Below are 225,800 nucleotides of genomic sequence, written 5' to 3' on the forward strand. Positions count from 1 at the left end.
TACTCACCCGTTCGCCACTAATCCACCCGAAGGCTTCATCGTTCGACTTGCATGTGTTAAGCACGCCGCCAGCGTTCGTCCTGAGCCAGGATCAAACTCTCCAACAATGTCAAATTTGATCGAGGCAAATACTTGCTCTCAAAGGAACCCCAAAACGAGGTTCAAAAACAATAAGCTCTACTGGCTTAGTTCACTAGCACACTGTTGAGTTCTCAAGCAACACACCCCAGATCGCACCGCACGCGGCCTTATCCGAAGCAGTCATTTCTTGGCTTTTGTCCGGAGCACACTCTGACACCTGCTCGAAACTGCCGTTTCAGCGGGGGTAGAGTTACCTCTCCGGTTCGGGACCACCCACTCTACCACCATCCGGTGGGAGCTTGGTTCGTGTTCCCGGCGGCCGCTCGGTTTCCCTGGCGACGAAGAGAACATTACACGGCCCGAAACCGGCGTTTACAGGGGGGTCCCTTTCTTCGCGCCGAGGCTCTGACCTGCATCGATCGGGCTCTCCCCCGGAACAGGCTCGCCATGGGTGGCGACCACCGTCAGCACGACGAGGGCGGCGGCGAGCCCGGCGGTGATGTGGATGGGCGCGGGCGTGAACGACGCGGCGAGCACGAGCACCGCGGTCACCGGGAAGCCGATCGCGATCGGGCGGCATTCGTTGGTGGGCCCGATGTGCATGAGCCAGACGCTCAGCAGGTAGATCGCGACGGGCACGGTCGTCGCCATGGCGGCGGGCAGGGCAGCGACGTGCCCGGTATGGGTGTCGTAGTCGACGGCGACTTCGAGGCCGGCCCCGAGCGCGGCCGCCGAGGCGAAGATCAGGTAGTGCCCATAACCCCAGCTCGCGACGGTGAACAGGTTGTTCGCCTTCTCGAGCCGGACGTGCCCCGGTTGGTCGAAGTACAGCCACCACAGGGAGAAGACCAGCACGAGACCCGCGGCGGCAAGCGAGATCAGACTGCCGGCGTGCTCGCCTTTGTCCAGCCCTTCCTTGATCGCGGTGGTCGCGCCGAGGATGGATTCACCCAGCACGATGATCGTGAAGAGGCCGTAGCGCTCGGCGATGTGGTGCGGGTGCCAGCCCGTCCAGCGCTTGCGTTCGGCGATCACCGGGACCGCGAGCTCGGCCACCAGGAGCAGGAAGAACGACGGCAGCGCCAGCGACTCCGGCAGGCCGAGGCGGACGATCCAGAGGATCTGGACGATCGTGATGCCGATGGCATACCGCAACGCGGCCGGGCGGCACTGCGGATCGGTTCGTGCGGCGCGCAGCCATTGCACGACCATCGCCAGCCGCATCAGGACGTAGCCGATCACCATGATCGTGAAGTCGCCCTCGAACGCCGACGAGACATCGGCGGCGACGGTCAGCCCGCCCGCGATCTGGACCAGCGTCACCAGCCGGTACGGGACGTCGTCGGTGTCGAACGACGACGCGAACCAGCTGAAGTTCAGCCAGCCCCACCAGATCGCGAAGAACACCATCCCGAAGCTGAGCACCCCGTGCCCGATGTGGTTCTCGGCGATCGCGTGGTGCAGACCGGCGGCGGCCTGCGCGACGGCGACCACGAAACACAGATCGAACAACAGCTCCAGCGGAGTCGCGACCCGATGCCCTTCACCGGAATCGCGCATCTTCATCGGCCGGTACCAGACCCGCAGCCGACTCCGCCGGACAGAACTCTCCGCCATCAGTGCTCCTCGCCATGTCGATCTGCGGAGATCTTCGCAGCCGAAAGCGGTTCACACACTCGGAGAACGCGCGGCGGGTGGGTCCGGGCCGGGTGCACCTCCCCAGGCGACCCCCGCACGAACCCACCCGCGCGAATGCCTCACCGGTACTCGGCTCGCCAGTGGTGTTGAGCCGGCCGCCGCCGAACGGTCCCCCGCGGACGCCGACGGCTGTCCACCGGTTCGTGACCGCGGGTGTCCATTCCTGAGAACTCCGGACTCGCCACGATCGCTCCCGCCGATCGATCCATCCCCGATCGATCGACAGAAATACCACTGTCGGTAGCCAAAGCACAGCGGTGAAGGCTCCGTTAGGTGTACCCGGTTGCTCTGAGTAGCACCAGGGGATGACAGCTTCAGTCACTCGGATGGAGCATCCGATCTTGCCGAACGTAGTCATCGGCCCGTGCGGAAGACTCAGCCGCGTCAACTGTCGGCGGCAGCCCGCTCGGCTTCCTCCCGCTCGGTGAGCAAACGCCGCTTCCGGCGGGCACGAAGTTCGATCACCGCGAGTAGAAGCGCCGAACTCGTCAGGACGGCGGCGCACAGCATCGCCGCGGTCAGCGCCCACGGGTAGCCGCCGTTCGCGCCGAGTACCGCGTGGAAGACCGAGGCCAGCACGACCGTGCCGATCGCGGTGCCGATCCGCTGTCCGGTCTGCAACGCTCCCCCGGCCACACCGGCCATCGACGTCGGGACGCATTCCAGGGTCAACGTGGTGTTGGGCGAGATGACCATTCCGCCACCGACACCCGCGACGAGCAACGGCAGCGCGAACCACCACCCCGCCGCGGCGCCGGGATCCTGACCGGCGAGCACGGCGACCGTGACCATCCCGGCGATCACCATCACCAGCCCGGTGACGGTGAGCTTGCGGCCCCATTTCGGCACCAGCCGTCCCGCGATCGCCGCCGACACGGCCGAGCCGAGGGCGAAGGAGGTGACGGCGAGCCCGGATTGCAGTGGCGTGTAGCCGAGGCCTTGCTGGAAGAAGATGGCGAAGACCAGCCACATCCCGGTGAACCCGCTGAAGTACAGCGCGCCGACGGCCGCGCCCGTCGCGTACCCCGGGGTTCCGGTGAACAGGCGGGTGTCCAGCAGCGGCGGACGGCCGCGCCGCACCATCGAACGTTCCCAGCGCACGAAGGCGAAACCGAAGACCACCGCGACGAGGAACAGCCACCACAGGCTGCTGAGCCCGCCCTGTTCGGATTCGATCAGCGGAAGCAGGACACCGAGCACGGCGACACCCAGCAGCATGATGCCGACGAAGTCGATCTCACCTCGCAGGCTTCTCGCCGGTGTCTCCGGTTTCGGCAGCCATCTCAGGGCCAGCGCGAACGCGAGGATCCCGATGGGCACGTTCACGTAGAAGACCCAGCGCCAGCCTTCCGGGTCACCGAAGACGGCCAGGATCACGCCGCCGAGCACCGGCCCGACCGCGGTCGAAATCCCCACGGTGGCGCCGAACATGCCGAACGCGCGGCCTCGTTCCGCACCGCGGAACAGGTCCTGGATCATCCCGCTGTTCTGCGGCGTCATCATGCCCGAGGCGAATCCCTGCAGGAGCCGCGCGATGATCAGCGTCGTCTCGTTCGGTGCCGCGCCGGCGAACGCGCTGGTCAGCACGAACGCGGCGAGCGCGAACAGGAACATGCGACGGCGGCCGAGCGCGTCACCGAGCCTGCCACCGGTCACCAGCACCAACCCGAAAGCCAGCGCGTAACCCGAAACCACCCATTGGATCCCGCCGCTCGACGCGCCGAGGTCCTTCTGGATCGAGGGCAGCGCCGTGTTGACGATGCTGACGTCGAGCAGCCCCATGAACCCGGCGGCGAGGGAGACGGCGAGCGCCTTCCAGCGCCGGGGGTCCGGTTCGTAGGCGCTCATCAGGTGCTGGCGGCGATCCCGGGGATGCCCTTGAGCTCACCGATCAGCATCGACGTCACCTTGACCGGATAGTCGTAGAGCGCGAAGACCGTCTGGTTCTTGCCGACCAGCTTGAGGTGCACCGGCGTCTCGCCCTTGTGCGCCAGCAGGGTCTGCTTCAGTTCGCTGACCACCGACTGGTCGATCTTCTCCGCCGCGGCCAGCAGGACCAGCGGCAGATCGTCGTCGCCGTTGCCGACCTCGGACAGGTCGAGCGGCACCAGCCCGCCGCCGAAGATGGACATCTTGTCCTCGCGCCAGTTCACCCGGCCCTTGACCAGCACCGCGTTGTCCTCGATGAGGTCGGCGGAGAACATCGCGTAGGACTTCGGGAAGTACAGCACCTCGAGCGAGGCGTCCATGTCCTCGATGGTGCAGATCGCCCAGGGCTCGCCCTTCTTGTTGACCCGGCGTTCCAGCGAGGTGATCAGCCCGGAGACGACCAGCTCGCCTTCCTTCGGCGGGTCGGCGAGGATCGCGGCGATCGGCCGCGGCGCGTGTTTGCGAAGGATGCGCTCGGCGCCGTCCAGCGGATGCGCCGAGACGTACAGACCGAGCATCTCCCGTTCGTAGGCAAGGAGTTGCTTACGCGGGTACTCCTCTTCGCCGAACTTCAGATGCGCGAGCGGCGACGAGGACACCGCGTCCCCGGCGTCGTCGTCCCCGCCGAAGCCGAAGAGGTCGAACTGGCCCATCGCCTCCTGGCGCTTGAGCGGGACCACGGCCTCCACCGCGTCCTCGTGCACCTGGATCATCGAGAGCCGTGTGTTGCCGAGCGAGTCGAACCCGCCCGCCTTGATCAGCGATTCGATGACCCGCTTGTTGCAGGCCACCAGCTCGGACTTGTCGAGGAAATCGGTGAAGGAGGAGTACTTCCCCTTCTCCTCGCGGGTCTTGATGATCGACTCGACGACGTTCGCGCCGACGTTGCGGACGGCACCCATGCCGAAGCGGATGTCCTCCCCGACGGCCGCGAACCTCAGCGCCGACTCGTTGACGTCCGGCGGGAGCACCTTGATCCCGAGGCGGCGGCATTCCGAGAGGTAGACCGCGGACTTGTCCTTGTTGTCACCGACCGAGGTGAGCAGCGCGGCCATGTACTCCGGCGTGAAGTTCGCCTTGAGGTACGCGGTCCAGTACGAGATCAGGCCGTACGCGGCCGCGTGACTCTTGTTGAACGCGTAGCCGGCGAACGGGAGGATCGTGTCCCAGAGCGCCTTGATCGCTTCGGACGAGAAACCGCCGGGGAGAAGTTCGCTCGCCTTCATCCCCTCTTCGAAGCCGACGAACTCCTTCTCGAGGACTTCCTGCTTCTTCTTGCCCATCGCGCGGCGGAGGACGTCCGCGCGGCCCATCGAATACCCGGCCACTTTCTGGCCGATGTGCATGATCTGCTCCTGATAGACGATCAGGCCGTAGGTGTCGGCCAGGATCTCCTTCAGGGGCTCTTCGAGCTCGGGGTGGATCGGCTTGACCTTTTGCCGCGCGTTCTTGCGGTCGGCGTAGTCGTTGTGCGCGTTCATGCCCATCGGGCCGGGGCGGTACAGCGCACCCACCGCCACGATGTCGTCGAACACCGTCGGCTGCATCCGGCGCAGCAGGTCACGCATCGGCCCGCCGTCCAGCTGGAACACGCCGAGCGTGTCACCGCGGGAGAGCAGCTTGTACGTCTCCGGATCTTCGACGCCGAGAGTGTCAAGGTCGATGTCGATCCCGCGGTTGGTCTTGATGTTGTCGATCGCGTCACCGATGACCGTGAGGTTCCGCAGGCCGAGGAAGTCCATCTTCAGCAGGCCGATGGCCTCGCACGACGGGTAGTCCCAGCCGGTGATGATCGAACCGTCGTCGCGCTGCCACAGCGGGATGGCGTCGGTCAGCGGGTCACAGGACATGATGACCGCGCAGGCGTGGACGCCGGCGTTGCGGATCAGGCCTTCGAGACCACGCGCGGTCTCGAAGATCGTCTTGCACTCCTCGTCGGTCTCGACGAGCGCGCGGACTTCGGCCGCTTCGCCGTAGCGCTCGTGCTTCGAGTCGACGATGCCCGAGAGCGGGATGTCCTTCGCCATGATCGGCGGCGGGAGGGCCTTCGAAATCCGGTCCGCGATCGCGTACCCCGGCTGGCCGAAGTGGACGCGCGCGGAGTCCTTGATGGCCGCCTTGGTCTTGATGGTGCCGAAGGTGATGACCTGCGCGACCTTGTCGACGCCGTACTTGTCGGTGGCGTAGCGGATCATCTCGCCGCGGCGGCGGTCGTCGAAGTCGATGTCGATATCGGGCATCGAGACGCGCTCGGGGTTCAGGAACCGTTCGAACAGCAGCTTCTGCGGGATCGGGTCCAGGTTGGTGATACCGAGGACGTACGCGACCAGCGAGCCGGCGGCGGAACCACGGCCGGGGCCGACGCGGATGCCGACCTTACGGGCGTAGTTGATGAGGTCGGCCACGATGAGGAAGTAGGCGGGGAAGCCCTTCCCGATGATGACGTCGAGCTCGATCTCGATGCGCTCGTTGTAGTACTCGTCCGGGACGCCGTCCGGGTAGCGCCACTTGAGACCGCGCGCGACCTCTTCCCGCAGCCAGCTGCCCTGGTCGTAGCCCTCGGGGACCTCGAAGAAGGGCAGCCGGTCCTTGTGCGTGTACACGTCCTTGTAGGACTCGACGCGCTCGGCGATCAGCAGCGTCGAGTCGGCGGCGCCGGGGACCTCCTTGTCCCAGTACTCCCGCATGTCGGCGGCCGACTTCAGGTAGTAGCCGTCGCCGTCGAACTTGAACCGGTTCGGGTCGTTCAGCGTCTTGCCCGCCTGCACGCACAGCAGCGCGGAGTGGGTGTCGGCCTGATCCTTGGTGACGTAGTGCGAGTCGTTGGTGGCCAGCGGCTTGAGGTCGAGCAGCTTGCCGACCTCGAGCAGGCCTTCACGGACCGAGCGTTCGATCGGCAGCCCGTGGTCCATCAGCTCGAGGAAGAAGTTCTCGGCGCCGAAGATGTCCTTGTAGTCCGAAGCGGCCTGGATCGCTTCGGTGCGCTGCCCCAGCCGAAGCCGCGTCTGCACCTCGCCCGAGGGGCAGCCGGTGGTCGCGATGATGCCGTGGTGGTTCTCCGCGATCAGCTCGCGGTCCATCCGGGGCTTGCGGTAGTAGCCCTGCATGCTCGCGAGCGAGGAGAGCTTGAACAGGTTGCGCAGACCGGTGGAGTTCTCGGCGAGCATCGTCATGTGGGTGTAGGCACCACCACCGGAGACGTCACCGCCCTCACCGAACTCGTCGGCGCCACGCTGGTTCGACTGACCCCAGAAGACCGGCTTCTTGTGGAACCGGCTCTCCGGCGCGACGTAGGCCTCGATGCCGATGATCGGCTTGAGGTCGTGTTTGACCGCCTGCTGGTAGAACTCGTCCGCGCCGTACATGTTGCCGTGATCGGTCATCCCGACCGCGGGCATGCCCAGGCGCGCCGCCTCCTTGAACAAAGGGGCGATCTTCGCCGCACCGTCGAGCATCGAGTACTCGGTGTGCACATGCAGGTGGACGAAGGAATCGTTCGACACCAGCGAAAACCTCCCCTAGGCAGACGGATCCCTGGCTGCTTGACGCGGGCCGGTCCTCCCACCTTATGCGCCGAGGTTCGACGGCGCCCGGGCGGGATGGCACCCCGGCGAGGGTCAGTCTCCACCTCCGTCCGGCCGCCGCCAAGCACCGACGCGGCGCGGTTCGGGATGACCTCGGTTACCCCCGAACGGGGCGCCGGATCAGCTCAGCCGGGCCAGCCGCTCGTCGACCACCTCCTTGTCGAACCACTCCGGATCGAACCCATGACCGCCGAGCTCTTCGAGCAGTGCCTCGTTGTCTTCACCGTCCGGATCGCGCAGGGCTTCCAGCAACATCTCGTAGCTCCGCTCGTCCTCGCATTCCGCCGGAGGCGCGGCGCGTTCGCCGTCGAGGCAGCTCGGTGCCCGGGGAATGGCGACCAGCCGCTCGACGCGTATCCAGTGCTTCCAGTACTCGACCTCGTAGACGAGCCTGTGGCCGGGCGATGTGATGACCTGGCCGAGTGTCACTTCGTCGTCCAGACGGTCGCCCTCACCACTCTGGGCGTCGACGCTGAAGCCGCCGTACGCGGTTTCGAACCGGTGATGCCGCCGCTCGTCGTGGTCGAACGCGGCCGCGAGGATCCGGTGCAGTCCGGCGAGGGTGACGTCGGAACGGACTTCGAGCCGTCGCCAGATGGCATCGTCCGGTGCGGACAGGGCGACCGCCAACCGGAATCCGGTGACCGGCGCGGGCGGGGGCAGAACGAGAGGCAGCGGATCGGCCGACGGTATGCGAGGCAGCGGTTCGTAGTCGGGAAGACCGAGCCACCGGCGCAACTGAGCCGCACGCTCGGGCAGATCGGGCCTCGGATCGGTCCCCAGCTCCAGGAGCTCGGGAACCCTCTCCCGGATCCAGGCGTCGCCGTCCGCCTTGGCGATCAAAGCCGTTTCGACCTGGCTCCGGAACTCCTCGGGGGTCAGCGGGGCCTCGGTCACCTCGAAGCCGTTGCGCAGGACCGCCAGTGCGTCCTCGGGTTCGGGGTGGAGCTCGATCACGTCGACTCCGCGTTCGTTGACCACCACCTCGACACCCACCGAGCGCTTGCCCGCGGTGAGCGTGGCGGCCAGGACGATCAGGTCCTGATCCACCTGGCCCTGGACGACACAGCCCGAAAGCTCGATCGGCCCGTGGAGCAGCTTCGGCCAGCGCTCCACCCTCGCCACGTCCAGAGGCGGACGTGGGCGATTGGAGTTTCGGTTCTTCGGTCGTTTGGCGGGCTTGCGGCCGCGGCTGACGGGGGACACGGGATCAGTATCACCAGCGGCACCGACAGTTTCGGCGGCGTGCGCGGCCATGATCGGAAAATGGTTGCCGACCTGAGCGTGGATGGGCAGACTGGCCAGCCGCCAAGATCACCTGACCGCCCGGAGAGCTGATGATCGACCTGCAGGCCATGAACGAACACGTGATCGCGGAGTTCCGCGCGAACGGCCGTCACGGCGATGGCCTCCCGACCCTGCTGCTCACCACCACCGGCGCCCGCACCGGACGGCGGCACGTGACGCCGATGCTGTTCCTGGCCGACGACGACCGCTATGTCGTCTTCGCCGCCAACGGGGGTGCTTCCGCGCATCCGGACTGGTACCGCAACTTGGTCGCGGAGCCGTCTGTCGACGTCGAGGCGGACGGAGAGGCCTTCACCGCTCACGCGATCGAGGTCACCGGAGCGGCTCGGGACCGTCTGTTCGCGAAGCAGGCGAAGGCGTTCCCGCGGTTGGCCGAGCACCAGGCGAAGACCAGCAGGCCGTTCCCGGTGATCGCGCTCCACCGCGTCTGAAGCGTCGCGGCGGCCTTGGTCGCATGCCAGTACGTGAAGGCCCCCTTCCCTCAGCTCAGCCGAGGGAAGGGCCTTCACGCGCAATCGCTGTGACTGCTGGTGCGTGAGGGGCGCACGTGGCGATCGTGGAGTCCGTGAAGGACTCCTTGAGGGACTCTGGGTCCCTCAAGGAGTCCTTCACGGCACAGCGCCCGAAGTGCGCCCCGACCTTGTGACACTGGCCACTCGCGGTCGGGAATCCGGTGTCCTCATGGGACTCCATGCCTGCGAAGGTGCCCTGTACGGGTTCCTCTTACCCCGCCCAAGCGCACCTCGCAGGCTGAATCGAGGCGCTCGGCTGAACGCTTGACAAAGCGTTGGGCCGACCGCACGATCTCGACTCATGAACCTGTCTGACAGCCAGACAGCCGGACACGGTGGTCCACGACGCGTCAGCGCGATGGAGGCCGTCCTGGCCCACCTCCGCGGCGCCATCGAACGCGGCGAGTATCCCGTCGGCGAGAAACTGCCGTCGGAATCAGCGCTCGGCAAGGAGTTCGAGGTCAGCCGTTCGGTCGTCCGCGAAGCGTTGCGGGGACTGCAGGCACTCGGGCTCACCGTGTCCAAAACGGGCAAAGGGACCTTCGTGACCGCCACCGGGCCGGTCGAGAACCCCACCTTCGGGACCTACTCGGCCCGTGACCTGTTCGAGGTCCGGCGGCACGTCGAGATCCCCGTCGCCGGTTACGCGGCCTTGCGCCGCAGCACCGACGATCTGGACCTCCTCGGTCACCTCGTCGAGCGGATGGACGTCGAAACCGACAACACCGCGTGGGTGGCGCTGGACTCCCTGTTCCACATCACCATCGCCCAGGCCTCGGGCAATCCGGTGTTCGGCAAGGTCATCGAAGAGATCCGGGACGCACTGGCCCGCCAGTCGTCCTTTCTCAACCAATTGGGGGACCGTCGGACCCGCTCGAACACCGAGCACCGTGAGATCGTCACCGCCATCGCCGCCGGCTCCGAAGCCGACGCCGTCGCGGCGATGACCTCCCATCTCGAACACGTCGAGGACGCGCTCACCACCATCGTGCGGCCGGGCCACACGACGCAGCAGAACAAGGACGACTGACATCGTGACCGAACAGACCCTCAGCGCGGACGACAGCAAATCCGCGCCGGTACCCGCCGACGCCGGTGACGCCGGCTACGACAAGGCGCTGAAACCCCGCCACGTCAACATGATCGCGATCGGTGGCGCCATCGGCACCGGCCTGTTCCTCGGCGCGGGCGGCAGACTCGCGCAGGCGGGCCCCGCACTCGCGATCGTGTACGCGGTCTGCGGCCTTTTCGCGTTCTTCGTGGTGCGCTCGCTCGGCGAACTCATCCTTTACCGCCCCTCCTCCGGCGCCTTCGTCTCCTACGCCCGGGAATTCATGGGTGAGAAAGGCGCTTTCGTCGCGGGCTGGATGCACTTCCTGAACTGGTCGACGACCGGTATCGCGGATATCACCGCGATCGCGCTGTACGCGCATTTCTGGTCGTTCTTCACCCCGATCCCGCAGTGGGTGCTGGCGCTCATCGCGCTGGCGGTGGTGCTGGCGCTGAACATGGTTTCGGTGAAACTGTTCGGCGAGATGGAGTTCTGGTTCGCCATCATCAAGGTCGCCGCACTGGTGACCTTCATGGGGATCGGGATCTTCCTGCTGGTCACGCAGCAGCCGATCGACGGCACCACGCCGGGCTTCTCGCTGATCTCCGACAACGGCGGGATCTTCCCCGCGGGCCTGCTGCCGATGGTGCTGATCGTCCAGGGTGTCGTGTTCGCCTACGCCTCGGTCGAACTGGTCGGCGTCGCCGCCGGTGAGACGGAGAACCCGCGCAAGATCATGCCGAAGGCGATCAACTCGATCATGTGGCGGATCGGGATCTTCTACGTCGGCTCGGTCGTCCTGCTGGCGATGCTGATGCCGTGGGACTCCTACTCGAAGAACGAGAGCCCGTTCGTCACCGTGCTCTCGCATATCGGGGTGCCGCAGGCGGGCAACGTCATGAACCTGGTGGTGCTGACGGCGGCCCTGTCCAGCCTCAACTCGGGTCTCTACTCCACCGGCCGCATCCTGCGGTCGATGTCGCTGGCCGGCTCCGCGCCGAAGTTCACCGGTGTGATGAACAAGAACCACGTGCCCTACGGCGGGATCCTGCTCACCTCCGCGGTCTGCGTGGTCGGTGTCGGCTTGAACGCCGTCGTGCCGAGCCAGGCCTTCGAGATCGTGCTGAACTTCGCCGCCATCGGCATCCTCGGCACCTGGGCGATCATCGTGCTGTCCCATTTGCTGTTCGTCCGCAAGGCCAAGCGCGGCGAGGTCGAGCGTCCGTCGTACCGCCTGCCGTTCTCGCCCTACACCGAGATCGCGACGCTGATCTTCCTCGTCGCCGTCGTGGTGCTGATGGGCTTCGACGAGGTCGGCCGGATCACCCTGTACTGCCTTCCGGTCATCGGGCTCGCGCTGGTGGCGGGCTGGTTCGGGGTCCGCAAGCGGATCAACATGGACGTCTTCGAGAAGACGAAGCTGTGATCCCGGAGATCCGCGTCCTCGCGCACGAACCGCTGGTGCACCTCCTCCGCGACGGAATGGTCGAGGGGGTGCACCACGGTTCGGCCGTGGTACTCGCTCCCGACGGCCGCGTGCTGTTCTCCGCGGGCGACATCGAAGCGGCCTTCTATCCACGTTCGGCGGCGAAACCCTTGCAGGCCACGGCGATGGCGCGGCTCGGGGTCGACCTGAGTCCCGCCGGGTTCGCCGTCGCGGCGGCCAGCCACTCGGGTGAGGAGATCCACCTGGCCGAGGTGCGCAGGACGCTCGACGGCGCCGGGCTCACCACGGAAGACCTGCGGACGCCGGAGGACCTGCCGTTCGACCCGGTCGAGCGCGACGCGTGGGTCGCTTCGGGGCGGACGGCTTCGCGGGTGGCGCACAACTGTTCCGGCAAGCACGCCGCCATGCTCGCGACCTGCCGCCTGCACGGCTGGTCCACAAAGGACTACCTGGATGCGGGCCATCCGCTGCAGCGCGCGATCGCGGAGTGCGTCGAAGATCTGACCGGGCAGCGGATCCCGAAGGTGGCCGTCGACGGTTGCGGCGCTCCCCTGTTCGCGGTCTCGCTCCGCGGGCTCGCCCGCGCGGTCGGCAAAATCGCCGTGTCGGCACCAGGAACACCGGAAGGCCTTGTCGCCGAAGGGATCCGGAAGCATCCGGAACTGGTCGCCGGCACGCGTCGCGACGTCACCGCGCTCATGCGCGCGGTGCCCGGCCTGATCGCCAAGGACGGTTTCGAGGCCGTCCAGGTCGCCGCTCTGCCGGACGGGACGGCGATCGCCATCAAGATCGCCGACGGTGGCGACCGCGCGCGGCGACCGGTGCTCGCCGCCACGCTCGCGTTGTGCGGTGTCGATCCGAACGTGCTGGAACCCACCCCCGGCCTGCGCGTGACCGGCGCGCTGGCCGAACTCGACCTCGCCGCCTGAGGAGCCTTCGATGCACCGCGTGGAACACGATCTGCTGGGGGACAAGGAAGTCCCGGCCGACGCCTATTGGGGTGTGCACACCGCGCGCGCCAGGGAGAACTTCCCCATCACCGGCACCGCGATCTCCACGTACCCGCATCTGATCGAGGCACTCGCCTCGGTCAAGGAGGCCGCGGCCAGCGCCAACGCCGATCTGGGGTTGCTGGAGCCGGACGTCGCCGACGCGATCCGCCGGGCGTGCCGCGAGATCCGCGAAGGCGCGCTGCACGACCAGTTCGTCGTCGACGTCATCCAGGGCGGCGCGGGCACCTCGACGAACATGAACGCCAACGAGGTGATCGCGAACCGCGCGCTCGAACTGCTCGGGCACGAGAAGGGTGATTACGCCCGCGTGCACCCGAACGAGCACGTGAACCTCGGGCAGTCGACCAACGACGCGTACCCGACCGCGGTCAACGTCGCGACGATCATCGCCGTCCGCGAGCTGGCCGAGGCGATGGTGGTGCTGGAGCAGGCTTTCGCGGCCAAGGCCGTCGAATTCCGCGACCTGCTGAAGATGGGCCGCACACAGTTGCAGGACGCCGTCCCGATGACACTGGGGCAGGAATTCGGCACCTACGCGGTCATGCTCGGCGAAGACCGGCTTCGGCTCACCGAGGCGGTGGCGCTGCTGCACGAGATCAACCTCGGCGCCACCGCGATCGGTACCGGCCTCAACGCCGCGCCCGGGTACGCCGAAGCCGCCGTCGCGCGTCTGCGCGAGATCACCGGCCTGCCCGTCGTTTCCGCGGCGGACCTTATCGAAGCGACACAGGACTGCGGCGCGTTCGTGCACCTTTCCGGTGTGCTCAAGCGGATCGCGGTGAAACTCTCCAAGAGCTGCAACGATCTGCGGCTGCTTTCGTCCGGGCCGCGGGCAGGGCTCAACGAGATCAACCTGCCACCGGTGCAGGCCGGGTCGTCGATCATGCCCGGCAAGATCAACCCGGTGATCCCCGAGGTGGTCAACCAGGTCGCGTTCGAGGTCATCGGCAACGACGTCGCCGTCACGATGGCGGCCGAGGCAGGCCAGTTGCAGCTCAACGCGTTCGAGCCGCTGATCCTGCACTCGCTCTCGGAGAGCATCACGCATCTGCGGTCGGCGTGCCTCGTGCTGGCGGAGCGGTGCGTCTCCGGAATCACCGCGAACGCGGACGTGATGCGCGGCTACGTCGAGAATTCGATCGGGCTGGTGACCGCGCTGAACCCGAGGATCGGGTACGCGGCCGCGACCGAGATCGCCAAGGAGGCGCTCCGGACCGGGCGCGGGGTGGCGGAACTCGTGGTCGAGAAGGGTCTGCTGCCCGCGGAGGAGCTGGCGAAGCTGCTGAAGCCGGAGACGCTCGCCCGGCTTACCTGAGACCCGCGGGGCGGTACCGGGCGGTCCGCCTCGCGCCATGAAAGCGTCCTTCATTGCGGATTTCGCAATGAAGGACGCTTTCACTGCAGGCGGGTGCGGAGCCACGCGAGTACGGTCGTAAGCGGAAGGTGATCCTCCGCACGAAAGGCGGCCAGCGTGCTCGACCGACTTCTCGACCGGTACCTCGGGCTTCCGCCCGCCGAAGGCCCCGCCCCGTCGGTGACCAAAGGGATCCCCGTCCCGATGCCCGACGGTGTCCGGCTGCTGGCGGATCGCTACGCCACCCCGGGCGACGAGCCGCGGCCGGTGGTGTTGGTCCGCACGCCGTACGGCCGCAAGGGCGTGATGGGCAAGGTCTTCGGCGAGACGTTCGCCCGGCAGGGGTTGCAGGTGGTCATCCAGAGCACACGCGGGACCTTCGGTTCCGGCGGCGAGTTCCGGCCGTTCCACCTGGAGAAAGAGGACGGCCTCGCCACCGTCGCGTGGTTGCGCGAGCAGCCATGGTGTAACGGCCGGGTCGCGATGGCGGGGGCGAGCTACCTCGGCCACACGCAGTGGGCCGTCGCGCCGTACCTCGACGAGCCGCTCGAAGCGTTGTGTCTCGGCATCACCGCTTCGGAGTTCGTGTCGACCTTCTATCCCGGCGGGATCCTCGCGGTCGACAACATGGTTTCGTGGTCGGCGCTGATCGGCCGACAGGAGGGCCGGTTCGCCGGTCTGCCGAATCCCTGGCAGACGAAGAAGACCCGGCGGGCCATGGCGCATCTGCCGGTTTCCAGCGCCGATATCGCGGCCATCGGCAAGCAGGTGCGGTTCCTGCAGGACGTCTCCGAGCACGCCGAACCCGGCGACGACTTCTGGGCACCGTCGGATCACAGCGCCGAGGTCGCCTCGCTGACGACCCCGGTGTCCATGGTGACCGGCTGGTACGACCTGTTCGTCTCCGCCCAGCTGCGCGACTTCAAGGAACTCGCCGCGGCCGGACGCGCACCGCGGATCACCATCGGCCCGTGGGCGCACGGTGAACCCGCCAGTCTCAAGACTTTGATCACCGACCAGATCGGCTTCCTCTCCGCCCACCTCCTCGGCGACCGAGCGCCGCTGAGGCAGTCACCCGTGCGCCTGTATCTCCAGGGCTCCGGGCGGTGGCTCGACTTCGAAAGCTGGCCGCCGGAGTCCGACGCCACCCCGTACTTCCTGCGCCCCGGCAGGCTTTCCGCCGATGAGCCGGTGGAGTCGAAACCGGGCAGGTTCACCTTCGACCCGGCCGATCCGACGCCGTCCGTCGGCGGCCCCCTGCTGTCGGGCGTGCAGAAACAACAGGACAACAGGGTCGTCGAGGCGCGGCCGGACGTACTGCTCTTCACCGGTGACATGCTGAAGCGGGATCTCGACGTCATCGGCGAGATCTCCGCGCTGGTGCACGTCCGGACCGATCTCGGGCACGGCGACGTTTTCGTCCGGCTGTGCGATGTGGACCGCCGCGGTGTCTCGCGCAACGTCACCGACGGAATCCTCCGCCTGCGGCCCGGCCAGCCGGAGTCCGATGTGGACGGTGTGGTCGCCGCCGAGATCCTGCTCGACCCGACGGCGTACCGGTTCCGGCGCGGGCACCGCCTGCGGGTGCAGGTCGCGGGAGGCGCGTTCCCGCGCTTCGCCCGCAACCACGGCACCGGTGAGGCGGTGTACAGCGCGGTGGACGGGAAACCCGCGCGGTTCGAGATCTTCCACGACCCCGCGCACCCGTCCCGGATCACACTGCCGGTGTTCGGCGGTGAGTGATGGGGATACTCGAGGGGGGTAAGGGCGGAGGTGGTGTGTTGCGAAAGCCACTTTCGCAACGTTGAAGGTTGCGAAAGTGGCTTTCGCAACACCACCCGTCGCGGGAGCGCTGAGCCGAAGGGACCTTCCCCGCGTGCGATGCGGCGAAAGCCCACTCACCCCAGCCATTCACGAGGCATGGATCGGGGCCCCTCCAGGTGAGTCAGGCCTGGAAGGGCCCCGACCGGAAGCGGGGAGCCCGGAGGGCGGTACCCGGCGGAGCCCGAATCACCGTCGGTCCCGGTACCTCCCGGCGTCCCCAAGGGGTGGCGGTGGGTGCGGAGGCCCGGCGACCCACCGCCACCTGAGGGGACCGCGGCCGCCGCGCGCGGCCCCGGCCCGTTCGCGATCCCGGGTCACCCGGCGGGAACGCGAGCCCAGGGCATCCTCTCCGGCGCGGGAACGGCCTCGGTCGGCGTCTCGGACAGGAAGTCCCGCTCGAACGGGGCCAGGATGTCCTCCCCGATCGGCGTTTCCGCCAACGAAGAAGCCACGGGAGCGGGGAACACCGGCTCGGGCACCGGCAGCCGCCGGTCGAGTTCGGCGGTCCAGTGGATCATCGCCTTCGGCCGGTCCCAGCCCGCCGCGCCGATCAGCCTGCCGTCGCGGACGAAACCGGTGACCCCGTCGGAGAGTTCGATCGTGTCCTTGCCCAGTGACGGCATCCCGACGGTCTGCAGCCGCGCGTCGTACAGGGACGACCAGGCGCGGGGGAGCGGCGTGTACGGCCGTGCGTTGTCGCGGCCCAGCATCAGGCTTTCCGCCGCGGCGCGCCCGGATTCGACGCCGTTCATCCAGTGCTCGACCCGTCGCGGGGTCTCGTCTATCCGCAGGTTCGGCCATTTCGCGACGTCACCGGCGACCACGACGTCCTCCGCCCCGACGGCGAAGAGGGTCGATTCGCACAGCACGCCGTCGTCGATGGTCAGCTCCGAGCCGCGCAGCCAGTCCACGGCCGGCACGCTGCCGATCGAGAGCACCACGCAGCTGGCCACCAGGAACTGGTTGTTGGTCAGGTGCAGCCCGACCGTCTCCTTGGTGCTGATCCAGTTCCGCACCTCGGTGTTCATCGCCAGCTTGGCGCGATGGTGCTGGTGTTCCTTGGTGAGCGCAGACGCGATCCGCTCCCCGAAGCGGTGCAACGGCGCTTTCGCGTGGCCGATGAGCGTCACATCCCGGCCCATGTACCGCATCGACGCGGCGAACTCGTTCCCAATCAGGCCGCTGCCGATCACCACGACGGATTTGTTGCTGTTCCCCAGGGCCCGCCGGACGGCCAGTGAATCCTCCACGGTGCGCAGCACACGGACCCGGGGGTCGTGACGCGGTGATCCGGGAAGGTGGCGGGGGTGGACGCCGGTCGCGATGATCAACCCGTCGTACCAAAGGGATTCGCCGCCGGGCAGGTGGACGGTGCGCTCCTTGCTGTCGAGCCAGGTCGCGCGGGTGCCCAGCCGCCAGTGGACGTCCAGGTCGACGTACGGCTCCAGGCTCGCGGCCACCGGTTTCACCCCGCCGGTGATGAGCTCCTTCGACACCATCGGCCGGTGGTACGGCTTCCGCGGCTCGTCGCCGACCAGCACGATCTCGCCGTCGAAACCGAGTTCCCGCAACCGTTCCGCGGAGCGGAGGCCGGCGACGCCAGCGCCGACGATGACGATCCGATCTCCGTCACTCATCGTCGTACGCTCCTTCTCCCTTGACTCTGATGGCTTGTTTCGGGCAGAGCCGGGCGGCGGAAATGGCCTGGTCCAGCCCGTCCCGGTCGACCATCCGGCGGATGCGGAGCTTGCCGTCCGGTCCGATCTTGAACGTGGACGGCGCCTCCATCTCGCAAAAGCCGAAGATCTCGCACCGCTCGTTGTCAACGCTGACGCGGGTGCCGCGCCGGATGCTTCCGAAGATCATTGTTCATTCTCCAAGTCGTCAGACCAGCTCTTCGACCAGGCCCAGCCGTTCCAGGTAGCGGGTCGGCGTGAACCGCAGCGCGGTCAGCAGTACCGCGGGGACCAGCAGCGTGATCCCGCCGAACCACAGCAGACCCAGATGCCCGTTGGCCATGGCACCGAAGAACGCGTGCAGCGCGGTGATCGCGACCGCCGGATAGCCGAGCCGGTGGATCCACAGAAAGCGCCGGTAGGAGCTGAACCGGCTGATCCCGCCGGTCAACGCGACCGCGATCATCACCTCGAGCCCGATGACGCCGAGCTCGTGCCGCGCCAGGGTGCCCGGCAGGAGCGGGATCGTGACCTGCGCGAGGGTGAAACCGTCGGGCAGGAACACGAACGACATCGCGTGCACGACGCCGAACGACAACGTCAGGATGCCGAGCACCATATGCGAGCTGCGCAGTGCCTTCCGCCCGGTCAGCGACTTGATCCAGCCGGTCGCGGTGAACACGCCCCAGCACAGGGTGAGGCACATGAAGCCGTACGAGATCCGGGCTGAGGTCTGCGCCATGCCCTTGATGCCGGCGTCGGTGTCCGATTTCTGGGTCAGCACGATCACCACCTCGGACCACTGGTCATACATTGATCTCTCCTGGGGCACTGGGAACCGGATCCGGTTCGGCGGCGGCCGCGCGGTCGCGGGTCCGCGTGTTCTTGCTGCGCAGGGCCCGCACGGCCGCGAACAGTCCGCCGCCGAGCACCACCGCGAGCAGCAGGCCGAGCGCGAGGTCGCCGAAGCCGACGTCCATCGCGGCGTTGGCCGAATTCGACTGCGGCACCGGGGCTTCCGGCATCAGGGACTGGTCGACGACGCCGGTGCTCTCCAGCAGGGTCATATGCCGCAGCACCGCCTGGTTGGCCGTGGTGGCGTAGTCGCGGACGACGTCGTTGCGGGTACCGGCCCTGACCTGCGCGATGACGGGGAACAGGATCCCGTGCGCGTACCGGAGCCGGTTCGCGAAGACGCGGTCGAACTCGCTGTCGTCGCGGGCGGCCTTCATCTCGCCGAGCCACGCGGACTGCTGGTCGGAGGGCTCGGACGGCAGGGCGATGCCGAACCGGTCGGCGATGGCGTGCGTCGCGGTGTCGAGCCTGCCGTGGTCGATCATCAACGTCCGGCCGACTTCGCGGGTCCGCTGGCTCTTCCCGCGTTCCTGCGCCCACATCCCGGCGGGCATTTCCCACAGTCCGGCCAGTTTGACGTTGACGATCAGGTTCTTGTCCGCCGCGGAGAGCTCCTGGGCATGCGCTTCGCCGACCGGGCCGAGCAGGCTCACCACGGCCGCGATCAGCAGGACGAGCAGTGGGCGGACGGGTCTGGGGAGGTCAGATGCCGAGGTCATCGGCCTGCCAGGTGTCCGCGGTGAGCAGCACTTTCGTGCCGTCCGGTTTGGCGGGGAACCACGCGCCGTCGACGCCTTGCCCGCCGGTGTTGCCGGGCATCGCGTCGTCGGCGTTGCGGTAGAGCGGCCAGCCGGCGAGCGTGAGCTGCTCGGTGCCGTCGTCCCTGGTCACGGTGCCGACGAGGGCACGATCGATGCCGGTGACCACGAGCTCACCGCCCGCCTTGGCGGGAATCCAGGTTCGCGCGCAGGTTTCGGTGCAATTCGACTTCGGCGGATCCACCGTGTCCCCGTCGTAGCGGTAAAGCGTGAAACCTCCTGTGTCGGTGACGATCGGCCCGAGGTCGAACAGGATCGCCGCCGTGACACCGGGGGAGGGTTCGGCCGAGGGGTCGGGCATTCCGGGGATTTGCGCCGCTCCGGCGGCGGGAGCCGCGCCCGGAGAGCCGGCCGGTCCCGCGGTACCGGTGGTACAGGCCGCGGTCAGCGCGACCGCGGCCAACGTGAGGGTAAGAGGTATGACCGAGCGTGACACGGGGTTCACGGAAATCCTCCTGTCGGGGCCAGAGGAGAACGCCATCACCGCGGGGAGATGGTGCGCAGGCAGGTTTAGGTCCACTATGGACAGTCATGATCCACAGTGGATTCGGCGGTGCGGGGGACAGCGCCGGGTCGGGGTCTTCGGTAGGGGATACGGTCACGAGCGGGAAACGGTTCAAAAAACTTTCCCGTGCTCGGCGAACCGGGCCGGAACGGTTTTGGTACTGGACTTATCGCCCCTGAGCCCACAAAGATGTGCCGCGTGGGACGCCACTCTCGGATACTGCAGCCAATAGTCGATCATGAACCCGCGTCGAACGGGCATGACGACCTCATCAGGGCGTTGTACCAGGAGTTCGGATCCAGCCTGATGGCGTTCGTGCTGAAGCTGACCGGCCACGATCGCCAGTGGGCCGAAGACGTGGTCCAGGAGACGCTCATCAAAGCGTGGCGCAACGCCGGCAAACTCGACCGGCAGCCGGAAATGCTGCGCGCCTGGCTGTTCACCGTGGCCAGGCGCATCGTCATCGACGGCTGGCGGAGCCGGAGCGCCCGCCCTCAAGAGGTGGAGGAACTGGAGTCGGATTCGATCGGAGTGCCGGACGAATCGGAGAAGACGCTCGCGGCCATGATCGTTTACGAGGCCCTGCGCAATCTTTCCCCGGAACAACGTGAGGCCGTTCAGCAGACCTATCTTCGTGACCGCACCGTGAACGAGGTCGCGGCGACGCTCGGGGTCCCGCCGGGTACGGTGAAATCGCGGATCCACCACGCCGTGCGCGCGTTGCGCAGGGCGTTGCAGGAGCGGGGGTGAGCGAGGTGTCCGGAGCGGTCCACACGGACATCGCCGCCTACGTGCTCGGCGTCCTCGGCGAAGAGGACCACGCCAGGTTCGAAGCACATCTGCTGGAGTGCCCCGAGTGTCAGGTCGAACTGGTGGAGATGTACCACCTGCCCGACATTCTCGACATGGTCAAGAAGAGCTGGCCGGACCCGCCCGTGAAGGGGCCGGGACCGCGAGTGCTGCGGATGCTGCTCGCGGACGCGGCCAAGGCGGGCCGTCGCCGCAAGGTCGTCCGGCTCGCGACGGCGGCCGCCGTGCTCGTGCTCGTCGTCGGCGGGCCGCTCGCCGTCCTCTCGCTCACCGACCGTGAGCCGGTCATAACGCAAGCCGCGCCCATGGTCGTCACCTCGGTGGTGCCGCCTCCGTCGTCGTCGCGGGAACGCGAGACGGGCCCGGACGGCGGCGCCGCCCCGTTCGGCTGGTCCGAGGCGGGCAACGCGGTCGCCGCCGAGGTCACGGTGCAGGAGAAGGAGTGGGGCAGCGCGGTCGAACTCGAACTGCGCGGTCTCGTCGGCCCGATGACCTGCCAGCTTTTCGCCTACTCCCACGGCGGAGAGGCCTACGTCGTCAACAACTGGAGCGTGCCCGGCAAGGGGTACGGCGTGCCCGGTTCCCCGGCACCGCTCGTCATCACCGGTTCGACGGCCTTGCAGAAGGCCGACATCGAACGCTTTGAGGTGCTCAAGCGGGACGGCACCGTGCTGGCCACCGTGCGCCGGTAGTCATATAACGAAAAGATAACGGCCGGATCGCGTTTTGAACCGATCCTCGGCTGGAGCCGTATTCCCCAGTAGCCGGATCTGAATCGGCGGGCGAACAAAAGGGTTCGCCGCGAATGCGGTAATCGGCGTATTCGACAAATGCGTGGCTCATGCCCGGGTGCGAGTGGTCGGCGTGCCCGGAAAAGAATGAGGTGAGCAGCTAATGGCACGAAATCAAGGGCGCCATCGGATCGCCCGCAGGACCAAGATCGCGACCGCGTTGCTGGGGTTGTCGATCGCGGTCGGTGGGCTGGTGGTGTCCACCACGACCGGCGACCCCGAACGCGCCGCCGCGGACGAGGCTGACAGGTCGCAGTTCGTGGACATCACCCGGGTCCGGCCGAACGTCGACAAGCCGGAGCCGGGCCGGAACGCCTCCACCGGCTCGTTCACCGTCGACTGCGGCCGGAACGAGAACGGGCATTTCAATCCCGACAACTTCATCGCGCAGCCGGGTGTGCGCAACGGCGCCCAGCATCTGCACGATTACGTCGGAAACCTTTCCACGGACGCGGATTCGGACAACGACAGCCTGCTGGGCGCCGGCACCACTTGTCGCAACGGCGACGAGTCGACGTACTTCTGGCCGGTGGTGCGGATCGACACCGCGGAGGAAGCCCAGGAGCAGCGGCAGGCTGACCGAAACCGGCAGCGGAACGACCAGAACCAGAACGAGAACCAGCAGGACGAGGCGCAGCTGCAAGAACCGGACGCGGACAACGAACTCGCCGGCAACGAGGGGGAGATCCAGCGCCCCGCGGTCGTCGACATCACCTTCAAGGGTAACGCCAGGGAAAAGGTGGAGGAGATGCCGAAGTTCCTCCGGATCCTTTACGGTGACGCGAAAGTCAGCACGAACGGTCCCGCCAACGCGCGGGAGAGCTGGACCTGCACCGGCTTCGAGAACAGGCTCATCAAGCAGTACCCGATCTGCCCCGAGGGCAGTGACGTCAAGCGGGTGCACACGTTCCCGAGCTGTCTCGACGGCGACAACATCGACAGCGAGAACCATCGGGACCACATCAAGTACCCGGACGAGAACGGCGCATGCGCGAACGGCCTGACCGCCGTCCCGGAGCTCACCATCTCGCTGACCTACGCGATCCCCCGGGAAGTCCAGGTCAACGGCCAGTACAAAGTGGACTCCTTCCCGGAGGAGGAGCACAACCCGTTCTCCGACCATGACGATTTCGCGAACGTGATGTCCGACCGGATCATGGATCGCCTCGTCGACTGCGTCAACGAAGGCCGCGAGTGCCGCGAATGACGCCCTGAAGCGGAAGCAGGAACCTGCGAAGAGAAAGGAAGATACCCCGGCCCGGCGGGTCCCCCCTACACCTCACCCATCCGCCGGGCCGGCCCTACCCGGAAACCGATCGACACAACTGAAGAACGCTCCGCAAGCATTCACCCCGTCCTGTCGGCGGCTTCCCTCGGGACGCTCGCCGGCGGGACGCTTTCGGTAGTTTGGTGGCATGGGCGAGCAGAAGGAGCGCATGCTGCGCGGCGAGTTGTACCGGGACAACGACCCTGAACTGGTCGCCGATCGCAGGCGCGCGCAGGCACTCGTCGACCGGTTCAACGGCACGGGCGCCGAGGAGACCGGTGAGCGGGACACGATTCTGCGCGAGCTGCTGGGAAAGCTCGGCGAGGGCTCCTGGATCATGCCGCGGTTCCAGTGCGACTACGGCTATCTGATCGAGATCGGCGCCAACAGCTTCCTCAACTACGACGCCATCCTGCTCGACTGCGCGCCGATCAAGATCGGCTCGGACTGCTCGATCGGCCCGCGCTGCCAGCTGCTGACCGCCCTGCATCCCATGGAGGACCACGAACTGCGGCGGCAACGCTGGGAGTCGGCCGCCCCGATCACCATCGGGGACAACGTCTGGTTCGGCGGTGGGGTCATCGTGTGCGCCGGAGTGACCATCGGGGACGACGTGGTGGTGGGCGCGGGCAGTGTCGTCACGCGTGACCTGCCGTCGAAGGTGTTCGCGGCGGGCAACCCGGCCCGCGTCATCCGGGAGCTCTAGCGGTCCACCGGTGTGATCTTGGTGCGGCGGCTGTGCTCGAACACCATGGAGGTGCGCACGTCGGCCACCTCGGGGCGTTCGGTCAGCTTGTCGATCACGAAGGCGTAGAGGCTGTCGTTGTCGGGCACCGCCACATGCAGGATGAAATCCTCGGTCCCGGTGGTCACGTAGAGCCCGACGAGGTCGGGCAGCGCGTTGACCCAGTTCCGGAAGCCCTCGATGTTGCGCCGTGAGGGCGGGCGCACGCGCACCGCGATGAGCGCCTGCACGCCGCGGCCGATCGACGGCAGGTCCACGTCCAGCAGCGCGCCGCGGATCACGCCGCGTTCCCGCAGCCCGCGGGTGCGGTCCAGCGCGGTGGTCGGCGAAACGCCCACCGCGGCGGCCACTTCGCGGTTGGTCTTCCGTGCGTCCGACTGCAATTGCGCCAGGATCGCCTTATCAAGTTCGTCCAGTCGCGCCATCTCGGCCCTCTCGCCGTATTAAGTACGAACACGGTGGACTCTACTCGTATGTCCTCTTAGCTTGACCTTGTTCATCCGTTGATGTGAGTAGGAGATCAGCTGAATGTCCGAGTACGGTACGGCCATCGGATTCGCCCCCGAGGAGATCGACTTCACCGCGTCCACCCGTTCGGCCCGGTTGAAATGGGTCATCGTGGTCAACAGCGACCTGCCGCCCGGCCGGGCGGTGAACGCGGCGGTCTGCACCGCCGTCGCCACGGCGAAGTCCGTGACCGGGCTCCTGGGAGACGAAGCGGTCGACGCGGACGGCGAGCACTACACGGGTTTGCCCTGGGTCGGTTGCTCGATCCTGTCGGCCGACGCCGCGAAGCTCCGGACCATCCGTGCCAAGGCGGCGGCCTCGCCGGGCTGTCACGTCGCCGACATGCCCGCCGTCGCCCAGCAGATCCGGGTCTACACCGATTTCCTCGCGACGATGAAGGAGATCCCGGCCGAGGAGATGGACTTCTGCGCGATCGGCATCGTCGGCCCGCGCAACCGGATCGACAAGCTGGTCGGGAAACTGCCGCTGATGCCGTGACCGGGTGGCCCCCGGTACAGGTGGTCGTGAGCGGCGATTCGGGTTAGGGCCAATGGTGTCTTGAGTACCCACCGCGGGTGCACGACGACACGCGTGATTGGACGGACGACACGCGTGATTGGACGGACGACACGCGTGATCAGGCGGACGACTCGCGGCGGAACCCCGGCCGTAGTCGTGTCGTCCGTCCAGTCACGCGTGTCGTCCGCCGGATCACGCGTGTCGTCCGATCGGTCACGAGACCCGACCCACCCGGGTCTTACACCGCCTCAAGAACCCACAGCTGTCCCGCGGCCAGCGAAGCCAGAATCAGGCCTCGAGGAGGTCCCGCAGCGCTTCGGTGAACTGGGCGGGATTGCGCTGCGGCGCCAGATGCGCGCCCGGCATCTCCGTGAACGGCAACCCCAGTTCGAGCGCGAGGATCTTCGCGGGCTGGTAGTGGTAGTGCCCTCGGCTGCCGACACCCGCGACGGGGACGATCTCGGTCCTGCTCCGCCGCAGTGCCCGCAGATCGGGAAGGTAGTCGAGGATTTCGGCCAGCTCGCGGCCGAACAGCCGTTTCCAGTCTTCCTCGTTCGGCAGCCGGATCGCGCGCAGCTCGGGCAGCGCGGCGCCGGCGATCCCGTCGGTGAACCGTTTGAACGCCCCCATCAGGTCACCCGCCTGCGCGAGCCGGACCTGCGCGCTGGCCTCGTCGAGCCAGCCGAGCGCGTCCGGCAGCAGCTGGATGGCCGGCGGTTCGTGCGCGACCAGCACCGTCGCCGCGTCCGGGTAACGGGCCACGAGGTCGAGGCCGATCATGGCGCCCGCGCTGGTGCCGAACACGCTCGCGGGGGCGCCCCCGACGTGCTGGAGCACCGCGTGGGCGTCGTCGGCCTGCTTCGGCACGCTGACCGGTCCGGTGCTGGTGTCCGTGCTGCGGAAGTGACCGCGCCGGTCGTAGGTGACGACGGTGTAGTCGTCCGCGAGCAGTTTCGTCATCGCCCGGAAGGTGTCCGCCGAGCCCAGCCCGCCCGCGATCAGGAGCAGAAGCGGCCCTTCGCCGGTGGTGCGGACGTACAGCTCGCCGTCCTCGACCGGACAACGACTCTCCGAGATCATGGCCGAAGTCAAGCACAGCGTGCCCGGACCCTCACTCCGAGGCCAGCCGCCGGAGGATGCCGGTCGCGTCGGCGACGATCGTCTCGATCAGGTCGCCGACCGCGGGCAGGTCGTCGAGCAGGCCGACGACCTGCCCGGATGCCAGCACCCCGGCGCTCCGGTCGCCCTCGACGAGCCCGGCACGCAACAGCATCGGTGTGTTGGCGGCCATCAGGACCTGCGACCACGTCCGGTCGCCACCGCGTTTCATCCGCAGCCCTTCGGTCACCAGCGAGCGCCACGACAGACCGGTCAGCTCGCGGAACTTCGCGGCGTTGCGGGCGGCGCGGGCGAGGCCGCTCACCGGACCGGCGGACTCCAGCGCGTCGACCAGTTCCGTCCGGAGCACGCGATGCGGCATCCCGTCCACCTTCCGGGTGACGACGGTGCCGTTGAGGTCACGGGCGAGGTACGCCTGCTTGATCTCCTCCGGGACGGTGCTTTCCCTCGTCAGGAGGAACCGGGTGCCCATGGCGACACCGGCCGCCCCGTAGGCGAGCGCGGCCGCCAGCCCCCGGCCGTCGAAGAAGCCGCCGGCCGCGACCACCGGGATGTCGACCGCGTCGAGCACCGAAGGCAGCAACAGGGTCGTCGCGACCCCGCCGGTGTGCCCGCCGCCCTCGCCGCCCTGCACGATGACCGCGTCGGCACCCCAGCCCGCGACCTTCTCCGCATGCCTGGCCGCGCCGACCGAAGGCACGACGAGGACGCCGTTGTCCTTGAGCCGCGCGATCATGTCCTTCTTCGGCGCGAGCGCGAAGGACGCGACGCGGACCTCTTCGGTGATGAGCAGCTCGACCCGGCGCGCGGCGTCTTCGGCGTCCGCGCGGAGGTTGACGCCGAACGGCTGAGACGTGCGGCTCTTGACCTCCTTGATGGCCGCCGCCAGTTCGTCGTAGGTCATCGTGGCGGACGCGAGGATGCCGAGACCGCCCGCCTCGGCCGTCGCGGACACCAGCCGCGGCCCGGCGACCCAGCCCATCCCGGTCTGCACGATCGGATGCCGGATCCCGGCCAGTTCGGTCAGCGCGGTCTTCACGACGGGACTTCCTTGTCCCGCAGGGACTTCGGATCCAGGCTGGTGCGGATCAGGAGCAGTTCGGACTCGGTCGGCAGCCGGGATTCGGTGACCCCGTCGGTGATCAGCGGGAACGACGTCGCCTCGACGACCTCGTCCACGGAAACCCCCGGATGCACGGAAAGCAGCCTCGGCGCGTGGTCTTCACCGCCGAAGTCCAGGACGCCGAGGTTGGTGACGACGCGGTGGACGTCGTGATGCCGAAGTCCCGCCTCGCGTGCCCTGGCGTAGCCGACACCGGACACGACGTCGACCTGATCGACGAAGACCCGCTTGCCGTGCCGCGGAACCCAGTAACTCGTGCGGTGGTTGGCCGTGTTGCCCGGCCCGCCCCGCACGCCGAGAAGTTGTTTCTTGGGCCGGGAATGGTCGCCGATCGCCGAGATGTTCTGGTTCCCCTCGCCGTCGATCTGGTTGGCGCCCATCACCACATGCCGTTTTCCGCGCGGCACCACGGTGTCGAGGACCTTGCGGAACGGTTGCCAGCCTTCGATGACGGCGTCCGGCGTCATCAGATACGCCTCACCGTCGGACAGCAGGATGTCCGGCTCGAACGTCAGCCTGGCGAGCCGGGCGCCCAGCGACGGGATGAAGCCCATGGGGCTCACCACGATTTCGCCGTCACCCCGGAACAATTCGGCGCAGGCCACGACAGCCACCTCGGCACGGCTGATGTCACTCATGCGGACTCCCCGAATTCGGCGACGGCCTTCTGGTAGTGCGCTTCGTCGCCGGACAGGAACCTGTCGACGAACTTCGGCCACGCGTCGAGATCCTTGGCCGCTTCGGCGTAGTGACGCTGGAAGAGCTCATCGCGCCCGTAGTCCGGAACGGCGGTGGTGAAATGCGCGCCGTTCGGTGTTTCGGCCACCCCGGTGACGAGCATCCGGCTCAGCAGCAGGCTCTGCACCGGCCCCGCGTCGGTGAGCTCCGCCGTCTCCACGATCTTTTCCGCGGACACGTAACACTTTTCGGCGGCGAGGGCGAACAGTTCGTCGAAGTACGGGTCGGGTCCGAGGTACTGCGCGTTGCCCCGGGCGTCGGCGCGGTTGAGATGGACGAAGGCCGCGTCGAGTTCGAGCGCGGGCACGGCCAGCAGTTCTTCGGCGTCGTCGTACGGCGAGCGGACGGTGCGCAAAGACGGGTTCAGGTCCCTGACGCCGGAGCCGAGGCCCGCCCGCGTCGGAAGGAACGGAAGCCGTTGCGCGGCAGCGGAAAGGCCGGTCCCGAAAACACCTTCGTCGTACTCCGTGACGGTGATCGAGCCGGCTTCCCGTGCCCGGGAGAACCACGGGTCGTAGGGGATCGAGTCCAGGGTGACGAAGCCGAAGACGAGATGCTTGATCTTGCCCGCCGACGCCAGCAGTCCGACGTCCGGGCCGCCGTAGGAGACCACGGTGAGATCCTTGACCGGCGACCGCAGGATCGCGCGCACCAGCGCCATGGGCTTACGTCGTGAGCCCCAGCCACCGATCCCGATCGTCATGCCGTCCCGCAGTTCGGCGGCGATCTCGTCCGGCGTCATCCGCTTGTCGGCCATCACTTCCCCTTACCGTCCAAGAACTCCTGGCGCGCGCCGTCCGAGACGCCCGCGAGGTTGAGTTCGAAGGTGAATCCCTGCTCGAAGCGGTAGCTGCGGTGCACGGGCTGGACGTCGATGCCGTTGATGGCCTGTTTCGCGGCGCGGATCACACGGGTGTCCTTCGCCGCGATCTGCCGCGCGACACCGAGCGCGGTCTCGTCGAGTTCCTCCCGCGAAACCACGGCGTAGACCGAACCGTGGTGGTGCAACTGATCCGCCGTGATCGTCGAAGCCGTGTAATACAGGGCCCGCATCAGATGCTGGGGGACCAGCCGCGAGAGATGGGTCGCCGCGCCGAGCGCGCCGCGATCGACCTCCGGAAGCCCGAAGGTCGCGTCCTCGCTGGCGATCACCACGTCCGCGTTGCCGATCAGGCCGACCCCGCCGCCGAGACAGAAGCCTTGCACCGCGGCGATCACCGGGACGGCGCAGTCGTACACGGCGGAAAACGCCGCCGCGCAACCCTCGTTGGCGCCGATCAGCGCGCCATACCCCGGGTCGCGCTGGATCTCCTTGATGTCGACCCCGGCGTTGAACCCGCGGCCCTCCGCGCGCAGCACCACCACGTGGGTCGCCGGATCGCGTCCGGCGTCGGTGACGGCGGACGCGAGGGCGAACCAACCCTTCACGCTCAGCGCGTTCACCGGGGGCGCGTCGACCGTGACCACGGCGATGCCGGGCTCCGGTGAGTGGGTGGAAACGGTCATCTTGCACCCTCCGCAGCTACCAAACCTAGCACTTGCTTGGTACGTTAGCAGGACGTCCGGCCCGGGTACAGCGACGTGAAGGAGGCCCGGCATGGCACTCGAACTCCGGCTCGACGGCGCCGTGGTGCTGGTGACCGGCGGGGTACGCGGCGTCGGCGCCGGTGTCACCAGGACTTTCCTGCGCGCCGGCGCCGAAGTCGTCACCTGCGCGCGCACCGAACCCGAGCGGCCCGTCTGCGCCGGGGACAGGCCGTCGACGTTCATCTCCTGCGACGTCCGCGACCCGAAAGAGGTCGACGCGCTCGTCGAAGAGGTCGTCCGGCGGCACGGCAGGCTCGACGTCGTGGTCAACAACGCGGGCGGCGCGCCGTACGCCGAGGCGGCGAACGCGTCGCCGCGATTCCACGAGAAGATCGTCGCGCTGAACCTGCTGGCGCCGTTGACCGTCGCCCGCGCGGCGAACGCGATCATGCAGCGGCAGGAAAGCGGCGGCGTCATCGTGAACATCAGCAGTGTCAGCGCGACGAGACCGTCGCCGGGGACGGCGTCCTACGGCGCGGCGAAAGCGGGACTCGACAATTTGACCGCGTCACTCGCCGTCGAATGGGCGCCGAAGGTGCGCGTCAACGCGCTCGACGTCGGCATGGTGCGGACGGAGCACTCGCATCTGCACTACGGCGACGAGGCGGGTATCGAGGCGGTGGGTACGACCGTCCCGTTAGGACGGTTGGCCGACCCGGACGAGATCGGTTCCTGCGCGGTGTTCCTGGCGTCTTCGCTGGCTTCCTACGTCAGCGGCGCGTGCCTGACCGTGCACGGCGGGGGAGAGGTACCCGCCTTCCTCGCCGCTTCCAATTCCCTGGTGAAAGAACGAAAGGAGCCGGTGTGAGCGGGATCGCCGACGGCCGGATCGTGGTGGTGACCGGAGCCGGTCGGGGCATCGGACGGGCGCACGCGCTCGCGTTCGCCACCGAGGGCGCGCGGGTGGTGGTGAACGACCTCGGCGCCGGGATCGACGGAAGCGGAGGATCGGCCGGGCCCGCGCAGGACGTCGTCGACGAGATCGAGGCGCTCGGCGGCAAGGCGGTGGCGAACACCGACGACATCGCGTCGTGGGACGGCGCCGCGGCGCTGGTGCGGACGGCCGTCGAGAGCTTCGGCGGGCTGGACGTCCTGGTCAACAACGCGGGTTTCCTGCGCGATCGGATGCTGGTCAACCTCGGCGAGGACGAGTGGGACGCGGTCATCCGCGTCCACCTGAAGGGGCATTTCGCGCCGACGCGGCACGCCGCCGAATACTGGCGAGCCGAGGCGAAGGCGGGCCGGAAGCGGGCCGCGCGGGTGATCAACACCAGTTCGGGAGCGGGTCTGCTCGGCAGCGTCGGGCAGGGGAACTACGCGGCCGCGAAGTCCGGGATCCTGGGACTCACGCTGGTCGCCGCCACCGAATTCGCGCGCTACGGCGTCACCGTGAACGCGATCGCCCCAGCCGCCCGCACCCGCATGACCGAAGTGGCTTTCGCCAACGACATGGCCGCGCCGGAGGGCGGTTTCGACGCCATGGCACCGGAAAACGTGTCGCCGCTGGTGGTGTGGCTCGGCAGCGAGGAATCGTCCGAGGTCACCGGCCGGGTGTTCGAGGTCGACGGCGGACGCGTCTCGATCGCGCAGGGTTGGCGGCACGGCACGGTGCGGGACAAGGGTTCCCGATGGTCACCCGCCGAACTCGGGCCCGTCGTGGCGGAGCTGCTGGCGGACGCTCCCGAGCCTGAACCCGTTTACGGCGCTTAGGTCTTTCGGGCCAGGAAGGGGTCCTTCCTGTACGGGGCAAGGGGTGAAGGTCGAGTTTCCTCGGCTGAGCCGAGGGAAGGGGGCCTTCACGCGCCTGCGCCCAACACCCCCGCAATCAGCAGGTCCCTGAGACACCCCTGCTGCCGGGGTGGGAGGGTTGCGAAAGCCACTTTCGCAACGTTGAAGGTTGCGAAAGTGGCTTTCGCAACACCACCCGCGCGGCCGCCGTGACTGCAGGTGCCCGGGTGGCGGACAGTCTCAGACCCGGTAGCTCACGAGGCGCCCCGAGCGAGATCCCGGACCTCGGGAAGCCGCCGGAACCCACCCGATTCGTAGGTCGCGACGGCGGCGACGTTGGAACTCGACGTGTTCACACCCGCGCTCGACGAGCCGAGCTCACGGAGCGCCGCCGCCGCGGCGGCGGTGATCGCCCTGCCATGACCGTGCCCGCCATGCTCCCGGTGCACGCCCATCGGTTCCAGCACACCGGGTTTGCCCGGACCCGCCGACCACACGGCCACCGCCGCGACGGCGTCGTCCCGCTCGTCGTAGCCGACCAGGCACCGGGCCTCGGCGTAGGGCGTGCCGGTCGCCATCGTGTGCCACTTCTCGGGGGTGAACTTCGAGCCGTCGAACGCTCCGCGCATCACGTCGGCCCATACGTGGCACTCCTCCGGCCCGATGGTTTCGATCCGCAGATCCGGGGCCTTCACCGGTTCGGTGAGATCGAGGCTCAGCGGTGTCCACGGTTCGCCGGCGCGCCAACCGTGCCCGGGCAGCAGATCCTGGAGCAGCGCGTCCATCGGCGCCTCGACGGCCACTTCCCCGGGCGGCAGCACACCGCGTTCCGGCGCGGCGATGTCTCCGGTCATTCGTCGCGCCAGGTCTTCGTCCCGGCGGACGTCGGGCGCGGTCGTGAGCCGCAGGAGGTCGGCTCCGTCCAGGAGCCCGACGGCGAGGATCCGCCCGTCCCGGCGCCAGATCCGGACCGCCGCGGCCGTGGCCTCGGCCCCCGAACGCCAGAACCAGCCGAGGTCACCAGGATGTATCTGCCAAGCCACGCCTTCGGATTGCCACTCCCGCAGCGCGTCCACGGCCTCGGGCAACCCGTCGGGTCCCGGCTTCTCCAAAGTGATCGCCATGCCGCGATCACACACCACACCGCGATCGGCCGCATCCGGTTTTCGGCGAGGCAAGATGGAGGCGTGAAGTCACTTCAGCGCCGTCTCTGGGAAGCGGTCGAGCCACTGCACGCCGTCGTCTACTTCGCCCCGGAAACGGCGGCCGCGGCCAAGGCGGTGGGACTGCCGAGCTGGTGGATGGGCTACTTCGCCGGCCGGGTCGCACCGCTCGGGCCACTGCCGGAACCGCCCGCGACCGCGATGCTCTTCGGATTCGCCCCGAGGATGGTCGCGCGATCCCTGCCCGACGCGTGGAAATACGCCGAACCCGCGGCCGTGCTCCGGAGCCGGATGGCCGCCGTCGAGGAAGCCCTGAACCGGATCCTGCCCGCCGACGCGCCGCTCGCGGAACTCGCCGATCTCCTGGAACAGGCCGTCGCCGGCGCCGACTACGCGGCCAGGACGCTCGCCGCCGCCTGGTCCTCGGTCACCAGGCCCGCCACGCCCGCCGGCCGGGTGTGGCTCGCGGCGACGGTGTTGCGCGAGCATCGCGGGGACGGTCACGTGCTCTCCGCCGTCGCCGCCGGACTGCGCGGGCTCGACACGACAATGACCCACATCGGCAGCGGAGCGGTGACCCGCGAGGTCATCCAGGTCAACCGCGGCTGGTCCGACGACGAGTGGGACGAGAGCGTCGCGCGGTTGTCCGAACGGGGCATCCTCGACGGCGCCCTGACCCTCACCGCCCCGGGAATCGCGCTGCGCCAACGGATCGAGGACGAAACCGACCGGCTCGCCGCCGGCCCGCTCGAAGCACTCGGCGAGGACGGGGCCGCCGAGGCCGTGCGGATCGCCGTCCCGCTGAGCCGCCGGATCTTCGACGCCGGGGCGATCCCGCTGCCGAATCCGATGGGGGCGCCGCGGCCCTGAGGTCTCGAAACTGTCGGACCCCGGTGGGACGCTGTCCGCATGGCGACGTGGCAGCAGTTCAGTGAAGAGGCACCCGCGCTGGCGGAGAAGATCAAAGAGCGGTTCACCGCGGCGAAGTCGCATGTGCTGGCGACGATCCGGCGGGACGGCTCGCCCAGGGTCAGTGGCAGTGAGGTCGATTTCCGTGAACGGGACCTGCTGATCGGTTCGCTGATCGGCGCGATAAAGGCGAAGGATCTACAGCGCGACGGCAGGTTCGCGATCCACGCCGCCTCGGCGATCGACGAGGGCGGCGCGGACGCGAAGCTGTCGGGAAAGGCCGTCGAGATCACCGATCCGGCGGAGGTCGCCCGCCTGCAGGGCGACGATGGGGAGGCGCACGTCTTCCGGCTCGACCTCACCGAGGCGGTGCTGACCTGGGTCGAGGGCAACACCATCTATTTCGACTTCTGGGAGGAGGGCCAGGGGAGCAAACGGCTCGCGAGGCCGGACAACGGTCCGGTGGTCGAGGTCGCCGTGGGCTAGGCGCTGTCCGGCAAGTCTTGTTCGCGATCTTCGCGTCCAGGCGGTCCTGACTGCATGGGCGGACGCGGCCGAGTACGACCCGGTACGAGGCCGATCCGCCCGCACCGCCAGGAACCACCTGGATCACGAAGCCCATCGAACAGGCTTGGACACAGCCTAGGCGCAAAGGCAGGTGGCGTGTGGCGGTCGCGCGTTCGCGGTCCTCACCCTGAGCGAAACCTCGCGGCCTGGGTGCCTAGATCCGTTCGATGATCGTGCCGGTGGAAAGCGCGCCGCCGGCGCACATCGTCACCAGCGCGGTGCTCGCGTCCCGGCGTTCCAGTTCGTGCAACGCCGTGGTCAGCAGGCGGGCGCCGGTGCTGCCGACGGGATGCCCGAGCGCGATCGCGCCACCGTTCACGTTGACCTTGCCCTCGTCGGGCCGGTGCACCCGCTGCCACGACAACACCACCGAAGCGAACGCCTCGTTGACTTCGAAGAGGTCGAGGTCGCCGATCGCCATCCCCGCCTTGGCCAGGACGCGTTCGGTCGCCTGCACGGGGCCGTCGAGGTGGTAGTACGGCTCCGCGCCGACCAGTGCCTGGGAGACGATCCGCGCTCGTGGCCTGAGGCCCAGTGCCTTGGCGCGGCCCGAGTCCATCAGGAGGAGTGCGGCCGCGCCGTCGGAGATCTGCGACGAGGTCCCGGCCGTGTGCACGCCGCCTTCGAGGACGGGCTTGAGCTTGGCGAGCCCTTCGACGGTCGTCTCGCGGAGTCCTTGGTCGCGGGTCACCAGCCGTGTCTCGCCGGTCGGCGCGCCGTCCTCGCCGAGCACGGGGGCCTTCACCGTGACGACCTCGCGGTCGAAGTGGCCCGCGGCCCACGCGGCGGCGGCCTTGGCCTGGGACTCGGTGCCGAACCGGTCGACGTCCTGCCGGGTGATCCCGCGGCGTTCCGCGATCCGCTCAGCAGCGCCGTACTGGTTGGGCATGTCGATCGACCACGACTCCGGACGGGGCGTGCCGATGCCCTCGCCGCGGTTCGCGCCCAGCGGGACCCGGCTCATCGCCTCGACTCCGCAGGAGACGCCGGCGTCGATCGCACCGGCCGCGATGAGCCCGGCGATCAGGTGTGTCGCCTGCTGCGCCGAGCCGCACTGGGCGTCGATGGTGGTGGCACCCGTGGTCTCGGGGAGCCCGGCGTGCAGCCACGCGGTGCGCGTGACGTTGCCCGCCTGTTCGCCTGCCTGGGTCACGGCGCCGCCGATCGCCTGCTCGACCAGCGCGGGGTCCAGTCCCGCGCGTTCGAGCAGGGCGCGCTGTGCCGCGCCGAGGATCTCGGCGGCATGCAGCCCCGCCAGGTGGCCCCTGCGCTTGCCGACAGGGGTGCGGACCGCCTCGACGATCACCGGACTACCCACGTTCGCCTCCTGGGAACACTGTTCACTACCAAAAAAGTAGAACACGTTCTTGGTTTGAGCAAGTCGCCGCAGGGTTGACCCGATTTTGATCACTGGTCGCAGTTCTTGCTTCTTTCCGGGGTCGCATGCTCCGCGATGACCCAGTTAACGGGTTTCACTAGAAACCCTTCACTTGGTAAACGCCGTATGCTTCAATCGGGTCTAGAACGTGTTTCATTGGCGAACCGCGTAGGAGGTAGCCCGTGGCCGCTCCCCTGATCCCCGCCGGTTTCGATTTCACCGATCCGGATCTTTACGCCACCAGACTGCCTCTGGAGGAGTTCGCCGAACTCCGCCGCACGGCACCGGTCTGGTGGAACCCTCAGCCGCACAACACCGCGGGTTTCCGCGATGACGGCTACTGGGTGGTCAGCCGGCTCGAAGACGTCAAGGCGGTGTCGAGGGACAGCGAGCTGTTCTCCTCCCGGGAGAAGACCGCGATCATCCGGTTCGACGAGAACATGACCGACGACAGTCTCGAAGCCAACCGTCTGGTCCTGCTCAACATGGACGCCCCGCAGCACACGAAGCTACGGCGGATCGTGTCGAAGGGCTTCACGCCGAGGTCGATCTCGAAGCTCGAGGACACCCTGCGCGATCGCGCGGAGCGGATCGTCAGCGAGGCCAAGAAAAAGGGCTCCGGCGACTTCGTCGTCGACGTCGCGTGCGAACTTCCCTTGCAGGCCATCGCCGAACTGCTCGGTATCCCCCAGGAGGACCGGCTCAAGGTCTTCGACTGGTCGAACCAGATGATCGCCTACGACGATCCCGAGTACGAGGTCGAACCGCTCGCCGCCTCCGCGGAGATCGTCGGCTACGCCTGGAACATGGCCGAAGAGCGGCGTAAATGCCCGATGGACGACATCGTCACGAAGCTGGTGCAGGCCGACGTCGACGGTGAGTCACTGGCGTCGGACGAGTTCGGTTTCTTCGTCATCCTGCTCGCCGTCGCGGGCAACGAGACCACGCGCAACGCGATCACCCACGGGATGAAGGCCTTCCTCGATCACCCCGATCAGTGGGAGCTCTACAAGAAGGAGCGGCCGAAGACCGCCCCGGACGAGATCGTCCGCTGGGCCACCCCGGTGGTCGCCTTCCAGCGCACCGCGACCCGGGACACCGAACTCGGCGGGCAGCACATCCGCAAGGGTGACCGGGTCGGGATGTTCTACAGCTCCGCGAACTTCGACCCGGACCACTTCGACGAGCCGGAGAAGTTCGACATCCTCCGCGAGGACAACCCGCACGTCGGCTTCGGCGGCACGGGTTCGCACTACTGCATCGGCGCCAATCTCGCGCGGCTGGAGATCGATCTGATCTTCAACGCCATCGCCGATGTCATGCCGGACATCGCGGAAGTGTCCCCGCCGGACCGGCTCCGGTCGAGCTGGCTCAACGGGATCAAGCACTACCAGGTCCGCTACGCCTGAACCGGTGCCGTGGGGCACCATGGGTCCCCACGTTCAGGTCGACGTCGAAATGTCCTTCCGGGTCACGAAACCCGGCCCCGCCGCGTTCGTGGTCGCGCTCGCGGGCGGGGCCACCCAGGAGGAGTTCGCCTATCCCGCGCCGCCGCGCCAGGTGGCGTTCGAAACGGGACCCGGGCCCAGCTCGTCGACCTGCCGTCCGGGGAGCACGTCGTGCGGTACCGGGCCGAACGCGCGCTCGACCCGGCCGACGCCGAGCCGGTCGGCCAAGACGATCTGATCCGCTACACCAGGCCCAGCCGGTACTGCCCCTCGGACCGGATGGGCGGGCTCGCGCTGTCCCGCTTCGGCGGGCTGCCCGACGCGCGCGCCCAGGTGGAGGCGATCCGGGGCAGGGGTTTGCCGCGACTACGCGCATGTCTGCATCTCGCTGTGCCGCGTGCTCGACATCCCCGCCCGGTTCGCCGCGGTCTACGCGCCCGGACTGTCCCCAATGGACTTCCACGCCGTGTTCGAGGCCGCGATCGGCGGCCGCTGGTACGTGTTCGACGCCACCGGTCTCGCGCCGAGGCAGAGCCTGTGCCGGATCGCGACCGGACGGGACGCCGCCGACACCGCGTTCCTCTCCACCCTCGGCTGTGAGCTGGACTTTCTCGGCAACACCGTGCTGGCGACCGCGGGCCCGTCACTGCCGGAGGACGACGGCTCGGAGCTGATCGCGCTCGCTTGATCGCGTGTTGACCACGAGCCGTGACCTCGCTGAGTGTCTGTTGGTGAACCCGCGTCCGCGATCGACGTCGGCAGGGCACAGCCGGGTGGTCACGCCACATGATGGGTGAACGGGTGCCCTGCCACCGCGATCGCGGGGCCTTCGGCCGGGGCGGGTTCACGCGTTTGGCCGCTTTTGAGGTGAGCCTTCAGCTCCGTCAACAGGCTCTGGGGTAGACATTGGCGTGTGAGGGAGAAGCAAGCACCGACGAAGTGGCAGCGGCTGCGTGCCCGCTACCGCTGGCTGGACCACGTGGCGCGGGCCGTGAACCGCTACATCGAGTACGGCGGTTACCACTACGTCGCGTCGATCACCTATTTCAGCCTGTTCTCGCTGGTGCCCATCCTCATGGTCGCGGTCTCGGTGGCGGGCTTCGTGCTGGCCAGCCAGCCGCAGCTGATCGAGTCGATGCTGAGCGCGATCACCGGCACCTTGCCCGGCGGCCTCGGTGACAAGGCGGGGGAACTGCTCACCGGGTTCGTCGAGCAGCGCACCAGTGTCGGGATCATCGGTCTGATCATCGGGTTGTACTCCGGCTGGAACTGGATGAACGCGCTCCGCGACGCGCTCACCGCGCTCTGGGGCCAGAACCGGTCGGATCTCCCCCTGCTGCGCACGATCGCCGCGGACCTGCTCGCGCTGCTCGGCCTCGCGAGCGCGCTCCTGGTGTCCTTCGCCATCACCATTTCCGGGTCCGCGCTCGGCCGGTACCTGCTGGGGCTGGCCGGGGTCGACGACACCGCCTGGGGCCACAACGTGCTATCGGCGATCTCGATTCCCTTGGCGCTGCTGGCCAACTGGCTCGTGTTCCTCTGGGTGCTCACCCGACTGCCGCGGAAGCCGGTCGGGGTCCGCAGCGCGATGCGGGGCGCGGTCGCGCTGGCGCTGGGCTTCGAACTTCTGAAGCTGGCCGGGGGGATCTACCTGCGGCTGATCGGCGACTCGCCGACCGGGGTCGCGTTCGGCTCCATCATCGGCCTGATCTTCTTCATCTCGCTGGTGGCCCGGATGCTGGTGTTCGTGACAGCCTGGACGGCGACCGCGCGCGACGCCCCGCCGGACCCGGTCCGGCCGCCGCCGCCCGTGGTGGTCCGGCCGGTGGTGGCGGCACCGGACCGGCACGGGCTGAAGCCGGTGCTGGTGGGCGCGGTGACCGGGGTGGTCGCGACGCTGGCCGCGCAACGCCTCCGGCCGCGCCGGCGACCCTGACCGAAGGGAGAATCTCGGATGTCCGGTGCTCGAGTACCGTCGTTCGCGCTCTCCGAACTCGTGGGTTCACGGGTGGACGAGGCACGTTCGAAGTGCGAGGCCGACGGCTTCCAGGTCGAGATCCTCGATCTGGACCGGCCGGGAGCCGTGATACTGAACCTCCGGGCGGATCGAATCCGGTTACGGGTCAGGCGCGGGACGGTCGAGGAAGCCAAGATCGGCTGAAGGATCAGCTCGGTTTGGCCGATCCCACCACCCACATCGAGAAGAACTGCGAACCGCCGCCGTACGCGTGCCCGAGCGCGATCCGCGCGCCGTCGACCTGGTAGTCCCCGGCCCGGCCCATCACCTGTTTGGCGGCTTCGGAGAACCGGAGCATCCCGGACGCGCCGATCGGGTTCGACGACAGCACGCCGCCCGACGGGTTGACGGGCAAGCGGCCGCCGATCGCGGTCTCACCCGCCTCGGTGAGCTTCCAGCCCTGGCCTTCCTCGGTGAAGCCCAGGTTCTCCAGCCACATCGGCTCGAACCACGAGAACGGCACGTAGATTTCGGCGGCGTCCACTTCGGACAGTGGGTCGGTGATCCCCGCGTCCCGCCACAGCGCGGCCGCGGCGTCCCGTCCGGCCTGAGGGTTCACCTGGTCGCGCCCGGCGAACGTGGTCGGTTCGGTGCGCATCGCGGTCGCGTGGATCCACGCCGCGCCACCGGGAACGGCGTCGCCCGCGGCCTCGTCCCCGATCACCATCGCGCACGCGCCGTCCGAAGACGGGCACGTCTCGTCGTAGCGGATCGGGTCCCACAGCATCTGCGACGCCTGCACCGACTCCACCGTGATATCGGACTGCCGCAGGTGAGCGTACGGGTTGAGGGCGCCGTTGCGGCGATCCTTGGCGGCGACGATCGCGCCGACGTGGTCGGGCGCACCGGATCGCCGGATGTACGAGCGCACGTGCGGCGCGAAATAGCCGCCCGCTCCGGCGCCCACCGGCATCTGGAACGGCGGCAGGATCGACAGCCCCCACATGGCGTTCGACTCGGACTGCTTCTCGAACGCCACGGTCAGCACCCGCTTGTGCACGCCGGCCTGCACGAGCGACGCCGCCACGAGCGCGGTCGACCCGCCGACCGAACCGGCGGTGTGCACGCGCAGCAACGGTTTCCCGGTCGCGCCGAGCGCGTCGGCGAGGAACAGTTCGGGCATCATCACGCCCTCGAACAGATCCGGTGCCTTGCCGAGGACGACGGCGTCGATGTCGTCCCAGCCGGTTTGCGCGTCGAGCATCGCCCGGTCGATGGCCTCCCGGAGCAGTCCGGGCATGGACACGTCGGTGCGTTTGGCCTTGTGGTGGGTCTGGCCGGTTCCGAGTACGGCCGCGAGGTGCTTCACGAGAGGACCTCCAAGGTCGCGACCAGGTTCTGCTGGAGGACGGGGCCGCTGGTCGCGTGGGCGAGGGTCTTGCGCGCGCTGCCGTCGAGGATGCGGTTCGCCGCCTCGCCGATCCGTGCCAGCCCCGCGGAGAACATCGGATTGCCGGTCAGGACGCCGCCGGAGGGATTAATCCGCACCCGGTCACCGAGGCCCAGCGCGTCGCGCAGGATCAGTTCCTGATGCGTGAACGGTGCGTGCAGCTCCGCGACTTCGACGCCGTCGAGATCGAGCGCCCGCCCGGCCGCCGCCGTCGAAGGTGACTTGGTGAGGTCCCGGACGCCGAGCGCGGGGGAGTCGACGCGGTGCTCGATCCCGCTGATCACCGCCGGGCTGTCGACGAGGTCCGCCGCCCGCTCGGCCGACGCGAGCACGAGCACGGCGGCGCCGTCGGTGATGGGGGCGATGTCGTGGGCCCGCAAGGGATCCGCGAAGTAGGGGGCGTCCAGCAGTTCGGCGATCTCGACCGTCCCGGAGAGCTGCGCGGCCGGATTGCCGGCGGCGTCCGCACGGCTGCGCGCGGCGACCTCGGCGAGATCCTTTTCCGACCAGAGCCCGGATTCGAGCCCCAGCCTCGCCTGGATCCCGGCGACGCTCACCGAGTCCGGCCAGAGCGGCGCGACGACGTACGGATCCATTTGCAGGGCCAGCACCCGGCGCAGCTGCCCGGCGGAAGACTTGCCGAAGCCGTAGACCAGCGCGGTCTCGACCTCGCCCATCCGGATCTTCAGCCAGGCCTCGTACAACGCCCAGGCGGCGTCCATCTCGACATGCGACTCGTGGATCGGCGGGAAGGCGCCGATGGCGTCGACGGCGGCGATGAACGAGAACGCGCGGCCGGCGAGGTAGTCCGAGGAACCCGAGCACCAGAACCCGATGTCCTCTTTGGACAGACCGGTCCGCTCGAAGACCTCGGCGAAGATCGGCACCAGCATTTCCACGCCGTTGGTGGTGCCCGGGGTGCTGCGGACGTTGGGGGCCTGCGCGAAGCCCACGACTGCTACATCTGGCACGGTGGTCCTCACAGATGGTGGGCGAAGGATTCGTACGGCGCGTCGGGCTCGCCGGTCGGTTCGAAATGGCCGATGTTCTCCAACGACGTCCACCATTCGTCCCGTGGCTTCCACGCGGCCCGGACCCGCATGCCCATCCGGACCTCGGCGGCGTCGCAGCCGAGGACCAGGTGCAGGAACGCGATGTCCGCGCCGTCGAGCAGAATGTACGCGGCCACGTACGGCGGTTTGATCTTCTGGCCGAGGAACGGCACGTTCACGATGCAGAACGTCGTCACGATGCCGGTGTCGGGCAGTTCGACCTCGTCGGTGGTCGGGACGCCGTCGGTCGGGCAGGCGCCGCGCGGCGGGATGTAGACCTTTTCGCAGGACGGGCAGCGCTGGCCGATCAGCTTCCCCTCGGCGAGCCCGCGCAGGTACCGGCTTTCTTCCGGTGACGCGGAATGCTCGTAGCGCAGGTGGATCGGCGTGATCACCACGCTGACCGGCGCGCCTTCTTCGCGTTTCGCGACCGGAGGAGGCGCCTCGGTGACTTCGGTGTCGGGCCCGTCGGCGGGGACGAAGTAGGCGATGTCGCGGATGTGGCCGACGGTCTCGTCCGCCCAGCGGATCCGGACCCGTTGTCCGCTGTGGACACTCGAGGGAGAGCCGGCGTCGACCGCGTGCAGGAGTGGGGTGTCGGCGCCGTCGAGCCGGATCAGCGCCCACGCGAACGGCCGCGACAACGGCTGGCCGTCGACGGGCTCGGCGATCCAGGACCAGGAGACGATCACGCCCTCGGACGCCACCGGCACGAAGTCGGACAGCGCCTCGGCGGTCACGGGATCGTATTCCAGCGGTGGCACGTGGACGCGGCCGTCGCTGCCCCGGACACCTTCGACGCGGCGCTCGCGCAGGGCGTTGACGAACCGGCCGAGCACCGGGCCGACCGAACGCGTGTAGTCAAAGCCCACGTTGAGCGGGGCCGACAGCGGGAGTTCAGGTGCGCTCACATTCTGAGTGAAACACGTTCTCGATTTTCGGGCAAGACTGGTCATCTGGGCCTTGCTGACGGTTGCTCTTGAGTGGAACGCGTTCTAGATTTGTGGGTATGTCGACTGCCACCGGGACACTTGGGGTCTGGAACATCGCCGAACGCCAGCCGGAGCGGGTCGCACTCGTCGATCCGGACGGCCGCTCCCTCGGATACGGGGAGCTCGCCGCGAAAGCGAACGCGTACGCGCGGGGGCTGCAAGCCCTCGGGCTCGAGGCCGGCGACGTGGTCGTCGTCCTGCAGCCCAACGGCGAGGAACTCGTCGCGGCCTATTTCGCCGCCATCCAGTCCGGTCTGTACATCGTGGTGGTCAACTGGCATCTCGTCGGGCCGGAGGTCGCCTACATCCTGTCCGACAGCGGCGCCAAGGCCTTCCTCGCGCACGAACGCTTCGCCGACGTCGCGATCGCGGCCGCCGACGAGGCCGGGATCCCGGAACGCGGGCGGTTCGCCGTCGGCGACGTCGAGGGCTTCCGCCGGATCGAGGAACTCGGTTCCGGCGAGGGCGACGGGCGTCCGGGGCGGCGCACGGCGGGCTCGCCGATGCTCTACACGTCGGGTACCACGGGACGGCCCAAGGGGGTCCGCCGTCCGCTGACCGGCGCCGACCCCGACTCCGTTCCCGGCGCGTCGACGTGGTTCTTCGGCATCTTCGGGCTCGCGCCGCACGACGATCACGTGCACCTGTGCGGGTCGCCGCTCTATCACACGGCGGTGCTGAACTTCGTCGCGATTTCCTTGCAGCTGGGGCATACCGCGGTGCTGATGGACCGGTGGGACGCCGAGGACATGCTGCGGCTGATCGAGCGGCATCGCGTCACGCACAGCCACATGGTCCCGACGCAGTTCCGCCGTCTGCTCGCGCTGCCGGACGACGTCCGCGCGGTCTACGACCTGAGTTCGCTGCGCGTGATGATCCACGGCGCCGCGCCCTGTCCGCTGGAGGTCAAACGCCGGATGCTCGACTGGTGGGGCCCGGTCGTCACCGAGTACTACGCGGCCACCGAAGGCGGCGGGACGGCGATCTCGGGGGAGGAATGGCTCAGGAAACCGGGTTCGGTGGGGCTGCCGTGGCCGGGTTCGACGATCAGGATCCTCGACGACGAGGGCACGGAACTGCCCGCCGGCGAGACCGGCACGGTGTACATGAAGATGGGCGACTCGAAATTCGAGTACCACAAGGACCGGGCCAAGACGGACAAGGCGCGGGTCGGGGACCTGTTCACCCTCGGCGACGTCGGGCATCTCGACGAGGACGGCTATCTCTTCCTGCACGACCGCAAGGCGGATCTGATCATCTCGGGCGGGGTCAACATCTACCCGGCGGAGATCGAGGGCGAACTGGTGATGCACCCGAAGATCGCCGACGTCGCGGTGTTCGGCGTCCCGCACGAGGACTGGGGTGAGGCGATCAAGGCCGTCGTCCAGCCGGCGGACGGCGTCGAGCCCTCCGAGGAGCTGACCGCGGAGATCCTGGAGTACGCGGGGTCGCGGCTGGCGAAGTTCAAGCTCCCGCGTTCCGTCGACTACTTGCCTGAACTCCCGCGCGACCCGAACGGGAAGCTCTACAAGCGCAAGCTTCGCGACCCCTACTGGGAAGGCCACCCCGTCCCCTGACCGCGTTTCGTCCTCTGAACGCGGTAGTTCACTCCCGAACTACCGCATCCAGAGGACGAAACGCGGGGGTCAGCGGCCACGGAAGACGGGCTTGCGCTTCTCGGCGAACGCGCGGGGGCCTTCCTTCGCGTCTTCGCTCGCGAAGACCTCGATGCCGTACTGGGCGTCGAGCTTGAAGGCCTCTTCCTCGTGCATGCCCTCGGTGTCGCGCATCGTCTTGAGGATCGCGCGGACCGCCAGCGGGCCGTTCGCGGAGATGAGGCCCGCGAGTTCGAGTGCCTTGTCCAGGGCCCTCCCGTCGGGGACGACGTGGCCGATCAGGCCGATCTCCAGTGCCTCGGCCGCCTTGATGTGCCGCCCGGTCAGCAGCAGGTCGGCGGCGACGGTGTACGGGATCTGGCGGGGGAGCCGCACGGCCGAACCTCCCATCGGGAACAGGCTCCACCGCGCCTCGGAAACGCCGAACTTCGCGCTCTCGCCCGCGACGCGGATGTCCGTACCCTGCAGGATCTCCGTCCCGCCCGCGATCGCGGCGCCCTCCACGGCCGCGATCAACGGCTTCGTCAGCCGGCGACCCTTGAGCAGGCCCTCGATCTTGCTGGGGTCGAACGTGCCCTTCTCGAACGAGTCCGACGGCGAGTTCTTCGACATCGACTTCAGATCCGCGCCCGCGCAGAACGCGCCGCCCGCACCGGTGAGCACACAGCACCGGATGTCGTCGTCCTCGTCGACCCGGTTCCACGCCTCGACCATGATCCCGAGCATCTCGCCGCTGAGCGCGTTGCGGGCCTCCGGCCGGTTCATCGTGACCACGAGGGTGTGTTCGATCTTTTCCACCAGCGCGTGCGGTTCGCCCACCGGGACCTCCGTCAAAAGAGCGGCCATTGCCCGGAACGATAACATGTTCTACTTTGTGGGAGTGGCACTCAACATCGCGGATCTACTCGAGCACGCCGTCGACGCCGTGCCGGAGCGCATCGCGGTCGTCTGCGGCGATCGGCGGGTCACCTTCGCCGAACTGGAAGAGCGCGCCAACCGGCTGGCGCATCATCTCGCCGCACACGGCGTGGGACCCGGATCCCACATCGGTGTCTATTCCCGGAACTCGATCGAGGCACTGGAATCGATGATCGCCGCGTACAAGCTGCGCGCGATCGCGGTCAACGTCAACTACCGCTACGTCCACGGCGAACTGCGGTACCTGTTCGACAACGCCGACCTCGTGGCGCTGGTCCACGAGCGCCAATATTCGGACAAGGTCGCGGCGGTCCTGCCGGAGACGCCGAAACTGAAACACGTTGTCGTTGTCGACGACGGAAGTGACGGCGACTGCTCGTCCTACGGCGGCGTGGATTACGAAGCCGCGCTCGCCGAAGGGTCCCCGGAGCGGGACTTCGCCGAGCGCAGCGCCGACGACATCTACATCCTCTACACCGGCGGCACCACCGGGTATCCCAAGGGCGTCCTGTGGCGCCACGAGGACATCTGGCGCGCGCTCGGCGGCGGTATCAACTTCGTCACCGGCGAGTACGTCCCGGACGAATGGACGCTCGCCGAACAGGGCAAGTCGGGCAGCCTGGTCCGGCTCCCGGCGGCGCCGCTGATCCACGGCGCCGCGCAGTGGGCCGCGTTCGGCGCGTTGTTCACCGGCAGCCCGGTCGTGTTCGTCCCTCGGTTCGACGCGCACGACGTCTGGAAAGCCGTGCAGGACAACAAGGTCCAGGTGCTCACCATCGTCGGCGACGCGATGGCGCGGCCGCTGATCGACGCCTATCGCGAGGGTGACTACGACGCTTCGTCGATCGTGGCGGTGTCGAGTCACGCCGCCCTGTTCTCCCAGTCGGTGAAGCAGGAATTCCTGTCGTTGCTCCCGCACGTGGTGATCACCGACGCGATCGGTTCGTCCGAAAGCGGGTTCACCGGCATCGGCATGGTCAGCAAGGACAGCGACCATTCCGCCGGCCCCCGGGTCAACTTCGGCAAGGACGCGATCCTCGTGGACGACGACGGCGGGCTCGTCGAGCCGAAGCCGGGCGCGATCGGCCTGATCGCCCGGCGCGGCCACGTCCCGCTCGGGTACTACAAGGATCCCGCGAAGACCGAGAAGATCTTCGTCGAGGTCGACGGCAAACGCTACGTCGTCCCGGGTGACTACGCGCGCTACGAGGAAGACCTCACGGTGACCCTGCTCGGCCGGGGGTCGCAGTGCGTGAACACCGGCGGCGAGAAGGTGTACCCGGAGGAGGTCGAGGGCGCGCTCAAGTCGCATCCTGACGTTTTCGACGCGCTCGTCATCGGCATCCCCGACGACCGGCTCGGCCAGCGGGTGGCCGCGGTGATCCAGCCGCGCTCCGGCAAGGAGCTCGATTTCGCCGCGCTCGAAGCGCACGTACGGACCGAGATCGCCGGCTACAAGGTGCCCCGCAGTCTCTGGCTCGCGGAGGAGATCGGGCGTTCGCCCAGCGGTAAACCGGACTATCCCTGGGCGCAGCGTTACGCCTCCGAGAACGAGCCCGTCAGCATTCAACCGGCGTAGCAGCCTGTTGGCGGAGCTGAAGAGTCACCTCGAAAGCGACCAAACGCGTGAACCCGCCCGGCCGTAGGCCCCGCTATCGCGGTGGCAGGACGCCCTCTCCGCATCGGTGAGGTATCTGGCGGTCAGCGTCCTGCCGACGTCGATCGCGGACGCGGGTTCACCAACCGGCTTAAGGAGTTTCATGCGGACGTCTCTGTGCGACCGGCTCGGGATCGACCTGCCGATCGTCGGGTTCACCCCGTCCGAGCACGTCGCCGCGGCGATCAGCCGGGCGGGCGGCCTCGGCGTGCTGGGATGCGTGCGGTTCAACGACGCCGCCGAGCTCGACGCCGTCCTGTCCTGGATGGACGAGAACACCGGCGGGAAGCCCTACGGCGTCGACATCGTGATGCCCGCGAAGATCCCGGCCGAAGGGACGTCGATCGATCTCGCGCAACACATCCCGCAGGGGCATCGCGACTTCGTGGAGCGGACGCTGCGTGACCTCGCGGTGCCGCCGCTGCCGGACGACACCGACGAACGCGCGGGAGTGCTGGGCTGGCTGCATTCGGTCGCCCGGTCCCATGTCGAGGTCGCGCTGAAACACCCCATCCGGTTGATCGCCAACGCACTGGGGTCACCGCCGGTGGACGTCATCGAGCAATGTCACGCGAAGGGCGTGCCGGTCGCGGCCTTGGCGGGTAAGGCGGAACATGCCGTGCGGCACGTCGACAACGGCGTCGACATCGTTGTGGCGCAAGGCTACGAGGCGGGCGGGCACACCGGCGAGATCGCGTCGATGGTCCTGCTGCCCGAGGTCGTGGATGCCGTCGGCGACCGCGTCCCGGTGCTCGCCGCCGGCGGGATCGGCTCGGGCAGGCAGGTCGCGGCGGCGCTCGCGCTGGGCGCGTCCGGGGTGTGGATGGGTTCCTTCTGGCTCGCCACCGAGGAATACCTCCAGACCATGGGGGAGTCGGAGGCGATGCAGCGCGCGCTGGTCGCGGCGGGTTCGTCGGACACCGTCCGGACGCGGATCTACACCGGCAAACCGGCACGGCTGCTCAAGACGCGGTGGACCGAGGCGTGGGCCGCCCCCGACGCGCCCGAACCGCTGCCGATGCCGTTGCAGAACCTGCTGGTGTCCCACGCGCACAACCGGATCCACCACGCTGCCGATCCGAGCGTGGTCTCGATGCCGGTGGGACAGATCGTCGGGCGGATGGACCGGGTGCGCCCGGTCGGCGACGTGATCGCGGAGCTGGTGTCGGGCTACGAAGAGACACTGTCGCGTTTGGACAAGACCCGCTGAAATCCCCCGCGAAGTCCGTGAAGGCCTCCTTGCCTACCTTCGGGGTAGGGAAGGAGGCCTTCACTACGCCGGGGTGAAGCTGAAGCGCCCCCGAACGCCATGAAAGGTCCTTTCCTTGCAAATTTTGCTAGGAAAGGACCTTTCATGGCATGCCGTGCGCGATGAGACCTAGAGACCGGCGGCCGCGTTCTTGATCGCGGTCGCGAAGGTGCTCACCTCGGTGTAGACGCCGGGAGCGTGCGCCCGCGCGCACCCCTCGCCCCAGCTGGTGATGCCGACCTGGATCCAGGCACCGGCGCTGTCACGACGGAACATCGGGCCGCCCGAGTCACCCTGGCAGGTGTCGACGCCGCCGGAGTTGACGTTGCCCGCGCAGATCTCGGCGCTGTCGATCAGGTCGGCGTAGCTGCCGCCCTGAGCCTTGCAGGTCGAGTCGGAGACGAACGGCACGTTGGCCTTGAGCAGGTAACGCTGCTGCGCCCCGCCCTCGGTCGCGGCACCCCAGCCCGCGACGGTGAACGTGCCGCTGTTGTTGGCCGTCGTGGTGGCGATCGGCAGCGTCGGGATTCCGCTGACCGGGCTGGCGAGCTTGATCAGGGCCCAGTCACCGCCGGTGGAGGTGGGGTAGGTCGGCGACCGGTGCACGTAGGTCGACCTGACCTTCTTGGCCGACGTGCTCTGCAGGTCCACGACGCCGAGCGTGGCGGTGATACTCGTGTTGGCCCCGGTCCGCGACACGCAGTGCGCGGCCGTCAGCACGATCTGCGGGGTGTAGAGCGCACCACCGCAGCCCATGGAAAGCCTTACCATCCAAGGGAATTCACCCTGAGCGGCGCGGGTGCCGCCGACCACGTCGGTCGACGGCGGCTGCGCGGCCGCGGCTTGCGGAGCCGTGGCGAGACCCGCCAGGGTTCCGGCCGCCGCGACGGCGATCAGGGTCTTTTTGAGCAGGCTGAACCGACGCTTGATGTCCAAGGGTTCATTCCTTCCGGCTGTCCACAGTGGAGGCAGGGAGACTGACTGCGGCCAACTGACTACAGCAGGTGGACATACGCCGGGACAACCGACTTTCTTCGGATCTTTGGCCGATGGTGGTGATTAACGGACGTCCGGCCCCGGCCGCCGACGAATGGCGTAGTCCGGAGCGCCCAACTTCCTTACTCCTGGACCGGCGAGCGCTGGAACCGCCGGAAGGCTGAACACTCCGTCCTGCCTGCCCGATCCGCCGAACGAGGTGCCCCTTTCGTCCACGAGTGTGAGCGTGGCATGAACACTTCGTTCGGGTCAGTACAGGCATGGGGAAACGGGCCTAGGATCTGGATCGTGAAAGCGCGTTCGCCTAGACTTCATCCACCCGCCGACGGCCCGGTTCGGGACGGAATTCCCGAGCACGGCCGCATTCCCCGTTATTACGCGGTCAAAGTCGATCTCCTCGACGTGATCTCCGAATTAGGGCAAGGAGCGGTGCTGCCCACCGAAAGGGAACTGTCCGAACGCTTCGAGGTTTCCCGCGCGACGGTCCGCCAGGCCGTCGGCGAACTCGTGCTCGAAGGGCGGCTGAGCAGGCGGCAGGGGAGCGGCACGTACGTCGCGGGCCCCAAGCTCGTCCAGCCGCTGGCCTTGGTGAGTTACACCGAAGGACTCAGGAGGCAGGGCATTCAGCCGGGCCGGAATCTGATCTCTTTGGAACGCCGGGAAGCGGGTCCGTCGCTGGCTTCGGAACTGGAAATCGATCCCGAAGACGACGTCATCCACATCGAACGGGTGCTGCTCGCCGACGACGAGCGGGTCGGGCTGGAATCGACCTATCTCACCGCCGCGCGATTCCCGACGCTCATGGATGTGTTCGATCCCACACAGTCGCTCTACGCCTGTTTGCGGGAACGGCTCGGGGTCGTCTTCGACGGTGCCGAGGAGCGGGTGGAGACAGTGCTCGCCACGCCCCGGGAAGCCCTGCTGATCGGGACGAACCCGGCGCTGCCGATGCTGCTGATGCACCGGACGTCGTGGGGGCCGGACGGCATCCCGTTCGAGCGCGTCCGGTCGCTCTTTCGCGGCGACCGGCTCTCCTTCGAGACCCGATTGGGCCGCGTGGAGTAGCCGCCCCCCGCATTTAGTCCTCTGAACGCGGTATTTGCACTTTCAACGACCGCATCGAGAGGACGAAACGCGGAGTAATGTAACGCGAAGATAACAGGTCTGGTCCACATTTCGGAGGCACTTCACCTGCGGTTAGGGCGGGGGTCACGGAGCGTTGGTGCGCGCAGGCGAGCGTCTGCGGTGTGCGAATCCTCATCATCGGCGGCGGAGTGCTCGGCACCCAGCACGCCTGGCAGGCCGTCGAACGCGGCCACGACGTCGTCCAGATCGAACGGGAACCCGAGGCCAGGGGCGCGTCCGTGCGCAACTTCGGCCTGGTCTGGGTCGGCGGCCGCGCCAGTGGCCCCGAATTGGAGACGGCCGCGCGGGCACGAGTGCTGTGGGAGCGCATCGGGGACCGGGTCGAAGGGATCGGCTTCCGGCCGAACGGCTCCCTCACCGTCGTCCGCACGGAGGCCGAACTCGCTGTCGCCGAGGCCGCGGCCGCGAGCACGGAGGATCGCGGCTTCAAGCTGCTCGACGCCGCCGAAACCCGGGAGCTGAACCCGGCCTTGCGCGGCGACTTCCTCGGCGCGCTCTGGTGCGATCGCGACGCCGCCGTCGAACCGCGCGTCGCCCAGCCCGCCCTGCGCGCCGAGCTGGCGAAATCCGGCCGCTACACCTGGGTGCCCGGCCGCGAGATCCGCGACCTGACCGATCGTGGCGTCGTCGACGACACGGGTGAGACCCACGAAGGCGACGTCGTGGTGCTGTGCACCGGCGCCTGGACCGGTGGCCTGGTCAAGGAACTCGCCGGTCAGACCCCGGTCCGCCGCGTGCGGTTGCAGATGGCCCAGACCGAGCCGCTCGGGGAAACCCTCACCACCACGGTCGCCGACGCGGACAGCTTCCGCTACTACCCGGCGTACCGCGGCGAGGCGCTCGACGGCCTCAACGCGGGCCAGCCGCAGGGCGAGATCGCCGCGGTCAACAAGATGCAGCTGCTCATGGTCCAGCGTCTCGACGGCTCGCTGACCATCGGCGACACCCACGAATACGACGAGCCGTTCTCGTTCGACACCACCGAAGACCCGTACGACCACCTGGCCGAGGTCGCCGGGGCGCTGCTCGGACGGCCACTCCCGCGCATCGCCCGCCGCTGGGCCGGCGTCTACGCCCAGACCACCGACACCACCCGGATCGTGCACCGAGCCCGCGTCGCGGACAACGCGTGGCTCGTCACCGGACCGGGTGGCCGGGGAATGACCTGTTCCCCCGCCATCGCCGAAGACACCGCAGAGGAGCTGTCCTGGTGAACACCGAACTCGTCGTCCTGGACATGGCCGGGACCACCGTCGCCGACGACGGCCTGGTGATCCGCGCCTTCACCGCGGCGATCGCCGCCGCCGGAGTGTCCGAAGAGGACAACCGCTTCCCCGGCATGCTCGACTACGTCGTCGAAACGATGGGGCAGTCCAAGATCGTCGTCTTCCGCGCCCTGCTCGACGGAGACGAGGAACTCGCCCGGCGCGCGAACACCGCCTTCCAGGACGCCTACGAGAAACTCGTCGCCGACGGCCACTGCGAGCCGATCCCCGGCGCCGAGCAGACGATCCAGGAACTGCGCGCCCAAGGGGTGAAGGTCGCGCTCACCACCGGTTTCGCGCCCGCCACGCAGAACGCGATCCTGGACGCCCTGGGCTGGCACGGCCTCGCCGACGCCGTGCTGGCGCCGGGCGAGGGAGTGCGCGGCCGCCCGTTCCCCGACCTCGTCCTCGCCGCCGCGCTGCGGCTCGAAATCACCGACGTCCGCGGGATCGCCGTCGCCGGTGACACCCCGTCGGACGTCCGGACCGGGCTGCGGTCCGGCGCCTCGATCGTCGCCGGCGTGCTCACCGGATCCGCGAAGAAGCCGGAGCTCGAAGCCGCCGGCGCCACCCATGTCCTCGAATCCGTCCGCGACCTCCCTGCCCTGCTGTCCTAAAAGGAGCTTTACGACATGAAGAAACTCGCGGCCACCGCCCTCGCCGGGCTGCTCGCCCTCACCCTGGGCGCCTGTGGTGGAACCGCCGGTGGCGCCGCCGGCGACCAGACCATCACGCTGTACACAGTGGACGGTCTGGAAGACTGGTACGCCCAGCGCTTCGAGGAGTTCAAGGCCAAGACCGGGATCACCGTCCAGGCGGTGACCGCCGGATCGGGCGAGGTCGCCTCGCGGGTGGAGAAGGAGAAGGCCAACACCCAGGCCGACATCCTGGTCACGCTCCCGCCGTTCATCCAGCGCGCCGCGTCGCAGGGCCTGCTCGCCACCACGGCCCCCGCCGGGATCGACCAGGTCGCCGCCGGGCAGAAGGACGGCCAGGGCCGCTACTTCGCGATCATGAACAACTACCTCAGCTTCATCCGCAACCCGCAGGCCTCGCCCAAGACCTGGGACGACCTCCTGTCCCCGTCGCTCAAGGGCAAGCTCCAGTACTCGACCCCCGGCGAGGCGGGTGACGGCACCGCGGTCCTGCTGCAACTCCAGCACGTCCTCGGTGACCAGGGCGCGCTCGACTACCTCGCGAAGCTCGAAGCCAACAACGTCGGCCCGTCGTCCTCCACCGGCAAGCTGCAGCCGAAGGTGGCCAAGGCCGAGATCCTGGTGGCCAACGGCGACGTGCAGATGAACCTCGCCGCGATCGAGAAGAGCGGCGGTTTCGAGGTCTTCTTCCCGGCCGACGCGCAAGGCAAGCGGTCCACCTTCGCCCTCCCGTACTACGCGGGCCTGGTGAACAACGCGCCGCACGCCGAGAACGCCAAGAAGTTCCTGGACTTCCTGCTCTCGCCCGAGGTGCAGGGCAAGGTCGTCGACGCCTTCGGTGCCCCGTCGCGGACCGACGTCACGCCGTCCGGCCCGCGGGCGGAGAAGGTGAAGGCCGCCCTCGACGACGTCGAGATCTGGCAGCCGGATTGGGACGCCGTCCTCGCGAAGCTCGACGCCGACCTCGCCGCGTACAAGAAGGCCGTGGGCCGATGACCCCCGCGGTCGAATTCCGCGGCGTGTCCGTCCGGTTCGGCCGGACGACCGCCCTCTCGCCACTGAATCTCACCGTGGCGAGAGGGGAGACGCTGGCGATGCTCGGCCCGTCGGGCTCCGGCAAGTCGACGGCCTTGAAGGCGCTCGCGGGTTTCGTCGTGCCGAGCACCGGCCGGGTCCTGCTCGACGGCGAGGACGTCACCGATCTGCCGCCGCACCGGCGCGGTCTCGGCGTCGTCGTCCAGAGTTACGCGCTGTTCCCGCACATGCGGGTCGAGGCCAACGTCGCTTTCGGCCTCAAGGCACGGAAAACGTCTCGTGCCGAGACGGCGAGCCGGGTCGCCGAAGCGCTGGAGCTGGTCGGGATGGGCAAGTACGCCCGCCGCTATCCGCGTGAGCTTTCCGGCGGGCAGCAGCAACGCGTCGCGCTCGCGCGGGCACTGGCGATCCGGCCACACGTGCTGCTGCTCGACGAACCACTGTCCGCTTTGGACGCCGCCCTGCGCGAGGACATGGTCGCGGAACTGCTGCGGCTGCGCGCCGAACTCCCCGACACCACGCTGATCTACGTCACCCACGACCAGGGCGAGGCCTTGGCGCTGGCCGACCGGATCGCCGTCATGCGCGACTCGAAACTGGTCGAACTCGGCCCGAGCCGCGAGCTCTACCAGCGGCCCTCGACCGAGTTCACCGCGAGCTTCCTCGGCGCTTCCAACCTCATCCCGGTCGAGCTGATCCACCCCGGCGGCACCAGGGTCCGGCTCGGCGACCGCGAGCTGGCCGCGGACCCGTCCGGGACGATCCGGGCGGGGCAGCCCGTCGCGCTCGGCGTCCGGCCGCACCGGGTCGGGATCACGGCGGTGGACGCTCCCGGCGCGCTGCCCGCGGTGCTGCGGGGTGTCCAGTGGCGTGGCACGGGCTTCCGGCTTGATCTCGAATTCGCGCACAACGGGGACGAGGTCCGGGCCGAAGTGCCGGACATCGAAGGGCTTCCGAGGGTGGGGGAACGGGTCGGAGTGTCCATTCCGGACGGTTGCCCGCTGGTGGGCGTCGGATGACCGGCCTCGCGCTCGCCACCACGGCGGCGGCACCGGCGCGGCGGCGGGAGAAACAGCCCGGACGCGGCTGGTTCCTGCTGCCGCCGGTGCTCGTCCTGCTCGGCTTCTTCGGCTACCCGCTCGTGCTGGTCGTCCTCCAGTCCTTGGAATCGAAGACCGGCGAGTTCGGCCTTTCGGTGTGGCTGGACGTCCTGGGCTCGGCGGAATTCCGGGACGCCGCCTGGAAGACCGTCGCGCTCGCGCTCGGCGCCACCGCGGGCTGTGTGGCGCTGGGGACGTTCCTCGCCCTGGTGATCGCTTTCGTGCCGTTCCCCGGCGCGCGGACGCTTTCGCGGCTGGTGGACACCGTGCTCGCGTTCCCGTCGTTCCTCATCGCGCTCGCGTTCACCTTCATCTACGGCAGCGCGGGGATCCTGGGCGCGGGCGGGTTCCTGTACTCGCCGTTCGGGATCCTGCTGGCGGAGATCACCTTCTACACGCCGTTCGTGATGCGGCCGGCGCTCGCCGCGTTCAGCCAGGTCTCGTCGGCGCAGATGGAGGTCGCGGCCAGCCTCGGCGCGAGACCCGGCCGCGTGCTGCGCCAGGTCATCCTGCCGGAAGCCTTGCCGTCACTGGCTTCCGGCGCCTGCCTGACCATGCTGCTGGCGATGAACGAGTTCGGGATCGTGCTGTTCCTCGGCGCGAAGGACGTCACGACGCTGCCGATGCTGGTCTACGGCAAGGGGATCGTCACCTTCGACTTCCCGCAGGCGTGCGTCATCGCGGTGGTCAACGTCGTGTTCTCCCTTGCCCTGTACGGAACCTACCGGCGACTGACGAACGGAGGCCGTCGTGCTGCTGTGGACCAGGCGTAGCCGTGTCCTGCTGTGGGCGGTGTTCGCGGTGCTGTTCACCGCGATCGTGCTGGCGCCGCTGCTGATGATCGTGCTGGCGTCGGTCGCCGGGAACTGGACGGGATTGCTGCCAGGTGCGCTCACCGGCTCGCATTTCGGGCAAGCGCTGTCCGGAGAGACGTTCGCGAGCCTTTCGGTGAGCATCCAGACCGGTGTCATCGCGTCGGTGGTCTCGGTGCTGCTGGGGACGTGGGCCGCGCTCGCCGCGCGGTCCGCGCCGTCCAAGCTGCGGAAAGCCGTCGACACCCTGTTCCACCTGCCGATCGCCGTGCCCTCGGTGGTGCTGGGGCTGGCGCTGCTGGTCGCGTTCAGCCGTCCGCCGCTCGCCTTCAACGGCACACGCTGGATCGTGCTGCTGGGGCACGTGATGATCCTGCTGCCGTTCTCCTACAGCACGGTCTCCGCCGCGATCGCGCGGATGGACCCGCTGCTGGCGCAGGCGGCGGCGAGTCTCGGCGCTTCGCCGGTCCGGGTGCTGCTGCGGGTGCGGCTGCCGGTCCTGCTGCCGTCGATCTCGGCGTCGGCGAGTCTCGCGCTGGCGATGTCGATGGGCGAACTGGGCGCGACGATGATGCTGTACCCGCCGGACTGGCGCACGCTGCCCGCGAGCATTTTCGCGCTCACGGACCGGGGACAGGTGTTCCTGGCGTCGGCGAGCACGGTGCTGCTGCTGGCCGTCACGCTCGCCGGGGTGGTGATCCTCGGACTGGCCCGCGGCCGCGCGGCGCAGCGGTGATGCAACGCTCGGTGCGGTTCATTCCGTCCTGGAACCATGATGAACGCAGCGAAGACGCTGGGCGCGGGGCTCGTGCTCGCCGCGACGGCGGCCTGCGGCGCGGGCGGCCCCGGAGCACCGGCGAACACGAGCACCCCACCGGTCGTCACCACACCCTCGGATCTGCCCACCTCGCTCCCGGCGAGCCCGCCGGGAGCGAAACCACCGATGTCCCGGCCGACCGCCGGCCCGCCGCCGTCGGACAAGATGCTGCCGCCGTCCCAGGTCGAGGCCAAGGTGCCCGGCCAGGTCAGCGCGGAGAACGGCGGCTTGAACGTGCACATCGAACTGAGCGGCTGCGACGAGGCGAAGGCGGACCTCGCCGAGGAGAACGCGCAGCGGGTCGTGGTCAAGGTGAAGATCGACCACGGCAAGCCGGGGCAGATGTGCCCGCAGGTGATCCGCTACGCCGTCCTGCCGGTGAAACTCGCCGAGCCGCTCGGGGCGCGGACCGTGGTCCTGGAAGCGGGTTGAGATCATGTGCAACCCCATCGAGGCCTCGTTCCGTCCTAGCCACATGAGGTACTTAACGAATGTCATCGGCCTTGGCCTGATCGTCGTTGCGGTATCCGCTTGCGGGGCGCAGAACCAGGCAGCGGAACCCGCGGCCGGACCCGGTAGCGGCACCCTGAGTACCGTGCCGCCGTCGCCGACCGCACCGCCGACCACGCCGTCTCCGTCCCCGACGCCCGCGCCGGGAAGCCAGCCGGGTGTGCCGGGCGCGCCTCGCCAGGAGGTTCCGGAAGGCAGCACCAAGCTGCCGGACAAGCAGCTCGACGCGTCGGCACTGCCCGCGGACTACCCGCGTGAGGTGTACACCAGCAACGGCGGGACGATCCTGAACGTCCGCGGCCAGGAAGGCGGCTGCGGACACGCGACGGCGGAGGCCGCGCAGCAGGACGGGACCAGGGTCACCGTCAACCTGACCGAACTGAAGGGCCAGACCGGCCAGATGTGCACGATGGATATCCGGCATCCGGTGATCTCGGTGGCGCTGTCGGCACCGCTGGGGGAGCGGACCGTGGTCCTGAAGCAGATGCGCTGACGCTCCCGGGTGACCAACCCGGAATTCCGTGAAGGCCTCCTTGAGGGACCCAGAGTCCCTCAAGGAGGCCTTCACGGACGTCAGCGGAAACTGATCTGCAGCACCGGTTCCGAGGTGGCCTCGAAGAAGTCGTTGCCCTTGTCGTCGATGACGATGAACGCGGGGAAGTCCTCGACCTCGATCTTCCAGACCGCCTCCATCCCCAGCTCGGCGTACTCGAGGACGTCGACCTTCTTGATGCAGTCCTGCGCGAGCCGCGCGGCCGGGCCGCCGATCGAGCCGAGGTAGAACCCGCCGTGCTCGTTGCACGCGGCGGTCACCTTCTTCGACCGGTTGCCCTTCGCCAGCATCACCAGCGAGCCGCCGGCGGCCTGGAACTGCTCGACGTAGGAGTCCATGCGGCCCGCGGTGGTCGGCCCGAAGGAGCCCGACGCGTAACCCTCGGGTGTCTTCGCCGGGCCCGCGTAGTACACGGGGTGGTCGCGAAGGTACTGAGGCATCTCTTCGCCCGCGTCGAGCCGCTCGGCGATCTTCGCGTGCGCGATGTCGCGGGCGACGACGAGCGGACCGGTCAGCGACAGGCGGGTCTTCACCGGCAGCTGCGAGAGCTGCGCGCGGATCTCGGCCATCGGCCGGTTCAGGTCGACGGTCACCACCTCGTCGGACAGGTCGTCCTCGGTGACGTCCGGCAGGAACTGCGCCGGGTCGCGTTCGAGCTGCTCCAGGAAGACGCCGTCGGCGGTGATCTTCGCCTTCGCCTGGCGGTCGGCCGAGCACGAGACGGCGACACCGACCGGGCAGGACGCGCCGTGGCGCGGCAGGCGGATCACCCGGACGTCGTGGCAGAAGTACTTGCCGCCGAACTGCGCGCCGATCCCGAACTGGCGCGTCATCTCCAGCACCTGCTGTTCGAGGTCGACGTCGCGGAAACCGTGGCCCAGCTCGGAACCCTCGGTGGGCAGGTCGTCGAGATAGCGGGCGGATGCGAGCTTCGCGACCTTCAGGTTGAACTCCGCCGACGTGCCCCCGACGACGATCGCGAGGTGGTACGGCGGGCAGGCCGCGGTGCCGAGGCCGCGCAGCTTCTCGTCGAGGAACTTCGCGAGCCGCTTCGGGTTCAGGACGGCTTTCGTCTCCTGATAGAGGAACGTCTTGTTCGCGCTGCCGCCACCCTTGGCCATGAACAGGAATTCATAGCTGGGGACTTCGGACTGACCGGCTGTGTTGTCCTTGTGATAGAGCTCGATCTGCGCGGGCAAGTTGGTGCCCGTATTGCGCTCATCCCAGAAATTCACCGGCGCCATCTGCGAATAGCGCAGATTCAACTCCTGATAGGCGTCGAAAATACCGCGCGACAGCGCGCGCTCGTCTTCGGCACCGGTGAGCACGCCCTCGCCGCGTTTGCCGATCACGATCGCGGTGCCGGTGTCCTGGCACATCGGGAGGACGCCCCCGGCGGAGATCGCCGCGTTGCGCAGCAGGTCCATCGCGACGAAACGGTCGTTGCCACTGGCCTCGGGGTCGTCGACGATCGCGCGCAGCTGCGCCAGGTGTGACGAGCGCAACAGGTGCTGGATGTCGGTGATCGCGGTCTTGGCGAGTTTGGTCAGCGCCTCGGGCTCGACCTTGAGGAACTTCCGGCCCGCGGCTTCGACGACCTCGACACCTTCGGTGCCGATCAGCCGGTACTCGGTGTGGGTGTCCTTCGCGAGAGGAAGGACTTCGGTGTACTGGAACGTGGTGGGCGCCACTGCGCGGGCTCCTTTGCCGGCATCGGGAACCCGCTCACGGTACCCAAGCCCGGGCCCGGACAGGAGAGGCCACGGCGGAAGTAACCGGGGCCACTGCCGGTGGGTGCCCACGGGACCGAGTGCAATTCCCGCGCTGCAATTTGTCGCGGCGCCGGACAAATAGTTCGGGAGGCCGGGCCCACCCCGACGGACCCGACCTCCCGGGGAAAGCGATCCGGGTGCGAACACCCGACCGCGAAGACTTATTACCTGCTCGACGGTCTCGTGACGCAGGTCATAAGTCAACGCTGCCGAACGGGTGTTGCCTTTCCGAGCCGAAACGGCTCAATGACCATTACGAAGCGTAGGCGCGAAGGCGGTCCGCCCGCTCACCCTGACGCAGCTTCGACATGACCTCTCGCTCGATCTGCCGAACGCGCTCACGGGAGAGCCCGAAGTGCTTGCCGATCTGGTCGAGCGTGCGCGGCTGGCCGTCGTCGAGGCCGTAACGCAGCCGGATCACCTGGGACTCGCGGTCGTCCAGCGTCGCGAGCACGCGGCGCAGGTCGTCCTGGAGCAGACCGGAGATCACGGCGCTCTCGGCGTCGGTCGCCTCGGAGTCCTCGATGAAGTCACCGAGCGGGGCGTCCTCCTCGGTGCCGACCGGCATGTCGAGGCTCACCGGGTCACGCGAGTGGTCGAGCAGGTCGGAGATCTTGTGCGCCGGGATGCCCGATTCGGCGGACAGCTCCTCGTGGGTGGCGTCCCGGCCGAGCTGCTGGTGCAGGTCACGCTTGATGCGCGCCAGCTTGTTCACCTGTTCCACCAGGTGGACCGGCAGCCGGATGGTGCGTCCCTGGTCGGCCATCCCCCTGGTGATGGCCTGGCGGATCCACCAGGTGGCGTAGGTCGAGAACTTGAACCCCTTGGAGTAGTCGAACTTCTCCACCGCGCGGATGAGACCCAGATTCCCCTCCTGGATCAGGTCGAGCAGCGGCATCCCCCGGCCGGTGTACCGCTTCGCGAGCGACACCACGAGGCGGAGGTTGGCCTCCAGCAGGTGGTTCTTCGCGACGTGGCCGTCACGCACCAGGGCGGACATCTCCGAACGCCGCTTCGGCGTGAGACCCTCGGCCGTGTCGAGCATGTGCTGGGCGAACACGCCCGCTTCGATGCGCTTGGCCAGCTCGACCTCGTCGGCGGCGGACAGCAGCGCCGTCTTGCCGATTCCGTTGAGGTACACGCGAACGAGGTCCGCGGCCGGGCTCTGGGCGTCGAGGTCGGCGTCGGTGAGCGCCCCCGTGCTCACCGGCTCCTGGGTGGATTGCGCCGGGATACGGCGCTCGCGAATCCCGCGCGCTTCGCGTTCGAGAGTCTGGACTGACATTCTGCCTCCCCGGTCACGGGCTGAACGTGCTGCGGTCGTCCGCCGGGTCCGTCTCGGTGTAGCAGGCCCTGTGGAAAACCCGCTACTCCTCCTCGGCCCAGCTTGGCTGGACACTTGGCTCAACGCCGGGAGGTCCGAAAACGTTCCCGGCCGCTACAGAGGAGACGGGCGGCTGACCTGGGGCGTTGCTCCACCAACCCTGAGCTTTTCCTGAGAATGCCCGTGCCGGGGAGCAAGAACGTGGTCTAGACCTCTACGAGGAGGGTGAACGGGCCGTCGTTCACGCTCCGGACCGCCATCATGGCCCCGAAGCGGCCGGTTTCGACCCGTGCGCCGCGTTCGCGCAGCGCGTCGACGACGGCCGTCACGAGGGGTTCGGCGACCTCGGGCCGGGCGGCCGCCGTCCAGGACGGACGGCGGCCTTTGCGGGTGTCGCCGTAAAGAGTGAACTGGCTGACGACGAGCAGGGGAGCGCCGGTGGTGGCGCAGGACTCCTCGTCGCGAAGTATGCGAGCTTCGTGCAGTTTGCGGGCCATCACCGGCACCTTCGACACATCGTCGTCGACGTGGATTCCCAGCAGCACCAGCAAACCCGGCTCGCCGATGGCGCCGGTCACCTCGTCGCCGACGGTCACGCTCGCTTCCGTGACCCTCGCCACCACCGCCCGCATCAGACGGCCGGGAGGAGCATGCCGTGCCGGACCAGTTCCCGGACGACGGGCAGCGCGGCTTCGGCCAGCTCTTCGGGTTCGAGCCCCTGGGCGGCGGCCAGGAGCACGATCAGGTCCTCCAGAGGCAGCGCGCCCTGGCAGCCCGCGAGCAGCCGCGTCGCGAGTTCGTCCACTTCGTGCGACCACCCGGGACCGTCGGTGCGGTGCAGCCGCTGGACGGTCGTGGCCCAGCCTTCCTCGCCCGGCTCGGCGACACTCTCCAGGAGAACCGTTTCCGGGACCCGGAAACGGACGTCGAGGAGCGAATCGCCGTTGGAGCGAAGCCAATCCACCCGATCAAGCCAGTTCGCGGACTCGGCGCCCAGCGGGTCGTCGTAGGCCTGGCGCAGGTCTTCGCACACGATCGTCGGAGTCGCGCCGTCCGCCCGCCGAAGGGTGACGAAGCCGAACCCGATCCCCTGGACGTCGTTTTCGGCGAACCAGTCGAGCCACGCTCCGGATTTCGCGCGGCCCTCGGGGGAACGGGGGTCGATGCCCGCGTCACGCAGCCACGTGCCGACATACAGTCCCGGGTCCGCGATATCCCGCTGGACGAACCACGCGTCGGTCTCGGCGGGCAGCCAGCGGGTCACCCGATCGCCCCAGTCCTCACCCTTCACGTGCAGCCAGGACGCCAGGAGCTGACCGGTGCCGCCGTCGTTGAGGAACCCGGGCAGCTGCCGCACCACGAGGGCGCTGGCGTCGTCGCCCGCGAGACCGGAGTCGCGGTAGGTGTAATCGACCCGCGGCGGGCCGACCACGAACGGCGGATTGCACACGATCTGGTCGAACCGGCGCCGCGCGACCGGCGCGAACCATTCGCCCCGGACGAGTTCGACGTCCAGTTCGTTGAGCCGGAACGTCGCCGCGGCCAATGCCAGCGCGCGGGCCGAGACGTCGGTGGCGGTGACCTGCTTCGCGTGCCGGGTGGCGTGCAGCGCCTGGACACCGTTGCCGGTGCCGACGTCGAGCAGGCTGCCGACCTCGCGGCGGCTGGTGGCCCGGATCAGGCTGAGCGACGCGTGCCCGACGCCGAGCACGTGGTCCTCGGGCACGGTCTGGCCGAGGACGTCGGCGTCGAGATCCGAAACGACCCACCACGAGCCCTCGTCGTCGCCGTGCGGGCGGACGTCGAGGCCGGCGCGGTAACCGTCGGCGGCGGGCACGAGCAGCGTGGCGGCGACCGCGTCATCGAGAGACAGTGGCGCGAAGGCGGCCTCCACGTCCTTCTCCGGTTCGGTCGACCCCAGCAGGAACAGCCGGATCAGCGTGCCGAGCTCACCCGCGTCACGGGTCGCGCGATAGGCGAGTTCCGGTTCGCCGCGGCCGAGGGCGGCGTGCGCGGAGCCGAGGGCGCCGACCACACCGTCGGTGTCGTATCCCGTCCGGCGGAAGGCGTCCCGCAACCTCGCGCAGACGTCGTCGGACAGGTCGGGGAGGGCCGCTCGTGTGCTCACGGTGGGTAATACTGCCAGGATGAGGTTGTGAGCCTTGAGAGTGTCCTGGCACCGCTGCAGGCGGCGCTGCCCGGATTGGAAGACCTGTACATCGACCTCCACCGGCATCCGGAGCTGTCGTTCGCCGAAACCCGCACCGCCGCCGAACTGGCGAAGCGCCTGGAGGCCGACGGTTACGAGGTGCACACCGGCATCGGGCGCACCGGCGTGCTGGGCGTGCTGCGCAACGGGCCGGGTCCGAAGGTGATGCTGCGCGCCGACATCGACGCGCTGCCGGTCGAGGAGAAGACCGGCCTGCCGTACGCGAGCACCGCGCGCGGTGTCGACCCCGATGGTCGCGACGTGCCGGTGATGCACGCCTGCGGCCACGACATGCACGCCACCTGGCTCTCCGGCGCGGCCTCGCTGCTCGCGGCCGGCCGCGAACACTGGTCCGGCACGGTGATGGTCGTGTTCCAGCCGGGAGAGGAGGCGGGAGACGGCGCCGCCGGCATGGTTCGCGACGGCGTCTTCGAACCCGCCGGCAAGCCCGACGTCGTGCTCGGCCAGCACGTCGTACCCGGTCCGGCGGGCTGGGTGCTGACCAGGCCGGGGGTGATCATGGCGGCCACCGACGCGCTCCGCATCACCCTGCACGGCCGCGGCGGGCACGGCTCGCGGCCGGAGACCACGGTGGATCCCGCGGTGCTCGCCGCGTCCGTGGTGCTCAAGCTCCAGACCATCGTGTCGCGGGAGATCCCGGCGACCGAGTCCGCGGTGGTGACCGTCGGGTCGCTGCACGTCGGCACGGCGCACAACATCATCGCCGACCACGCCGTGCTCGAGGTCAACATCCGGTCGTTCGACCAGGCCGTGCGGGAGAAGGTCGTCGCGGCGGTCGAGCGGATCGTGCAGGGCGAGGCGGCCACCGCCGGCGCACCGAAGCCGCCGGAGATCGAGCGGATCGGCGCGTTCCCGGTCACCGAGAACGACGACGTGGCCACCGAGGAGCTCACCGCCGCCTTCCGTGACCATTTCGGTGAGGGCCGGGTGATGCCCGCGCCGCTGGTCACCGGCAGTGAGGACTTCAGCGAGTTCGGCCGCGCGGCCGGCGTCCCCTCGGTGTTCTGGCTGGTCGGCGGCATGGACGAGGGCAAGGTGATCGCCGCGATGACCGCCGGGCGCTTCGAACAGGACATCCCGTCGAACCATTCGCCGCTCTTCGCGCCGATCCCGCATCCGACGTTGTCGGCCGGCGTCGAGACGCTCGTGGTCGCGGCTCTGCACCGGCTCACCCACCCGGGTGTCGGATGAGCCCGGGGAGTGGGAGCATGGAAGCCGGAGGTGGTGCTGTGAACGCGCCCGCCCACGGTCCCGAACCGAGGGAACCCGCTCCGGTGCTAATCACCGAAGCCGCCCCGTCCTACGAAGACCAGCTGGCCAAACGGAAGCGGAAGTACATCATCATGATGTCGTTCCGCATCCCGTGCCTGATCCTCGCCGGGATCTTCTACGAGACCTGGTGGCTCGCGCTGGCACTGATCGCGATCTCGATCCCGCTGCCGTGGATCGCCGTCCTGATCGCCAACGACCGGCCGCCGCGCAAGAGCGAGAAGGTCAACCGCTACCAGGCCGAACCGACGCGGATCGAAAGCTCCGGTCATCAGGTCATCGACGGCGGCTGACCCGTTTCGCGCCCCCGCCACGTGACATGAAAGGCCCCTTCATTGCAAATTTTGCAATGAAGGGGCCTTTCATGTCAGTTTTTTCGCTACGGCTGCGGGCCCACCTTCGCCACCGCGCGGGCACCCAGCCGCGTCCCCGCCCGAAGCACCTCCACGGTGGACTCGCCGCGCAGCCACGCCGCGAGCACACCGGCGTCGAACGCGTCGCCGGCACCGGTCGAGTCGACGCACTCTGCGGGCTGGGACGGCACCGAGGTGATGGTGCCGCTCGCGTCCACCCAGCTGGCGCCGTCGAGGCCGGCGGTGACCACGACCTCGCCGACGTAGTCCAGCAGTTCCTTCGCCGCCTCGGGATCACTCGACCCGGTGAGCGCGACCAGTTCGCTGGTGTTCGGCATCAGCAGGTCGACACCGCGCACGTCGTCGAGGAAGGCCGCGGGATCGGTGATCAGTGTCGCCGCCTGCGGGTCGACCGACGTCGTCAGCCCGGCCTTCTTCGCCGCCGCCAGCGACGCGAGCGCGGCCGGCCGTGACGACGGGTACAGCAGGACGTAACCCGAGAGATGCAGGTGGCTCGCCCCGCGCAGCGCCTCCTCGGTGATGTCGGAAGGGCTGAACTTCGCGTTGGCGGCGCGGTCGGCGAGCATGCTCCGCTCACCGGAGCCGTCGACGAGCACCACGACGCAGAACGTCGGTTCCTCGGGGTCCACCGCGAACTCGCACCGGACGCCCGCCGCTTCCAGCTCGCTCTTCACCATGCGGCCGCCGGAATCGTCCCCGATCCGCGCGACCAGCGTGGTCTCCGTGTCCTCGGCCCGCAGCCACAGCGCGGTGTTCGCGCCCGCGCCGCCGCTGGTGAAGTGGACCTTCGCGCGGATGTCGCCGCCGTGCGGAATGGGGCCTTCGTGCCGTGCGACCACGTCCAGACCGACGTCGCCGACGACCACGATCCCGCTCATGCCGCGCTCTCCACGAGCGCGACGGCGACCGAAGTGGCCAGTTCCGCGTTGGACAGCACCAGCGCCTCGTTCGCGTCCAGGCTCACGCCTTCGCTGGCGGTGTGGAAGTGCTCCAGCAGCACGGGGGTGACGTCCTTGCCGTGCACGCCACGCGACTTGAGGAGTTCCAGCCCTTCGGCGAGCAGCCGGTCGTGCAGCTCCTTGTCCATTTCGGACGCTGCCGGGATCGGATTCGCCAGCAGGACACCGGAATTCGCGTGCGCCCGGTGGGCGGCGATGACCGAGGCGGCCTGCGCGGCGTCGTCGACCCGCCACGGCACCTCGAAGCCGGACGAGCGGAGGTAGAAGGCGGGGAACTCGCCGGTGCGGTAACCCAGCACCGGCACGGAGTTGGTCTCCAGCACCTCGAGGGTCGCGGCGATGTCGAGCACCGACTTCACCCCGGAGCAGACGACCGTGGTCGGCACCTTCGCGAGCACGCCCAGATCCGCCGAGACGTCCCAGCTGGCCGCCGCGCCCTGGTGCACGCCGCCCAGCCCGCCGGTGGCGAACATGCCGATCCCGGCCGCGGCGGCCAGCGCCGCGGTGCCGGCGACCGTCGTCGCCCCGGAGCGGCCGAGGCCGACGGCCGGGCCGATGTCGCGCAGGGAGAGCTTGTCCAGATCCGCGCCGGGCGCGCAGACGCGTTCCAGCTGCTCGCCGGTGAGGCCGATCAGCGGGACGCCGTCGAGGACGGCGATGGTCGCGGGGACGGCGCCGCCGTCGCGCACGACCTTCTCCAGCCGCCGGGCGACGTCGAGGTTGCGGCCGGGCGGGAGACCGTGGGAGAGGATGGTGCTCTCCAGCGCGACGACAGGGTCACCGCCGGCGAGGGCGGAGGCGACCTCTTCGTGAAGGGACAGTTGCGGAGTCACGGACGAACATCATCGGTGATGTGGGTCCGCGTCACGCCATCGGGTCAGTTCGTTCGCGAGGTTCCCGCGTGCCTTGCTCTCCCAGCGTGCCCGCGCGATGTCGCTGCGGTAGAGCCGCGGCCTGGCCAGCAGGTTCTCCAGCACGGCCGTGCGTCCCGCCCGCCAGTCCTCGTCGGAGTAGATCGAGTACTCCGCCCGGACACCGTTCGCGTACTCCTCGTAGCGCTCCGGCGTGGCACCGAGGATCGCGAGGTCGGCGTCGAGCAGCGCCGTCGCGAGGAGGTCGTTGTCCGGGGCGGAGTGATGGATCGTGCTCAGGACCAGCTCTCCGGCGCGTTCGACATCCGCCTCGGGGACGCCCGCGTTGGTGAGTTCGTCGCGTGTCCAGGCCGCGCTCGCCCGTTCGTCCTCGCCGGGACGGGCGTCGTACACGACGTCGTGCGTCCACGCCGCGACGGCGACGAGGGCTCGCTCGCGGGACCCCAAGCCGAAGGCGACGGCGAGGTCGCCGCTGTCGTGGGCGACGGCCGTGACGTGCCGGAGATCGTGGTAGCGGCGATGCGGTTCGGCGTAGCGCGTTCGGAGGTCGTTCCACGCGACGGCGGCGATGAGGTGATCGCCGCCGAGCCTGGTGACGGCGGTGGCCCAGTTCATGCCGGGAACACCCAACGGGTCGGGGAGCCCGAGAAATCCTTTTCCAGCATGCCGAACACCTTCCGTGGCCGGACCCGGATCGACGCGTTCGAAGCGGGGTCGAGCATGTCCATTCCGTACGTGGTCTCGTACTTGCCGTTCACGGCGTCGAGGAAGGTCCGCAGCGCGCCGGGATCGGTGACGATCTCGGCAGGACCTTCGAGCACCACGGGTTCATCAGGATCGCCGGTCGACACCGAGACCGCGGAACCGGCGGCGACGTTGCGCGCCTTGGCCGAGCGCAGCGAAGACGAGAACCACAGGGTGTCGCCGGTCCATGCCGCCCACACCGGCATGAGGTGCGGGCGGCCGCCGGGGGTGACCGTCGCCACCCAGTAGTCGTGCGAGTCCCGCAGCCGGGTCTCCGCCCAGGACCAGGGCAGCAGTCCGGTGCCCTCCCCGGCCGGAGCCGTCCCGTAACCCGGCATGTACGGCCTGGTCGCCGACGGTTCCGTCATCGCGCCTCCCTCAGTCGAAGATCCCGCGCGGTTTGGCCACCTCGTGCAGCCAGCCTTCGAGCTGCGGTTCCCACTGGAGCCGGTCCAGCGCCGCGTGGTCGACCTTGAACAGGCCGAGGAACTCCTGGCCACGTCCGCCGAACCCGCCGCTCTTGGACACCCGGACCCGTTTGGTCACCTCCAGCACGACCTGCGTCTCCGACGGCGAGGACAGAAAGGTCACCGCCACCGAGGTGAAGACGGGCGCGAACCGCGGCGAAGGGGTGAAGCGGATCTCCTGGAAGAACGGGAGCTGCTGGACGGCGCCGTTGATCCGGCCGCGTTCCAGCACGGCCTCGCGGAAGACGAAGCCTATCCGGCTGAAGGCGTCCAGGATCCGTTTCTGCGCGGGCAGCGGCTCGATCGCGGCGCCGTCGACGTCCACCGGGTCGGTGACGGAGTTCGCGATGTCGAGGCTGGTCTGCAGGCCGACGGCCATCCCGGTCAGGGGTTTGCCGAAGAAACTGGAGATCGGCGTCTCCCAGGGCAGGGCCACCTCGAACGGGATGCGGACCTGCTGTCCCGGCCCGATCCGCTCGTTGCCCGCCAGCTGCTGGGTGCCGAACTCGAGGTCCTCGACGCCGGGGCGGCGTTCGTCCGGGAGGGTGACCCGGGCGAGCAGCTTCACCGAGAGACCGTTGATCTCTTGATCGACTTCGCCGCCGAGCAGCAGGACCTCGCCGCGCAACGGGCGGCCGGGGGAGACCGTGCGGTCGAGCAGCCGGGCGTCGATCTTCGCCCCGCCCGAGCCGAACGTCGCGAGCACCTTCTGGAACATGGGCGAGATCCTGCCAGGTCGCCGATGTGCGCAGGAGTATTTGGGGCACAATGGAGGGGTGAGTACACAGACTCTTCCGAAGCCGGATACCCGTCCCGAGGGCACCGACGGCACCGACGACGACGCGCCGAAGATGTTCCACTACGTGCGCAAGAACAAGATCGCCGAAAGCGCGGTCATGGGCACGCACGTGGTGGCGCTGTGCGGCGAGGTCTTCCCGGTGACGAAGTCGGCGAAGCCCGGTTCGCCGGTCTGCCCGGACTGCAAGAAGATCTACGACGGCCTCAAGCCGGGCGACTGAGTGTCCGTCCGGTGTCCGAAACCGGACAAAATCTGAAAATCCTTCACATGGTGGCTGCCCGTCCCGGTCTTCGCTGGTAATCAGTACGCGCCAGCGAAAACCCGCCGGGACGGAGCCTTCATGCGTAGAACCGGGATCGTGCTCGCCATCGCCGCGTTGGTCGCGGTGTTCTCATCCGCCGCCGCCCAAGCCGTCACCGGCTGGACCACGGTCGGCTCGGACAACGCCCGCCCGCTCGACGAGGGCCAGGGGCTGGCCACCATCGAACGGCCGTCCGGGATGATCTACCGCTACACCGGGATCGCGACCGTTCCCGTGAACCTGTCGTCCCAGGGCTGGAACCACGTCGGCGACCCGGGCTCCGCGCAGGGCTGGTACGTCGAGCCGTACCAGCGCGACGACAGGGGAGCGAAGCTCTTCCGCGTCGAGTCGCCCACCGGGACGTGGGCGAACTACACGCACACGCTGGAGTCGTGGGAGGCGAACAACAACTCGTTCGCCGCCGTGACGCCCGACGCGCGCTGGATGGTCGCGGGCGAGTGGGGCACGATGGACCGGCTCCTCGTGCATCCGATGCCCGGCGTGGCGCACACGAATCCGTCGGCGAACCTGCCGTACGCGTCCGCGATCCGGCTCGACAAGCCGGTGCGGGACATCCAGGGCTGCGACTTCGTCACCGCGACCCGGCTGCTGTGCGCGTCCGACGATCCCGAAGGCTCGCTGTTCGGGACCACGAAACCGCTGCTGCAGGTCGACCTGTCCGGCGCGCTGTCCGGTTCGGACGTGACCGGGCGGGTGACGTCGCTGGGGCAGTTGCCGCTGAAGAGCACCTGCAGCGGGAACTTCGAGACCGAGGGCATCGACGTCGCCGCCGACGGGACCCTGCGGGTCGTCATGCTTTCGCCCTCGTGGTGCGTGGCGTTCGACAGCAAGACCTGGCGGTTCCGGAAGGCGTGACTCACGTGATCAGGGCCGTAACTCGCGTGATCGAACGCGTAACACGTCTGATCACGCGAGTTACGGCTTCGGTCACGTGAGTTGCGGGTTGCCGCGCCGCCGCCGAGGTTGCGAAAGCCACTTTCGCAACCTTGGATGTTGCGAAAGTGGCTTTCGCAACACCTTCGGCTTCAGCGAGCGTTCCTCCACTGTGGACAGTGCCTGATGTAGCTCAAGTGACTGCTGCGACTGGAGAGGCGCCGACTCGGCCGCGCAAGTACGTGAAGGCCCCCTTCACTGCGCTAGACGCAGTGAAGGGGGCCTTTACGTACTTGGTCCTGGCGCTCACGCAGTTAGTCGACTGAATGCGAAGCGCCCACGCAGTTGGTCGACTGAATGCGAAGTGTGGAAGGCACGCCGGGCGCCCACCCGGCCCCGGCGCGCCTTCCTCCCCCGCCCCCAGGTCTACGCGGCCGGCTCGGGCGTCAGCGTCTCGGTGGCCGGGGCCGAAGACCGGCGGGCGTCCTTCTTCGCGCGGCGCTTCTCTTTCCGCGTCTCGACCATCGTGTACAGCGTCGGCACCAGGATCAGCGTCAGCAGGGTCGAGCTGACCAGGCCGCCGATGACCACGATCGCGAGCGGCTGCCCGATGAACCCGCCCTGGCCGGTCAGCCCGAGCGCCATCGGGACCAGCGCGAAGATGGTCGCCGCGGCGGTCATCAGGATCGGCCGCAACCGTCGCCTGCCGCCTTCGACGACGGCGTCGGCGACGCTCATCCCCGAAGCCCGGTACTGGTTGATCAGGTCGATGAGCACGATCGCGTTCGTCACCACGATGCCGACGAGCATCAGCATCCCGATCAGCGCGGGCAGGCCCAGCGCGGTCCCGGTGGCCAGCAGCAGGCCGATCGCGCCGGTCGCCGCGAACGGGATCGACACCAGCAGGATCAGCGGCTGGATCAGGCTGCGGAACGTCGCCACCATGATCAGGTACACGATCGCGATCGCGGCCAGCAGCGCGAGGAACAGGTTCCCGAAGGCCTCCTGCTGGTCCTCGCTGACGCCGCCGAGCTTGTACGCCGCACCGCCGGTGAAGTTCAGTCCGTCCAACTTGGACTGAATGGCCTTGGTGGTGGCGGCCAGATCCGCGCCGGTGTTCTTGGCGGTGACCGTGGTGCTCAGCTCGCCCGAGGTGCGGTGCACCGCGGCCGGTCCATCCACTGTGGACACGTTCGCGACCGAATCGAGCCGGACGACGCCGGTCGCGCTCGGGATCGGCAGCGCCTTGACCGCGTCGACCGACACCGGGGCCGTGCCCGCGCGCAGCACGATGTCCGTGCGCCGGCCGTCGACCGGCAGCTGGGTCACCGTGCGGCCGGCGATGGCCTGGTTCGCGATCTGGCCGATCGTGGTCGCCGAAAGCCCGCTCGCGGCGGCCTTGGCGGCGTCGACCTCGACCTGCACGCGCGGCGAACCCTGCGCGAGGTCACTGGTCACCTCGGTCAGATCCGGGACGCCGGACAGGGCCTGGCGGACCTGCTCGGCGGCGGGCTTCAGCGCCGCTTCGTCCGGTGCGGTGACGGTGATCGAGATCTGATCCGAGTTGAACCCGCCCGCTTCGGCGCCGATCTTGACCTCGCCGAGTCCCGGCCCGCTCAGCTTGCCCCGCAAGCGCTCGGAGAGCGCGTCGAGATCGGTGTCCTTGGCGACGGTGGCCTGGATGTTGGTCGCCATCCCGCCGCCACCGAAGAAGCCGCCCCCGCCGATGCTCACCTGGTAGGTCTCGACGGCGGGTTCGGCGGCGAGCGCCTGCTCGACCGCGCCGGCTGCCTTCTCCTTGGCCTCGGAACTGGTACCGGGGGGCAGTTTCTGCGAAAGGCTCAGCGTCGTCGAGCCGGACTGGTCGAGGAAGTTGGTGTTCAGCTGTGAGGCCAGTCCGACCGTGCCGCCGAAGATGATCAGCGCCAGCAGCACCACGGTGACGCGGCGCCGCGTGGCGAATCGGATCACCGGAACGTATCCGCGCTGCAGCAACCCGCGGCGTTCCTTGTCCTCGGCGGCCTGGCGCGTGAACTCGGCCTCGTGCTCGTTCGCCGGGGTCTTGGGCGGCTTGAGGAACCAGTACGCGAGCACCGGCACGATCGTCAGCGACACCAGCAGTGAAGCCAGCAGTGCCACGGTGACCGTGATCGCGAACGGCGAGAACAGCTCGCCGACGAACCCGCCCACGAAGGCGATCGGCAGGAACACCGCGACCGTGGTGAGGGTGGACGACGTCACGGCGCCCGCGACCTCGCGCACGCCGTCGAGGACCGCGCGCTGCTTCTCCTCGCCGTACGCCAGATGTCGTTTGATGTTCTCCAGCACCACGATGGAGTCGTCGACCACCCGCCCGATGGCGATGGTGAGCGCGCCGAGGGTGAGCAGGTTCAGTGACAGATCGCCGGTCCACAACGCCAGCAGCGCCACGACCACCGACAGCGGGATCGACACCGCCGTCACCAGGGTGGAGCGCACCGACATCAGGAACAGCAGGATCACCAGGACCGCGAACGCCAGCCCCAGCAGGCCTTCGGTGGTCAGGCCGCTGATCGCGTCCTTGACCGGGGTGCCCTGGTCGAACACGACGCTCATCTCGGCGCCGATCTTCTTCGACAGCTCGGGCAGCCTGTCCCGTACCGCTTCCGAGATCGCGACCGCGTTCCCGTTCTCCACCATGGTGATCGAGAGGCCGAGGCTCGGTTTCCCGTTGGTGCGCGTGATCGACGTCGGCGGCGCGAACCCGGCCTGGACGTCGGCGACGTCACCGAGCTTCACCGGTTCGGCCTGCGCCCCAGGACGAGAAGCCGGCGTCAGGTACAGGTTCTTGATCGTGTCCACTGTGGTCGGTCCGCCGCCGACCTGGACGGTGAGCGTCTTGTCGCCTTCGGTCAGCGTCCCGGCCGGGACGGCGGCACCGGCGGTCTGCAGCGTGGTGGCGATCGACGACGGGTCGACGCCCGCGGCGGCCAGCTTCGCGTAGTCCAGCGCGATGGTCACCCGCGGCTGCCGCGCACCGGTCACCTCGACCTCGCGGACACCGTCGATCTTCCGCAGTTCCGGCGCGACCTCCCCGGTCAGCGCGGGCGCGAGCGCCTGCGGGTCACCGGTGGTCCCGGCGGCGAGCAGCACGACCGGGAGGTCGTCGGTGGATCCCGCCGACACCGACGGCTCGCTGTTCTGCGGCAGCCGTGCCTTCAACCCGTCCACGACGCGCTGGATCTGCCCGACCGCCGCGTCGATGTCCGTGCCGAACTCGAACTGCGCGGTGATCCGCGAGAGCCCCTCCGACGACGTCGAGCTCAGCTCTTCGAGCCCCTTCAGCCCCTGCAGCCCGCCTTCGAGCGGCTCGGTGACCTGACGGTCGACCGCGTCCGGCGACGCGCCCGCGTACGGCGTGATGACCTGCGCCTGCGGGAACTGCAGTGACGGGAACAGCTGCTGCTTCAGCTGTGGCAGGGCGAAGGCGCCGAAGCCGATCACCACCAGGGCGAGCAGCCCGATGAGACTTCGGTTGCGCAGGCTCAGTCTGGCCAGCGTGGACATGGCGGTATCCCCCAGGAAATGGCTCGGGACGGGCGGGTTACCGCGAGCCTTTCACGGCGGGGGGTGGAGTGGATTCACACCACGGGTGGAATCGGAGTACGACTTCGGGATGAGGTCCCGCTCAACTTCGCCGTTCCGTCACCGAATCGGTTTCGCTCTGCGGTTCTTCGTTCACCGATTGTTCCGATGAGTGTTCGTCGTCACCATCGGGAGCATCACCGTTCTGGCGGGGGCGGCGGAGCGGGACCGTTGTCCGTTCCCACAGTTTGCGACCCTCTTCGGCACGGATCCGTTCGCTCGCGCGTTCCATTTCCAGCCGCCGCCATTTCCGGCGCTGCCGTTTCGTCGCCTTGGCGGGCCAAAGTTCCTGGATCGCGCTGTTGAAGTACGCGCCGCCGACCACCGCGAGCCCGATGAAGAACATCAGCAGCAGGAACGCGATCGGGGCGGCGAGCGCGCCGTAGGTGTAGCCGGTCTTGGTGATCCAGTTCAGGTAGATCCGCAGCCCGATACTGGAGAGCAGGAACACGACCATGGCGAGCACCGCGCCCGGCAGCCCGCGGTGCCACGGCAGCCTCCGCGGCAGGGCCAGCTTGTACAGCGTCGTCAGCGCGAGCACGATCATCACGGCCAGCACCGGGTAGTACAGCGTGCCGACCCAGTACGACACCGTGTCGCGCCAGTCGGTGGGGAAGAACTGGGGGAGCAGATCCGGCCCGATCGCCAGCAGCGGCAGCCCGACCACCAGGATGACCAGCCCGGCCAGGTACAGCAGCAGCGCGAAGATCCGCTGCCAGACGTCGTTGCGGACGCCGTACTGGTCGTGCGCCACGGTGATCGCGTCGACGAACGACGACATCGCCGACGAACCCGCCCACAGGGAGATCAGGAAGCCGACGGAGACGATCTCGCCCTTGCCGACGAACAGGATGCTGTTGACCGTCGGCTCGATGATGTCGTGGACGGCGTTGTCGCTGAAGATCGTCTTGCTGAAGGTGATGATCCGGTCGTGGACCGCGGTCACGACCTCCTGGCCGAACCAGTCGCCGACGAAACCGAGGCAACCGAGGAGACCCAGCAGCAGCGGCGGCAGGGACAGCGTCTGCCAGAACGCGGCTTCGGCGGCCTCGGAGAAGATGTTGCCGTCCCACGCCTTGCTGAGCGTGCGGCTGAGCAGGCGCAACGGACCCCTGCGGCCCTTCGCGACCTCGGCGGCCGTATCCGGACGGCCGTTCTCCTCGCTCATGCAGCTCCTCCGACGGCGCCGGGCGCCCTTGACGGTGTCCAGCATGGTCCATGCCGCGCCATTCGGCTCGCCACCCCTGGGTTTTCGGGTGAGTAACCCGACAACGGGGGTGGCGCTTCCGGCGTTCCACCGGCCCGCGAGGTAGGCTCTTCGGAGTGCCCTCACCTCAGGCGCCGGCGTCGCAGCCGGATACCCAAGTGGGGGTTTTCGCTTGTGACAAGGCGATTGACCAGCGGTTTTCGATGAGGGAGGTGGGGAACCGGCATGTCGGAAACGGTTGAACGCGATCGAGGCGAGCTTGGCGCGCCTCCCGCGGCGCAGGACAGCACCGCCCGCCCGCTGCGCGCCTGGCAGCGGCGAGCGCTGACGAAGTACCTCACGAAGAAACCGCAGGACTTCCTGGCCGTCGCGACGCCGGGCGCGGGCAAGACGGTGTTCGGTCTCCGGATCGCCGCCGAGCTGCTGAGCGACCGGACCGTCGAGCGGATCACCATCGTCGCGCCGACGGAGCACTTGAAGCACCAGTGGGCCGCCTCGGCCGCGGCCGCGGGTATCGCGATCGACTCGAACTTCCGCAATGGCACCGGGGTCACCTCGCGTGACTACCAAGGTGTCGCGCTGACCTACGCGCAGGTCGCCGCGCATCCGACGCTGCACCGCGTGCGCACCGAGAACCGCAAGACCCTGGTCATCCTGGACGAGATCCACCACGGCGGTGACGCGAAGTCCTGGGGTGACGCGATCCGTGAGGCGTTCACGCCCGCCGTCCGGCGTCTCGCGCTGACCGGGACCCCGTTCCGCAGCGACGACTCGCCGATCCCGTTCGTCACCTACGAGGCCGACGGCTCGGGTTTCCAGCGCAGCAAGGCAGACCATTCGTACGGCTACGCCGACGCCCTCGCCGACGGCGTGGTCCGGCCGGTCGTCTTCCTCGCCTACTCCGGCGAAGCCTCCTGGCGCACGAGCGCGGGGGAGGAGTTCACCGCGCGGCTCGGTGAGCCGCTGACCGCGGAACAGAACGCGCGTGCCTGGCGCACGGCGCTCGATCCGGCGGGCGAGTGGATCCCGTCGGTGCTGCAGGCCGCGGACACACGTCTCGCGCAGCTTCGCGCCAACGGCATCCCGGACGCGGGCGGTCTGGTGATCGCCACCGACCAGGACTCCGCGCGCGCCTACGCCAAGATCCTGCAGCGCATCTCCGGCCAGAACCCGACGGTCGTCCTCTCCGACGATCCCAAGGCGTCCGGGCGGATCAAGGAGTTCTCCGATTCGACCGACCGCTGGCTGGTCGCGGTCCGGATGGTGTCCGAAGGCGTCGACGTGCCGCGGCTGGCGGTCGGCGTCTACGCCACGAGCGCGTCGACCCCGCTGTTCTTCGCGCAGGCCATCGGCCGGTACGTGCGTTCGCGCAAACCCGGCGAGACCGCTTCGGTGTTCCTGCCGAGCGTGCCGGTGCTGCTGGAACTGGCCAGCGAGCTGGAGGCGCAGCGCGACCACGTCCTCGGCAAGCCCCACCGCGAGAAGGAGGGCTGGGACGACGAGCTCCTGGCCCAGGCCAACCGCACCGAGGACGAGCCGGGCGAGGAGGAGAAGGCGTTCACCTCACTGGGCGCCTCCGCCGAGCTCGACCAGGTCATCTACGACGGCAACTCCTTCGGCACCGCGGTGTTCTCCGGTTCCGACGAGGAGCAGGAGTACCTCGGTCTGCCCGGTCTGCTGGAGCCGGACCAGGTCCGCGCCCTGCTGCGGAAGCGGCAGGAGGAGCAGCTCTCCGACGAGAAGCGGCGCAAGCCCAAGGCCGAGGAGGCCGCTCCGGTCGCGCGGCCGCAGTCGGTCAGCGAGCGGCTCGGCAGCCTGCGCAAGGAGCTGAACGCGCTGGTGGGCGTGCACCACCATCGGACGAAGAAGCCGCACGGCGCGATCCACAACGAACTGCGCCGGGTCTGCGGAGGGCCGCCGACGGCGATGGCTTCGGTGGAGCAACTCGAAGAGCGGATCGTCACCCTGCGTTCTTGGTGACCGCCCCCGTACCGAACGCTATGAAAGGTCCTTTCCTTGCAAATTTTGCAAGGAAAGGACCTTTCATAGCATGGGGCGCGTGATCGCACGGACGACACTTGTGTCTGGATGGACGACACGCGTGACTGGATGGACGACACGCGCGGACCCGGCCGCACACCGTGTCGTCCGTCCAGTCACGCGTGTCGTCCATCGGATCACGCGTGTCGTCCGTCCAGTCACGCGAAACCGCCGGTTCGGGCCTTGGGGGCGTCGGCGAACACCCCGGTCCCCGCACCGCGATCAACTGCGTCGATCACGCTCAGTGAGTGGTGGCGGTCACACCGTCAGCGCGCCTAGACTTCGTACGTCCTGCTACGGCCACGTTGCCAAACCGTGTCCATTTGATGTGGCTTAATCGATCCAGCCGTCTTCCGCGAAACCCGTTCGGCGGCATATGTTGTCGCCCACAACATATGCGCGATGGTGCGACCGGTCCTCCGGGGATCGCCGCCCGCGAGCAAGATCCGGAAGGACAGAGGATGCGCAGCAGAACCCTTACCCTCCTCGCCGCGACGGTGGGCGCCGGCCTGGTGCTCTCCGCCTGTGGCGCCAACACCGCCGACTCGGGCAGCGGCAACTCCTCGCAGTCCGCCCCCGCCCCGGGCGGTGCCGCCGCCGGTGGCAAGGTCGGCGTCATCCTGCCGGAGACCGCCACCTCCGCGCGCTGGGAGTCCTTCGACAAGCCGTTCCTGACCAAGGCGCTCAAGGACGCGGGCTTCGACGCCGACGTCCAGAACGCCCAGGGCGACGTCCAGAAGTTCACCACGCTGGCCGACGGCATGATCGCGCAGAACGTCAAGGTCCTGATCATCGCCGCCATCAACGGCGAGGTCGGCGCGGCGGTCGCCCGTAAGGCGCAGGCCGCGGGCATCCCGACGATCGACTACGACCGCCTGAACCTCGGCGGCAGCTCCGACTACTACGTCTCGTTCGACAACGAGAAGGTCGGCCAGCTGCAGGGCCAGGGTCTCGCCGACGCGCTGAAGGACAAGAAGGGCGCCGAGGTCGTCATGCTCGAGGGTGCCCCGACCGACAACAACGCGACGCTGTTCGCCAACGGCCAGAAGTCTGTGCTGCAGCCCAAGTTCGCCGCCGGTGACCTGAAGCTCGTGCGCGAGCAGGCCATCGACAACTGGGACAACCAGAAGGGCGGCCAGACCTTCGAGCAGATCCTGACCGACAACAAGGGCAGGGTCGACGGCGTCGTCGCCGCGAACGACGGTCTCGCCGGCGCGGTCATCACCGTGCTGAAGAAGAACGGTCTCAACGGCAAGGTCCCGGTCACCGGCCAGGACGCCACCGCGGACGGCCTCATGGCGATCCTGCGCGGCGACCAGTACATGACCGTCTTCAAGCCGATCAAGGAAGAGGCCGAAGCCGCGGCGAAGCTCGCCGTCCTGCTGGCCAAGGGTGACAAGGCGGGCGCCGACGCGCTGGCCACCGGCAAGGCGAAGGACCCGAAGGGCAACCGCGAGGTCAAGTCCGTGCTCCTCGAGCCGAAGCTGACCACCAAGGACGGTGTCAAGGAGGTCGTGACGCAGGGCTACGTCAAGGCGGCCGAGATCTGCGGCGGCGACCTGGCCGCGGCGTGCACGCAGCTCGGTATCTCCTGACCTGTTCGATCCAGACGACCGGGCCGGTGCGTTCTCCCGACAGCGCGCACCGGCCCGGTACCCAGCCGGGAGAATTCGAGAACCCCCATGAGTGAACCCATCCTCGAGCTGAAGCAGCTGAACAAGAGCTTCGGGCCGGTCCACGTCCTCCACGACGTGGACTTCAACGTGCGCGCCGGCGAGGTCACCGCGCTGGTCGGCGACAACGGTGCCGGTAAGTCCACTTTGGTCAAGTCGATCGCCGGGATCCACGGCTACGACTCGGGAACGGTGACGTTCCAGGGCAAGCCGGTGAACATCCACGGCCCGCGCGACGCCGCGGACCTGGGGATCGAGGTCGTCTACCAGGACCTCGCGCTGGCCGAGAACCTCGACATCGTGCAGAACATGTTCCTCGGCCGGGAACGCGGCAGCAAATGGCTGCTCGACGAGGCCAGCATGGAGAAGGCCGCCCGCGAGACGCTCGCGTCGCTGTCGGTCCGCACCGTGAAATCGGTCCGTACGCCCGTTTCCGCCCTCTCGGGCGGGCAGCGGCAGACCGTCGCGATCGCCAAATCCGTGCTGTGGGACTCGAAGGTCGTCCTCCTCGACGAGCCGACCGCCGCGCTCGGTGTCGCGCAGACCCGCCAGGTGCTCGACCTCGTCCGGCGCCTCGCCGAACAGGGCCTCGGCGTCGTGCTGATCAGCCACAACATGGCCGACGTCTTCGAGGTCGCCGACCGTATCGCGGTGCTCTACCTCGGCCGTCTCGTCGCCGAGGTGCACACCAAGGACGTCACCCACGGCCAGGTCGTGGAACTGATCACCGCCGGTCGCTCCGGCGACCTCGGCCTTGCCCGCCCCGAAGCCGCCGTCCTCTGATCCGAGGCGAGAAAGAACCGGAAATGACTGAGACACCTGCAAAGCCCGCCTCGCCGGAGGGGGGCAAGTCGGCGGCCGCCGCGCTCAACCCGTCGGCGGCCATCACGGACTTCGGCATCGACACGACATCGATGTCGACACGCGAGGCCGTCGGCGACTACTTCTCCCGGCTCAAGGCCGGACAGCTGGGTTCCCTCCCGGCGCTGCTCGGCCTGCTCGTGCTGGTGATCGTGTTCGCCTCGCTGTCGGACACCTTCCTGACGATGAACAACATCGCGAACCTGATGGCCCAAGGCGCAGGCAAGGCGATCATCGCGATGGGCATCGTGTTCGTGCTGCTGCTCGGCGAGATCGACCTGTCCGCGGGCACCGCGTCCGGTGTCACCGCCGCGGTACTGGCGATGCACTACGTGCGCAACGGAAACCTGTTGGGCGGCATGGGGAACGGCGTGTTCATCGCGTTCCTGGTCGTGCTCGCGATCGCCGCGTTGCTCGGGGTGGTCCTGCGGATCTGGGCGGGCGTCGGGTTCGCCGTGCTCGCCATCGCGCTCGTGCTTTCGGGAACCGCGGCGAACCCGTGGATCGAGATGCTCCTCGCGATCAGCGTCGGTGGCGCGATCGGTGTCCTCACCGGGTTCCTCGTCTCCAAGATCGGGATGCCCTCGTTCGTGGTGACGCTGGCGCTCTTCCTTGCCTGGCAAGGGGTCATCCTCCAGTTCATCGGTGAGGGCGGCACGCTCGGCATCAGCACCTCGGACGTGCTGTTCAAGGTCGCCAACGGCAATCTGTCCACTGTGGGCAGCTGGGTCCTCTTCCTGATCGCCGCCGGCGGGTTCGCCGCGGTGACCCTGGGCCAGCACTTCTCCCGGCTCAAACGCGGCCTGGTCACCCAGCCGACGCCGATGGTGCTGTTCAAGGTCGGCGCGATCGCCGTGGTCGCCGCGATCGCGACCTATCTGCTGACGCTGAACCGCGCGCCGAACCCGAACATCGTCATCTCCGGTGTCCCGTACGTCGTGCCGATCGTGCTCGCCCTGCTGGTGCTCGGCACCTACGTGCTCAACCGCACCCAGTACGGCCGCCACATCTACGCCGTCGGCGGCAACCGCGAGGCGGCCCGCCGCGCCGGTATCAACGTCGAGAAGATCCGCGCTTCGGTGTTCGTCATCTGCTCGGCGGTGGCGGCGGTCGGCGCGATCGTCTACTCGTCGAAGGTCGGTTCGGTCGATCCGCAGGCCGGTGGCCTCAACACGCTGCTGTTCGCGGTCGGCGCCGCCGTCATCGGCGGCACGTCGCTGTTCGGCGGCAAGGGCCGGGTCGTCGACGCGGTGATCGGTGGGCTCGTGCTGGCGGTCGTGGAGAACGCGCTGGGCCTGCTGAAGCAGTCGGCGGCGGTGGTCAACATCGTCACCGGTTTGGTGCTGCTTCTCGCGGCCACGGTGGACGCGCTGTCCCGTCGCCGCGCGGCTGCGTCGCCGCGCTGAGTCCGCATGGAATGATGAAGCCCGTGACCAGCACACCCGTTGCACGACCAGACGAGGTGCGCAGGCACAACCGCACGACCTTGCTCCGGTTGCTGCACGTCAGCGGCCCGAGCACCCGGGCGACCCTCGCCACCGAGCTGGGGCTCAACCGCAGCACCATCAAGACCCTCGTCGACGGCCTCGCGGATGCGGGGGTCGTCGAGGAGCGGGTCCCGAGGCCGGGACGAGGGGCGGGCCGCCCCTCGCTCCTGGTCCTGCCGCAGCCGCACGCGGCGGTGGTGCTCGCGGTCGACCTCCAGGTCGAACACGTGGCGATCGCGCTGGTCGGGTTCGGCGGCCAGATCCTCGGGCGCAACAGCTGGAACCTCCACGGCCGGACGCGGGAGGCCGGCGAGGTGATCACGCACGTGATCGAGTCGACCACCGTGCTGGCGGGCGACCTCGGCGTGCAGCCGATCGCCGTAGGGGTGTCCGTGCCCGGCGTCGTCCGCCGGGCCGACGGGCACGTCCACGAAGCGCCCAACCTGCGCTGGACCGACGTGGCGCTCGGGGAACGGCTCGGCGGTGTGCTGCGCATCCCCATCCTGGCCGGCAACGACGCCGAACTCGGCGCCATCGCCGAACACCTGCGCGGTGCCGCGCGGGGCTCATCCGACGCCGTGTACGTCTCCGCCGACGTCGGGGTCGGGGGAGGGATCATCGCGGACGGTTCGTCACTGCGCGGCGGCGCCGGCTACGTCGGCGAGATCGGGCACATGGCGATCCGGCCGGGCGGCCGTCCCTGCTACTGCGGGTCCAGCGGCTGCTGGGAGACCGAAGTCGGCGAGGCGGCGCTGTGCCGCGCGCTCGACCTGCCCGAGGACACCCCGCGCGGGGCGATCCTGTTCGAACTGCGCGAACTGGGCCGGGATCCGCACGCGGCCGAGGAACGGCTGTCGGAGTTCGCGGAATGGCTGACGCTGGGCCTGGTGAACGTGGTCAACATGCTCGGCCCGCAGCTGGTCGTGCTGGGCGACCTGCTCACCGTGCTGCCCGACTCGGTCGTGAAGTCGGTGGCGGCCGAGGTCCGGCGGCGGAGCCTGGTCAGCCGGGCAGTGGGCGGGACGCAGATCGTGAGTTCGGCGCTCGGGGCGGACGTGAAGCTGCTGGGTGCGGCGGAGGCGGCCTTCGAGATGATCTTGGACACCGTCTAGCTCGCGTTCAGTCCTCTGGATGCGGTAGTTGCCCACGCAAGGACCGCATCCAGAGGACTAAATGCGTGCTTTCACGAGGCCGGACAGCAGGGCCACCAGGGCGGCGAGGGACTTCTCCTTGGCCGCGGCGGGGTCTTCGGCGTGCGCGATCATCAGCGCCGCCTCCGCGCAGGCGCTCAGTGCCAGCTGCGCCAGCTCCGGAATGGGCGCGTCGATCAGCAGCCCGTCCGCCGCGGCGGCCTCCAGGATCTCCGTGATCAGGCCCAGCCCGTACCGGTTCTCCAGCTCCCGCCACTCCTGCCAGCCGAGGACGGAGACGGCGTCCGTGAGCGCGATCCGCACGACCTCGGGGCGCAGGCACAGGTCCAGGAACCGGCTCAGCACGCCGAGCGCCCCCGCCCACGGATCGTCCGTGGCTCGCAGGACGGTCTTCAGTTCCTCGGTGATCTCCGTTTCGATCTGCTCGATCACGGCGCGGAACAGGCCCTGTTTGTCCCCGAAGTGGTGGTACAGCGCGCCGCGGGTGACGCCCGCCGCCCGGACGATCTCGTCGGCGGGCACGGCGGCGTACCCCTGATCGGCGAACAGTGTCCTCGCCGCCGTGATCAACGCGGCCTGCGTCGAGTGCGAGCGTTCGGTCTGGCTACGTCGTGGCGTGGGCACGCAGGAATTCCACCATCATGCCGCTCAGCCGCTCCGGCTGGTCCTCCGGCACGAAGGCGTAGGAGTCCTCGATCGTCTTCAGTTCGGCGTTCGGCAGGACCCCGGCGAGCTTGCGGCCCAGCCACAGCGGGAAGTGCCGGTCTTCGGGTGCCCAGGCCAGCAGCACGGGTTTGGTGAACGCGGGCAGCCGCTCGGCGGCGGTCAGCGTGTACCGGTTGTCGACGCTCGCCGTGAACCGGCGCAGATCGTCGCGGACCTCCGCGCTCCGGCGGCTGGGCAGCAGATACGCGTCGAGGATGTGGTCCGGGACCGGGTGTTTGGCCAGCCAGAGGAAGTCCGTCTTCTCCAGGAGCCGGCGCCAGCGCAACGCCTGGACCATCAGCCGGACACCGCCGGGGATCCGGGCCAGCGTGCTCAGCCCCGCGAACAGCGGCGGCAGGAAGCGCTCGAAGGAATCCGACGGCGTCAGCACGACCCGGCCCACCCGTTCCGGGTTCGTGGTCATGAGCAGTTGCGTGAGCGCGCCGCCGGTGTCGTTCGCGACCACGGTGACGTCGCTCAGGTCGAGCATTTCGAGGAACCGCGCGATGAGCGCGGCGACCCCGGGCGGGCTCAGGTCGGCGTCCGGGACCGGGATCTCGTGCGAACCGAGCGGCCAGTCCGGGGTGAGGCAGCGGAAGCCGGCGTCGGCGACCGCGGGGGCCACCTTGCGCCAGAGCAGGCCATTGGTCAGCAGTCCGTGCACGAAGACCACGGGGGGACCTTCGCCACGGTCGCGGTAGCGGATACGGGCGCCGCCGAGGTCTGCCTCGTGCACCTCGCCGAGGAGGTCGCTGGTCGTCATGGAGTCAACATACATGCTGTCTGTATGTTTTTGAAGGCAAGTTCTGAAAGGACCCTTTGAGGCGTTGTAGGGCCTCAAAGGGTTTGGGGACGCCCCTCGAAAAACAGGGCGGCCGGCGCGCTCCCTGAAGGAGCGGCCGGCCGCCGGGTGGTCGTGGACTGGTGGGCTACCGCTGAATGTCCGCGGACATTTCCTTGAGCTTCGTTTCGTGTGCGCGGGCGTGGTGACCACAGAAGAGCAACTCGCCACCGGTGCTGAGAATGGCTCGAACCTGGGCTGCAGCTCCACACCGGTCGCATCGGTCGGCAGCGGTCAGTTCGGGGCGGGTGAGCGTCGGTGAAGTCATTGGAGTCTCCCTCCGTCCCGGCACCGGTGGCCCGGTGCCATCGATCCAGCTACGACCACTTCGGCACTGATGCCGGCAACGTTCGTTCCCGGCCCCGCCGTGTTCGTGCTTCCACTCTTCCAGACGTTTGGCGACCCGCAAGTGTTCCCGTGCGGGTGTCTCATTTGTCACTGGTAATTACCTCGGATGCCGTAGCGTAATCACGCAACGTGGGAGAAGACTCCCCGACGAACCGTCTTTTCCCACGTCAGGCACCATGCGGGGGTGGGTATCGCAGTCGTCCGGAAGCGTCTTCCGAGCGTGCCGTCGCCGGTCTTGTTCGTTCTCAGCGGAATTTCCATGTACGCCGGTGCGGCCATCGCCATAGGTCTCTTTTCGGTCGCCTCCCCCGCGGGGGTGGCCTGGCTCCGCTGTCTCGGGGCGGCGGTGGTCCTCCTGGCGTGGCGCAGGCCACCCCGCTCGGCGTGGACCGGGCGCGCGTTCCTGCTCGCCGGAGCCTTCGGCGTCGTCACCGCCGGGATGAACGTGCTCTTCTACGAGGCGATCGCACGGCTGCCTCTCGGCACCGCGGTCGCCCTCGAGTTCGCCGGGCCCGTGGTGGTGGCGGCGTTCGGTTCGCGCACGCGCCGTGACGTCTTCGCGCTGCTGCTGGTGGCGGCCGGGGTGATCGCCATCGCGGACGTCCGGCTCGAAGGCAGCCTCCTCGGCGTGCTGTTCGCGCTCGGCGCGGCGGCGGCCTGGGCCGGGTACATCCTGCTCGGGAAGCGGGTCGCGGTCGGCGGGAACGGCATCGACGGACTGGCCGTCGGGTTCGCCGTGGGCACCGTGGTGCTGTCGCCGCTGGCGCTGGGCACCGGCGCGGTGTGGGGTTCGCCACGTCTGCTGCTGCTCGGCATCGGGGTGGGGGTGCTCTCGACCGTCGTGCCGTACGCGCTCGATCAGGTGGTCCTGCGCAAGGCCGGTCGGGCGCGGTTCGCGCTGCTGCTCGCGTTGCTGCCGGTCACCGCGGGGCTGATCGGCTTCCTGTGGCTGCGGCAGGTCCCGACCCTGCCCGAGGCGATCGGCACCCTGGCCGTCGTCGCCGGGGTCGCGCTGCGGTCGCCGGGGAAACGTGATGGCCCGGCGCCGCCCTGAGCGGGATACTGACCAGCCTGTGGCGTTGCGAGCACCGGGAGGACACGTGGCCGAGATCCGGCGGGCAGTCACCGTCGAGGAGGTCGTCGCCGCTCAGCATCTGTTCGACGGGCCCGCGCAACGGGACGCGTCCGAGAAGTTCCTGGCGGGCGCGGAGAACCATCTCCTGATCGCCTACGAGGACGGCGAACCGGCGGGGATGATCACCGGCACCGAGGTGACGCATCCGGACAAGGGCACCGAGATGTTCCTCAACGAACTCGACGTCAGCCCGGATTACCAGCGGCGCGGGATCGGCCGCGACCTGGTCGACGCGCTGGCCGGGATCGCGCGGGAACGCGGCTGCCGGGGGATGTGGGTCGGGGTCGAAACGGACAACAAGGCCGCGCTGGCGACCTACACTTCGGCCGGGGCGTCGAACGACGGGCCGTTCATCATGCAGTCGTGGACGTTCGAAGACTGATGTCCTCCGGAATCGACGGCGACCGGACGGGACTGTCCGGGCGCCGTTGGCTGCCCGGCGGCGAGCACCTCGTCGCCGTCGCGCGGGCCGAACTGCCGCAGAAGGACGGGCTCGCCGGGCCGTTCACGGCGCTGGCCGTCCTGCGTGCGGCGGGGTTCGGCGTCGCGGGCCAGGACGAAGTCGCGGCGTTGTCCGGCAGCACGACCGAAGGACTGTCCCGGGCGATCGGGACGCTGTCGGACGGACGGCTCGTCGCCGTGTCCGCCAGCGGGAACTGGGCCCCGCAGTCGTTGTTCATGCTCCTGGCGGCGCTGTGGCATCTGCCGCGGGTCGCGTTGATCGCGGAGGTCGACCCGGCCGAGTTCGGCGCGCATGACACCCCGGCGCGAGCACTGCTCGACTACCTCGATACGGGGATCCCGCCGCTGTGGTCGTCCCGCTGGCGCCCGCCCGCCGCCCACCATGTGCTGGCCGCCGGGATGCGGATCGGCGCCGAAGGAACCCTAGTGTCCATTATGGACGGTTATCCGTCCTTGGGGGACAACGGGTTGCACGACCAGCCGGTGGAATGGGTGGCCGCGGCGGTCAAGCGGATGCTGGTCGTGGTCGACGACGGCGACGCCGAGGCCGCCGTCGCCGCGATCATGACGGCCGGTCTGTGGAGCGGTTGAGGTCGTTCTGTGCGAACCGGGAATGCTTGCGCCCGTAGAAGAGATAGATCAGCATGCCGAGCGTCAGCCACGCGGCGAACCGCAGCCAGGTCATCACGTCGAGGTTCAGCATCAGGTAGAAGCACGCCAGCGCCGCCACGATCGGCAGGTACGGCGAAAACGGCACGGTGAACGGGCGTTCCAGGTCCGGACGGCGTTTCCGCAGCACCGGAACCGCCACCGCGACGATGATCATCGCCGACAGCGCGCCGATGCTGACCATGTCGGCGAGTTCGGAGATCGGCACGAACGCGGCCAGCGCCGCGATCAGCACCGCGCCGGCGATGGTCATCCGGTGCGGAGTGCCCCAGCGCGGATGTGCCGTGCCGAACTTCTTCGGCAGCAGGCCGTCGCGGCCCATCGCGAACCCGATCCGGCCGATCGTCACCAGTTCCACCATCATCACCGACGTCAGCCCGGTGACCGCGCCGAGCGAGATCAGCGCGCCCACCCAGTGCTGCCCGACGCGGTCGAAGGCGTCGGCGAGCGGGGCGCCCGCGTCGATCTCGGTGAACGGCACCATCCCGGTCAGCACCAGCGAGACCCCGATGTAGAGCAGCGCGCAGATCCCGAGCGCGCCGAGGATGCCGACGCGCAGATCGCGTTTCGGGTTCACGGTCTCCTCGCCGAGGTTGGCGAGTGCCTCGAATCCGGTGTAGGCGAAGAAGACGACGGCGGCCGCCGTCACCATGCCGGCGATTCCGTAGACGGACTGTTCGAGCCCGAGCGCGGCTTGCACGATCGGCTGGTGCAGGGTCCCGGCCGTCTCAGTCGGCGCCTGGGCGGGCGGGATGAACGGGGTGAGGTTCTCGCCGCGGATGTAGAACACGCCGACCGCGAGGATCAGCACGCAGACCGCGACCTTGACCAGTACGAGCAGATTCGTCACCCGCGCCGATTCCTTGATCCCGAGGACGGCGATCACGGTCAGCACGGCGATGATCGCCACCGCGCCTATGTTCACCTTCGCGTCCTCGCCGAACCACTCGGGCGAGAGCCCCATCAGGTTCGCGAGATAGCCGGACCAGCCGCGCGACACGACGGCCGCGCCGAGGGCGAACTCGAGCAGCAGATCCCAGCCGATGATCCAGGCGAAGGTCTCGCCGAGGGTGGCGAAGGCGTAGGTATAGGCGCTTCCCGCCGTCGGCACGCTGGAGGCGAGTTCGGCGTAACAGAGGGCGGCCATCCCGGCCACGACGGCGCCGAGCACGAACGACAACGTGACCGACGGGCCCGCGTGGGATTTCGCCTCGACCCCGGCGAGGGTGAAGATCCCGGTGCCGATGATGATGCCGACCCCGAACCCGATCAGGTCGCGCCCGTGCAGCCGGCGTTTCAGCTCACCCGAGTCCTGCCGTTTCAGGACCTCGTCCACGTCCAGAGTTCGCCGCATGAAGGGTCACGCTAGAAGATCACCGTCCACCTCGCAGATCGGTGGGAGCTGAAGGGGACTTTCACCGCATACGACGCCAGGGTCCCGGCAAAGTCGTCTATCGGCTGGGCAGGGGGCGGCGGCCTGACACCTACGCGACCGTCCACAGGGGACACTTCTGGGGTGGCCGTGTCTGATTCGGGCGTTTTGTGAAGGGGCTCGTGAGTGGTAAGGAGCGTTAGAACGACCCCTGCCACTCACGACCCCCGCCCGAAATCGTGCAGATCAGCATCAAACGGGCATCAATCTGTCTTCTGGCGTCCTTTGTGGACATTATCCGTACGGGCCTCGGACATCTGCCTCGTCGGAGGTTCAGTTCGAGTCAGCAAGAGCGGCACCCCTTCACCCCTCCATCACGACACCGTTCTCCTGGGCGAGGATCGCCGCCTGCACCCGCGACCGCAGGTCCAGTTTCGTCAGCACCCGGGAGACATGCGTTTTCACCGTGGTCTCGCCGATGTGCAGCCGGGTCCCGATCTGCGCGTTGGACAGGCCACCGCCCAGGCACGCCAGCACTTCGCGCTCGCGTTCGGTCAGGTCTTCGAGGCCGTCGGGGACCAGCGAAGGCTCGCGGGTCCCGGCGGCGAAGGCGGCGATCAGTTTCCGGGTGACCTGCGGAGCGAGCACTCCTTCGCCCGCCGCGACCAGTTTCACCGCCTCGATCAGCCGTGCCGCCTCGACCGACTTCAGCAGGAACCCGGCCGCGCCCGCCCGCAACGCGGCGTGGACGTACTCGTCGAGGTCGAAGGTCGTCAGCACGAGGACCTCGCACAGCCCCTCCGCGGTCAGCTCCCGCGTGGCCGCGATGCCGTCGACGCCGGGCATGCGCACGTCCATCAGCACGACGTCCGGTTTCAGCGCCTTCGCCTGGCGGACGGCGGTCGCGCCGTCCGCGGCCTCGCCGACCACCTCGATACCCTCGGCGTTGCCGAGGATCATCATCAACCCGGCACGGATGGCGCCGTGGTCGTCGGCGACCAGCACCTTGATGTTCCCGTCGCTCAAGACCCCTCCAAAGGCAGTTCGGCACGGACCAGCCAGCCACCGCCGGACGGCCCGGCGGCGAGAGTTCCGCCCACCGCGGCGGCGCGTTCCCGCATGTTCAGCAGGCCGAGTCCGGTCCCCCCGTCGTCGGGGCGGCCCGGTCGAAGATCATTGCGCACCTCGACGGTGAGTATGCCGCCGCTCGAGCGGATGTCGAGGACGGCCCGCCCGCCGGGAGCGTGCTTCACCGCGTTGGTCAACGCCTCCTGCGCGATCCGGTACGCGGTCAGATCGACCGCGGCGGGCAGGCGGGCGGACCGGTCCGGCACGGAACCGAGCTCGACCGTCAGCCCGCTCGCCCGCGCCGATTCGACCAGTTTGGACAGTTCGGCCAGCCGGGCGGGCGCGGTCGGCTCGATCTCGGTGTCCGCGCGCAGCAGCCCGATCATCGCGCGCATCTCGTCCAGCGCGCTCACACTGTTCTCCCGCACCGATTCCAGGACCTTCCTGGACAGCCCCGGGTCGGCGGTGGCCATCGACAGCGCGGCTTCGGACTGGATGGCGATCGCCGAGAGATGCCCGGCGATGACGTCGTGCAGATCCCGCGCCATCTTCGAGCGTTCCCCCGCGACGGCGGCCTTCCGGTCCAGTTCGCCGATCGTGGCCAGCTGGACCGCGTTCGCCCGTTCGCTGTCGGCGATGTCCCGCTGCTGACGGACGTTGGCCGCCCACCACACCGGGGTGACCAGGAACGGCAAGAAGGCGAACGCCACGAGGATCGCCGTACGCCACTGCGCGGAGAAGAGGAGCGCCAGGCAGACCACCGCGAGCGTCCCGATCGCGGCCACCCCGATCATCGTCCTGCTGACGCGCCGCGAACCGTAGAGCGTCGTCGCGTACAGGAAGTCGGTGAAGATGACGAGGATCGGGAGCGAGGGGCCGAACGCGAAGTCCACCGCGAGCACGGCCAGCGCGCAGAGCAAGGCCAGCGGGACCTTGCGGCGCAACATCTCCAGGCCGCACAGCACGGTCAGTTCGCTCAGGCGGATCCACAGTGGCGTGTCGTCGGGGCCCGACAGGAGCACCTGCATCCCGCTCAGGTAGACCAGCACGCCGAGGACCCACGTGCCGAAGGCGATGACGAGGTCCTGTTTCCATTCGGCGAGGTGGTTCAGGCGCGGGACGAACGTGGGCACCGCCCCATCCCAGCACACCGGGAAGGGCGGCGGGGTCCTACGAACTGATGACGATGATCTCGTGCCCTACTCCGACGCGGAGGACCGGTGCGTTCGGCGAGGCTTACGGCGTGAACAAGATCTGGGACTTCATCGCGGAAAATCCGATGGCGGCCGTGATCGCCGGCGGGGAGATCGGTTTCTGGGTCGCCATCGTCGCCGGCCTCGCGGCCCGCTATCTGCTCAAGCTGAAGCGGACCAGTGCCGTGCTGCTGCTCCTGACCCCGGTGATCGACCTCGTCGTGCTGGCCGCGACGGTCGTCGACCTGCGCAACGGCGCCACGGCGAACTTCGTGCACGGCCTGGCCGCGGTGTACCTGGGCTTCAGCGTGGTGTTCGGGCATTCGATGATCCAGTGGGCCGACGTCCGGTTCGCCCACCGGTTCGCGGGCGGGCCGCCACCGCCGCCCAAGCCGAGGGGCCGGGAGAAGACGCGCGCCGAATGGCGTGACTGGTTCAAATGCGTGCTGGCCTGCGGGCTGGCCGCCGGGGTGCTGCTCCTGCTGATCCTCATGGTCGGTGGCACCGAGCAGGTGGACCCGCTGTGGGGGTGGCTGCCGCGGCTGGGGGTCGTGACGGCCATCTGGTTCGCCACCGGGCCGCTGTGGCAGGAGCTCTCGCCGAAGGACGAAAGAGTCAAGGAAGGGGCTCGGCGATGATCGAACTACTGGGGATCGCTCTGCTGGTGCAAGGCGGCGGCGGGCTGATCAACCGGCTGCTGGGCAGCACCAACCCGAGCTGGTTCGTGCAGCTCCACCTGCTCCCGCCGGGGATGCACGTGGTGGTGAGCGCGCTGATGGTGGCCGCGGGCGTGGGGCTGCTGTTCGCCGAACGCGCCCGCAAGCAGCGCCGCGGGTCAGAGTGAGACCAGCACCTGGAGGACGCCGAGGACGATGGTGACGACCGTCAGGACGACGGTGACCACGGTGAGCCGCGTGACCCGCGCGCTCACCGTGTTCTCGTAGGCGTACCGGGTCTCCTCGTCCATCGCCTCGGCCTGACGGTCGAGCTGGGCGATGATCCGCTCCACGCCCATGCTGGTGACCAGCCGGCGCTCCAGGGAATCGACCTCGGGCGGCAGTACCGAATGCAGCATCTCGAGGATGTCGTCCAGCGAACCGCGCAACAGCCGGGTGCGGCTCCCGGACTTCTTCATCGACGCCAGCCACTGGTCGGCCAGCGCCATCCGGATCAGGACGCGTTCGAGGATGAAGAGCATCCCGTGGTCGAGCCCGCCGATCTCGCTGTCGATGCCGAAGTACGGTTCGGTGGCGCCGAACGGGCCGCGCATCAGCTCGTCCTGGTGCTCGACGTAGTCGGAATCCTTGCTGTTGAGACAGACGATCCCGCCCGCCATCGTGTAGGCGGCGACGAACGAGCGCGTGCCCCACGACGGGCCGAGCGCGTCCCTCGCGACCTCGCGGGGCACGAACCGCCAGCCCTCATCGCTGGTCGCCAGCCCGTAGAACGGGCGGGGATCGGCGGCGACCCGCTGGGCGGGCGGATGCCCGTCGTGGGACCGCAGCTCGACGCACCAGCCCTTGCGGCTGAGCCCTTCGGTGAGGCCACAGCCCCTGGTCAGATCCTCGAAGATATGGGTGACGGTCTTGAGGAGCGAGGGGAACGTCTGCTCGCCGTAACCGCCGTGCAGCCCCTTCTCGCCGTTCGCCGTCTCACGACCCTGAAGGCTCTGCAAGACGGCGATGGCCAGGTCGAACTCGGCGGCGGGCCCGTCCGCCGCCGCGCCGCTGATCGTGGTGGCGAGGACCAGCGTCATCGCGTGATAGGCGGGATGCCAGGTGACGACGAGTTCGCACGGCAGCCCGACCGCGCCGCCGCGGATCGACAGCCTGCGTTTGCGCAGCATCCGTCTTCGCGGTGGTTTCGTGTAGCTGGCCAGGAAGTTCTCCGCGGCCGCCCACTCCGCGCCGAGTTTCCCGTCGAGATGGGCCAGCAGCCCGCGGTCGCGGCCGCCGTCCAGCACCTTCGCCGCCTCCTGCTCGGACAGCGGGACCGCCCACGCGAAGGTGAGGAGCACCGCGGTCATCCGCGGCGCAGGAGGGTGATCAGGTCCCGGCCGAGATGGCGGCGCAGCGGGCCGGAGGCGTTGACCAGTTCGTCGCGGTCGATGTGCTCGTCGGCCGGGCCGAGATCGTCGAGGACGTGGTACGTCCACTCCCAGTCGGTGCGCCAGCCCGCGTGGGCGGCGTCGGCGGCGACCTCCTCGGGATCGAGGTAGCGCACCGGGAGCGCCGGGCCGCCGTCGTGGAGCGCCTTGTCGAACTCTTCGCGCGAAACACGGCGAGAGCGGACTTCGGTGCCCGCTTCGACGCTGTCGAGACTGAACGCGCCCTGCCCGATCGGCGACCGGCTGTAGGCCAGCACGAGGGCACCGCCGGGCGCGGTGATCCCGGCCAGCCGCCGCAGGATCGGCCCGACCTCCGGCGTCGGCACGTGCTGGATGACGTGACTGCACAGCACGAGGTCGTACGGGCCGCCGTCCAGTTCGGTGATTGGTGAGACGGCGAAGGAGAACTCGGTGTCCTCGACGGCGGTTTCCCGCGCCTTGGCCAGCCTGTCCTGGTCGGGATCCGCGGCGGTGACGTCGGCGGAGAACCGCGCGAGCCAGGGGAGGAGGCGGCCTTCTCCGCAGCCGGCGTCGAGCGCCTTGACCCCTTCGCGCGGGCCGAGGATCGCGGTGAGCTCTTCGGCGACCTTGCCGAGCGCGCGGTCCTCACTGGCCGTCCAGTAGCCGTCGTAGGGCTCGTGCCGTCGGATGAACGCGCCGGTGACGTGGTCGCCGGTGTCCGGGTAGCGGTAGCTCTCGGTCAGCACAGTCGCGAATATAGCCCGGATTCGCGGGTTCTCCGGCGCTCCGCGCGGGTTTACCCTTAGTCGTGGCCATCGGGCCTGTCACGCTGTACGCCGTTGTCGCCGTGGCGCCTTCGGTGCTTTTCTGGTGCGCGCTGAAGGTCCCCGAGGTGGTGCGCCGGTGGCGCCGCCGCCGTGAACCCGAGGTCCCGGCGGGCCCGCCCATCGAGAAGCTCGCCGCCGATCTGCGCCGGGTGCACCGTCTGCTGGCGGAACTCCCGCCCGGCGCCTCCGCCGTCCGCCGGTACGGCACCAGGCAGGCGTACGACGCGCTGCTGGTCCAAGCGTGCCGGGAGGTCGAGGTCGACCACCGGCTGGACGGGCTGCCGGAGGGTTTCGACCGGGAGATCGAACGGCTGCGGATCGAGGAATCCCTGGCCGAGCGCGGGCTTTCGGTGTCCTGACGCGGTTTGTATCGAAAGTATGCGCGCGCCCGGGAGGCTCGCGGGTATGAAGAGGCTGGGACTTCTCGCTTCACTCCTGCTGGTGTTCGCGCTCATCCCGGGGGTCGCGTCGGCCGCGGCCGCCTTCCCGAAGATGGACGCGGCCACGGTCGACGGCTTCCGCTGGACGTCCGGGTCGACCTTCGGCACCTACGGCGCCCGGATCGCCGCGCTGGAGAAACACCTCCCCGCTCGCGGGTTGCCGGAGATCCTGTCTTCGGCGAACCGGAAGGCGCGGCCGCTGTGCCACGCCACCCATCTCGCGACGGCGCTGAAACCGGCCGGGTTCTGCTGGGAAGACGCGAACGACGACAAGACCAACGACTGGATCCCGCAGGGACTGACCGGTTCCGGCGACGCGGACGCGGCGACCGGGAAGGTCGGCGGCAAACGGGTCGTGGCGACGTCCTGGCACACTCCGGGCGACACCATGGTCCGACTGTCCTTTGTGGACGCCACCGGGCTGGGATACCGGCACGTGCTGCTCGTCGAACCGACGTCGAACGACAACTTCGCCGTCGTGCAAGGACACGGGCACGGCATGACGTGGATCGGGAACCGGCTCTTCGTCGCGACCACCGGGGGAGTGGTGCGGGTCTTCGACACCACGCACTTCTGGAAGGTCGACGACGGCTCCGGCGTCGTCGGCAAGGGCCCGGACGGCAAGTACCATGCGGCGTTCTACGACTACGCGATGCCGCAGATCGGCGCGTACTGGTACCCCGGCGGTGGCACCTGCACCAACGCGCCCGGGACGCGGCCGTGTCTCGCGACGATGTCGTTCGACCACAGTGACGGTTCGATCGTGACCGCGGAGCACATTCCGAACGCGGCGGGCGGCCGGGTGCTGCGGTGGCCGTTCGACCGCGCGACCGGCCTGCCCAAGGTGTCCGCCGACGGCACCGTGCACGCGAAGGAGGGCTTTGTGTCACCCGTCTGGGGCATGCAGGGAGCGGTGGCGCGCAACGGGTACTTCGTGCTGACCGGCGTATGCCCCGAGTACGCCGGGGTGGCGGGCGACCATCCGTCGTGCCTGCACGGCGGGGTCGGCGGCACCTCGACGTCGAGGCTGAGCGGCCGCGCGCCGGTGAACTCGCAGAACCTGTCGTACTGGCCGGCGACGGGGGAGCTGTGGCTGATGAACGAGCAGCTGCGGGAACGGGTGACCGTGCACGTCCCGTGGACGACCCTGACCGGCCGGCCCTGAGGTCACCCAAGTCCGTGAAGGCCTCCTTCCCTACCTTCGGGGTAGGGAAGGAGGCCTTCACTACCTTGGTGACTGCCGCGTGCGCCCCACCTGCACCAGCGTTCACAGCGGCTGTGCGTGAAGACCCCTTCCCTCGGCTCAGCCGATGAAACTCGACCTTCACCGGGGGCGAGGGAGCGGCCGGTACCGAGGTGGTCGAGTCTCGTGACCGAATGGACGACACGACCGCCGCAGGGGTTCCGCCACGAGGCGTCCGCCCAATCACGCGTGTCGTCCCTCCAAACACGTGTGTCGTCCGGTCAGTCAAGTGAAACCGCCGCGCCCGCGCGTCGACAGTAGGTGCCCAAGCCACCCTTTGGCCTAACTGGCCGAGCTCACGGGGCGAAGTCCCAGCGCGTGGCGCCATGGGGTTCCGTGGTCGCCACGCCGATCGCGCGGCGCAGGGCGAGGCGGTACAGATACCAGGGCGGCGGCCCCGCGCTGGGCGCGCTGAACGGCGCCGTGAGCGCGTCGCCCTCGACCGACGCAGGCCAGCCACCCGTCCGGTAGACCGCCGCCACGCGCTCCAGCGTCGCCGGGTCGGTGACGCGGTGCGCCTCGCCCTCCAGCGTGAGGTCGATTCCCCGCAACCGCACCGAAACGGCGCACGCCGGGTGCACGGCCAGGTTGCGGGACCGGCGCGTGTCCGGCCCGCCCTTGAAGTACAGGGCGTCGTCCACCCAGACGGCGCCGACACCGGCCGAGTGCGGGCGCCCGTCGGGACGGACGGTCGTCACGAAGAAGGTCAGGTCGGCGGTCGGGGTGTCCTCGGCGAGGATTTCGCGCGCGCGGTTCCAGGGGAGTTCCGCGGATCCGTAGCGGTCGAGGTTCTTGGTGGCGTGAGGTTTCGTCATACCCACGCGTCGAACGAGCGGGCCGCGATTCGACACCGGACGCGAAAGACCCCGCCACCGAACCGGTGACGGGGTCTTCCGTGAACCCTGGGCTCAGTCCAGGTAGTCGCGCAGCACCTGCGAACGCGACGGGTGACGCAGCTTCGACATCGTCTTCGACTCGATCTGCCGGATGCGCTCACGGGTCACCCCGTACACCTGGCCGATCTCGTCGAGCGTGCGCGGCTGGCCGTCGGTGAGGCCGAACCGCAGCCGCACCACCCCCGCTTCACGTTCGGACAGCGTCTGCAGCACCGACTGGAGCTGGTCCTGCAGCAGCGTGAACGACACCGCGTCGACCGCGACGACGGCCTCGGAGTCCTCGATGAAGTCACCGAGCTGCGAGTCGCCCTCGTCGCCGATGGTCTGGTCGAGCGAGATCGGCTCGCGGGCGTACTGCTGGATCTCGAGGACCTTCTCCGGGGAGATGTCCATTTCCTTCGCGAGCTCTTCGGGGGTGGGCTCGCGGCCGAGGTCCTGCAGCAGTTCACGCTGTATACGGCCGAGCTTGTTGATGACCTCGACCATGTGCACCGGGATACGGATGGTGCGGGCCTGGTCGGCCATCGCGCGGGTGATCGCCTGACGGATCCACCAGGTGGCGTACGTGGAGAACTTGTAGCCCTTGGTGTAGTCGAACTTCTCGACCGCGCGGATCAGGCCGAGGTTGCCCTCCTGGATCAGGTCCAGGAACGCCATGCCGCGGCCGGTGTAGCGCTTGGCCAGCGAGACCACGAGCCGGAGGTTCGCCTCCAGCAGGTGGTTCTTCGCCCGCTCACCGTCGCGCACGATCCACTTGAGGTCGCGCCGCATCTGGGTGACGAGCTTCTCGCCCTCCTCCTCGGCGTTGCGGACGCGTTCGGCGGCGTAGAGCCCGGCCTCGATGCGCTTGGCGAGCTCCACCTCCTCCTCGGCGTTCAGCAGGGCGACCTTGCCGATCTGCTTGAGGTACGCGCGGACCGAGTCGGCCGAAGCGGTGAGCTCGGCGTCCTTGCGGGCCTGGCGCAGCGCCTCGGACTCCTCCTCGTCCCAGACGAAGTCCGGGTTGTCGGAGGTCTTTCCGGCGTTCTTGTCGGTCGAGGTGCGGCGCCCGCGGGGGGGCGTCTCTTCGACGTCCTCCTCGGACTCCGCGTCCTCTTCCGTCTCTTCGGTGACGGAAGCGTCGACGACGTCCACCTCGACCTCTTCGAGGTCCGACAGATCCGGGGTTTCGAGGTCGGCTTCGTCGAGCTCTACCGGACCGTCTTCCGGATCGCCGTCTTCGGTCTTGGCGCCCTTGGTGGTGGGTTTCTTGGCCGGAGCCTTCTTCGCCGGGGCCTTCTTCGCGCCGGCCGCCTTGGCGGCGGTCTTGCGCGCCGCGGGCTTCGCCGCGTCGGTGGCTGCCTCGTCGGCCGGCTCGCCGGCTGCGGTCGCTGTCTTCGTCCCGCTTCGGGTTGCGGTTCTTGCGGCTGCCACTTACGCCCTTTCGCAGCGGTCGATCATGACGAGCCGAGGCGTGATGGTCTCGGCTGCCTCAAACTTCGGGGAAAACCCCTCGGCCTGCGGTTTCCCTCGTTCTCCTGGGTGCCGCCGCCGGGGGCCGTGTTCCATTGTAACGACGATACGTGACAGCGTCGCGGCGCGGACCACCACCCGGCGGGCGCGACACGCCGTGCGACCCGCCGAAGTGACATCCGCGGCGCGGATGTCAGCATGGGCGCGTCAGTGCTCGATGCCCTCCACGGCCGCGGCCGCCGCGCCGACGATGCCCGCGTTGTTCTGCAACGACGCGACGATCACCGGTGTGCGGATGTCGAGCAGCGGCACCCATTTGTGGGACTTCTTGCTGACCCCGCCGCCGACGATGAACAGATCCGGCCAGATCAGGTTTTCCAGCACGGACAGATACCTGTTCACCCGTTCCGCCCATTCGGGATACGAGAGTTCCTCGTTGTCCTTCACCGACGCCGCGGCCTTCTTCTCCGCGTCGAAGCCGTCGACCTCGATGTGGCCGAACTCGGTGTTGGGCACGAGCTTCCCGTCCTGGAAGACCGCGCTGCCGATGCCGGTGCCGAAGGTCAGCAGCGCCGTCACGCCACGCCGCGCGGCAGGGTCGCCCCAGCGGATCTCGGCCATGCCGGCGGCGTCCGCGTCGTTGAGCATCGCGATGTCGTCCACGCCGCGACCGAGGCGTTTGGCGAACAGGGCGTCGGCGTCGGTGCCGATCCACGCGCGGTCGATGTTGGCCGCGGTGTGCGCGACACCCTTCTTGACCACCGCGGGCAGGGTGACGCCCACCGGGCCGTCCCAGCCTGCCTGGCCGGTGATCTCGGCGACGACGTCCGCCACCGCCTCCGGGGTCGACGGCTTCGGCGTGTCGATGCGGATCCGGTCGCCGATCAGCTGTCCTTCCGCCAAGTCGACCAGCGCGCCCTTGATCCCGCTGCCGCCGATGTCGATACCGAAACCTCGGGTCGCCTCCACCACGGACGTGGTCCCTTCTCGCACGATTCAGAAGCCTGCCTCGGAGACTTTAACCGGATGTGGTGACATGGCGGACGTGGGAGTTGACGAGACGTTGCTGAAGAGTGTCGCCGAGCGTGTCGCGGGCGAGGCCGCCGAACTGGTCCACGAGGCCTGGACCGGGATGAACGCGGGCCGCGAGGTGCGCGTGGACACCAAATCCGCCGACACCGACGTGGTGACCGCGGTGGACCACGAGTCGGAACGGCTGGTGCGCGCCCGCCTCGCCGAACTGCGCCCGGACGACGCCGTGCTCGGCGAGGAGGGTGGCGGGATCGCCGGGGACGGGGTGACCTGGGTGGTCGACCCGATCGACGGGACGGTGAACTTCCTCTACGGGCTGCCGTGGTTCGCCGTGTCGGTGGCCGCGCAGGTCGGCGGGGTGTCGGTGGCGGGCGCCGTCGTCGAACCGGTCAGCGGGCGCCGCTGGACGGCCGCGCGCGGGCAGGGCGCGTTCCTCGACGGGCGGCCGCTGACGGTCAACGCCCCTTCCCGGCTGGATTTGACGCTCGTCGGCACCGGATTCGCCTACAAGGTCGAACGGCGGACGAAACAGGCCCGGTTCGTCGCGGAACTGGCGACCCGGGTGCGGGACGTCCGGCGCAACGGCGCCGCGTCACTCGATCTGTGCGCGGTCGCGGCGGGCTGGCTGGACGCCTATGTCGAGCACGGCCTCGGGCACTGGGACTGGGCCGCTGGAGCGCTCATCGCCGCTGAGGCGGGAGCTCTCGTGTCGCTGCCGGGGGAGGACGCGGAGCTGGGGCCGGACGCGACCTTCGCGGTGGCTCCGTCGATCGCGGCGCCATTGCGTCAGGCGCTGATCGAGTCGGGTGTGGGCGTCATCTGACCCCTTCCGGCAAGCGCTATGAAGGACGCTTTCATTGCAAATTTTGCAATGAAAGCGTCCTTCATAGCACTTGACAAGGGTCAGCAGGGAGCTTCGCGGGCGGCCTTCAGCAGTGCCTGGTCGATCACCGGGGCGCCGCCGCCCGCGGACTGCTCACCGCCGCCGCTGCCCTGCTGCGCCTTCGACCACTGGGTGAGCTGGTCGAGGACCTGGCGCGCCTCCGCCTTCGGGCGGACGTCGCCGAGCAGGGTCCCGGTGGTGAGCGTGACCGAAGCGTCCTTGCGGTTGTCCTTGACCAATTCGGCGCACGGGACCACCAGGCTGAGCGTGCGGGCCGCGGCGGCGCCGTTCTCGCCGAAGCGGATCTGGCCGCGGCACTTGGCTTCGGCGTTCTTGTAGGCCGGGTCGACGTCCGGCTCGACGATCTGGGAGAAGCCGAGTTCCCGGAGCGTGCTGGTGACGATGCCGCCCTGGCCGCGGACCTGGGAACCGTTGAGCACCTGGACGGCGACCTTGTCCGGCGGTACCGGCGCGCGGTCGTCGAGCCCGTCGTGCGCCAGGGGTGTGTAGGTGACGCCCTGCTGCGGAGCGGGCGGGGGATCGCACTGGATCTTGGCATCGATGTCGGCGTTGCTCGCCACGACGTTCACCCAGACGATGACCGCGCCGAGGGCCATCACCCCGATGACGATGAGCGCGGGCAGCGGCTTGCGCTTGCGATACGGCCTCGCCCCGCGGTCCCCGATGCCGTTCCCCGACGCCACCTGCCAGTCCCTTCCCCAAGCCCGGATCCCCGGACGGTGCTTCATCTCACCATCGTGTCCGATCAGCCTATGCGTTGCGGCGAAGGTGATCGGCGCGGGCCTCCGGATAGCACCACGCGATGGCCACTCCGGGCAAGCGGCCGGACCCAAGCGGTGAGGTACCCGACGCGGGGGCAACCCATTCGGACGACAGACGTCTTGACAACGGCTCACTCCCTCTCCCCGCCGGTTCCCCCCGTCGGGTGACGTAATCGCGGCAATGTCTGACTCGTTGCAGAGCCGGTATCAGCGTGAGCTACCCTTCGCGGGCTCAGGCGGCAGTAAGAGGCGCAAAAGAGAGACCTCGCTCACTGCCCAGCCGGGCACAAACAGGGGCGCTGGGACGTTAACCAGCGGCACGAAGGACTCACGAGCCGCGCGCTCGCGGGTCCGGGCCATCTGACATCGAAAGCATCGCAGGGGTGAGGGACCAATGGCGACCGACTACGACGCTCCGCGCCGCAGCGAAGCCGACGAGCTGGCCGAAGACTCGTTGGAAGAGCTGAAGGCAAGGCGTAACGAAAACCAGTCCGGCGTCGTGGACGTCGACGAGGACGCGACCGCCGAGAACTTCGAGCTGCCGGGCGCGGACCTCTCCGGACTTTCCGGTGAGGACCTGACCGTCAAGGTCGTGCCCAAGCAGGCCGACGAGTTCACCTGCTCCGTCTGCTTCCTGGTGCACCACCGCAGCAGGCTGGCAGAGGAGAGTGGCGGACGGCTCATCTGCCGCGACTGTGCCTGAGCCTACGGGCACAGGGGACGGCGCGACAGGGGCTTCGGGGACTGAAACAGGAATAAGGGGGCCGGCCACGTGGCCGGCCCCCTTTCCTTTCACAAAGCACGAGCCTTGTGTCTAGGACTTCTCGGCGGGGTGGCGGAGCAGCGCGGCCACCTTCTCCGGATGCCGTGTGCTGAACAGCCAGTACGGCGTCGGGTCGCCGGGGTCGGTCAGCCACACCCGCACGACCGGTCCGACCCAGCCCCGGTGCAGCACGAAGGCCGCCGGATCGGCGTCGCGGCCGAGCGCCTTGCGCTTCGCTTCCTTGTCGATGACGTCGACGTCGCCGACGAACTCGAGCGGCAGGTGCGCGTCGCGCAGCCACAGCTCCGGCTCGGCGCCGCCGGTCACCCGGACGCGGGACCGGCCGAGCGAGATCATCAGCGCGACCACCGCGGGGATCAGGACCACGTACGGCAGCCACCCGCGCAACCCGGGATAGCCCATGTCGATCTCCGCCGCCAGCAGCCCGCCGCCCAGCAGCGGCAACGGCCAGCCCCACCACGGGACGTAAAGCCGCTCTGAATGCTTGACGGCGCCGCCTTCGGCCGTGTTCACGCTTTCACCCACGCGTTCAGGGTAGTCTCGCCGCCCGTGTCCACCGTTCAGGTACTGCTTTCCAGGATCGATCCTTCGGTCCCCCTCCCCGCCTACGCGCGCCCCGGCGACGCCGGCGCCGACCTCGTCACCACCTCGGATATCGTGCTCGCGCCCGGTGAACGCGGCGTCGTCGGAACGGGCGTCGCGATCGCGCTGCCGCCCGGGTACGCGGGCTTCGTCCACCCGCGCTCGGGTCTCGCCGCCCGGGTCGGTCTCTCGGTCGTCAACACCCCGGGCACGATCGACTCCGGGTACCGCGGTGAGATCCGCGTCTGCCTGATCAACCATGATCTCTCCGAGAAGGTCGTGCTCACCCGCGGCGACCGGATCGCGCAACTGGTCGTGCAACGGGTCGAACAGGCCGAATTCGTCGAGGTCGCCGAACTCGAGCCGTCCGAGCGCGGCGAGGGCGGGTATGGCTCCACGGGCGGACACGCCACACTGGGAGCCGGAGCCAGGGAAGGAACGGAGAACTAGTGGGGATTTTCGGACGCAAGCGCGCGAAGCCGAGCGGACGGCATGCCGCGCCCGAGGTCGATGAGCGTCCAGGCGCCGACGAGGAGATCGAGGCGCAGCTGTCGGAGACCGCCGACGGTCCCTTTGACCTCGCCGACGCGCCCGACGACGGCATCCCGCGGATCGACCTCGGTTCGGTGAAGGTGCCGGTGCCCGACGGCTCCCAGGTCCAGGTCGAGATGGATCCGGAGAGCGGCGGTGTCCGCGCGGTGCACGTCGTCACCGAGCAGGGACAGATCACCGTCAGCGGCTACGCGGCGCCACGCTCCGGCGGCCTGTGGAAGGACGTCAGCACCGAACTCACCGAGCAGCTGCGTGCCGACGGCGCCAAGGTCTCGGTCGGCATGGGGGAGTGGGGCCTGGAGCTGTCCGCGATCGTCGGCGACGTCGCGCTGCGGTTCGTCGGCGTCGACGGTCCGCGCTGGATGCTCCGCGGCGTCATCGCCGGCCCGCAGTCCCAGGCGTCGCAGGCGCCCGCCGTGCTGCGGGAGATCGTGCGGCACACCATCGTCGACCGCGGTGACGCGCCGATGCCGGTCCGCACCCCGCTGACCATCACGCTGCCCGACGCCGTCGCGCAACACATCGCCGAGCAGCAGGGTTAGATCTGTGTTTCTCTGATCGCGCGCTGACGAAAACCCGCTGAAGGGGCGTCGTTCCGCTTCAACGTCACGTTGAGCGGAGAGGCGCCCCTTCAGCGTGTTTTCGTGGGCCTTCGGCCCGAAAGAGGGCGCGCGACGGGTGAAGTCTCCGTCGGGCGCGGGGCGCCCTTGGGGAGACCGTGCGCCACCGGTCGCACTGCCGACGCCGGGTTAGAGGGCTAGTGGGTGCGGGCTTTGAGCCAGGCCAGGACGGTCGCCCGGCCCAGGGATTCCCGGTCCGCGCCGAGGGCGGTGAGCGTCGACTCGCCGACCTCGGCACGCGGCAGGGCCTCCGCCCAGGCGCGGGCGACCTCCACCGGATGGATCGGGTCGTCCACGCACGCGCCGATCCCGGCGGGCACGTCAAGGCCCTTCAGATCCTCCAGCGACGGGGCGGGATGGCCCGCCGCCGTCCGCAGGCTCGCCGCCAGCCCGTCGCCGTGCCGCCGCCACGCGCGGCCGAGTTCCGCCGCAAGCCACTCCGGCACGCCGTCCCCCGATTTCGCCAGCGCGCCGCCGACCCCGTTTTCGGCCACCAGATCCGCTGACAGCCGCGCGGCGAGCGACGCGGGTGCTCGTCCGGCCGGGCCGTTCCAGGCCGGGAGAGCGGCCAGCAGGCCGGTGCATCGGCCCGGTTCGCGCGCCGCCCACTCCGCCGACAGATGCGCGCCGAACGAGATACCCCCGGCGAGCAATGGACCGTGCTCGGCGGCCAGCCTGTCCAGCTCCTCGAGATAGCCGTCCGCCAGCCGGTCGCCGGGAGGCGGGGGCGGGGCGATCAACCGGATGCCGAGCGCCCGCAGCGGACCGGCGAACACGGCGCGCACGAACACTTCGTCGGACCCGGTGCCGGGGAGTACTACTGCCGTCGTAGGCGGAATAGCGGAGGTCACGTTGCGATATTCCCCTAAACCCGTTCTCCTGGTCGGAGCACAGTTACGCTGGATTACGCACGGGCCGTTCAAGTCGGGGGCCCCGGAGCACAGGAGCACCGTTATGTCCGCCAAAGACGGCGGCTACTTCAGCCGGCTGGTCCGCAAGCTGACCAGCGACGTCGAGGATCTCGACGCCGACGACCTGTCCGAAAAATCCGAGGCCGGCGGAGCGCAGCGCGCCTGTGACTGCCGGTCGGGTCAAGAGGTGACGGTGCTCGGCAGGATCCGCAGCGTGGAGCTCTGCCCGACCAACGAGGCCGCCACGCTGCAGGCCGAGCTGTTCGACGGCACACAGGGTGTGACGCTAATCTGGCTCGGACGCCGCCGGATCCCCGGGATCGAACCCGGGCGAACCATCAAGGTGCGCGGCCGGATGGCCGAACGTGATGGTCAGAAGGTGCTTTACAACCCCTATTACGAACTTCAGAGCCCTGTGAGTTGATCCCGCATCGTGAGTGAACCCGTCGGCGGCGAAGAGAAGACCGAAGACAAGAAGCCCCCGCCCACCCTGTTGGAACAGATGGGCGGGTTGTCCGGACTGTTCTATTCCTCGCTGCCGGTCATCGTGTTCGTGATCGCGAACGCGATCTTCGGGCTCACGGTGGGGATCTGGGCCGCGGTGGGCAGCGCGGTGGCGATCACCGTGCTGCGGATCGTGCGCAAGGAGCCGCTGCAGCCCGCGATCTCCGGCTTCTTCGGGGTGGCGATCGCGGCGTTCATCGCCTACCGGACCGGCTCGGCCAAGGGATTCTTCCTGTTCGGCATCTGGACGAGCCTGGTCTACTGCGGTGTCTTCGTGCTCTCGATCCTCGTCCGCTGGCCGCTCGCCGGCGTGGTGTGGAACGCGCTCAACGGCAGCGGCCACGCCTGGCGCAAGGACAAGAAGTCGCTGATCGCGTATTCGATCGCGACCGGCGCCATGGCGCTGATCTTCGGCGCCCGGTTCGTCGTGCAGCGCTGGCTGTACGACGAGGACCACACCGGCTGGCTGGCCTTCGCGAAGATCGCGATGGGATATCCGCTGTACGCGCTCGGCCTGCTCACGGTCGTCTGGGCGGTGCGGCGGTCGGACAAGCACCTCAAGGCGCTGGCCGAAGAGGCCCCGCGCGAAGAGACCGACGAAGAGGTCGAGGCGCGCCTGCGCGCGAAGTACGCGCAGGCGCCCGCCGTCGAGAACTAGCCCATCTCGTCAAGTCCCGCGTGCCATGAAAGGTCCTTTCCTTGCAAAATTTGCAAGGAAAGGACCTTTCATAGCGCTTGAGGTGAGCGTGGCAGGGACTTTCAGTACCCCAGCGCGGTCCGGATCTCCGGTTCCACGTCCGAAGTCGCCACGAAGAGCAGCTCGTCACCCGGCTCCAGCGGGTCCTCGGGCTGCGGCACGATCACGCGGTCCCCGCGCAGGATCGTCACCAGTGCCGCGTCACGCGGCAGGTTGAGCTCGCTGACCGCCTTGCCCGCCAGCGGCGTCTCCTCCGGGAGGGTGAGTTCGACGAGGTTCGCCTGGCTCTGCCGGAACGTCATCAGCCGCACCAGATCGCCGACGCTCACCGCCTCTTCGACCATCGCCGCGAGCATCCGCGGGGTCGACACGGCGACGTCGACGCCCCAGGCGTCGTTGAACAGCCATTCGTTGGCCGGGTTGTTCACCCGCGCCACCACCCGGCGTACCGCGAACTCGGTCTTCGCCAGCAGCGACACCACCAGGTTCGCCTTGTCGTCACCGGTCGCGGCGATCACGACGTCGCATTCCTCGATCCCGGACTCCTCCAGGATCGACACCTCGCACGCGTCGCCCAGCACCCAATCCGCCTGCTCCACGGTATGCGGCTCGAACTGGTCTGCCTCACGTTCGATGAGCATCACCTGGTGACGCCCGTCGATCAGCTCCGCGGCGATCGACCGGCCCACCGCGCCGGCCCCGGCAATCGCGACCCGCATCAGTTCTCCTCTTCCGGTTCGCGAGCGGCGACGGAGGTCACGTCGCTGACAGTGCCCGATTTCGCGGCGACGTACACGACGTCGTCGGCCTGGATCACGGCCTTGGTGTCGGGCAGCACGGCGGTGCCGAACCGCATCATGAACGCGACCCGCGCGCCGGTGGTGTCCTGCAGCTCTCGCACGCTGCGCCCGATCCAGCCCTCGTGCAGGGGGAGCTGCAGGAGCGCCACACTGCCGGACGGGTCCCGCCACACCGAGGCGACGCCGTCGGGGAGGAGGGTGCGCAGGAACCGGTCGGTCGTCCACGGCACGGTCGCCACGGTCGGGATGCCGAGCCGTTCGTAGACCGCCGCGCGCTTGTGGTCGTAGATCCTGGCGACGACCTTGTCGATGCCGAAGTTCTCCCTGGCCACCCGCGCCGAGATGATGTTGGAGTTGTCGCCGCTCGACACCGCCGCGAAGGCCCCCGCGCGCTCGATCCCGGCTTCGATCAGCACCTGCCGGTCGAAGCCGACGCCGACCACCTGCTGACCGTGGAAATCACTGCCGAGCCGCCGGAACGCCTGCCTGCTCTTGTCGATGACGGCGACGTCGTGCCCCAGCCGCTCCAGCGCCGCGGCAAGGGATGCGCCGACCCGGCCGCATCCCATGATCACCACGTGCACGCACTGCCTCCTTAGTCAGCGAACGTTTCACCCGTCCGCAGGTACCCGGACACACCAGCGCCGAACCTACCGTGAGCACCGTTAGCTGCTCCACCTTCCTCCCCGCCACCACCCTCAACGGAGACGCTGCGCGCCGCCGTTACGCTTCCCAGGTGTCGAAGTTCCCGACCGTATTGAAGCGGCTCGTCCTCGGACGTCCATTCCGGAGTGACCGCCTCTCGCATACGCTGCTGCCGAAGCGCATCGCGCTGCCGATTTTCGCGTCCGACGCGTTGTCGAGCGTCGCCTACGCGCCTGAGGAGATCTTCCTGACCCTCAGCGTCGCCGGCTTGTCCGCGTACGCGTTCGCGCCGTGGATCGGCGTCGCCGTCGCGCTCGTCATGCTGGTCGTGGTCGCGTCCTACAGGCAGAACGTGCACGCCTATCCCAGCGGTGGCGGTGACTACGAAGTCGCCAACACCAATCTCGGCGGCAAATTCGGGCTCACCGTCGCCAGCGCGCTGCTGGTCGACTACGTGCTCACCGTGGCGGTGTCGACATCGTCCGGCGTGGCGAACATCGGCTCCGCGATTCCCTGGGTGGCGCAGCACAAGGTGATCGCCGCGGTCGTCATCGTGGTCGTGCTGACCGCGCTGAACCTGCGCGGAGTGCGCGAATCGGGCAAAGCGTTCGCGATCCCGACCTACGGCTTCATCATCGGCATCCTCGGCATGGTGATCTGGGGCCTGATCGAGGCGGCCTCCGGCGCGGACATGCGGGCCGAGAGCGCGGATTTCCAGCTGCACGAAGAAGCCTCTTTGACCGGTTTCGCCTTTTTCTTCCTGTTGCTGCGCACGTTCTCTTCCGGCGCGGCGGCGCTGACCGGCGTCGAGGCGATCAGCAACGGCGTCCCGGCGTTCCAGAAGCCGAAATCGAAGAACGCGGCGACCACCCTGCTGATGATGGGGGTGCTCGCGGTGACGATGCTGGTCGGCATCATCACGCTGGCGATCATCACCGACGTCAAATTCGCCGAGCACCCGGCGACGCAGCTCACCGGCACCCCGGCGGGCTACGAGCAGAAGACGATCGTCGCGCAGATCGCGCAGGCGGTGTTCGCCGACTTCACCCCCGCCTTCTACTACATCTCCTTCGCCACCGGCATCATCCTGCTGCTGGCCGCGAACACCGCGTTCAACGGTTTCCCGGTGCTCGGCTCGATCCTCGCCCAGGACCGTTACCTGCCGCGTCAGCTGCACACCCGGGGCGACCGGCTGGCCTTCTCCAACGGCATCCTGTTCCTCTCGGCGTTCGCGCTGGTGCTGATCATCGCGTTCGACGCCGAGGTCACGAAACTCATCCAGCTCTACATCGTGGGCGTGTTCGTCTCCTTCACGATCAGCCAGGCGGGCATGATCCGGCACTGGAACCGGTTGCTGGCGAGGGAAACCGATCCGGTGGTACGGCGGCGGATGCGGCGTTCGCAGACGGTCAACGCGATCGGCCTCACCATGACCGGCACCGTGCTGATCATCGTGCTGGTCACGAAGTTCCTGCTCGGCGCGTGGATCGCGATCGCGGCCATGGTGGCGATCTACATCCTGATGACCGCGATCCGAAAGCATTACGACCGGGTCGCGGAGGAATTGCGCGAGATGGACCGCAAGCCGACCGTATTGCCTTCGCGCAACCACGCGATCGTGCTGATTTCGAAACTGCACCTGCCGACCCTGCGCGCGCTCTCCTACGCCAAGGCCGTGCGGCCGGACGTCCTCGAAGCCGTCACGGTGAACGTCGACGACGTCGAGACCCGTAAACTCGTCCAGGAATGGGACGACCACAATTTCAAGGTGCCGCTGAAGGTGATCGAATCGCCGTATCGCGAGATCACGAAACCGGTGCTGGACTACGTGAAGCGCGTCCGCGGCGACAACCCACGCAACGTGGTGACCGTGTTCATCCCCGAATACGTGGTCGGGCACTGGTGGGAGCAGGTTCTGCACAACCAGAGCGCGCTGCGGCTCAAGGGCAGGCTCCTGTTCCAGCCCGGCGTCATGGTGACCAGCGTGCCGTGGCAGCTCGAATCGTCGGAAAAGGCGATCAAACGCGACCGGAAGGCACGGCCGGCGGCAGGCGACGTGCGGCGTGGATTCTCCCCGGTGGTCAAGCAACCCGAAACGAAGAAGGACAAAGCAGAATGAGTGTGGACGCGTCGACCGGCACCTGGCTCGGACGAACGATCGAGCTGGAGGTCGGCGCGGTCGCGCACGGCGGGCACTGCGTCGCGCGGGCGGAGGGGCGGGTCGTGTTCGTGCGGCACGCGTTGCCCGGGGAGCGGGTCCTGGCCTCGGTCACCGAAGACAAGGGCGGGTCGTTCTGCCGCGCCGACGCCGTCGAGGTCCTCGAGGCGTCGCCGGACCGCGTCGAGCCGCCGTGCCCGCTCGCGGCGCCGGGGGAGTGCGGCGGCTGCGACTGGCAGCACGCCACACCCGGATATCAGCGTGAGCTCAAGGCGGCGGTGGTCGCCGAGCAGCTCAAGCGGCTGGCCGGGATCGAGCGCGAGGTCGTCGTCGAAGCTCTCGACGGTGGCCCGCTGGACTGGCGCAGCCGCGTCCGGCTCGTCGCGGGCAAGGACGGCAGGGCGGGTTTCCGGGCGCACCACAGTCACCGCGTGATCGCGATCGACGACTGCCCGATCACCGTCCCCGGCGCGCTCGACGACGTCGTTTCGCGGAAATGGCGGCCCGGCAGCGAAATCGAGGTAACCAAGGACGGCGAGGGGAAGGTGCACCTTCGCGACCTGTCGACGGTCCACGGCAAGACCCGCTCGCGGCAGCTGGCCGGCGGAATCGCCGTGCAGCACGCCGCCGGTCGCGACTGGCGCCTGGACGCCCACGGCTTCTGGCAGGTCCACCCGGCCGCCGCGGACACGCTGGCCGCCGTCGTCGCGGAATGGGCGGAGGCGCCGCGTGACGGCGTGGCATGGGACCTGTATGCCGGTGTCGGCCTTTTCGCGTCGGTGCTCGCCGAGCAGGTCGGCCCGCGCGGGCGTGTTCTGGCCATCGAATCCGGCCGGCGTGCCGTCGCCGACGGTGAGGAGAACCTGGCCGGCCTCCCGCAGGTCCGCTGGCGCTCCGGCCGCGTCGAACACCTGCTGGCCGATGCCCCGAAACCGGTCGACGTCGTCGTCCTCGACCCGCCGCGCAAGGGTGCGGGCAAGGCCGTCGTCGAGTCCATTGTGGAGGGTTCGCCCGACCGGATCGTCTACGTGGCTTGCGACCCCGCCGCGCTGGCGCGGGACATCGCGCTGTTCGCGGGGCACGGTTACAGGCTGGTCGACCTGCGCGCATTCGACGCTTTCCCGATGACGCACCACGTCGAATGCGTTGCGTTGCTGCAATGATTCGGGATTTGTAATCCGTCGGAATGGATCGGCTTCGTTCGGCTTGTCCTGGTGTCTTCGTGCTGGCTAACTTGAGTTCACGACTTCCGGAATCGGTAAGGGAACTCAAGCTCACATCATGAACTATCTTACTGCGGTATGCGGCGGTAAAGGCTGCGACGGGCGCGGCGCGATCTCCATCGTGAGGGACTGACCACGTGGAACCGCCGATGCTTCCTCCCGGTGTCACGGCACAGGAGATCAGTTACCGGAACGGCCGGAAACAAGTCATCTACACGGCACCGTATCCATCAGAGGGGCCGGTGCTCGCGCGCGATCTGCTGGGCAGGCAAGCCTGGGTGTTCATGTACGCGCATTTCGTCTTCACCTGGGTGGAAGGCGCGGTCCAGGTGCAGGTCGGTCACGGAACCCTGAACGGGCCGAAGATGCCACTGTGGAAGGGAGTCAGCATTTCCGGGTACTGGTCGGGTCCGGCGCTGGCGGAATTCGGACGGGCGTGGGCGCTGGACCAGATGATGGGCAATCGGGGAACACCGGCGGCCATCTACTTCTGAGATCGCGTGAGGCGAGGGCGGTCGGGTTCAGGTGGTCGTGAGCGCGAGTTGGTCGCCCCAGTGGTTGTGAGACCAGTGGTCTGGGGGAGTCGCGAAAGCCACTTTCGCGCACTCCGCGGAGTACGGCGTTCGTGATCGGATGGACGACACGTGTGACTGGCCGGACGACACGTGTGACTGGACGGACGACACGTGCGTGGCCGGGCCTTCTCCATGAAGCGTCGTCCATCTGATCACGTGTGTCGTCCACCTGATCACGTGTGTCGTCCGTCCAGTCACGTGAAATCCCGTGACCAAGTCAGCGTTTCAGCGTGAAGGTGAAATCGCCGGTCGCTTTCCCGGTCAACCGCACCGCCGAAATCACCTTCCCTTCCTCGATCAGCCGCTCGACCTCGCCCCGCGAAAGGCCGCACCCTTCAGCGATCACCCGCGCCGGCCGGACCGGGATCCGAGCCTCGAAGCGAACCGAGACCTCGCGAAAGTCCCCCTGACACGTAGAGCCGGTATCGAGCCGCCACGCGCCCTCCCAATCGAGGGAGACGTGGTTACGGCGGAGCACGGCCGGATCCTGGAGCAGTTCGGCCGCCAACCCCAGGTCGTTCTCGTGCAGCCGCTCCAGCAGTTCAGGCCGGACGGAGCGAACGTTCACGCGCTCCAGGATCGTGAGTTTCGCGGTGTCCCCGCATCCGGTGCAGCGCACGAGAAGCCAGACGTCGAGGAGTTTGTGGTGGGCGTTGACGCGAAATCTGCCGTTCGCCCGGAAGCGCCCGGACGGGCAGACGTGACAACGGCGGAGGACGACAGGCAGGCAAGTGGGGACGACCACCCAGTTTTCGAGCACAGGAATACACCCGTTCCAGTGAGAAATCCGCAGCAAAAGGAAGCGCGGCGCCCAGGGCGACGCGCGACGAAATCAGCGCTCGGGAGGTCTCACAGGGCGTACAACGGCAGGGCCCTCCGGCTCGACGACGTGGTCCGGCAGCACGGTAATGGCCGAGGAGGGACCGCTCCACCGGTTTTCCAGGGCAAAGCGAAGGCCCCCTCGCCGCGGCAAGGGGGCCTTCAGTGTGAAGTCAGGAGCGCGCGTCCTCCTTCAGCATGTCCGCACACCGCTCACCGATCGCCATCGTCGTGATGCACGGGTTCACCGCGACCAGGAACGGCATCGCCGAACCGTCGGCGACCCGCAGGCCTTCGACCCCCCGCACTCGCAGACGCGCGTCCAGTACGGCCATCGGGTCGCCGTCACCGCCCATTTTCGCGGTGCACGAGGGGTGATAGACCGTGTTGTGCGTCTTGCGCAGGTAGTCCGCGATCTCGTCGTCGGTCTTGACGTCCTTGCCGGGCGCCAGTTCCGTGCCCGCCCATTCGTCCAGCGCGGGCTGCTCGGCGATCTTGCGGGCCAGTTTGATGCCGTAGGTCATCACCCGCATGTCGTGCTCGTCGGTGAAGTACCGCGGGTCCACCTTCGGCTTGTCCCGGTAGTCACGGCTGCGCAGCCGCACCGTCCCGGTCGACCGTGCGCGGGTGACGTTCGGGGTCAGGCAGAAACCGTTCTCCGTGGTCGGATACCCCTGCCGGAGGGTGTTCATGTCGAACGGCACCGAGCCGTAGTGGAACATCAGGTCCGGCCGGTCGAGCCCCTCCTCGGTGGTAGTGAAGATGCCGATCTCCCACCATTGCGTGGACTCGGTCGTCATCGGCTGCAGCGCGTCCCACTGGATGACGCCTTCGGGGTGATCCTGCAGGTTCTCGCCGACGCCGGGGGAGTCCACCAGGACGTCGACACCGACCTCGCGCAGATGCTCGGCGGGGCCGATCCCCGACAGCATCAGGAGTTTCGGGGTGTCGATCGCACCCGAAGACAGGATGACCTCGCGCCGCGCCCGCAGCGGGACACCGTGGATCAGGTCGTCGGCCAGGTATTCCGCGCCGGTGCAGCGTTTGCCGTCGAACAGCAGCCGCCGGACACGGGCGCCGGTGATGATCTCCAGGTTCGGCCGCCGGCCGATGATCGGATGCAGATACGACACCGACGCGGACGACCGCGTGCCGTCCTCCCGCGCGTTGATCTGGAACCAGTTCGCCCCGTGCGTCACGGTCTTGCCCGAGTTGAACTCCGTCCTCGGGATGCCCGCCTGCTCGCAGGCCTGCAGCAGCGCGACACCGGTCGGGTCGTTCGGCGGGACCGAGCGGATCGTCACCGGACCGGAGCGGCCGTGGTGGTCGCCGGGACCGTCGTTGGTCTCAAGCCGTTGGTACAGCGGGAAAATATCCTTCGAAGACCAGCCGGGCAGGCCGAGCGACGCCCATTCGTCGAGGTCTTCGGCCGGCGCCCAGAACGCGATGCACGAGTTGTGCGACGAGCAGCCACCGAGCACCCGCGCGCGGGCGTGGCGCAGGAACGAGTTGCCGGACTCCTGCGGTTCGACCAGATAGTCCCAGTCGTAGCCGGATTCCAGCAGCGCCATCCACTTCGTCAGTTCCAGTACCGCCGGATCGTCCACATCGGACGGTCCGGCTTCCAGGAGCGCCACGGTGACGTCCGGGTCTTCCGAGAGTCTCGCGGCGACCACCGAACCCGCCGTCCCGCCGCCGACGACGATGTAGTCGAACTCTCCGGTCACTGTGCCGCCTCCTCGGGAAGTGCTTCCGCGGCGTGGTCGGCCAGGACGCCGCTCTTGTGCCGCAGGACGAACCAGTAATACGCGAAACCGACGACCGCCACCGCGCCGACGAACAGCACGGCCCCCCATTCGAGGTACCAGTGGTACGGCTCGGTCGCGTTGTAGACCTCGCGCCGCGGCCACGCCAGGTTCACCACGATCGCGCCGCCCCACAGCACGCCGAGGATGTTGACCGGCAGCCCCAGTTTGCCGAGCGAGAAGTACTTGGTGCCCGCCACCTTGGGCGGCGGCCACTGCCCGCGCAGGCGTTTGACCAGCATCGGAACGGTGACCAGCAGATACGCCAGGTAGATCATGATGATGCCGATACTGGTGATCACCGTGAAGATCTGCGGCTGGCCGACGTTGACCACCAGGATCAGCACCGCGATCACGCCGGACACGATCGCGGGGATCACCGGCGTCTTCGTCTTCGGCGACACCCGGGCCAGATGCTTCCCGGCGGGCAGGTTGTTGTCGCGGCCCATCGCGAACATCATCCGGATCGCCGCCGACTGCACGGCCAGGTTGCACACGGTGATGGCGATGACGACCGCCAGCAGGAAGATCGTGCCGATCGTGCTGCCGAGGACGTCCAGCACGATGAACTGGAGCCCGCCGGTCGCGATCTCCGGGTTGTTGATGTCGCCGACGGCCATCAGCGCGAGGATGAGGATCAGCCCGCCGATGACGAACGACGCGATCAGCGCGCGCAGGATCGCCTTGGGCGCGTTCTTGCGCGGGTCGTGGGACTCCTCGCCGAGCGAGCTGGCGGTGTCGAAGCCGTACATGACGTAGGTCGACGCGAGCGACGCGACCAGGAACGCCCCGAAATAGCCCCACGGCTGGTCGGCGCCGGTGTTGTTGGTCTGCATGACGACCTCGGGGCCCCGCGTGATGTTGACCGCGAGCGCGACGATCAACAGGACCGCGGCGATCAGTTCGATGAACACCCCGGCGCTGTTGATCCGCGCCATCAGCTTCACGCCCCAGGCGTTCACCAGCGTCGTGAACACGATCAGCCCGCTGCCCAGGATGACCGCGTTCACCGCGCTGTCGCCGGAGAAGGAGAAGAACGACGAGATCTGGGGGAGCGTGATCTGATACGCCAGCGCGACCGCGGCGATGCTGACGATCGAGGCGGTCAGCATCATCCACCCGGCCAGCCAGGCGACGTGCGGGCTGCCGAGCCGTTTCGACCAGTTGTAGATCGACCCGGCGACCGGATAGTGCGCGGCCAGCTCGGCGAACGACAGCGCCACCATCAGCTGGCCGACGAACACCATCGGCCACGACCACCAGTACGCGGGCCCGCCGAAGCTGAAACCGAAGTAGAACAGCTGGAAGGTCCCCGTCAGGATCGAGATGTAGCTGATCCCCGCGGCGAAGGTGTGGAAATTGCCGAGCGTTCTTTCGAGTTCCTGTTTGTAGCCGAAACCGGCGAGGCCGTCATCGGAAGGATTGCTCATCGGCGATTTCCCCTCTTCAGTTGGACGCGGGCTCCCCGGAGAACCAGCGCTGTGGAGCGGGCCGGAGGTTCTGGTAGATGTGCTTCGCCTCCGTGTACTCGGCGAGCCCGGTCGGGCCGAGTTCGCGCCCGAAGCCGGACTGCTTGTAGCCACCCCATTCCGCCTGCGGCAGATACGGGTGGAAATCGTTGATCCAGATCGTGCCGTGCCGCAGCCGGTTCGCGACCCGCTGCGCGCGGGAGGCGTCCGAGGTGAACACCGCGCCCGCGAGGCCGTAGTGCGTGTCGTTGGCGATGCGGACGGCGTCGTCCTCGTCGGTGAAGGTCTCGACGGTGAGCACGGGGCCGAACGATTCGTCGACGACGGCGCTGCTGCCCTGCTTCACGTGGTCGAGGATGGTCGGCAGGTAGTAGTGCCCCTTCGCGAGCTCGCGATCGTCGGGGCGTTTGCCGCCGGTGCGCAGGACGGCGCCGTCTTCCAGCGCCGCGGCGACGTAGCGTTCGATCTTTTCCAAATGGGCGGCCGAGATCAGCGGACCGGTTTCAGCCTTCGGGTCGAAAGGTCCACCCAGTCGGATCAGTTCGGCACGGCGGACGAGTTCGTCGACGAACCTGTCATGCCACTCCTCTTGGACGATCAGCCGCGCGCCCGCCGAACAGACCTGCCCGGAGTGCAGGAACACCGCGGTCAGCGCGTAGTCGACGGCGGTCTCGAAGTCCGAGTCGGCGAAGACGACGTTCGGGTTCTTGCCGCCCAGTTCCAGCGCGACCTTCTTGATGGTCGCGGCCGCGGAGGCGGCGATGATCTTGCCGGTCGCGAGGCCGCCGGTGAACGACACGAGGTCGACGTCCGGATGCTCGGACAGCGGCGCCCCGGCCTGCGCACCGGCGCCGAGCACCAGGTTCGCGACGCCGCCGGGCAGCCCGGCCTCGGTCAGCAGCTTCATCAGCATGATCGAGGTGTGCGGGGTCAGCTCGCTGGGTTTGAGGACGAACGTGTTGCCCGCCGCGAGCGCGGGGGCGACCTTCCAGATGGTCTGCAGGAGCGGGTAGTTCCACGGCGTGATCAGCCCGCAGACGCCGACCGGCTCGTGCACGATCCGGCTGAACGCGTCCGGGTTGCCGGTGTCGACCACGCGGCCGGCGTCGTTCGCCGCGAGCTTGCCGAAGTAGCGCAGGCACGCGGCGATGTCGGCCATGTCGTATTCGCTCTCGACCAGCCGTTTCCCGGTGTCGAGCGACTCGGCGCGGGCGAAGGCCGCGGCGTCCCGGTCGAGCAGGTCAGCGGCCTTCAGCAGCAGGTCGCCGCGCTGCGGAGCGGGTGTCCGCGGCCACGGGCCGGTGTCGAACGCCTTCCTCGCGGCGGCGATGGCCGCTTCGGTGTCCTCACGGGTGCCTTCGGCGACCTCCGCGACCAGCGACCCGTCCGCGGGGCAGCGGATTTCCCGGCGACCACCGCCTACCGCGTCGACCCACTCGCCACCGATGAAAAAGTCCGCCATCAAGCCCTCCGGAACCGGCTCCTGCTCAACCGTCGAGCAGCGATTATCGCGGGCACCCCACGTGACCGCTACTTGGCAAAAGAGACCATGTTCACACCGTCGGGTGTCGAGTGGTGATTTTCTGACATGTGACCCGTGACGCGGTGGACGGAAGACTCTCAGGTGCCCTCCGTAGACTGGTCGGAACGGCGGAAGAGGAACCAGGCGAGGTGGGAGAGTGACGTTGCTCGAGTCCGTGCACGGACCGGCCGACTTGAAGCGGATGAACCCGGAGCAGCTCGACGAGCTGGCCGCGGAGATCCGGGACTTCCTCGTCGAAAAGGTGCGGCTCGCCGGTGGTCATCTCGGCCCGAACCTGGGTGTGGTCGAGCTGACCATGGCGCTGCACCGGGTCTTCGACTCGCCGGACGACGCCATCGTGTGGGACGTCGGTCACCAGGCGTACGTGCACAAGATCGTCACCGGCCGTCACGACGGCTTCGGCAAGCTGCGCCAGCTCGGCGGCCTCACCGGCTACCCGGCGCGCTGCGAAAGCGAGCACGACCTCGTCGAGAACAGCCACGCGTCGACCGCGTTGTCCTATGTGGACGGTCTGGCGAAGGCGTTCGAACTCGGCGGGGGCGGCAGGCACGCGATCGCCGTCGTCGGCGACGGCGCGCTGACCGGCGGCATGTGCTGGGAGGCGCTCAACAACATCGCCGCGAACCCGCGCCGCCCGGTCGTCATCGTCATCAACGACAACGGCCGCTCGTACTCGCCGACCATCGGCGGGGTCGCGGACCACCTCGCGTCGCTGCGGCTCAAGCCGGGCTACGAGCGCGTTCTGGACCGCGGCAAGGAACTGCTGCGGCACACGCCCGTCGTCGGCAAGCCGATCTACGCGGCGCTGCACGCGGCGAAGGCGGGCTTGAAGGACGCGCTGAGCCCGCAGATGATGTTCTCCGACCTCGGCCTCAAGTACCTCGGCCCGGTCGACGGGCACGATCTTGTCGCGCTGGAGAAGGCGTTCCAGAGCGCCCGCGACTTCGGCGGCGCGGTCATCGTCCACGTGGTCACCGAGAAGGGGCACGGCTACGAGCCCGCGGTGACCAACCAGGCCGACCAGATGCACCAGACCGACCCGATCGACCCGGAAACCGGCCTGCCACCGGTCAAGGGCCCGAGTTGGACCGGCGTCTTCGCCGACGAGCTGGTGAAGATCGGCGCCGACCGCGAGGACGTCGTCGCGATCACCGCGGCCATGCTGCGCTCGACCGGTCTGCACAAGTTCGCCGAGGCCTACCCGGACCGCTGGTACGACGTCGGGATCGCCGAGCAGCACGCGGTGACCTCGGCCGCCGGGCTCGCGATGGGCGGCAAGCACCCCGTCGTCGCGGTCTACTCGACCTTCCTGAACCGCGCGTTCGACCAGGTCCTGATGGACGTCGCGCTGCACCGCCAGCCGGTGACGCTGGTGCTGGACCGGGCGGGTATCACCGGACCGGACGGGCCGAGTCACCACGGCATGTGGGACCTCTCGCTGCTCGGCATGGTGCCCGGCATGCGGGTCGCCGCCCCGCGAGACGCCGGAACGCTGCGCGAGGAACTGCGGGAGGCCGTCGCCGTCGAGGACGGGCCGACGGCGCTGCGGTTCTCCAAGGGCGGCGTGGTCGACTCGGTGCCCGCCGTGGAACGCGTCGGCACCGTGGACGTGCTGCGCAAACCCGCCGGTGAAGCCGACGTCCTGCTCGTCGCGGTGGGCGCGTTCGCGATGCTCGGGCTCGCCGCCGCGGACCGGCTGGCCGATCAGGGCATCGGCGTGACCGTGGTGGACCCGCGCTGGGTCGTCCCCGCACCCGCCGAGCTGGTGGCGCTGGCCGAGCAGCACAAGCTCGTCGTGACCGTCGAGGACAGCGGGCGGCACGGTGGTTTCGGCTCCGCGCTGGCCGCGCTGTTCCGCGACGCCGAATGCGATGTGCCGCTGCGTGATCTCGCGGTGCCGCAGGTGTTCCACGACCACGGTTCGCGCGAGGAGGTGCTGGCCCGCGTCGGGCTCACCGCGCAGGACGTGGCGCGGCGGGTGACCGAGTGGTCGGCGAAGCTGGCTAGCCGGACGCCGGCGCCGGAGGACACGCACCGTTGAGATGCGCGTTCGTGGGGCCGTGACGACGTTGCGAAAGCCACTTTCGCAACGTTGAAGGTTGCGAAAGTGGCTTTCGCAACGTGGTGTTGCGGCAGATTCAGCCGAGGGCCGACCGGATCGCGACGGCGACGAAATCGCGGAATTACCTGATGTGCAAGGCGTTTCGATCGGTGTGCCACAGCGCCGGAGCGCGCGATACGCCCAAGTCGATCAGGCGACCGTGGGCCGGATCATCGTTCAAGCACGAGTTGCGGAGGACTGGGGCGTCGGCGAGGGCTGAGTCGGTGACCGTGTGATTTCTGGTCGTTAGATGACCAAAAACTCACACGGTCCGGCGCACTTGGGGGCCAGCACGCGCTAGGCCCGCCAGACAGTGCCTCGCCGCTCGTACTCCAGCACCACTTCGGCCCGCTGAGCGACCTTCGCGCCCAGAAAGCGCTCCACGAGCCCACAGCGAAACCTCGAGCCCCGCGGTGATCCCGCCGCCGGTGATCAGATCGCCGTCGTCGACGACACGCGCGTCGATCACCTTCGCGCCCTGTGCGGCCAGATCCGCCTTCGCGCCGTGATGCGTCGTCGCGTTGCGGCCCTTCGTCAGGCCGGCGGCGGACAGCACCATCGTGCCGGTGCAGATCCCGACGGGCAGCGCCCGCGACGCGGCGAGGCGCCGTAGAAACCCCTGATCGGCGTTGAGGCGGTGCACTCCGGGGCCGTTCCGGTCGGTGTAGCCGCCACCGGGCACGACGAGGACGTCGGCCTCGCCGGGCGACCACGAGCGCGGGACCTCGACGACGGTGCCGTAGGTGCATTTCACGGGTCCGGGCCGCCCCGCGGCCACGGGCGAGGTGACCACGGCGCCGCCGGTGAGCTTCCCGGCCAGGCCGAGTACTTCGACGGGCGCGACGAAATCCTGTTCCTCCACGCCGTCGAACATCAGGATCTGCACCCGTAACGGGGCGGCGGCGGAAGCGGCGGGCGCGGTGACGCCTGCCAGGCCGGCGGACAAGGCTGAAGCACGCAGAAACGTACGACGCTGCATACCCAGTGGTCGCGCGAAAAGGGGCTCAGGTTGGCTCGCGAAGCTCTTCGACGGAGCCGCGCGCGGTTCCCATCCGAAGGTGATCGCCGACGTGATTCTGAAGGCCGTCCGGGCCCGGCGCCCGAAGACCCGCTACGCCGCCGGGTTCGGGGCGAAGCCGATCCTGTTCGTGCGCCGGGTGCTCCCGGATCGCGCCTTCGACGCGCTGTTCCTCGGGGCGCTGCGTCGGTTCGCCTAAACCGCGACGGCCGGTTCCGCGACAGGCTCCGCGTAGGAGTAGACCTCCCGCGGTTCGGGGAAGAGCTTCACCAGCACCGGGTACGCGATCGCCGCCGTGCACAGCGTCACCACCATGCTGACGTCCACGCCGCCCGCGATGTCCTTGAACGGCCCGGCGATCATCGGGGTGTTGGCGGTCAGCAGGCCCAGCGTCGTCGCCGGGATCCACGCGGCCATCGCGCGCCAGTTCACGCCGCGGGTGAACCAGTAGCGCCCGCCCTTGCGGCCCTGGTTGAACACCTGGAGGTCGTCCGGATCGTAGAACCCGCGCCGCAGCACGAAACCGATCATCATGATCACCATCCACGGTGAGGTGCACAGCACGATCAGCGTCGCGAAGGCGTTGATGCTCGACACCATGTCCAGCACGAAATTGCCGACGAAGATGAACACGACACTGAGCGAGCCGATCAGCAGTGTCGCCTGCACGCGGCTCAGTTTCACGAAGATCGAGCTGAAGTCCAGCCCGGTCCCGTAGAGCGACGTCGTACCGGTGGACAGCCCGCCGATCAGCGCGACCACGATCAGCGGGATCGCGTACCAGAGCGGGGAGATCGCGGTCAGACCGGTGATGTAGTCGGCCGGGTCCGCGACCAGCGTCGCGGTGGCGATACCGAACCCGAACGGCAGCAACGTCGCCACCTGCGCCAGGAAGGGCGCGGCCAGCAGGGAACGGCGGCTGTGACGCGCGGGGATGTAGCGCGTCCAGTCGCCGAGGAAGGCGCCGAACGAGATCGGGTTCGCCATCGTGGTGAGCGCGGCAAGGATCCAGGTCGGCCAAAAATCCCCGAGCGCGTAGGTGCCGGTGCCGGCGAACCCGGGGTCGAACGTGCCGCCGTAGGCCACGATCCCGAGCAGCATGATCGCCGTGCCCAGCACCACGGCGACCCGGTTCACCAGCAACATGAACCGGTAGCCGTAGATGCACACCACCAGCGTCGCGATCGCGATGACGCCGTACGCGACACCGCGCAGCACTTCGCCGCCGTCGAAGCCGAAAAGCCGTTGTGCCGCACCGGCGACGGCGTCGCCGCTCACCCAGACCGAGATGGCGAAGAACGTGATCGCCGTCAGCAGGGAGAGGAAGGAGCCGACACAACGGCCGACGACGCCGAAGTGCGCGCCCGAGGAGACGGCGTTGTTGGTCCGGGTGAGCGGGCCGAACAACGACATCGGCGAGAGCACGAGCGCGCCGACGACCACGCCCGCGACGGTGGCCGCGACGGCCGCCCAGAAGCTCAGGCCGAAGGCGATCGGGAGCGTCCCGAGGATGATCGTGGCGAAGGTGTTCGCGCCGCCGAACGCCATCCGGAACAGGTCGCGCGGGCGCGACGTCTGTTCCTCCGGCGGGATCGGCGCGATACCGTGCTGCTCGACTTCGGTGACCTTGTCACCCATGGGGACCTCCAGCTATGCGTTTCGTCCTCTGAATGCGGTACTTGCGTGTGCAAGGACCGCGTCCAGAGGACGAAACGCGGTCAGGCGAAGCGGGTCATGACGTGCTTGACGCGGGTGTACTCGGCGAAGGAGTAGGACGAGAGGTCCTTCCCGTGGCCCGAGTGCCCGAAGCCGCCATGGGGCATTTCCGAGACCAGCGGCCCGTGGGTGTTGACCCAGACGCAGCCGAAGTCGAGTTCGCCCGAAACGCGGGTCGCGCGTGACAAGTCGTTGGTCCAGATCGACGACGCGAGCCCGTACGGGACGCCGTTGGCCAGGCGCACCGCCTCGTCCTCGTCCACAAAGGACTGGACGGTGATCACCGGGCCGAAGATCTCCTCCTGCACGATCTCGTCGTCCTGCTTCAAGCCGGAGATCACGGTGGGGGAGAAGAAGAAACCGCGGTCACCGGCGGGCGAGCCGCCGGTCTCCAAGCGGGCGTGGGCGGGAAGCCGCTCGACGAGGCCGCGAACCCGGCCGAACTGCGCTTCGCTGTTGAGCGGGCCGAAGTCCGTGCCGGGCTTCTGCGCGGCGGCGGCCTTGGTCAGCTCTGCGACGAACGCGTCGTGGATCGCCGCGTCCACCAGCACCCGGCTGCCCGCGGTGCAGTCCTGCCCGGCGTTGTAGAACGCCGCCCCGACGATGCCCTCGGCCGCCTCGGCGAGGTTCACGTCGCCGAAGACCAGCAGCGGCGCGTTGCCGCCGAGTTCGAGGTGCGTGCGCTTCAGGTCGGTCGCGGCGACGGTGGCGACGTCGATACCGGCGCGGGTCGATCCGGTGATCGACACCAGATCGGTGATCGGATGCTTCACCAGCGCGCGGCCGGTGTCGCGGTCGCCGCACAGTACGTTGAACGCGCCCTGCGGCAGGAACTCCGCCGCCACCTTCGCCAGCAGGACGGCCGTCGACGGAGTGGTCTCCGCGGGCTTCAGCACGACGGTGTTGCCCGCGGCCAGCGCCGGGGCGATCTTCCACACGCCCATCATCAGCGGGTAGTTCCAGGGCGCGATCTGCGCGCAGACGCCGACCGGCTCGCGACGGATCGCGGACGTATGCCCGGGCAGGTACTCCCCGGACGCGGTGCCTTCGAGCTGCCGTGCCGCACCGGCGAAGAACCGCAGCGCGCTGACGCATTCCGGGATCTCCTCGTCCAGCACGACGGCGCGGATCTTGCCGGTCTCGCGGATTTCGAGTTCGGCGAACTCCTCCGCGCGGGACTCCACCGCGTCGGCGATCTTCAGCAGCGCGAGCTGCCGCTGGGCCGGAGTGCTCTTGCGCCACACCTTGAACGCCCGCTCGGCGGCCACCAGTGCGGTGTCCACATCGGACTGCTCGGACAGGACGCTGGTGCCGAAGACCTCGCCGGTGGCGGGGTCGACCAGATCGAGCGTCCGCGAGCCCGACGCCGGTACCTCGGCGCCGTCGACGAAATTCAGGACCTGAGTCATTTCTTCTCCAGGTGGGTCGGCTCGAACATCTTCAGGAAGGCGGGGAGGACAACCACTGACGGACCGGGTGTGCCCAGCGCGTCGGCAAGGTCCTTCCCGATACTGTCCAAAAAGGACACGGTGGCACCGACGCCGAAAGACTCCGCCAGCGCGGCGAAATCGGGCCGCGCGAGTTCGGTGGCCGTGGACTGGCCGAACGCGCCGGTCAGGTATTCGCGCAGGATGCCGTAGCCGCCGTCGTCGATGACGAGCCACGTGACGTCCAGCCCGTGCTGGACCGCCGTCGCCAGTTCCGCGATGCCGTACATCGCGCCGCCGTCACCGGACACCGCGAGCGTCGGGCCGCCGGTCGCCGCCGCGCCGCCCAGCGCGCCGGGCAGGCCGTAGCCGAGCCCGCCCGCGCCCTGCGCGGTGTGGATCGGCGCGCCTTCGGGGTTCCACGCCGACCAGGCCCAGTAGGCCGCGATCGTCATGTCCCAGAACGTCTGCGTGCCTTCGGGGATCGCCGCGCGGATGTCGTCGATCAGCTTGCGTTCGGCCGCGAGATCCTGTGCGTCGAGGCGTTCGCGTACGTTGGTCAGCAGTTCCGCGACCGCTTCTTCCGCGACGCCGTCGCTCTGACGGAACGGAACCAGCTCCAGAAGTCCTTGCAGGACAAGGCGGACGTCGGCGTGGATGCCCAGCGCCGGGTAGTTCGACTCCAGTTTCCCGAGGTCGGCCTCGACCTGGATCACCCGGCCGCGCGGGGCGAATTCGCGATAGTTGCTGGACAGCTCGCCGAGCCCGGAACCCAGCACCAGCAGTACGTCCGCGGCCGACAGGAACTCGGTGCTGTGCCAGTCTTCGAGCCACGACTGCCCGGAAAGTTCGTGGTCCCAGCCGAAGACGCCCTTGCCGCCGAACGTCGACAGCACCGGCGCGCGCAACGCCTCCGCGAGCGCCTTCAGCTCCGCCTGTGCGCCCGACCGCAACGCGCCACCACCGGCGAGGATCACCGGATTCTTAGCCGCGCCAAGGAGATCCGCGGCCTCGGCGACGAGCTCCGGCAACGGCGAAAGCGGTGCGGGCTGTGCGGTCACGGACGTGATCCGCGGCAGATCCGTCGTCGCCAGCAGGATGTCCTGCGGGATCTCGACCCATACCGGCCCGTACGGCGCGGTCGCCGCCGATTCCCAGGCTTCGCGCAGCGCCGTCGGGATCTGGCTGACGGTGCGCACCACGTGCACCGACTTCACCACGTCACGGAAACTGGCCTGCTGATCGGGCAGTTCGTGCAGATACCCGTGCCGTCCGCCGCCGAGCCCGGCGACCGGGATCTGGCTGGAGATTCCGAGCACCGGAATCGAAGCCGCCCGGGATTCCTGCAAGGAAGCCAAAGTCAGCAACGCGCCGGGACCGGTCGACACGATCATCGGCGTCACCGGGACCGGACCCTCGGGATCCGCCGCGAGCCGGGCACGGGCGTGCCCGTCGGCCGCGAACGCCAGGTTGTTCTCCACCCGTGAGCTGATGACGCGCAGGTCGTCAGTGCGCCGCAGCGCTTCGAACAGGCCGAGCGCGTGCTGGCCCGGCAGGCCGAACACGGTGTCCGCGCCGAGCGCGTGCAGGGTTTCGACGACTACATCGCCGCCTATCCGTTGTGTCATGCGCTCTTTCCCAGGCTGAGCAGGCTCACCAGGTCGTAGGCGACGTGGGAGGCCGCGATGGCGGTGATCTCGGCGTGATCGTAGGCCGGGGCGAGCTCCACCACATCCGCGCCGACGAGGTTGCAGTCCCGCAGCCCGCGCAGGATCTCCAGCAGTTCACGGCTGGTCATGCCGCCCGCTTCGGGGGTGCCGGTGCCCGGGGCGTGCGCCGGGTCGAGCACGTCGATGTCGACGGAAATGTAGAGCGGGCGGCCGCCGATGCGCTGGCGCAGCGCGTCGACGGTCTCGGCGACCCCGCGGCGCATGACGTCGCCGGAGGTGACGATGCCGAACCCGAGGCGGCGGTCCTCTTCCAGATCCCGCTTGCCGTACAGCGGGCCGCGCGTGCCGACGTGGGACAGCGCTTCGGTGTCGAGGAGGCCTTCCTCGGACGCCCGCCGGAACGGGGTGCCGTGGGTGTACGGCTCGCCGAAGTAGGTGTCCCAGGTGTCGAGGTGTGCGTCGAAGTGCAGCAGCGCCACCGGTCCGTGCTTCTTCGCCGCCGCCCGCAGCAGCGGCAGCGCGATCGTGTGGTCACCGCCGACGGTCACCAGCCGCGTCCCGTCCGCGGTCAGCGCCTCCGCCTCGCTCTGCAGGGTCTCGATCGCCTCGCCGATGTTGAACGGGTTGAGCGCGATGTCGCCCGCGTCGACCACCTGCGTTTCGGCGAACGGGGAAACGTCGAGTTCGGGGTGGTACGGGCGAAGGAGCCGGCTGGCCTCACGGAGCGCCGCGGGGCCGAACCGCGCACCGGGACGGTAGGACACCCCGGCGTCGAACGGCACCCCGACGACGGCGACGTCGGCATGTTCGACCTGATCGATCCGCGGCAGCCTCGCGAAGGTCGCGAAACCGGCGAACCGGGGAACCCTCGAAGAGTCGACGGGTCCGATCGGGGTCTGCTCAGGCACTGTGTCTCCTTCGAATGGTTTCAGGACTGCGAAGCGGCGAGTTTCGCCTCTTCTTCTTCGGCGGCCGCGCTGCCGTTCAGGCGGCGCGTCCACACGGTGAGGATCTCGTCCGAGGTCCGCGGGGTGAGGAAGCTGACCAGCAGGTACACCGCGAGGCTGGACCCGAGGCCCCAGTAGATCGGGCTGTTGGCCTCGACGCCGTCGACGAACATGAACGTGATGACCACGACGGTGCCGACGACCATCGACGCGAGCGCGCCCTGGCGGGTGCCACGTTTCCAGGCCAGACCGCCGATGATCGCGACCAGCAGGCCGCCGACGAGGATGTCGTAGGCGATGGTCAGCGCGTTGACGACGTCGTCCACCAGCATCGCGATGCCGATCGCGGCGATACCGAGGACCAGCGTGGTGACCCGGTTCCTCGCGACCTCGTCCGCCGCCTTCTTGAGGCCCAGCTTGGAAAGCAGGTCGGAGGTGCTGACCGTCGAGCACGCGATGAGCGCGCCGCTCGCGGTCGACATCATCGCCGAGAGCGCCGCCGCGAGCACCAGGCCGCGGACTCCGGCGGGAAGCTGGTCCTCGACGATGGTCGCGAACGCGTCCTGCGCGCTGGCGAGGTTGGGGTACAGCGTCTTGGCCGCGGTGCCGATCAGCGCGCCGGCGAGACCGTAGACCAGGCAGTAGACGCCGGAGATGACGCCGCCGCCGGTCGCGATGCCCGGCGTCCTCGCGGTGAACACGCGCTGCCAGATGTCCTGGCCGATCAGCAGCCCGAAGCTGTAGATGAGGAAGTAGGTGAAGATCGTGTCGCCGCCGATGGCGGTCAGTTCGAAGTAGCTTTCGTCCAGCCGCGCGGCCATCCCGTCGAAACCGCCCGCCGAGACGATCGAGACCGGCAGCAGGATCAGCAGGATGCCGATGGTCTTGATGACGAACTGGACGATGTCGGTCAGCGTGATCGACCACATGCCGCCGAGCACCGAGTAGAGCACCACGATCGACCCGCCGATGGCGATCCCCGCCCAGCTCGGGACGTTGAACAAGACCTTGAAGATGGTGGCGAACGCCAGCGTCGAGGTGACGGTCAGCATCAGCGTGTAGCCCCACATGACCACGCCGGAGATGGTGCTGGTGGAACCGCCGTAGCGCAGGTCGAGCATCTCGCCGACGGTGTAGACCCGCAGTTTCACCAGCCGCCGCGCGAACAGGGTGTGGAGGACCAGGATGCCGACGCCGATCGCGATCACGAGCCAGGCGCCGGAGATGCCGTAGGTGTAGCCGAGCTTCACCCCGCCGACCGTCGAAGCGCCGCCGAGGACGACCGCGGACATCGTGCCCGAGTACATGAACCAGCCGAGGCGGCGGCCCGCGACGAGGTAGTCGGATTTGGTCTTGGCGAGCCGCAGCCCGAACCAGCCGACCCCGATCATGCCCGCTATGTAGAGCGCGATCACCGCGTAGTCACCGGCCACGGTGTCCTCCTTGACTTGGGGCTGTTCGCTTCGTTCGGGTCACCGTAGGTTCGTTCGCGGCTTGAACGACATGGGATGATCCATCCGAACTCCGGTCTGAGTGAGGATGAAATGACCCAAAGCCGCGATCCGTTCGGCTCGGATGTGAATGTCCCGTTACGGGCCGTGGTCGGCAACCCGGAACTGGCGATCGACCCGGTCGTGGAGACCCTGCGGCCGGGCGCGCTCGACGCCCCGGTGCGCTGGGCGCACGTCAGCGAGCTGCTGGATCCCGCGCCGTACCTGCTCGGGGCGGAACTGCTGCTCACCGCCGGGGTGAACCTGCCGGTGGACGCGGCCGAGATCGGCCGCTACGTCCGGCGGCTGGCCGAAAGCGGGATCTCCGCGCTGGGGTTCGGGCTCACGCCGGGCACCCACGAGACCTTGCCGCCGGCGCTGCGGTCAGCGTGCGCGCGGTACGGGCTCCCGCTGCTGGTCGTCCAGCCGCGGACGCCGTTCCTGGCGATCAGCCGCGCGGTGTCGGTCGCCTTGGCGGAGGCGGGGCAGCGGGAACAGCGGCGGATCGCGGTCGCGCGCGAGGCGCTGACCAGGGCGGCCGGTGACGGGCTCGGCGAACTCGCGAGCGCGTTGGCCGGGCGGCTGGGGGCCTGGGTGGCGCTGGTCGGCGTCGGCGACGTCCTGGCCGCGGACCACGGGGCGCCGTCACCGCTGCCGCCGGAAGTCCGGGAACTCGTCGCCACGCTCCGGACGGGCCGCGGGATCCGCAGCGCCACGACGGAACTGGCCGACGGCACGCACGTCGTCGCGCAGCCGGTGTACCCGCAGGCGACGGCGTCGCATCTGGTCGTGGTCGGCCGCGTGGCGCGGTTCGACGGCGCGGACCGCTCGATCCTGTCGGTCGGGGCGGCGCTGCTCGGGCTGGTGGGCCGCGCGGGTTCGGACGCGGCCGGCCTCGGCGCCACCGCCACGGCGTTGCTGCTGGGCGAGACCGGCGTGATCGGTGGGGACGAACGCCGTCTGGTCGCGGGGATCGCGTACCGCCGCGGGCCGAACGAGGTCGCCGCCCGCTACGACTGGCTGCGCGCCCGGCTCGACACCCCGCTCGTCCGGTTGCGGCCGGGGCCGCGGTTCACCGCGATCGTCCGCGAGGCGCCGGAGATCGACGACCTCGACCGGCTCCGCGCCGACGGCTGGCTCGCGGTCGTGGGTTCGCCCGTCCTGCCCGGACGGCTTCCCGAGGCTGCGGGCGAAATCGAGCTGCTGCTGACGCGGGCCGCCGCACTGGGACGGCCGGTGGTGGCGGAAAGCCCTTCGGGGCTCGACGCGCTCATCGATCCGAGCGCCGCGGCCGGGTTCGCCGCGCAGGCGCTGGCGCCGCTGCGGGAACTCGACCGGAAGGGCGACCGCGAACTGGTCGGCACGCTGCGGACCTGGCTCGCGCACCACGGTGGCTGGGACCGGACGGCCGCCGAACTCGGCGTGCACCGCAACAGCGTCCGGCACCGGATCGGGCAGATCGAACGGGCGCTGGGGGTGGATCTGGCGGATCCGGAGATCCGGATGCGGCTGTGGTTCGCGCTGCGGTGGTCATGAGTCGCGATTCGGGTTGGAGCCGCCGGGTTGATGCCGGGCTCTGTCCGTGAAGGCCTCCTTGAGGGACTCTGGGTCCCTCAAGGAGGCCTTCACGGACTCGATCATCGCCACGTGCACCCCACCGGCATCAGCAGTCACAAAAGCCGCGCGTCAAGGGCCCTTTCCCTCGGCTCAGCCGAGGAAACTCGGCCTTCATACCTTCCCGAAGTACATGAAGCCCCCCTTCACTGCGCCAGGCGCAAGGAAGGAGGCCTTCATGTACTTCGGGCGGCACGGAGCGTCGGTACGGAGGCGGTCGAGTCTCACGAGTCCAATAAGGTCACTCTCAGGAATCTATGGCAACGTAGGGTCGTGCGAATTCTGGTAGTCGAAGACGAAGAACCCCTCGCCGACGCGATCGCACGCGGCCTGCGGCGCGAGGGTATGGCGGTGGACATCGCGCTCACCGGTGACGACGGGCACGAGAAGGCCGCCGTCACCCGGTACGACGTCGTGCTGCTCGACCGCGACCTGCCCGGCATGTCCGGTGACGACCTGTGCCGCGAGATCGTCGCGTCCGGCGAGCTGACCCGCGTCCTGATGCTGACCGCGAGCAGTTCCGTCTCGGACCGTGTCGACGGGCTTTCCCTCGGCGCCGACGACTATCTCGCCAAACCGTTCGCCTTCCCCGAACTCGTCGCACGCGTGCGGGCGCTCGGCCGCCGCGCGACCCCGGCCGCGCCGCCGCTGCTGACTTCGGGCGACGTCGAACTGGACCCGGCGAGGCGGACCGTCCGCCGCGCGAGCGGTCCCGTCGAGCTGACCCGCAAGGAGTTCGGTGTCCTGGAGGTCCTGCTGTCGGCCGCCGGTTCGGTGGTCAGCAGTGAGGAACTGCTCGAACGCGTGTGGGACGAGAACGCCGACCCGTTCACCACCACCGTGCGGGTCACCGTGATGACACTGCGCAAGAAACTCGGTGAGCCGGGCATCATCGAGACCGTCGTCGGCTCCGGCTACCGGGTGCCGGAGCAGGGGACCGCACGCGGGTGAACCTGTCCGGTGCCCGCAGCCTGCGCGCGCGGGTCACGCTGCTCGCGACCGGGCTGGTGGCACTGGTCAGCCTCCTGTTGCTCTGGCTGACCTGGAATCTGGTCGGCGACGCGGTTTCCGCCGTCCCGCAGCTTCCGCCGGGCACCACGGTGCGGGTCGACGGCGTCGACGTCGACGCGTCCGCCGTCACCGAGCACCTACGGGTGTACGCCACGAACCGGGTACTGCTCTTCGGCGCGGTCGCGTTCTGTTTCGTCGTGCTGGCGGCGGGGATCCTCGCGTGGACGTTCACCGCGCGCGTCCTGCGGCCGCTGCGCGAGATCACCGGTACCGCGCGGCGCCTGTCGATCGAATCGATGGGGGAGCGGATCGGCGAGGTCCGCACGAAGGACGAACTCGCCGAACTTGCCGAGACCTTCGACGACATGCTCGACCGGCTGCAGGCCGCGTTCGACGCGCAACGGCATTTCGTCGCGAACGCCAGCCACGAACTGCGGACACCGCTCGCGGTCATCCGCACCGAACTCGACGTCACCCTGGCCGACGAGCACGCGGACGAAGCCGAATTACGCCGGATGGCGGGTGTGGTCCGCGACGCGACCGAGCGCGCCGAGCGGCTGGTCGGTTCGCTGCTGCTGCTCGCGCGCACGGACGGCGCGGGGCTGGTGGCGAGGGAACCGGTCGATCTCGCGGTGATCGTCGCGAGCGCGTGGCGCGCGGCGCGGCCGGACGCGGAGAAACGCGGCCTCCGCGCCGAATTCGCGACCCAGGGAGCGCCGACGTTCGGCGATCCGGCGCTGCTGGAACGGATCGCCGGGAACCTGCTGGAGAACGCCGTGCGGCATAACGTCGACGGCGGCTGGCTGGACGTCGTCACGCAGGCGGGTCCACAGTGGTCGGTGCTGCGGGTGCGGTCGTCCGGCGGGCTGCTCGACCCGGCCGCGGTCCCCGAACTGTTCGAACCGTTCCGCCGCGCCGGCGTCGCCAGGACCGCCCGCACCGGCGCCGGGCTGGGCCTTTCGATCGTGCGGGCCGCGGTGCAGGCGCACGGCGGCACGGTGTCCGCGGAACCCGTTGTGGGCGGCGGTCTTTCGGTGACCGTGCACCTGCCCGCTCTGCCCTGACCCCCGGCGCGGGTTACGGTTCAAGCATGGTTCCCAGTATTCGGCTGAACAACGGAACGTCCCTCCCGCAACTCGGGTTCGGGGTGTACAAGATCGGCGACGACGAGGTCGTGGGCGCGGTTCGCACCGCCATCGAGGCGGGTTACCGGGCCATCGACACGGCGACCCTGTACGCCAACGAACGCGGCGTCGGCGAGGCCGTCCGCACCAGCGGGCTGCCCCGCGAGGAACTGTTCGTCACCACGAAACTGTGGAACACCGAGCACGGCTACGACTCGGCGTTGCGTGCCTTCGACACGAGCCTGAGCGAACTCGGTCTCGAGTACGTCGACCTGTACCTGATCCACTGGCCGCTGCCGTCGCAGGACAAGTACGTGGAAACGTGGCGGGCGCTGGAAAAGATCGCCTCCGACGGCCGGGCGAAGGCGATTGGTGTCTCGAACTTCCAGATCCCGCATCTGGAGCGGCTGATCGAGGAGACCGGCATCCTCCCGGCGGTGAACCAGATCGAATGTCATCCGTGGCTGCAGCAGCCGTTGCTGCGGAACTTCCACGAGAAGCACGAGATCGTCACCGAGGCGTGGGGTCCGCTGGCGCGCGGCGGGGATCTGCTCGCCGACGAGAAGATCACCACGATCGCGGAGAAACACGGCAAGACGCCGGCACAGATCGTGCTGCGTTGGCATGTCGAGATGAATCACCTGGTGATCCCGAAATCCGTCACGCCGGAACGGATCAAGGAGAACATGGACGTCTTCGACTTCGCGCTCGACGCGCACGACGGCGCCGCGATCGCGACGCTCGAGCAAGGGAAGCGGCTGGGCCCGGATCCCGACAAGCTGGGCGCGTAGGCGATGCCTCTTACCGCATTTCGTCCTCCAAATGCGGTAAGAGGCACCCGGCGGACCAGCGCGGCAAGCCGATCGCGACGCCGATTGTCCATAAAGGACACCAGGGTCTGGTCGGGTGTCCGCGTTGGGGGCTTCGCGCGGGGGTCGTGAGTGGTAATGGTCGTTCTAACCCTCTTTACCACTCACGACCCCAGCGCAAAACGGGCGCCGAAAGCCGAAGTGCGGTCCCTATGGACAGTCGTAGGCGCGTCGGATCCTGTGGCGACCGGGTCACGCGAGGTTTCGGGACCTTGGCAAGGACTACCGCACGTCCACGAAGATCGGGTTCCCGTACAGCCACAGGTCTTCGAACGGGTTCGACTGCCCGATCACGTCGGCGCTCGGCTCGATCCCGCCGGGCACGTGCTTCTTGCCGTCCGTTCCGCGTGTGCGCACGAAGAACGGCTCACGCACGTTGCGGAAGGTGTGCCGGAAGGCGACCCGCCTGCCCGGCGCCCACCGCGGTTCGAAGGACCGCACGACCCGTGTGCCCGGGGCGGTCTGCGTGTCGCGGTCGGCGGCCGGGCCGGTCACCGGTCCCGAAACGAGGTCGAGCCGCGCGAGCCGGGGGGTCGTGCCGCCGCCGTTCGGCCGGGTGGCCAGCTTCGCGGAGACGACGACCGTGACGTCGGATCCGCGCCGGACCCGCAGCCTGCCGCCCATCGTCGCCGAACTCCAGCCGCTGTAGGCGGCGAAATCCAGTTCCTGCGCGAGCCCGCCGTGAACCACCCAGACGCGTCCCGCGCGCAGGCCCTCCAACACACCTTCGTGGCTTCGGCGCGACACACCGACGACGGTCCGGCTGAACTCGGCGGGCGCGAAGTCCGCGTACGGGGGCAGAGTCTGCGGGACGCCGGTGTCGATCGGGTCCGGGTAGGCGCCGTGCTCGTCGTAGTACCCGTCCGGGACGCCGGGCCGGACGTGGGTGTCGCCGCGGTTGTAGTGCGAGTCGGAGTTGCTGGTGATCCACCACGGCTTTCCTTCGGCCAGCAGCGAATCCCAGAGCCCGCCGACGGTCGCGGTGCTCCAGTCGAAGCCGCCGTAGGTGCGGTAGGCGGACTCCGGGAAACCCGGCCACGAGTTCGAACCGGGGGAGTTGCCGTAACCGCCACGCGCGCCACCGCCGCTCCCGAGCGGTTTCGGGAAGCCGTCGGCCTGTGCCCCCGGCGCGCCTTCCATACCGATGACGATCCCGGGCGCGGCGTCGCGCAGCGCGCGGATCTCGTGCGGGGCGATCCGGCCGTTGCGCAGCGGGTGGTTGACGACCACCACCGGCGCGTGGATCCGGCGGGCCCGCTCTTCGGCGGCGAGCCAGCGGATCGCCGCGACGGCCAGCGCTTCGTTGTCCGGGGTGCCCGGCTCGGTCCCGGTCAGCCGCCAGTCGAAGGCGCGCTCGAACTCACGCAGTTTCGCGGCCTGGTCCGCACCCGCCTGGAAGAACAGCGTCGCGTGCTCGGCGCCCGGCACGTTCCACTCCATGCCTTGCCACAGCAGGAGATCGGGGTGCTCGCGCCGCGCCGCCCGGATAGCGGCGTCCGTGCGCTCCACCGACGACCTCTCGTGTGCGGCGTGGCCGTGATCGGTGATCACCGCCCAGTCGGCCCCGTGACGGCGGGCGTCGACGGCGATTCCGTCCACTGTGTACATCGCGTCGTAGGAGTACTGCGTGTGGATGTGGTGATCGCCCACCAGCCACCGGTAGCGGTCCCGGCCGAAGAGCAGGTTGACATCGATGTCGAGGTCGAGATTCAGGTCGAGGGCTTCCGCCGGGGCGGTGGCGGCGAGCGGGGCGCCCGCGGCCGCCGCGGACACGAGGCCCGCGCGCTTGAGGAATCCGCGGCGGTCGACGCCGGGTTTTTGGCTGTTCACCGGCGGCACGGTAAAGAGCCCGGCTGAACGGGTGATGTCCGCACGGCGAATGAACCGCGCCGTGTGATGATCGTCCCTGTGGAAGAACCGGAACCGACACCCAAGGCGCCGCGGCGGTTGCTCTGGGTGGTCGGAGTCGTCGCGGTCCTGGTCGTCGCGGCGGGCGTGACGACGGCCGTCATCGTCGTGAACCGGGTCACCGATGCGCCCGCCCCGGCGGCGCTGCCCCGGGACACCGTGCCCGTTCCTCTGGGGGAGCGGGAACTCTGCGGGCTCCGGTTGCTCATGGCCGTCGGTCCCGACGCGGACATGGCCGTCGCCGCTCAGGCGCTCCAGGACGATCCGAAGGCCCGCCGGGTGCTCACCGAAACCAAGGCGCAGGCGTACGAGCGCTTCAAGAAGCTCTTCGCGGACCGGCCGGACATGCTGGAGCTGGCGACGCCGGACCTGCTCCCCGCGGCCGTCCATCTCGTGCCCGTGGCCGGAACCGACGTCGAAGCGTGGGCGAACGAGCTGCGGCAGCGGTTCCCCAAGGCGGAGAAGGTCGAAGTGCTCGATCCCGCGCGGATCGCCGCTCAGATGACGACCACGCCGCCGCCCTGCCCGCCCTCAGGGGAACGCTGACGGCCCGTCTCCCCGGGGGATGGCCGGGGAGACGAACTTTCCCGTACAAGCCCAGGATTTCATGGAAACGTAGCTGTCCGCCATCAAATCCACGGAAAACGTGAAAACCACCGCCGGCGATCAAGAGATCGCCGACGGTGGCCTTTCGGCGACGCTCAGGAGAGCGGCACGCTCGCCACACCCGGGGCCAGGAACGGCTTGCCGTTGACCTTCTCGGACACGCCCGCCCGATCCAGGTACGGCGTGATGCCGCCGAGCCAGAACGGCCAGCCTGCGCCGAGGATCAGGCACAGGTCGATGTCCTGCGCCTCCGCCACCACGCCCTCGTCGAGCATGATCCGGATCTCCTCCGCGATCGCGGCCAGCGCGCGGTCACGCACCTGCTCCGACGTCGACGGCGCGTCACCCTGCTGCCAGAGTTCGGCCACCTCGGGGTCGACGGTGGCGTTGCCGTGAGCGTCCCACTGCCAGACGCCCTTCTTGCCCGCCTTGACGAAGCGGTCGAGGTTCTCGCTGACGGTGAACCGGTCCGGGAACGCCTCGTGCAGGGTCTCCCCGACGTGCAGGGCGATCGCGGGCCCGACGAGCTGCATCAGCGTCAGCGGCGTCATCGGCAGGCCCAGCGGCTCGAGTGCCTTGTCCGCGACCTCGAACGGCGTGCCTTCGTCGACGGTCACCAGCACCTCGCCGAGGAAGCGCAGCAGCAGCCGGTTGACCACGAACGCGGACGCGTCCTTGACCAGCACGCTCGACTTCTTGAGCTGCTTGCCGAGCGCGAACGCCGTCGCCAGCGCGGCGTCGTCGGTCTTCTCCGCGCGGACGATCTCCAGCAGCGGCATCACCGCGACCGGGTTGAAGAAGTGGAACCCGACCACACGTTCCGGGTGCTTGAGCTGCGACGCCATCGCGGTGATCGACAGCGACGACGTGTTCGTCGCGAGGATCGCCTCGGGCGAGACGTACTGCTCCAGGTCGGCGAAGACCTTCTGCTTGACGCCCAGCTCCTCGAACACCGCCTCGATCACGAAGTCGGCGTCGGCGAACGCGGACTTGTCGAGCGAGCCGGTGACGAGCGCCTTCAGCCGGTTCGCGCCGTCCGGCGAAACCCGCTTCTTGGCCAGCAGCTTGTCGATCTCACCGTGCACATAGGACACACCCTTGTCGACGCGTTCCTGGTCGACGTCGGTGAGCACCACGGGCACCTTGAGGCGGCGGACGAACAACAGCGCCATCTGGCTGGCCATCAGGCCCGCGCCGACGATGCCGACCTTGTTCACCTTGCGCGCCAGCGACTTGTCCGGCGCGCCCGCCGGCCGCTTGGCGCGTTTGTTGACCAGGTTGAACGAGTACAGCCCGGCGCGCAGGGTGTCGTCCATCAGCAGTTCGGCGAGCCCGTCGGTCTCGGCCGCGTAACCGCGGTCCAGATCGTTCTCGCGGGCCAGCTCCAGCAGCTCGACGGCCTTGGTCGCGCCGGGGGACGCGCCCTTGGTGCGTCCGTCCACAATGGCCTTGGCGCGGGCGATCGCGGCGTCCCAGCCCGCGCCGCGGTCGATCTCGCGGCGGGCGGGGGTGATCTCGCCGTTGACGACCTTCGCCAGCCACAGCAGCGACTGTTCCAGGTAGTCGGCCGAGCCGAAGACCTCGTCGACGATGCCGAGCTCCGCCGCCTGCGCGACCTTGAGCATCTTGTTCTGCGCGAGCGCGTTCTCGATGATCACGGTGACCGCGGCGTCCGGGCCGATCAGGTTCGGCAGCAGCTGTGTGCCACCCCAACCCGGGAACAGGCCGAGGAAGACCTCGGGGAACGCGATCGCGGCGGTGTTCTCCGAAAGCGTCCGGTAGTGGCAGGAGAGCGCGAGTTCGAGCCCGCCGCCCATCACCGCGCCGTTGACGAACCCGAAGGTCGGGATCTCGGTCTCGGTGAGCCGCCGGAACACGTCGTGCCCGGTCTGCGCGATCTCCCGCGCCAGCGCCGGATCCGCGACCGCTTCGACACCGGAAAGGTCGGCACCGACGGCGAAGATGAACGGCTTGCCGGTGACCGCGATCGCGGCGGGTTCCGCGGCGAAGGCGGCGTCGATCGCGGCGTTGAGGCTCACCAGGCCCTGCGGGCCGAAGGTGTTCGGCCGGGTGTGGTCGTGGCCGTTGTCCAGGGTGATCAGCGCGACCGGCTTGCCGAGGCCGGGCACCTTCACCAGCCGTGTGACCGCGTTCGTGACGACCTCGTCGGGGAAGGCGGCTTTCGCCTGCTCAGCGGTGAAAGTCATGTTACTTCGCCCCCTCGAAGGCCGGGTTCTCCCAGATCACGGTGCCGCCCATGCCGATGCCGATGCACATGGTGGTCAGGCCATAGCGCACGTCGGGGCGCTCGGCGAACTGACGCGAGAGCTGCGTCATCAGCCGGACGCCGGAGGACGCGAGCGGGTGACCGCAGGCGATCGCGCCACCCCACTGGTTGACGCGGGGGTCGTCGTCGGCGATGCCGAAGTGGTCGAGGAACGCGAGCACCTGGACGGCGAACGCCTCGTTGATCTCGAACAGGCCGATGTCGTCGATCGACAGGCCGGTGCGCTTGAACAGCTTCTCGGTGGCGGGCACCGGGCCGATGCCCATGACCTCCGGCTCGACGCCCGCGAAGGCGTAGCCCACCAGGCGCATGCCGATCGGCAGGCCGAGCTCGCGGGCGGTGTCCTCGTCGGCGAGCAGGGCCGCGGTGGCGCCGTCGTTGAGACCGGCCGCGTTGCCCGCGGTGATCCGGCCGTGCGGGCGGAACGGCGTTTTCAGCCCGGCGAGCTGCTCGACGGTGGTGCCGGGGCGGGGCGGCTCGTCTTCGGTAGCGAGGCCCCAGGCCGAGACACTCTTTCCCGTCGAGGCCGCATCAGCGGAGCCCAGTTCCTTGGAGCGGGTGGCGACCGGGACCAGCTCGGGGCCGATCTTGCCGGTCTTCACCGCTTCGGCGTACTTCTCCTGGCTGCGCGCGGCGAAGGCGTCGGTGCGCTGCTTGGTGATCTCGGGGAACCGGTCGTGCAGGTTCTCCGCGGTCTGGCCCATGACGAGCGCCGTCGGGTCGACGAGCTTGTCGGCGATGATGCGCGGGTTCGGGTCGACGCCCTCGCCCATCGGGTGGCGGCCCATGTGCTCGACGCCGCCGGCGATGGCGATGTCGTACGCGCCGAAGCCGATCCCGCTCGCGGTCGTGGTGACCGCGGTCATCGCGCCCGCGCACATGCGGTCCAGCGCGAAGCCGGGCACCGACTTCGGCAGGCCGGCCAGCAGCGCGGCGGTGCGGCCGATGGTCAGGCCCTGGTCCCCGATCTGGGTGGTGGCGGCGATCGCCACCTCGTCGACGCGTTCGGGCGGCAGCTCGGGATGCCGCCGCAGCAGTTCACGGATGGCGTTGACGACGAGATCGTCGGCACGGGTGCCGGCGTACATACCCTTTTCGCCTGCCTTGCCGAAGGGCGTTCGCACCCCTTCGACGAAGGCGACATTGCGTACCGACCGCGCGTTCGGCGCGAGCGGTGTTGCTCCTGCGGCCACGAATGCTCCTGAAGTAGAGGTAGTCCTGACCGCACCCTAGCCCTGGTTACCGGTCGGTAACCAGGATGGTGGCCCGGTCGAGTGGGGGAAGGCACACTCCCGGGTTCACCGGGCCGCCCGGCTCGGCCGCTTGGCCGATCCGGGAGTGGTGGGGAAGTTGCTATGTTCGACGTGATCAGGGGGAGGGATCACGATGAACTCGCCGGGGCCGGCCGTCACCCGTCGTGCGCTGCTCGGGATGGCGGTCGCCGCGTCGCTGGCCGCTTGTACTCGCGGGACTCCGCCTCCGAGCCCTTCGTCCCCTCCGCCTTCTCCGCCGCCCACCACGCGTCAGTTCCATGACCGCTTGATGGAGCTGGAGAAGAAGTTCGACGCCAGGCTCGGCGTGTACGCGGTCGACACCGGAGGCGGCGCCACGGTCGAGCACCGCGCCGACGAGCGCTTCGCGTTCTGCTCGACGTTCAAAGGGGTGGCCGCCGCCGCGGTTCTGCAGCGCAATCCGTTGTCCCATCTGGAAACCCGGGTCGAATACTCGCGCGGCGACCTGATGAAGCACGCTCCGGTCACCGGGCGGCACGTGGCCACCGGCATGACGATCCGCCAGCTGTGCGACGCCGCGATCCGATTCAGCGACGGTACCGCGGGCAATCTTTTACTGCGGGACCTCGGCGGCCCCGGCGAACTGACGGCGTTCACGCGCAGCCTCGGCGACACCGTCACCCGGATGGACCGCGTCGAACCGGCCATCACCGAGGCCACCCCGGGCGACCCGCGCGACACCACGACACCGCGGGCCTTCGCCGCCGACTACCGGGAGATCGTGCTGGGCGACGCGCTGCCATCCGACAAACGGGACTTCCTGCGCGACCTCTTCCAGCGCAACACCACCGGCGCCCAGCGGATCCGGGCGGGTCTGCCGCCGGGCTGGACCGTCGCCGACAAGACCGGGACCGGCGACTACGGCACGCTGAACGACATCGCCGTCGTATGGCCGCCGGACAAGGCGCCGCTCGTCGTCGCGATCATGTCCAGCAAGGCGGCCAAGGACGCTCCGTACGACCAGGCACTGCTCGCCGAGGCCGCGAAGTACGTGGCCGAAACGCTGGCTTAGGCCGAACTCACGCGAGTTACGCGTTAGTTGCCGGTGGCGCTGGGAAGCAGGGCTGGGCAGCCGCCGGTCTTGTAGGCCGGGTCGTACTCGAAGTGCCATTTCTCGTTGTCGTAGCGGCGGCACCAACCGAGCGCGCCGCCGTTCTTGTCGACCCACGCGGCCGAGTTCAGCGGCTGGATGTCGACGGCGATTCCCTTGACGTGCATGGACGTCTCCGGTTGCAGCGCCCACTTCTTGGCCTGCTCCACGGAGCCGAACCGCTCGACGGCCTTGTCGAACTCGCGCTGCTGCTGGCTCCGGCTGCGTTTGCCGTCGTTCACGCAGAGCGTGATGTTCTGTGCTTTGGCCTTGGCGCGCAGGGCGTTCCACGCATCGATCACGTCCGGGCGCATGCCGAAGGTCTCTTCGTCGACATAACGCTTGTCGACGGCGCACGTCGGGCCGGACTCGGGTCCGGGAACCTCTTCCAGGACCGCGAGCGCCTGCCCGTTCACCGGCTTGGCGGCCAGGCCGGTGGCGCCCAGCGTCACCATCGCGGCCACGACGAGACCCAGCGCCACGAGCACACTGATCGCGGTCCGGCGGCTGGAGGTGGATGTGGTCGGCACCACTCCGAAGCTACCCAGCAGCTGACGAGGCGCCAGGGTTTGTGAGGTTGTTCCCAGAACGCCCCGGTAAGCCAACCAAATCGGAAAAGCCCTGTTCAGAGGGAGCGGCCACGGAGCCTTGGGTGCAGGTGGTCGTGAGTGGCGATTGATTCCCGCCGCGGTCCGTGAAGGCCTCCTTGAGGGACCCAGAGTCCCTCAAGGAGGCCTTCACGGACCTCAGGTGAGCAGAGGGTCATGGTACCGGGGTGGATCGACGTGACTCAGCGGCTCAGGTACCCCAGCCACCCGCCGTACCCCGTGATGTCCTCGGCGCCCTCCACCGCGCCCGGCTCGCAGACGAACCCGGACACCTCGCTCCCGTCGGCCAGCCGCACCTTCCCGATCGCCAGCGGCGCGGGAACGCCCGCCACGAACTCGCCGAAACCGCCCAAAGGCAGGTCCCACACCTCGGCCTCGATCGCCGCGCCGCCCGAAGCGACCCGGACGAGACCGGGCTTCGGTGGCACGGTGTCCAGCGCGAACAGCCGGTACTCCGCCGCGGTCGGTCCGGCGGAAACGAACCTGCCACCCCGCGAGGTCAGCTCGTGGTTCAGCGGCTGCCCGCGCAGATGGGCACCGACGACGGCGATCCGCGTCCGCCGCGGCACCGAGTGGGCGACGTCGGCGAGGATCCGGTCGGCGTACGCGGCGCCGACGAGCATCACCCCGAACGGCAGCCCGCCGACGGTGCCGGCGGGCACGGCCAGCGACGACAGGCCCAGCAGATTCGTCGAGTTCGTGAACCGGCCCAGCCGGGCGTTCACGCCCAGCGGATCGGCTTCGACGTCGGCGATCGTCGGGTGTTCCGTCGTCGTGGGCAGCAGGACACAGTCCACAGTGGACAAAACGGCCGACGCTTCCCGTGAAAGATCCTCGAGCGTCGCGAGGTCGGAGAACAACCGGTGGGCCGGGATGTCCTTCGCCGCGCCGATGATCCGCCGCACGGACGGATCGACGACGTCCGGGTGGGCCTCGATGAACTCACCGACCGCCGAGTACCGCTCGGCCACGAAGGCGCCCTCGTACAGCAGACGCGCGGCGGCCAGGAACGCCGATATGTCGACAGTGACCAGTTCGGCGCCCGCGTCGCGGAATTCGTGAGCCGCCGCGGAAAACGCTTCGGCCCACCCGTCCTGCAGCGGCCCCACCTCGGACGGCACGCCGACCCGGGAAGGCCGGTTCAGCACCGGTAGGTCCCGAGGCTCGCTGAGACAGGTGAACGCCGCCGAAGCCTCATCGACCGTCCGCGCGAACACGGTCACGCAGTCGATGCTCGCGCACGCGGGCACGACACCGGCCGTCGGCAGCAGCCCCCGCGTCGGCTTCAGCCCGACGATCCCGTTGAACGCCGCCGGAACCCGACCCGAGCCGGCGGTGTCGGTGCCCAGCGCGAGATCCGCGATCCCGAGCGCCACCGCGACCGCGGAGCCCGAACTCGACCCGCCGGAAACGTACGCCGGGTCGATCGCGTTCCGGACCGCGCCGTGCGGGCTGCGCGTGCCGACCAGCCCGGTCGCGAACTGGTCCAGATTGGTCGTGCCCAGGATCAACGCCCCGGCCGCGCGCAGCCGCGCCACCACCGGCGCGTCCTCGGCGGGCAGGTAGGCGTACTCGGGGCACGCCGCTGTCGTCGGCAGCCCGGCGACGTCGATGTTGCCCTTGACCGCGGCCAGTTTCCCGTACAGTGGCAAGGATTCCCCCGCCGCGCGACGGGCTTCCAGTTTCTCCGCGTCGGCGAGCACGTCCGGTTCGGGACGCAGGCCGATCCAGATCTCGGGCCGGTCGACCCGCGCGATCCGGTGGTACGCGGCGCGCACCCGCTCCAGCACGCTCATCCCGCGCTCCTTCCCAGTACCACCAGCGGCGTGCCGGGGGCGACCTGATCACCGGGGGAGACGAGCACCTCGACGACCTCCCCGGCGGCGGGCGCGGGGATTCGCGCCTCGGTCTTCATCGCTTCGAGGATCACCAGCGTCTCCGCCGGGTCGACCTTCTTGCCGGGTTCGACGTCCACCCGCCAGACGGTCGCGGCGAACGGTGCCTCGACGACGTGCCCACCGGGCGGGGCCTCGACCTTCGTGGTCGGGACCTTGGCTCCGACGGGTTCCGGCCGCGGGTCGAATTCGCCCGCCGCCGCCCAAGCTTGCCGCTCCGCCTCGAACGCCGCGCTCTGCCTCGCCCGGAACGAGGCGATGTCGGCGGCGTTGTCGGCCAGGAACCGCTCGTGGTCCGCCAGCGCGAACTCGCCGTCGGTGATGTCGAGTTCCAGTTCTCCCGCCGAACTCTGTGCCCGCAGCTCCAGTAGTTCCTCGGCGGTCACCGGATACCACGAGATCCGGTCGAAGAAGCGCAGCAGCCACGGCGAACCCGGCTCGAACGACCCGCGTTGCCGCCAGCCGCTCCACACCTGCACGGTCCGCCCGACGAACTGGTACCCGCCGGGGCCTTCCATCCCGTAGATGCACAGGTACGAGCCGCCGATGCCGACGGAGTTCTCCGCGGTCCAGGTGCGCGCCGGGTTGTACTTCGTGGTCACCAGCCGGTGCCGCGGGTCCAGCGGGGTGGCCACCGGCGCGCCGAGATAGACGTCGCCGAGCCCGAGCACCAGGTACTCCGCGTCGAACACCGTGCGGTAGACGTCGTCCACACTGGACAGACCGTTGACCCGCCGGATGAACTCGATGTTCCACGGACACCACGGCGCGTCGTCGCGTACACCCGCCATGTACCGCTCGATCGCCTCGCGCGTCGCCGGGTCGTCCCACGACAACGGCAGCCGCACGGTGCGGCTCGGCACCACGAGATCGGCGGTGCGCGGCAGATCGTGCTCCACCTCCTGCACGAGGCCGAGCAGCTTCGGCACCGGGAGCACATCCGGGTCGACGTGGACCTGGAGCGAGCGGATGCCCGGGGTCAAGTCGATGACACCGCCGCCGCCGTCGAGCCCCTCCTTGGCCAGCCTGTCGGCCAGAGCGTGAACCCGCATCCGCAGCGCCAGGTCGAGTTTCATCGGCCCGTACTCGATCAGCAGGTTGTCGTCGCCGCTGCGCCGGTAGGTGACCTCGGGGTTCTCGTCCGATGTGGACAGACGACCGAGGATGCCGCCGTCGTCGATCGGCTTCCGGCTCGCGTTCAGCGCCGTATGGGGCGTATCCCGCAAGGAGGACGCGTGCTCGGTGGTGATCGGCACGAACCGCACGGTGTCGCCCGGCCGCAACTGGCCGAGCTTCCAGCGCTGCCCGGTCACCACGGTCGCCGGGCAGACGAACCCGCCCAGGCTCGGCCCGTCCGGGCCCAGCAGGATCGGCAGGTCGCCGGTGTAGTCGACGGCGCCGATCGCGTACGGCGTGTCGTGGATGTTCGACGGGTGCAGCCCGGCCTCGCCGCCGTCTTCCCGCGCCCAGCGCGGCCGGGGCCCGACGAGCCGGACACCGGTGCGCGCGGAGTTGAAGTGCACTTCCCAGTCGGTGGCGTAGAACGTCTCGACGTCGTCCGGGGTGAAGAACTCCGGCGCGGCGTGCGGTCCCTCCGAGGCGCCGACCTCCCAGTGCGTCACGAAAGCCGGGCGGTCGGTCTCGGGAACCGGGCCGGTGACATCCTTCTCTGGAAGAGGACCGGGGTAGAGGACGTCCCCGGTCGCCAGCGCGCGCCCGCCATGCCCGCCGAAACCACCGAGGGTGAACGTCGCCGCGCTGCCCAGGAAGTCCGGCACGTCGATCCCGCCGCGCACGAGGACGTAGGCGCGGAGCCCGGCGGTCCCGGTGCCGACGTCGAGCACGCCATCGGCGGGGATCTCGACCGGCGTCCACTGTGGAACAGCTGCGCCGTTGACGGTCACCGGTGACGGCGATCCCGTGACGCAAACGATTGCGTCTCCGGTGAACCGCAGCGAGACACCGTCCACAGTGCACTCCAGGCCCGGCGCACCTTCGGGATTGCCCAGCGCGCGGTTGCCCAGCCGCAGGGACAGATCGTCCATCGGCCCGTTCGGCGGGACCCCCACGTGCCAGAAGCCCAGCCGTCCCGGCCAGTCCTGGACGGTGGTCATCGTGCCGCCCCGCAGGACCTCGATCCGCGGTTCGGGGTCGTCGATCGTGTCCAGCGTCGCGGTGTCATGGGTGACGTCGCGCAGCCGCTGATCCACGGCGACCGCGCGCAGCTGACCGAGGTTCGTCCGGACGCCGTCCACCCGGCTTTCGCCGAGTGCCTCGACCAGCGCGGACAGGGCCTCGGATCGGTCCGTGCCGACGGTGATCACCTTGGTGAGCAGCGGATCGTAATGCGTCGTCACGGTCGACCCGGCCTCGACCCAGCCGTCCACCCGGACGCCTTCGGGGAAGTCGGCGCGGGTCAGCAGGCCCGCGCTCGGCCGGTGCCCGGCGGCCGGGTCCTCGGCGTAGACCCGCGCCTCGACGGCGTGCCCGCGCGGTGACGGCGTGGTCGTGAACATGCCGGTGTCGCCGTCGGCGAGCCGGAGCATCCACGCGACCAGGTCGATCCCGTACACCGCTTCGGTGACCGGATGCTCGACCTGAAGCCGCGTGTTCACTTCGAGGAACGCGGCCTCTTCACGGTCCGGGTCGTAGATGAATTCGACCGTCCCGGCCGACCGATAGCGCACGGAAGCGCAGAGGTCGACGGCCGACGAGACCAGTTTCTCCCGCACCGCTTCGGGCAGGCCCGGCGCGGGGCACTCTTCGAGCACCTTCTGGTTACGTCGCTGCAGGGTGCAGTCCCGCGTGCCGAGCGCCAGCACGGTGCCCGCGCCGTCGCCGAACACCTGGACCTCGACGTGCCGCGCGTGCGTCACGAGCCGTTCGAGGAACACGCCCGGGGTCGAGAAGCTCTTGGCCGCGATGCTCTGCACCGCTTCCCAGGCGTCGCGCAGTTCGACGGCGGACGCGCAGGCGCGCATGCCGATCCCGCCGCCACCGCCGGTGGCCTTGAGCATCACCGGATAGCCGACCTCGGCGGCCGCGGCTTCGGCGTCGGCCAGGGTGTCCAGCAATCCGGTGCCGGGCAGCATCGGGACACCGGCCTCGGCGGCCTTCGCCCGCGCGGTGTGCTTGCTGCCGAAGACTTCGAGATGGTCCGCGGCCGGTCCGGCGAACCGGATCCCGGCCGCTTCCACCGCCCTGGCGAAAGCGGCGTCCTCGGACAGGAAGCCGTAACCCGGGTGGATCGTGTCCGCCCCGGTCTTCACCGCGGCTTCGATGACGGCGTCGCCGAGGAGGTAGCTCTCCCTCGCCGGCGCCGGGCCGAGCCGGACGGCTTCGTCGGCAAGCCGTACGTGCGCGGCCGTACGGTCGGCGTCGGAGTAGACGGCGACCGTCGGAATGCCCATCTCCCTTGCCGTCCGGATGATCCGGACCGCGATTTCCCCCCGGTTGGCGACGAGCAGCTTCACACGCCACCGCCGGTGACGATCATCCGGACCGGCGTCGGGTCGAAGCCGTTGCACGGATTGTTGATCTGCGGGCAGTTCGACACCAGCACGAGCACGTCGGTCTCGGCGCGCAGCTTGACCTCCAGGCCGGGCGCGGAGATGCCGTCGACGATGCCGAGCGTGCCGTCCTGTTCCACCGGCACGTTCATGTACCAGTTGACGTTGCTGACCAGATCCCGTTTGCCGAGACCCCATTTCGCGCCCTCGGTCAGGAAGTTCTCGACGCAGGCGTGCTGGTACCGCGTGTGCTGGCCGTAGCGGAGGCTGTTCGACTCCTTGCTGCAGGCGCCGCCGAGCGTGTCGTGCCGTCCGCACGTGTCCTCGACGACGGTCAGCAGCGGCGCGCCCTCGCCGGTGCGCAGGACACTGCCGGTGGTGAGGAAGATGTTGCGCTGCGCGGCGATCGTGGCGGCCGCGCTGTATCTCTTCGCCGTGTCGGCGGCGTCGTAGCAGAGGAAGTCGACGGCCTGGTTGCCGCCGAGATCGATGATCGCGAGCGTTTCGCCCTTGCGTAGCACAGCGGAGTACGGCGCCCGCGCGGCGACCTCGGTGTCGGAGATGATCGTCATGCCAGGCCCCTTGCGGTCAGGTAGTCGGCGGTGTTCTCGAAGGCGCGCTGTGCCTCGGGCGAAGCAGTCCATTCAGGACTGTCCGGAGTGGACGGAGCGGAGCGCTGCGCGAGGACGCGCAGCGGGGTGACCGTGTAGTCCGGACGCGGGTCGAGCGGATGCGCCACGTTGGCGATCAGGACGACCACCGGGAGTTCCGTGCGCAGGACCACGGATTTGCCGGCACCCGCCGAACCGGTGAAGGTCAGCCCGCCGTCGGCTTCCACGTGCACACCCTGGAAGAAGGACAGGCTCGGTGGCAGATCGCGCGGGGTCAGGCCGTGTTTCGCGGCGGCGAGGGTGAACAGCGCGTTCCCCGATGGCGAATCACCCTGCGGGCTTCCGTCGCCGTAACGCTCGGCGTTACCGTCCACAGTGGACGTTCCGCACAGGGCGTCGTGCTTCCCGCTCTCGTCGGTGACGACGGTCGCGAGCACCCGCGCCTGGTCGGAAAGGAGGGCGATCGCCTCGCCGAGATAGGCGTTCCACTGGACCTTCACCGTGTCCGCGACGTTCAGCCGCTCCCAAGGCTGGTCCGCGTTGAACAGCAGAACATGCGCGCAGGCGTCGCCCTCGACGTCGGTCAGCCGCAGCTCTGTGCCGCGGGCGAGGACCTTGTGGGTGTAGCCGCCACCGGCGACGGTCTCGGCCCAGACCAGCTTCGCCGGGTCGATCCCGGGAGGCGGATCCGGCCAGGTGGACGCGGGGATGGCGGGCATCGCTTCGGTCACCGTGCCCGCTTGGGCGCGGGCGTGGTCGCGAGCGCCGTACGTGGTCGATGTCGTGCTCATGGAACCTTCCTTCAGGTCGCGGGGACGGGAACCGTGGTGAGCGCGGAGCGGCGGCGCCAGCAGAGATAGCCGGTGAGCAGCGCGGCGCCGACGAACTCGATCGGGAACAACAGGACCCAGACGGAACCGGTGCCCGCCAGGTCGTAGATCGCGGCTCGTGGCCAAGCGATGTTGACGATCATCATCGCGCCGTACCCTACTGCCGCGATGTTGACCGGAATAGCCCATCGTCCCAGGGAGAAATGACCGGGTTCGGCGCTGAACCGGCCTTGACGGCGCCGCACCAGCAGCGGCCCGGTCACCAGGAGATAGGCGAGGTAGACCACGACCACCGAAGTGCCGGTGATGGTGCTGAAGATCGTCGGATTTCCCAGATTCAGCAGCAGGAGCCCGATGGCGAGCACCCCGGAAAGCACCGCGGGCGCGATCGGCGTACCGGTGCGGGCGTTGACCGCGGAAAGCCTCCTGGCGCCGGGGAGCGCGCCGTCGCGGGCCATCGAGTAGATCAACCGGACGGTGCCGGTCTGGATGGTCAGGGTGCAGACGACGACCGCGATCGCGACGTCGGCGAGGAACACCCGGCCGAGTGTGTCGCCGAAGACGGCCGTGATCACGTACGGCAGGCCTTTCCCCGCCAGCTGCCCGTCGGTCAGGCTCGGTGCCGCCATCAGCGCGGTGACGACGACGGCGAGCCCGCCGACCCCGGAGATCAACAGCGCGCGAAGCACGGCGCGCGGGGCGATGCGGCGGGCGTCCTTGGTCTCCTCGGCGACCGAGGCTGCGGTGTCGAAACCGTACAGAACGTAGGCCGCCATCAGCGCCGAAGCGAGAACGCCACCGGCTCCCGGGCTTTCGCCGGCGGGCTGGAGCACGACCTGCGGGCCGCGGACGGCGAACAGCGCGAGACCGATGATCAGCACGACGACCCCGACGAGTTCGGCGCCGACCCCGATGTCGTTGATCCGCGCCATCAGCCGCACGCCGCCCGCGTTGATCGCGGTGGTGAGGACGATCAGCAGGGTGCCGAGCAGGACCGCGTTGCTGGCGCCGGTCGGGGAGGTGATCGCCGGATCCCCGCCGACGAGCTGGAACCCGCCCCAGACCGACGGGAGGACGACCTGCAGCGCGATCGCGGCACCGGCGAGCGCCACGACGCAGCCCACCAGCATCATCCAGCCGGCGAGCCAGCCCGCGAATCCGGGGGAGAGGTGTTTCGCCCACTGGTAAACCGATCCGGCCAGCGGGAATCGGGCGGCGAGTTCGGCGAAGTTGAGGGCGACGAGCAATTGCCCGGTGATCACCAGCGGCCAGGTCCAGAAGAACAGCGTGTCGCCGAAGGAATAGCCGAAGGCGAACAGCTGGAACACCGTGGTCAGGATGGAAACGAAGGAGAAACCGGCGGCGAAGGCGGAGAAACCGCCCAGTGTCCGGCGAAGTTCTTGACGGTACCCGAAGGCGGAAAGGTCTTCGGAAGGCATTGAGGAGGCTCCTGTCTCAAGGGCCGGATTTCGATCGGCTGACCGAAATTAAGCGCGTGCGGGATCCTTCCGATCTCCGCCGGGTAAGCGCGGTGTTAACAGATACCGGATTCGGTAACCTGGGCCGACCGCCGGACGTAACAAAGATCTTCGCGGAGAAATGGCAGGATCGGATAGATGACGAAAACGACCGGGGTGGGCAGGCCGAGAGCCAGCGGCGCCGCCGCGAGCAAACGGGAGGCGCGGCTCGCCGTCTTGGACGCGGCGGGGGAGCTGTTCACCGGCGCCGGGTACGCGGCGACGACCACACGGGCCATCGCCGAACGCGCCGGACTGCGCCAGGCGTCGCTCTACTACCACTTTCCGTCCAAAGAGGACATTCTCGCGGCGCTGCTGGAGGACACCGTCCGGCCCTCACTGGACGTCGCGGGCGGGCTTTCGGCCAAGCTCGCGCCGGTCGGCACGCGGCTGTGGGCGCTGGCCTACGCGGACATCCACCTGCTCGGCAGCGCGCGGCACAACCTCGGCGCCCTGTACCTGCTGCCCGAGATCTCGTCGCCGCGGCTGGCGCGCTTCCGGGCCGAACGGGCGGAACTCAAACGCGTCTACGGCTCGCTCGTCGCGGCGGCCGGCGTCCACGGAGACGTTCGCGGCATCCGGACCGATCTCGTGTTCGGGCTCGTCGAAAGCATCGCGATCGTCCGGCGTGACCAGCCGGACCTGGACGTCGAGGCGCACGCCGTCGAAGGGGCCGACGGAGTGCTGAGGCTCACCGGTGTCGGGGACCCGGACGCCGCCGTGCGCGAGGCCGCGCGGGGGCTACTGGAGGGCTGACCCGGGCAGGGCTGGGGAGTGGCGTTGTGAAAGCCACTTTCGCAACGGTGAACGTTGTGAAAGTGGCTTTCGCAACGTCTGGGCACCTGCGTGCCGTGACGATGAAGAAGGCGAGCCGGTCAGGCGGGGGTGGCGTGGAGTGCCTTGCTCAGCACCGCCACCGTCAGCTCGACCTGCCAAGGCCGGGCACCGCCGTCGCGGAGGACCTGGGCGACCGAGTCTTCGCTGAGGTCCGCGGGCGGACGCCAGCAGGTGCGGCGCACCAGCTCCGGCAGCAGCAGATTCTCCACCGGGAGCCGCCGGTCCTCCGCGATCGCGGACAGCGCCGCCCGGGCGGCGCTGAGCCGGGCGGCGGCGTCGGGATCCTTGTCCGACCACCGGTTCACCGGCGGCGGCCCGTCGGTCTGCTGCGCAGGGGTCGGCAGTTCGCCTGCGGGGAGCGCGCGGGCGGCCTGCAGATGCCGCAGCCAGCTCGCGGTGTACTTGCGCTGGACCCGGCCGCTGAACACCGGCAGCGCCTGCAGCTGCTCGACGGTCTTCGGGTCCGCGGTGACGGCGTTGATGATCGCGCTGTCGGGCAGGATCCGGCTCGGCGCGCGGTCGCGTTTGCGGGCGAGTTCGTCGCGTGCCTGCCACAGTTCGCGCACGGCGGCGAGGCCGCGGGCGCTGCGGATCTTGTGCACGCCGGACGTCCGGCGCCACGGCTCGGCCCGAGGGGCGGGCGGCGGCGCGGTGCGGACGGCCTCGAACTCCTGCTGTGCCCATTCGAGCTTGCCCTGTGCGGCCAAGTCGGCTTCGAGCTTCTCTCGCAGCTCGATGAGCAGCTCGACGTCGAGGGCGGCGTAGTTCAGCCAGTCGACGGGAAGCGGACGCTTCGACCAGTCGGCAGCGCTGTGCCCCTTCTCCAGCTGGTAGCCGAGGAGGAGTTCGACGAGGGTGCCGAGGGCGACCCGTTCGTACCCGGCGAGCCGTCCGGCGAGTTCGGTGTCGAAGAGGCTCTTCGGGCGCAGGTCGAGTTCGGCGAGGCACGGCAGGTCCTGAGAGGCCGCGTGCAACACCCATTCGGCGTCGTTGAGCACTTCCGCGAGGGGTTCGAGCTGACCTTCGAGCGGAATGGGGTCGATGAGGAAGGAACCGGCACCTTCGCGGCGCAGCTGCACGAGGTAGGCCTTCGGCCAGTATCGATAGCCGGACGCGCGTTCGGTGTCCACGGCTATGGCCCCGCTGCCGCCCGCGATCTTCGCGCAGGCTTCGGCGAGGGCGGTCGCGTCGGCGATCACCGGTGGAGTGCCCTCGGCGGGCTCGCGCAGCAGGACCGGTCCACCGGTGTCGTCGGTGCCGGTCTTCGGGTCCGTCTGCGGTTCTCCGGGTCGGTCGCCTTCCATAGGTGAAGACCCTACGGGACGAGCGGGCCGCGCCTGGTCCGCCCGCCCCGCAGGGCTGTTCGCCTTTGTCAGCGGATCACGCCGGCACGCATGGCCAGCGCCACCATCTGAGCCCGGTCACCCGTGCCGAGCTTGCGCCCGATGCGGGAGAGGTGAGACTTCACGGTGAGAGCGGAGAGGCTGAGTTCCTCGCCGATCTCTTTGTTGCTCTGGCCGTCGGCCACGAGCTGCAGCACCTCGACCTCGCGCGCCGAAAGCTCGCGCGGGGTGTTGTCGGTGCCGGCGACTCGGGTGCCGGTGGCCAGGACCGGTGCGACGCTCGGGTCCGCGTAGACGCCGCCCTCGAGCACCCTGCGGACGCCGTCGGTCACTACGACCGGCGATGCCGACTTGAGCAGGTATGCCTGGGCGCCGGCCTGGAACGCCGACCTGACCGCGTACGGGTCGTCTGATGAAGCGAGCACCACTACTCGAGGCCAGCCATGGCTACGAAGTTCCGTAACCAGCTCGATGCCGCTGCCATCCGGCAGTCCGAGATCGAGGATCGCCAGGTCACAAGGCCCGGTGGCCTGTGCTCGCGCCCTCGCCTCGGCCACCGTGGCGGCCTCGTGGACGGTGCCCGCACCCATCTGTGCGAGTCTTGCTGAGATTGCCTCCCTCAACAGCGGGTGGTCATCGACCACCAACACGGAAAAAAGCTCTTCCCGCGGGTGCGGAACCATGCTCGCCGGCAATGAACCGGCTGGCGTGGATCGGACGGCCTGAGAAATGCCGACGGTAGCCACGTCACTACCTCCCTGGAGTCGGTCGTGCCCCCCGACCGGCACCGGGACTTTCGGCCGTTTAGCCGCGCCAGCTTTAGACCGAAAGTGGTGTCGTCGATGGCACTGTAGCCGCCCTGAGGCCTTCGCGGGGGGATCGAATGGGTATCTATCTCAAACCAGTGGTCACTCAGGGAGTTCGTAGTAACACGATCGGGCTAGTACACAGCCGGTGGCTAACACATCGCCGAAAGAACACGATGGACTTGAGTTACCGGGGCTCGACCGACTGTGCAGATGGGCCGTGCACCTGCCGGTGCCTCTGCTTGGGAGGCTCGGAGAGAAGTGTGCCGGAGCCCGGAAACCGCTCTCGGCGTGGGGCTTGATCAACTTCGCGGAGAGTCATGATCGCTCCGTTCGGTAACGATGGCGGTGACGCTCCGGAAGCGTCTCGGGGTGCTCGCGGCCGGGTTCGATCTTGTTGCGGACGGTGACAGCCGGGTTAGCACGAACGTGGTGGTCCAGACCTCTGAGCGGTCGCTTCCGCGCTGGTCGGAGCTGGTCTAGTCCAGATGGCCCGGAAGTGCCGCTGGGCGGCGTACAGGCGCTCTGAGAGGCTCGCAGGCGGAGCAGTCGAGGGGTCCTCGGGCGCTTCGCTCGCGTCGCGGCTGTCCGTGAAGGCCTCCTTGCCTACCTTGAGGGCAAGGGAGGAGGCCTTCACGGATTCGCGAGGGGGAGCAAAGGACCTTTAGTGCCGCTAGCTTTCCTAGCGTCGCTAGCTGGCCGGAAATCGCAAAATAACCCAAATGCTATGTCTCGATTGCCGGGAATCCGGCGTGTCGCGACCGATGGCAAGGCCGTGAAGGCCTCCTTGAGGGACTCAGAGTCCCTCAAGGAGGCCTTCACGGCCTTGCCACTGGCTTCGGGAGACGCCTGGGAGTGGCGAGTCCTCTCGAAGCGCTTAAGTACGTGAAGGTCCCCTTCCTGTACTTAAGCGCAAGGAAGGGGCCTTCACGCGCAGCCGGTGTGGCTGATGGTGCTGCGGAGGCTTGAGGTCCCGCGACAGGCTCGAAGCGGTTCAGGAGGACTGGCGCTGCTCGAACAGGGTCACGCCCACCGGCGGCAGCCCCACGACGCTCGCCATCACCTGGCAGAACGCCTGTCCGTGCGGCCGCAGCGCCGCGTCCGTCGGCGTCCAGGACGCCCGGAGTTCCAGATCGTCGGTGCGCGCGGGCCCGGAGATGTCGCCGAAGCGGGCCGACGACGTCTCGGTGACCGTTCCGCCCAGCGCCGTCCAATCCGCGCCGGAGCTCTCCAGCGCGTCGGTCAGCCATGACCAGCCCACAGCGGGGAGGAAGGGATCGGTCGCCAGCTCCCGGTCGAGTTCCGCGCGGACGTACATGACCAGCCGCAGGACCCCGTCCCAGCCCTCCTGGCCCTCCGGATCGTGCAGCAGCACCAGCCGTCCCGACGCCAGCACGTCCGCCGGTCCTTCGACCTCGCAGCTCACCGCGTAGGACCACGGCGCCAGGCGCTGCGGCGGGCGCATCGTCTCCAGCTGGACTTCAGGGCGGGGCCGGACCGATTGCAACGCCGCGACGGCTTCACGGAAGAGATCGGGTACTGACGTCATCGCGGTCACCAACCGACTGTAAGACGCGATCGTCCGGTTCGGGGCGTAGACGCGCCGAGAGTAAGGCCTCGGAGCGCACATGGCACCATGAACCGTGATGTCTCCTTCAGCCGCTTCTCCCGCGCAGACCGTCCCTGCGGCCCGTCGCGCCCTGCCCGGTGCGCCGTTCCTGGCCGCCGCGCGCGGCCAACGCCCGGCCCACACCCCCGTGTGGTTCATGCGCCAGGCGGGCCGGTCGCTGCCCGAGTACCGGGCGCTGCGCGAGGGCACTTCGATGTTCGAGGCGTGCTTCGACCCCGAGATGCTCGCCGAGATCACGCTCCAGCCGATCCGCCGTCACGGCGTCGACGCGGCCATCCTCTTCAGTGACATCGTCGTCCCGCTCAAGGCGGCGGGCCTCGACATCGACATCGTCGCGGGCACCGGCCCGGTCGTCGCCGAGCCGATCCGCGACGCCGCGGGCGTGCGCGCGCTGCCGGTGCTGGAGCCGGAGCAGGTGGAGCGGGTCGCGGAAGGGGTCCGGCTGCTGGTCGGGTCGCTGGGCGAGACGCCGCTGATCGGGTTCGCGGGCGCGCCGTTCACCCTGGCCTCGTACCTCATCGAGGGCGGGCCGAGCCGCAACCACGAGCACACCAAGGCGCTCATGCACTCCGAGCCCCAGCTGTGGCACGAGCTGGCCGGGCGCCTCGCGGACATGGCGATCACCTTCCTGTCCGCGCAGCTCGACGCCGGGGCCGACGCGATCCAGCTTTTCGACTCGTGGGCGGGCGCACTGTCGGAGCGGGACTACCGCGAGTTCGTCCTGCCGCATTCGGCGAAGGTGCTGTCCGCGGTCGCGGGCTACGGCGTGCCCCGGATCCACTTCGGCGTCGGCACGGGCGAGCTGCTGGTGGCCATGCGCGACGCGGGCGCGGACGTCGTCGGCGTCGACTGGCGCATCCCGCTCGACGAAGCGGTCCGGCGGCTCGGCGGCGGTGTCGTCCAGGGCAACCTCGACCCGGCGCTCCTGCACGCGTCCTGGCCGGTGCTCGAAGCGGAGGTCCGGCGCATCCACGCCGAGGGCCGCGCGGCCGACGGTCACATCTTCAACCTCGGCCACGGCGTGCTGCCCGGCGTCGACCCGGACGTTCTGACGCGCGTGGTCGGGCTGGTGCACGAGCTCCCATGAGGACGATCGCCGTCATCGGTGGCGGCATCTCGGGACTGACCGCGGCGTACCGGCTGCGGACGCTGCTCGGTGAAGACGCCCGGATCGTCGTCTTCGAGGCGACAGGATCGCTCGGCGGGAAACTCCGCACGGTCGAACTCGCCGGTGAGCGTTACGACGTCGGCGCGGAGGCCTTCCTCGCCCGCCGCCCCGAGGCGCTCGCCCTGGTCCGCGAGGTCGGACTCGGCGAAAGCCTCGTCCACCCCACCAAGGCCCGCGCCAAGATCCACGCCGGCGGCTCCGTGCTCGGCCTGCCGGCGGGCACGGTCATGGGTGTTCCCGCTTCGGCCGACGCGGTCGCGGGGGTGCTGTCGGAGAAAGGCCGCGCCCTGGTCGAGGCCGAGGCGTCGCTGTCTCCGCTGGAACTGCCCGCCGAGGACGTGCCGCTCGGCCCGTTGCTGCGTGAGCGCTTCGGCGACGAACTCGTGGACCGGCTCGTCGACCCGCTTCTCGGCGGGGTCTACGCCGGGGGAGCGGACGGGCTCGGCCTGCGCGCGACCATGCCCGGTCTCGCGTCCGCGATCGATCGTGGAGCGGCTTCGCTGACCGAAGGCGCCGCGTCGCTCATGCCCGCCTCGCCGAGTACGGCGCCGGTCTTCGGCACCCTGCTGGGCGGACTCGGGACGCTGATCGCGCGGCTCGCGGAGCTGTCCCGCGCCGAGATCCGGACCGGGACCACGGTGACGGCGCTCGAGCGCACCGCCACCGGCTGGAAGGTCGACGACCTCGACGCCGACTCCGTTCTTCTCGCCGTCCCGGCGCCTTCGGCACGACGGCTGCTCGACGGTGTCGCAGGTGTGGCCTCGTCGGTGTTCGCCAAGGTCGAACTCGCGTCGATGGCGGTGGTCGCCCTCGCGCTTCCGCCGGGGACCGCGTTGCCGGAGTCGTCCGGAGTGCTGATCGGCGCGGGGGAGCGGGACGCGGCCGGGAAGCCGTTCGCCGCCAAGGCGTTCACTTTCTCCTCCCGCAAGTGGGCGCAGTACGGCGAAGGCCCGGTGCTGGTGCGTGGCTCGGTCGGCCGCTTCGGCGAACCGGGAGCGCTGCACGCCGAAGACGACGAACTCGTCCGCGTGGTCCGCGACGATCTGGCGCGGCTGACCGGAGTCACCGCCGAACCGATCGACACCCTGGTGACCCGCTGGGGCGGCGGGCTCCCGCAGTACGGCACCGGGCACCTCCTACGCGTCGAGCGGATCGAACGTGCCGTCGCCGCCGTCCCCGGTCTCGCCGTGGCGGGCGCGACGCTGCACGGTGTCGGGCTCCCGGCGTGTATCGCCACCGCCGACGCGGCCGCCCGCCGCATCGCCGGGATCACACCGACCCACGAGGGCTCTTGAGCACCGGCAGTGCCAAGATGGCGGTATGGCGCGGCTGAACTACAACGAGCTCAATGACACCATCCGCTACACCGCCTGGTCGGTCTTCCGGGCCGAGCAGGGCAAGCTCGGCGAGGACCGCGAGAAGGCGACCGCGGAGACCACCGAGTACCTCGACGCGCTGGAGGCCAAGGGCGTCGTCGTCCGCGGTGTCTACGACCTTTCGGGACTGCGCGCCGACGCCGACTACATGATCTGGTGGCACGCCGAGGAGATCGAGCAGGTCCAGGCGGCGTACAGCGGCTTCCGGCACACTCCGCTCGGCCGCGCGTCGGCGCCGGTGTGGAGCCAGGTCGCGCTGCACCGCCCGGCGGAGTTCAACAAGAGCCACATCCCGGCGTTCCTCGCCGGCGAAGAGGCCCGCAAGTTCATCTGCGTCTACCCGTTCGTGCGTTCCTACGAGTGGTACCTGCTGCCGGACGACGAGCGCCGCAAGATGCTCGCCGACCACGGCAAGGAGGCCCGCGACTACCCTGACGTCCGCGCCAACACCGTCGCGTCGTTCGCGCTGGGCGACTACGAGTGGATCCTGGCCTTCGAGGCCGACGAACTGCACCGCATCGTCGACCTGATGCGGCATCTGCGCGGCACCGAGGCCCGCCTCCACGTGCGCGAGGAGATCCCGTTCTACACCGGGACCAAGGTGGAACCGGCCGAGCTGATCGCGCTCCTGCCCTAGTGAAGGCCTCCGTGGACACCCGCGTCTGGACCACGCTCACCGGCGACACCCTCGCCGAAGACGCCGTCGAGATCACCGGCCCGGAGTCGGTGCTGCCCGGGACCTTCCGGGTCGAGGAGGCGGCGACGACGAGTATCGCCGCGGCGACGCTGGCCGCCGGGGAACTGTTGCGCCTGCGGGGAATCGAGCCGGGCAAGGTCTCGGTCGACACCCGGCACGCCGCGGCGTCGTTCCACAGCGAGCAGTACGTCCGCGTCGACGGGGAGCCGGTGCCGTTCAGCGCGCCGCTGTCCGGCGACTACCGCGCGAACGACGGCTGGGTGCGGCTGCACTGCAACTACCCGCGTCATGTCTCCGCTGTGTGCTGGGGCCTGGGCGTGCCCGCGACCCGGGCGGCGTTCGAGAAGGTCGTCGCGGCCAAGTCGAAGTACGAGGTCGAGTCGGCGGTGATCGGCGCCGGCGGGGCCGCCGCCGTGCTGCGTTCCCGCGAGGAGTGGCTGGCGCACAAGCAAGGGCGGGCGTCGTCGGCGTTGCCGGTCGCCGGAATTCGGTCGCTCGGGCCGTCGGAACCCGTGCGGCTGTTCGAATCCGACCGGCCGCTGGGCGGGGTGCGGATCCTGGACCTGACCCACGTCATCGCCGGGCCGGTCGCGGGCCGCGTGCTCGCCGCGCACGGCGCCACCGTCATGCACATCGGGTCGGCCCAGCTGCCGACCGTGCCGCCGCTGGCCGTCGACACCGGGATGGGCAAGCTCTCGGCGTACGTCGACCTGGAGACCGAGGCCGGGCGCTCGCGGCTGCGCAAGCTGATCGCCCGCGCCGACGTCGTTCTGCAGGGTTTCCGGCCGGGATCCTTGGTGGCCAAGGGCTTCTCACCGGAAGCGATCGCCGAACTCCGGCCGGGCATCGTGGTCGCGGACCTGTCCGCCTACGGCTGGGAAGGGCCGTGGGCACGCAGGCGCGGGTTCGACAGCCTGGTGCAGATGGCGTCGGGGATCGCCGACGAGGGCGGCAAGACGGCCGGGCTCGACGGGCCGGGACCACTTCCGGTGCAGGCACTCGACCACGCGACCGGCTGGCTCACCGCGGCGGCGATCATGACCGCCGTCCGCCGGGCGGCCACCGAAGGCGGCAGTCAGCATGTCCGGACTTCGCTCGCCGGGACCGGGGAGTGGCTGAACTCGTTGGGACGCAAGGAACCCGGGCCTGCCGGCTTCGACGGCGGCGAATGGCTGGAGGACGTCGACGGCCAGCTCGGCCGGGTCACCCGGGTCAAGATGCCCGGCACGCTGCCCGGCTCGAATCCACAGTGGACGGACGCGACGCACGTACCCGGAAGCGACCGCCCGGTCTGGTGACCCGCCCGCATTCAGAGGACTAAACGCTGGCGTGCACCGAACCCCGCCCGCATTCAGAGGACTAAACGCGGCGTGGGCGGAGCCAGCTCGCCAGGCGTCCCGGAGGTTTGGGGACTTCGCCGCGCTCCACGAGCCACGCACCGAAAGCGTCCGCGTAGGTCCGCGCGCGGATCGCGTCGGTCTTCGGATGGCTCGACGCGTACTCGCGGAACAAAGCGGCGAACCGGTCGCCGAGGGCCTCGGCGAGATCCGGGCGGAGGTAGGCGGCCAGCCTGCTTTGCTTGTTCCGCAGGACGTTCGCCTCGATACGGAGCCTGTCCGCGTCGAAGCCCGCCGGGGCGTCTCCTCCCGCGAGGAGTGCCTTGAGCAGCTCGGCCTGCTGGACGGCGAGCCGCTCCCTGGGCGACGTCACGGCGAGACCGCTTCCCGCAACGCGGCCAGCTCGGCCGCCAGTTCCGTGTCGGACGGGTAGTCGTCGTCGCGTTCCAGCAGGACCCCCGGCGGCTCGGTACGGCGCCGAAGTTCGCGCAGCAGGTCCAGGACCTCCGGGACCACCGGATGGGCGTGCGTGTCGTGGTAGACGCCGTCGCGTTCGACACCGCCCGCCATATGCGTGTACGCCAGCCGTTCCCACGGGATCTCGTCGAGGAAGCGTTCGGGATCGGTGCCGAGGTTGCGGGCGTTGGCGTACAGGTTGGCGACGTCGATGATCAGCAGGCAGCCGGTCCGGCCGGTGAGCTCCCGCAGGAACTCCGATTCGGTGAACTCCGCGTCCGGCCAGTCCAGCACCGCCGCGATGTTCTCCAGCGCGAACGGGGCCTCCACGATGGACTGGGCCAGTTTGACGTTGTCCACCAAGACGTCGAGCGCCTCCCGGGTGCGGGGGAGCGGCATCAGATGGCCCGAGTCGAGCCCGCCCGCGCGCACGAAGCACACGTGGTCGCTGGCCATCGGCGCGCCGAGTTCGCGGGTGACCTCCGCGAGATGCTCGACGCGTGCGGTGTCCAGCGGCTCGGCCCCGCCCAGCGACAGCGACACCGCGTGCGGCAGGACCGGCATTCCCTTGTCGCGCAACGCGACCAGGGTTTCGGGAAGGTGCCCGGCGTGCAGATTCTCGGCGACGACCTCGACCCAGTCGACGCCAGGCAGCCGCGCGATCGACAGGTCCAGCTCGTGCCGCCAGCCGATGCCGATCCCGAGCCTGCCGGGCCCGTCAGCCACCACAGCCACCGCCTCCGCAGGAACTGCCGCCGCTGCTGCACGAGCTTCCGCCGCCGCTACCGCACGATGATCCGCCGCCGGACGAACCGCCGCCGAAACCACCGGAGACCGGAGGCGGGATCAGGGCCGCGCTCAGTTCCTCGTCCGGGTAGTAGGCGAGGCCGCCGAACGCGACCGCCGCGGCGGCGCCGCCCAGCAAGGCACCCCCGCCCGCGCCCGCGAATCCCGGCCCGTTGGGGATACCGCGTTTGCGCTCCCGCCCGTGGGCGGACCTGGCCCGGTGGAGGAGCCGGCCGCCCTCGCCGGTCGGCCGCGGGCCCGACCGCTTGTTCTTGACCGCCCGGGCGACCAGCGTCGCGAACACGGCCGCGATCAGCAGCGGGATGAGGAAACCGACGGGACGGTCACCGGAGATACCGGCGATCAGGCGTACGACACCGAGCCCGAGCACGGCGAGGTATAGGAAGAACACGACCCGGCGGATCAGGGGCGACCGGTCCGCCACGACGAGCCCCCGCTCCTCCAGTCCCTTGGCGAGCGCCTGCATCGGGCCCGACATCCGCAACCGGTCGCGGATGCCGCGGGTCGTGGCGTTGTACCCCGGTCGCGCGCCCTTGGCGACGGCCTTTTCGATCGGGTCGGCGGGCTCGGGACCGGTGAGCTGGAGTTGCTTCGTGCTGCTGACCCGCAACGTCCCGCGGTCGACCAGTGCCGCGATGGCCGTGTCGACCACCCGGTCCGGGCCGCCGGCGAGATAGGCGAGTTCGTAAACCGTCGGCTCCGATCCGCTCACGGTGGCGCGCGGTGCCTTGGCGCCCAGCTTGACCGCGACCGTCCACAGGAGACCGACGACCAGCGGGAACACCAGCAGGGCGCCATAGATCGCCAGGAAAGTAGGTCCGGGGATGCCCCAGGTGTCTTCCATCGCACGGGCCTTTCACGAGCAGGTGCATTTACCGTAGTAGGACGCTTTTCCGTCCGGTCGTGGTTCCGTGATTCGAACATCCGGAGGGGGTGTTCACCACGGCAGTTGGGCCGTCAGTAGCCGCCGGTCCCGCAGGTGCTCGAACCGGGCCCGTCACCCCAGCCGAAGGTGCGGGTGTCCTTGCCAGGTCGCCCGCCGTAGCGGCTCAGGATGGCGGCGAACTCCCGATCGGGATACGCGGCGAAGCCACCGAGGGCGACCGCGCCCGCCGCACCCGAAACGAGGCTTCGATCCGGCTCCGCCTCGGCCAGCACCGCGCGGCCCGCGGTCGTCGTCCTGCCCTCGTAGTCGGTTCGGCCGAGCCGGAGGGTGACGATCAGCAGGGCCAGTGCGACGACGAGAAGCACCGTCAGGACCACGGTGCCGCCGGTGGCGATCCACCGGACCGTCCCGATCCCCAGCAGAGCGGCATAGACGAAGGCGGTGATCCTCCACGTCAGCCGTCGTCGCTCTTCGGCGACGACCAGGCCGCGACCGGCCAGTTCGGCCCGGAGTGCCCGCATCGCCGGACCGCGGCTCATCGTTCTCCGCAGCCCGTGGTCCGGGAACGACGACAGCTCACCGGCGAGCTCCCGCCCCAGTGGATCGACCGGGACCAGCGGGGTGCGGTAGAGCCTGCCCGAACCGCCGAGCCGGGCCTGGTCCCGTTCGAGCATCGAGGCGACCACCGTTTCGGTGACCCGCGCGGTACCGCCCGCCAAGGCCGCCACGTGCCGCACGCTCGGCAGCCGGCCGCCGTCGTGAAAGCCGCGCCGGAGCCAAAGCGCGTGAAGGCAGGCGAGCGTGGCAGGCAACGCGATCGCCGGCGCGTAGAGCCAGTCGAAAGCCGGTCCGGAGATTCCCCAAGGTCCGTTCATGAAAACACCGCCCTCCCCGACGCTGTCGTGTTCATCGTGAACGCGTCGAAGAGGGCGGTGGTTCGCTTGGTTCGGTTACGACTCGGGAACGAGCTTCAGCGAGATCGAGTTGATGCAGTACCGCTGATCCGTCGGCGTGGCGTAACCCTCGCCTTCGAAGACGTGCCCGAGGTGGCTGTGGCACGACTTGCACAGCACCTCGATCCGGCGCATCCCCATGGTGGTGTCCTCGCGGAGGAGGACGGCGTCGGTGTCGGCCGGGTCGTAGAACGACGGCCAGCCGCAGTGGCTCTCGAATTTGGTGTCGCTGCGGAACAGTTCGGCGCCACAGGCGCGGCACTGGTAGACCCCGGTGGTCTTCTCATCGGTGTACTCACCGGTGAAGGGGCGCTCGGTGCCCGCCTGGCGAAGCACGGCGTACTCGTCGGGGCTGAGCTGTTCCCGCCATTCCTGCTCGGACTTGACCACGCGCGGCGTGGCTCCGACAACGGGTTTCATGCCTTTCACCGGTTCCACGTTACCCCGCGAGCCACGCGATGGCCCGGCCGATGATGTCCCATGCGGTGACCATCACGCCGAGCACGATGAGGATCACGACCAGTGCCGAAATCCACCAGCGCAGACCACCGAGGCGGTTGCTGGAGTCGGCGAAATCGGAGACACCGTCGAGGCAGGCTTCCACGGTGAAATTCGGGCCGCAGCGTTCGATGCGGTCCAGATGCTCGGCGAAGGCCCGGGCTTCGGGATCGTACGGGTCGAGGCCTACCAGATCCTCCTGGAAGCGAGGATTCTGGCCAGGTCCGAAAGGTCCGCTATCGGCCATACCGGCAACAGTAAGCCACGAGCGGCGATTGGCCTACCACCAGCGAGGCGGGTCTCACCACCGCCACGCTGCGTCAATCGCCGAGTACTCGCGTGTCGGCGTCGATGTAGTACTGGCCGCCGACCTGGATCACGCGCAGGGCCGGCCGCGGGCCGCCGTTGATCGTGATGTTCATGTCGATCGACCCGTCGGGGTTTCCGCCACCGCTGTCGGCTCGTGCCTTCTCCGAGCCGGTGACCTTGTGCGCGGTCCAGTAATCGGCGAAAGCCTGTTCTGAGCCATAGACGGCCTTGGCGGCGTCCGTCAGCTTGTTCCAGCTCTGGGTGGTGCCGATCTTCCCGGTATCGAAGAAGTCCAGCAGGAACCCGCCCACACTCGAGTAGCTCGTGATCTTCTCGCTCGGGGTCTTCCCCAGACCCGCGGGCGCGGCACGCGACGAGGACGGGGCACTCGGCTTGGGCGCAGAGGCGCTGGTCTGCGGGTTCGCCCCGGCGTTGTTGCCGCCCTGGGTGTTGCCCCCGTTGCCCGAATTCAGCACCAGGAACACGATCACGGCGATCACCACGACGGCGGCGCCGCCGCCCGCGAACAGGACGGCCTTGCGCTTGGCGTCGGCGGGCTTGGCCGGCGACGGCCGCATCGGGGCGGCCGCGGACGGCGGAGGGCTCATCGCGGCGACCGGCCGCGGCGGCGTGTTCGGCGGCGCGGACGGCGAGCGCATCGGGATGAAGGCGGCCGTCGGCGTGTGGGTCTTGGTGGGTTGCGGGGGAGTCGCCGCGGCGGACTGGGCGGGCTTGTCGGTCCGCTGCCACGGCGGTCGGTCTCCGCCGGGGATGCCGTGTCCCGGGGTGTCGGGCACGGCGGGCTGTCTACCGCCGCCCGCTCCGAAGAGCCGCGGCGACGCCGCCGTGCCCGCGGCGGATTCGTTCGCCGCCAGCGCGGCGAGACGTTCCCTGGCCTCGGCCATGGTCGGGCGCTCGGTGGGCTCGGTGCGCAGGAGGCTCATCAGCAGCGCCGTCGCGGGGCCCGCCTGCTGCGGCGGGTTGATCTGGCCGTTCGCGGCCGCGTACAGCAGCGCCAGCTGGTTCGAGCTGTTCCCGTACGGGGTCTGCCCCTCGATCGCCTGGTAGAGCGTCGCGCCGAGCGCGAAGACGTCGGAGCTGGGCACCGGGTCGGAGCCGCGCGCCAGCTCGGGCGCGAGGTACGCCGGGGTGCCGCCGATCAGGCCGGTCTGGGTGAGCGTCATGTCACCGGCGGCGCGGGAGATGCCGAAGTCGGTGATCTTCGCGGTACCGGCCTCGTCGATCAGGATGTTGCCCGGTTTGACGTCGCGGTGCACGATCCCGGCGCGGTGCGCGGCGACCAGCGCCGACGCGACCTGCTCGCCGATCTTCGCGACGCGCCCGAGCGGCAGCGTGCCTTCCCCGGAGATGATCGCCGAGAGGCTCGGGCCGTTCAGGTACTCCATCACCAGGCAGGGATCGCCACCGTGCTCGGCGATGTCGAACACCACGATCGCGTTCGGATGCTGGAAACGGGCCGCGTTCTTCGCCTCGCGCATGGCGCGCTGGCGCATGTTGTCGCGTTCGGCCTCGGAGACACCTGGCTGCGGGAGGATCTGCTTGACCGCCACCGAGCGCTCGAGGCGGACATCGATGGCACGCCAGACCACCCCCATGGCACCGCTACCAATTTGCTCGACCAGGCGGTAGTGCCCAGCGATCAGCTGACCGGTGTCGATGGCGACTGCTCCTGACACATTCTTTGACGAACACATCCCGGGTGATGGTGGCGTTACGCGACCTGACAGGTCCCGCGCACCCGATCGAGTGTAGCGGGCGGCGGTTTCGGCTCCCCGTCAGCTCGCCGGTGAGGAGGCGGGCAATTCTTCTTCCTCGCTCGAATCGGGCACCGGCAGGCCTTTGCGCCGGAAGACCTTGACCAGCCCGACGGCCCCCGCCGCGGCGAACACGGCGTAACAGATCAGCAGGGCGGGCGGGGTTTCCCCGGTCAGCGCGTCGCCGAGGACGACGACGGCGACCGTCCCCGGCAGGCTGCCGAGCGCGGTCCCGATCAGATACGGGGCGAAACGGACCGATGACACTCCGCACAGGTAACTGAACGGAGCGAACGGCACCATCGGGATCAGCCTTAAGGAGGTGATCGCCAGGACGCCGCCGTCCGAAAGCCGCTCGTTGACCGCGCGGACCTTCGCCCGGTGCAGGTGCCGGGTGACCAGATCGCGGCCGAGTGCCCTCGAAAGAGCGAACGAGAGCGCCGACGCGACCGTGGTCGCCAGAATGCCGACGACGATGCCCGTCGTGGCGCCGAGCAGCAGCCCGCCCGCCAGGTTGAACACGGTGCGGGGGATCGGCGCCACGGTCAGGACCGAATAGACCAGGAAGAACACCAGCGGGGTGGCCGGGCCGGTCTCGGCCGCCCAGGCCCGCAGCCCGGCCGGACTCGGGATCGGCAGCAGGACCGCGGCCGCCACGAAGACGGCGAGCACGGTGAGCGCGAGGATTAATTTGGTACGGCCGGACACTGCGTCCACCGTACGGTATTGGCCGTGGTCGACACCGAGGCGCTGCGGACGCAACCTGAACTCACCGGCGAGAACGTCGTGCTCACCCAGCTCGACCAAACCTACTTCGAGACCGCGTGGAAGGCCCTGCAGGAGCCCGAAACCACCCGGCTGACCGGGACGCACACCCGGTTCACCCCCGAGCAGATCCGGACCTGGCTCGCCGGGCGGAGAGGCCTCGACGACCGCGCGGATTACGCGATCCTGCGCGAGGTCGATCGCGCGCACGTCGGCGATCTGGCGCTCACCGACATCGACAAGGACAATCGCTCCGCGTCGTTCCGCATCGCGCTGAACGGGCCGGAGTTCTACGGCAACGGCTACGGGACCGAGGCGACCAAGCTGGTCCTTGGCTACGCGTTCGACATCGTCGGCCTGCACCGCGTCTCGCTGGAGGTCTTCGACTACAACCCGCGGGCCCGGCGCGCCTACGAGAAGGCCGGGTTCGTCCGCGAGGGGCTTCAGCGGGAAGCGCTGTGGTGGGACGGCGAGTGGCATGACGTCGTCACGATGGCAATCCTGAAGACCGATCCCCGGCCCTGATCGGCGATACGGTGTCCGCATGCCCAAGAACGGTGAGTCGATCGAGGTCGAAGTAGGCGAGCGGAAGGTCCGCGTGTCCAGCCCGGACAAGGTGTACTTCCCGGCCCGGGGGATCACGAAGCGCCAGGTCGTGGAGCATTACGTCGCGGTCGGAGTGCCGTTGCTGCGCGCGATCGGGGAGCGGCCGACGACGCTGAAGCGCTACGTCGACGGCGTCGAGGGCGAGTGGTTCTACGCCAAGCGCGTGCCGAAGGGCGCCCCGGAGTGGGTGGAGACCGCGAAGATCACCTTCCCGTCCGGTCGGACGGCCGAGGAGGTCTGCCCGACCGAACCCGCCGTGTTCGCCTGGGCGGCGAACCTGGGCACCTTCGACTTCCACCCGTGGCCGGTGCGGCGGCCCGACGTCGACCATCCCGACGAACTCCGCATCGACGTGGACCCGCCCGACGAGGCGGGTTTCGCCGACGCGGTCGAGGTCGCGGGCGTGGTGCGCGAGGTCCTCGACGCGGCGGGGCTGGTCGGCTACCCGAAGACCTCGGGCGGTCGTGGCGTGCACGTCCTGGTGCGGATCCGGCCGGAATGGGACTTCATCGACGTCCGGCACGCGGTGATCGCGCTGGGCCGCGAGGTCGAGCGCCGGATCCCGGACAAGGCGACCATCTCGTGGTGGAAGGAAGAGCGCGGCGGCCGGGTCTTCATCGACTACAACCAGGCCGCGCGCGATCGCACGGTGGCGTCGGCCTGGTCGGTCCGCGGCACCCAGCGGGCGACGGTGTCGACGCCGCTGACCTGGGATCTGCTGACCGAGGTCGACCCGGACGACTTCGACGTCCTCACCGCAGGCGCTTTCTACACCGAGCGCGGCGACCTGCACGCGCCGATGGACGAGCAGGCGTTCGGCATCGAGACGCTGCTGGAATGGTACGCCCGGGACGAACGCGACCACGGCCTCGGCGAGATGCCGTATCCGCCGGACTATCCGAAGATGCCCGGCGAGCCGAAGCGCGTCCAGCCGAGCAAGGCGCGCGACGACACTTAGTGAGGGGTCAGTCAACGTGGCGGGTTCGTGGTGCCTGCGGAACGTTCGGCCCCAGGGCACACACTGTGTGGATTGTGGGGCGTTGGATGACCGGAAATCCACACGGTCCCCGCGTGACTGGCCCGGTCACGACGGCCAGACCGCCGGAGATGCGGGTGGGTGTGTGGAAATAGAGACGTTGAACGTCCCTATTTCCACACGCCCCTCACCCGCGGTGACACTCACACATCTACCAATCACGTCTAGTGACCACAGGGAGGCGGAGGCACAGTCGCTCGGCGACCGATCACGAGCACCACGACACGTTTGCCTTACCCCTCAATAAGCCCGCCCGACCCGGCCCAGCGAGCGGTCCGCGACGGCTCACCGGCGCACGACCCGTTCCAGCAGAGCCGCCGCTTCGATCAGCGTGCGGCGCTCTGCTTCGGTGCACCGCGCCTCCAAGATCTGGGCGAGCCAGCCCTCCCCGGCGCGGCGGCGTTCTTCGAGGAAGGCGTGGCCGTCGTCGGTGACGAAGACCAGCTGACGCCTTCCGTCCCCGGGATCCGGACGGCGATCGGCGAAACCCCGCTCCACCAAGACACCGACGGTGGTGGCGACCGATTGATGGCGGATGCCTTCGAGGGCGGCCAGGTCGCTGACCGACGCTTCACCATCCTTGTCGAGCCGGCTGAGCACGGACGTCTGGGACGGCGTGAGGTCGCCACCGCCGTAGTTCTCCCGCAGGCGGCGCCGCAGCCTGCCGAAGGCGAGGTGGAGGTCATGGGCCGCGCGGGCGCCGGACGTGGAGGCGTTCTCGGTCATGACCGCAGGCTAGATCCCGCAGTTTGAACTGCGCAACTAAGACTGTATACCTGCCGGTATGCGTTTCGTGACGAGCCGTGCGGTATCGGTGATCGATTCGCGCTCGTTCTTCGTTTTGCTCCCGGAGTGATTGCGCTTTCGTGTCGATCCAGAAACCAGTCACCGTCGCGCGGTGGATCGATATGAGACTGTGTGACGCACGGGACCCGGCCGTAACGACGGGCTTCCTGCCAGCGACATTTCCCTCCGAACACTAGGCTGGGGGAGACGAAGGAGTACCCGTGGACGACCTGATCGCCTTTCTCGCCGCGCGTGTGGGGCAACGCCAGGCGTTGATCATGCAGGCGGTCAAGAAAACCGAGATCAACGAATCGCTCACTCGCGGTGAGACCAAGGTCGTCATCGAAAAAAAGATCCGTTCGCTGAACGACATCGAACTCGACACGGTCAACCAGATGATCAACGAGATCGAGGCGACCCGGCGGCTCCTGCAGGCGCACCGCACCACGGTCTCGGAGAAGGTCCCCGGATTTCCCTTGTACGGCAACGAGTACTGGTGCGAGACGTGCCATGTGCCCGCCGACGAGGCCGGGACGAACTGGTGCCTGACCCTGCGGCTGCTGGCCCTGCCGCACGCCGACCACCCGGATTACAGCGAGCGCTGGCGCCCCTGAGCGGGGAATGCCCGCCGGGTCCGGACGCGTTGACCCGAGGGTGATCACGCTTTCGGTACTGGACCGGTCTCCGACCCGCCGCGGTGGCGACGCGCCCCGCGCCTTGCGGGACACGGTCGCCTTCGCGCGGGACATCGAAACGCTGGGCTATCACCGATTCTGGGTGTCCGAACATCACAGCGTGCCCGGCGTCGCCGGATCGGCGCCCACGGTGCTGGCGGCCGCCGTCGCCTCGGCGACCGAGCGGATCCGGGTCGGCACCGGCGGCGTGATGCTGCCGAACCACCGGCCGCTCGTGGTCGCGGAACAGTTCGGCGTGCTCGAATCGCTCTTCCCCGGCCGGATCGACATGGGGCTGGGCCGGTCGGTCGGGTTCACCGGCGGCGTCCGGCAGGCGCTGGGGCACGAGAAGGACGACGCGGACCGCTTCGGCGACCAGGTCCGGGAACTGCTGGGCTTCCTCGCGGGCGATCAGACGGCGTATCCGGGTGTGCACGCCATCCCCGCGGAAGGTCTGCGCGTGCCCGCGTTCCTGCTCGCCACCGGCGCCGGGGCGCGACTGGCCGCGGAACTGGGGCTGCCGCTGGTCATCGCGCCGGTCCGGGGCGAGGGACCGCTGCTCGAAGCCATCGAGGGATACCGCGCCGGGTTCCGCCCGTCCGCGCAGGCGTCGCGGCCGTACGTCGTGGTGTCGACGGCGATCGCGGTCGCCGAAACGGCCGAACGTGCCCGGCGGCTGCTGATCCCTGAAGCGTGGTCGACGGTCTACTCGCGGACGCACGGCGTCTTCCCGCCGCTGTCGCCGGTGGACGAGATCCTCGCCGGGCCGCTGTCGGACCGAGACCGGGAACGGCTGGACCGGGCGCTCGACGGGCAGATCGCCGGCACCCCGGACGAGGTGGGCGACCGGCTCGCCGATCTCGTCGCCAAGACCGGCGCCGACGAGATCCTGGTGACCACCAGTACTTTCGACCAGGCCGAGCGCCTGGATTCCTATCGCGCGCTGGCCGAGGTCGCCGGGCTTCGCAGCCTGTCCCCGGCCTGATCTAACGCGGGCGAAGGGAAACCCTAGAGGCGCAAAAGAAGCTGGGTGAGGATGCGTTGCGCGGGGTCGTCCAGATCGAGCCCGCACACCTCGCCGGCGCGGCGCACCCGATAGCGGACCGTGTTCGGGTGGATGTTCAGCTCGCGCGCCGCCTTCCGGACGTCGCCGAAAGCGTCGAGGTAGGCGAGCACGGCGGGCACCAGGATGCCGCCGTGCTCGGCGTCGTGGGCGATCAGCTCGGTCAGCCGCGGATCGCGGATCCTCGGCTGCTCGCCGAGGAACGCCAGTACCTCCGAGAGCAGGACTTCGGCGCGGACGTCGGCCAGTGAGGCGACGTCCGCGGTCCCGTGCCCGCGCGCCATCGTCGCCAGCACGCGGTCCGCGTCGCCGCGGGAGGCCGCCGCGTCGGACAGGCTGGGGACCACACCGCCCAGCGCCGCGCGCACCCGGACGTCGAGATGCCGTTGGGCGGTGCCGGCGATTTCCTTGGCCAGCGTCAGGATCCGCGGTTCGGCGTGCTCGGGGAGGTCGGGCAGGAGCGCGTAGACCCGGCCGCCGATCACGCTCACCAGCGCGCTCCGCCGGTACGCGGCGGTGTGCACGGTGATCAGGTGCACCAGCTCCGCGCGCCGGAGCTGCCGGTCCGTCGCGGCCCGGTCGCGGGGGAGCGAGAACGCCAGCACCATGGCCGGTTTCCCGGGATCCGCGCCGATGTCGTCGGCGACGGACTCGGCGTCGAGACGGCCGTCGAGCAGTCCCGCGAGGAGATCCTCGCGCAGCCGGAGCTCCGGGCTGGGCAGCGTCCGGTGCCGGATCAGCTGCGGCGCGAGCGCTCGGCTGGCGCCGAGCAGGGCGACTTCCGCGCTTTCGGTGAGCGGATGCGCGCCCTCCTGGACCCAGATCGTGCCCAGCGGCTGCGATCCGGCGTGGATCCCGGCCGCGATCCGCCGCCGGATGCCGAGATCGGGCCGCTCGTCGATGCGGACGATGCCCTCGCCGGCGCGAAGACGCTGGTAGATGCCCCATTCGCGCAGCATCGCGAGGTACCGTTCCGGTCCTTCGCGGCCGAGGATCGAAAGCCTGCGCAGCTCGTCGACCTCGTCGCCCGCCCGCGAATAGGCCAGTACGCGGCTCGCGGTGTCCTCGATGCTGACCAGCCCGCCGGTCAGCGTCGCGATGGTCTGCGCGAGCGAGAACAGGTCGCCCAGCACCTCGCCGCTGTCCGCCTCGCCACCCGCGCGGGCGGCGTCGACGACGCCCCTGGCCAGCGCCTCGACCTGCTCCCAGCGCGCCTCGTGGCCGACTTCGATCAGCGCGACCCCCGCGTCGGTCGCGACGTTCACGACGGCCATGCCGTTCTTGACCGCGACGGCGGCCGCGCCGGACCGTCCCGCCGCCCGGATCGCACCGGCGGCCGAGCGGCCGCGGGCGCCGATCACCAGGACGAGGTCGCCCGGATGGGCGTCGGGCGGATCCTCCGGATCGTGGATGACGACGTCCTCCACGCCGACGCCGAGTCCGCCAGGGGCCGCGAGCACCCTGACCAGCGGTTCCCCGAGGGTCGCGAGGACGTGCCGCAGCGAAGCGCCGGGGATCGTCTGAGTAGTCGTCTTGATCACCGATTAAGCCGATCGGACAAGATGGTCACCCTGATTCTAGCCAGTCGGACAAGCCGTTGCGGAGCCGTCAGGTCTACCGTTCGGGGTGAGACCTCTACCCGGCGAAGTGCAGTCAGGAGCAGTCAGTGGACGCCGTGACCCAGACCCCCGCCCCGAAGAACGAGCCGGTGCTGAACTACGCACCGGGCAGCGCTGAGCGCGCTGAACTCGAGGGCGCGCTCAAGTTGCTGGGCAACGCCGACCCCATCGACATCACCGCGACGATCGGTGGTGAGCAGCGCAAGGGCGGCGGCGAGAAGATCGAGGTCGTCCAGCCGCACAACCACAAGGCCGTGCTGGGCGTCATCCACAGCGCGACCGCGCAGGACACCCACGACGCGATCGCCGCGGCCAAGGCCGCCGCCCCCGGCTGGCGCGCGCTGTCCTTCGACGACCGCGCCGCGATCATCCTGCGTGCCGCCGACCTGCTGGCCGGCCCGTGGCGCGCCAAGCTGAACGCCGCCACCATGCTCGGCCAGTCGAAGACCGCCTTCCAGGCCGAGATCGACTCCGCCTGCGAGCTGATCGACTTCTGGCGCTTCAACGTCGCCTTCGGCCGCCAGATCCTCGCCGAGCAGCCGGTCAGCTCGCCCGGGATCTGGAACCGGATGGAGCACCGCCCGCTCGAGGGCTTCGTGTACGCCATCACCCCGTTCAACTTCACCGCGATCTCCGGCAACCTGCCGACCGCGCCCGCGCTGATGGGCAACGTCGTGCTGTGGAAGCCGTCGCCGACGCAGAGCTACGCCGCGCACATGCTGATGCGCCTGCTCGAAGAGGCCGGCCTGCCGCCGGGCGTCATCAACCTGCTCCCGGGTGACGGCAAGGCCGTCTCCGAGGTCGCCCTGACCCACCGGGACCTGGCCGGGATCCACTTCACCGGTTCCACCGCGACCTTCCAGCACCTGTGGTCCACCGTCGGCGCCAACATCTCCGGCTACCGCACGTACCCGCGCCTGGTCGGCGAGACCGGCGGCAAGGACTTCGTGCTCGCGCACGCCTCCGCCGACGTCGACATCCTGCGTACCGCGCTGATCCGCGGTGCCTTCGAATACCAGGGCCAGAAGTGCTCGGCCGCGTCGCGTGCCTACGTCCCGCGTTCGCTCTGGGCGAGCCTGAAGGACGAGCTGGTCTCCGAGACCGAGGCCATCACCTACGGCGACGTCAACGACCTGGACAACTTCGGTGGAGCGGTGATCGACCGCCGCGCCTTCGACAAGCACGCCGCCGTGCTGAAGAACGCCGCCGAGGACGCCGAGATCGAGGTCATCGCCGGTGGCACCGCCGATGACAGCGTCGGCTACTTCGTGCGCCCGACGATTCTCGTCTCGGACAACCCGAACCACGAGATCTTCCGCACCGAGTACTTCGGCCCGATCCTCGCCCTGCACGTCTACGACGACGCCACCGACGAGGGTTTCGACAACGTGCTGAAGCTGGTCGACGAGACCGCCGACTACGCGCTCACCGGCGCGGTCATCGCGAACGACCGCACGGCCGTGGCGAAGGCGTCCGAGGCGCTGCGTTTCGCCGCCGGCAACTTCTACGTCAACGACAAGCCGACCGGCGCGGTCGTCGGCCAGCAGCCCTTCGGCGGTGCCCGCGCGTCCGGCACCAACGACAAGGCCGGTTCGGTGTTCAACCTGCTCCGCTGGACGAGCCCGCGCTCGGTCAAGGAGACCTTCGTTCCGCCCACCAGCGTCCGCTACCCCCACCAGGGCTGAGTTCTCCAGGAGTCCGTGATGTTGCGTGCCCCGTTGCTCGCCGCCGCTCGATCCCAGCGGATGCGCAAGCTGGTCGAGGTCGTCCCCGCCACCCGATCGGTGGTGGGCCGGTTCGTCGCCGGTTCGAAGACGCCCGACGCCGCAAGGGTGGTCCGCGAACTGGCCGACCAGGGCCTCCGGGTCACCCTCGATTACCTCGGTGAGGACACCACCGACGCCGAGCAGGCCGCGACGACCGTCCGCGCCTACGAGGAACTGCTGACCGCACTGGCGGCCGACGGTCTCGCGTTCGGCGCGGACGTCTCGGTGAAGCTGTCCGCGGTCGGGCAGTTCCTCCCCGCCGAGGGTGAGAAGGTCGCGCTGGAGAACGCCCGCAAGATCTGCGCGGCGGCCGAAGCGGTCGGTGCCACGGTGACCCTCGACATGGAGGACCACACCACCACCGACTCGACGCTGGGCATCCTCAAGGAACTGCGTACCGAGTACCCGTGGGTCGGCGCGGTGCTGCAGGCCTACCTGCGGCGCACCGAGCAGGACTGCCGCGACCTGGCGACGGAAGGTTCGCGCGTCCGGCTGTGCAAGGGCGCGTACGCCGAACCCGAGGAGGTCGCGTTCCAGGACAAGTCCGAAGTGGACAGGTCCTATGTGCGCTGCCTGAAGATCCTCATGCAGGGCAAGGGTTATCCGATGGTCGCCTCGCACGACCCGCGGATGATCGCGATCGCCGAGAAGCTCGCGGCCGACGCGGACCGCAAGGCGGACGACCACGAATTCCAGATGCTGTACGGGATTCGTCCCGAAGAGCAGCGCCGGATCGCGGGCGACGGCAAGACGATGCGCGTCTACGTCCCCTACGGCGACGAATGGTACGGCTATTTCATGCGCAGGCTGGCGGAACGCCCGGCGAACCTGACGTTCTTCCTGCGCGGACTCGCCACCCGGGGCTGACCCGGTCCCCGGTGGCATTGGTCCGCTGAAAGACAAAGGGGCCCTTCCCGGCGAAACCCGCCGGGAAGGGCCCCTTCTCCATGCTCATCAGGCCTCCTGGGCCTCTTCCTTGAGCTTGTCCATGTCGATGTCGCGCGCCTGCTGGATGAGGTCTTCCAGCGTCTTCTCCGGGAGCGCGCCCGGCTGCGCGTAGATGACCGTCTTGTCGCGGATCACCGCGAGGGTGGGGATCGAACGCACGTCGAAGGCCGCGGCCAGCTGCTGCTCGGCCTCGGTGTCGACGCTCGCGAAGACGATGTCGTCGTGGTTGCCCGACACCTTCTCGTAGGTCGGCGCGAACTGGCGGCACGGCATGCACCAGCCCGCCCAGAAGTCGATGATCACGAAGTCGTTCTCCGACACGACCTGATCGAAGTTGGCGGCGGTCAGCTCCACTGTGCTCATGCCCGGCGTAACGAATCGGGCGGGACGCGCATTCCCGGGATCGCGCGTAGCGTCTCGGATGGAGCAACCCACGTTTCGCAGGAGGCGCACATGGCCGACGGGGAGATCTTGAGCCGGATCGACGAACTGGTCAGCGAGGAGCACGAGCTCCGTTCGCGGGCGATCGGCACCGGGCTGAGCTCGGACGACCGGTCCCGGCTCGCGAGTGTGGAACAGCAGCTGGACCAGTGCTGGGACCTGCTGCGGCAGCGGCGGGCGCGGGTGGAGTTCGACGAGGACCCGGACCAGGCGACGGCGCGGCCGATCGCCGAGGTGGAGTCTTACCGGCAGTAGATCCTTCTCGCGCCCTGGCCGACGCCTCGCGCGCGTGCAATGAAGGGGCCTTTCATAGCAAATTTTGCGATGAAAGCGTCCTTCATCTCACGCGCGGGCGGGGGCGCCGGAGGTGGCCGGGTGTCGTGAGCGGTGGAGGCGCGGGCTGGAGCGGATCAGGCCGGGCAGAGGGTCCCGTCGACCGGGACCTTCCCGTCGATCAGGAAGGCCCGCGTCGCGTCCGCGACACACGGCGAGAGGGTCAGCGCGCCGTGCCCGGCACCCTGCCAGGTGATCGTCACCGCGCTCGGCATCTGGTCGGCCGCCCGGCCGGTGCCCTGTTCCGGCGTGACCGGGTCGGTCGCGGTGCCCGCGACGAGCATCGGCGGGGCGCCCGGCGCTCCCGCGGGCGGAAGCGGTTCACGCCGCACGGGCCACGGGCTGCACCAGGCCAGCTGCTGCGCGGCGAAGACACCGAACTGCGGGTACTTGTCGCGCAGGGTCGTGGTCGCGCGCGTGAGCTCCTCGGCCGAGAGCCTGGTCGCGTTGTCGTTGCACTTGGTCGCGAGTGTGCCGTCCAGCCGCGACGGGCGCGCCTTGGTGTCCTTCAGCACCGGCTCGGCGAACGCGGCGAGCGGTGTGACGTCGCCGGTCTGCGCGGTCTTGAGCGCCTCGGCGAGTTCCACCCAGCGCGAGCGCTGTGCGAGCCCGGAGTAGATCGCGTACAGCGCGATCCCCGGGGTGATCTCCTCGCCGTCGGTGGTCATCGCGGACGCCGACCGGAGCCGGTCCGCGACGGCGGTCACGGCCGAGCGGGCGTCACCGATCGGGCAGCCCCTCGCGATGCAATCGGCGCCGAACGCGTCGAGGGTCGCCTGCGCGCCCGCGGCGACGCCTTCCTGCGTGGCGGCCGCGTCGGGGGCGGGGTCGGGCAGCCCGTCGAGCATGACCCGGCCGACCTGGGCGGGGAACCGCACGGCGTATTCGGCGAGGACCTTCGAACCGTCGCCGCGGCCCAGCGCGTGCAGTTTGTCCAGCCCCAGTTGCTCCCGGAGTTCTTCGAGGTCGCCCGCCGCCCGCCAGCTGTCCATCGCGACCTGCGCGTCGTCCAGTTCGATGGCGCACTGCTGCCCCGCCCGGCGTGCCGCGTCGACGACGCCTTCGAGGTCGGCGGCGGCCGGATCGGCGCCGAGCAAATCGCTGCGGATCTCCGCCGGGATGCACTGCACCGGCATGGACGTGCCCGTCCCACGCCGGTCCACGCCGATCAGCGAGAACTTCTGCAGGAACTCGGGCGGCAGCGTCGCGGCCAGCCGCGCGGCGTACAGCGACCCCGGCTCACCGTCGACGTCGTTGACCACGACGAGCGGGATCGGCCCGCCCCCGGTCTTGACCACCGAAAGCCGCGAGAGCCCGCGCCCGGGCAGATCCGGCGCGTCGAGCGTGGTGGGCACCCTGGCGCAGGAGAACTTCAGCGTGTCCGGCACGGACGGCTGGCCCAGGCGTTGCCGGGTCGCTTCGTCGCAGTCCTCCCATTTGATCGACGGCGACCGCGGTTCGGCGAGCGGCGGCAGCGGGACCTGCTGCGCCGTCGTCGGGCCGCCGGGATTCGGCTTGCCGTCGTTGTCGATCACCGCCGGCCGCACCGACGGGCCGGCCGTGCAGCCCGCGAGCACGGCCGTCACCACGGTGGTCGTCAGGAACAGCCGTGGCGTGCGGCGGGCGGTGCTCACGGGCTGGTCCTCACTTCCAAGGCATGACAAAGCTCGGAACAGAGCTTCGCAGGTCGGATGTCAGGACACGGTTAGCGGGTGCGTTTCACCTCGCCGCGGAACACCGCGTCCAGGTCGTAGCGGGCGATCTCCTCAAGCTGGGCGTAGGTGCAGGAGGACGGCTCGCGGTCGGGGCGCCAGCGTTTGAACTGCGCGGTGTGCCGGAACCGCGACGGAAATGCGGCCTCAGTGTGCTCGTAGCCGACCTCGACCACTTTTTCCAGCTTCAGCGGCACCCAGGGAGCTTCCTTGGACTTCCATCGGGTGATGCCGCCGGGGATCCGCTGGTTCTCGCGCACGTTGTCACCCAGCCAGGGGTGGTCGGCGCCGTCGGTGATCAGCGGCGCCAGCTCCTCGGCCAGCTCACGCCGGCGGGTGACCGGGAACGACCCGACGACGCCGGGGTGGTGCAGTACGCCGTCCTCGTCGTAGAGCCCGAGCAGGAACGAGCCGACCATCTCGCCCGGTTCGCCGTCGACGTGCCAGCGCAGCCCGGCGAGCACGCAGTCGGCGGTGCGCGAGTGCTTGTACTTCAGCAGAACCCGTTTGCCGGGGGTGTACGGCTCGTCGAGCGGTTTGCCGATGACGCCGTCGAGCCCCGCGCCCTCGAACAGTTCGAACCAGTGCCGCGCGATCGCCGGATCCGAAGTGGCAGGCGTCAGGTGGACGGCGTCGGAGGCCAGTTTCTCCAGCCGCTCCCGCCGCTTCGAGGTCGGTTCGTCCAGAAAGGACTCGTCGCCCAGCGCCAGCAGGTCGAACGCGACGAACTCCGCCGGGGTCTGCTCCGCCAGCAGCTTGATCCGGCTTTCGGCGGGGTGGACCCGGTCGGTGAGCGCGTCGAAGTCCAGCTTCCCGTCCCGGGCGACCACCAGTTCGCCGTCCAGCACGATCCGCTCGGGCAGTGCCGCCTTCAACCGCTCGACGACCTCGGGGAAGTACCGGTTGAGCGGTTTCTCCGAACGCGACTGCAAGGTCAGCTCGTCGCCGTCGCGGAACACCAGGCAGCGGTATCCGTCCCATTTCGGCTCGAACAGCAGGCCGCCGGAATCGGGGATCGCCTTCGCCGGTTTGGCGAGCATCGGTTTGACCGGCGGCGTCAGGGGAAGCGACATGACGGCCATTCTTGCCGCAAGGAGCCGGTCAGCGCACCCGTTGCGGTGCTGTCGTGTCGAGTTCGATCCGGACGGCCGTCGGCAGGACGTCCACCCCGAGCGACTCGCGCGCGCGGGCCAGCACCGTGTGGTCGAGCTGCTCCCAGACCCGTTTCAGGTCGGTGCCCTCGACGAGCCAGAGCGTGATCCGCAGCGCCGGGTTCTCCTGGTCGCCGACCGCGCGGACCCGGGCGCGCCCGACGCCGTCGACGGTCTCCGCGTCGGCACGGACGGCCTCGGAGATGGCCGAGGAGGTCACCACGAGGTCGTCGTCGAGTTCGAGGTCCGGGCGGCCTTCCGGGCGCAGCGACCGGAAGAACCACCACAGTCCCTGCCACAGCAGGAGCACGCCGAGCACGATCGCGCCGATCCGGGACGCGAGCGCGTGCCGTGACAGCCAGTCGAGGGCGATCGGGTCGACGAGCGGCCTGCCGGCGCGGTGCGTGCCGATCCAGCCCGCGCCGACCACGAGCGCCGCCGCGCCACCGAGCAGCGCGACGAGTCCGATGAGGACGGTCAGGGTCCGTTCCGTGCCGGTGGACCGGCCGAGTGCCTTGGCGGAGACCGAACGGGTCATCGGCGGTCCTTCGGGGAGTCGACGACGACCGACACCTTCGGCCGTCGCACCAACGGGACGTCGTCGAGCAGACCGGAGACCGTCTTTAACAGCCGCGGGCGCAGCTCGCCTTCGGTCTCCAGCCTGCTCGTCGCGCGGACACGGATCTTCTTGGCGGTGGCCGTGACCTTCGCGCCCGCGACGTTGTCCTGCGCGCGCACGGTCACCCCGACCAGCCTCGCCAGGGAACGCGGCGACGTGGTCACGCTGACCTCGTTCGCCGGATCGGTCAGCCGGATGGCCCGCCGCCCGGCCGAGGCCGCCGCGATGATCAGCAGCAGGCCCACGACCGCGACGGCGATCGCGAGATACCGGACCAGGGAAGCGTTCCAGGACTGTTCCGCGAGCCTGTCGCGCCAGTCGTCCCACGGGAGGAACAGCGGGCCCCGGCCCGGCCGCCACCAGCCCCAGCCGACCTCCAGTGCCAGCAGGACCCCGGCGGCGGCCAGTGCCAGCCCGATCAGGGCCGACAGCAGGCGGACGATCAAACGCATGCGGGTGCTCCTTCTAGCGGACGCGGGGCGCGATGTCGGGCAGGAGCGCGGAGACCGTCACCGAGACGTCCCGCACCTGGTAGGAGGTGATCCGCTCGACCTCCTCGGTGACCCTGGCGCGCAGGTCGCCGACGATCCGCCGCACCGGCGCCGGATAGTTCAGCGCCACATCGAGCACGAGGTCGACGTCGTTGCCCTCACCGCCGACCTTCGCGCTCGCGCCGTGTGTCCCGAGCCCGAGCCCGGCGATCCGCCGCTCGGCGCGCGTGGTCCCGTCGACCTGGTCCGCGGCGTGCTGCGCGATCTTGCGGACCACGGACGGCGAGATGGTGAGGGTGCCGCGCTCGGCGGCGTCGACAGCGTCGGGCGGGACGGTCATTTGTCGCGGCCCCGGCCGAACAGGTCGCCGAGGTCGAGTTCGCCGTCGAGCACGCGGCCGAGGACGAGGCCGATGATGCCGACGGCCAGCGTCACCAGGAACGCGGTGAAGCCCTGGGTCGCGGAGAGGCCGAGGATGAGGCCGGCGAGCAGGCCGGTCTGGGTCCCGTTCATCACTCGACCCGCGAGGTCTCGGTCTCGCCGCCGTTCTCGTCGGGCAGGTGGATGTCGTTGACCGCGATGTTCACCTCGATCACCTCGAGGCCGGTGATCTGCTCGACCTGGCCGATCACGTTGCGGCGCACCGCCCGCGCGACGTCGACGATGCGGGCGCCGTACTCGACGACCACGTCGAGGTCGATGGCCGCCTGCTTCTCGCCGACCTCGACCGAGACCCCGGACGTGGTGACCGTGCCGGAACCGGGGATGCGCTCGCGGATCGCGCCGAAGGCACGGGACACCCCGCCGCCCAGTGCGTGGATCCCGGTCACCTCGCGGGTGGCGAGCCCTGCCACCTTTTGCACCACCACCGACGAGATCGTGGTCTTGCCGGCGGCTCCTTCCTCGTTGAGGGACGACCCCGTCACCAGGGCGTCGGGCTTGTTCGCGCTCGGCTGTGCCATGAAGTCCGCTCCTTCTCGGCCGGTGCCGCACGACCTGCGCGCGCGGCGGTCCCTACGCTCTCACCGACCAGGACACGCGCGCATGCCGAGCCGTCACGCGATGTCCCTCGAATGGGGTAATCAGTTCCGGGGATCAGTCCGGATGCACGTCGACGACGTGGACGTTGACCGCGGGCGGGGCGGACCCGAGCTGACCGGTCAGTGCCGTGCTGACCCGATGTCGCAGCAGGTCCGCGACGGCCGCTTCGACGCCGAACCGGATCGTCACCAGCACCTGGAGAACGTCCTCTTCGAGCGCGACGGCCGCGACGTGGACCCCGCCGAGCTCGCGGCCGATCTCGGCGGCGAGGCTCCTGGTCATCAGCACCAGCGCCCGTTCCGACACCTGGGTCTTCCCGCCTGACGACGGCAGGTCGAGCGGGGCGGTGGTGTGCCTGCCGCGGACGCCGCCGACCGAGCGGAGCACCCGTTCGACGAGTCCCGGCGGCGTCGGCACCGGACGGCTCGCGGCGGCGCGCACCTGCTGCCACCGGGGGTCGTCGCGCGGGTCCTCGCTCATCACCGTTCCCCCGGTCTGAAAGTCTCGCCGAGTTTCGCCAGCAGCGCCACCCTCGCGCGGTGCAGCCGGGCACGCAGAGCGGGCACGCTGACTTCGAGCACCTCGGCCACCTCGTCGTAGGTCAACCCTTCGAATTCTCGCAGAATCAGCGGGATCCGCTGGCCGACGTCCAGTTCGGAGATCGCGCGCAGCACCCTGCCGACCTGTTCGGCGCTCACCACATGGCCCTCCGGACCAGGCACGACGCCCGCGTCGCCCTCGTCGAGCGGCACGGTCGGTTTCCGGCGCCGGACCACGCCGAGCGCGCCGTTCGTCGCCACCCGGTAGAGCCAGGTCGACACCGCGGATTCGAACCGGAAGCCGGGCAGCGCCCGCCACGCGGAGAGCCAGGCCTCCTGGACGACGTCCTCGGCCTCGGACGAACTGCCGGTGATCCGCAGCGCCACCCGGTACATCCTGGCCGTATGCCGCCGGACCAGGGTGCCGAACGCACCGTGGTCCCCGGCGGCGGCCCGGGCCACCAGCTCCTCGTCCGGAACCGGCGCGGGCTCGCTCACCCGCCCTCCCGGCGGCGATAGCGCAGCATGGTGAAACCGTCTTCGACGAGCACGGACGCGAGATCCATCCGCCGCGGTTCCGGGGCCGGGCCGCCGCGGACGATCCGGCTCTCGCCCGCTCCCGCCAGCAGGGGGGCGATGGTGAGGCACAGCTGGTCGACGAGGTCGGCGGCGATCAGGTCGGCGAACAGCGCCGGCCCACCCTCGCAGTCGACACGCCGCAGGCCGCGCTCGCCCAGCAGCGCGAGCGCCCGATGGAGGTCGACCTCGGTGGTCCCGGCGACGAGCACCTCGGCACCCGCGCGCTCCAACTCGGCGCGCGGCGCCTTCTCGGTGGTGATGACGATCGGCGGGATCTTGGTGTCGGTGAACAACGGGCCCTCGGGATCGAGTTCACCGGAACGGGTTACCACCGCGATCGGCGGAACCTCGGAAAGTCCGAGCGCGACCCGGCGGGCGGCGCGTTCGGGAGAGACGCGCGCGCCGCGATAACCCTCGGCGCGCGCCGTGCCCGCACCGACCAGGATCACGTCGGAGAGCAGCCGTCCCATCAGGAAGATCCGCTTGTCGGCGGGGTGGGAAAGCCCTTCGGACAGCTCGTCGACCGCCACCGCGCCGTCCGCGGAGCTGACGAAATTGACCTGGACCCAGGGGCGGTTCAGGTCGTCCGGATACCCATAGAGCCGTTCGAGGTCGGAATCGGAGACGGCATCACCCGGTGTCGTTGGCCACAAAAGCTGCACACCGACATCCCAACACGCGCCTGATGGCACCGCTGAGCGGGGGATACACCCGGTCAGGGAGGGTGAACCCGTCACGCCGGTGCCGTTACGCTCGGCGAATGCCCGCCCGCCTGATCGATCGCCGTCCGGAGCTGTCCGCCGACGAGCTGATCACCGCGCTCGTCCCGCCGCCGAGGTTCGACGCGGTCCGGTTCTCCACGTACGTGCCCAACCCGGACGAGCCGAGCCAGGCCGAGGCCGTCGTCACCTGTGACGCGTTCGCGAAGCGCGTGGCGGAAGCGTCGAACCGGAAGCCGAAGTCGAAGCTGCGCGCGCTCTTCGGGGGCGGGAACGAGGCGCCGTCCGGGCCGAGGGGGCTTTATCTCGACGGCGGATTCGGCGTCGGCAAGACCCACCTGCTCGCCTCGACCTGGCACGAGACGCCGTCGCCCAAGGCGTACGGGACGTTCGTGGAGCTGACCCATCTCGTCGGCGCGCTGGGGTTCGCCGAGGCGGTGCGGCGGCTGTCCGAACACCGGTTCCTGGCGATCGACGAGTTCGAGCTCGACGACCCGGGTGACACCATGCTCGTCACGCGGCTGCTGCAGGAGCTGATCTCGGCGGGGGTGTTCGTGGCGGCGACGTCCAACACGCTGCCGGACAAGCTCGGCGAGGGCCGGTTCGCCGCCGCGGACTTCCTGCGGGAGATCCAGTCGCTGTCCGCCCGCTTCGGCGTCTGCCGCGTCGACGGCCCGGACTACCGCCACCGGGGCCTGCCGGACGCGCCGCCGCCCGCGAGCCCCGAGGAGCTGGAGAGCTCCGCCGCCGCGCATCCCGAGTCCACTGTGGACGATTTCGACGCGTTGTGCGAACACCTTGGCGGCCTGCATCCTTCGCGCTACGGCAGGCTTCTCGAGGGCGTGACCCGGGTGCACCTGCGCGACATCCACCCGGTGCCCGACCAGAACGTCGGACTGCGCCTGGTCGCCTTCGCCGACCGGCTCTACGACCGCGCGATCCCGCTGGTGGTCTCGGGCGATCCGGTGCCGGAGCTGTTCACCGAGGAGATGGTGAACGGCGGCTACCGCAAGAAGTACCTGCGCGCCGTCAGCCGTCTGACGGCACTGGCGCGCGACGCCGTGCAGCCCAGCTGAGCAGCACCCACGTCGCGCACACGGTCGCGACGGCGAACAGCGCGCCGCCCACTACGTCGGTCAGGTAGTGGTAGCCGAGGCCGAGCATGCCGATCGTGACGCCGCAGAGCACCACGGCGCCCACCGTCGAGATGACCGCCGTCGCGACGCCGGGGCGCGCGAGCAGGACGAGCACCGTCAGCACCGCGACCAGCGCGACGGTGTGCCCGCTGGGATAGGCGAGGTAGGCGTACTTCCAGCGGCCGAAGAGCGGTTTGAGCACCCAGGTGTTCGCGAGGATCGCGATGAGCGGGCCGACGATGGTCAGCGCCGCTTCGAGCCTGCGCCGTCCGATCAGGCAGAGGACGGCGGCGAGGACCGCGACCGGGATCAGGACGTAGGCCTCGGTCGGCAGCACCAGGAGCCGCAGGAGGGCGGCGTCGGGACCGAAGGTCCGCTCCACCCAGTGGACGGCCACCTCGTCGGGAACGGAAGGGCCCTCGCCGGAGACCAGCAAACCGAGCACCACCATGATCGCGGCGCAGGTCACCGCGACCGGCCCGTACGGCCCTCTTCCGCTCATCCGGCGAGATTACGGGACGGGTGATCAGTCACCATGCAAGGACGGCTCGCGAGGACGAAGGGGGCTTTCGATGCGGATCAGTGTGGTCGGTGGCGGCGTGATCGGGCTCAGCTGCGCGCACCGGCTGGCCGGGGCTGGGCACGATGTCACGGTGGTCACCGACACCGGGCCGGGGGAGACGACCTCGGCGGTCGCCGGTGGTGTGCTCTTCCCGCCGCTGGCCGCGAACTCCGACCGGGTCGACCGCTGGACCGCGACGAGCGTCGAGGAATACCGCGGCCTCGGTGCGCCAGGGGTCCGCATGGTCCGGGGTAGGTACCTGATCCCGCGCGAGGCGCCGCTGCCTTCGTGGGCGTTGTCGATGCCCGACCTCGACCACGAACCCGGACGGCTCACCTTCACGACCGCGCTGGTCGACACGCCGGTGTACCTCACCTGGCTCGCCGGCCAGGTCGCCGCGCTGGGTGTACGCACCGAGCACCGCACCGTCTCGCGGCTGGACGACGTCGACGCGGACCTCGTCGTGAACGCCGCCGGACTCGGCGGCGGGCGGCTCGCGGGGGACGGCACCGTGGTGCCGGTCGGCGGCCAGGTCGTCCATCTCGCCGACCCGGGGCTGACCGAATGGATCGTCGACGGGGCCACCCCGGTGCTGCGGCACGTGATCCCGCACGGACGACACGTCGTCTGCGGTGGCACGCAGGAACCGGGGCGCGACTCCGTCGAACCGGATCCCGGGGTGACCGCCGACATCGTGCGGCGGTGCCGGGAGCTCGTGCCCGCGCTGGCCGACGCGCCCGTGCTGGGGGCGAAGGTGGGCCTGCGGCCGTTCCGGCCCGAGGTGCGGCTGGACCGGGACGGCCGGGTCGTGCACTGCTACGGGCACGGGGGCGCGGGGATCACGGTGGCTTGGGGCTGCGCGGACGACGTCCTGGCCCTGGTGTGACCCTTCCGCATTCAGAGGACGAAATGCGTGGGCTGAAGTACATGAAGGGGCCTCCGGGACCCGGCAGACTCGCCTATCCGCTGGTCAAGGGGGTGGCGGAGGGGCTCTACGCGACTGTCCACAGGGGACACTTCCCGGGTGGCTGGTGCCCGATTCGGGGCGTTTCGCGAAGGAGTCGTGAGTCGTGAGTGGTAATGAGCGTTAGAACGACAGTTACCACTCACGACCCCGTCCCGAAACCGTACAGATGAGCATCAAACGGACTTCGGCCGGTCTTCTGTCGTCCTTTGTGGACATTGTCCGTTCATCTGCCCTGATTAGGTGACCTTGCCAGGACCCTGTCGCCAGGCGTGAGGAAGGGGACCTTCATGTACTCGGCAAGGTGTTCCAGGGCTGCGGGTCGCGCCCCGCTGTCCGTGAAGGCCTCCTTGAGAGACCCAGAGTCCCTCAAGGAGGCCTTCACGGACTTGTGCGACGGCTCCCCGCATTTAGAGGACGAAATGCGGCGGGTCAGAGGGCGGCGAAGGCGGCGAAGTCCGCTTCGGTCTGATCCGCGTACCGCACCGCGTAGGCCCCGATGGCCTCGTCGAGGTCTTCGTCGTCCTCGAAGTAGCCCGCCAGCATCCGCGGATGCAGCGACCGCGCGTGCGCCCGCGCGAGCAACGCACCCGCGAGACGGCCGTAGTCGTCGAGGTGGTCCTTCTTCAGCTCCGCCGGGTCGATGTCGCCCTTGAGGTTCCGGAACTGCCGCACGATGTACGGGACGCCGTCGATGGTCGTCCAGCCGAGCAGGATGTCCGTCTCGGCCTGCACGAGCCGCGCGCCCTCGACGATCCGCCGTCCCTCGTGCTCCGGGGCGGGCAGGCCGAGGAACGGCGCGAGTGCCGACGGGACGGCCTGTTTCACCTGCAGGACAAGGTCTTCGCCGGAGTTCCCGTGCAGCAGTGCCACATAACTGCGCAGCCCGACACTGCCGGTGCCGACCACCCGGAACGCCACATCGGACACCCGGTACCGCGAGACCAGCGTCCGCCGCGACTCGCGCAGTGTGTCCACATAGGACACCAGTCCGGCGACGACGGCTTCGGCGGTCGCGTCGTCCACGTGGGTGAGCACCGGCGGGTCTTCGACGAACCGATGGCGTTCGAGGCCGGTCTCGTGGTCGTCGATGCGCCTGGTCCACTTCGCGGTGACCTTGGCGCTGGTGTTCTTTCGCGCCTTCTCGGCCGCTTCCTCGAAGTCGTCGATCAGATCGTGCGCGCGGACCTTGCTCAGCACCGACGCGTCCGGCAGCGCGTTCCACGACCGCAGGAACGGCAGCTCCGCCAGCCCCCGGATCGTGCGCCGGTACGACTTCACCGCGTCTTCGGCGGCTTCACGGCAGCCCGCCTCGCCGATGCCGCCCTCGCGCCCGGCGAGCACGAGACTCACCGCGAGCCGTTTGAGGTCCCACTCCCACGGGCCCGGCACGGATTCGTCGAAGTCGTTGATGTCCATGACGATCTGGCCTTCGGGCGTGCCGTACAGCCCGAAATTCGCCGCGTGCGCGTCCCCGCAGAGCTGCGCGGTCAGCCCGGACGACGGCGAACCCGCCAGGTCGGCGGCCATCAGCCCGGCGGCCCCGCGGTAGAAGGTGAACGGCGACGCGAGCATGCGCTCGCGCCGCAGTTCCACCAGTTCCGGCAGACGGCCTTCGTTGGTGCGCGCGAAGAATTCCGCCACGCTGGGCCGTCCCTCGCCCGCCGCCGCGTGGTCGTGCGCGGACGAGGGCGCCTCGTCCCGCAGCGCCTTACCCCTCGCGAACCAGTCCTCCGGCGACACCGACTCGGTGCCGACCAGCGGCCGCTCCACCCACTCCCGCTCGTCTCCCATGGACAGGCAACGTACAGCCCGTCCAAAAGGTTCACCGGGTCTTGACAGTGTCTCTCAAAGCGCGCTTTCGGATTTCCGTAGCCGGGCCGCGGCATCGGCTGGTCACGCACCCAGCCAGGTCAGCGGCCCGCCTCCGCGAATCCGACGCCTCCGGCCGTGAAGACACGCGCGCGCGTCCTCACCCGGCCAGTCAACCTCACTTCGGGAGACACGTCCCGACGACCTCCGTGATGGCGTCGATACCGCGGTCGAGCTCCTCGCGGCCGATCACCAGCGGCGGCGCGATCCGCAGCGTGTGGTCGTGCGTCTCCTTGCACAGGACGCCGCGTTCGGCCAGGGCGGTGGACGCCTCGCGGCCGGTCGGCCCGCCGGGCGCGATGTCGATCCCGGCCCAGAGCCCACGCCCGCGGACCTCGGCCAGTCCGTTGCCGACCAGTTCACCGAGCCGCGAGTGCAGGTGGGCGCCCAGTTCCCGCGAGCGCTCCTGGAACTCGCCGGTCTTCAGCAGCCCGACCACGGCGCGCCCGATCGCGCAGGCGACCGGGTTCCCGCCGAAGGTGGAGCCGTGTTCACCCGGCCGCAGGACGCCGAGCACGTCCTTGCCGCCGACCACGGCCGACACCGGCATGATCCCGCCACCCAGGGCCTTGCCCAGGGTGTAGACGTCGGCGCGGACGCCTTCGTGGTCGAGCGCGAGGACGGTGCCGGTGCGGGCGAGACCGGACTGGATCTCGTCGGCGATCAGCAGCACGTTGTGCTCGTCGCACAGCCGACGGGCCTCGGCGAAGTAGCCGGCGGGCGGCACGATCACGCCGGCCTCGCCCTGCACCGGCTCCAGCAGGATCGCGGCGGTGCGCTCGGTGATGGCGTCGCGCAGCGCTTCGGCGTCGCCGTACTTGACGGTGACGAAGCCCGGGGTGAAGGGGCCGAAGTCGGCGCGCGCGGTCTCGTCGGTGGAGAAGGACACGATGGTCGTCGTGCGGCCGTGGAAGTTGGAACCGGCGACGACGATCTCCGCGGTCCCGTCGGGGACGCCCTTGACCCGGTACGCCCACTTCCTGGCGATCTTCACCGCCGACTCGACGGCTTCGGCGCCGGAGTTCATCGGCAGGGTCATCTCGGTGCCGGTCAGCTCGGCGAGCTCCTTGCAGAACAGCCCGAGCTGGTCGTGGTGGAAGGCGCGCGAGGTCAGCGTCACCCGGCCGAACTGCTCGATCGCGGCGGCGATGAGCCCGGGGTGGCGGTGCCCGAAGTTCAGCGCGGAGTAGCCGGAGAGGAAGTCGAGGTAGGTCTTGCCCTCGACGTCGGTGACCGAGGCTCCTTCGGCGGTGGCGATCACCACCGGGAGCGGGTGGTAGTTGTGCGTGCTCCACTGCTCGTCGAGCGCGATGAAGTCGGCGGTCGTCATGCGTTCAGGTTAGATGTCCATCCGGCTGCTTTCATCCGGGAAACGTTGCTTTGACCCGTTGTTCATTGCGTATCGACTCCTTCGAGTGGCGAAATCGTGCATCGGCGTACTCGAGCACCGGAGGCGCGGCGCCCGGAGCGCGGTTATCGTCGCCGGATGGCGAAAAAGGACACCGTCTCCGTCCGGGACACGCTGAGGATCGGCAAGGGCGGCGAGCGGCACGAGCCGGGCTCCTTCCCGATCGGACCGCACAAGAAGCCCAAGGTGCTCAAGGACCTGGTCGACGCCGGAGGCAGGCTCGCCGAGCTGCAGGAGGCCCTGTACGCGGAAGGCGTCGGCGAGGGGAACCGCAGTGTCCTGCTGGTCCTGCAGGGGATGGACACCTCCGGCAAGGGCGGCACCGTCGGCCACGTCCTCGGCCTGGTCAACCCGATGGGGGTGCGGTACGCCGGGTTCAAGAAGCCGACCGCGGCGGAGCGGCGTCACCACTACCTGTGGCGGATCCGCAAACAGCTTCCGGCGCCGGGGCAGATCGGCGTCTTCGACCGCTCCCACTACGAGGACATCCTGGTCCCGCGTGTCCAGAAGCTGGTGCCCGCAACCGAATGGCGCAAGCGCTACGCCGAGATCAACGCGTTCGAGCAGGAGCTGACCGACGCCGGCACCACGATCGTGAAGGTCTTCCTCGACATCTCGCCGGAGGAGCAGCTCAAGCGCCTCAAGGCGAGGCTGGAGAATCCGGCGAAGTGGTGGAAGTACAACCCCGCGGACCTCGACGCGCGCGCCCAGTGGAACGACTACCAGAAGGCCTACGCCGACATCTTCGCCAAGACGTCCACCGAGGCCGCGCCCTGGTACGCCGTCCCGGCCGATCGCAAGTGGTACCGCAACTGGCTGGTCGCGCGGCTCCTGATCGAGACGATCGAGGAGCTGGACCCGAAGTTCCCGCCGGCCGGCTTCGATCCCGGGACGGAGATCGAGAAGCTGGAAGGCGTTGGCGTACCGGCTTGAGCGTCTGAGAGAGTGCGGATGTGACCGACACCAGCCTCGAAGATCTCCCGTTCCTCCGCCGTCAGGCCCGCACCCAGCGCTTCACCCTCGGCGCGCCGAAAGAGTTCAAGGTCGCCCCGGACGGTTCCCGCATCCTGTTCCTGCGGTCCGAGTCCGGCACCGACCCCCGGCACAGCCTGTGGTCGTTCGACGTCGCGTCGGGCGAGGAGACGAAGCTGGTCGACGCCGCCGAACTGTTGCCCGGTGAAGAGGACCTTCCGCCGGAGGAGCGTGCCCGCCGCGAGCGCAGCCGGGAGACCGGCGGCGGGGTGGTCGGGTACGCGATCGACGACGCCTTCACCGTCGCCGCGTTCTCGCTCTCGGGCAAGCTCCACACCCTCGACCTGGCCACCGGCGAGGTCGCGGTGCTGGTGGACGGTTCGGTCGTCGACCCGCGGCCCAGCCCGGACGGTGCGCACGTCGCCTACGTCCGGGACCGGCGCCTGCGGGTGATCGACCGGGCGACCGGTGAGGATCGCGTGCTCGGCGGTGAAGACAGCGAGGCGGGTGACGACAGTGAAGACATAGCCTGGGGGCTCGCGGAATTCATCGCGGCCGAGGAGATGGGCCGCACCCGCGGCTACTGGTGGTCGCCGGATGGGAAGAGCCTGCTGGTCGAGCGCTCGGACCGGGCCGCCGTGCCGCGCTGGACCATCGCCGACCCGGCGAACCCGCAGTCGGCGGCGAACGTCGTCGCGTATCCGGCGGCGGGTACCACTAACGCGGACGTGACGCTGGCGATCCTCGGCCTCGACGGCTCCCGCGTCGACGTCGAGAAGACCGACTGGGAGTACCTGGCCGCCGTGCACTGGTCCGCCGCGGGCAAGCCGCTGGTGTCCGTGCAGTCGCGTGACCAGCGGAAGCTGGAGATCCAGGCGGTCGACCCGGCGACCGGTTCGGTCGAGGTGCTGCACACCGAGACCGACGAGCGCTGGGTCGAGCTCACCGCGGGCGTCCCGGCGTGGACCTCCGACGGCCGCCTGGTGCGTGAGAGCGCCGCCGACGGTGACCACCGGCTGGTCGTCGACGGGGTCGCGGTCACCCCGCCGGGGCTGCAGGTGCGGTCGATCCTGCACATCGGCGACGAGGTGCTGTTCAGCGCGTCGGAGGCCGACCCGACGCAGATCCACGTCTTCCGCACGGAGGGCGGCGAGCTCCGCCGTCTGTCCAATGAGGACGGTGTGCACGTCGGCTCCGGGAACGCTTCGCTGACCGTGCTCTCGTCGTGGACCCTGGAGCGCAGCGGCCCGGTGGTGACCGTCGTGTCCGGCGAGAAGACGGTGGCGCGCATCGGTTCCTTCACCGTCGACCCCGACGTCGTGCCGAACCTGACCTGGCTGACGCTGGGGGAGCGGGGCCTGCGCGCCGCGCTGGTGCTGCCGACCGGGTACGAGGAGAGCGAAGGTAAGCTCCCGGTGCTGCTCGACCCGTACGGCGGCCCCCACGCCCAGCGTGTCCTGCAGTCCCGCAACGCCTTCCTGACCCCGCAGTGGCTCGCGGACCAGGGCTTCGCGGTGCTGGTCGCCGACGGGCGCGGGACCCCCGGCCGGGGTGCGGCCTGGGAAAAGGAGATCGCGGGCGAACTCGCCGATGTCACCCTCGCCGACCAGGTCGACGCCCTGCACGCGGCGGCCGCGCTCCATCCGGAACTCGATCTGGAACGGGTCGCGATCCGCGGCTGGTCCTACGGCGGCTATCTGTCCGCGCTGGCCGTGCTGCGTCGCCCGGACGTCTTCCACGCCGGTGTCGCGGGCGCACCGGTGACCGACTGGTCGTTGTACGACACGCACTACACCGAGCGTTACCTCGGGCTTCCGCAGGAGGAAACGGCTTCGTACGAGCACAATTCGCTGATCGCCGGCGCCGGTGACCTCTCGCGGGCGCTGCTGATCGTGCACGGGCTGGCCGACGACAACGTTTTCGTCGCCCACTCGTTGCGCCTGTCGTCGGCCTTGCTGGCCAAGGGACGCGCGCACGTGTTCCTGCCGCTGGCCGGCGCGACGCATATGACGCCGCAAGCCGAAGAGGTCGCGGAGAACCTGATGCGCACGCAGGTGGACTGGATCGTGCGTGAGCTGTCCGGTGCCGCGGTCAAGAGCGAGGAGAACGCATGAAACGGTGGGGCATCACCATTCCGCTGACCGGGGTACCGCTCGCGGCGCACGAGGAGATGGTGCGGGAGCTGCCGGATCTCGGCTACACCGACGCGTGGTCGGCCGAGACCGCGGGCCACGACGCCTTCACGCCGCTGGTGCTGGCCTCGCAGTGGGCGCCGCGGCTGCGGCTGGGCACCGCGATCGTCCCGGTGTACACGCGCGGGCCCGGGCTGCTGGCGATGAGCGCGGCGACCGTCGCGGAACTGGCGCCCGGCCGGTTCGTGCTCGGCATCGGCGCGTCGTCGCCGGTGATCGTGAAGAACTGGAACGCCGCCGAGTTCGAAGCGCCGTTCGCGCGTTCGCGGGACACCCTGCGCTTCCTGCGGTCGGCGCTGGCGGGGGAGAAGGTCACCGAGGAGTACGAGTCGTTCTCCGTCAGCAAGTTCCGGCTGGAGCGGCCCGCCGACCCGCCGCCGTCGATCATGCTCGCCGCGCTGCGGCCGGGGATGCTGCGGCTGGCCGCGAAGGAGGCCGACGGCGCCATCACCAACTGGCTCGCCGCCTCCGACGTGCCGAAGGTGCGGGCCGAGATCGGTCCGGACACCGAACTGGCCGCGCGGATCTTCGTCTGCCCCACCGAGGACAAGGCCGCCGCGCGCGGGCTCGGCCGGATGCTCATCTCGAGCTACCTGACCGTGCCGGTGTACGCGGCGTTCCACGAATGGCTCGGCCGCGGCGACGCGCTCGCGCCGATGCACGAGGCGTGGGCCGCGGGCGACCGGCAGAAGGCGAACCAGGTCATCCCGGACGAGGTCGTCGACGACCTGATCGTCCATGGCAGCCTCGATTCCTGCCGCGAGCAGGTGCAGTCCTATGTGGACAACGGGCTGACGACGCCGATCATCGCGCTGTTGCCGACGGGTGAGGATCCGTTCGCGCACGTGCGAGGTCTGGCTCCGCGCTCCTGACCGCGTGTCACCGGCTGCTATGAAGGACGCTTTCATTGCGAATTTCGCAATGAAAGCGTCCTTCATAGCATTTGCGGGGCGTACTCAGGCGGTTTTGAACAGCTCGTCGTACCGCGAAGCCATCATGTGCGACCCCTTGATCTCCGCGGTCGTCGCCGCATCCAGGATACCGACCTCCTCGGCGTAGGTCGCGCCCCCGGAAGGCCCGAGCGGCAACGAGATCATCGGCCCGCCCGGGGTGTGCACGCGCACCTCGCCGCCTTCGATCAGCGCCCGGATGTTGGCCACGACGACCTCCGCGTGGTCACCGGCCACCTTCGCCAGCTTCCCCTCCGGCAACGCGGTGATGTCACCGAGCGCGAACACGCCGGGTTGTCCGGGAAGACGCAGCTCGGGAGTCACCTCCACCTGTCCGTTCGCCTGCCGCGCGGCGGCCAGTTCGCCGTCGAGGTACGCGGTGTGCGGCGCGCCGCCGAAGCACTGGAACCACAGGTCGGCGGTCACTTCGCCGCCACCGGTGAGGCCCGAGGTGAACGTCTTGGCCTGTCCTGGTTCCGAGACCGGTGGCTCGGTCAGCGAAAAGCCGAGCAGCAGTTCGACGCCCAGTCCGGCGAGCTGGCGGCGGATCTCCGCGCGGAAGTCCGCCGGGAAACCGGGCAGGATCTCCTTCGCCGGGTCGACGATCGTCACGGCCTTCTCCGGCCACACCGCCTTGATCTCGCCCGCCAGTTCGAGGCCCACCGGGCCCGCGCCGAGCAGCAGGACCTTCTCCGCGCCCGCGAGTTCCTCCCGCGTGGCATGGATCTTCGCCTTCGCCGAAGCGCTGTCGTAAAAATCGATCTTCGCCGGGAACGGGTACGCCGAACCGGTCGCCAGCACGACGTAGTCCGGCGTGAGCCGTTCACCCGACGCGAGCGTGACGCCGTCCTGGTCCACGCTCACCGCGCGGTCGCGGAGCACGCGCCCCCGCTCAAGAAGCCGGGCGTACGGGTAGAAGAGCCGATCCGTCCATTCGGGATCGACGAGCCCCCGCAACGCGGCGACGTGGTGGACGAAGTCCTCGCGCGGCTCGACGAGCACGACGTCGGTGAACGAGTCCAGCTCCTTGGCGACGGTCGTGCCGCCGTATCCCCCGCCGATGACGGCCACGGTCGTGGTCATGAGTTCCCCTAGTTCGTAGTACGGAATGTTGGCACTGCGAACTACAGTAGTTCGTACTCCGAACGATCGTCAAGTAGACTGCGTTCATGACCACGGCCGAAGACCTCGGATTCGCGACGGCGCTGGTGCGGCTCTCGCACCTGGTGCAGCGGGCTTTCATCGACGTCGGCCGGTCTCACGACCTCACCCCGCAGCAGGCTCAGCTGCTCTGCGTGCTGGCGCAGGGGGAGACGGGCGTCGGGATGACCGACCTCGGCAAGCTGCTGAACCTGGAGAAGTCCAGCGTCACCGGTCTGGTGGACCGAGTGCAGCGGCGCGCGCTCGTCGAGCGGGTCGCGGATTCCGGTGATCGTCGCGCACTGAAGATCACGCTGACCGAAGAAGGCCTCCGGCTCGCGAACGCCGCGCACGAAGGCGTCGTCGAAAAGCTGGAGGAGATGGCGGCGGGCCTCCCGGCCCAGCAGCGTGAGGCGATCGCGGCCGCGGCGTGGCGGATGGCGCCCGAAGACTGATTCAGTGCCAGATGGCGGCGGCGAGCAGGAGCCCCGCCGCCGCGGCGCCGATCCCGGCGGCCATCGTGACGGCGACGTTCAGCACGGCCCGCGGGCGCGTCTTCCCGGTGAACAGGAGCAGGGTTTCGTAGCCGAAGGTCGAAAAAGTGGTGAGTCCGCCGCAGAATCCGACGGCCACCAGTGAACGGATCCCGTCCGGCTGTCCGCCGTGCAGTGCCCAGCCGGTGAGGACCCCGAGGATCGACGAGCCCGCGATGTTGACCGCCAGCGTGCCCCACGGGAAGGCGGTACCTCGCCGCGCGCGCAGCCGGAGATCGGTCAGGAAACGGACGACAGCGCCGAAACCGCCGCCGAGTGCGACGAAGAAGAGGGTCATTTCTTCACCGCACGGGTGATCTCGTGCCCGGCGTAGACGGCTACCAGCACCGCGGCCACCGTTCCGAAGGCGTAAGCCAACCCGGTGAACGGGCGGCCGGTCGTCACAAGATCGAGTGTGTCGGTCGCATAGGTCGAAAACGTCGTGTAACCGCCCAGGATCCCGACGCCGAGGAAGGGGCGCAGCAGCCGGTGCGGGTCCTCCGCCGCGGTCAGCAGGGCCATCAGGACACCGATTAGCAGACAGCCGGAAACGTTGGTGGAGAAAGTGGAAAGCGCGAACTGGCCGCGGGAATGGGGAACGGCGACCGACAGGCCGTAGCGGGCGAGACTGCCCAGCGCGCCGCCCGCGCCGACGGCCGCGAGGACGTCCCAGCGCGGGCGGGGAACGGATGCCGCATCAGCCATGAATGCCAGCTTAGAACCGCTGTCCGGGTGAACCGGCGCCACGGTGTCGAAGATCGCTCACTATGCCGTTTTTCCCTGCTGGACAGTGAATTTTCTCGAAACGTGTCGTAGGCTGGGCGGCGCTCCAGACCGATTTTCGGTCCGTCCGCTCGTCGAGAAAAAGGTGGCAGGATGGCTCAGGAACAGTCAGGTATGCAGGCTCCCGACAGCGGTTTGCTGCTGGAGGTCGAGATGATCCCGACCGCGGCCGACCGCGGGAAGGCCAACGGCGCGGCCGCCGACAACGACGGCAACGACGGCTGAGTGCCCGAAACGCCGACGCTGGCTGACCTCGTGGCTCCGCTCGGGGTCAGCCAGTTCTTCCAAGACGTCCAGGGCGAGACCTACCGCCGTTTCGAAGGCCGCGCGGGCCGGTTCGCCGAACTGTTGCCATGGCCGGCGCTGAACGCGATCCTCCGGCAGCACCGCCTTGAGTTCCCGCGGCTGCGCCTCGCGCTCGACGGCACCCCGGTGCCGATGGAGAGCTACACCGATCTCGTCCCCACCCGCCGCAGTGGCACCGTCCCCCGCCTGCTGGCCGCTCCGTTCACCGAGCACCTCCGCGGCGGCGCGACGATGGTGCTCGACGCCATTCAGGAACTCAGCGACCCGATCGGCGATCTCGCCAGGGGCCTCGAACACGACCTTCGCGAGAGCGTCCAGGTCAACCTGTACGCGGGCTGGGGCGTGACGCACGGTTTCGACGTGCACTGGGACGACCACGACGCGTTCATCATCCAGGTCGCCGGGCGCAAACGCTGGCGGATGCACGGTCCGACCAGGCCCGCTCCGCTGCACCGCGACGTCGAACAGCCCGAGCGGCCCGGTGAGCCGATCGACGACTTCATCCTCGAAGACGGTGACGTCCTCTATGTCCCGCGTGGGCATTGGCACGACGTCACCGCGGTGGGGGAGATGTCGCTGCATCTCACGCTCGGCTTCAGTCCCGCGACCGGGATCGACCTGGTGTCCTGGCTCGCCGACAAGCTCAGGGCGAGCGAGGTGTTCCGCCAGGATCTCCCGAGGTTCGGGACGGACGAGGAGCGGGCGGCCCGTGCCGCCGCGCTGCGGGCGGAACTGGAAGCGACGCTGACCGGCGACGTCGTCGGCCGGTTCCTCGCCGAACGCGATTCGGCGGCCCCGGCGCATCCGCGGGTCGGGCTGCCGTGGGCGGCGACCCCCGGCCTGCTGCCGGACGGCGACGAGACCGAGGTCCGGTTCCTCGTCCCGAGGGCGGTGCTCGACGAAGGTGACGACCGGGTGACCCTGCTCGCGGACGGGAAGCGGTTCGTCTTCGCGAGCGCCGCGGCTCCGCTGCTGAAGACGCTGCTCGACGGAACGCCGCAGGCGGTCAAGCGACTCGCCGAGCTGTCCGAACTCGATCGGGGGACGGTGCGGGCGTTCCTCGGTGAGCTCACCACGCAGGGGCTGCTCTCGATCGGCTGAAAGTCACAGGGGCCGAGAAGTGTGAAGGGCGGCCGGGCGGGGTAAGCTAAGGCATGCCTAAGGTGAAGTCCGGAGCGGTCGGCCGATGACCGCTCAGCTCTCGGACACCCCGTCGCCGGACAGCCCGGCGCAGCCCGCCGCGTTGCCGGGCTGCGCCACCGTCGCGCGCATGCTGGGTGCGAGCCCGGCCGGCACCGCCGCGGACATGCGCTGCTGGCTGCTCATCGAGCAGCCGGGTCCCTGGCCCGCCGATGCGCTGGAAAACGTCCTCGACGAGGCCTTCCCCGCCGAGCGCCGTGAGCTGCTCGAGAACTTGAGACGTTCCCACGGGCTCCGCCCGCTGCTGATCCGGCGCCCCGGCAAACATCGCCGCGACCCGGATCGTCCCCGTTCCGTCTACGTCGGCGGAGGCGAGCCGGGGAACCGCTGGCTGGAGCGTCTGGAGATCCGCGAGGTGAGCGAACTGGCCGAGCTGGACCTCGAAGCGGTCGCGCACGGCACCGGCGGGCTCGGTACGCGAGTGGACGGGCCGCTCTTCCTGGTCTGCACGCACGGCACCAAGGACATGTGCTGCGCCGTGCTCGGCCGTCCGCTGGCTTCGACGCTCAACACGAACCATCCCGGCCGGGCCTGGGAGGTCAGCCACGTCGGCGGTGACCGCTGGGCGGGCAATCTCCTGGTGGTCCCCGACGGTTTCCTGCACGGTCAGCTCAACCCGGCCGAAGCGGCGCTGGTCGCCAAAGCCGCCCTTCGCGGTCAAGTCGAGCCGGAGCAGCTTCGCGGCCGGACGTCCGCCCGGACGGCGTGGGCGCAGTTCGCGGAGATCGCGCTCCGGCGGCAGCTGGACCTGACCGGTCTCGACGACGTGCTCGCCGTCCAGGAGGAGCCGCTGCTCGAATCCGACGCCCGGGTCGTCACCGTGCGCGGTGGCGACGATTTCTACTCGGTGACGGTACGCCGCCGCTCGGCGACGCCGCGCGGGGAGAGCCGGTGCGCGGGGCTGATCCAGCCCGCCGGGTACGTGACCGAGGAAATCACGAAGCTCTAGCCCGCTTTTCGTCCTCTGGACGCGGTACTTGCGCGTGCAACTACCGCATCCAGAGGACGAAATGCCGCGAAGATCACCCGCGTTCGAACATACGTTTGACACCTGTCTAGAACGTGTGTTCGACTGGCCGGGTGCGATGGGATCGACAGCGGGCGGACGGCGGCGAGCCGGTCCTGCCCGGATTGGACGGGTTGCTGCGTTCGGTGCGCACGCCCGAGTTCGACGGCGTCACCTTTCACGAGGTGCACGCCAAATCCGTGCTGAACAAGGTGCCCGACGGGTCGGGTGTCCCGTTCGGATGGACGGTGAATCCTTATCGCGGTTGCTCTCACGCGTGCACGTACTGCCTCGAAGGCGCGACGCCGGTCCTGATGGCCGATGGCCGGACGAAGGCGCTGGCGGAGCTCGCGCCCGGTGACGCGATCTACGGGACGCGCGGGCGTGGCGCGGGTCGCCGCCTGGTGCCGACGAAGGTGCTCGCGCACTGGTCGACGCTGAAGCCGGCGTACCGCCTGACCCTCGACGACGGAACGTCCATCGTGGCCAGTGGTGACCACCGGTTCCTGACCGGGCGAGGGTGGAAACACGTCACCGGCACCAGGTTCGGCGCCGCGCAACGGCCGCATCTGGTCGGCGGCACCGAACTCGTCGGCGTCGGGAATCTCGCCCGCACCCCGGACGACACCCTCGGCTATCGCGCCGGATACCTGTGCGGGATGCTGCGCTCCGGCGGGTTCTCGACCGAGAAGGACGCCGCGGATCGCGCGCTCCGCTACCTGCCCGATTTCGGCGCGTCGGTCGGCTTCGTGCAGGTTCCGCCCTCGCCGGATTCCCATTGGCGGCGCGGATTCCTCGCCGGGCTGTTCGATCTCGCCGGTAGTTACCGGCACGGCGCGCTGCGCGTCACGCATGACGAGCAGGAGATCGTCTCGACCTTCTGTGCCGCGCTGGACAACTTCGGCTTCCGTTACGTGCGAACGGAAAACGTCAAATTCCGTCCGCTGTGGACGGTGCAGCTCCTCGGCGGGCCGTCGGAGGAGGTGCGGTTCTTCCACCTCGCCGATCCCGCCGTCGGCTGGAAACGGTCGCTCGACGGCCTCGCGATCGGCCGGACCAGGCGGAAGGTGACGGCCATCGAGCCGCTGGGTATCGAGCTGCCGTTGTTCGACATCACCACCGGCACCGGAGACTTCATCGCCGACGGCATGGTCACGCACAACTGCTTCGCCCGGAACACCCACACGTACCTGGATTTCGACGCCGGGCGCGACTTCGACACGCAGGTGATCGTGAAGGTCAACGCACCCGATGTGCTGGCCGCGCAACTGCGGCGGCCGAGCTGGACCCGCGAGCACGTCGCGATGGGCACGAACACCGATCCCTACCAGCGCGCCGAAGGCCGGTACAAGCTGATGCCGCGCATCATCACCGCGCTGGCCGATTCGGGCACGCCACTGTCGATCCTCACCAAGGGGACCGTGCTGGCCAGGGATCTGCCGTTGCTGGAGTCGGTGTCGAAGGACGTGCCCGCCGGGCTGGCGATCTCGCTCGCACTGCTCGACGAAGACCTCCAGCGCCGCCTCGAGCCGGGGACGCCGAGCCCGCGGGCGAGGCTCGACCTGATCCGCAAGGCACGGGACGCCGGACTGCCGTGTTCGGTGCTGGTCGCGCCGGTGCTGCCGTATCTGACCGATTCGGTCGCCGCGCTCGACGCCTTGTTCTCGAAGCTGGCCGAGGCGGGCGCCACACGGGTCACCGTCCTCCCCTTGCATCTGCGGCCCGGCGCGCGGGAATGGTTCGCGCGCTGGCTCGGCCGGGAACATCCGGAGCTCGTGCCGAAATACCGCGAGCTGTACTCGCGCGGCGCCTATCTTCCGAAGTCCTATCGGGAGCGGCTGGGGGCCCGCGTCGGCCCGTTGCTGCGCCGTCACGGCTTCGGTTCCCGTGCGGACGACGGGGAACGAATGCAGGTGACGATGCCCGTGCAGCGCTCGGCGGAGGCGGTGATTCCGGCGGCCGAACAACTGAAACTGCTGTGAAGCGGTCCGGCGCGATGGGGGTCGGGCGGTCCGCCGAGGTGCCCTCACCTGCGCCGATGGCGCGTTGCGAAAGCCACTTTCGCAACGTTGAAGGTTGCGAAAGTGGCTTTCGCAACCTCGCCGGAAGCTCGCGGCCGGCCGCTGGCGACAGGTGCCACTTTCGCCCCATGCGGCCGAAAGTGCGTTCCGTTCCGAGCAGGTGCGGAGAATTCCTTCCCGTTGCTCGGTGCGCACTGTGAATTTTCTTACCGCACAACGCATTCGGCCGTTCGGCGCAGTGACTTGGCGGAAAACCTTTTCGTGCTTAATCTCGACGGGACGAAGGCGAGGAGGTGCCTGTTGACCACCCGTACGGATCGCACCGCCGCTGTCCGCATCGCCTGGGCCGCGACCAAGCTGACCAGAGCGGGCCGACACCCCATCGCCATCGGAAGACTCGCCGCGATGGTCGGCATGGACCCCGCCGAAGCCCACCGCCTGATGGACCTGATGGGTTTCGCCATCCGCGACGGCCTGGTCGTGATGGATCGCGGTTCGCGCCCGGCCGAACGGGCGGGCTCCGACCGGTACCGCGTCGACCTGTTCCTCCTGGCCGTCGCCACCGGTGAACCCGTGCACGCCGACGCCGTCTGCCCGGCGACCGGGGCACACGTCCGCGTCCATTTCACTCGCGAGCGGGTCTTGAGCGTCGACCCGCCGCAGGCCGTGGTCGCCGCCTCGCGGTTGACCGGTATCGACCTCGCCCTCGGCCAGGACTACGTCGAGGCGCTCGTCTGCACGCAGTTCTTCGCGTCGCGGGAGGCGGCCTCGGGCTGGCTGCTGGAGAACATCGACGGCCGGGTCCTGTCCGTGCCGGACTACCTGGCGCACACCCGGCGGATGGTCGCGGCGCTGGAGGCCTGGCCGACGATCTGAGTCTCCTGGTGGACCGCCGACCGGCTCTGAGAACACCCGGCTTGTACCTGGTCGCGAGGCATCCGGGGTGATTCGTTAGCCTTTGACGTCGGCGAAAAACCGTCGAATCGCAGAATCGTGATGCCGAAGGAGAGCACCCGCAGTGCTTCGCACCCACAAAGCCGGCACCTTACGTGCCGAGCACGCCGGTCAGACGGTCACCCTCACCGGATGGGTGGCCCGGCGGCGCGATCACGGCGGCGTCATCTTCATCGATCTGCGTGACGCCGGCGGCGTGAGCCAGGTCGTCTTCCGTGAGGGCGAGATGGCCGAGCGCGCCCACCAGCTGCGCTCCGAGTACTGCGTCCGCATCGTCGGCGAGGTCTCGAAGCGGCCCGAGGGCAACGCCAACACCGAGATCCCCACCGGTGAGATCGAGGTGCTGGCCACCGAGATCGAGGTGCTGTCCGAGGCCGCCGTGCTGCCGTTCCCGATCGACGACCGGGTCGACGTCGGCGAGGAGGTGCGGCTCAAGCACCGCTACCTCGACCTGCGCCGCAGTGGCCCCGCGGCCGCGATGCGCCTGCGCAGCGAGGTGAACCGCGCGGCCCGGGAGGTACTGCACGCGCAGGAGTTCGTCGAGGTCGAGACCCCGACCATGACCCGCTCCACCCCCGAAGGCGCCCGCGACTTCGTGGTCCCCGCCCGGCTCAAGCCCGGCTCCTGGTACGCGCTCCCGCAGTCGCCGCAGCTGTTCAAGCAACTGCTCATGGTCGGCGGTCTCGAGCGGTACTACCAGATCGCGCGCTGCTACCGGGACGAGGACTTCCGCGCCGACCGGCAGCCGGAGTTCACCCAGCTCGACATCGAGATGAGCTTCGTCGAGCAGGACGACGTCATCGCCCTCGGCGAGGACATCGTCACGGCGCTGTGGAAGCTGATCGGCGCCGACATCCCCCGGCCGTTCCGGCGCATCACCTACGCCGAGGCGATGGAGAAGTACGGTTCGGACAAGCCAGACCTGCGCTTCGACCTCGAACTGACCGACATGACGGCGTTCTTCGCCGACACCCCGTTCCGCGTGTTCCAGGCGCCCTACGTCGGCGCCGTCGTGATGGCGGGCGGGGCCGATCAGCCGCGCCGCACCCTCGACGCCTGGCAGGACTTCGCCAAGCAGCGCGGCCACCGCGGCCTCGCCTACATCCTGGTCAACGAGGACGGCACGCTCGGCGGGCCGGTCGCGAAGAACCTGTCGGACAAGGAGCGCGAGACGGTCGCCGAAGCCGTCGGCGCCAAGCCCGGCGACTGCGTCTTCTTCGCCGCGGGCAAGCCTGCCGACGCGCGTGCGCTGCTGGGCGCCACCCGGCTGGAAATCGGCAGCCGTCTCGGCCTGATCGACGAGAACGCCTGGTCGTTCGTCTGGGTCGTCGACTTCCCGATGTTCATCTCGGCCGAGGAGTCCGACGACGTCGCGGTTGGCGGCGGCAAGTGGAAGGCCCTGCACCACGCCTTCACCTCGCCGACCCCGGAGTGGATCGGCAAACTCGCCGACGACCCCGGCGGCGCGCTGGCCTACGCCTACGACATCGTCTGCAACGGCAACGAGATCGGCGGCGGCTCGATCCGTATCCACCAGCAGGATCTGCAGAAGCAGGTCTTCGAGCTGATGGGCCTGTCCGAGGAGGAGGCGCAGGAGAAGTTCGGCTTCCTGCTCGACGCCTTCGCCTTCGGCCCGCCGCCGCACGGCGGGATCGCGTTCGGCTGGGACCGGATCGTCATGCTGCTGGCCAAGGCCGAGTCGCTGCGTGACGTCATCGCGTTCCCGAAGACCGGCGGCGGGTTCGACCCGCTGACCGCGGCTCCCGCGCCGATCACCGCGGAGCAGCGCAAGGAGGCGGGCATCGACGCCAAGCCCGCGCCGCCCGTGAAGAACTGATGCTCCACCTCAGGGCCGTGTGCCCGCGGGACCGGACCGAAGAAGCGATCCGGATCCTGCGGGCACACGCCGGGACGGCGCATCTCGTGGTGCACCGCGGGGTGGCGGTCGCGCCCGAGGGCGACCTGATCGAGGCGGACATCGCCCGCGAGGCGACCGACGACATCATCGAGTCGCTGTGCGGTCTCGACCTCGACCACACCGGCGGGATCACGCTGGAAGCGCTGGACACCGCGGTGTCCGACGCCGCCGACAAGGCCGAGGAGGCCGCGCCGGGCGAGGCCGCGGACGCGGTGGTGTGGCAGGAACTCGTCGGCCGTACCGGCGAGGAGTCCCGCCTCACTTGGACATTTCAGGCGTTCTTGACCATCGCGTGCCTGCTGGCGGCGGTCGGCGTCATCACGAACTCGGCGGTCACGATCGTCGGGGCGATGGTCGTGGGGCCGGAATTCGGCCCGCTGGCGGCCATCGCGGTCGGTCTGGTGCTGCGCCGGAAAGATCTCGTGAAACAGGGCGCCGTCGCCCTGCTCGGCGGCTTCCCGATCGCGATGGTGATCACGCTCGGTGTGGTGCTGGTGGGCAACGCCACCGGCGTGCTGGAGGTCAGCAAACTCGCCGACAACCACGAGGTCGATTTCGTTTACCAGGTGGGAATCGCTTCGCTGATCGTCGCGCTGCTCGCCGGGGCGGCCGGGATGCTTTCCATGACTTCGGCCAAATCCGCCGCGCTCGTCGGCGTGTTCATCTCGGTGACGACGGTGCCCGCGGCGGGTTACGCGGTGGTCGCGGCGGTTGCCGGTCAGTGGGAACGGTGCCTCTATTCGGCCGGTCAGCTGCTGGTCAATCTCATCGGAATCGTTGCAGCTGCGGCCATTGTGCTGACATTGCGCCGTCGCGGGCAACGATCGAGGGTGACGGAACGTCCGCTTTCACGCGGATGAGTCCCAGATCGCGCCAGTGCGCGCGATTGCCCGGATCTCAGTGGTCATGGTTGCTCAGTCACGAGTAGGGTCGGTGGCAATGACAGTCGATACCTCCTCTGCCGACGATTCGACCGTCGGAGCTGGAGCCGAAACCCTCGCCATCGCGGCCGCGGTCGCCGCCGGCGAGACGGTCCTTTCGCGCCGATTCGGCAGCGCGATCACCCTCGTCGCCCCCGAGGACCTGGCCGGCAGTGGCCCGGCGACGGTCGTGCGGGCGCGGGTGGCGTCGTCGCCGTTCGCGCTGCCGCGCACCCTGGTCATCAAGCACTACCCCGACCAACCCGAACCGGGACGGCCCGATCCGTTCGCGCAGGAGGCGGTCAGCTACCAGCTGTTCACCGCGCTCGCGCCGGAGGACCGCATGTGCCCGGAGCTGCTGGCCCACGACGGACGGCACCGCGTCCTGGTGATCGAGGACCTCGGCGGCGTCCCGACGCTGCACGACAAGCTCCACGCGCGGGACGCGCGCGGCGCCGAACGCGCGCTGCTGTCCTGGGCACGGTCGCTGGGCAGGCTGCACGCGAGCACGGCGAGCCGCGAACCCGATTTCAACGCGCTGCTGCGCCGTCTGGGCGGCCCGGCCAAGAACGAGGACGCGCCGCTGCCCGCGGTCTGCGCGCAACTGCCCGGCCTGCTGGAGGAACTGCTCGACGTCGAGACGCCGGAGCCGGTGCAACAGCGGGTCATGGAGGTCGCCGAGCGGGCCGGTTCGCCGTCGTACCGCGCGTTCAGCCCCGTCGATCTCAGCCCGGACAACAACCTCGTGACCAGCGGGGGAGTGCGGTTCCTCGACTTCGAACGCGGCCGGGTGCGCAGCACCCTGATGGACGCGGCGTACCTGCGGCTCCCGTTCGCGTCGAGCGAGGACGCGCTGGCGCTGCCGCCGGGGATGAGCGAGGCGATGATCGCGGCCTGGCGGGCCGAGGTCGTCTCGGTCTGGCCCGGGCTCGCGGACGAGGACGCGCTGGCCGAGCACCTGATGGACGGTCAGCTGCTCCTGCTGTGGGTCATCACCTGGGAGATCCTGCCGGAGCTGGACCTGGACCGGCACGCCACGCCGATCAGCCGGGAGGCCGCGCTGGTCACCTGGTGGCGGGAGCTGGCCAAACACTCGCTGCGCGCCCGCTTGACCCACATCTCCGAGCACGCCACCAGGGTCGCCGCCGCGCTCGGCGCGAGGCTGGGGCCGCACGCGGACCTCGCGTTCTATCCGGCGTTCCGGTAGCCGCCGCACGGACTTTTCGCTCGACCGTCCTCGCCGCGTTACCCAGGCATCACCACGGGTGAGTCTGCGTGGCCGATGGTGGCTACCGTGACCGTGATCAGTGTCGAAGTCACTCCGAGTCCCGAACCTCTTCTTCCTTCCGCACCCGCCGTCCCGAGGTCCGCGCGCAGACTGGTCGTGCTCGGCGATTCCACGGCCGTCGGCCTTGGCGACCCGCTGCCGGACCGAGGCGGCTGGCGCGGGGTCGGCCCGCTCGTCGCCGAGGCGCTGGGCGTCGAGCCGGACGGCTACCTGAACCCGTCGTTCACCGGAGCGCGCGTGGGCTGTGTGCTGACGAAGCAGCTCTCCGCGGCCGTGGCGCACCGGCCGGACGTCGCGCTGGTGGTGGCGGGCATGAACGACACGCTGCGTCCCGATTTCAGCGCCGAGAAGATCGCCGCGGACCTCACCGAGGTGATCCGCACGCTGGCCGCCGTCGGCACCACCGTGGTCCCGGTGCGCTACCACGACCACGGCAAGGTGTTCCGCCTACCGCAGTCGCTGCGGCGGGCGTTGAGCCAGCGGGTGGCCGAACTGAACGCCGCCATCGAGGGGGTCGTCGAACGCGAGGGCGTGCCGTGTCTCGACCTCGAACTCCTGCCGGGCGCCTACGACCTCACCGCGTGGAGCGTCGACCGGCTGCACCCGTCGGAACTCGGGCACCGGATGCTGGCGACCGGGTTCACCGAACGGCTGGCCGAAGCCGGGTTCGCGGTGCCGCGGCCGGTCAGCCTGACCTGCTCCGGAGGCGTGGATCCGAGTACCGCCGGGCATGTCGGCTGGCTGGTGCTCAAGGGCATCCCGTGGGTGTGGCGGCGCGGTCGCGAGTTCGCGCCGTACGCGGCCGTGATCATGTGGCATGCGTTCCGGGAGCGGCTGCGCTGACCTGTGGCCGGAACCGTCGGTGGGTACGGCTACCGTCGACACCGTGGCACAGGACGAACTCTTCACCGTGAACCCCGACCTCGGGCCGCCGCCGGAGCCGGCCGAGCCGAGGGACGTCGCTGTCCCGGCGGGCTCGCCGCTGGCGGTGCGGATGAGGCCGCGGTCGCTCGACGAGGTCGTCGGGCAGCAGCACCTGCTGCGTGAGGGCGCGCCGCTGCGGCGGCTCGTCGAGGGCGCCGCGCCCGCTTCCGTGCTGCTGTACGGCCCGCCGGGGACGGGCAAGACCACGCTGGCGAACCTCGTCTCGGCCGCGACCGGCCGCCGGTTCGTGGCGATGTCGGCGTTGTCGGCCGGGGTGAAGGAGGTGCGCGGGGTCATCGAAGAAGCCCGCCGCCGCCGGAACTACAACGCCGAGAACACGGTGCTGTTCATCGACGAGGTCCACCGCTTCTCCAAGACCCAGCAGGACGCCCTGCTCGGCGCCGTCGAGGACCGGACGGTGCTGCTGGTGGCCGCCACCACCGAGAACCCGTCGTTCTCCGTCGTCTCGCCGCTGCTCTCGCGGTCGCTGGTGCTCCAGTTGCGGCCGCTGACCGACGCCGACATCGTCGCGCTGATCGAGCGTGCCCTGACCGACGAACGTGGTCTCGGCGGCGAACTCACCCTGACCGAAGACGCGCGGGACCATCTGGTGCGGCTGGCCTCCGGTGACGCACGGCGCGCGCTCACCGCGCTGGAAGCGGCCGCGGACGCCGCGAGCGCGACCGAGGCCAAGACGATCGACCTAGCCATCGTCGAGTCCACAGTGGACAAAGCGGCGGTGCGCTACGACCGCGACGGCGATCAGCACTACGACGTCATCAGCGCCTTCATCAAATCGATCCGAGGGTCCGATGTGGACGCCGCGCTGCATTACCTGGCGCGGATGATCGAAGCGGGGGAGGACCCGCGATTCCTGGCCCGCCGCCTGGTGGTGCACGCGAGCGAGGACATCGGCATGGCCGATCCGACGGCGTTGCAATCGGCCATCGCGGCGGCGCACGCGGTGCAGTTCATCGGGATGCCGGAAGGCCGTCTCGCGCTGGCGCAGGCGACCGTGCACCTGGCGACGGCGCCGAAGTCGAACGCCATCGTCACCAGCATCGACGCCGCGCTCAGCGACGTCCGGTCCGGGCGGATCGGCACGGTGCCGCCACATCTGCGGGACGGGCATTACGCGGGGGCGGAGAAACTCGGCAACGCGCAGGGCTACCGGCATCCGCAGAAGGTGCCGGAAGGTGTTCTGGCACAACAGTATCCACCGGACGAGCTGGTGGGGCGGGATTACTACGAGCCGACGCAGCGAGGGGCGGAGCGGACGTTGCACGAGCGGGTGCCGAAGCTGCGGCGCACGGTCCGGGGTGAGCGTTAGTTCCGCATTCGGAGCTGGGTGGATCCCCCGTGCTCGACCACGAAGGCGCGCAGCACTGAACCGACAACCTCGACTTATGGCTGGTCAGTTTTCGCTTTCTCATGGCTGGTTTCGCCGTGGCGACCGCGGCTCCGGCCGGGGCTTCGGTCGTGACGCAGACACCGGACGAGGTGCGCACCAACGCCGTCGTCGGTATCGAGGCGAGATACGCCAGGTACCTCCAGGGAGGACCTTTGGTGCGTGAGATCTGGAACAGGGCGAGGTCTGGAAGTGAGGTTCAGGCGGCCCCTTATCGGGCCCTGCAAAGCGGATCCCCGCACAGTGGCGAGTATTCCTGGAGACGGAGATCTTCGTCGCCGAGGCGGCGGTTTAGGTTGTGATCGGTCCGTTGGCGGCGGACTGTGTGATTTCAGGGCGTTGGATGACCCGAAATCCACACGGTCGTGAGTGATCGGTCCTTTCACACAGGCGCCGGGCCGTGAAGCCCTCCTTGAGGGACTCTGGGTCCCTCAAGGAGGCCTTCACGGAACGAGCCTCGTCAGTGCCGTCAGCCACAGCGAGGCGCGTGAAGGCCCCCTTCCCTCGGCTCAGCCGAGGAAACTCGACCTTTACACCTTGCTGAGAACAGGAAGAGGGCCTTCAGGTACTTCAGATCCCGGTGTTGGCCGCTGGACATGACTTCGTCCATCGCGCCGAGGTCATCGTGCTGAAGTAAGAATCGACGGGTCGTGAAGGGCTCCTTGCCTACTCTCAGGGTAGGTAAGGAGGCCTTCGCGGAGCGGGCATGGCGAGGGGCCCGTCGCCGGTGTGGCTGGCGGGCTCCTCGGGGTTCAGACGTGATGCAGGGTGTTACGGCGGGGTTGTCGGAGCGGATCTCGGTATTGGGGTGGGATGAATTCCGGTAGCCCGTCGGCCGCCATCTGGACTTCCCAGTCGCCGTGGTGGATCAGCCGGTGGTGGAATCCGCACAGCAGCACCAGATTCCGGAGATCTGTCGGTCCTCCGTCTGCCCAGTGATGGATGTGGTGGGCGTGGCAGTTTTTGGGTTTCCGGTGGCAGCCGGGGAAGGCGCAGCCTCCGTCGCGGATGTTGAGGGCACGGCGTTGGCCTGGGGTGACGAAGCGCCGCAGCCGTCCCACGTCGAGGGGTTCCCCGGCGGCGCTCATCACCACGGGGAGCATGAGGCAGTCGCAGGCGGCCAACCTGGCTTCGCGCGCGGTCATTGTGCCGACGAAGTCCAGGCAGGCGGTGCCGAGGCCGGACTTGAGTTCATCGAGTCCGATGGTGACATGGAGGAGGGTCCGGTAGCCGTTGGTGCCGGGCTGGTCCGGGCAGGCGATGGCGAGGTCGAGGATGTCGACCCACGCGTCTCCCATGCGCTCGCACTTCATCCGCAGGTCGGCTTGGCCGAACTCGTCCACTGGGCGGGGCTGGGCATACGCCTCGAGTGCGGCGGCGGTGCGGGCACCGGTCTCGTCGTCGAGGAGGCCGGTCAGCTTCCAGAACCCGTCCTTACGCCGCTCCAGCGTGATTTCCCGGCGCGGCTCTTTGGGCTCGGGGTCTTTGGGTTCGTTGCCGTCGGGGTCCAGCAACCCGAGCAGGTTCTGTTCGGCGTCCGCGAGCTGCCGGGGACCGGCGTCGCGGGCGAGAGTCGCGAGAATCTTCTCCGCACCCGCCCGATCCTCAACAGGCGTCTCAGCCGGGAGCTTCTTTAAGAACTCCAGAATCTGATCGATCCGCTCGTCCCCGACCAAGCCTTCCGCGGCGACAGCGGCGGTCGCGGGCGCGACAGGCGGAACTTCGGTGCCATCCAACGCTCGGGTCGGGTTCAACGCGAGCGCCCGGTTCACCACGGGCTGAGCCTCACCACGCGACAGTCCCGCCACATCGGCGAACCAGGTGGCCGTCGACCCATATCCGTACAAGTCTTTGATGCCCCGAGACTCGATCTCCGCCAGATATTGCCCCAGCCCGGCGGTGGCCATCCTGATCACCCGCAAGGACTGCTGCACACCATGGGCAAGCTCCAGCTTGCCAGCACGCCACAACTCCTGCGGCAACTCAGGAAGGAAGGTCTCGGACACCCCTCCATAATACCGCAAACTGATCGAACACGTGTTCGTAATTTTAAGCAACCAGTCAAACCGAACGTATAACACCGATGGGTGAATTGGTCGCCAACCTGGATCATCTTGAGCGACGTGCCCAAGACCTCCTCGCAATTAGCCGACTAACTGCGAGGACTCAAGCAGCCACGTGACACCGGCAGGTGTACGGGCTAGCGACCAGCCGGACCGAACGCGCAACACCGATGGGTGAATCGCCTTGAGTGGGACGCCCGAGACCCGCTCGCAATTAGTCGACTAATTGCGAGGGCTCAGGCGGCCGCATGACGCCGACGGAGTACGGGCAAGTGGTCAGCCAGTCGAACGCACAATACTGAAGGGTGAATCGCCTCGAGTGGGGCGCCTCGATCCCTTCGCAATTAGTCGACTAATTACGAAAGGGGGCAGCGCCAAGACTTCCGGAACAGTAAAGCTCGCTTGACAATCCCTTGAGTCCACCCTGGACAGTTCGACTCCTCCCGTTCGTCTCGTCGTCGCGAGCCGCACACATCCGTCGGCGACCATCCCGCGTATGGAAATCCCCAGGGTCGGTGTTCCCGACGCGCTGGCCTCGCGCCTCACGATGGCCGAACAACACGAGTTCCTCAGCCGCCGCACGTTGCTCAAGGGCGCCGTCCTCGCCGCCGGGCCGCTTCTCTTGCAGGGCACCGCGTACGCCGACGGCGACAAGGTCGTCCCGGCCGGGCGGCATCTCGCGTTCGGCCGGAATCCGCGGACGTCGATGCGGGTCGCGTGGCAGGTGCCGGCGCCGGTGCGGAAGCCGTTCCTGCGGATCGCCGACGGTCACGGTGGCTGGAGTCACCGCATCCCGGCCGAGGTTCGCGCGCTGCACTCGGAGGTCGCCGGGGTGATCGCGCCGTACGACCAGTACTACCTGCACGCCGAGGCCGATCACCTCTGGCCCGGCCATACCTACCGTTACGCCGTCGGGCACGAGGGTTTCGATCCGGCGTCCGGTAACGGCGGGTCCGCCGCGATCTCGACGTTCACCACCGCGCCCGCACGGGGGATCCCGGCGGGCAGGTTCACCTTCACCGCGTTCGGTGACCAGGGGGTGTCGACGACGGCGCTCGCGCAGGACGGTGCGGTCGCGCGCCAGAACCCGCGTTTCCACCTGCTGGCGGGCGACATCGCGTACGCCGACCCGAGTGGCGCGGGCAAGCCGCCCGGGTCCAAGCCCGACGCCGACCACGATCTCTTCGACCCCAAGGTCTGGGACGCCTACTACCGGCAGATCGAGGGCGTCGCGGCCTCGGTGCCGTGGATGGTCACCACCGGCAACCACGACATGGAGGCCCTCTACTCGCCCGACGGCTACGGCGGCCAGGTCAAGCGTTGGGACTTCCCCGGCAATGGCCCGCACGACTGTCCCAGCGTTTACTCGTTCATCTACGGCAATGTCGGCGTGATCTCGCTCGACGCGAACGACGTTTCCTACGAGATCCCCGCGAACCTCGGCTACTCGCACGGCTCCCAGACGGCGTGGCTCAAGCGCCGCCTGCGCTATCTGCGCTCGCAGCCGGACGTCGACTTCATCGTGGTGTTCTTCCACCACTGCGCCTATTCGACGACCAACCAGCACGCCTCCGAGGGCGGCGTCCGCGAGCAGTGGGTCCCGCTGTTCGACGAGTACCGGGTCGACCTCGTGATCAACGGCCACAACCACATCTACGAGCGCACCGACGCGCTGCGCGGCGGCAAGGTGATCCGGGAGGTCAAGATCGGCGACACCGTCGAGCCGGATCGTGACGGCACCGTGTACGCGACCTGCGGTGGCGGCGGGAAGAGCCTCTACAGCTTCCCGGTGCCCGACACGTTCGCGGGGGAGTTCCAGTCGTACCACTGGGTCAAGGGCGGCGAGAAGGTGACCGAGACCGTGTCCTGGTCGCGGGTGCGCTACACCGGATACTCGTTCCTCGCGATCGACGTCGAGCCCGCCTGGCCCGGCCGCCGGACGACGCTGACCGTGCGGACCCTGCGCAACGACGGCGCCGAGATCGACCGGTTCACCCTGCGCCGCACCGCCGGTCTCCATCGTTCGCGGCACGCGGTGGCCCTCGGGGCCGATCCCGGCGACGTATAACGACCTACACAGGTCCGCATGGTGGGACTCGGTGTCATATCGTGGACCGGAGACATAAAGTCCGGGACATGTCGCCGAGAACCCTCCTGCGGGCCGTCATGGCCGTTTCCGCCGTCACGCTCCTCGCCGCGTGCAACGCCTCGGCCAAGGACCCGGCCGACCGGAACGCCGCCGGGCCCGCGCTGGTCCTGATCACGCCGAGCCCGGTCGGGGTCAACGATTTCCTCAAACTCGCCGTCCAGGGCATCGAGGACTCGGCCAAGAAGCACAGCGGGACGCAGAAGGTCTACCAGAGCACCGATCCGGCGTCGATCCAGCAGAATCTCGCGGCCGCGGTGCGCGAGAAGCCCGCCGTGATCGTCGCCGTCGGCTTCAACTTCGCCGACGCGATCGCGGCCGAGGCCGAGCGCAACCCGGAGCAGAAGTTCCTGTTCGTGGACTCCTGCACCACCAAACCGTTCCCGAACGTCACCTGCGCGGTGTTCCGCGAGCACGAGGGCAGTTACCTCGCGGGTGCCGAGGCCGGGCTGCTGAGCAAGAGCGGCAAGGTCGGCGCGGTCGTCGTGCTCGACGCGCCCCAGTTCCGCCGGTACTCGATCCCGTTCGGGCAGGGCGCGGAGAAGGCCAAACCCGGCACCACGCTGGCTCCACTGTTCATCGGCGGCGCGAACCCGTTCAACGACCCGGCTCGCGCGAAGGCGTTGGCCGGCACGCTAGCCGGGCAGGGTGTCGACCACGTCATGGGCGCGGCCTCCGCGGCGGGCAACCTGGGCGTGTTCGAGGCGGCCAAGCAGGGCGGGTTCTTCGCGTTCGGCGTCGACGCCAACCAGTGCCCGGCCAGCCCCGGGCAGGTCGTGGACAACGTCATCAAGCGCACCAACGTCGTCGTCGGCGACGGAGTCGACGCGATCCTCGGCGGCAAGACCGGCGAGACGAAGTCCTATGGCCTCAAGGAGAAGGGCATCTCCCTGACCGGGCTGGAGCCCGACGCCGCGACGTCGCAGTGCGTCGTCGCGAGCCACCCCGACGTGCTGGCCAAGGTCGGCGAACTGCGGGACCAGATCGTCTCGGGCGCGATCGTCGTCGATGACCCCGCCAAGTCCTGACGCCGTCTCGCTCCGGGGGATCGTCAAGCGGTTCCCCGGAGTGCTCGCGAACGACCAGGTGGACCTCGACGTCGGCAGAGGCGAGATCCACGCCCTGATGGGCGAGAACGGCGCGGGCAAATCGACGCTCATGTCCGTGCTCTACGGTCTGCACCGGCCCGACGAGGGCACGATCAGTCTGCACGGTGAGGAAGTCTCCTTCGGCTCGCCCGCGCAGGCCATCGACGCCGGTGTCGGCATGGTGCAGCAGGGATTCGCGTTGTTCGGCGAGCTCACCGTCACCGAGAACGTCGTGTTCGGCAGCGAACCGACCCGCCGCGGCCTGCTGGACCGCAAGGCGTCGACCGCCCGCGTCACCAAACTGATCGAACGGCACGAATTGCGGCTGCGGCCCGGCGACCGCGTCCGTGACCTGCCGGTCGGGCTCCGTCAGCGCGTCGAGATCCTCAAGCTGCTGTACCGCGAGGCCGGTGTGCTGATCCTCGACGAACCGACCGCCGTCCTGACCCCGCCCGAAACCGAGCGGCTGTTCGGCGTGCTACGCGCCCTCGCAGCCGAGGATCGCACGATCCTGCTGGTATCGCACAAACTCCAGGAGGTCCTCGCGGTCAGCGACCACGTCACCGTGCTACGGGATGGCCGCGTCAGCGCGCGCGGACGCACCGCGGACCAGACGGCCGCCGGACTCGCCGCGGCGATGACCGGACGTCGAGTCGACCTCGACCGAATCCATCCGGCTGGGACACCGTCCGACGCCGTCCTCGAAGCCCGCGCCCTGACAGTTCCCGGCCCGGAAGGAAAACCGTTGCTGGACAACGTGTCCTTGACCGTGCACGCCGGGGAGATCGTCGGCGTCGCCGGAGTCGCGGGCAATGGGCAGGCCGAACTCTCCGGCGCCATCACCGGTCTCCTGAAGACCGGCGGCATCATCGTCCTCAAAGGACAGAAGCTGGACGGCCTGTCGGTCCGCGCACGGAGGGACGCCGGGCTCGCCCATGTCCCGGAAGACCGCGCCGAGGTCGGCTCGGCACCTACGGCTGGTCTCCGGGAGAACCTCGCCGTCGGCTTCCACCGCAAGCGGCCTTTGGTGCGCAAAGGATTTCTGCGTCGCAAGGCGATCGACGAGCACGCGTCGGCGATCATCGAGGACTACGACGTCCGCGCGTCCGGCCCCGCCGCCGCGATGGGCACGCTGTCCGGCGGTAACCAGCAGAAGGCGATCTTCGGCCGCGAACTCACCCACGACGCGCCGTTCCTGCTGGTCGAGCAGCCCACCCGCGGCGTTGACGTCGGCGCGATCGAGAACATCCACGCCCGCCTCGTCGCCCATCGCGACGCCGGGCACGCTGTCCTGCTGATCTCTGCCGAGCTCAGTGAGATCCTCGCGTTGTCGGACCGGGTGCTGGTGCTGTTCGAAGGCCGGATCGTCGCGGAGTTCACCAAGGACGAGGCCGATCAGCACACGATCGGCCTCGCGATGGCCGGAGGTGCCGGATGACCCGCGTCCGCCTCGTCGCCGTCCCGGTCGCCGCCGCGCTCGTGCTCGGCGCGATCCTGTTGCTGGCCACCGGAACCGACCCGCTGGCCGCGTACGGCGCCATCGTCTCCGGCGCGTTCGGCCCCGACGGTATAGGCGACACCCTCGCCTACGCCGTTCCCGTCGCGGGGATGGCGACCGCGCTGGCGATCCCGCTGCGCGCGGGCATGGTGAACCTCGGCGGTGAGGGGCAGCTGGTGCTCGGCGCGGTCAGCGCGCTCGCCGTCGGCCTGTACGTCCCCGGCCCCGGGCCGGTCAAGGTGATCCTCGCGCTGCTCGCGGGCGTCCTCGCCGGAGCCGCGTATGCCGCGCTGGCCGCGGTCTGCGAAAACCGGCTCGGCGTCCCGTTGCTGATCAGCACGCTGCTGCTGAGCTATCCGGCGATGTCGCTCGCCGGGTATCTGGTGCGCTTCCCGATGAAGGACGCCGGCTCCAGCCTGCCGCAGAGCCCGCAGCTGACCGAAGGCGCGCGGTTGCCCGAGATCGACGGCGTGACGACCGGGATCTTCCTGGTGGTGGCGGTGATCGCGGTCTACGCGGTGATCGACGCCCGCACGCCCGCCGGTTTCGAAACCAAGGTGACCGGCTGGGCGCCGCGGTTCGCCGCCTACGCCGGGATCGACCGGCCGAAACTCACGCTGCGGCTGCTGGCCGCCTCGGGCGGGACGGCCGGGCTGGTCGGCGCGATCGCCGTCCTCGGTTTCCCGTACCGGTTCATCGACGGCGCGCTGATCACGCCGCAGTACACCTGGATCGGCTTGCTCGCGGCGCTGCTCGCCGGGGCCAGCCCGCTCGGGACCCTGCTCGCGGCGGTCTTCTTCGCGGCGCTGACCAGCGGCGGATTCGCGATGGAACGCGCCACCCAGGTCCCGCGCGAACTGACCGCGGTCCTGCAAGCGGTGCTGATCATCTTCCTGGCGGCGACTTCGGGCGTCTTCAAACGGAAGGCGAAGCGGGCATGATCGACGCGAGCCTGTTCTCCTCGGCGCTCACCGCGTTGACGCCGATCCTGTTCGCCGCGCTCGCGGGCGCGTTGTGCCAGCGGTCCGGGGTCTTCAACATCTCACTCGAAGGCTCGCTCCTGGTCGGATGCTTCGGCGCGGTCGCGGGCAGTTGGTACACCGGCAGCGCCTGGATCGGTGTCGTCGTGGCGATGATCGCGGCGACGGCGTATTCGCTGATCCTCGCGATCGGCTCGATCACCTTCGACGGCGATCCGATCGTGCTGGGTGTCGCGAGCAACCTGCTCGCGGTCGGCCTGACGAGCTTCCTCATCCGCACCGTCTTCGGTACCGAAGGCTCGTTCAGCGACCCATCGCTGCAAGGGCTGGGCCAGTTCGGCCCGATTCCCGGGCAATCGTTGCTGGTCTACCTGTCCTGGCTGGCCGTGCCCGCGCTCGCGGTGCTGCTGTACCGGTATCCGTGGGGGCTGCGGCTACGCGGCGTCGGCGAGCGTCCGGAAGCGGCGTCCAGTCTCGGCGTCAACGTGACCAAGTACCGCTACGGGGTGATTCTTGCCGGTGGAGCGCTGTGCGGTCTCGGCGGCGCGCAACTGGCGCTGGGCTCGGTGACGCTCTTCGCCGAGAACATGACCGCAGGGCGCGGCTGGATCGCCGTCGTCGCGGTGATGCTGGGCCGCGCGCATCCGCTCGGTGTGCTGCTCGCGGCGCTGCTGTTCGGCCTCGCGGAGGCGTTCGGCTTCCGGCTTCAGGGCATCGGATTGCCCCAGCAGGCCACCGACGCCGCCCCGTACGTCGTCACGCTCGTGGCGCTGTTCCTGTCCAATCTGAAACGCAAGAAGGGACAGCCCGCGTGAGCGACGTCCTGCCCATCACCAAGATCCCCCGGCACGGGCTGCCGCCGCGTGCGCTGGTCGTGGGTGACCCCGACCGCGCGACCGCGGTGGCCGGGTCGCTGACAGACGCCGTCCTCGTCGGCCAGAACCGCGAGTACCGCAGCTACACCGGCACCTGGAAGGGCGTCCCGGTCGTCGTGTCCTCGCACGGTGTCGGTGGCCCCGGCGCGTTGTGCCAGTTCGGTGAGCTGGGCGAGGCGGGCGTCCGCACGTTCCTGCGGCTCGGCACCGCCGGGTCGCTGGCCGGGGGGATCACCGACGGCGACCTCGTCATCGCCGAGGCCGCGGTCCGCGACGACGGCGTCACCCAGCAGCTGATCCATCCGGAGTACCCGGCGTTCGCCACCCCGGAGATCGTCGTGGCGCTGAGCCGCCAGGCACCGGAAGCGCACCGGGGCGTGGTGTGGACTCGGGCCGCGTTCAGCCCGCTGGTGCTCACCCTCCCGATGACCGAATACCTGGCCGCGCGGGTGATCGCCATTGAGATGGAACTCTCCACGTTGCTGGTGTTCGCGGCATTGCGCGGCCTGCGGGCCGGTGGTGTGCTCGTGATCGACGGCGACGCGCGCCCCGAGCACCCCGACCCGTCGGCCTACGACCCGCATCGCGACGTCGTGGCCGAGGGGGTGGCGAGGGCGACCCGCGTGGCGCTGGACGCTCTCATCGAGGTGGAAGGGGCGAAATGACCGAAGTGTGGCGTAAGGCGGCTCACGAGCTGGCGAACACCCTGGCAGCGGACGCGGCCGAGCGGGACCTCGCCGGACGTCTCCCGGTCCACGAAGTCGGTTTGCTGCGCGAGTCCGGGCTGCTGCCCTTGCTCGACACCGCCGGCTGGGCGGCCGCGAACGAGGCCACCCGCATCGTCTCCGCCGCCGACGCGTCGGTCGGACATCTGCTCGGTTATCACTACCTGCAGCTGTGGCGCACCGGCCTGTTCGGGCCGCGCGCGGCGAGCGAACCGGGCTGGTTCTGGGCGGGCGTGAGCAATCCGCTCGACGCCGCCCTGCTCCTGACCCCGGTCGCTGGCGAGTTCACCGTCGAGGGCACCAAGACTTTCGCGACCGGCGCGGCCGTCGCCGATCGCCTGGTGGTCAGCGCGACGAGGACCGACAACGGCGAGAAGCTGACCTTCGTCGTCGACGCGCGGGCCGACGGGATCACCTTCCCCGGTGACTGGGACAACATCGGCCAGCGGCTCACCGCGAGCGGCGCGGTGCGTTTCGAGGACGTCCGCGTCGCGAAGGACGACGTGCTCGGCGCCCAGCCGGAAGACCAGTCGGATCCGAAGGTGCCCCGCATCTCCCTGGCCGCGATCGGTTTCCAGCTCATGCTCGCGCAGGTGTACGTCGGGCTCGCGGCCGGCGCGCTCGACGCGGCGGCCGTCTACACGCGGGAGTCCGCGCGGCCCTGGACACTGTCCGATGTGGACAAAGCGGCGCAGGACCCGTACATCCTGGCTGGATACGGCGAGCTGGTCGCGACGGCGCGGGCGGCCGGATTCGCCGTCGACGCCGCGGTTTCCGCCCTCGGCGAGGCTGATGAGCGCGGCTTCGAGCTGACCCCGGCCGAGCGCGCCGAAGCGGCGATCGCGATCTCGTCGGCGAAGATCGTCGCGAGCCGGGCCGCGGTCGAAACCACGAGCAAGGTCTTCGAGTTCACCGGCGCGCGGGCCACCGCCACGAAGTACGGCTTCGACCGCTTCTGGCGCAACGCCCGCACGCTGACCCTGCACGACCCCGTGACGTACAAGGCACGCGAGGTCGGCGACCACTTCCTCAACGGGATCCCGCCTTGCCTCTCGGGGTACAGCTGATGACGCCGCCGATCCTCGCCGAAAGCGTCCGCCTCGACGACGACGGCGTGCACATCCTCGACCGCCGGGTCTTCCCGTTCAAGCGGGAATGGGTGCTGTGCCGGACTTCGGAAGAGGTCGCGGTGGCCATCGAAGAGATGGTCACGCAGTCTTCCGGGCCGTATTTCGCCGCGTTGGGCGCGATGGTGCTCGCCGCCCGGGAGGCGTCCGGGTTCACCGACCCTCGGGCGTATCTGGAGCGGGCGGGGGAGCGGATCATCGCGACCCGCAAGACCAACAACCACCTGCGCAAGGCCGTCGCCGTCGTACTGTCCGAAGTGGACAAGTCGGCCGGCGATCTTGTCGAAGCCGCGGCGGCCGGTGCGCGAGCGGGTGACGAGTTGTATCGGTCCCGCAGTCGCGCGCTGGGCGCGTACGCGGCGGAGCTGGTGGCGGACAAGGCGACCGTGCTGACGCATTGCTGGGCGGACCTGTACCTGGTCGAATTCGTGCTCGCCGCGCGGCGGCAGGGCAAGGAGTTCTCCTTCTTGTGCACGGAAACCCGGCCGTACCTGCAGGGTGCGCGGCTGACCGCCGAGACGCTCGCCGAAATGGGTGCCGACACCCGGCTGATCACCGACGGGATGGGTGCCGCGGTGCTGTCCTCCGGAGAGGTCGGCGCGCTGGTGACCGCGGCCGACCGGGTCACCATGGACGGTCATGTCGTCAACAAGATCGGCACGCTGGGGCTCGCGGTGGCGGCGGAGGCGTTCGGCGTGCCGTTCTACGCGATGGTCCAGGCACCCGACCAGGCGGCACGGACCGGCGCCGACGTGCCGATCGAATACCGCGACGGCGACGAGGTGCTGAGCGCGCTCGGCCACCGCGTCGCGAGCGAACGCGTCCGTGGGCACTATCCGGCCTTCGACGTGACACCACCGCGGTTCGTGACCGCGCTGGTGACCGACCGCGGGGCCTTCGAGCCCGGACGGCTCCGCGAGTACTACGCAGAAGGGGAAGCGAACCAGTGACCGCAACGCTGACCGCCCGATGGGTGGTCCTCGACATCGAGGGCACGCTGACCGCCACCAGCTACGTGCACGTGACCCTCTACGACTACGCGCGCCCGCGGCTGGGCCCGTGGATCGACGAACATCCGGAGGACCCCGAAGTCCTCGGCGCTGTCGCCGAGATCAAGGAACTCGGCGGGCTCCCGGCGGACGCGTCCACAGTGGACGTCGTGCGGGTGCTGCACGGCTGGATGGACGCGGATCAGAAGATCGCGCCGCTGAAGACGTTGCAGGGGCTCATCTGGCAACGTGGGTACGCCGAGGGTGACCTCACGACGGAGTTCTTCGGCGACGTCGCCCCGGCGCTGCGGTCGTGGCACGAGTCCGGGCTGCGGCTGGCGGTGTTCTCCTCCGGTTCGGTCGCGGGGCAGATCGCGTCGTTCTCGCGGACCACCGACGGTGACGTCATCGGCCTGTTCGAGCAGCATTTCGACACCGTCAACGCCGGGCCGAAACGCGAGGCGCCGTCGTACCGTGCGATCGCCTCCGCTCTGGAAGCCGAGCCGGGTGACATCGTGTTCTTCTCCGACGTCCCCGCCGAACTCGACGGGGCCGCCGCCGCCGGCTGGCAGACCGTCGGCCTCGCCCGGAAGGGTGAGCCGTTCGGCGACGCCGATTTCGGGACGCACCGGACGATCCGGACGTTCGACGAGGTGAAGGTCGTCCGTCAGTGACTACACCGAACGTGCTGGAACTGGCCGGACGCGCGCTGGCCGAGGAGTCCGCCCGGTTCGCCGGGCTGGGCTGGATGCGGGGCACGTCCGGCAACCTCTCGGTGGTGCTCGGACGCGATCCGCTGCGGGTCGCCGTCACCGTCAGCGGCCGGGACAAAGGCGAGTTGACCAGCGACGACGTCGTGGTGGTCGGCGGGGACGGGCGGGCCGTCGCCGACCAGCCGCATCCGGGGAAGGTGCCGTCGGCCGAAGCCGGATTGCACGCCCGGATCGCGGTGGTGTCGGGCGCGGGCGCGGTGATCCACGTGCACGCGCTCGCGCCGGTGGTCGCCGCCGAGCACTGGCCGGACGGCGTCGAACTGCGCGACCTGGAAATGCTCAAGGGCTTCGGCCGAGCCGCGCACGACGACCTGGTGACCATCCCGGTGATCGCCAACGGGCAGGACATGCGCGTTCTCGGCGACGCGTTCGAGGCGGGGTTCCGGGCGGACACGCCGGCGGTGATCGTCGCGCGGCATGGGATCTACGTCTGGGGTGATGACCTGCGCCACGCGCGTCATCGTCTGGAATGTTTGGAGTGGTTGCTCCGGTTCCGGGTAGAGACAAGACTTGTCGGTGGAGAAGAGGGAGTGCGATGACCCTGCTGACCGTGTGGCCGGACGACCGGCCCGGCGAGATCGCGCTCAGGACCGAGGACCCGGCCGTGATCACCGGGGAACTCGGGCGGCTCGGTGTCCGGTTCGAGCGCTGGGATCTCGTCCCGGACCTGCCGCGCGAGGTGACGCCCGAGCAGGTACTGGCCGCCTACGAGGACCCAATCGGCAAGGTCTCGGCGGCCGAGGGCTACACCTTCGTGGACGCCGTCCGCATGACCCCGTCCGACGAGCCCGGCTGGGCGGCCGACGCCGCCGAAGCCCGGCAGAAGTTCCTGGCCGAGCACACCCACGACGATGACGAAGACCGCTTCTTCGCGCGGGGGTCCGGCGTGTTCTACCTGCACGTCGGGGGCAAGGTGTACGCGGTGCTGTGCGAGGCGGGAGACCTCCTGAGCGTCCCCGCGAACACCACGCACTGGTTCGACATGGGCACGCGGCCCGACTACGTGTCCATCCGGTTCTTCCACGACGACGGCGGGTGGGTCGGGAACTTCACCGGGGCGACGCCGGCGGGGGACTTCCCGGACTTCGACACTTTGACGGCCGGGCGGTACTGACTTTTCGGGTCTGTTGAGTCGCGTGCTTTCGCGACGCTCGGGGTCGGTACGCGGGAGTGGCCACGTCATCCCGCCTGTGTCGCCGCTCCCACGCGGGACGGCGGAGGCCACGTTGCGAAAGCCACTTTCGCAACCTTCAACGTTGCGAAAGTGGCTTTCGCAACGTGGCCCTGAGGGCAGCCCGGCCACTCACGTCCGATTCGCGTCGGCCTTCGCGAGCCGTCCCGCCAACGCTATGAAAGGTCCTTTCCTTGCAAATTTTGCAAGGAAAGGACCTTTCATAGCGCGCTGCCGGGGCTCTGTCAGGCGGGGGTCCAGAGGGCAGGCACGTTCGGCGGTTCCCAGCCGGGAAGGGACCGGTGGCCCTGCCGGCACACGTAGGCCGCGCCGTTGTGGGTCACGCGAGCACCGGTGGCGTAGTCGACACCTGGCTTCCAAGCGTCGGACGGCACCGAAGTGGTCGTCGTCGGGGTGGTGGTGGTCGTCCGCGTCGTCGTCGGGCTGGTCGGGCTGGTCGTGGGGGTCGTCGTACCGGTGGTCGGGCTGGTCGTGGTGGTCGTCGGCGGGGTGCCGCCGCCACGCGGGTGATCCGACGCGATCGCGTACGTGGTCCCGCCGAAGGTGAACGTGAAGTTCGACGGCGACGCGATCGGCATGTAGTAGTTCAGCCGGATCTCGACGGTGGCGCCCGGGGCGATGTTCTGCCAGGTCGGCACGGTCACCGCGACATGCTGGAAGTCTCCCTTCATTCCGCCGACGTTGGGCCCGCTGTGGCCCTTGCTCGTGACCGTCAGGCCGAAGCCGGATTGGTCGGACATGCTGCCGGGCGCGCTCGTGCCGTAGTCGAACTCGATCTTCGTCCCGCCGGGGATGGTGGTGGTCGAATTGTTGGTGATGCGCATCCGCGGGGTGATCGGATAGTTCGCGTCGCCCAGCGCGAATCCGGTCAGGTTCACGTTCGCGTTCAGCACCGAGGACGGCGCGGGACGCGGCGACTTGGCGTTGCCGTACGGGGCGGCGCCGCGCAGGCCGTCGTTGATCTTCGTGATCAGCGTGTCGCCCATGAAGTACTGGCCCTTGGCTTCGTCGAAGGCGTAGTCGCCCGCCAGTTCCCAGATCATGATGCCGCCGATGCCCTTGTCGGCCACGTACTTGGCCTTCGTGGCGAGCGAGGCTTCGTCCTCAGTGGACAGGAACACCTTCTTGTCGTTGTTCCACAGCCACGGCGTCACCATCGTGTTGTCGTAGTGCCTGTTGTAGGCGCCGGAGATCCGGTCCGTCGGGTCGGTCTTCGGCGTCAGCCCGTACGCCTCCAGGTAGTCCGGGGTGATCTCGTTTTCGAGGTTCTTCGCGTGCCACATCGGGTTCGCGCCCGCGGGGACCTCGCCGCCCGCCAGGCCGAGGTCGTGCCAGAGGTTGTCGATGCCGATCGCGCCGTTGCCGCACGGCACCGTCGAGCCGACGTGTGACCCGGTGCCCGGTGGACACTGTTTCTGGTCCGGTAGTGGCGCCTTGCCCCACAAGCCGTTCGTCCCGCCGGACACGCCTTGCCAGCCGCGGGTGTAGAACCCGACGCCGATGTTGATCCGGCCTGCCTGCATGGCGCCGCGGAAGTAGTGATAGGCCCAGTCGGTATTGAGATAGCCCTGACCGTCGTACTGCGGTGTCGTGTACACCTGCCAGTGCGCGAGTTCCGCGTCGTTGCCGGAGTCGTAGAGCGCGGCGTTCGGCCCGACGAACTGGTTCCACGCGCCGTGCAGGTCGTAGCTCATCATGTTGGCGTAGTCGAGATACCGCGTGACGCCGTAGACCTCCTGGCCGCGCAGCAGCCAGCCGGACGCGGGCACGGCGGCCGTCAGCAGGTAGTGCTTGCCGTCGGCGGAACCCGCCCGGTCGAGTTTCTCGCGCAGCGTGCGCATCAGGTTCTCGTAGCCGGCCCAGAGGGTGCCGCGGTTGGCCTGCGCGATCCAGTAGTCATCCGGATTGCCGGCGTAGTTCGCCGACGTCGCGTACTCGTAGTCGATGTCCGCGCCGTTGAAACCGTAGGTGCGCAGGAATTCCACGACGGAATCCGCGAAGACGTCGATACCGGCCTGGCTCTGCGTCATCTTGTAGAACCCGCCGGAGGCGTTGCGGGTGCCGTCGGGGTTCAGGAAGCCGCCGGTTTCGGCCCAGCCGCCGATCGAGATCAGCGACTTCACGTTCGGGTGCTGCTTCTTGTACTTGTTCAGCAGGTTGAAATGTCCCTTGTAGGGCAACGACGGATCCATTTCGGCGCCGGGTACGCCGGGCCATTCCATGCCGATGGACTCGTTGGTCGCGCTGGGGGCGCCGACCGAGACCTTGTTCTGCGCGTCCACATGCGCGAACGCGTAGTTGAGGTGGGTGACCTTCGACCACGGGATGTTGTTGACCAGATAGGCCGGTGCGCCGTTCTTCCCGGTGCGCCAGCTGGTGAAGTAGCCGATCACGCGGCGAGAATGCCCTTCTCCCAGGGATTCGCGGCCGGCGGTGTCGTAGACGGTGCAGTAGGGGGTGTCGACGCCGGGTGTCCGGTACAGCCCGTCGGGACGGCAGTCCTCATGGCCTGCCGCGCTCGACGGGGACGGGGTGATGACGACGATCATGAGTCCGGCCAGCGTGATGAGCGACGCCAGCAGGGGGAGTAGTTTCCTGGTTCTCCTTGGCACGCCGAACCTCCGACAGTGGAAGATGGCCCTCGGTCCCAGCAGCTTGAGCCGCTGACCTGCCGCGCGTCAATAGGTGTAGACCAATTTCCATCCGGTGCCGTACGGCGGACCGTACCTGTGGTTCGTCAGGTCCGGCTAGCTCGACGGTGGTCATGCTCCCGGCCCCATCTCGTGCGTGTTATGCCGCCGTTTCCCGCACCACGAAGGAAAACTCGTTCCCGTCGGGATCCGCCATCTCCACCCGTCCGTTCCCCGCACCGAGCCGGGTCGCGCCGAGCGTGACGAGCCGCTCGACTTCCGGCAGGGAGCCGGTCAGGACGAAACGCAGCCGGTTCGGCCCGGTTTTCGGGGTGAACGGCGGACCGCCCCAGGTGATCTTCGGGCCGCCGTGCGGCGACCGGATCGCCGTCTCCTGGTCCTGGTCCCACACCAGCGGCCAGCCGAGCGCCTCGCTCCAGAAGTAGCCGACCTCCTGCGAACCGTCGCTCGCGATCGCGCCGACGAAACCGCATTCGGCGAGGAAGTCGTTGCCCGGCTCGATGACGCAGAATTCGTTGCCCTCTGGGTCGGCGAGCACCACGTGCTTCTCCTCGGGGCGCTGGCCGATGTCGATGTGGCCACCGCCGAGCCCGAGTGCCCTCGCGACCGTCCGGCGCTGGTCCTCGACGGACTCGCTCGTCAGGTCGAAATGCATCTGGTTCTGGCGGGTCTTCGGTTCGTCCGCCGGTACGAAACCGAGCCGGAAACCGGTGTCGTCGTTCGGGATCAGCGTGTCGCCGTCGGCTTCCCAGCCGAGGAGGCCCGCCCAGAAGCGCGCCAGACGTCGCGGGTCGTGTGCGGCGATACCGAGCGCGTGCAGGGTGACGGTCATAAGCGACGCTAGAAACGCGGGCGACCCGCACGCAACCGAATTAGGCGCGTTCCCCCATGGAGTGGACCCGCTTCCCTCCGGCGGGGGACGCAGCGGATCAGGGCGGCTGTGATCGTTGAAACCGATCATGAGAGCGGAACTCGAGGAGCCCGAATGACCGTCCACCAAGCCACCGCGACCGGGCGGCTACGCGCCGCGTGGACCAGAGCGCACGCCCCGGTGCCCGGGGTCCCCCGGTGGGCCAAGGTCGCGGCCTACGCCATCCCCTTCACCGTGCTTCCCTCCGGCGTGTGGCGGATCATGACCGTCGTCTTCGACATCGGCGGCGACGGCCCGCACGGTTCGGGTCAGCTCCCGTCGTGGTTGCCGGGGCCGGTGTACGTCGTCGCGTTGTCCGTCGTCTCCGAGTTGATCGCCTTCACCGCCATCGGGCTGATCGCCGGGTGGGGAGAGGTCCTCCCGCGCTGGATTCCACTGCTGGGCGGCCGCAAGGTACCGCCCCTCGCCGCTGTGGTCCCCGCCGCTCTCGGTGCCACGATCCTGACCGTTCTGTGGACCGCCGCCGTCGCCACCTCACTGGCCGGGCGCACCCTCCAAGGCGATCTACTCCCGAGCGACCACCCCATGGAGGCGATGCACGGCTGGGAACGCGCCTTCTTCGATCTCACCTACGCCCCGCTCCTGCTCTGGGGACCGCTGCTGGCGGCAGTCTGCTTCGCGTACTGGCGGAGGCGCCGGCCGCAATAGCGCACAAGTCCGTGAAGGCCTCCTTCCCTACTCTCAGGGTAGGGAAGGAGACCTTCACGGAACGATCAGCAGGAGACGCCGGTCCGCCCGTTCTCCACCCGCGCGGTCAGCGTCCGCAGGAACGACGGATCCCCGTCCGCGGTGACCTTCACGTCGTACCAGCCGCCCGAAACCGGCCAGTCGACCGTGACCGAACGCCCAGCCCCGACCCGCACGACGCGCGTGAACCGCGAAGACGACAGCCGCAGCGTCAGCGCCGAAGTGCCCGAGTTGGACAGCTTGAACTCGACACCCGAGCGCCACGTCAGGAACCGCGTCCGGACGTCGACACCCGCGGCGGCTCCGCGACGGTTTCCGCGAAGCTCCCACCACGACCGGTTCGGCCCCTGGACGACGACGCGGTACTCGTCACCGGCCGGCCGGACGAGTTCGGGTGCCTCACCGCGGACGTCGCGGTGCGCGGGCTCGGCGAATTCACCCTTGTACGGGTACAGCGCGAAATGCGCGGACGACGAGCCGCTGTTGGCCAGCGAAAGCGCCAGGTTCCCCGACTTGTCCACCGCGCCGGACACCGACACCTGATACGGCAGCGGACGGGACGGCCGGTTGCCCGGCTCGGCCACGGGCAGGCTCTGCTCCGCCGGCGCGGACGGCCGCCAGCGGCTGATCGGCGCGGGCACCGGGCCGGGCCGGTGCACCCGCGGCTGACGTCCGGCGCGCGAGAAGTCGAAGGCGCCGGTGAGATCGCCCGCGACGGTCCGCCGCCACTTGCTGATGTTGGGCTCGGCGATCCCGGTCCAGCGTTCGAGGAACCGCAGGACCGAGGTGTGGTCGTACACGGTGGAGTCGACGTTGCCGCCGATCGACCACGGCGAGACGATCGTCATCGGCACGCGCGGGCCGAAACCGAGCGGCTGGCCGTTGAAGTGGTCCGCGTCGTTGGCCTCATTCCCGGGCGGCATCGGCGGCGGGACGTGGTCGAAGTAGCCGTCGTTCTCGTCGAAATTGATCAGCAGCACCGTTTTCGACCACGTTTCGCGGTCGGACGCCAGCGCGTCGAGCACGCGGTAGATCAGGTTCGCGCTGCCGACCGGGGTGGACGCGCCGGGATGCTCGGAGTCCTTCGCGGACGGCACCAGCCAGCTGACCGCGGGCAGGCGCCGCGCCTGGATGTCCGCCTTCAGCCGGGTCACCAGTGTCTCCGGCTCGCTGCGATACATGGCCTTCTGGAACAGGTTCCGCTCGGCGGGCGTCAGTTTCGCGACCCCGGCGTCGAACTGCGCCAGCAGCTTGGTGCGCTCTTCGGGGGTTTTCTTGAGCAGGGTGTCGTAGAACTCTTCGGTGGTGCGGTACTTCCCCTCGACCGAAGCGAGGATCTTCGTGCCGACCTTCTTGAACGGCACGAAGTACTCGACCGCGTTGTCGGTGAAGTTGTCCCACTCCTGGTAGATCTGCCACGGCACCCCGGCGGATTCGAGGCGTTCCGGGTACGTCGTCCAGTCGTAGCCCTTGTGGTCGTAGGAGTACGCCGCGTTCGTGACCGCGCGGTTCGTCGTGCTGCCCGGTTCGAACCCGGTGGTCCCGGTCCACAGGAAGTTCCGGTTCGGGTTGGTGGAACCGAAGATCGAGCAGTGGTAGGCGTCGCAGATGGTGAAGGTGTCCGCGAGTTCGTACTGGAGCGCGATGTCGCGGCGCTCGTAGTAGGTCATGGTGGCCGGCGTCTTCGCCGCGATCCAGCCGTTGTTCCAGCCGCGCGCCCACGCCTTGCCGCTGCCGTTCCAGCTGTGGTCGAGGTCGCCGAGGTACTGGATGTCGTCCGGTTTCCGCCCGGCCAGTTCGGCCGCCTTGCGCACCGAGAACGGCAATACCGTGCCGCCCGCCGGGTTCGGCTGCTCGAACACCGACGTCCCCGACGGCAGTTCCAGCGGATGCGCGTCGGAGAAGCCCCGGACCCCGCGCAGGCTGCCGTAGTAGTGATCGAACGACCGGTTCTCCTGCATCAGCACGATCACGTGCTCGATGGCGTCGAGACCGCCCCGTCGCATGGGTTCGGCCATGGCGGCGTGCACGGACGGCGGGAGAAGGGTGGTGGCGGCCGCGGCGCCGGTGGCGCCCAGCAACGTACGGCGTGACAGTTCAGGCATGCCGGAACCTTGTCCCAGGAAAATGAACGTCACAAGAACCGAACAGGTCGACTCGGAGTCGGTGGTGACACGGCGTCCGGGGTGGTCCGCCCGTACGATTCCCGGATGGCCGTGATTCCTGAGCATCACGACGAAACCGACGACGGTGGGGGAGATCTCCCGGAGCCGGTGTCCGCCGGACCCGATGGCCGTCGCCGTGTCGTCCGCCGGATCGCGATCAGTGCCGGCGCCGCCGCCGGTTACGGAGCACTTCTCCTCGTCGCGTTCTCCGGTGTGCCGGAGCTGCCCACCGCGCTGGGCCCCAGACCGGTACCCGCGCCACAGCTGACGTCCCGGCCGCCCACGACGACACAGTCCACGACAACGCCGCCCTCGACAACGCCGCCCGCCGCGACGACGGGTGAGCCCCGACCGGTTTCGCCGCCGGCATCGCGGGGAACGCCCGAGCCGGTTCACGAAACCCCGTATACGAGCGCCACGTCTGTTCCGGTCCGGGCCACGGCTGTGCCCGCCCCGCCCGCCCCGCCCGACCCGCCGGACACACGGGCAGCCACCGCCTCGCCGCCGCCGAGCAGTGACCGCCGCAACGGCCGCGGGCACGGCGACCCGCCCGGCAAGGCGAAGACCACGCCGCCCAAGAGCGGGCGCTGACGTCCGGTTCGTCGTGAGGTCGGTCGTGAAGTCACTGCGCTGAGTGATCGTCGGGCGGGGCGACACCGCCGAACGGGCAGCGGGGCGGTAACCTCACGGGCACCAAGACCGCAGACCCTTGAGGAGGGCCCGTGTCGGCAGGGCAGATCGCCGCGCTGATCGCCGCAGGAGCATTCGTCGTACTCGTCGTGCTGCTGGCGATCGTGCTGTTCAAGCTCGGCCGGACCCTGGACGAGGCCACGATCGCCATCCGCAAGGCGCACGAGAACACCGACCCGTTGCTGATCGGCGCGAACGAGACGATCACGCACGTCAACGCGCAGCTGGAGCGGGTCGACGGCATCACCGCCAACGCGCAGGCCGTGTCCGGCAACGTGTCCGCGCTGTCCTCGGTGTTCACCGCGACGCTCGGCGGGCCGCTGGTGAAGACGGCCGCGCTGTCCTACGGCCTCAGCAAGGCCCTCAAGGCCCGCCGGAAGAAGGCGGAAGCGAAAGCCGCCCGCCCGGCGAAGAGGCGGGGTCGCAAATGAAGCGCCTGTTCTGGCTCGGCGTCGGCGTGGTCGCCGGCGTCGCCTTGTCACGCAAAGCGACGGAAACCGCTCGCCAGGCCACGCCCGCGGGGTTAGCCTCGAACCTGGGCGACGCCGTGCGGGAACTCGCGGGTGCCGTCGGTTCGTTCGGTGCGGAGGTCCGCGCCGGGATGAGCGAACGGGAACAGGAGCTGCACGACATGGTGTCCGAACGGACCGGTTTGAGCTCGGCCGCCGAAGGCCCTGCGGGCAGGCACGCGGCGTCGCCGCGGCGCCCGGCCCGGCGAGCTCGCCGGGCGGAGGGCTGATCGGGTCGCCTCCGCGACCGGAAGAGTCCCGGCCCTCCGCCGTTCCGGCCTGTCCGCATTCCCAGCGCGTTCGCGCGAGCCCGTATACAAGGACGATCCCGTGGAAACACACGAAATCACCCAGCGCTTTCTGAGCCATTTCGAGAACAGGGGACATACGCGCGTCCCCAGCGCGCCGCTGATCCTCGACGACCCGAACCTGCTGTTCGTCAACGCCGGCATGGTCCAGTTCAAGCCGTACTTCCTCGGCGAGGCCCCGCCGCCGTACCCGCGCGCGACCAGCGTCCAGAAATGCGTCCGCACGCCGGACATCGACGAGGTCGGCAAGACCACGCGGCACAACACGTTCTTCCAGATGGCCGGGAACTTCTCCTTCGGCGACTACTTCAAGGAAGGCGCCATCGAGGCGGCCTGGGAGCTGATCACCAAGCCCCAGAGCGAAGGCGGCTACGGCCTCGACCCGGCCCGCATCTGGGCGACGGTCTACGAGGACGACTCCGAGGCGGCGGGCCTGTGGAAGAAGCTCACCGGCCTGCCCGGCGAGCGCATCCAGTCCCGTGACGGCAAGGACAACTACTGGGACATGGGCGTGCCCGGTCCCGGCGGCCCGTGCTCGGAGATCTACTACGACCGCGGCCCGGACTACGGCCGCGAGGGCGGCCCGGTCGCCGACGAGGATCGCTACATCGAGATCTGGAACCTCGTCTTCATGCAGGACGTGCGCGGCGACAAGAGCCCGAAGCACGGCCACAAGCCGATCGGTGAGCTGCCGAAGAAGAACATCGACACCGGCATGGGCGTCGAGCGGGTCGCGACGATCCTGCAGGGCGTCGAGAACGTCTACGAGACCGACCTCGTCCGCCCGGTGATCGGCCGCGCCGAGGAGTTCTCCGGACGGCGCTACGGATCCGACCACACCGACGACGTCCGGTTCCGCGTCATCGCCGACCACGCCCGCACCGGCGTCCTGCTCATCGGCGACGGCGTCACCCCGGGCAACGACGGCCGCGGTTACGTGCTGCGCCGCCTGCTGCGCCGCATCATCCGCTCCGCGCGCCTGCTCGGCGTGCACGAGCCGGTGCTGCCCGCCTTCGCCGCGGTCGTCCGCGACACCATGGGCCCGACCTACCCCGAGCTGGTCTCCGGTTTCGACCGCATCGAGGACGTCGTGCGCGTCGAGGAGGAGGCCTTCCTCTCCACGCTCACCAGCGGTTCGCGCATCTTCGACCTCGCGGCCGAGGAGACCAAGCGCTCCGGCGGTTCGCTGCTGGCCGGGGACAAGGCGTTCCAGCTGCACGACACCTACGGCTTCCCGATCGACCTGACGCTCGAGATGGCGTCCGAGCAGGGCCTGACGGTCGACGAAGAGGGCTTCCGCACGCTCATGAACGAGCAGCGGCAGCGCGCGAAGGCCGACGCGGCGTCGCGCAAGACCGGCCACGGCGACCTGTCCGAGTACCGCAAGGTGCTGGAGCGCACCGGTGAGACCGAGTTCCTCGGCTACACCGACCTGCAGGCCGAGGCGAAGGTCGTCGCGCTGCTCGAAGACGGCGTGCCGGTCTCCAGCGTCGGCGCGGGCAAGAAGGCGGAGCTGGTCCTGGACCGCACGCCGTTCTACGCGGAGAGCGGTGGCCAGGTCGCCGACACCGGAGTGCTGCTCGGCGACGGCGTCGAACTCAAGGTTCACGACGTGCAGAAGATCGTGCCGGGCCTGTTCGTGCACCGCGTCGAGGTGACCGAGGGCGAGGTCGGCATCGGCAGCACGCTGACCGGTTCGGTCGACCAGCACCGCCGCCTGTCGATCGAGCGGTCGCACTCCGCGACGCACCTGGTGCACGCCGCCGTGCGCGGCGCGTACGGCAAGCGCGCGGCGCAGGCCGGTTCGCTGAACTCGCCGGGCCGCATGCGTTTCGACTTCACCACCTCCGGCGGCGTGTCGGCCGACGTGCTGACCGAGGTCGAGGAGGAGGTCAACGACTACCTCCAGACCAACGTCGAGGTGAACACCTTCGTCACCACCAAGGACAAGGCCCTCGAACTGGGCGCGGTCGCGCTGTTCGGCGAGAAGTACGGCAACGACGTCCGCGTCGTCGACATGGGCGAGTACTCCCGCGAACTCTGCGGTGGCACCCACGTCGACCGCATCGGCCAGCTCGGCCTGGTGAAGCTGGTGGGCGACTCGTCCATCGGTTCCGGCGTGCACCGCGTCGAGGCGCTGGTCGGCACGGACGCGCTCAAGTACGTCCGCAAGGAGCAACTGCTCGTCTCGCAGCTCGCGAACACCTTCAAGGTGCCGTCGGAGCAGCTGCCGTCGCGGATCGACGACGTGCTCACCCGGCTCAAGAATGCCGAGAAGGAGATCGAGCAGCTGCGCACCCAGCAGGTGCTCGGTTCGGCGGGCTCGCTCGCGGACAAGGCCGAGGACATCGGCGGCGTCGCGGTCGTGGCGGAGAAGCTCGGCGAGGGCGTCGATTCGAACGGCCTGCGCGCGCTGGCTTCGGACATCCGAGGCAGGCTCGGCAACCGGCCCGGCATCGTCGCGCTGTTCGCCCCGCAAGGCGAGAAGGTCGCCTTCGTCGTCGCCACCACGAAGGCGGCGCAGGAGAAGGGCATCGCGGCGGGCAAGCTCGTCCCGTCGTTCGCCGAGGCGATCGGCGGCCGTGGCGGCGGCAAGCCGGACATGGCACAGGGCGGGGGCACCAACCCCGCCGGGGCCGAGCAGGCCATCGCCTCCCTGCGCGCGGCGGTCGCCCAAGTTGGCTGACGACGCCCCCCAGCGGCGCCCGGATCGGCCAGGAGAGTCCGATCCAGGGCGTGGCAGGCGGCTTGGCGTGGATGTCGGATCCGTCCGGGTCGGGGTCGCGTTGAGCGATCCCGACCCCATCCTCGCCAGCCCTCTCGTTACCCTCACTCGCGACGCGGCGGGCGACAAGGACGTCGACCTGCTCGTCGGACTCGTCACGGAACACGACGTGGTCGAGGTCGTCGTCGGCTTGCCGAGGACGCTCAAGGACCGTCATGGCCCGGCGGCCGAAGCGGCGCTGGACTATGCCGAAAAGGTCGCCGCCAGGATCGCGCCGGTGCCGGTGCGACTGGCCGACGAGCGGTTGACCACGGTGACGGCATCCAGGATGCTGTCGCAGCGTGGGGTGAAGGGACGTAAGCAACGTGCCGTCGTCGATCAGGCGGCCGCGGTCGAGATCCTGCAGGCGTGGATCGACGCGGTAGCGGCACATCGCGCACGGAAGGGCGATACATGACCGAGCCCCACGGCCGGCCCGAGCGCCGTCAGGGCGGTAGACGACGGTTGCGGGAGCCTGAGGAGGCCAGCCCGCCACCGGCACCGCCGCGTCGACGGCCCGAACCCCAGCCGACGGGACGACGGCACGTCCGGCAGGATCCGCCAGAGCCGCCGCCCGTCCGGCGTCCGGCGGAAGACCCACCGCCGCGTGCCCGCCGGTCGCCGGAAGAGCCGCCGCCGCGTGCCCGGCGCGCCGCCGAAGAGCCGCAGCGTCCGGTCCCGCCGAGGCGGGCCCCGGAACCCGCGGTCCCGCCACCGCCCCCCGCGCCGCAGCGGCGGTCCCCCCAGCCGGGTGACCGGAGTGTTGGTGTGCCCGCCTACGCCCAGGACGAGGCGCCCCGCCCCGGCCGCCGCAGGCGCCGCGAGGACGACGGCCCGCTCCCGGACGAGCGGCCGACCGACATCCTCCCCGCGATCCAGGAAGCGCCGATCGCCCGGCGTCCCGGCGCGAACCCCGCTTCGCCGCCCGAGGGCAGCGAAGCGGAATACAACGAGATCTTCGGCGACGACGACCCGTACGACGACTATGACGAGTACGACGACTACGAAGATTACGAAGACGAAGACCGGGCCGAGCCCGAACGCATCGAGGACGAGCGTCCCGAACGGCAGGGACCGCCGCCCAAGAAGCCCAAGAAGAAGCGCGCGCTGGGCTGGGTCGCCGCGCTGACCGTGCTCGTCCTGCTCGCCGGTGGCGCCTACTACGGCTTCACCGAGATCTTCGGGTACGACGACTACCAAGGTGCCGGCGAGAGCGACGTCCTCGTCCAGGTGGAGAAGGGCGATTCGACGTCGGCGATCGGTAACCGGCTGCAGGCGGCCGGCGTGGTC

Annotated in this window: 211 protein-coding genes, 1 rRNA gene and 1 pseudogene (1 of these 213 running past the window's edge); 110 read left to right on the forward strand and 103 right to left on the reverse strand. The window is 69.2% G+C overall.

What is annotated here, in order from left to right; translation table 11 throughout:
• From ACLJQ7_RS17215 to ACLJQ7_RS17235, 5 genes are all read right to left on the reverse strand, one after another.
• Positions 1 to 107: ribosomal RNA gene (locus ACLJQ7_RS17215) — 16S ribosomal RNA — on the reverse strand; the annotation flags it as partial.
• 346 nt (positions 108 to 453) lie between these two features.
• Positions 454 to 1,698, reverse strand: coding sequence for a low temperature requirement protein A (locus ACLJQ7_RS17220; RefSeq protein ID WP_410649221.1), 1,245 nt, complete (start codon positions 1,696 to 1,698; stop codon positions 454 to 456).
• Between the two features lie 465 nt (positions 1,699 to 2,163).
• A complete protein-coding gene (locus ACLJQ7_RS17225) occupies positions 2,164 to 3,627 on the reverse strand; it encodes an MFS transporter (RefSeq protein WP_410649222.1) in 1,464 nt (487 codons plus the stop codon).
• Positions 3,627 to 7,211, reverse strand: coding sequence for a DNA polymerase III subunit alpha (gene dnaE / locus ACLJQ7_RS17230; RefSeq protein WP_410649223.1), 3,585 nt, complete (start codon positions 7,209 to 7,211; stop codon positions 3,627 to 3,629). Before dnaE ends, ACLJQ7_RS17225 begins: the two co-directional genes overlap by 1 nt.
• A 201-nt stretch (positions 7,212 to 7,412) precedes the next feature.
• A complete protein-coding gene (locus tag ACLJQ7_RS17235) occupies positions 7,413 to 8,417 on the reverse strand; it encodes a plasmid pRiA4b ORF-3 family protein (protein WP_410649224.1) in 1,005 nt (334 codons plus the stop codon).
• A gap of 212 nt (positions 8,418 to 8,629) precedes the next feature.
• Here ACLJQ7_RS17235 and ACLJQ7_RS17240 point away from each other — a divergent pair, with 212 nt between their 5' ends.
• The 6 genes from ACLJQ7_RS17240 to ACLJQ7_RS17265 all read left to right on the forward strand — a co-directional run bounded on the left by ACLJQ7_RS17240 (position 8,630) and on the right by ACLJQ7_RS17265 (position 15,720).
• Positions 8,630 to 9,031, forward strand: coding sequence for a nitroreductase/quinone reductase family protein (locus ACLJQ7_RS17240; RefSeq protein ID WP_410649225.1), 402 nt, complete (start codon positions 8,630 to 8,632; stop codon positions 9,029 to 9,031).
• A 439-nt stretch (positions 9,032 to 9,470) separates the two neighbouring features.
• Positions 9,471 to 10,142: a FadR/GntR family transcriptional regulator gene (locus ACLJQ7_RS17245; RefSeq protein WP_410649794.1), complete on the forward strand. Its 672-nt coding sequence runs from the start codon at positions 9,471 to 9,473 to the stop codon at positions 10,140 to 10,142.
• A 4-nt stretch (positions 10,143 to 10,146) separates the two neighbouring features.
• On the forward strand, positions 10,147 to 11,589 hold the full coding sequence (locus ACLJQ7_RS17250; RefSeq protein ID WP_410649226.1) for an amino acid permease: 1,443 nt from the start codon (positions 10,147 to 10,149) through the stop codon (positions 11,587 to 11,589).
• A complete protein-coding gene (locus tag ACLJQ7_RS17255) occupies positions 11,586 to 12,539 on the forward strand; it encodes an asparaginase (protein ID WP_410649227.1) in 954 nt (317 codons plus the stop codon). The genes ACLJQ7_RS17250 and ACLJQ7_RS17255 overlap by 4 nt, the downstream gene beginning before the upstream one ends.
• Before the next feature lie 10 nt (positions 12,540 to 12,549).
• Positions 12,550 to 13,938, forward strand: a complete 1,389-nt coding sequence (aspA, locus tag ACLJQ7_RS17260; protein ID WP_410649228.1) for an aspartate ammonia-lyase — start codon at positions 12,550 to 12,552, stop codon at positions 13,936 to 13,938.
• A gap of 156 nt (positions 13,939 to 14,094) precedes the next feature.
• Positions 14,095 to 15,720 (forward strand): CocE/NonD family hydrolase, encoded by a 1,626-nt coding sequence (locus ACLJQ7_RS17265; protein WP_410649229.1) that lies wholly within the window; start codon positions 14,095 to 14,097, stop codon positions 15,718 to 15,720.
• A 395-nt stretch (positions 15,721 to 16,115) separates the two neighbouring features.
• On the opposite strand, the gene ACLJQ7_RS17270 is transcribed toward ACLJQ7_RS17265, so the two are convergent.
• Genes ACLJQ7_RS17270 through ACLJQ7_RS17290 form a run of 5 tightly spaced genes read right to left on the reverse strand, consistent with a single transcriptional unit; the run spans position 16,116 to position 19,595 of the window.
• Complete coding sequence (locus tag ACLJQ7_RS17270) at positions 16,116 to 17,438, reverse strand: NAD(P)/FAD-dependent oxidoreductase (protein WP_410649230.1); 1,323 nt, start codon at positions 17,436 to 17,438, stop codon at positions 16,116 to 16,118.
• The gene (locus tag ACLJQ7_RS17275) at positions 17,431 to 17,667 is read right to left on the reverse strand and encodes a ferredoxin (protein ID WP_007033644.1); all 237 of its coding nucleotides are present in this window, start codon (positions 17,665 to 17,667) and stop codon (positions 17,431 to 17,433) included. Before ACLJQ7_RS17275 ends, ACLJQ7_RS17270 begins: the two co-directional genes overlap by 8 nt.
• A gap of 18 nt (positions 17,668 to 17,685) precedes the next feature.
• A complete protein-coding gene (locus ACLJQ7_RS17280; RefSeq protein ID WP_410649231.1) occupies positions 17,686 to 18,291 on the reverse strand; it encodes a ferric reductase-like transmembrane domain-containing protein in 606 nt (201 codons plus the stop codon).
• Positions 18,284 to 19,051, reverse strand: coding sequence for a DUF4142 domain-containing protein (locus tag ACLJQ7_RS17285; protein ID WP_410649232.1), 768 nt, complete (start codon positions 19,049 to 19,051; stop codon positions 18,284 to 18,286). Before ACLJQ7_RS17285 ends, ACLJQ7_RS17280 begins: the two co-directional genes overlap by 8 nt.
• Positions 19,035 to 19,595 carry a hypothetical protein gene (locus ACLJQ7_RS17290; protein WP_410649233.1) on the reverse strand — a complete coding sequence of 187 codons (561 nt, stop codon included), beginning with the start codon at positions 19,593 to 19,595 and terminating at the stop codon, positions 19,035 to 19,037. The genes ACLJQ7_RS17285 and ACLJQ7_RS17290 overlap by 17 nt, the downstream gene beginning before the upstream one ends.
• Before the next feature lie 258 nt (positions 19,596 to 19,853).
• Between ACLJQ7_RS17290 and ACLJQ7_RS17295 the strand changes: the two genes are divergently transcribed.
• The 4 genes from ACLJQ7_RS17295 to ACLJQ7_RS17310 all read left to right on the forward strand — a co-directional run bounded on the left by ACLJQ7_RS17295 (position 19,854) and on the right by ACLJQ7_RS17310 (position 23,229).
• On the forward strand, positions 19,854 to 20,405 hold the full coding sequence (locus ACLJQ7_RS17295; RefSeq protein ID WP_034317190.1) for a sigma-70 family RNA polymerase sigma factor: 552 nt from the start codon (positions 19,854 to 19,856) through the stop codon (positions 20,403 to 20,405).
• Positions 20,402 to 21,157 carry an anti-sigma factor family protein gene (locus ACLJQ7_RS17300; RefSeq protein ID WP_410649234.1) on the forward strand — a complete coding sequence of 252 codons (756 nt, stop codon included), beginning with the start codon at positions 20,402 to 20,404 and terminating at the stop codon, positions 21,155 to 21,157. Before ACLJQ7_RS17295 ends, ACLJQ7_RS17300 begins: the two co-directional genes overlap by 4 nt.
• A gap of 202 nt (positions 21,158 to 21,359) precedes the next feature.
• Positions 21,360 to 22,463: a DUF1996 domain-containing protein gene (locus tag ACLJQ7_RS17305; protein ID WP_410649235.1), complete on the forward strand. Its 1,104-nt coding sequence runs from the start codon at positions 21,360 to 21,362 to the stop codon at positions 22,461 to 22,463.
• Positions 22,464 to 22,671: 208 nt separating this feature from the next.
• On the forward strand, positions 22,672 to 23,229 hold the full coding sequence (locus tag ACLJQ7_RS17310) for a sugar O-acetyltransferase (RefSeq protein WP_410649236.1): 558 nt from the start codon (positions 22,672 to 22,674) through the stop codon (positions 23,227 to 23,229).
• Here ACLJQ7_RS17310 and ACLJQ7_RS17315 read toward each other — a convergent pair.
• Entirely contained in the window at positions 23,226 to 23,693 is a 468-nt protein-coding gene (locus ACLJQ7_RS17315) for an Lrp/AsnC family transcriptional regulator (protein WP_034317178.1), read from the reverse strand. The genes ACLJQ7_RS17310 and ACLJQ7_RS17315 overlap by 4 nt on opposite strands.
• A 103-nt stretch (positions 23,694 to 23,796) precedes the next feature.
• On the opposite strand from ACLJQ7_RS17315, the gene ACLJQ7_RS17320 reads away from it, so the two are divergent.
• Positions 23,797 to 24,273 (forward strand): DUF2000 domain-containing protein, encoded by a 477-nt coding sequence (locus tag ACLJQ7_RS17320; RefSeq protein WP_410649237.1) that lies wholly within the window; start codon positions 23,797 to 23,799, stop codon positions 24,271 to 24,273.
• 309 nt (positions 24,274 to 24,582) lie between these two features.
• Here ACLJQ7_RS17320 and ACLJQ7_RS17325 read toward each other — a convergent pair whose 3' ends face one another.
• From ACLJQ7_RS17325 to ACLJQ7_RS17345, 5 genes are read right to left on the reverse strand one after another with little or no spacing between them, the layout of a single operon-like run.
• Positions 24,583 to 25,374, reverse strand: coding sequence for an alpha/beta fold hydrolase (locus ACLJQ7_RS17325; RefSeq protein ID WP_410649238.1), 792 nt, complete (start codon positions 25,372 to 25,374; stop codon positions 24,583 to 24,585).
• Between the two features lie 31 nt (positions 25,375 to 25,405).
• A complete protein-coding gene (locus ACLJQ7_RS17330; RefSeq protein ID WP_410649239.1) occupies positions 25,406 to 26,452 on the reverse strand; it encodes an NAD(P)H-dependent flavin oxidoreductase in 1,047 nt (348 codons plus the stop codon).
• Positions 26,449 to 27,174 (reverse strand): CoA-transferase subunit beta, encoded by a 726-nt coding sequence (locus ACLJQ7_RS17335; RefSeq protein WP_410649240.1) that lies wholly within the window; start codon positions 27,172 to 27,174, stop codon positions 26,449 to 26,451. Before ACLJQ7_RS17335 ends, ACLJQ7_RS17330 begins: the two co-directional genes overlap by 4 nt.
• A complete protein-coding gene (locus tag ACLJQ7_RS17340; RefSeq protein ID WP_410649241.1) occupies positions 27,171 to 28,031 on the reverse strand; it encodes a CoA transferase subunit A in 861 nt (286 codons plus the stop codon). Before ACLJQ7_RS17340 ends, ACLJQ7_RS17335 begins: the two co-directional genes overlap by 4 nt.
• Positions 28,031 to 28,780: an enoyl-CoA hydratase family protein gene (locus tag ACLJQ7_RS17345; protein WP_410649242.1), complete on the reverse strand. Its 750-nt coding sequence runs from the start codon at positions 28,778 to 28,780 to the stop codon at positions 28,031 to 28,033. Before ACLJQ7_RS17345 ends, ACLJQ7_RS17340 begins: the two co-directional genes overlap by 1 nt.
• A 91-nt stretch (positions 28,781 to 28,871) precedes the next feature.
• Here ACLJQ7_RS17345 and ACLJQ7_RS17350 point away from each other — a divergent pair, with 91 nt between their 5' ends.
• Entirely contained in the window at positions 28,872 to 29,669 is a 798-nt protein-coding gene (locus tag ACLJQ7_RS17350; RefSeq protein ID WP_410649243.1) for an SDR family oxidoreductase, read from the forward strand.
• Positions 29,666 to 30,571, forward strand: coding sequence for an SDR family oxidoreductase (locus ACLJQ7_RS17355; protein WP_410649244.1), 906 nt, complete (start codon positions 29,666 to 29,668; stop codon positions 30,569 to 30,571). Before ACLJQ7_RS17350 ends, ACLJQ7_RS17355 begins: the two co-directional genes overlap by 4 nt.
• A gap of 272 nt (positions 30,572 to 30,843) precedes the next feature.
• Here ACLJQ7_RS17355 and ACLJQ7_RS17360 read toward each other — a convergent pair whose 3' ends face one another.
• Complete coding sequence (locus ACLJQ7_RS17360) at positions 30,844 to 31,713, reverse strand: GNAT family N-acetyltransferase (protein WP_410649245.1); 870 nt, start codon at positions 31,711 to 31,713, stop codon at positions 30,844 to 30,846.
• Between the two features lie 63 nt (positions 31,714 to 31,776).
• Between ACLJQ7_RS17360 and ACLJQ7_RS17365 the strand changes: the two genes are divergently transcribed.
• Positions 31,777 to 32,622, forward strand: a complete 846-nt coding sequence (locus ACLJQ7_RS17365) for an SCO6745 family protein (RefSeq protein WP_410649246.1) — start codon at positions 31,777 to 31,779, stop codon at positions 32,620 to 32,622.
• A gap of 39 nt (positions 32,623 to 32,661) precedes the next feature.
• On the forward strand, positions 32,662 to 33,147 hold the full coding sequence (locus ACLJQ7_RS17370; RefSeq protein WP_410649247.1) for a pyridoxamine 5'-phosphate oxidase family protein: 486 nt from the start codon (positions 32,662 to 32,664) through the stop codon (positions 33,145 to 33,147).
• Between the two features lie 235 nt (positions 33,148 to 33,382).
• Here the strand turns inward: ACLJQ7_RS17370 and ACLJQ7_RS17375 are convergent, their stop codons facing one another.
• On the reverse strand, positions 33,383 to 34,546 hold the full coding sequence (locus tag ACLJQ7_RS17375) for a steroid 3-ketoacyl-CoA thiolase (protein ID WP_410649248.1): 1,164 nt from the start codon (positions 34,544 to 34,546) through the stop codon (positions 33,383 to 33,385).
• Positions 34,547 to 34,788: 242 nt separating this feature from the next.
• On the opposite strand from ACLJQ7_RS17375, the gene ACLJQ7_RS17380 reads away from it, so the two are divergent.
• The 4 genes and pseudogenes from ACLJQ7_RS17380 to ACLJQ7_RS17395 all read left to right on the forward strand — a co-directional run bounded on the left by ACLJQ7_RS17380 (position 34,789) and on the right by ACLJQ7_RS17395 (position 38,215).
• Positions 34,789 to 36,015: a cytochrome P450 gene (locus ACLJQ7_RS17380; RefSeq protein WP_410649249.1), complete on the forward strand. Its 1,227-nt coding sequence runs from the start codon at positions 34,789 to 34,791 to the stop codon at positions 36,013 to 36,015.
• 19 nt (positions 36,016 to 36,034) lie between these two features.
• Positions 36,035 to 36,742, forward strand: a pseudogene (locus tag ACLJQ7_RS17385) (transglutaminase-like domain-containing protein).
• Positions 36,743 to 36,967: 225 nt separating this feature from the next.
• Positions 36,968 to 37,990, forward strand: coding sequence for a YhjD/YihY/BrkB family envelope integrity protein (locus ACLJQ7_RS17390; protein ID WP_410649250.1), 1,023 nt, complete (start codon positions 36,968 to 36,970; stop codon positions 37,988 to 37,990).
• 18 nt (positions 37,991 to 38,008) lie between these two features.
• Positions 38,009 to 38,215 carry a hypothetical protein gene (locus tag ACLJQ7_RS17395; RefSeq protein WP_410649251.1) on the forward strand — a complete coding sequence of 69 codons (207 nt, stop codon included), beginning with the start codon at positions 38,009 to 38,011 and terminating at the stop codon, positions 38,213 to 38,215.
• Positions 38,216 to 38,219: 4 nt separating this feature from the next.
• On the opposite strand, the gene ACLJQ7_RS17400 is transcribed toward ACLJQ7_RS17395, so the two are convergent.
• Genes ACLJQ7_RS17400 through ACLJQ7_RS17410 form a run of 3 tightly spaced genes read right to left on the reverse strand, consistent with a single transcriptional unit; the run spans position 38,220 to position 41,469 of the window.
• Positions 38,220 to 39,380: a thiolase domain-containing protein gene (locus tag ACLJQ7_RS17400; protein ID WP_410649252.1), complete on the reverse strand. Its 1,161-nt coding sequence runs from the start codon at positions 39,378 to 39,380 to the stop codon at positions 38,220 to 38,222.
• Positions 39,377 to 40,432 (reverse strand): thiolase domain-containing protein, encoded by a 1,056-nt coding sequence (locus ACLJQ7_RS17405; protein ID WP_410649253.1) that lies wholly within the window; start codon positions 40,430 to 40,432, stop codon positions 39,377 to 39,379. Before ACLJQ7_RS17405 ends, ACLJQ7_RS17400 begins: the two co-directional genes overlap by 4 nt.
• Before the next feature lie 8 nt (positions 40,433 to 40,440).
• Positions 40,441 to 41,469: a Zn-ribbon domain-containing OB-fold protein gene (locus ACLJQ7_RS17410; RefSeq protein WP_410649254.1), complete on the reverse strand. Its 1,029-nt coding sequence runs from the start codon at positions 41,467 to 41,469 to the stop codon at positions 40,441 to 40,443.
• Between the two features lie 53 nt (positions 41,470 to 41,522).
• Here ACLJQ7_RS17410 and ACLJQ7_RS17415 point away from each other — a divergent pair, with 53 nt between their 5' ends.
• Positions 41,523 to 43,082 (forward strand): acyl-CoA synthetase, encoded by a 1,560-nt coding sequence (locus ACLJQ7_RS17415; RefSeq protein WP_410649255.1) that lies wholly within the window; start codon positions 41,523 to 41,525, stop codon positions 43,080 to 43,082.
• Between the two features lie 69 nt (positions 43,083 to 43,151).
• Here ACLJQ7_RS17415 and ACLJQ7_RS17420 read toward each other — a convergent pair whose 3' ends face one another.
• Positions 43,152 to 43,940: a crotonase/enoyl-CoA hydratase family protein gene (locus tag ACLJQ7_RS17420; RefSeq protein WP_410649795.1), complete on the reverse strand. Its 789-nt coding sequence runs from the start codon at positions 43,938 to 43,940 to the stop codon at positions 43,152 to 43,154.
• A 61-nt stretch (positions 43,941 to 44,001) separates the two neighbouring features.
• On the opposite strand from ACLJQ7_RS17420, the gene ACLJQ7_RS17425 reads away from it, so the two are divergent.
• Positions 44,002 to 45,618, forward strand: coding sequence for an acyl-CoA synthetase (locus ACLJQ7_RS17425; protein WP_410649256.1), 1,617 nt, complete (start codon positions 44,002 to 44,004; stop codon positions 45,616 to 45,618).
• Positions 45,619 to 45,799: 181 nt separating this feature from the next.
• Positions 45,800 to 46,906: an NAD(P)H-dependent flavin oxidoreductase gene (locus tag ACLJQ7_RS17430; protein ID WP_410649257.1), complete on the forward strand. Its 1,107-nt coding sequence runs from the start codon at positions 45,800 to 45,802 to the stop codon at positions 46,904 to 46,906.
• Positions 46,907 to 47,074: 168 nt separating this feature from the next.
• Here the strand turns inward: ACLJQ7_RS17430 and ACLJQ7_RS17435 are convergent, their stop codons facing one another.
• On the reverse strand, positions 47,075 to 47,881 hold the full coding sequence (locus ACLJQ7_RS17435) for a S1 family peptidase (protein ID WP_410649258.1): 807 nt from the start codon (positions 47,879 to 47,881) through the stop codon (positions 47,075 to 47,077).
• Between the two features lie 348 nt (positions 47,882 to 48,229).
• Between ACLJQ7_RS17435 and ACLJQ7_RS17440 the strand changes: the two genes are divergently transcribed.
• The 9 genes from ACLJQ7_RS17440 to ACLJQ7_RS17480 all read left to right on the forward strand — a co-directional run bounded on the left by ACLJQ7_RS17440 (position 48,230) and on the right by ACLJQ7_RS17480 (position 55,775).
• Positions 48,230 to 49,006, forward strand: a complete 777-nt coding sequence (locus ACLJQ7_RS17440; protein WP_007033614.1) for a GntR family transcriptional regulator — start codon at positions 48,230 to 48,232, stop codon at positions 49,004 to 49,006.
• A 182-nt stretch (positions 49,007 to 49,188) separates the two neighbouring features.
• Complete coding sequence (locus ACLJQ7_RS17445; RefSeq protein ID WP_410649259.1) at positions 49,189 to 50,301, forward strand: TIGR03364 family FAD-dependent oxidoreductase; 1,113 nt, start codon at positions 49,189 to 49,191, stop codon at positions 50,299 to 50,301.
• Positions 50,295 to 50,969: a phosphonatase-like hydrolase gene (locus ACLJQ7_RS17450; RefSeq protein ID WP_410649796.1), complete on the forward strand. Its 675-nt coding sequence runs from the start codon at positions 50,295 to 50,297 to the stop codon at positions 50,967 to 50,969. The genes ACLJQ7_RS17445 and ACLJQ7_RS17450 overlap by 7 nt, the downstream gene beginning before the upstream one ends.
• A gap of 15 nt (positions 50,970 to 50,984) precedes the next feature.
• A complete protein-coding gene (locus tag ACLJQ7_RS17455; protein WP_410649260.1) occupies positions 50,985 to 52,004 on the forward strand; it encodes a 2-aminoethylphosphonate ABC transporter substrate-binding protein in 1,020 nt (339 codons plus the stop codon).
• Positions 52,001 to 53,062 carry an ABC transporter ATP-binding protein gene (locus ACLJQ7_RS17460; protein WP_410649261.1) on the forward strand — a complete coding sequence of 354 codons (1,062 nt, stop codon included), beginning with the start codon at positions 52,001 to 52,003 and terminating at the stop codon, positions 53,060 to 53,062. Before ACLJQ7_RS17455 ends, ACLJQ7_RS17460 begins: the two co-directional genes overlap by 4 nt.
• Positions 53,059 to 53,916, forward strand: coding sequence for a 2-aminoethylphosphonate ABC transporter permease subunit (locus ACLJQ7_RS17465; protein WP_410649262.1), 858 nt, complete (start codon positions 53,059 to 53,061; stop codon positions 53,914 to 53,916). The genes ACLJQ7_RS17460 and ACLJQ7_RS17465 overlap by 4 nt, the downstream gene beginning before the upstream one ends.
• A complete protein-coding gene (locus tag ACLJQ7_RS17470) occupies positions 53,894 to 54,691 on the forward strand; it encodes an ABC transporter permease (RefSeq protein ID WP_034317096.1) in 798 nt (265 codons plus the stop codon). Before ACLJQ7_RS17465 ends, ACLJQ7_RS17470 begins: the two co-directional genes overlap by 23 nt.
• Positions 54,692 to 54,727: 36 nt before the next feature.
• Positions 54,728 to 55,204 (forward strand): hypothetical protein, encoded by a 477-nt coding sequence (locus ACLJQ7_RS17475; protein ID WP_410649263.1) that lies wholly within the window; start codon positions 54,728 to 54,730, stop codon positions 55,202 to 55,204.
• Positions 55,205 to 55,367: 163 nt separating this feature from the next.
• Positions 55,368 to 55,775 carry a hypothetical protein gene (locus ACLJQ7_RS17480; protein WP_410649264.1) on the forward strand — a complete coding sequence of 136 codons (408 nt, stop codon included), beginning with the start codon at positions 55,368 to 55,370 and terminating at the stop codon, positions 55,773 to 55,775.
• An 80-nt stretch (positions 55,776 to 55,855) separates the two neighbouring features.
• Here ACLJQ7_RS17480 and ACLJQ7_RS17485 read toward each other — a convergent pair whose 3' ends face one another.
• The 4 genes from ACLJQ7_RS17485 to ACLJQ7_RS17500 form a co-directional block, all read right to left on the reverse strand.
• Positions 55,856 to 57,526: a fumarate hydratase gene (locus ACLJQ7_RS17485; RefSeq protein WP_410649265.1), complete on the reverse strand. Its 1,671-nt coding sequence runs from the start codon at positions 57,524 to 57,526 to the stop codon at positions 55,856 to 55,858.
• 334 nt (positions 57,527 to 57,860) lie between these two features.
• Positions 57,861 to 58,892: a sigma-70 family RNA polymerase sigma factor gene (locus ACLJQ7_RS17490; protein WP_125675322.1), complete on the reverse strand. Its 1,032-nt coding sequence runs from the start codon at positions 58,890 to 58,892 to the stop codon at positions 57,861 to 57,863.
• Between the two features lie 245 nt (positions 58,893 to 59,137).
• A complete protein-coding gene (gene dtd, locus ACLJQ7_RS17495; RefSeq protein WP_410649266.1) occupies positions 59,138 to 59,563 on the reverse strand; it encodes a D-aminoacyl-tRNA deacylase in 426 nt (141 codons plus the stop codon).
• Positions 59,563 to 61,059, reverse strand: a complete 1,497-nt coding sequence (locus tag ACLJQ7_RS17500) for a methyltransferase (protein ID WP_410649267.1) — start codon at positions 61,057 to 61,059, stop codon at positions 59,563 to 59,565. Before ACLJQ7_RS17500 ends, dtd begins: the two co-directional genes overlap by 1 nt.
• Before the next feature lie 27 nt (positions 61,060 to 61,086).
• Between ACLJQ7_RS17500 and ACLJQ7_RS17505 the strand changes: the two genes are divergently transcribed.
• The gene (locus tag ACLJQ7_RS17505) at positions 61,087 to 62,352 is read left to right on the forward strand and encodes an amidohydrolase (protein ID WP_410649268.1); all 1,266 of its coding nucleotides are present in this window, start codon (positions 61,087 to 61,089) and stop codon (positions 62,350 to 62,352) included.
• Between the two features lie 17 nt (positions 62,353 to 62,369).
• Positions 62,370 to 62,723, forward strand: coding sequence for a DUF3099 domain-containing protein (locus tag ACLJQ7_RS17510; RefSeq protein WP_410649269.1), 354 nt, complete (start codon positions 62,370 to 62,372; stop codon positions 62,721 to 62,723).
• 86 nt (positions 62,724 to 62,809) lie between these two features.
• Here ACLJQ7_RS17510 and ACLJQ7_RS17515 read toward each other — a convergent pair whose 3' ends face one another.
• From ACLJQ7_RS17515 to ACLJQ7_RS17535, 5 genes are read right to left on the reverse strand one after another with little or no spacing between them, the layout of a single operon-like run.
• Complete coding sequence (locus tag ACLJQ7_RS17515; protein WP_410649270.1) at positions 62,810 to 63,682, reverse strand: carbohydrate kinase family protein; 873 nt, start codon at positions 63,680 to 63,682, stop codon at positions 62,810 to 62,812.
• Entirely contained in the window at positions 63,679 to 64,596 is a 918-nt protein-coding gene (locus tag ACLJQ7_RS17520) for a pseudouridine-5'-phosphate glycosidase (RefSeq protein ID WP_410649271.1), read from the reverse strand. The genes ACLJQ7_RS17515 and ACLJQ7_RS17520 overlap by 4 nt, the downstream gene beginning before the upstream one ends.
• Positions 64,597 to 64,605: 9 nt before the next feature.
• Positions 64,606 to 65,250: a hypothetical protein gene (locus tag ACLJQ7_RS17525; protein ID WP_410649272.1), complete on the reverse strand. Its 645-nt coding sequence runs from the start codon at positions 65,248 to 65,250 to the stop codon at positions 64,606 to 64,608.
• Complete coding sequence (locus ACLJQ7_RS17530) at positions 65,247 to 65,747, reverse strand: PPOX class F420-dependent oxidoreductase (RefSeq protein WP_410649273.1); 501 nt, start codon at positions 65,745 to 65,747, stop codon at positions 65,247 to 65,249. The genes ACLJQ7_RS17525 and ACLJQ7_RS17530 overlap by 4 nt, the downstream gene beginning before the upstream one ends.
• 10 nt (positions 65,748 to 65,757) lie before the next feature.
• Positions 65,758 to 66,564 (reverse strand): sporulation protein, encoded by an 807-nt coding sequence (locus ACLJQ7_RS17535; protein ID WP_410649274.1) that lies wholly within the window; start codon positions 66,562 to 66,564, stop codon positions 65,758 to 65,760.
• Positions 66,565 to 66,622: 58 nt separating this feature from the next.
• On the opposite strand from ACLJQ7_RS17535, the gene ACLJQ7_RS17540 reads away from it, so the two are divergent.
• Positions 66,623 to 66,865: a DUF3039 domain-containing protein gene (locus tag ACLJQ7_RS17540; RefSeq protein WP_005164469.1), complete on the forward strand. Its 243-nt coding sequence runs from the start codon at positions 66,623 to 66,625 to the stop codon at positions 66,863 to 66,865.
• A gap of 120 nt (positions 66,866 to 66,985) precedes the next feature.
• Positions 66,986 to 67,822, forward strand: a complete 837-nt coding sequence (locus ACLJQ7_RS17545) for a hypothetical protein (protein ID WP_410649275.1) — start codon at positions 66,986 to 66,988, stop codon at positions 67,820 to 67,822.
• Positions 67,823 to 68,266: 444 nt separating this feature from the next.
• Here the strand turns inward: ACLJQ7_RS17545 and ACLJQ7_RS17550 are convergent, their stop codons facing one another.
• Positions 68,267 to 71,386, reverse strand: a complete 3,120-nt coding sequence (locus ACLJQ7_RS17550) for an efflux RND transporter permease subunit (protein WP_410649276.1) — start codon at positions 71,384 to 71,386, stop codon at positions 68,267 to 68,269.
• Between the two features lie 121 nt (positions 71,387 to 71,507).
• A complete protein-coding gene (locus ACLJQ7_RS17555) occupies positions 71,508 to 72,632 on the reverse strand; it encodes a YihY/virulence factor BrkB family protein (protein ID WP_410649277.1) in 1,125 nt (374 codons plus the stop codon).
• A gap of 264 nt (positions 72,633 to 72,896) precedes the next feature.
• Between ACLJQ7_RS17555 and ACLJQ7_RS17560 the strand changes: the two genes are divergently transcribed.
• The 5 genes from ACLJQ7_RS17560 to ACLJQ7_RS17580 all read left to right on the forward strand — a co-directional run bounded on the left by ACLJQ7_RS17560 (position 72,897) and on the right by ACLJQ7_RS17580 (position 79,844).
• A complete protein-coding gene (locus ACLJQ7_RS17560) occupies positions 72,897 to 74,651 on the forward strand; it encodes a DEAD/DEAH box helicase (protein WP_410649278.1) in 1,755 nt (584 codons plus the stop codon).
• A gap of 521 nt (positions 74,652 to 75,172) precedes the next feature.
• A complete protein-coding gene (locus tag ACLJQ7_RS17565; protein WP_410649279.1) occupies positions 75,173 to 76,306 on the forward strand; it encodes a sugar ABC transporter substrate-binding protein in 1,134 nt (377 codons plus the stop codon).
• A gap of 87 nt (positions 76,307 to 76,393) precedes the next feature.
• A complete protein-coding gene (locus ACLJQ7_RS17570) occupies positions 76,394 to 77,167 on the forward strand; it encodes an ATP-binding cassette domain-containing protein (RefSeq protein ID WP_020637409.1) in 774 nt (257 codons plus the stop codon).
• 23 nt (positions 77,168 to 77,190) lie between these two features.
• Positions 77,191 to 78,651 (forward strand): sugar ABC transporter permease, encoded by a 1,461-nt coding sequence (locus ACLJQ7_RS17575; RefSeq protein WP_410649280.1) that lies wholly within the window; start codon positions 77,191 to 77,193, stop codon positions 78,649 to 78,651.
• A gap of 11 nt (positions 78,652 to 78,662) precedes the next feature.
• Positions 78,663 to 79,844: an ROK family protein gene (locus tag ACLJQ7_RS17580; RefSeq protein WP_410649281.1), complete on the forward strand. Its 1,182-nt coding sequence runs from the start codon at positions 78,663 to 78,665 to the stop codon at positions 79,842 to 79,844.
• A 57-nt stretch (positions 79,845 to 79,901) separates the two neighbouring features.
• Here the strand turns inward: ACLJQ7_RS17580 and ACLJQ7_RS17585 are convergent, their stop codons facing one another.
• From ACLJQ7_RS17585 to ACLJQ7_RS17595, 3 genes are all read right to left on the reverse strand, one after another.
• Positions 79,902 to 80,507: a TetR/AcrR family transcriptional regulator gene (locus ACLJQ7_RS17585; protein ID WP_410649282.1), complete on the reverse strand. Its 606-nt coding sequence runs from the start codon at positions 80,505 to 80,507 to the stop codon at positions 79,902 to 79,904.
• Positions 80,488 to 81,351, reverse strand: coding sequence for an alpha/beta fold hydrolase (locus tag ACLJQ7_RS17590; protein WP_410649283.1), 864 nt, complete (start codon positions 81,349 to 81,351; stop codon positions 80,488 to 80,490). The genes ACLJQ7_RS17585 and ACLJQ7_RS17590 overlap by 20 nt, the downstream gene beginning before the upstream one ends.
• Positions 81,352 to 81,517: 166 nt before the next feature.
• Positions 81,518 to 81,697 (reverse strand): hypothetical protein, encoded by a 180-nt coding sequence (locus ACLJQ7_RS17595; protein WP_016332937.1) that lies wholly within the window; start codon positions 81,695 to 81,697, stop codon positions 81,518 to 81,520.
• Between the two features lie 339 nt (positions 81,698 to 82,036).
• On the opposite strand from ACLJQ7_RS17595, the gene ACLJQ7_RS17600 reads away from it, so the two are divergent.
• Genes ACLJQ7_RS17600 through ACLJQ7_RS17610 form a run of 3 tightly spaced genes read left to right on the forward strand, consistent with a single transcriptional unit; the run spans position 82,037 to position 83,965 of the window.
• Positions 82,037 to 82,831 carry an EamA family transporter gene (locus ACLJQ7_RS17600; RefSeq protein ID WP_410649797.1) on the forward strand — a complete coding sequence of 265 codons (795 nt, stop codon included), beginning with the start codon at positions 82,037 to 82,039 and terminating at the stop codon, positions 82,829 to 82,831.
• A gap of 46 nt (positions 82,832 to 82,877) precedes the next feature.
• Positions 82,878 to 83,294: a GNAT family N-acetyltransferase gene (locus ACLJQ7_RS17605; protein ID WP_410649284.1), complete on the forward strand. Its 417-nt coding sequence runs from the start codon at positions 82,878 to 82,880 to the stop codon at positions 83,292 to 83,294.
• Positions 83,294 to 83,965, forward strand: a complete 672-nt coding sequence (locus ACLJQ7_RS17610; RefSeq protein WP_410649798.1) for a DUF6885 family protein — start codon at positions 83,294 to 83,296, stop codon at positions 83,963 to 83,965. Before ACLJQ7_RS17605 ends, ACLJQ7_RS17610 begins: the two co-directional genes overlap by 1 nt.
• Here ACLJQ7_RS17610 and ACLJQ7_RS17615 read toward each other — a convergent pair.
• The 3 genes from ACLJQ7_RS17615 to ACLJQ7_RS17625 form a co-directional block, all read right to left on the reverse strand.
• On the reverse strand, positions 83,937 to 85,379 hold the full coding sequence (locus tag ACLJQ7_RS17615; protein WP_410649799.1) for an APC family permease: 1,443 nt from the start codon (positions 85,377 to 85,379) through the stop codon (positions 83,937 to 83,939). The genes ACLJQ7_RS17610 and ACLJQ7_RS17615 overlap by 29 nt on opposite strands.
• Positions 85,380 to 85,778: 399 nt before the next feature.
• The gene (locus ACLJQ7_RS17620) at positions 85,779 to 86,441 is read right to left on the reverse strand and encodes a response regulator (RefSeq protein WP_410649285.1); all 663 of its coding nucleotides are present in this window, start codon (positions 86,439 to 86,441) and stop codon (positions 85,779 to 85,781) included.
• Positions 86,438 to 87,616 carry a sensor histidine kinase gene (locus ACLJQ7_RS17625; protein WP_410649286.1) on the reverse strand — a complete coding sequence of 393 codons (1,179 nt, stop codon included), beginning with the start codon at positions 87,614 to 87,616 and terminating at the stop codon, positions 86,438 to 86,440. The genes ACLJQ7_RS17620 and ACLJQ7_RS17625 overlap by 4 nt, the downstream gene beginning before the upstream one ends.
• Positions 87,617 to 87,726: 110 nt before the next feature.
• On the opposite strand from ACLJQ7_RS17625, the gene ACLJQ7_RS17630 reads away from it, so the two are divergent.
• Together ACLJQ7_RS17630 and ACLJQ7_RS17635 are read left to right on the forward strand one after the other, a co-directional pair.
• On the forward strand, positions 87,727 to 88,314 hold the full coding sequence (locus ACLJQ7_RS17630) for a hypothetical protein (RefSeq protein ID WP_410649287.1): 588 nt from the start codon (positions 87,727 to 87,729) through the stop codon (positions 88,312 to 88,314).
• Positions 88,311 to 88,520: a hypothetical protein gene (locus tag ACLJQ7_RS17635; protein ID WP_410649288.1), complete on the forward strand. Its 210-nt coding sequence runs from the start codon at positions 88,311 to 88,313 to the stop codon at positions 88,518 to 88,520. The genes ACLJQ7_RS17630 and ACLJQ7_RS17635 overlap by 4 nt, the downstream gene beginning before the upstream one ends.
• Here the strand turns inward: ACLJQ7_RS17635 and ACLJQ7_RS17640 are convergent.
• Positions 88,512 to 89,702, reverse strand: coding sequence for a hypothetical protein (locus ACLJQ7_RS17640; protein WP_410649289.1), 1,191 nt, complete (start codon positions 89,700 to 89,702; stop codon positions 88,512 to 88,514). The two genes, ACLJQ7_RS17635 and ACLJQ7_RS17640, sit on opposite strands and share 9 nt — an antisense overlap.
• A complete protein-coding gene (locus ACLJQ7_RS17645; RefSeq protein ID WP_410649290.1) occupies positions 89,699 to 90,490 on the reverse strand; it encodes a class I SAM-dependent methyltransferase in 792 nt (263 codons plus the stop codon). The genes ACLJQ7_RS17640 and ACLJQ7_RS17645 overlap by 4 nt, the downstream gene beginning before the upstream one ends.
• 62 nt (positions 90,491 to 90,552) lie before the next feature.
• Between ACLJQ7_RS17645 and ACLJQ7_RS17650 the strand changes: the two genes are divergently transcribed.
• Both ACLJQ7_RS17650 and ACLJQ7_RS17655 read left to right on the forward strand, forming a co-directional pair.
• Positions 90,553 to 90,930: a hypothetical protein gene (locus ACLJQ7_RS17650; RefSeq protein ID WP_410649291.1), complete on the forward strand. Its 378-nt coding sequence runs from the start codon at positions 90,553 to 90,555 to the stop codon at positions 90,928 to 90,930.
• 46 nt (positions 90,931 to 90,976) lie between these two features.
• Complete coding sequence (locus tag ACLJQ7_RS17655) at positions 90,977 to 92,176, forward strand: hypothetical protein (protein ID WP_410649292.1); 1,200 nt, start codon at positions 90,977 to 90,979, stop codon at positions 92,174 to 92,176.
• A 374-nt stretch (positions 92,177 to 92,550) separates the two neighbouring features.
• Here ACLJQ7_RS17655 and ACLJQ7_RS17660 read toward each other — a convergent pair whose 3' ends face one another.
• From ACLJQ7_RS17660 to ppgK, 3 genes are all read right to left on the reverse strand, one after another.
• Positions 92,551 to 93,069 carry a pyridoxamine 5'-phosphate oxidase family protein gene (locus ACLJQ7_RS17660; RefSeq protein ID WP_410649293.1) on the reverse strand — a complete coding sequence of 173 codons (519 nt, stop codon included), beginning with the start codon at positions 93,067 to 93,069 and terminating at the stop codon, positions 92,551 to 92,553.
• A 93-nt stretch (positions 93,070 to 93,162) separates the two neighbouring features.
• On the reverse strand, positions 93,163 to 94,563 hold the full coding sequence (locus ACLJQ7_RS17665) for an RNA polymerase sigma factor (RefSeq protein WP_410649294.1): 1,401 nt from the start codon (positions 94,561 to 94,563) through the stop codon (positions 93,163 to 93,165).
• A gap of 246 nt (positions 94,564 to 94,809) precedes the next feature.
• Positions 94,810 to 95,571: a polyphosphate--glucose phosphotransferase gene (gene ppgK, locus ACLJQ7_RS17670; protein ID WP_410649800.1), complete on the reverse strand. Its 762-nt coding sequence runs from the start codon at positions 95,569 to 95,571 to the stop codon at positions 94,810 to 94,812.
• 67 nt (positions 95,572 to 95,638) lie between these two features.
• Between ppgK and ACLJQ7_RS17675 the strand changes: the two genes are divergently transcribed.
• Positions 95,639 to 96,457 carry an inositol monophosphatase family protein gene (locus ACLJQ7_RS17675; RefSeq protein WP_410649295.1) on the forward strand — a complete coding sequence of 273 codons (819 nt, stop codon included), beginning with the start codon at positions 95,639 to 95,641 and terminating at the stop codon, positions 96,455 to 96,457.
• 80 nt (positions 96,458 to 96,537) lie between these two features.
• Here the strand turns inward: ACLJQ7_RS17675 and cei are convergent, their stop codons facing one another.
• Entirely contained in the window at positions 96,538 to 97,221 is a 684-nt protein-coding gene (cei, locus tag ACLJQ7_RS17680) for an envelope integrity protein Cei (RefSeq protein ID WP_410649801.1), read from the reverse strand.
• Between the two features lie 472 nt (positions 97,222 to 97,693).
• On the opposite strand from cei, the gene ACLJQ7_RS17685 reads away from it, so the two are divergent.
• On the forward strand, positions 97,694 to 98,002 hold the full coding sequence (locus ACLJQ7_RS17685; RefSeq protein ID WP_005164528.1) for a DUF4193 domain-containing protein: 309 nt from the start codon (positions 97,694 to 97,696) through the stop codon (positions 98,000 to 98,002).
• Between the two features lie 111 nt (positions 98,003 to 98,113).
• On the opposite strand, the gene ACLJQ7_RS17690 is transcribed toward ACLJQ7_RS17685, so the two are convergent.
• A complete protein-coding gene (locus tag ACLJQ7_RS17690; protein WP_410649296.1) occupies positions 98,114 to 98,608 on the reverse strand; it encodes a DUF3093 domain-containing protein in 495 nt (164 codons plus the stop codon).
• A 24-nt stretch (positions 98,609 to 98,632) separates the two neighbouring features.
• Between ACLJQ7_RS17690 and dut the strand changes: the two genes are divergently transcribed.
• On the forward strand, positions 98,633 to 99,115 hold the full coding sequence (gene dut, locus ACLJQ7_RS17695; protein ID WP_410649297.1) for a dUTP diphosphatase: 483 nt from the start codon (positions 98,633 to 98,635) through the stop codon (positions 99,113 to 99,115).
• Positions 99,115 to 99,759: a DUF3710 domain-containing protein gene (locus ACLJQ7_RS17700; protein WP_410649298.1), complete on the forward strand. Its 645-nt coding sequence runs from the start codon at positions 99,115 to 99,117 to the stop codon at positions 99,757 to 99,759. The genes dut and ACLJQ7_RS17700 overlap by 1 nt, the downstream gene beginning before the upstream one ends.
• A 215-nt stretch (positions 99,760 to 99,974) precedes the next feature.
• Here the strand turns inward: ACLJQ7_RS17700 and ACLJQ7_RS17705 are convergent, their stop codons facing one another.
• The gene (locus ACLJQ7_RS17705; RefSeq protein ID WP_410649299.1) at positions 99,975 to 100,688 is read right to left on the reverse strand and encodes an alpha/beta fold hydrolase; all 714 of its coding nucleotides are present in this window, start codon (positions 100,686 to 100,688) and stop codon (positions 99,975 to 99,977) included.
• Positions 100,689 to 100,791: 103 nt separating this feature from the next.
• Between ACLJQ7_RS17705 and ACLJQ7_RS17710 the strand changes: the two genes are divergently transcribed.
• Both ACLJQ7_RS17710 and ACLJQ7_RS17715 read left to right on the forward strand, forming a co-directional pair.
• On the forward strand, positions 100,792 to 101,172 hold the full coding sequence (locus tag ACLJQ7_RS17710; RefSeq protein WP_410649300.1) for an OB-fold nucleic acid binding domain-containing protein: 381 nt from the start codon (positions 100,792 to 100,794) through the stop codon (positions 101,170 to 101,172).
• Between the two features lie 9 nt (positions 101,173 to 101,181).
• The gene (locus ACLJQ7_RS17715; protein WP_410649301.1) at positions 101,182 to 101,910 is read left to right on the forward strand and encodes a DUF3159 domain-containing protein; all 729 of its coding nucleotides are present in this window, start codon (positions 101,182 to 101,184) and stop codon (positions 101,908 to 101,910) included.
• A 101-nt stretch (positions 101,911 to 102,011) separates the two neighbouring features.
• On the opposite strand, the gene ACLJQ7_RS17720 is transcribed toward ACLJQ7_RS17715, so the two are convergent.
• Both ACLJQ7_RS17720 and ACLJQ7_RS17725 read right to left on the reverse strand, forming a co-directional pair.
• Positions 102,012 to 102,668 (reverse strand): potassium channel family protein, encoded by a 657-nt coding sequence (locus tag ACLJQ7_RS17720; protein WP_125780267.1) that lies wholly within the window; start codon positions 102,666 to 102,668, stop codon positions 102,012 to 102,014.
• Complete coding sequence (locus ACLJQ7_RS17725; RefSeq protein WP_410649302.1) at positions 102,668 to 103,333, reverse strand: potassium channel family protein; 666 nt, start codon at positions 103,331 to 103,333, stop codon at positions 102,668 to 102,670. Before ACLJQ7_RS17725 ends, ACLJQ7_RS17720 begins: the two co-directional genes overlap by 1 nt.
• Before the next feature lie 152 nt (positions 103,334 to 103,485).
• On the opposite strand from ACLJQ7_RS17725, the gene ACLJQ7_RS17730 reads away from it, so the two are divergent.
• The 3 genes from ACLJQ7_RS17730 to ACLJQ7_RS17740 all read left to right on the forward strand — a co-directional run bounded on the left by ACLJQ7_RS17730 (position 103,486) and on the right by ACLJQ7_RS17740 (position 107,269).
• Complete coding sequence (locus tag ACLJQ7_RS17730) at positions 103,486 to 105,513, forward strand: APC family permease (protein WP_410649303.1); 2,028 nt, start codon at positions 103,486 to 103,488, stop codon at positions 105,511 to 105,513.
• The gene (locus tag ACLJQ7_RS17735) at positions 105,510 to 106,715 is read left to right on the forward strand and encodes a class I SAM-dependent RNA methyltransferase (RefSeq protein ID WP_410649304.1); all 1,206 of its coding nucleotides are present in this window, start codon (positions 105,510 to 105,512) and stop codon (positions 106,713 to 106,715) included. The genes ACLJQ7_RS17730 and ACLJQ7_RS17735 overlap by 4 nt, the downstream gene beginning before the upstream one ends.
• Positions 106,716 to 106,924: 209 nt before the next feature.
• Positions 106,925 to 107,269, forward strand: coding sequence for a hypothetical protein (locus tag ACLJQ7_RS17740; RefSeq protein WP_410649305.1), 345 nt, complete (start codon positions 106,925 to 106,927; stop codon positions 107,267 to 107,269).
• Positions 107,270 to 107,567: 298 nt separating this feature from the next.
• Here the strand turns inward: ACLJQ7_RS17740 and ACLJQ7_RS17745 are convergent, their stop codons facing one another.
• From ACLJQ7_RS17745 to ACLJQ7_RS17760, 4 genes are all read right to left on the reverse strand, one after another.
• Positions 107,568 to 108,110: a DUF1062 domain-containing protein gene (locus tag ACLJQ7_RS17745; RefSeq protein ID WP_410649306.1), complete on the reverse strand. Its 543-nt coding sequence runs from the start codon at positions 108,108 to 108,110 to the stop codon at positions 107,568 to 107,570.
• A 232-nt stretch (positions 108,111 to 108,342) separates the two neighbouring features.
• Entirely contained in the window at positions 108,343 to 109,896 is a 1,554-nt protein-coding gene (locus tag ACLJQ7_RS17750) for a GMC family oxidoreductase (RefSeq protein WP_410649307.1), read from the reverse strand.
• Complete coding sequence (locus ACLJQ7_RS17755) at positions 109,893 to 111,404, reverse strand: APC family permease (RefSeq protein WP_410649308.1); 1,512 nt, start codon at positions 111,402 to 111,404, stop codon at positions 109,893 to 109,895. The genes ACLJQ7_RS17750 and ACLJQ7_RS17755 overlap by 4 nt, the downstream gene beginning before the upstream one ends.
• 16 nt (positions 111,405 to 111,420) lie before the next feature.
• A complete protein-coding gene (locus ACLJQ7_RS17760; protein WP_410649309.1) occupies positions 111,421 to 112,905 on the reverse strand; it encodes an aldehyde dehydrogenase family protein in 1,485 nt (494 codons plus the stop codon).
• A gap of 217 nt (positions 112,906 to 113,122) precedes the next feature.
• Here ACLJQ7_RS17760 and dxs point away from each other — a divergent pair, with 217 nt between their 5' ends.
• A complete protein-coding gene (dxs, locus tag ACLJQ7_RS17765; RefSeq protein WP_410649310.1) occupies positions 113,123 to 115,027 on the forward strand; it encodes a 1-deoxy-D-xylulose-5-phosphate synthase in 1,905 nt (634 codons plus the stop codon).
• Between the two features lie 322 nt (positions 115,028 to 115,349).
• Here dxs and ACLJQ7_RS17770 read toward each other — a convergent pair whose 3' ends face one another.
• Complete coding sequence (locus ACLJQ7_RS17770; RefSeq protein WP_410649311.1) at positions 115,350 to 116,033, reverse strand: DJ-1/PfpI family protein; 684 nt, start codon at positions 116,031 to 116,033, stop codon at positions 115,350 to 115,352.
• Between the two features lie 124 nt (positions 116,034 to 116,157).
• On the opposite strand from ACLJQ7_RS17770, the gene ACLJQ7_RS17775 reads away from it, so the two are divergent.
• Complete coding sequence (locus ACLJQ7_RS17775; RefSeq protein WP_410649312.1) at positions 116,158 to 116,304, forward strand: hypothetical protein; 147 nt, start codon at positions 116,158 to 116,160, stop codon at positions 116,302 to 116,304.
• Here the strand turns inward: ACLJQ7_RS17775 and ACLJQ7_RS17780 are convergent.
• The 5 genes from ACLJQ7_RS17780 to ACLJQ7_RS17800 form a co-directional block, all read right to left on the reverse strand.
• Positions 116,301 to 117,743, reverse strand: coding sequence for a purine-cytosine permease family protein (locus ACLJQ7_RS17780; RefSeq protein ID WP_350599171.1), 1,443 nt, complete (start codon positions 117,741 to 117,743; stop codon positions 116,301 to 116,303). The two genes, ACLJQ7_RS17775 and ACLJQ7_RS17780, sit on opposite strands and share 4 nt — an antisense overlap.
• Positions 117,744 to 117,823: 80 nt before the next feature.
• Positions 117,824 to 119,230, reverse strand: coding sequence for an aminobutyraldehyde dehydrogenase (locus ACLJQ7_RS17785; protein WP_410649313.1), 1,407 nt, complete (start codon positions 119,228 to 119,230; stop codon positions 117,824 to 117,826).
• The gene (locus tag ACLJQ7_RS17790; protein ID WP_410649314.1) at positions 119,227 to 120,876 is read right to left on the reverse strand and encodes a thiamine pyrophosphate-binding protein; all 1,650 of its coding nucleotides are present in this window, start codon (positions 120,874 to 120,876) and stop codon (positions 119,227 to 119,229) included. Before ACLJQ7_RS17790 ends, ACLJQ7_RS17785 begins: the two co-directional genes overlap by 4 nt.
• Positions 120,873 to 121,826, reverse strand: coding sequence for an agmatinase (gene speB / locus ACLJQ7_RS17795; protein WP_410649315.1), 954 nt, complete (start codon positions 121,824 to 121,826; stop codon positions 120,873 to 120,875). Before speB ends, ACLJQ7_RS17790 begins: the two co-directional genes overlap by 4 nt.
• Before the next feature lie 20 nt (positions 121,827 to 121,846).
• Positions 121,847 to 123,298 (reverse strand): sodium:solute symporter, encoded by a 1,452-nt coding sequence (locus ACLJQ7_RS17800; protein ID WP_410649316.1) that lies wholly within the window; start codon positions 123,296 to 123,298, stop codon positions 121,847 to 121,849.
• A 111-nt stretch (positions 123,299 to 123,409) separates the two neighbouring features.
• Between ACLJQ7_RS17800 and ACLJQ7_RS17805 the strand changes: the two genes are divergently transcribed.
• The 4 genes from ACLJQ7_RS17805 (at position 123,410) to ACLJQ7_RS17820 (ending at position 127,895) form a co-directional block, all read left to right on the forward strand.
• On the forward strand, positions 123,410 to 124,891 hold the full coding sequence (locus ACLJQ7_RS17805) for a PucR family transcriptional regulator (RefSeq protein WP_410649317.1): 1,482 nt from the start codon (positions 123,410 to 123,412) through the stop codon (positions 124,889 to 124,891).
• A 351-nt stretch (positions 124,892 to 125,242) separates the two neighbouring features.
• Complete coding sequence (locus tag ACLJQ7_RS17810) at positions 125,243 to 125,920, forward strand: response regulator transcription factor (RefSeq protein WP_007033550.1); 678 nt, start codon at positions 125,243 to 125,245, stop codon at positions 125,918 to 125,920.
• The gene (locus ACLJQ7_RS17815; protein WP_410649318.1) at positions 125,917 to 127,044 is read left to right on the forward strand and encodes a sensor histidine kinase; all 1,128 of its coding nucleotides are present in this window, start codon (positions 125,917 to 125,919) and stop codon (positions 127,042 to 127,044) included. The genes ACLJQ7_RS17810 and ACLJQ7_RS17815 overlap by 4 nt, the downstream gene beginning before the upstream one ends.
• A 26-nt stretch (positions 127,045 to 127,070) precedes the next feature.
• Positions 127,071 to 127,895: an aldo/keto reductase gene (locus ACLJQ7_RS17820; RefSeq protein ID WP_410649319.1), complete on the forward strand. Its 825-nt coding sequence runs from the start codon at positions 127,071 to 127,073 to the stop codon at positions 127,893 to 127,895.
• Between the two features lie 300 nt (positions 127,896 to 128,195).
• Here ACLJQ7_RS17820 and ACLJQ7_RS17825 read toward each other — a convergent pair whose 3' ends face one another.
• Positions 128,196 to 129,803 (reverse strand): histidinol-phosphatase, encoded by a 1,608-nt coding sequence (locus ACLJQ7_RS17825; RefSeq protein ID WP_410649320.1) that lies wholly within the window; start codon positions 129,801 to 129,803, stop codon positions 128,196 to 128,198.
• Positions 129,804 to 129,881: 78 nt separating this feature from the next.
• Between ACLJQ7_RS17825 and ACLJQ7_RS17830 the strand changes: the two genes are divergently transcribed.
• The gene (locus ACLJQ7_RS17830) at positions 129,882 to 130,427 is read left to right on the forward strand and encodes a permease-like cell division protein FtsX (RefSeq protein WP_410649321.1); all 546 of its coding nucleotides are present in this window, start codon (positions 129,882 to 129,884) and stop codon (positions 130,425 to 130,427) included.
• A gap of 155 nt (positions 130,428 to 130,582) precedes the next feature.
• Here the strand turns inward: ACLJQ7_RS17830 and ACLJQ7_RS17835 are convergent, their stop codons facing one another.
• Both ACLJQ7_RS17835 and ACLJQ7_RS17840 read right to left on the reverse strand, forming a co-directional pair.
• Positions 130,583 to 132,694 (reverse strand): 3-hydroxyacyl-CoA dehydrogenase NAD-binding domain-containing protein, encoded by a 2,112-nt coding sequence (locus ACLJQ7_RS17835; RefSeq protein WP_410649322.1) that lies wholly within the window; start codon positions 132,692 to 132,694, stop codon positions 130,583 to 130,585.
• A 1-nt stretch (position 132,695) separates the two neighbouring features.
• The gene (locus ACLJQ7_RS17840) at positions 132,696 to 133,967 is read right to left on the reverse strand and encodes a thiolase family protein (protein WP_410649323.1); all 1,272 of its coding nucleotides are present in this window, start codon (positions 133,965 to 133,967) and stop codon (positions 132,696 to 132,698) included.
• 193 nt (positions 133,968 to 134,160) lie between these two features.
• Between ACLJQ7_RS17840 and bla the strand changes: the two genes are divergently transcribed.
• Positions 134,161 to 135,078: a class A beta-lactamase gene (gene bla / locus ACLJQ7_RS17845; protein ID WP_410649324.1), complete on the forward strand. Its 918-nt coding sequence runs from the start codon at positions 134,161 to 134,163 to the stop codon at positions 135,076 to 135,078.
• Positions 135,079 to 135,101: 23 nt separating this feature from the next.
• Here the strand turns inward: bla and ACLJQ7_RS17850 are convergent, their stop codons facing one another.
• The 6 genes from ACLJQ7_RS17850 to ACLJQ7_RS17875 form a co-directional block, all read right to left on the reverse strand.
• Positions 135,102 to 135,689, reverse strand: coding sequence for a D-alanyl-D-alanine carboxypeptidase family protein (locus tag ACLJQ7_RS17850; protein WP_410649325.1), 588 nt, complete (start codon positions 135,687 to 135,689; stop codon positions 135,102 to 135,104).
• Positions 135,690 to 135,946: 257 nt separating this feature from the next.
• Entirely contained in the window at positions 135,947 to 137,560 is a 1,614-nt protein-coding gene (locus ACLJQ7_RS17855; protein WP_410649326.1) for an allophanate hydrolase, read from the reverse strand.
• Positions 137,557 to 141,132, reverse strand: a complete 3,576-nt coding sequence (gene uca, locus ACLJQ7_RS17860) for an urea carboxylase (protein WP_410649327.1) — start codon at positions 141,130 to 141,132, stop codon at positions 137,557 to 137,559. The genes ACLJQ7_RS17855 and uca overlap by 4 nt, the downstream gene beginning before the upstream one ends.
• Positions 141,129 to 141,740 carry an urea amidolyase associated protein UAAP2 gene (locus tag ACLJQ7_RS17865; RefSeq protein ID WP_410649328.1) on the reverse strand — a complete coding sequence of 204 codons (612 nt, stop codon included), beginning with the start codon at positions 141,738 to 141,740 and terminating at the stop codon, positions 141,129 to 141,131. Before ACLJQ7_RS17865 ends, uca begins: the two co-directional genes overlap by 4 nt.
• Complete coding sequence (locus ACLJQ7_RS17870; protein WP_410649329.1) at positions 141,737 to 142,570, reverse strand: urea amidolyase associated protein UAAP1; 834 nt, start codon at positions 142,568 to 142,570, stop codon at positions 141,737 to 141,739. Before ACLJQ7_RS17870 ends, ACLJQ7_RS17865 begins: the two co-directional genes overlap by 4 nt.
• An 11-nt stretch (positions 142,571 to 142,581) precedes the next feature.
• A complete protein-coding gene (locus ACLJQ7_RS17875; RefSeq protein ID WP_410649330.1) occupies positions 142,582 to 144,048 on the reverse strand; it encodes an amino acid permease in 1,467 nt (488 codons plus the stop codon).
• Positions 144,049 to 144,225: 177 nt separating this feature from the next.
• On the opposite strand from ACLJQ7_RS17875, the gene ACLJQ7_RS17880 reads away from it, so the two are divergent.
• Positions 144,226 to 144,882: a TetR/AcrR family transcriptional regulator gene (locus ACLJQ7_RS17880; protein WP_410649331.1), complete on the forward strand. Its 657-nt coding sequence runs from the start codon at positions 144,226 to 144,228 to the stop codon at positions 144,880 to 144,882.
• A gap of 119 nt (positions 144,883 to 145,001) precedes the next feature.
• Here the strand turns inward: ACLJQ7_RS17880 and ACLJQ7_RS17885 are convergent, their stop codons facing one another.
• The 3 genes from ACLJQ7_RS17885 to ACLJQ7_RS17895 form a co-directional block, all read right to left on the reverse strand.
• Positions 145,002 to 146,267 carry an HRDC domain-containing protein gene (locus tag ACLJQ7_RS17885; RefSeq protein ID WP_410649332.1) on the reverse strand — a complete coding sequence of 422 codons (1,266 nt, stop codon included), beginning with the start codon at positions 146,265 to 146,267 and terminating at the stop codon, positions 145,002 to 145,004.
• 68 nt (positions 146,268 to 146,335) lie between these two features.
• Complete coding sequence (locus ACLJQ7_RS17890) at positions 146,336 to 147,052, reverse strand: response regulator transcription factor (protein ID WP_034318331.1); 717 nt, start codon at positions 147,050 to 147,052, stop codon at positions 146,336 to 146,338.
• Positions 147,053 to 148,106: 1,054 nt separating this feature from the next.
• Positions 148,107 to 148,670: a DUF3000 domain-containing protein gene (locus tag ACLJQ7_RS17895; protein WP_034318088.1), complete on the reverse strand. Its 564-nt coding sequence runs from the start codon at positions 148,668 to 148,670 to the stop codon at positions 148,107 to 148,109.
• Between the two features lie 88 nt (positions 148,671 to 148,758).
• On the opposite strand from ACLJQ7_RS17895, the gene hemE reads away from it, so the two are divergent.
• From hemE to ACLJQ7_RS17915, 4 genes are read left to right on the forward strand one after another with little or no spacing between them, the layout of a single operon-like run.
• Complete coding sequence (gene hemE, locus ACLJQ7_RS17900) at positions 148,759 to 149,829, forward strand: uroporphyrinogen decarboxylase (RefSeq protein WP_410649333.1); 1,071 nt, start codon at positions 148,759 to 148,761, stop codon at positions 149,827 to 149,829.
• The gene (hemG, locus tag ACLJQ7_RS17905) at positions 149,826 to 151,205 is read left to right on the forward strand and encodes a protoporphyrinogen oxidase (RefSeq protein ID WP_410649334.1); all 1,380 of its coding nucleotides are present in this window, start codon (positions 149,826 to 149,828) and stop codon (positions 151,203 to 151,205) included. The genes hemE and hemG overlap by 4 nt, the downstream gene beginning before the upstream one ends.
• Before the next feature lie 25 nt (positions 151,206 to 151,230).
• The gene (gene hemQ, locus ACLJQ7_RS17910; RefSeq protein ID WP_192745353.1) at positions 151,231 to 151,923 is read left to right on the forward strand and encodes a hydrogen peroxide-dependent heme synthase; all 693 of its coding nucleotides are present in this window, start codon (positions 151,231 to 151,233) and stop codon (positions 151,921 to 151,923) included.
• Between the two features lie 11 nt (positions 151,924 to 151,934).
• Complete coding sequence (locus ACLJQ7_RS17915) at positions 151,935 to 153,281, forward strand: CoA transferase (protein ID WP_410649335.1); 1,347 nt, start codon at positions 151,935 to 151,937, stop codon at positions 153,279 to 153,281.
• Between the two features lie 61 nt (positions 153,282 to 153,342).
• On the opposite strand, the gene ACLJQ7_RS17920 is transcribed toward ACLJQ7_RS17915, so the two are convergent.
• From ACLJQ7_RS17920 to ACLJQ7_RS17955, 8 genes are all read right to left on the reverse strand, one after another.
• Positions 153,343 to 153,693 (reverse strand): hypothetical protein, encoded by a 351-nt coding sequence (locus ACLJQ7_RS17920; protein WP_410649336.1) that lies wholly within the window; start codon positions 153,691 to 153,693, stop codon positions 153,343 to 153,345.
• On the reverse strand, positions 153,690 to 154,505 hold the full coding sequence (locus tag ACLJQ7_RS17925) for a DUF692 domain-containing protein (protein WP_410649802.1): 816 nt from the start codon (positions 154,503 to 154,505) through the stop codon (positions 153,690 to 153,692). Before ACLJQ7_RS17925 ends, ACLJQ7_RS17920 begins: the two co-directional genes overlap by 4 nt.
• The gene (locus ACLJQ7_RS17930; protein ID WP_410649337.1) at positions 154,495 to 155,427 is read right to left on the reverse strand and encodes a TIGR04222 domain-containing membrane protein; all 933 of its coding nucleotides are present in this window, start codon (positions 155,425 to 155,427) and stop codon (positions 154,495 to 154,497) included. Before ACLJQ7_RS17930 ends, ACLJQ7_RS17925 begins: the two co-directional genes overlap by 11 nt.
• Positions 155,428 to 155,540: 113 nt before the next feature.
• Positions 155,541 to 156,344 (reverse strand): TIGR04222 domain-containing membrane protein, encoded by an 804-nt coding sequence (locus ACLJQ7_RS17935; protein ID WP_410649338.1) that lies wholly within the window; start codon positions 156,342 to 156,344, stop codon positions 155,541 to 155,543.
• 75 nt (positions 156,345 to 156,419) lie between these two features.
• On the reverse strand, positions 156,420 to 156,842 hold the full coding sequence (gene msrB, locus ACLJQ7_RS17940; protein ID WP_034318341.1) for a peptide-methionine (R)-S-oxide reductase MsrB: 423 nt from the start codon (positions 156,840 to 156,842) through the stop codon (positions 156,420 to 156,422).
• A 19-nt stretch (positions 156,843 to 156,861) separates the two neighbouring features.
• Complete coding sequence (locus tag ACLJQ7_RS17945; RefSeq protein WP_410649339.1) at positions 156,862 to 157,167, reverse strand: hypothetical protein; 306 nt, start codon at positions 157,165 to 157,167, stop codon at positions 156,862 to 156,864.
• 73 nt (positions 157,168 to 157,240) lie between these two features.
• Positions 157,241 to 158,845 carry a protein kinase domain-containing protein gene (locus tag ACLJQ7_RS17950; RefSeq protein WP_410649803.1) on the reverse strand — a complete coding sequence of 535 codons (1,605 nt, stop codon included), beginning with the start codon at positions 158,843 to 158,845 and terminating at the stop codon, positions 157,241 to 157,243.
• A gap of 180 nt (positions 158,846 to 159,025) precedes the next feature.
• A complete protein-coding gene (locus ACLJQ7_RS17955; RefSeq protein WP_410649340.1) occupies positions 159,026 to 159,712 on the reverse strand; it encodes a TVP38/TMEM64 family protein in 687 nt (228 codons plus the stop codon).
• A gap of 24 nt (positions 159,713 to 159,736) precedes the next feature.
• On the opposite strand from ACLJQ7_RS17955, the gene ACLJQ7_RS17960 reads away from it, so the two are divergent.
• Both ACLJQ7_RS17960 and ACLJQ7_RS17965 read left to right on the forward strand, forming a co-directional pair.
• Positions 159,737 to 160,294: a GNAT family N-acetyltransferase gene (locus ACLJQ7_RS17960; protein WP_410649341.1), complete on the forward strand. Its 558-nt coding sequence runs from the start codon at positions 159,737 to 159,739 to the stop codon at positions 160,292 to 160,294.
• A 19-nt stretch (positions 160,295 to 160,313) separates the two neighbouring features.
• Positions 160,314 to 161,333 (forward strand): DNA polymerase domain-containing protein, encoded by a 1,020-nt coding sequence (locus ACLJQ7_RS17965; protein WP_410649342.1) that lies wholly within the window; start codon positions 160,314 to 160,316, stop codon positions 161,331 to 161,333.
• Positions 161,334 to 161,696: 363 nt separating this feature from the next.
• Here the strand turns inward: ACLJQ7_RS17965 and ACLJQ7_RS17970 are convergent, their stop codons facing one another.
• Positions 161,697 to 162,137: a MarR family winged helix-turn-helix transcriptional regulator gene (locus ACLJQ7_RS17970; RefSeq protein ID WP_410649343.1), complete on the reverse strand. Its 441-nt coding sequence runs from the start codon at positions 162,135 to 162,137 to the stop codon at positions 161,697 to 161,699.
• A gap of 281 nt (positions 162,138 to 162,418) precedes the next feature.
• On the opposite strand from ACLJQ7_RS17970, the gene ACLJQ7_RS17975 reads away from it, so the two are divergent.
• Complete coding sequence (locus ACLJQ7_RS17975; RefSeq protein ID WP_125675173.1) at positions 162,419 to 162,811, forward strand: DUF6221 family protein; 393 nt, start codon at positions 162,419 to 162,421, stop codon at positions 162,809 to 162,811.
• Positions 162,812 to 162,851: 40 nt separating this feature from the next.
• Positions 162,852 to 163,856, forward strand: a complete 1,005-nt coding sequence (locus ACLJQ7_RS17980) for an LLM class flavin-dependent oxidoreductase (protein ID WP_410649344.1) — start codon at positions 162,852 to 162,854, stop codon at positions 163,854 to 163,856.
• A gap of 23 nt (positions 163,857 to 163,879) precedes the next feature.
• Here the strand turns inward: ACLJQ7_RS17980 and ACLJQ7_RS17985 are convergent, their stop codons facing one another.
• Positions 163,880 to 165,472: a PucR family transcriptional regulator gene (locus ACLJQ7_RS17985; protein WP_410649804.1), complete on the reverse strand. Its 1,593-nt coding sequence runs from the start codon at positions 165,470 to 165,472 to the stop codon at positions 163,880 to 163,882.
• 128 nt (positions 165,473 to 165,600) lie between these two features.
• On the opposite strand from ACLJQ7_RS17985, the gene pruA reads away from it, so the two are divergent.
• A complete protein-coding gene (gene pruA / locus ACLJQ7_RS17990) occupies positions 165,601 to 167,238 on the forward strand; it encodes an L-glutamate gamma-semialdehyde dehydrogenase (RefSeq protein ID WP_410649345.1) in 1,638 nt (545 codons plus the stop codon).
• Positions 167,239 to 167,256: 18 nt separating this feature from the next.
• On the forward strand, positions 167,257 to 168,186 hold the full coding sequence (locus ACLJQ7_RS17995) for a proline dehydrogenase family protein (RefSeq protein ID WP_410649346.1): 930 nt from the start codon (positions 167,257 to 167,259) through the stop codon (positions 168,184 to 168,186).
• An 87-nt stretch (positions 168,187 to 168,273) separates the two neighbouring features.
• On the opposite strand, the gene ACLJQ7_RS18000 is transcribed toward ACLJQ7_RS17995, so the two are convergent.
• Entirely contained in the window at positions 168,274 to 168,630 is a 357-nt protein-coding gene (locus ACLJQ7_RS18000; RefSeq protein ID WP_020637318.1) for a thioredoxin family protein, read from the reverse strand.
• Between the two features lie 90 nt (positions 168,631 to 168,720).
• Here ACLJQ7_RS18000 and ACLJQ7_RS18005 point away from each other — a divergent pair, with 90 nt between their 5' ends.
• The gene (locus tag ACLJQ7_RS18005; RefSeq protein WP_410649347.1) at positions 168,721 to 168,963 is read left to right on the forward strand and encodes a DUF2630 family protein; all 243 of its coding nucleotides are present in this window, start codon (positions 168,721 to 168,723) and stop codon (positions 168,961 to 168,963) included.
• Between the two features lie 155 nt (positions 168,964 to 169,118).
• Here ACLJQ7_RS18005 and ACLJQ7_RS18010 read toward each other — a convergent pair whose 3' ends face one another.
• From ACLJQ7_RS18010 to ACLJQ7_RS18055, 10 genes are all read right to left on the reverse strand, one after another.
• Positions 169,119 to 170,675, reverse strand: coding sequence for an alpha/beta hydrolase (locus tag ACLJQ7_RS18010; protein ID WP_410649348.1), 1,557 nt, complete (start codon positions 170,673 to 170,675; stop codon positions 169,119 to 169,121).
• A gap of 71 nt (positions 170,676 to 170,746) precedes the next feature.
• The gene (locus ACLJQ7_RS18015; protein WP_410649349.1) at positions 170,747 to 171,826 is read right to left on the reverse strand and encodes an ATP-dependent DNA ligase; all 1,080 of its coding nucleotides are present in this window, start codon (positions 171,824 to 171,826) and stop codon (positions 170,747 to 170,749) included.
• Positions 171,827 to 171,854: 28 nt separating this feature from the next.
• Positions 171,855 to 172,442, reverse strand: coding sequence for an alkaline shock response membrane anchor protein AmaP (locus ACLJQ7_RS18020; RefSeq protein ID WP_410649350.1), 588 nt, complete (start codon positions 172,440 to 172,442; stop codon positions 171,855 to 171,857).
• Entirely contained in the window at positions 172,439 to 172,975 is a 537-nt protein-coding gene (locus ACLJQ7_RS18025) for a DUF6286 domain-containing protein (protein ID WP_410649351.1), read from the reverse strand. The genes ACLJQ7_RS18020 and ACLJQ7_RS18025 overlap by 4 nt, the downstream gene beginning before the upstream one ends.
• A 13-nt stretch (positions 172,976 to 172,988) precedes the next feature.
• Complete coding sequence (locus ACLJQ7_RS18030; protein ID WP_410649352.1) at positions 172,989 to 173,354, reverse strand: Asp23/Gls24 family envelope stress response protein; 366 nt, start codon at positions 173,352 to 173,354, stop codon at positions 172,989 to 172,991.
• The gene (locus tag ACLJQ7_RS18035) at positions 173,351 to 173,527 is read right to left on the reverse strand and encodes a hypothetical protein (RefSeq protein ID WP_410649353.1); all 177 of its coding nucleotides are present in this window, start codon (positions 173,525 to 173,527) and stop codon (positions 173,351 to 173,353) included. Before ACLJQ7_RS18035 ends, ACLJQ7_RS18030 begins: the two co-directional genes overlap by 4 nt.
• Positions 173,527 to 173,976, reverse strand: a complete 450-nt coding sequence (locus ACLJQ7_RS18040; RefSeq protein WP_410649354.1) for an Asp23/Gls24 family envelope stress response protein — start codon at positions 173,974 to 173,976, stop codon at positions 173,527 to 173,529. Before ACLJQ7_RS18040 ends, ACLJQ7_RS18035 begins: the two co-directional genes overlap by 1 nt.
• A gap of 133 nt (positions 173,977 to 174,109) precedes the next feature.
• Positions 174,110 to 174,535: a hypothetical protein gene (locus tag ACLJQ7_RS18045; protein ID WP_410649355.1), complete on the reverse strand. Its 426-nt coding sequence runs from the start codon at positions 174,533 to 174,535 to the stop codon at positions 174,110 to 174,112.
• Entirely contained in the window at positions 174,535 to 175,092 is a 558-nt protein-coding gene (locus tag ACLJQ7_RS18050) for an RNA polymerase sigma factor (RefSeq protein ID WP_410649356.1), read from the reverse strand. The genes ACLJQ7_RS18045 and ACLJQ7_RS18050 overlap by 1 nt, the downstream gene beginning before the upstream one ends.
• Positions 175,089 to 175,835 (reverse strand): pyrimidine reductase family protein, encoded by a 747-nt coding sequence (locus tag ACLJQ7_RS18055; protein ID WP_410649357.1) that lies wholly within the window; start codon positions 175,833 to 175,835, stop codon positions 175,089 to 175,091. Before ACLJQ7_RS18055 ends, ACLJQ7_RS18050 begins: the two co-directional genes overlap by 4 nt.
• 98 nt (positions 175,836 to 175,933) lie before the next feature.
• Between ACLJQ7_RS18055 and zapE the strand changes: the two genes are divergently transcribed.
• Positions 175,934 to 176,968: a cell division protein ZapE gene (gene zapE, locus ACLJQ7_RS18060; protein ID WP_410649358.1), complete on the forward strand. Its 1,035-nt coding sequence runs from the start codon at positions 175,934 to 175,936 to the stop codon at positions 176,966 to 176,968.
• On the opposite strand, the gene ACLJQ7_RS18065 is transcribed toward zapE, so the two are convergent.
• Positions 176,922 to 177,530 (reverse strand): phosphatase PAP2 family protein, encoded by a 609-nt coding sequence (locus ACLJQ7_RS18065; protein ID WP_410649359.1) that lies wholly within the window; start codon positions 177,528 to 177,530, stop codon positions 176,922 to 176,924. The genes zapE and ACLJQ7_RS18065 overlap by 47 nt on opposite strands.
• A 70-nt stretch (positions 177,531 to 177,600) precedes the next feature.
• Between ACLJQ7_RS18065 and ACLJQ7_RS18070 the strand changes: the two genes are divergently transcribed.
• Entirely contained in the window at positions 177,601 to 178,476 is an 876-nt protein-coding gene (locus ACLJQ7_RS18070) for an FAD-dependent oxidoreductase (protein ID WP_410649360.1), read from the forward strand.
• Between the two features lie 510 nt (positions 178,477 to 178,986).
• On the opposite strand, the gene ACLJQ7_RS18075 is transcribed toward ACLJQ7_RS18070, so the two are convergent.
• Positions 178,987 to 180,348: a DUF2252 domain-containing protein gene (locus tag ACLJQ7_RS18075; RefSeq protein WP_410649361.1), complete on the reverse strand. Its 1,362-nt coding sequence runs from the start codon at positions 180,346 to 180,348 to the stop codon at positions 178,987 to 178,989.
• Between the two features lie 196 nt (positions 180,349 to 180,544).
• Entirely contained in the window at positions 180,545 to 181,756 is a 1,212-nt protein-coding gene (gene rocD / locus ACLJQ7_RS18080) for an ornithine--oxo-acid transaminase (protein ID WP_410649362.1), read from the reverse strand.
• Positions 181,757 to 181,912: 156 nt separating this feature from the next.
• On the opposite strand from rocD, the gene ACLJQ7_RS18085 reads away from it, so the two are divergent.
• Genes ACLJQ7_RS18085 through ACLJQ7_RS18095 form a run of 3 tightly spaced genes read left to right on the forward strand, consistent with a single transcriptional unit; the run spans position 181,913 to position 185,870 of the window.
• Positions 181,913 to 182,767: a PPK2 family polyphosphate kinase gene (locus tag ACLJQ7_RS18085; protein ID WP_410649363.1), complete on the forward strand. Its 855-nt coding sequence runs from the start codon at positions 181,913 to 181,915 to the stop codon at positions 182,765 to 182,767.
• A gap of 20 nt (positions 182,768 to 182,787) precedes the next feature.
• Positions 182,788 to 184,920 (forward strand): prolyl oligopeptidase family serine peptidase, encoded by a 2,133-nt coding sequence (locus ACLJQ7_RS18090; RefSeq protein WP_410649364.1) that lies wholly within the window; start codon positions 182,788 to 182,790, stop codon positions 184,918 to 184,920.
• Positions 184,917 to 185,870 carry an LLM class F420-dependent oxidoreductase gene (locus ACLJQ7_RS18095; RefSeq protein ID WP_410649365.1) on the forward strand — a complete coding sequence of 318 codons (954 nt, stop codon included), beginning with the start codon at positions 184,917 to 184,919 and terminating at the stop codon, positions 185,868 to 185,870. Before ACLJQ7_RS18090 ends, ACLJQ7_RS18095 begins: the two co-directional genes overlap by 4 nt.
• 84 nt (positions 185,871 to 185,954) lie before the next feature.
• On the opposite strand, the gene ACLJQ7_RS18100 is transcribed toward ACLJQ7_RS18095, so the two are convergent.
• Complete coding sequence (locus ACLJQ7_RS18100) at positions 185,955 to 187,031, reverse strand: NAD(P)/FAD-dependent oxidoreductase (RefSeq protein ID WP_410649366.1); 1,077 nt, start codon at positions 187,029 to 187,031, stop codon at positions 185,955 to 185,957.
• Positions 187,032 to 187,117: 86 nt separating this feature from the next.
• Between ACLJQ7_RS18100 and ACLJQ7_RS18105 the strand changes: the two genes are divergently transcribed.
• A complete protein-coding gene (locus ACLJQ7_RS18105; protein ID WP_410649367.1) occupies positions 187,118 to 187,543 on the forward strand; it encodes a MarR family winged helix-turn-helix transcriptional regulator in 426 nt (141 codons plus the stop codon).
• Position 187,544: 1 nt separating this feature from the next.
• Here the strand turns inward: ACLJQ7_RS18105 and crcB (ACLJQ7_RS18110) are convergent, their stop codons facing one another.
• Positions 187,545 to 187,919 carry a fluoride efflux transporter CrcB gene (gene crcB, locus ACLJQ7_RS18110; RefSeq protein ID WP_410649368.1) on the reverse strand — a complete coding sequence of 125 codons (375 nt, stop codon included), beginning with the start codon at positions 187,917 to 187,919 and terminating at the stop codon, positions 187,545 to 187,547.
• Positions 187,916 to 188,326 (reverse strand): fluoride efflux transporter CrcB, encoded by a 411-nt coding sequence (gene crcB, locus ACLJQ7_RS18115; RefSeq protein ID WP_410649369.1) that lies wholly within the window; start codon positions 188,324 to 188,326, stop codon positions 187,916 to 187,918. The genes crcB (ACLJQ7_RS18110) and crcB (ACLJQ7_RS18115) overlap by 4 nt, the downstream gene beginning before the upstream one ends.
• 171 nt (positions 188,327 to 188,497) lie before the next feature.
• Here crcB (ACLJQ7_RS18115) and ACLJQ7_RS18120 point away from each other — a divergent pair, with 171 nt between their 5' ends.
• The 10 genes from ACLJQ7_RS18120 (at position 188,498) to ACLJQ7_RS18165 (ending at position 200,271) form a co-directional block, all read left to right on the forward strand.
• Positions 188,498 to 188,629: a hypothetical protein gene (locus ACLJQ7_RS18120; RefSeq protein WP_410649370.1), complete on the forward strand. Its 132-nt coding sequence runs from the start codon at positions 188,498 to 188,500 to the stop codon at positions 188,627 to 188,629.
• Entirely contained in the window at positions 188,630 to 189,811 is a 1,182-nt protein-coding gene (locus ACLJQ7_RS18125) for a cupin domain-containing protein (protein ID WP_410649371.1), read from the forward strand. It begins immediately after the preceding gene.
• 85 nt (positions 189,812 to 189,896) lie between these two features.
• Positions 189,897 to 190,859, forward strand: a complete 963-nt coding sequence (locus ACLJQ7_RS18130) for a sucrase ferredoxin (RefSeq protein ID WP_410649372.1) — start codon at positions 189,897 to 189,899, stop codon at positions 190,857 to 190,859.
• 131 nt (positions 190,860 to 190,990) lie between these two features.
• Positions 190,991 to 192,898, forward strand: coding sequence for an intein-containing Rv2578c family radical SAM protein (locus ACLJQ7_RS18135; protein WP_410649373.1), 1,908 nt, complete (start codon positions 190,991 to 190,993; stop codon positions 192,896 to 192,898).
• Between the two features lie 339 nt (positions 192,899 to 193,237).
• On the forward strand, positions 193,238 to 193,813 hold the full coding sequence (gene merB, locus ACLJQ7_RS18140) for an organomercurial lyase (RefSeq protein ID WP_410649374.1): 576 nt from the start codon (positions 193,238 to 193,240) through the stop codon (positions 193,811 to 193,813).
• 142 nt (positions 193,814 to 193,955) lie between these two features.
• Positions 193,956 to 195,728, forward strand: a complete 1,773-nt coding sequence (gene aspS, locus ACLJQ7_RS18145; RefSeq protein ID WP_410649375.1) for an aspartate--tRNA ligase — start codon at positions 193,956 to 193,958, stop codon at positions 195,726 to 195,728.
• Positions 195,728 to 196,669, forward strand: coding sequence for a DUF389 domain-containing protein (locus ACLJQ7_RS18150; RefSeq protein ID WP_410649376.1), 942 nt, complete (start codon positions 195,728 to 195,730; stop codon positions 196,667 to 196,669). Before aspS ends, ACLJQ7_RS18150 begins: the two co-directional genes overlap by 1 nt.
• Positions 196,670 to 196,748: 79 nt before the next feature.
• A complete protein-coding gene (locus tag ACLJQ7_RS18155) occupies positions 196,749 to 197,936 on the forward strand; it encodes a phosphotransferase (RefSeq protein ID WP_410649377.1) in 1,188 nt (395 codons plus the stop codon).
• A 75-nt stretch (positions 197,937 to 198,011) separates the two neighbouring features.
• Positions 198,012 to 198,860: an SGNH/GDSL hydrolase family protein gene (locus ACLJQ7_RS18160; protein WP_410649378.1), complete on the forward strand. Its 849-nt coding sequence runs from the start codon at positions 198,012 to 198,014 to the stop codon at positions 198,858 to 198,860.
• Positions 198,861 to 198,903: 43 nt separating this feature from the next.
• Complete coding sequence (locus tag ACLJQ7_RS18165; protein ID WP_410649379.1) at positions 198,904 to 200,271, forward strand: replication-associated recombination protein A; 1,368 nt, start codon at positions 198,904 to 198,906, stop codon at positions 200,269 to 200,271.
• 830 nt (positions 200,272 to 201,101) lie between these two features.
• Here ACLJQ7_RS18165 and ACLJQ7_RS18170 read toward each other — a convergent pair.
• Positions 201,102 to 202,355 (reverse strand): DUF222 domain-containing protein, encoded by a 1,254-nt coding sequence (locus ACLJQ7_RS18170; RefSeq protein WP_410649380.1) that lies wholly within the window; start codon positions 202,353 to 202,355, stop codon positions 201,102 to 201,104.
• 553 nt (positions 202,356 to 202,908) lie between these two features.
• On the opposite strand from ACLJQ7_RS18170, the gene ACLJQ7_RS18175 reads away from it, so the two are divergent.
• The 11 genes from ACLJQ7_RS18175 to ACLJQ7_RS18225 all read left to right on the forward strand — a co-directional run bounded on the left by ACLJQ7_RS18175 (position 202,909) and on the right by ACLJQ7_RS18225 (position 213,727).
• Positions 202,909 to 204,480 (forward strand): purple acid phosphatase family protein, encoded by a 1,572-nt coding sequence (locus ACLJQ7_RS18175; protein ID WP_410649381.1) that lies wholly within the window; start codon positions 202,909 to 202,911, stop codon positions 204,478 to 204,480.
• Between the two features lie 68 nt (positions 204,481 to 204,548).
• Complete coding sequence (locus ACLJQ7_RS18180) at positions 204,549 to 205,586, forward strand: BMP family ABC transporter substrate-binding protein (protein ID WP_410649382.1); 1,038 nt, start codon at positions 204,549 to 204,551, stop codon at positions 205,584 to 205,586.
• The gene (locus ACLJQ7_RS18185; RefSeq protein ID WP_410649383.1) at positions 205,567 to 207,084 is read left to right on the forward strand and encodes an ABC transporter ATP-binding protein; all 1,518 of its coding nucleotides are present in this window, start codon (positions 205,567 to 205,569) and stop codon (positions 207,082 to 207,084) included. The genes ACLJQ7_RS18180 and ACLJQ7_RS18185 overlap by 20 nt, the downstream gene beginning before the upstream one ends.
• Positions 207,081 to 208,085, forward strand: coding sequence for an ABC transporter permease (locus ACLJQ7_RS18190; RefSeq protein WP_410649384.1), 1,005 nt, complete (start codon positions 207,081 to 207,083; stop codon positions 208,083 to 208,085). The genes ACLJQ7_RS18185 and ACLJQ7_RS18190 overlap by 4 nt, the downstream gene beginning before the upstream one ends.
• Positions 208,082 to 208,939: an ABC transporter permease gene (locus ACLJQ7_RS18195; RefSeq protein ID WP_410649385.1), complete on the forward strand. Its 858-nt coding sequence runs from the start codon at positions 208,082 to 208,084 to the stop codon at positions 208,937 to 208,939. The genes ACLJQ7_RS18190 and ACLJQ7_RS18195 overlap by 4 nt, the downstream gene beginning before the upstream one ends.
• Positions 208,936 to 209,664 carry a nucleoside phosphorylase gene (locus tag ACLJQ7_RS18200; RefSeq protein WP_410649386.1) on the forward strand — a complete coding sequence of 243 codons (729 nt, stop codon included), beginning with the start codon at positions 208,936 to 208,938 and terminating at the stop codon, positions 209,662 to 209,664. The genes ACLJQ7_RS18195 and ACLJQ7_RS18200 overlap by 4 nt, the downstream gene beginning before the upstream one ends.
• Positions 209,661 to 210,791 carry an acyl-CoA dehydrogenase family protein gene (locus tag ACLJQ7_RS18205; RefSeq protein ID WP_410649387.1) on the forward strand — a complete coding sequence of 377 codons (1,131 nt, stop codon included), beginning with the start codon at positions 209,661 to 209,663 and terminating at the stop codon, positions 210,789 to 210,791. Before ACLJQ7_RS18200 ends, ACLJQ7_RS18205 begins: the two co-directional genes overlap by 4 nt.
• The gene (locus ACLJQ7_RS18210; protein WP_410649388.1) at positions 210,791 to 211,801 is read left to right on the forward strand and encodes a s-methyl-5-thioribose-1-phosphate isomerase; all 1,011 of its coding nucleotides are present in this window, start codon (positions 210,791 to 210,793) and stop codon (positions 211,799 to 211,801) included. The genes ACLJQ7_RS18205 and ACLJQ7_RS18210 overlap by 1 nt, the downstream gene beginning before the upstream one ends.
• Positions 211,798 to 212,514 carry an acireductone synthase gene (mtnC, locus tag ACLJQ7_RS18215; RefSeq protein WP_410649389.1) on the forward strand — a complete coding sequence of 239 codons (717 nt, stop codon included), beginning with the start codon at positions 211,798 to 211,800 and terminating at the stop codon, positions 212,512 to 212,514. The genes ACLJQ7_RS18210 and mtnC overlap by 4 nt, the downstream gene beginning before the upstream one ends.
• Positions 212,511 to 213,152: a methylthioribulose 1-phosphate dehydratase gene (gene mtnB, locus ACLJQ7_RS18220; RefSeq protein ID WP_410649390.1), complete on the forward strand. Its 642-nt coding sequence runs from the start codon at positions 212,511 to 212,513 to the stop codon at positions 213,150 to 213,152. Before mtnC ends, mtnB begins: the two co-directional genes overlap by 4 nt.
• On the forward strand, positions 213,149 to 213,727 hold the full coding sequence (locus tag ACLJQ7_RS18225) for a 1,2-dihydroxy-3-keto-5-methylthiopentene dioxygenase (protein WP_410649391.1): 579 nt from the start codon (positions 213,149 to 213,151) through the stop codon (positions 213,725 to 213,727). The genes mtnB and ACLJQ7_RS18225 overlap by 4 nt, the downstream gene beginning before the upstream one ends.
• Positions 213,728 to 214,029: 302 nt before the next feature.
• Here the strand turns inward: ACLJQ7_RS18225 and ACLJQ7_RS18230 are convergent, their stop codons facing one another.
• Positions 214,030 to 216,417: a chitinase C-terminal domain-containing protein gene (locus ACLJQ7_RS18230; protein ID WP_410649392.1), complete on the reverse strand. Its 2,388-nt coding sequence runs from the start codon at positions 216,415 to 216,417 to the stop codon at positions 214,030 to 214,032.
• A 178-nt stretch (positions 216,418 to 216,595) separates the two neighbouring features.
• Entirely contained in the window at positions 216,596 to 217,288 is a 693-nt protein-coding gene (locus tag ACLJQ7_RS18235; RefSeq protein ID WP_410649393.1) for a VOC family protein, read from the reverse strand.
• Between the two features lie 153 nt (positions 217,289 to 217,441).
• On the opposite strand from ACLJQ7_RS18235, the gene ACLJQ7_RS18240 reads away from it, so the two are divergent.
• Complete coding sequence (locus ACLJQ7_RS18240; protein WP_410649394.1) at positions 217,442 to 218,035, forward strand: hypothetical protein; 594 nt, start codon at positions 217,442 to 217,444, stop codon at positions 218,033 to 218,035.
• 65 nt (positions 218,036 to 218,100) lie between these two features.
• Here the strand turns inward: ACLJQ7_RS18240 and ACLJQ7_RS18245 are convergent, their stop codons facing one another.
• Positions 218,101 to 220,179: a phosphocholine-specific phospholipase C gene (locus ACLJQ7_RS18245; RefSeq protein WP_410649395.1), complete on the reverse strand. Its 2,079-nt coding sequence runs from the start codon at positions 220,177 to 220,179 to the stop codon at positions 218,101 to 218,103.
• 105 nt (positions 220,180 to 220,284) lie between these two features.
• On the opposite strand from ACLJQ7_RS18245, the gene ACLJQ7_RS18250 reads away from it, so the two are divergent.
• The 6 genes from ACLJQ7_RS18250 to mltG form a co-directional block, all read left to right on the forward strand.
• Complete coding sequence (locus ACLJQ7_RS18250) at positions 220,285 to 220,830, forward strand: hypothetical protein (RefSeq protein ID WP_410649396.1); 546 nt, start codon at positions 220,285 to 220,287, stop codon at positions 220,828 to 220,830.
• Positions 220,831 to 220,961: 131 nt separating this feature from the next.
• Complete coding sequence (locus ACLJQ7_RS18255; RefSeq protein ID WP_410649397.1) at positions 220,962 to 221,360, forward strand: DUF948 domain-containing protein; 399 nt, start codon at positions 220,962 to 220,964, stop codon at positions 221,358 to 221,360.
• On the forward strand, positions 221,357 to 221,668 hold the full coding sequence (locus ACLJQ7_RS18260; protein ID WP_410649398.1) for a hypothetical protein: 312 nt from the start codon (positions 221,357 to 221,359) through the stop codon (positions 221,666 to 221,668). The genes ACLJQ7_RS18255 and ACLJQ7_RS18260 overlap by 4 nt, the downstream gene beginning before the upstream one ends.
• A gap of 100 nt (positions 221,669 to 221,768) precedes the next feature.
• Positions 221,769 to 224,432, forward strand: coding sequence for an alanine--tRNA ligase (alaS, locus tag ACLJQ7_RS18265; protein ID WP_410649399.1), 2,664 nt, complete (start codon positions 221,769 to 221,771; stop codon positions 224,430 to 224,432).
• A complete protein-coding gene (gene ruvX / locus ACLJQ7_RS18270) occupies positions 224,425 to 224,928 on the forward strand; it encodes a Holliday junction resolvase RuvX (protein ID WP_034318271.1) in 504 nt (167 codons plus the stop codon). The genes alaS and ruvX overlap by 8 nt, the downstream gene beginning before the upstream one ends.
• Before the next feature lie 350 nt (positions 224,929 to 225,278).
• On the forward strand, positions 225,279 to 225,800 hold the beginning of the coding sequence (mltG, locus tag ACLJQ7_RS18275; protein ID WP_410649400.1) for an endolytic transglycosylase MltG. It continues 918 nt past the right edge of the window; only the first 522 of its 1,440 coding nucleotides appear in the window; its start codon is at positions 225,279 to 225,281; its stop codon lies beyond the right edge, outside the window.

The organism is Amycolatopsis sp. cmx-4-54 (genome assembly GCF_046548895.1).
Taxonomy (GTDB): Bacteria; Actinomycetota; Actinomycetes; order Mycobacteriales; family Pseudonocardiaceae; genus Amycolatopsis.

Excerpts from the sequence above, each read along its gene's own strand:
- ACLJQ7_RS17220 (WP_410649221.1), bottom strand. The coding sequence starts at position 1,698 with ATGGCGGAGAGTTCTGTCCGGCGGAGTCGGCTGCGGGTCTGGTACCGG.
- ACLJQ7_RS17225 (WP_410649222.1), bottom strand. The coding sequence starts at position 3,627 with ATGAGCGCCTACGAACCGGACCCCCGGCGCTGGAAGGCGCTCGCCGTC.
- ACLJQ7_RS17240 (WP_410649225.1), top strand. The coding sequence starts at position 8,630 with ATGATCGACCTGCAGGCCATGAACGAACACGTGATCGCGGAGTTCCGC.
- ACLJQ7_RS17245 (WP_410649794.1), top strand. The coding sequence starts at position 9,471 with ATGGAGGCCGTCCTGGCCCACCTCCGCGGCGCCATCGAACGCGGCGAG.
- aspA (WP_410649228.1), top strand. The coding sequence starts at position 12,550 with ATGCACCGCGTGGAACACGATCTGCTGGGGGACAAGGAAGTCCCGGCC.
- ACLJQ7_RS17270 (WP_410649230.1), bottom strand. The coding sequence starts at position 17,438 with ATGAGTGACGGAGATCGGATCGTCATCGTCGGCGCTGGCGTCGCCGGC.
- ACLJQ7_RS17275 (WP_007033644.1), bottom strand. The coding sequence starts at position 17,667 with ATGATCTTCGGAAGCATCCGGCGCGGCACCCGCGTCAGCGTTGACAAC.
- ACLJQ7_RS17280 (WP_410649231.1), bottom strand. The coding sequence starts at position 18,291 with ATGTATGACCAGTGGTCCGAGGTGGTGATCGTGCTGACCCAGAAATCG.
- ACLJQ7_RS17285 (WP_410649232.1), bottom strand. The coding sequence starts at position 19,051 with ATGACCTCGGCATCTGACCTCCCCAGACCCGTCCGCCCACTGCTCGTC.
- ACLJQ7_RS17305 (WP_410649235.1), top strand. The coding sequence starts at position 21,360 with ATGGCACGAAATCAAGGGCGCCATCGGATCGCCCGCAGGACCAAGATC.
- ACLJQ7_RS17310 (WP_410649236.1), top strand. The coding sequence starts at position 22,672 with ATGGGCGAGCAGAAGGAGCGCATGCTGCGCGGCGAGTTGTACCGGGAC.
- ACLJQ7_RS17315 (WP_034317178.1), bottom strand. The coding sequence starts at position 23,693 with ATGGCGCGACTGGACGAACTTGATAAGGCGATCCTGGCGCAATTGCAG.
- ACLJQ7_RS17320 (WP_410649237.1), top strand. The coding sequence starts at position 23,797 with ATGTCCGAGTACGGTACGGCCATCGGATTCGCCCCCGAGGAGATCGAC.
- ACLJQ7_RS17325 (WP_410649238.1), bottom strand. The coding sequence starts at position 25,374 with ATGATCTCGGAGAGTCGTTGTCCGGTCGAGGACGGCGAGCTGTACGTC.
- ACLJQ7_RS17335 (WP_410649240.1), bottom strand. The coding sequence starts at position 27,174 with ATGAGTGACATCAGCCGTGCCGAGGTGGCTGTCGTGGCCTGCGCCGAA.
- ACLJQ7_RS17340 (WP_410649241.1), bottom strand. The coding sequence starts at position 28,031 with ATGGCCGACAAGCGGATGACGCCGGACGAGATCGCCGCCGAACTGCGG.
- ACLJQ7_RS17345 (WP_410649242.1), bottom strand. The coding sequence starts at position 28,780 with ATGACCGTTTCCACCCACTCACCGGAGCCCGGCATCGCCGTGGTCACG.
- ACLJQ7_RS17350 (WP_410649243.1), top strand. The coding sequence starts at position 28,872 with ATGGCACTCGAACTCCGGCTCGACGGCGCCGTGGTGCTGGTGACCGGC.
- ACLJQ7_RS17360 (WP_410649245.1), bottom strand. The coding sequence starts at position 31,713 with ATGGCGATCACTTTGGAGAAGCCGGGACCCGACGGGTTGCCCGAGGCC.
- ACLJQ7_RS17370 (WP_410649247.1), top strand. The coding sequence starts at position 32,662 with ATGGCGACGTGGCAGCAGTTCAGTGAAGAGGCACCCGCGCTGGCGGAG.
- ACLJQ7_RS17395 (WP_410649251.1), top strand. The coding sequence starts at position 38,009 with ATGTCCGGTGCTCGAGTACCGTCGTTCGCGCTCTCCGAACTCGTGGGT.
- ACLJQ7_RS17410 (WP_410649254.1), bottom strand. The coding sequence starts at position 41,469 with ATGACCAGTCTTGCCCGAAAATCGAGAACGTGTTTCACTCAGAATGTG.
- ACLJQ7_RS17415 (WP_410649255.1), top strand. The coding sequence starts at position 41,523 with ATGTCGACTGCCACCGGGACACTTGGGGTCTGGAACATCGCCGAACGC.
- ACLJQ7_RS17430 (WP_410649257.1), top strand. The coding sequence starts at position 45,800 with ATGCGGACGTCTCTGTGCGACCGGCTCGGGATCGACCTGCCGATCGTC.
- ACLJQ7_RS17455 (WP_410649260.1), top strand. The coding sequence starts at position 50,985 with ATGAAGAAACTCGCGGCCACCGCCCTCGCCGGGCTGCTCGCCCTCACC.
- ACLJQ7_RS17460 (WP_410649261.1), top strand. The coding sequence starts at position 52,001 with ATGACCCCCGCGGTCGAATTCCGCGGCGTGTCCGTCCGGTTCGGCCGG.
- ACLJQ7_RS17465 (WP_410649262.1), top strand. The coding sequence starts at position 53,059 with ATGACCGGCCTCGCGCTCGCCACCACGGCGGCGGCACCGGCGCGGCGG.
- ACLJQ7_RS17475 (WP_410649263.1), top strand. The coding sequence starts at position 54,728 with ATGATGAACGCAGCGAAGACGCTGGGCGCGGGGCTCGTGCTCGCCGCG.
- ACLJQ7_RS17490 (WP_125675322.1), bottom strand. The coding sequence starts at position 58,892 with ATGTCAGTCCAGACTCTCGAACGCGAAGCGCGCGGGATTCGCGAGCGC.
- dtd (WP_410649266.1), bottom strand. The coding sequence starts at position 59,563 with ATGCGGGCGGTGGTGGCGAGGGTCACGGAAGCGAGCGTGACCGTCGGC.
- ACLJQ7_RS17510 (WP_410649269.1), top strand. The coding sequence starts at position 62,370 with ATGGAAGCCGGAGGTGGTGCTGTGAACGCGCCCGCCCACGGTCCCGAA.
- ACLJQ7_RS17515 (WP_410649270.1), bottom strand. The coding sequence starts at position 63,682 with ATGAGCGGGATCGTGGTCGTCGGCGACGTCGGTCTGGACGTGGTCGCA.
- ACLJQ7_RS17525 (WP_410649272.1), bottom strand. The coding sequence starts at position 65,250 with ATGAACTGGGCCACCGCCGTCACCAGGCTCGGCGGCGATCACCTCATC.
- ACLJQ7_RS17530 (WP_410649273.1), bottom strand. The coding sequence starts at position 65,747 with ATGACGGAACCGTCGGCGACCAGGCCGTACATGCCGGGTTACGGGACG.
- ACLJQ7_RS17535 (WP_410649274.1), bottom strand. The coding sequence starts at position 66,564 with ATGTTCCAGAAGGTGCTCGCGACGTTCGGCTCGGGCGGGGCGAAGATC.
- ACLJQ7_RS17545 (WP_410649275.1), top strand. The coding sequence starts at position 66,986 with ATGCGTAGAACCGGGATCGTGCTCGCCATCGCCGCGTTGGTCGCGGTG.
- ACLJQ7_RS17550 (WP_410649276.1), bottom strand. The coding sequence starts at position 71,386 with ATGTCCACGCTGGCCAGACTGAGCCTGCGCAACCGAAGTCTCATCGGG.
- ACLJQ7_RS17555 (WP_410649277.1), bottom strand. The coding sequence starts at position 72,632 with ATGAGCGAGGAGAACGGCCGTCCGGATACGGCCGCCGAGGTCGCGAAG.
- ACLJQ7_RS17560 (WP_410649278.1), top strand. The coding sequence starts at position 72,897 with ATGTCGGAAACGGTTGAACGCGATCGAGGCGAGCTTGGCGCGCCTCCC.
- ACLJQ7_RS17565 (WP_410649279.1), top strand. The coding sequence starts at position 75,173 with ATGCGCAGCAGAACCCTTACCCTCCTCGCCGCGACGGTGGGCGCCGGC.
- ACLJQ7_RS17570 (WP_020637409.1), top strand. The coding sequence starts at position 76,394 with ATGAGTGAACCCATCCTCGAGCTGAAGCAGCTGAACAAGAGCTTCGGG.
- ACLJQ7_RS17575 (WP_410649280.1), top strand. The coding sequence starts at position 77,191 with ATGACTGAGACACCTGCAAAGCCCGCCTCGCCGGAGGGGGGCAAGTCG.
- ACLJQ7_RS17580 (WP_410649281.1), top strand. The coding sequence starts at position 78,663 with ATGATGAAGCCCGTGACCAGCACACCCGTTGCACGACCAGACGAGGTG.
- ACLJQ7_RS17590 (WP_410649283.1), bottom strand. The coding sequence starts at position 81,351 with ATGACGACCAGCGACCTCCTCGGCGAGGTGCACGAGGCAGACCTCGGC.
- ACLJQ7_RS17595 (WP_016332937.1), bottom strand. The coding sequence starts at position 81,697 with ATGACTTCACCGACGCTCACCCGCCCCGAACTGACCGCTGCCGACCGA.
- ACLJQ7_RS17600 (WP_410649797.1), top strand. The coding sequence starts at position 82,037 with ATGTACGCCGGTGCGGCCATCGCCATAGGTCTCTTTTCGGTCGCCTCC.
- ACLJQ7_RS17610 (WP_410649798.1), top strand. The coding sequence starts at position 83,294 with ATGTCCTCCGGAATCGACGGCGACCGGACGGGACTGTCCGGGCGCCGT.
- ACLJQ7_RS17635 (WP_410649288.1), top strand. The coding sequence starts at position 88,311 with ATGATCGAACTACTGGGGATCGCTCTGCTGGTGCAAGGCGGCGGCGGG.
- ACLJQ7_RS17640 (WP_410649289.1), bottom strand. The coding sequence starts at position 89,702 with ATGACCGCGGTGCTCCTCACCTTCGCGTGGGCGGTCCCGCTGTCCGAG.
- ACLJQ7_RS17655 (WP_410649292.1), top strand. The coding sequence starts at position 90,977 with ATGAAGAGGCTGGGACTTCTCGCTTCACTCCTGCTGGTGTTCGCGCTC.
- ACLJQ7_RS17660 (WP_410649293.1), bottom strand. The coding sequence starts at position 93,069 with ATGACGAAACCTCACGCCACCAAGAACCTCGACCGCTACGGATCCGCG.
- ACLJQ7_RS17675 (WP_410649295.1), top strand. The coding sequence starts at position 95,639 with ATGGCGGACGTGGGAGTTGACGAGACGTTGCTGAAGAGTGTCGCCGAG.
- ACLJQ7_RS17685 (WP_005164528.1), top strand. The coding sequence starts at position 97,694 with ATGGCGACCGACTACGACGCTCCGCGCCGCAGCGAAGCCGACGAGCTG.
- ACLJQ7_RS17710 (WP_410649300.1), top strand. The coding sequence starts at position 100,792 with ATGTCCGCCAAAGACGGCGGCTACTTCAGCCGGCTGGTCCGCAAGCTG.
- ACLJQ7_RS17720 (WP_125780267.1), bottom strand. The coding sequence starts at position 102,668 with ATGCGGGTCGCGATTGCCGGGGCCGGCGCGGTGGGCCGGTCGATCGCC.
- ACLJQ7_RS17735 (WP_410649304.1), top strand. The coding sequence starts at position 105,510 with ATGAGTGTGGACGCGTCGACCGGCACCTGGCTCGGACGAACGATCGAG.
- ACLJQ7_RS17740 (WP_410649305.1), top strand. The coding sequence starts at position 106,925 with ATGCTTCCTCCCGGTGTCACGGCACAGGAGATCAGTTACCGGAACGGC.
- ACLJQ7_RS17755 (WP_410649308.1), bottom strand. The coding sequence starts at position 111,404 with ATGAGCAATCCTTCCGATGACGGCCTCGCCGGTTTCGGCTACAAACAG.
- ACLJQ7_RS17760 (WP_410649309.1), bottom strand. The coding sequence starts at position 112,905 with ATGGCGGACTTTTTCATCGGTGGCGAGTGGGTCGACGCGGTAGGCGGT.
- ACLJQ7_RS17780 (WP_350599171.1), bottom strand. The coding sequence starts at position 117,743 with ATGGGTGACAAGGTCACCGAAGTCGAGCAGCACGGTATCGCGCCGATC.
- ACLJQ7_RS17785 (WP_410649313.1), bottom strand. The coding sequence starts at position 119,230 with ATGACTCAGGTCCTGAATTTCGTCGACGGCGCCGAGGTACCGGCGTCG.
- ACLJQ7_RS17790 (WP_410649314.1), bottom strand. The coding sequence starts at position 120,876 with ATGACACAACGGATAGGCGGCGATGTAGTCGTCGAAACCCTGCACGCG.
- ACLJQ7_RS17805 (WP_410649317.1), top strand. The coding sequence starts at position 123,410 with ATGACCCAAAGCCGCGATCCGTTCGGCTCGGATGTGAATGTCCCGTTA.
- ACLJQ7_RS17820 (WP_410649319.1), top strand. The coding sequence starts at position 127,071 with ATGGTTCCCAGTATTCGGCTGAACAACGGAACGTCCCTCCCGCAACTC.
- ACLJQ7_RS17835 (WP_410649322.1), bottom strand. The coding sequence starts at position 132,694 with ATGACTTTCACCGCTGAGCAGGCGAAAGCCGCCTTCCCCGACGAGGTC.
- bla (WP_410649324.1), top strand. The coding sequence starts at position 134,161 with ATGAACTCGCCGGGGCCGGCCGTCACCCGTCGTGCGCTGCTCGGGATG.
- ACLJQ7_RS17855 (WP_410649326.1), bottom strand. The coding sequence starts at position 137,560 with ATGAGCGTGCTGGAGCGGGTGCGCGCCGCGTACCACCGGATCGCGCGG.
- ACLJQ7_RS17865 (WP_410649328.1), bottom strand. The coding sequence starts at position 141,740 with ATGACGATCATCTCCGACACCGAGGTCGCCGCGCGGGCGCCGTACTCC.
- ACLJQ7_RS17870 (WP_410649329.1), bottom strand. The coding sequence starts at position 142,570 with ATGAGCACGACATCGACCACGTACGGCGCTCGCGACCACGCCCGCGCC.
- ACLJQ7_RS17875 (WP_410649330.1), bottom strand. The coding sequence starts at position 144,048 with ATGCCTTCCGAAGACCTTTCCGCCTTCGGGTACCGTCAAGAACTTCGC.
- ACLJQ7_RS17880 (WP_410649331.1), top strand. The coding sequence starts at position 144,226 with ATGACGAAAACGACCGGGGTGGGCAGGCCGAGAGCCAGCGGCGCCGCC.
- ACLJQ7_RS17885 (WP_410649332.1), bottom strand. The coding sequence starts at position 146,267 with ATGGAAGGCGACCGACCCGGAGAACCGCAGACGGACCCGAAGACCGGC.
- hemE (WP_410649333.1), top strand. The coding sequence starts at position 148,759 with ATGTCTCCTTCAGCCGCTTCTCCCGCGCAGACCGTCCCTGCGGCCCGT.
- hemG (WP_410649334.1), top strand. The coding sequence starts at position 149,826 with ATGAGGACGATCGCCGTCATCGGTGGCGGCATCTCGGGACTGACCGCG.
- hemQ (WP_192745353.1), top strand. The coding sequence starts at position 151,231 with ATGGCGCGGCTGAACTACAACGAGCTCAATGACACCATCCGCTACACC.
- ACLJQ7_RS17930 (WP_410649337.1), bottom strand. The coding sequence starts at position 155,427 with ATGGAAGACACCTGGGGCATCCCCGGACCTACTTTCCTGGCGATCTAT.
- ACLJQ7_RS17935 (WP_410649338.1), bottom strand. The coding sequence starts at position 156,344 with ATGAACGGACCTTGGGGAATCTCCGGACCGGCTTTCGACTGGCTCTAC.
- msrB (WP_034318341.1), bottom strand. The coding sequence starts at position 156,842 with ATGAAACCCGTTGTCGGAGCCACGCCGCGCGTGGTCAAGTCCGAGCAG.
- ACLJQ7_RS17945 (WP_410649339.1), bottom strand. The coding sequence starts at position 157,167 with ATGGCCGATAGCGGACCTTTCGGACCTGGCCAGAATCCTCGCTTCCAG.
- ACLJQ7_RS17950 (WP_410649803.1), bottom strand. The coding sequence starts at position 158,845 with ATGGGGGTGGTCTGGCGTGCCATCGATGTCCGCCTCGAGCGCTCGGTG.
- ACLJQ7_RS17965 (WP_410649342.1), top strand. The coding sequence starts at position 160,314 with ATGCCCAAGAACGGTGAGTCGATCGAGGTCGAAGTAGGCGAGCGGAAG.
- ACLJQ7_RS17970 (WP_410649343.1), bottom strand. The coding sequence starts at position 162,137 with ATGACCGAGAACGCCTCCACGTCCGGCGCCCGCGCGGCCCATGACCTC.
- ACLJQ7_RS17995 (WP_410649346.1), top strand. The coding sequence starts at position 167,257 with ATGTTGCGTGCCCCGTTGCTCGCCGCCGCTCGATCCCAGCGGATGCGC.
- ACLJQ7_RS18000 (WP_020637318.1), bottom strand. The coding sequence starts at position 168,630 with ATGAGCACAGTGGAGCTGACCGCCGCCAACTTCGATCAGGTCGTGTCG.
- ACLJQ7_RS18005 (WP_410649347.1), top strand. The coding sequence starts at position 168,721 with ATGGCCGACGGGGAGATCTTGAGCCGGATCGACGAACTGGTCAGCGAG.
- ACLJQ7_RS18015 (WP_410649349.1), bottom strand. The coding sequence starts at position 171,826 with ATGTCGCTTCCCCTGACGCCGCCGGTCAAACCGATGCTCGCCAAACCG.
- ACLJQ7_RS18020 (WP_410649350.1), bottom strand. The coding sequence starts at position 172,442 with ATGACCCGTTCGGTCTCCGCCAAGGCACTCGGCCGGTCCACCGGCACG.
- ACLJQ7_RS18025 (WP_410649351.1), bottom strand. The coding sequence starts at position 172,975 with ATGCGTTTGATCGTCCGCCTGCTGTCGGCCCTGATCGGGCTGGCACTG.
- ACLJQ7_RS18030 (WP_410649352.1), bottom strand. The coding sequence starts at position 173,354 with ATGACCGTCCCGCCCGACGCTGTCGACGCCGCCGAGCGCGGCACCCTC.
- ACLJQ7_RS18035 (WP_410649353.1), bottom strand. The coding sequence starts at position 173,527 with ATGAACGGGACCCAGACCGGCCTGCTCGCCGGCCTCATCCTCGGCCTC.
- ACLJQ7_RS18040 (WP_410649354.1), bottom strand. The coding sequence starts at position 173,976 with ATGGCACAGCCGAGCGCGAACAAGCCCGACGCCCTGGTGACGGGGTCG.
- ACLJQ7_RS18045 (WP_410649355.1), bottom strand. The coding sequence starts at position 174,535 with ATGAGCGAGGACCCGCGCGACGACCCCCGGTGGCAGCAGGTGCGCGCC.
- zapE (WP_410649358.1), top strand. The coding sequence starts at position 175,934 with ATGCCCGCCCGCCTGATCGATCGCCGTCCGGAGCTGTCCGCCGACGAG.
- ACLJQ7_RS18065 (WP_410649359.1), bottom strand. The coding sequence starts at position 177,530 with ATGAGCGGAAGAGGGCCGTACGGGCCGGTCGCGGTGACCTGCGCCGCG.
- ACLJQ7_RS18070 (WP_410649360.1), top strand. The coding sequence starts at position 177,601 with ATGCGGATCAGTGTGGTCGGTGGCGGCGTGATCGGGCTCAGCTGCGCG.
- ACLJQ7_RS18075 (WP_410649361.1), bottom strand. The coding sequence starts at position 180,348 with ATGGGAGACGAGCGGGAGTGGGTGGAGCGGCCGCTGGTCGGCACCGAG.
- rocD (WP_410649362.1), bottom strand. The coding sequence starts at position 181,756 with ATGACGACCGCCGACTTCATCGCGCTCGACGAGCAGTGGAGCACGCAC.
- ACLJQ7_RS18085 (WP_410649363.1), top strand. The coding sequence starts at position 181,913 with ATGGCGAAAAAGGACACCGTCTCCGTCCGGGACACGCTGAGGATCGGC.
- ACLJQ7_RS18095 (WP_410649365.1), top strand. The coding sequence starts at position 184,917 with ATGAAACGGTGGGGCATCACCATTCCGCTGACCGGGGTACCGCTCGCG.
- ACLJQ7_RS18100 (WP_410649366.1), bottom strand. The coding sequence starts at position 187,031 with ATGACCACGACCGTGGCCGTCATCGGCGGGGGATACGGCGGCACGACC.
- ACLJQ7_RS18105 (WP_410649367.1), top strand. The coding sequence starts at position 187,118 with ATGACCACGGCCGAAGACCTCGGATTCGCGACGGCGCTGGTGCGGCTC.
- crcB (WP_410649368.1), bottom strand. The coding sequence starts at position 187,919 with ATGACCCTCTTCTTCGTCGCACTCGGCGGCGGTTTCGGCGCTGTCGTC.
- crcB (WP_410649369.1), bottom strand. The coding sequence starts at position 188,326 with ATGGCTGATGCGGCATCCGTTCCCCGCCCGCGCTGGGACGTCCTCGCG.
- ACLJQ7_RS18120 (WP_410649370.1), top strand. The coding sequence starts at position 188,498 with ATGGCTCAGGAACAGTCAGGTATGCAGGCTCCCGACAGCGGTTTGCTG.
- ACLJQ7_RS18130 (WP_410649372.1), top strand. The coding sequence starts at position 189,897 with ATGACCGCTCAGCTCTCGGACACCCCGTCGCCGGACAGCCCGGCGCAG.
- ACLJQ7_RS18150 (WP_410649376.1), top strand. The coding sequence starts at position 195,728 with ATGCTCCACCTCAGGGCCGTGTGCCCGCGGGACCGGACCGAAGAAGCG.
- ACLJQ7_RS18155 (WP_410649377.1), top strand. The coding sequence starts at position 196,749 with ATGACAGTCGATACCTCCTCTGCCGACGATTCGACCGTCGGAGCTGGA.
- ACLJQ7_RS18160 (WP_410649378.1), top strand. The coding sequence starts at position 198,012 with ATGGTGGCTACCGTGACCGTGATCAGTGTCGAAGTCACTCCGAGTCCC.
- ACLJQ7_RS18175 (WP_410649381.1), top strand. The coding sequence starts at position 202,909 with ATGGAAATCCCCAGGGTCGGTGTTCCCGACGCGCTGGCCTCGCGCCTC.
- ACLJQ7_RS18180 (WP_410649382.1), top strand. The coding sequence starts at position 204,549 with ATGTCGCCGAGAACCCTCCTGCGGGCCGTCATGGCCGTTTCCGCCGTC.
- ACLJQ7_RS18185 (WP_410649383.1), top strand. The coding sequence starts at position 205,567 with ATGACCCCGCCAAGTCCTGACGCCGTCTCGCTCCGGGGGATCGTCAAG.
- ACLJQ7_RS18190 (WP_410649384.1), top strand. The coding sequence starts at position 207,081 with ATGACCCGCGTCCGCCTCGTCGCCGTCCCGGTCGCCGCCGCGCTCGTG.
- ACLJQ7_RS18195 (WP_410649385.1), top strand. The coding sequence starts at position 208,082 with ATGATCGACGCGAGCCTGTTCTCCTCGGCGCTCACCGCGTTGACGCCG.
- ACLJQ7_RS18205 (WP_410649387.1), top strand. The coding sequence starts at position 209,661 with ATGACCGAAGTGTGGCGTAAGGCGGCTCACGAGCTGGCGAACACCCTG.
- ACLJQ7_RS18210 (WP_410649388.1), top strand. The coding sequence starts at position 210,791 with ATGACGCCGCCGATCCTCGCCGAAAGCGTCCGCCTCGACGACGACGGC.
- ACLJQ7_RS18225 (WP_410649391.1), top strand. The coding sequence starts at position 213,149 with ATGACCCTGCTGACCGTGTGGCCGGACGACCGGCCCGGCGAGATCGCG.
- ACLJQ7_RS18235 (WP_410649393.1), bottom strand. The coding sequence starts at position 217,288 with ATGACCGTCACCCTGCACGCGCTCGGTATCGCCGCACACGACCCGCGA.
- ACLJQ7_RS18240 (WP_410649394.1), top strand. The coding sequence starts at position 217,442 with ATGACCGTCCACCAAGCCACCGCGACCGGGCGGCTACGCGCCGCGTGG.
- ACLJQ7_RS18245 (WP_410649395.1), bottom strand. The coding sequence starts at position 220,179 with ATGCCTGAACTGTCACGCCGTACGTTGCTGGGCGCCACCGGCGCCGCG.
- ACLJQ7_RS18250 (WP_410649396.1), top strand. The coding sequence starts at position 220,285 with ATGGCCGTGATTCCTGAGCATCACGACGAAACCGACGACGGTGGGGGA.
- ACLJQ7_RS18260 (WP_410649398.1), top strand. The coding sequence starts at position 221,357 with ATGAAGCGCCTGTTCTGGCTCGGCGTCGGCGTGGTCGCCGGCGTCGCC.